This window comes from Metabacillus niabensis (genome assembly GCF_020524345.1).
GTDB classification, from domain to species: domain Bacteria; phylum Bacillota; class Bacilli; order Bacillales; family Bacillaceae; genus Metabacillus; species Metabacillus niabensis_B.
In genome coordinates this window covers 1-208348 of the sequence record NZ_JAIVLH010000009.1, presented here as the reverse complement: position 1 = coordinate 208348, position 208348 = coordinate 1, and the positions used below count along the sequence as shown (strand labels likewise).

The following is a 208348-nucleotide window of genomic DNA, read 5'->3' as shown; positions in this document are numbered from 1 at the left end:
CACAGGGCTTCAACCTTAGGATTTCTCCACCAGTTGCCTGTCAGCTACCGAGCGTCTTGGCACTTACTCGGATTGGACTTTCACCAATTAGCAATTAACGGCTTGCTGGGCACGCCAAAATGAAAAAGCACATTAAACGTGCTTTTTTTATTTTAACCAATAGGTTTGACCGTATCTACAAATTCCCTATTTTTAGTATCTTAACGATTATTTTCCCATTAAAAAATACGTCTTTAGATATGTATAATAACCATAATTTAGACATATAATCTAACAATCCATTAGGAGGGAGGAAAAACCATGAATAGTCGGATTTTCTTATTCCTAGCAACAATTATCAGTGGTTTTGCACTTATTCGAATTCCTTTAGCAGATACATTTCTAGCTAGTATCGAACCTGTTACAACAATAATTGGTGTATTAGCGATTCTAATATTCTCACTTGTGCTTATTTATTATGGTATTAGAAATTTGTTTAGTAAATAGAAGTATGGGAAAGTACTCCTTGAGTACTTTCCCTTTTTACATACGTGCTAACAACTATACAAACCGCAATCAATTGAATGCGTTTTTGTACTTGTATCATGTTCTTACCTTTTAGAAATTCTAAAAAGTGATTAATTAAACTAAAAATAGGAATTTCAACTAGGCAGGATAATTAAAACTTCTAGTTCATTCATATTTTTGATACATACGTTGCTATTGCTCTTTGCACATCATAGATACTATTGTCTTTTTTAAATTGTTTCGAAACTGGATTTGCCGTACTAGATATCCAGATCTTTAACTCTGCATCTAAATCAAAACTCCCAGCCGTCTCTACGCTAAAATGTGTAATACTCTTATAAGGAATAGAGTGATATTCAATCTTTTTACCAGTAACTCCTTGCTTATCGATTAGAATTAAACGAGTATTGGTGAAAACAATTAAATCACGGATTAATTTATAAGCTTTTTCAACTTTTTCATTTTCAACAATTACTAACTCTAATTCTTTTTCCACAGATTTAATATCAACCTCTGAAACATTCCCCATTAACCCATCTAAAATACCCATATAAACCTCCAATATTTAAATGATTAGAAATCTTTCCTTCTTTACATGGTTATTTTATTCCTAAGTATTATGTTTTAAGCCTCATTCAGAATATTCATTGATATTATTGTACTGGTTAGAGAATGACAGAATCAAAATAGTATTATCATTTAAAGAAAAACAGGAACAATAAAAACCACCCTTTATTGGTTTAGTTTCCAACAAAATAAGTGGTTTTGGATTGGTCTAATGAAAAATATAGCAAAAATAAGATCAAAATTTCAATAAAAAAACAAATTGTCCTTTTTCATGAAAGAATACGCATAATATATATCAAAACAAGAACATGTTATCTTGTTATACTAACGTTTTTCTTATTTTTGCATTTTGTTCATTTGGGACATCATTTGATTAATTTTCTTTTGGGATGGTTTCATTCCCATTTGCATCATCATCATTTTTAGCATTTGTTCGTTAATTGGTGGATTTTTCTTCAGGTAATTCATCATATATTTACGCGCAATGAAAAATCCTAGTGCAACTCCAGCAAGTAGAGCTAGAATGCCTACTAGAATAACAACCCATAATTCCATTGGTTTTCCTCCTTCATGTTGTCTATCTTACAGTGTACTAAATCCATAGCAATTATACAACATTTGAACTATAATTTCTCTATTTTTTCAGCCAAAATTTCTTTCTTTTATAGGGTTCAACCACCCATATCTTTCACCTTTAAAATCCATTGCTAAAAAACAAGGATCAAACTTTCTTAATACTTCAAAAAATATTGTTTCTGCCTCAAAACTTCCATCAGAAGAAAGTTCAAGATGCCGATTTTTCACAATGAGGGTAGCGTTTCCAACATTTCCTTTTAAAGCAATTTTATGTATATGATGGAACATTTGATAATCTGTACGTTTTGATAAATGAGTTCCTAGTAATTGATGTATAAATAAAGCTGGTATTGGTTTAGAAATATACTGAATTTGTTTTTCAATTGTACTTCCATGAGCTGAACGAGCTGTTGTCCAGTGAAAGTCTTGAAACAGATGGTAGATTTTAGATTCCCGCCCAAAATAGTGACTTGCAAACTCTTCTTCTATTAAATAAATATAATAGTGTCTCACCATTTCACTCTCCCCAACCATTCTATTTCTCTAATTATATAAGAAGTCAAAAGAAATAATTGTCTTAAACTGGAGAGAGAAGCCACTATTTTTGTCGAACAGCTCTAGTTAGAATCTGGTTTCAATAAGAAACAGGAGGAATAATAGTCCTCCTCCTGTTTTTAGTGAAGATCTTTCCTTCTCTCATTTTTGATTTTTTGAGGTGTTACATCATTCCCGTTTGGATCAACAACTGTAACTCCTTTAAGTGTAGTTTTCATTGAAGAGCGAAAAGCATCTAAATATTCTCTACGTAAAGCCTGTTGTTCAACTTTTTCTTTATCCGTTAAGCCTTCTGTCTTTGATTTCTTAGATAATTTATTTATTCGATCTATTTTAGATTTTGGTAACATCATTTTACTCCTCACATTATTAGAATATACTTCACACATTGTGTAAATAATTATAGAATATAAGCATTTCCACAAAAGTCATCATACTAAATAGAGAAGAAAATAACAACTTTCTATACTTATGTATCATCCAAATTTGGATGAGTTATTTCGTGGTGCTCTTTGTATCTTCTATGGACTGTTGCTTTGCTAACATCAAATCCTAAACCTCTCAGTGTTGCTGCTATTTCCTGAAATGTTAGCTTCTTATCTCTTAGTTTAATAATTTCATCAATTGGTACCTCGATCTTCTCACGTCCTCCTCCTTGCTCTTGATTCTTTAAATTATCCTGAGGATTAAAACCATTCTCTATCGCTCTCTTCATCCCTCTTTTAATCTTGTAATTTGTCATTTTTCTTTGAAATTCTTCCACTGTTGCAAGAATACTCAGTATCATTGAATCTGTTTCGGATAATTCAGGTTCACCTTTTTCATTTAAAGTGAATACTGTAGCATCAAATTTCTTTATTTCATGTAAGAGTACAATTTTAGCGTGACCTCGTCCTAACCTAGTATCATCTTGAACTAATAATACAGAGGCTTTCTTGTCTTTTAACAATTCAAGCGCTTCAATAATTCCATCACGATCAACATCATATCCACTATGTCTTTCTTCTATTACTTTAATAACCTCCATACTATGAGTCTCCGCTAGTGAAAGAAGCTCTTCTTTTTGTCTATCAATTGAAGTATCCTGTGTATCTTTCTCTGTACTAACACGACAATAAATAATTGTTTTCATTTCTGTCACACCTATCAGTTCATTCTTAGTTGTTTTATTCGCTCGCTATCTGTTGAAATTGATGGATTTCTTCCTTTTGTATTGGTACAAAAACGATGTCCCCTGGAGCTATGGTAGTTGAATGAATATGATTTTTTTCCTGAACCCATTTGACAAACTCCTGTTTCGAAATACTATGTTTCTCTTGAAACTGATCTGCAATCGACCAGAGACTATCACCCTCTTTAATTTCTACTTGATGATAATTCTCTAAGCTGTCTGTTTTATTTGTATAAGTAATTCCTGCTGTAATGGCAAATAGAACAACAAAAAAAGCTAGTATGTAAGATAAAGATTCTTTTTTCATAATAACACCCCATAAGAATATTTGTTCGTATTTATATTTAAAGTATAGGACGAACAACTGTTCTAGTCAAGCGTTTTTTCGAACTTATGTTTGTATATATAGGTAAATGATGCTATAATAAACATAAATTAGAGGATCCGAGGTGTCACAGAGGATGACAAAACTATCAAAAAGACAACAAGATATATTAAGCTTCATAAAAGATGAGGTCCAAAAGAAAGGATATCCACCTTCTGTCCGTGAAATTGGTGAAGCAGTAGGTCTGGCATCAAGTTCAACTGTCCATGGACATTTAGCTAGATTAGAATCCAAAGGATTAATTAGAAGGGACCCAACAAAACCTAGAGCAATTGAGATTTTAGAAGAAGAAACACCCCATATTCCAAAGAGTAACGTGATAAATGTTCCGGTTATCGGAAAAGTCACTGCAGGGCTTCCTATAACTGCTATCGAAAATGTAGAAGAGTATTTCCCTTTACCAGATCGCTATATTTCGGAAGATGAACATGTCTTTATGCTAGAAATTATGGGTGAAAGTATGATTGAAGCCGGTATCTTAGATGGCGACTTAGTGATTGTTCGCCAGCAACAGACCGCAAACAATGGTGATATTGTTGTCGCTATGACAGAAGACGACGAAGCGACATGTAAGAGATTTTTCAAAGAAAAAGATTATATTCGTCTGCAACCTGAAAACTCTACTATGGAACCTATCATTTTACGAAATGTAAGTATCTTAGGTAAAGTAATTGGCGTTTATCGCACAGTACACTAGGCTTATCTTAAAAGATAAGCTTTTTCTTGTTTTATATATAAATACAAAAAAGCCTCAACAATAGTCGAGGCTTTTAATATCTATTAATACATTGACATGTATTGTTCTCTTTCCATGGGTGAACTTGAGTACGGAACATAATTGATATCTAAAATACACTATATAGAGATAATTTTATAATAGTAGAAACACGGATCAGACATAAAAGATGCCCATATGTTCCCTAGTTCTGATGCAGTTAAATCAGGATTATGGTTCATTTACTATCTTCTCCTTATTTTTAAGGTATTCCTATGTATAGATAATAGTATCAGTTTATATACAGTGAATTATACTTATGTTTATTACCGTTAATTGAACAAGAAGAGCACATATAAAAAAACTAGCCCCTCCATAAAGGAAGGGCTTTATAAAAATTTACCTTTTTGGTATAGCAACTTAATAATTAATAATAATAAGTAGGACATAAGATTTAGATTTACGTTCTAAAGGAGACAAATCATGGAAAAATTCATACAAAACTTAGATTTATCAGCAGAGGGTATATGGTTTCCATTCACTTTATGTATTATCTCTTTGATTTACATACTTTTTATGCCGAAACGATTAACTTGGAGAGAAATTTACCTTATTTTTGGTACGGTTGGATATGTAGCAGTAATGATAGATATGTTCTTAATGTTAAATTACTTTGATGCTTTTGATTTAGGACGTGATCCAGAGCAAGAAGGCATTGGTGACTTGATAAGTTATGGTATCATCCCATCTTGTTATGCAGTAATATTTCTTAACCATTTAAAAGAAAAAAATAAATGGATATATGTTACTTTGTTTACGCTTTTGTCTTCCTTATCTGAATGGCTGCTTGTTCAAGTTGGATATATGAAATTAAAAGGATGGCAAACTTGGTGGTCAATACCTGTATTTATTATTGTTTTTGGTTTTTGGTTACCTTGGCATTTAAAGCTAATTCGAAAAAAGACATAATAAAGGTTATTAAATTGCTTTGGGCTAGGAATTTAGTTATTAACTCAATGGCTTGAGTTCTATGTAACTTATGTGGCTGGGAAAGTGATATATTGCCATATGACGAAGTTGGATTGATAATTTTTTTAAACACTAAAAAGCCCCTCCAATTAGAAAGGGCATTTTTAATTAATGCAATAATCTGCTTTATCTCCGGTTAATGCTTTCCATGTGTTTTTTCCAACAATACCATCAACAGATAATTCATTATCCTTTTGGAATTCCCTTACTGCTGCTTCACAATCATTCCCAAAAATACCATCAAATCCTTTAGGAACATAACCACGACAGAATACCTTGAATAATGCGTGTGATAGAACCTCTAGCGCCTTCTCTGACTGTTCTTAACGCATTATTGGTGTTTTTGCCAAAGATTCCATCTACTTTTTAGCTCCAAATTGAGTATTTAATTCAGTTTGTAGCCCTTTTATTGCCGCTTTTTTTGTTATCGTACCATATAAACCATCAACTACTAATCCAGTACGATAGTTATTATTTAACCATTTTTGAAAATTATCGATATATCCTTTCTTATCTGTTATTGCAGGATTTTTAACGACCTCGGATTTCACTTGCTCTTTTCGATCAATCGTTTTACTGCTGCCGTTCATTGTTTTCACAACATCATTAATGAATTGATCACAAGTGGTCCCATACTAAATGCATTAATAGGATCGCTTCTCCTTTCTGAATCAAACTTGTAATGTCCCACATTATCCTTACGAGGATTCAAAGCGAATTTTTTACACAAATTGCATGTGATACCAAACAAAACGTTTATAACCTTCTGTGAAGTCTATAGGACCACCGTAACAAAGCTCTACACCAATAGCGCAATCGCAATCATTCGCATCATCACCAAATAAACGATTATCATACGGCTTATTATATTGAACGTGCCAAGCTTTTTCATCAAGAGGAATAATTTTTTTAGATGTACTTTTCATCAATAAAACCATGCGCACTTGCAGAAGGTTGATGCTTGTTAAAGTAATCTTTGTTATTGTGCGCTGTACTTCCAGCATTTCCAGTGTCATGACTTACAATAAATCGAACTTTATTAATCTACTTTCCGCTTCTTGCATTTCCATGTTTTATATATTCTCTAGTAATTGGGTAAGTCATTGTTCTCCCGCTTCCTTTTCGATTTCTTTTTTGATTTTTAATCTGTTTTTACATATGTTTTCTTCCAAACAGCAAAAATATTAATATCTAAAGCAACAGTAGCTGTTACCAGAACACCAAAAGCATCAATACTTTCTTTTGTGAACCAAAAGAAATCCCAATTGTTCCAAAAAACATTAATAGAGCTGTTAAAAATCCACCTAATAAAGTAACAATATCCTTTTTCATATTTAAGCATATCCCTTATTTTCAATAGTGTCTAATCGCCTATGTGCTTGCTTTGCAGATTCCTCAACCCTTGTAATTCGTTCGCTGTGATCATTCAATTGTATTTCTTTAGCTTTTAAGTCAAGGAGAATATTATCTACACCCTACGGATATATCCTAGTTCAACTTTTAATTCTGCCCTTTCTTGTACGTCATCTTTAACTGATTTTGTTCTATTGAGTTGGTAAACTCGATAACTAATTACCAATTCAAATGCTGCAATTAATATCTCTACTTCTATTGTCAATGTCATCAAAACCTTTCATAAAATACAAAAGACCTAGCCATAGAGACTAGGTTTAATGAGTTATTCTGTCGCTGGAGCAACTGATTTTACACTTCTTGAATCAATGATTACACTTCCGATAAGCACTACATGATCACTTGATTCATTGTTTTGAGCTTCTTTTAATTGATTGAATGTTTCTAATGGATCAAAAGAAGCTACCTCGGTTACATGAACTTCCCCACTATGCTCAATTATGTTAACCTTCATAAAAAATCACCTTTCTTATTTTACTAGTTTGTGCTTTACTACTTGTTTTTAGTTTGATTTCTTAATTTATCAATCTCTTTTTTCAATTCTTCATTTTCAGCTTTCACATTGTTGTAATACATTTTGTAATCTCTCTTGAAAGTCTGCTGATTGAGCCGCAAAAACCGCTCTCTCTCTTGAAATTCTTGCTAAATACGAGTTAATGGGGATAGTATGATTGGTGATGGTATTTACAATGGCGACACTTTAGTAGTGGTGGAACAACCAGAAGTAACTTCTTCTGATATTGCAGTAGTGGCAGTTAATGGTGAGGAAGCTACTTTAAAACGAGTGAAATGTGAGGAAGAAATGTGTATTCTTAACCCATCAAATCCATCTATGCAACCTCAATTAGTCCCTGCAAATAAAATTCATATTTTAGGAAAAATAATTCAATCAGGAAGAATTTTTGAATAAGGAGAGTGTTAATATTGGCTACATTTCGTAAGCGTGGAGATAAGTGGGAATATAGAATCTCATACAAAAATCCTTTCTCACTTATATATTCTCATATCAGTAAAAATCTTGACCAAATACGCATTAATCAATATGAGGAATACATGAACAACATTATTGAATTAGATATATAAACCAAAATTATTTTGGTCAAATTTTGGTCAAATCAAAACCTCGCTTCCAGTATCTCAGTTCGAACAAACAATAAAAAAAGCCTCAATACCAGTGGTATCAAGGCTTCATGTTATTAATACATTGACATGTATTGTTCTCTTTCCCATGGGTGAACTTGAGTACGGAACATATCCCATTCGATTTCTTTCGCTTCAATGAAGTGTTCAAATAGGTGCTCACCTAATGCATGTTTCATTGTGCTATCAGCTTTTAATAAGTCTAGTGCCTGAGCTAATGTTGCAGGTAAATCCACGATACCATTTTCAACACGCTCTTCTTTTGACATAACATAAATGTTGCGGTCAATTGGTTTTGGAGCTTCAAGATTGTTTTTAATTCCATCAAGACCAGCTGCTAATAAAACACTCATTGCTAAATAAGGGTTTGCTGCAGGGTCAACACTACGTACTTCAACACGTGTACTTAGGCCGCGAGATGCCGGAATACGAATTAATGGACTTCTATTTTGCGCAGACCAAGCAACATAACAAGGTGCTTCATAACCAGGTACAAGACGTTTATATGAATTAACCGTTGGGTTTGTCACTGCTGTAAAGGCAGGAGCATGCTTGATTATTCCTGCAATAAATTGTCTTGCAGTATCACTTAATTGCAAGTCTCCATTAGGATCTAGGAATGCATTTTCACCTTTACTGAATAAAGATAAATTACAGTGCATACCAGAACCATTAACACCAAATAAAGGTTTTGGCATAAATGTAGCATGCAAACCATGCTTGCGAGCAATTGTCTTAACAACTAGCTTAAATGTTTGAATGTCATCACATGCTTTAATAGCAGAGGCATATTTAAAATCAATTTCATGTTGTCCCGGTGCCACTTCATGGTGAGAAGCTTCAATTTCGAAGCCCATTTCTTCTAATTCTAGAACGATATCACGACGGCAATTTTCACCAAGATCTGTCGGTGCTAAGTCAAAATATCCGCCATTATCATTAAGCTCCAAAGTCGGCTCACCTTTTGCATCTAATTTAAATAAGAAAAACTCTGGTTCTGGCCCTAAGTTGAAATCAGTAAAGCCAAGTTCTTCCATTTCAGAAAGAAGACGGCGTAAATTGTTACGAGGGTCTCCTGCAAAAGGCGTTCCATCCGGATTATAGATATCACAGATAAAACGTGCTACTTTTCCTTTTTCAGCTGTCCAAGGGAAAATTACAAATGTATCTAAATCTGGATATAAATACATATCAGATTCTTCAATACGTACAAACCCTTCAATTGAAGAACCATCAAACATCATTTTATTGTCCAGTGCTTTATCAAGCTGACTTGTTGGGATTTCAACGTTTTTGATCGTTCCAAGAATATCCGTAAATTGCAAACGGATATATTTTACATTATTTTCTTTTACCAAACTCACTATATCTTCTTTTGAATATTTAGCCACCCTTAAAATCTCCTCTCCAATTTCAAAAAGTTTATATTCAATTTTTCATTGCTACTACATTAATTAGTGGAAAAATCTCGACATGTCTCCATGTCTTAATGTAGGTCGATTAAAACGACCTGCTTGCATGAGCTCTGATTTAAGAAGCTTTCGTAATTCTGAATCGCTTATATCAGGTTTTTCAACTGTTTTAGGTTGCTCTTGTTTTTCTTCATTATGTGAGCTATTGCGAGAAAAAATCTCTTTTATTCCCGCTAAGTTGACACCCTGTTCAATCAAATTACGAATCTCCAATAATTTATCTACATCGTTAAAAGAAAATAATCTTCTATTGCTCTCCGTTCTAGCTGGAAAGATCAATTCATTTTCTTCATAATAACGAATTTGTCTTGCAGATAAATCTGTGAGCTGCATAACAATTCCAATAGGAAATAGGGGCATTGAGCGTCGAATATTATCACTCATGTTATTCGCTCCTTTTAGTTAACTAATTTCATTATAACCTATGTAACATTATGTGTCAATCAAATGTCAGCTTACATAACATATAATTCGATATCTATATTGGTAGTTAACTAACAATCGAGATTAATTTTTTATCTATTAAGGAATCTACTGCGGAACAAACCGCAATTTTCACATGAGTGTATGTTAGGCCGCCTTGTACATAAGCAACATATGGTGCTCGAATTGGACCATCTGCAGACAACTCAATGCTGGCTCCTTGAATAAACGTGCCTGCCGCCATGATGACATCATCTTCGTACCCTGGCATATAATTCGGGTATGGGGTTACATGAGAATTAATTGGTGAAGAATATTGGATTGCCTGACAAAAGGCGACCATCATGTCTGGATCATCAAACTGAACAGACTGTATTAAATCAGTTCTCGTACTGTCCCACTTCGGGCTTGTCTTTAAACCTAGTTCCTCTAAAAAGCCTGAAGTAAATACTGCTCCCTTCAAAGCTTGTCCCACAACATGAGGAGCTAAAAAGAATCCCTGGTACATTTCCTGCAGACTATATAGTGAAGCACCAGCTTCAGCTCCGATTCCCGGAGATGTCATTCTATACGAGCATGCTTCGATTAAATCTTGTCTACCAACAAGATAACCACCTGTTTTAGCAAGTCCACCACCTGGGTTTTTAATCAGTGAGCCAGCCATTAAATCAGCGCCAACATGACAGGGTTCTAACTCTTCTACAAATTCACCATAGCAGTTATCTACAAAAATGACAATATCTTCTTTTAATGATTTAACAAACTTTATCATTTCACTTATTTCGGCTATCGTAAAAGATGGTCGTGTGGCATACCCTTTTGATCTTTGAATTCCAATCATTTTAGTTTTATTTGTTACAGCATGTTTTACTGCGTCAAAATCAACTGCTCCATCTTTCTTTAATTCTACAGTTTGATAATCGATTTGAAATTCTTTTAATGAACCAATCCCACTACCTCTTATTCCTACAATCTCCTCAAGTGTATCGTATGGCTTACCTGTGATATAAAGAAGTTCATCACCTGGTCTTAATACTCCAAACAACGCGATGGATATGGCATGAGTACCTGAAATTATTTGTGGTCGAACTAATCCTGCTTCACCACCAAACACGTCAGCATATACTTTCTCTAACGTATCCCTTCCGATATCATCATAGCCATAGCCTGTAGTTGGGATAAAGTGAGAGTCACTCACTCTATGCTGTTGAAAGCTTTTTAAAACCTTGAACTGATTCAATTCACTTATTTGGTCTATCTCTAAATGAATAGGTTGTATCTTTTTTTCCACTTTTCCAACAATTGGTGACAGCTTGTTACCATATTTCAAAAAATCATACATCTTTTAACCCTCTCCGTTATACTTCTCTAGTTGTGAATGAATGGAATGTTCAGGAAGAACAAAACCATCAATTTCATACATTTCACTTTCTTCAATAAATCGTATTTGTTCAATTAATGACTCTGTTTTTAATTGGGAAATCAGTCTCCCTTCATTTGAAGGCACAAGAACAGAGTAATGTTTCATAGAATTCTTAGCAACCGTTTCAACCTTAGCTAATAAAAATTCCAGGTCTTTTTCATTAAAGGCTGAGATTTTTACATAGTCCTCAGAGGGAGAAGGTACAAATGAATTAGGAGTGAGATCCTTCTTATTATATACGGTTAAAATTGGCTTATCCGAGACTTCAAGTTGATCCAATAGTTTATAAACGGTTTTTTCATGGTTTGAATAGTCGTCGTTTGAGCTATCCACTACGTGCAAAATAAGATCTGCTTCTTTAACCTCTTCCAATGTAGAGCGAAAGGCAGCAACAAGAGTTGTTGGTAAGTCTTGAATAAACCCGACAGTATCTGTTATAAGTGCTTGATATGTAGAAGGTAACAATACCTTACGAGTCATCGGATCCAATGTAGCAAACAATAAGTTTTCTTCAAAACTTCCTGCTGTTGTTAAACGGTTAAAAATCGTTGATTTTCCTGCGTTTGTATAACCTACTAACGCTATTTGAAACGCCTGGTTTTTCTTACGACGCTCCCGGTAACGATTTCTGTGACGAACAACAGTTGAAAGTTGTTGTTTGATTTCATTAATCCGATTTCGGATATGTCGACGATCCGTTTCCAATTGTGTTTCACCGGGTCCTCTTGTACCAATTCCTCCCCCTTGACGTGAAAGGGCAATTCCTTGACCTGATAATCTTGGGAGTATATATTGTAACTGTGCCAATTCTACTTGAAGTTTTCCTTCTTTAGACTTTGCACGTTGAGCAAAGATATCTAAAATCAGCTGTGTACGGTCGATAACTCTTGTATTTAATATCTCAGATAAATTTCTAAGCTGACTTGGAGACAGTTCATCATTTAAAATCACTATATCAGGACTAAGTTCTTCCACAAGGTTTAATAATTCATCAACTTTTCCTTTTCCAATATATGTAGCAGGATGCGGTCTCTCTCTTTTTTGAGTTAATTGAATGAGAACTTCACCGTTTGCCGTTTTTGTTAATGAAGCGAGCTCCTCCATCGAATATTGAAAGTGTTCATCTTCCATTGTTTGTAACTGACACCCAGCCAATATAACCTTTTCTTTAAGTGAATCTACTGTATTTTTCAATAAAAAACCATTCCCTTACGCTATTTTAGCAATCTAATCATACCAAATATTCACGTTGTTCACTAATTATTTCTATAGTATATACATAATTCCTTCAAATGTATTCCGGAGGTTTCAAGTAGATTGGAACTAAATCTAACAAAAAAACATTGACCTTTAGCTTATTTCCCATTTAAAATTGTCTGAGCTATAAAAAGAGCAACCTGGAGGAATGGACATTGACTTGGGAAGTTTTAAGTATAATTGGCACCATCGCATTTGCTATAAGTGGCGCTATTGTTGCAATGGAAGAGGAATATGATATTTTAGGTGTTTATATTTTAGGAATTGTCACCGCTTTTGGTGGTGGTGCTATCCGTAATCTATTAATTGGGGTTCCTATTTCAGCCTTATGGGAACAAGGGCTATTATTTCAAATCGCTCTTTTTGCAATGACATTGGTTTTTTTATTTCCACATCGTCTATTACAACACTGGCACAAATGGGGAAACCTAACAGATGCTATCGGTCTTTCTGCATTTGCTATACAAGGTGCTTTATACGCTGTTGAGATGGAGCATCCCATTAGCGCAACCATTGTTGCAGCTGTTTTAACCGGAAGTGGCGGAGGGATAGTTAGAGACTTATTAGCAGGTCGAAAACCTCTAGTTCTAAGGGCTGAAATATATGCATTTTGGGCGATTATAGCCGGTTTTTTAATCGGATTCAAAGTAGTAGATCAATCATACGAATTGTATATCCTTTTTCTTCTCATTGTCGTTCTTCGAGTTCTTTCCTATACATATAAATGGAGACTACCGAACCGGAGATTTCATGTGCCATCAAATAAAAATACCATGGCAGGATGAAAAATTCCCGACTATGAGTTGATCTTGTAACAGTACATTGAAGACAATAATGGCAACTCAATATTTGTAGAGTTGCCATTATATCTCTTAAGCACTTAACAGCCTGTTTGGTGCTTTTTTTGTTTGATTTATCTTACATTTAATATATGTTTGCGTTGTATCAAACATATCTGCCACATATAACGTAGCTCCATAAAATGTTTTATCATTTGACATTTCCTCATCCACAATATATTCATAAATTGCTGACTCAATATCAATTAATAAAGGAAGCACACGATAATTTTTTACAATTATTTGATAAAGTTGTATAATTAAAAACGGATTTTTATTGTATTTTTCAACTAATCCATTAACTCTATATTCATTAAGTGACAATCCATTTTCTACAAGATCCTTTAACTCTTCTAAAAATAATTTGTTATCACTCATTCTGATCACTCCTTCTTATACTTTGTATTCTAACATCGGAGGACTTATTTTGAAAGCGTTACCAAAATTGTATTCAATAGCTTTTTTCGATTAAACACTTAATCTTCTATGCTGATTTCATATCACTTTGCATTGTTATTCTTTAATAGTTATACATATACGCTAACCCTTTACACTTAACCCGTGTAAAGTAATTACAATCACATTTTTAAGACACCAGAATAACTTATTAAAAAAGTCTTTAAAAAGGTGTGAAAGAAATTTGAAATGGAAAAATTATGGATTATGGATGTCTGTTGCATCTGTATTATATATGGTTTTTAAAGACTTAGGCCTTCAAATTGACCTCACTAGTTGGGAAACATATGTCACATCTATATTAGGGATCCTTGTTACACTAGGGATTATTTCAAATCCTGAAAGTGGAAGAGGTTTTTTCAATGCAAAAAAACCTTCACAACTTCCAGACCAATCAGTGAATAGTCAACAATCACTACAGCAAAATACTGTAAAAAATGAGATGAATACTGAAATAGAATCAGAGGAAATGACACCTGATCGTCAGTATATTCCATATGAGAAATAATTAAAAAAGATAGCCTTCACATCGGAGGCTATCTTTTTTAATCCTTCTCTTCTTCAATTTTCTCAACTTTAACAATACCATCAATATGATTTTCAGACTCAACATAAGCTAAAATTTTATCGTGAACTTTTATTGAATCGGTTATGGGATATTTTACACGATCACGGTGAAAATGTATTTTTGACTTTCCATCAACAGATTCCCCGAAGTATTGATTTCCATCAACTTCTGTAATGATGTATGTAAGGGTTTTGTAATTTTCCAAGGGATCGGAAATAGCTGCAGTTTCCTTTGTTTCTCCTCCTTTTGGAAAAGGATACACTAGCACGATCGATAACGTGATTAATATCACAACTAGAATGATTAATAAAGTAACCTTCGTTTTCATCATTACCTCCATTAAAACAATAAAAGTCTCATCAATTAGAACGATATATGATAGATATATTCAGAATTAAAGAAAAACAACAGGAAGCTCAAGCTACTTTTCCTGCTGGTGTAGGATCAATTCTCATCTGAAATGACTAAATCCTGACTTTTTATTGTCAAGAGATCTTCTCTATGGTACCTGTCGGATAATAATAACCTCATGGCTTGGGATCGAATCGACTTTTCTATTATATTTCGAACATAACGACCGTTACTGAACTTTGAGGGGTGCGTTACTGATTTAACACTCATTAAATGTTCTTTCAGTTTCATAGCTGCATCTTGATGAAACTTATATTCTCTTTCTGCCATCATTAAATTCGAGATTTCCATTAAATCATCAACCGAATAATCCGGAAAATCAACAACTAGTGGAAACCTTGACAATAAACCCGGATTCAATGATAAAAAATGTTCCATTTCACGAGGATATCCAGCTAATATTAAGACAAAATCATGCTGCTTATCTTCCATATGTTTTACTAATGTATCTATTGCTTCCTTACCAAAATCCTTCTCTCCACCTCTTGCAAGGGAGTAAGCTTCATCAATGAACAGTATACCGCCTAGGGCCTTTTTTACGAGATCTCTTGTTTTTTGTGCAGTGTGACCGATATATTCACCAACAAGATCAGCCCTTTCTGCTTCAATAAGATGGCCTTTTGAAAGGACATTCATTTGAAAAAATAACTTTCCTACTAGTCTAGCTACAGTTGTTTTACCCGTCCCCGGATTACCTTTAAACATCATATGAAGTGCTTGTTTGCCCGCTTTTAGTCCTTGCTCTTCACGTTTTTTATTAATAAAGATCCACGCATATATTTCTTTTATCATTCTCTTCATCTCATTCATACCAACAAGGGAACTCATTTCTTCTTCTATTTCATTTAGGACCGCATGTTTAACCTCAAGCCTTGGAATTTTTAAATCATAAGAAGAAGGACTAACTTCTATCTTTTCTTTTGACTGATTATTTAAAATAATGTTTATCTGTCCATTTGTCTTGTATGTGACTGCTTGATCCCGTTCCATAGATGTCCACCTCACAATCTGCTCCGAATAAAGAAAAGGCTTTATTACTCCATCAACTAGCCTCTATTAAGCTATTTATTTCGACAAGTTTATTAAGATCCAAAATAAAAGAACTGTTGATTAATTACGAAAATACAAGAATCTTGTTGCTTTTTGCGCTTTCCCAAGAAATATTTATTCCTTTTATTTATATGCTGATATTTTCAAGTTACAACCTAAGCTATAAGATTCTATATAAAATGTATGAAGGGACATGCAAGTAAATGAGGACTTTTTGCGGTAGAAGGATAGATAAATAAGAAAAGGAGTTGATGAATGTATCATCAACTCCTTTTCTTTATTACTGCTCCAGCTCAATTTGAATATTCTTTTGTGGCGAAAAAGTAGATATTGCATGTTTATAAATTAGTTGTTGTTTTCCTTCTGTTTCTAATAATACAGTGAAATTATCAAAGCCTTTAACAAGACCTCTTAATTGAAAGCCATTAAGTAAAAAAACAGTGACAAATGTGCCATCTTTACGTAATTGATTAAGTACTTGATCCTGAATATTAATTGATTGCTTCATGTTTCGTCCTCCTCTTTTCTCTATACCTTTTAATTCGATTAAAGTTGAAGCTTTCCTGCTATGTATAAAAAAATTTCATCCACCATTTGTTCGTTTTTTATCGGTGGTGTCATATCAAACCATTTTACATCCATTTTGTTCCGAAACCATGTTAATTGCCGTTTTGCATATCTCCTGGAATTTTGTTTTAACTGATTCAGTGCTTCATTGTACGATACTTTCCCATCAAAATAATCATATATTTCTTTATATCCAATTGCTTTGATTGATTGTGTATCCCGCAGACCTTGATTATAAAGACCTTTCACTTCATCAATAAGGCCATTTTCAACCATTATATCTACTCGATCATTTATACGCTGATACAGGAGATCACGATCCATTGTTAACCCAATAAGAGCCACATCATATAACAAATTATTTTCTTGTTGTTTTAGATGCTCATGCATTGGAATTTTTGTACAATGAAAAATTTCAAGTGCTCTTATCACTCTTCTTGTATTGTTCGGATGGATCTTCTCGGCTGATTCAGGATCAACTTGAGCTAATAATTGATGAATTGCCTGCTCACCTTTTTTATTTAGTTCCAATTCAAGGTTTTTTCGAAATTCCGGATCAGATGGAGCCTCCGTAAACTGATAGTCATATAGTACAGATTGTATGTAGAGGCCTGTCCCTCCAACTATCATGGGCATCTTGTTTTTATCCGTAATTTCATTAATTAAAAGTCTGGCTGTTTCCTGGAATTCGGCTACTGAATAAGCATCATCAGGTTTCTTAATATCAATGAGATGATGTGGAATTCCTTCCATTTCTTCATTGGTAATTTTAGCTGTACCAATGTCCATTCCTTTATAAATTTGCATTGAATCACCACTAATTATTTCACCGTTTAAACGATGGGCAATTTCAATACTAAGTTTAGTTTTACCAACTGCTGTTGGTCCAATAATGACAACTAGTTTCTTTCTTTCCAAACACAACCACTCTTTCAAAGCAAATAGATTCTACGTTCATCATCTTAACATGGGAATCAATGGAACACCAGTTTATTGTTGCCGTTTTAACACAATTGTAAACATAGGAAGAAAATCGATTAATAGTTTACATAATAATATTATAGTTAAATACCTATGAGTTTTATAAAAAATTTTAGTATCATGCTAACTAAAGAAGGAATTCAATCCTAAATCCCAAAATAAAAAGTCCTCATAATGAGGACTTATCGCTTCCTGCTTTTATATTTAATTTTTTGTACCAGTTCAATATAAGAATCCAACAGGACAAATGGCCAAAAAAGGATTGTGAAAATTGCCTTAATACTATTAACTTTCCTATATTTATAAAATGAGAAGACGATTCCAATCATCATGTAAATAATTAGTTCAATTAACATGACAATTCCTCCTTTTTCGGTATTATATTCATCCATTACCTGTTCAGTTCGTTAAAAATTAGAAAAAAACTTGTTTTATCCAATTAAGAACTAAAGCGGAAACACCTTGAACAGCCTAGGCTAGATAAGATGATTTTGACCAGAAGAGTTCTTGCCTTCAGCTCTAAATTGGCTAGGCGCTGGCGTTGAATGTCGCCCACTTATCCACAGTTCAAAGAATTTTTAAAGTTTCTAAACATTAAATCGAGTAGGTTTCCCCTCACGGCGCCGACCTCTCATGCAACCATACTTACCGTTCGGTATACGGCGCCACGAAAGGTTATGAAAGGACTACTGACAAAAATTTAAGACCTATTCTATTCCAGTATTCAATTGGTAATGGACAATCTAAAATAAGTGTATTAGACATTCTCCAATAACTTTTCTAGAGTTTGCATTATTCTATACATCAATCTTTGGAATACCTTATTTGATAAGGTTCTTCTAATTTCGTACGAACTTACTTCCATTCTTTCCGTCGACATGCTTTATAGACTTTGTGACTTTATACGTAGTTGTTACTAACGTCTGCATATCTAATAAATCGGTTACCTCTTTTCTCCAACTCTTTATCCAATCATTTAGAATGATATTACTTATAAATGGACTTATGGACCGCCTTGTGGTGTACCTTCACGATTTACTGATACGCCATAATCCAATGATGAAGATACCCTCTGATTAATTTGAGCGTGGGTTTGTCTAGATGCTTCCTTCAGATATAAACGTCACCATGGATAACCCTGCTTTCAACTAAAATTGTTCGTATATCCTATTGCCCATAACAGACTTTCACCGAATAGTTGATAAATATGCCTGGACCACAAAAAAGGCAAAACCTATTATTTAAAAGGTTTTACCTAATATAACTAAACATAATAGTTTTACGTATACACTTTCATAAAAATTAATTAAAATCGTAATTTTTTTATAAAGCAATTCTACTAATCATACATTAAACAGATTGATTATACAGCTATATTTTCATTCTTATTAAAAAATTTTTTTTCGATCTCTTTCTTCTTTTAATATTTCGACAGCTTCACGGAAACGTTGTGAGTGTATAATTTCACGTTCTCTTAAAAATCTCAAACTATCATTTAAATCAGGATCGTCTGAAATGTCTATTAACCATTGATATGTAGCTCTTGCTTTTTCTTCCGCTGCTATATCCTCATAGAGATCAGCAATCGGATCTCCTTTCGCTTGGATATAAGTCGCAGTAAAAGGGACACCAGCAGCATTACTGTAAAAAAGTGCACTGTCGTGATTAACATAATGTTCTGTTAATCCAGCTTCTTTTAATTGCTCAGGTGTAGCATCTTTTGTTAATTTATAAATCATTGTCGCTATCATTTCTAAATGGGCAAATTCTTCTGTGCCTATATCATTTAATAATCCCACAACTTTATCAGGAATTGTATAACGTTGATTTAAATAGCGTAATGCAGCTGCTAATTCTCCATCTGCTCCTCCGTATTGTTCCATGAGATATTTAGCAAGAGTAGGGTTACAAGTGCTGACTTTAACTGGGTATTGTAATTTCTTCTCATAATACCACATAAACTCTCCCCTTTCTTAAACTATATTTGCCAAGGCCACGGAGTTGTTCCCCAACTCCAATTCGCATCTGTATAGCTATTACCATATTGTTGTAGAGGGCCATACTTTGCTTCAAAATTCCCTTTTAATTTTTTTGAGTATTGAGCATATTGATTAAATTGCACCATAGCCTGCTGGTCATCAGGATGTGTATCTAAATAAAGAGTTAATTCAACAAGGACGAAGTCAATAGCTTGAATTTCTTCTAAATCTTCGTAATATTTTTGAGGTAATTTTTTCATGCTTGATCCCTCTTTTTTGCTTTATATGGGTTTTCATAATAATCCCAAAATGCTGGCCACAATGTTCCTTTTTTCAAGGCTTCTGTTGGAGAAAATTGTTTCATATTTGGTTGTTGAAATCCTATATATAAATTTGGAGGAGTAGAGTAGTACTTTAATCCAATTGGACTACACGGGTCATACAAGCCATGAAAAGGTTTATACTCTTTTATAGAAGTATATGTTGATTTATTACTGTTCATCGTAGACCTCCTATTTTAAAAAGACCTTATCAATATCATATGCATCATTAAAACTGATCATGTTAATCAATAAAATATACAAAATAAAATCTTATAATAAATTGTATTTAGTAATTCACTCTTCAACGCGAATTGTCTATTTAAAATATTGAATTCCCCTATATAGAAAAAAAGGTCATGAAATTTATCGTTTCATGACCTTTTTACTGTAAATTATTTTGACTTGGTTGTTGGGAAGAATTTTCTTTTAACGTTTCTGAGAAAATATTATTCTGGTTCAAATCTTGATTTTGCTGATTAATTATGTGACCCTTTTCAATCAGTAGAATAAGTTTTTGAATATCCGCTTTAGTTGCAGGCTGTTTTTCTTGTTTTAAGCTATACATTTATACTATTATTGTTTTCTTGAAAATATAAGGAATATGTAAAATCTTAGTTGGAGGATAAAAATACACCTAACATAACTTCATCTGAATTATCAAATTTATGGAGCTCATTTAGTCTTGATAGTATGAACCAATGTACGATGGAATTTTTTTCATCAGTAGTTGAAGAAAAAGAAACAGAAGAATTAATTATCCATTCGAAACCTCTTTTTAAAAGTCATATTAATACTATTAACAATATTTTTGATTAAGAAAAAAATTCCTATTCCCATTGGTTTCACAAAAGCCGATTTAGTCAACAATGTCCCTAAGTTATTCTCGGATATATATTATCTAAGATTTCTAGAACATTTTGCTCGAAAAGGAACTAGTATAAATGGTATGGCCATAAAAGATTTTTTCACTTATCGACTATTACCGAAAGTTCAGACTTATACAATCGTATTACAAATTTAATGGCCACCGTATCCTTGGGATTCAAATATAACAAATAGTACAATTGCACCTTTTTCTAATAAACTAATGTTGGCATTAGAGCTCCTTTCCATTCTATTACAAAAGGGGGTACTGGGCTTGGTATTGCTACAAGTATGAGAAGTGATAATGCATTTGAGTATACGATTCTAAAAGCTGAGGTATTAAAATATATGACAAATGGAATAAAACATGTTATTTAGCAATAACTGGATGGAAAAACCATTTCAATCAATTGATTATAAAAAACTACAAGGAAAAGAATATTATTTAAATTTGACCTCTTTGCGAAAACACTAAAAAAGATAAAACCCCTATATATCAAGGATCTTATCTTTTATAAATCACATCACACGCTTAAACATCTTTTCCATTTCATAAGTAGAATAATGAACAATAATCGGGCGGCCGTGAGGACATGTAAATGGATCAGTAGACTTTCTTAACGTCTCCAACAAAGCAAAAATCTCATCATTTCTCAAATGATGATTTGCCTTAATGGAGGCTTTGCAACTCATCATAATGGCTGCTTCTTCTCTAAGTTTTTTAATATTAATTTTTTTCTCATCAAGAACTTGTTGTATGATCTCTTCAATTGTTTCAGCTTCTTCACCTTTTGGAAACCATTGTGGATGTGAACGGACAATGTAACTATTACGACCAAATGGTTCTAAGAAAATCCCAACACCAGATAAAGTTTCTAAATGTTCTTCAATAATCATCGCTTCATCATTCGAATACTCAAATGTTAATGGAACTAAAAGCTCTTGTACCTCAGACTGAATTTGACCAACTTTTTCACGATAAAATTCATACTTGATTCGTTCTTGTGCTGCATGTTGATCAATGATGAAAAGACCTTGATCATTTTGCGCTAATATATACGTTCCATGCATTTGACCGATGGGGTATAGAGGAGGAACACGATTTTCTTGCTCGAAAACTACTTCATCCTCATTTATTTCCGGCTCTACATTCTGAGTAGGCTCAACCTCTGAAACATGTTCAACATTTTCATGTGCTTCTGTTTCTTTTTCATCATGGTCTTGCTCCATTTCACTATTATCCAATGGATATAACGGTTCTGCCTGGATGGGCTGGCTGTTCGTCGTTTCTTTCACAAAGGAACTTTTCACTGTATCATAAAACCTTGGCTCTGTTCTCGTCACTGCTTCTGCATGATGTTCAAATGTGAATTGTTGTTGATGATCTGTTGGCTTTATTACTTTTGTTTTTGGAGTTTCAACTGACGGAATAAGCTGTTGCTGCTTAAAAACATCCTTTATTCCATTTGTAATTAATTCATTTAACTCCGCTTCCTTACTGAGTCGAACTTCAAGTTTTGAAGGATGCACATTAACATCTACAAGTAACGGGTCCATGTTAATTTCTAAGAAAACGATAGGAAAACGACCAATGGGAAGTAATGTATGATACCCTTGTTGAATCGCTTTTACTAATGGATAATTTTTAATAAAACGACCATTAATTATTGTTGAAATATAATTTCTCGAAGCTCGAGTCATTTCTGGTAATGCTAAAAAGCCATTAATCTCAAAATCTAATGATTCCAACGATAGTTTTTTCATTTTTTTTGCTATTGAAAGGCCATAGATTGAAGATAAGACTTGCCGAACATCACCATTCCCAGTTGTATGAAGAAGCTTCTTGCCATTATGAACTAGTCGAATGGAGACCTCGGGATGTGCAAGGGCAATTCGATTGACGATATCTGTAATGTTTCCTAGCTCTGTGTGTACGGTTTTCATATATTTTAGTCTAGCAGGTGTATTAAAAAATAAATTTCTTACTGAGATATCCGTTCCTTTTCTGCTTGAGGTTGACTCATGTTTTTCAATTTTCCCGCCGGATAAAATAAGGTGAGTACCAGCACCTTCACCTGTACTTGTCTTCATTTCCAATAACGAAACAGAGGCAATACTAGGCAATGCCTCTCCCCTAAAACCTAATGTTCTTATACGGAACAGGTCATTTTCATCTTTAATTTTACTTGTAGCATGACGATGAAAAGCATTAAGACAATCATCTGCCTCAATTCCGTCTCCATTATCAACAATTCGTATTTTACTTAAGCCAGCTTCTTCTATATCAATTTCAACAATTGTACTATTTGCATCTATTGCATTTTCAAGTAATTCTTTCACAACAGATGCAGGTCGCTCTACTACTTCACCGGCAGCGATTTTGTTTGAAAGCATATCGTCAAGACGTATTATTTTCCCCATGTTCTCACCGCCTTTATATTATGATCGTTTCTTTAAAACTATTTAATTTTTTTCTGTAACTGATAAAGCTCATTCATTGCATCAAGAGGTGTCATCTCCAGCAGGTTCATCGATTTTAAAAGGTCAAGAACTGATTTCTCCTTTTTAGACAAAACAGGTTCTTTTACCAGTACAACTTTTTCATCAGGGAATAAAGAAAGCTGTGAATCTGTTAGAGAATCCTCTTTTATAACTGCTTTTTTCATTTTTGGCAATGTTGTTGTTTCTGAGCGATCTTGTTCTAATTCGGTTAATATCTGTTTTGCACGCTGTATGAGTGAAGGTGGAAGATCAGCAAGCTCAGCCACATGAATACCATAGCTTTTATCAGCTGCACCTTCTTCGATTTTGTGAAGGAAAACAACTTTCCCATTTTCTTCAATCGCTTTTACGTGAATATTCTTTAATGAACTTAACTGTGTTTCAAGAATTGTTAGCTCATGATAATGTGTTGAAAATAATGTTTTTGCACCAATATGTTCATGAATATGTTCAATAATTGCTTGGGCAAGTGCCATCCCATCATAGGTCGATGTGCCTCTTCCAATCTCATCAAAAAGGATTAAACTTTGAGATGTTGCATGGGCAATTGCATTTTTCGCTTCCAGCATTTCCACCATAAATGTACTTTGACCGGAAATGAGATCATCTGCTGCCCCTATTCTCGTAAAGATTTGATCAAAAATCGGTAGCACTGCTTCAGAAGCAGGGACATAACATCCAATTTGTGCTAATATCGCTGTTAATGCAACTTGACGCATATACGTGCTCTTACCTGACATGTTTGGTCCTGTTATGAGAAGCATTTGGCGTTCCTGACTGAAATAGCAATCATTTGCTACATATTCTTGAGAGTCCATCACCTTTTCAACAACTGGATGACGACCAGCTTTTATAAATAACTCGTTATTAGTTGAAAATATCGGCTTACAATAATGACGATTTTCACTGACTGTAGCAAAACATTGTAAAACATCTAGTTCACTTAAGCGTTTAGCCAATTCTTGTAATCTAGGAATAAATTGCTTGACATTCTCACGAATTTCTACAAATAGTTGATATTCCAGTTCTACTATTTTTTCTTCAGCCTCTAAAATAAGTGATTCTTTTTCCTTAAGTGCTGGTGTAATAAATCGCTCAGCATTTGACAAAGTTTGTTTTCTTTCATATTGGCCCTCTTCCAAAAGATGAAGATTTGCTCGTGTTACTTCGATATAATAGCCAAATACTTTGTTATAACCAATCTTTAATGACTTAATTCCTGTTTTTTGACGCTCTTGCTGCTCTAATTGAGCAATCCATGTTTTTCCATTACGACTGGCATCACGATATTGATCCAATTGATGATGATATCCATCTTTAATGATATTACCTTCTTTAATAGAAAGAGGTGGATGATCAATAATACTATCCTCAAGAAGTATCGCTAAATCATTACAAGCATCGAGTTTTCTTAAAGCAAAGTGTTCATTTTGTAATCCAGAACAAAGTTCCGTAATGAAAGGAACTTGTTGCAAGGATTTTTTTAACTGTATTAAATCTCTGGCATTTACATTACCAAACGCAACTCGTCCCGCTAATCTTTCAAGATCATATACTTCTTTAAGCAATGCTCTTAAATCTTCTCTCTCAAAGTAGTGGTCGATAAGAGTATCAACAATATTCAGCCGTTCTTCTATCTGCTCTCGACTAACTAGAGGCTTGTCTACCCATTGTTTTAACAATCTGCCACCCATCGCTGTTTTTGTTTCATCTAAGAGCCATAAAAGGGAACCTTTTTTTCCTTTTGAGCGGATAGTTTCAGTTAATTCAAGATTTCGCTTTGAAAACAAATCTATTTTCATTGCATCTTGAAGATAGTACACTTTTACATTTTGTAAATGATCAAGACTGCGCTTTTGAGTCCGTTCAAGGTACGTGATAAGTTTTGCAAATGTTGAAACAAGCCGTTCATCGTTTACATCCCTTACTAATGGTTTAAAATTGTCATGAATTAAGGATTCGGACTGATAGGACAAGGTTGCTTGGCATCGATCAATTAATTGTTTTTTCCATTGTTCCTGTAAGTCATTTGACATGACTATCTCTTTAGCACCAACAGAATATATTTCATTGAGTAGTTCATCAAAGCTCATGCAGAGTGCCACCAGGTTCTCGCCTGTTGTTAGATCACTAAGAGCTAACCCGAATTGAGTTCCAAAAACTGATATCGAAGCAATATAGTTATTCTCTTTTTCCTGAATGCCTTTTCCATCCATCACAGTTCCAGGTGTGATCAGTTGGACAACTTCTCTTCTTACTACACCCTTAGCCTGTTTAGGATCCTCTGTTTGCTCACAAATTGCCACCTTATATCCTTTTGATATAAGCTGTTCTATATAGTTTGGTGCAGAATGGTAAGGAACTCCACACATTGGAATTCTTTCTTCACCACCACCGTCACGACTAGTTAATGTAATCTCTAGTTCTTGTGATGCAGAGATTGCATCTTGAAAGAACATTTCATAAAAATCTCCTAAGCGAAAAAATAAAAAGGCATCTTCATAATCTGCCTTAATCTTTAAATATTGCTGTATCATCGGCGTATAAGTAGCCATGTTGAACCTCCAATACCACAGTTAACGTGCATTTTTTCATACATTCCATTATAACATAAATCGACAAATTGCTGTGATATTGACTAAAAGGGAATTTACGTAAATAATCCTCTTATTATTATGTATTAAACACTAAAAAACTAGGAGGTTGCTTTCCCCCTAGTTATTCTTCTACATCTCCAACTAAAAATTCCGGATTTAAATCTTCAAACTCGTCATCTAATTCTTCTTCCCAATCTTCATCATCTTCGCAGCCTTCGGGATTCACATGAACACATACTTTTGTTTCACCAATAACTTCAGCGAGATGTTCGCGTTCTGCTTGAACGATAATCTTATTTCCATTAGGTGAAATTGTCACTTCCAGGCAATTCGGTTGTTGAAGTGCTTTACAGATAACTTCATGCTCATCGTCAAGAAAATTATCATCTTTATATCTTAATTTTATAATATCAACATATTCTACGCGTTCTGTTACAACTTCTGTTTTTGTATTTTCGTTGTAAGAATACCATACGTTAATATCATAAGTACCTTCTACTTCAACAGTTCTGCCATTCTTTTGAGCATCATAATTATGGTTGATGATCCAGCCACCTAAAATGCTCGCTGGTTTTTGCGATGGTGCAATCGTATGTGTGCATTGTGAAAATTTACGTCCTTTTGCAACAACAGCTTTCGTTATAATTTCTCTGTATTCAGACATTCGAGCATACCCTCCTCAATAAATCTTCATTTAATCCTATGCTAGGCTAATAACAGATGTGCTAAGTAATTAAATGAATTCATGACATGTTACGCCAATACCCGTAACGTATAGTACATTGTATGCTAGGGTGACAGAATATGTGCCTAAAAATAAAAAAAGGTGCATGGATAATAAGAAAATAATGGCCTATTTTTCTGTTGAAGAAAATAGTAAATGACAATTAATAAGACTATTCAGAAGAGTTTATGAGAAATAGATAAAATTTATGACTAATTTTAAAACATTAGAAAAACTGGCTTGTCACCAATTCTTAATGGCGAAAGCCTTAGTTTTTTCTTTTCCTATCATCCATAAAATTTATATAATTCTGATAGTATAAAAAGGATTCGAATAGACCATTCGAATCCTTTGAAATAGCAGTATTTATTCAATTTATGCCGATCAAGAACAACTGCTTCCAGGGGAATTTTTGATTTTGGATCCTGTTTCTCCTTGTAATAAATCTCCACCAGTTGATGTAATAATTTCATTTGTCACTTTATTTGAAATTGTATGTGATACAAGTTGAAGCAAATCATTTACTTCCATTTGAGATTCCTTGAATTCTTGAATAATCGGAATCTCATCTAATTCATTTTGAATGTTATCAATCTTAGCTTCAACTTGCTTTAACGCTTCGTGTTTTCCATAATGTTGGAAGTTTACTGCTTGTTTTTGCAAACTTTTAATACTCGCAATCATTTCACGAACTTTTTGATTATCATTAAGCTGTGCTTCTGCACGTTTAAAGAAATCAACTTCCTTTGATTCTGAAATCATTTGTGCAAGTTCACGTGCTTTAACTACGATATCATCTTTTGTGTATGTTGTTGTCATCTTATTTCACCTCAACCGCTTCTTCTACCATTTCTCCGTCTAATGTCCAAGTTTTTGCTTTTGTAATTTTCACTTTAACAATTTTCCCGATTGCTGACTTAGGTGCTCTAAAGTTCACTAGCTTACTTTTTTCTGTATATCCTGCTAGAACATCAGGATTGTTTTTGCTTTCACCTTCAACTAATACATCGACTATTTGGCCTTCGTATGCCTTTAACTTCTTGGCAGAGATCTCATTAACTACCGCATTTAAACGTTGAAGACGTTCCTTTTTTACTTCCATTGGTACATTATCCTTCATTTTTGCAGCAGGTGTACCTTCACGTGGAGAGTAGATGAATGTATAGGCACTATCAAATTCTACTTCACGATATAAGGAAAGTGTTTCTTCAAATTGTTCTTCTGTTTCATTTGGAAATCCTACAATAATATCAGTTGTTAGAGAAGCATTTGGCATAGCTGCTTTAATTTTTCCAACAAGCTCTAAATAGCTTTCACGTGAATATTTTCGTGCCATGATTTTTAATATTTCCGAGCTGCCTGACTGAACTGGTAAATGAATATGATCTAAAAGATTTCCACCCTTTGCCAGCACTTCAATTAAATGATCATCAAAATCACGAGGGTGGCTCGTTGTGAAACGGATTCTAGGTATATCGATTTTATGGATTTCGTCCATTAAATCACCTAGTCCATATTCAATATCCTCGAAATCTTTACCATAGGCATTTACGTTTTGACCAAGTAGCGTGATTTCCTGATATCCTTGTGCCGCTAAATGGCGCACCTCTTGGATAATTTCCTCAGGACGACGACTACGCTCTTTCCCACGTGTATATGGAACAATACAATACGTACAGAATTTATCACATCCGTACATAATATTTACCCATGCTTTAATATTCCCTTTACGTACTTTAGGAAGATTTTCAATTACATCCCCTTCTTTAGACCAAACTTCCACGACCATTTCTTTTGATAGATATGCTTCATTTAAAATCTGTGGTAAACGGTGGATATTATGAGTTCCAAAGATCATATCTACAAATGGGTGTACTTTTAGAATACGGTTAACAACTGATTCTTCCTGCGACATACAACCACAAACACCTAATAATAAATCAGGTCTTTGTTTTTTTAATGTTTTAAAGTGACCTAACTCACCAAATACTTTGTTTTCTGCATTTTCGCGAATCGCACACGTATTTAACAAAATCACGTTGGCATCTTCTACACCATCGGTTGGCTCATAGCCTAATGCCATGAAAATCCCCGCCATTACCTCTGTATCATGTTCATTCATTTGACAGCCATATGTGCGGATATAAAATTTACGACCTTGTCCCATTCCCTTAAACTCTTCAGGGATTGAGAAGCCATCATACTTTACTTCTTCCTTACCACGTTTCTTCGCATCTTTTAAGGAAGGTGGCATATATACCGCTTGGAAATACTGGCTGTAGTCCTTATCGGATTTTTTGTCCGAAGGAGTTACTTGAGTGCTTTCCTTACGTTGTTGTTCGTTCATCGTGTCAATCTCCTTTCAATTTGCTTATTAACAGCAAAAAATCACGTTAAATTTTAACATTAACTCATTTATTATTAATAGTTCGTACGAATAAATTTAATCATTCGACGTACAACATAAAAGTATATCGATTATCTATAAAGAATACAATAATAAACACATACTGCCTTAAATTTTACACGTTTTCAACAGAAAAGGCTAATATCGTTTTATGGAAATTCACAAAAAAGTAATTATTCCAGATGCGCATAATATAATTATGTAAACTATTTATATTTAAAGATGAAGACCTTTAATAAAAACTAAGGCTTTCATCTTTAATGGCATATAAATGATAATGGAAATTTCTTCTCTTATTTAACGCTATTCAAACAAAAAACTAATCTTTCCTGATTTCCATTCCAATCTGGCATCAAATGTTTTCTCCCCCTTTTTAAATCCTTTGATGACATTTGTTTGTCCTTCATTTAAAAGCTTTTGTACATTAGTTTGAGAAATTTTTTTGCCAAGGATCTTCTTTGAAATGGTAAATTTACAATGATTCGTTTTATAATTTGTACAGCCGTAAAACTCCCCCTTGTCAACTACTTTTCCTTCACATAACATACATTTCCCGGCTTTTTTTCCTATTGTAAAGCGTGAGGAAGTTCGTTGTATTGACTCAATTTTTAAACCTTCAAAACTCCATGTCGCTGAAACCTCAATTGCATCAGATACTATTTTCTTTGACAATTTTTTCGTTTGTTCCATAAAAACAGAAGGTGATGCATGCCCGTCCCCAATCTCAGATAATCTTTGTTCCCACTTTGCCGTCATTTCTGGTGACGCCAAAATATGATCACCAATCGCTTGGATTAAAACTTTTGCTTTATCTGTTGCGAAAACTTGATTTTTCTTTACCTCAATATATTTTCGATCTTTAAGCATAGTAATAATTCCAGCTCTTGTAGCTTCTGTTCCAAGACCTTCTACTTTACTTAACACTTTTTCAAGCTCATCATTATCTAAATATTTCCCCGCAGTTTTCATTAACGTGATTAATTGACCTTCTGTATACCGTTTTGGTGGTTGAGTTTTACCTTCCTTAGTATCAATTTTATCTACAATTCCATCATCATTTTTTTGAAGATTCGGAAGTATTTCGTCTTTTTCCTTATCATCCTGATAAATGGCCTTACGCCAACCTTCTTGAATTTGTTGTTTCCCTTTTGTAATAAATTCAGCTCGTCCATCAACTAAAGTGATAAGAGTCGAATAATCGAAAATGGCCTGATCATAGTGAGCAGCAATTAATCTACGAACGATCATATCATATATTTTTTGTTCATCTGCTGATAGTTTCTTAGGATCTCGGACTTGTTCTGTTGGGATAATAGCATAGTGATCTGTCACCTTTTTTTCATTAACATAACGGGAATTAGTAAGAATTGACGATTTAGGTAACGGGAACAAATGACTATATTCCTCAAACATACTTAACTTTTTCAAAATATCTGGAAATTGCTCTGCTTCTCCTTTAGTTACATATGTTGAATCACTACGTGGATAGGAAACAATTCCCTTTTGATAGAGCGACTGAACAATATCCAACGTTTTCTTTGGAGAATATTTGAACGCCTTGTTAGCGGTTGCCTGTAGAGATGATAAATTAAACAAAAGTGGTGGTTGATATTCTTTTCGTTCTGTCTTTAAATCTTTAATGACAGCAGGCTTTCCTTTACAAAATGCTGCTATCTTACTCGCAAGCTCTTGTTCCATTACACGTGTTTGTTGATCTTTATGCCATTTACCTTTGTATTTTTTCCCATTTATCTTAAAGGTGGCAATGACTTCCCAAAAGGGTTCCGGTTTAAACTCATCTATTTCTTTTTCACGTTTCACTATTAACGCGAGAGTTGGTGTTTGAACACGTCCTGCAGAGAACACATCATTCATTCCATGTTTTTTAAGAAGAAGAGAGTATATTCTCGAAGCATTCATACCTACTAACCAATCTGCACATGCACGAGAATACGCCTCATAAAATAAATTTTTTGTTTTTTCATCATCTAATAATTGGTTAAAACCTTCGTATATAGAAGGAGGTGTTAATGACGAAATCCACAATCTTTTGATTGGTTTTTTCACACCAGCCAAATAGATAATATTTCGAACAATTAACTCTCCCTCACGCCCGGCATCACCTGCATGGATAATTTCTGTGATACCTGGATTAGTAAGAAGTTGCTTAACAATATAAAACTGCTTTGCTTTCGATTTCGTTACCTCGTATCTAAACTTATCAGGTATGATCGGTAACATTGGTATGGACCATTTTTTCCATTCAGGTTTATAAGCTTCTGGTGGACTTAATTCAGTTAAGTGTCCAATCGCCCATGTGCAATAGGCTCCGTTTGGAAATAGTTCATTTGGTTTTATTTCAAAATATCCATCTCGTTTTATTCGTTGAAATTGTGCACAAAGGGTTGCAGCTTGATCAGGTTTTTCGGCAATAATTATTTTCATAACTTTCCTACACCTACTAATTTACAAGTCTTTTTTCTAGTTTACTTTATTTTTTCTTTTATGAAAAATAACAGAAAATTAATTTTACACGAAAATATGTCTTATTAACATAGTAATTTCATGTTTTCACTTGATTAACTAACATAACAAAAGGGCTGATGAAGTACCATCAGCCCTTTTATTATGTTACATAAATTCTGCAACTAATTTATTAAATTCTTCTTCATCTATCTCCAATTCGGCTTTAGAAAGCGGGATATCGCTGTAACCATTGATCATATCTTGATATGATTTTTGCTCTTTATTTTGATAGATCAGTCCTGTTACTAATCCATTATGTTTCATTAGAGTTTGCATAGCCTGTACTTTATTGTGAGGGTCATAATCTTCAATAGTACCAAGCTTAGTAAGATTTTCTTTAAACCAGTCATATGTGTTTACTTTATTGTAAGTTACACATGGACTAAATACATTAATTAATGAGAACCCTTTATGATTAATTCCGGCTTCAATTAATGCTGTTAAATCTTTCAAATCAGTTGAAAAACTCTGTGCAACAAAAGTTGCGCCTGCTGTTAATGCCATTTCCATTACAGAAAGAGCTGATTCAATTGAGCCTTGTGGAGTACTTTTGGTCACAAAACCCGCATCACTACGTGGTGAAGTTTGACCTTTTGTTAGACCATATATTTGATTGTCCATGACGATATATGTGATATCAATATTTCGGCGAATCGCATGAATTGTATGTCCCATTCCAATGGCAAAGCCATCTCCATCTCCTCCAGAAGCAATAACAGTTAAATCTTTATTCGCCATTTTTACTCCTTGAGCAATTGGTAAAGATCGACCATGAATACCATGGAATCCATATGAATTGATATATCCTGAAATACGTCCGGAGCAACCAATACCTGACACCACAGCTAAATTTTCAGGTGTAAGCCCCACATTTGCTGCTGCACGCTGAATAGCTGCTTGAACAGAGAAATCACCACAACCTGGGCACCAGTTTGGTTTAACATTATTACGAAAATCCTTAAATGTTGCTGTCATGTTAGATCAACTCCTTGCATCGCGTATGAATTTCATGAGGTAAGAATGGATTCCCATCATATTTTAATAGCGAAGATATAATACCCGCATGTCCTACATTCATTTTTAGTAAGCTTGCCAATTGACCAGTTGCATTATTCTCAACAACTATCACTTTTTTAGCAGCCTCTACTAATGGCAGCATTTCCTCTGTAGGGAAAGGGTGAATTAAACGAATTTGTGCATGATTTACTTTTATTCCATCTGCTTCAAGTCGTGTCATTGCTTCTTCAATTGTCCCTCTAGTAGAAATGTATCCAACTAGTAAAACATCAGGGTTTTCATGAGAAACTTTTTTATGAACAGGATTATTGAATTGTAAATTATTTAATTTCCTTAACCTCTTATCCATTTGATCTACACGATTTCCTGCAGCCTCTGAAGGTTTGCCTGTTTCGTCATGTTCAACACCTGTAACATGGTGAATACCATGTTTCATACCAGGAATTACACGAGGTGATACTCCATCCTCTGTTACTTCATAACGTTTAAAATATGATTTATTTTCGACCTCCGGTAAGTCATCGGACACTAATTTTCCTCGGCGGATTTCAATTTTATTATATTCTAATGGCTCTACTGTTTGTTTTCCTAAAGAAAGTTGCAAATCGGTTAATAGAATAACAGGAACTTGGTATTCTTCAGCAATGTTAAATGCCTCAATCGTATCGTAGAATGCTTCTTGAACTGTACTTGGAGCCATAACCACTTTAGGTATTTCACCGTGTGTACCATAAATCATGGCCATTAAGTCAGATTGCTCCTGTTTTGTTGGTAATCCGGTACTTGGTCCACCACGTTGTGTATCAATAATAACAAGTGGTTGTTCAGTCATGCCAGATAATCCGATTGCTTCCATCATGAGAGATAATCCCGGTCCGGCTGATGCTGTAAATGTACGTGCTCCAGCATAGTTGGCACCGATCGCCATTGTACAGGCAGCAATTTCATCTTCCGTCTGAATTACTGCTCCACCAAATTTAGGTAATTTTTTAATTAAGTATTCCATTATTTCAGAAGCAGGAGTTATAGGGTAGGCAGCCATAAAGCGGGAACCACCTGCAATAGCACCTAATGCAATAGCGTCATTACCGATCATAAACATACGCTTTTTCCCATCTGCTTTTTCTAAATATAGATCTTCCCGGTTATATTCAAGCTCTTCTTTTAAATATTTTGCACCCGATTCGATAGCTTGCATATTTTTGGCAACAATTTGTTCACCCTTGCGACCATAAATTTCTTGCACTACTTCGCGATATTGGGTTGCATCAATATCTAAAATGGCACTTGTCGCCCCAATAGCTACCATGTTCTTCATTAGCGATGTTCCAAGTTCAGTGGCAATTTCAGAGAATGGGACAGAATAAAGAGTTACACCCTCATTCTCAGGAATTGTAGGATTAAACTTAGTATCTGCAAGGACAATTCCTCCGTCACGAAGCTCATGAAAATTAACATCTATCGTCTCTTGATCAAACGCTACTAATATATCAAGCTCGTCTGAAATAGCACGAACTTGTGTTGTACTCACACGAATCTTGTTATTTGTATGTCCGCCTTTTATACGAGATGAAAAATGGCGGTATCCATATAAATAGTATCCTAGTCGGTTTAATGCAATAGAGAATACTTCCCCTGTACTTTCAATACCCTCACCTTGCTGTCCACCAACTTTCCAGGAAAGTTGACTAATCATGTACTCTACACTCCTCAATTATACGTTCATTTGTTTATCTATTTTTCTTGTAGATTACACCACGTAAAGTATACCAACTTTTATGTAATTGTTGCGATGCAGTCCAAAACTTAGTAAAATGATTGGTTTTACACTAAACGTATCAATTGTAGACCTTACCAGGAAAAAATACAAGACCTTAACTAAAATATTAAAAAGAAAGATAATCAGCTAAATTTTGAAAAAGAAACTTTTTCACTTGTGTATCAGAATAATGTTGTAGTAACTCATTTCCTAAAATCTCATAACAGGAATAATTTTCAAGTCCAACTATCGTTTCATCTATTCCATCAAAGTCGGAACCAAACCCAATTTGATTTTCCCCACCTAATGAACACAAATAATCAATATGTTTAAGTAGATTTGAAATAGTTGGTTCAGGTTGTTCAGACGTGAAAAAAGGAACAAATGTAACACCAATAACACCTTTCTTACGAAAAAGAGCCACGATTTGTTCATCTTTCAAATTCCTTACATGTGAACATATAGTATAAACATTTGAGTGAGTAGCAATGGGGTAGTCTGCGAGATCTAATGCTTCCCAGAAGCTTCTTTCACTTGCATGTGATAAATCTGTCCACATCTTTTGTTTATTTAAATAGCGTATAACTTCTGTCCCAAAGTTTGTAATGCCGGCATTTCGCTTTTCTAACACACCGTCTGCCACTAGATTAGCATAGTTCCACGTTAACCCTACAGATCGAACACCAAGCTCATATAGGAGCTCAAGGTTAACAATTTGATCGCCTATTGCATCACATCCCTCAAGTGTTAAAATAGCACCAATTTCCCCATCCTTTAAGCCTGCTAGATCTCCCTTCGTTTTAATAAGTTTCATCTCGGGATATTTGTGAAGAATTTTTTGATAAAAAATATTGATTTGTTGTTGTGCTACAGTTAACCTTTGGACAAATGGAATATTAGCGGGAACAAAAATGGCAAAACATTGGATATTTTTTTTAGCTGTTTTAAGTTTAGATATATCAACATGTAAACGTTTGTCATAAAAAACATCTAGTTTTGGATTTTCCCAGAGCTTAAAAAGCATGTCACAATGTGCATCAAAAATTCTCAAGACTACTCACTCCTTTATCTCGCTTTTACTAATTTGTATATAAAAAAACAGGGTTTGACTCATTGAGTCAAACCCGTTTCATGTTCTTTCATAGAGTTTATTATCTCGGCTCTACGATTAGTTTTATGGCAGTACGCTCTTCACCATCTATTTGAATATCTGTAAAAGCAGGAATACAAATTAAGTCCACTCCACTTGGAGCTACAAATCCTCTCGCAATTGCTACAGCTTTTACTGCTTGATTAAGGGCTCCTGCTCCAATTGCTTGGATTTCGGCAGCACCTCTCTCCCTCAATACTCCGGCTAATGCACCAGCAACTGAATTAGGATTTGATTTTGCTGAAACCTTTAATATTTCCATTTCTAGTTCCCCCTTTTTTCAATGAATACTTGAGTGTTCATTAGAACAATCTTTGGTATATTTTGTTTAAAAGGGCCTCCCCTAAATTCCCTTTAAACAGTGTTAGTTATATATCCATTGCTACTATATTCACTAGAGTTGGAATATATTCCTGCTTGTTCGCACATTATTTCGAAAAATTCGCACTTATACATAAATTCATGTTCTTACTCAAAGAACATATGATCATCATTAATAAGAATCCGTTCAATTTTACTGGCTTTTCCAGTTTTATCATTCACATTAACTACAACACCACTTAGTTGAGTTCTACCCTCTGCTACATCATGACGAACCGGAAGGCCAGTTAAAAAGCGCTTTAAGATCATTTCTCTGTCTACTCCTAATATTCCATCATATGGACCTGTCATTCCAACATCAGTTATGTATGCAGTTCCTTTATCTAATATCCTTTCATCGGCTGTTTGAACATGTGTATGTGTCCCTACAACTACCGATGCCTGTCCATTTAAATACCAACCCATCGCCTGTTTTTCACTGGTTGCTTCAGCATGAAAATCCACAAAAATGATTGAAGTCCGCTTTTTAGCTTGTTCTATTAATTCATCAGCTTTTTTAAAAGGACAATCTGATGGTGGTAAAAATGCACGTCCTTGTAAATTTATAACTGCTATTTCCTTGCCACCTACTGTAATAAAGGTCATTCCTTTTCCCGGATTATTTTCAGGAAAATTGGCAGGTCGTATCATTTGAGTTGTATCATCAATAAATTCAAAGATGTCACGGTTATCCCATGTATGATTTCCCATTGTGATTACATGTGCACCTTGTTGTATAAATTGCTGATACATCTTTTCTGTAATACCTCTACCATGTGCTGCATTCTCTCCGTTTATAATGACAGCGTGTGGCTGGTATTTTGTTTTTAACTTTGGTAAGTATTCCTTCACCATATCCCGACCTGGTGATCCAAAAACATCCCCGATAAATAATATTTTCATTTATGTACCCTCTTTACTTTAATGTATTACATCTAGTGTTGCACAAATTAGTGCAAAAATAAAGTGGCGCATCTCTGCACCACTTTATTTTGCATATTCAACAGCTCGAGTTTCTCGGATTACCGTAACTTTAATGTGACCAGGATAGTCGAGCTCTTCTTCTATTCGTTTTCGAATGTCTCTTGCCAAACGATGTGCCTGTAAATCATCTATCGTATCTGGCTTAACCATGATTCGTACTTCACGACCAGCCTGAATAGCAAATGATTTTTCAACACCTTCATAGGATTCAGAAATCTCTTCTAGCTTTTCTAAGCGACGAATATAATTTTCAAGTGTTTCACTGCGTGCACCAGGTCTTGCAGCTGATAATGCATCAGCCGCAGCTACAATGACAGCAATAATTGAATTTGGCTCTGTATCGCCATGGTGTGAAGCAATACTATTAATGACAACAGGATGCTCTTTATATTTTGTAGCTAATTCAACACCAATTTCAACGTGGCTTCCTTCAACCTCATGGTCAATCGCCTTCCCTATATCATGCAATAAACCTGCACGTTTTGCTAATAATTCGTCTTCTCCAAGCTCAGCAGCCATTAAACCTGATAAGAAAGCAACTTCCATTGAGTGCTTTAATACATTTTGACCATAACTTGTTCTAAATTTTAAACGACCAAGTATTTTAATCAAATCAGGGTGAAGACCATGTACCCCTACTTCAAATGTCGTTTGCTCACCGATTTCACGAATGTATTCATCCACTTCTCGACGAGATTTTTCAACCATTTCCTCAATTCTTGCAGGGTGAATCCGGCCATCCTGAACGAGCTTGTCTAAAGCGATTCTAGCTGTTTCGCGTCGAATTGGATCAAATCCTGATAAAATGACAGCCTCAGGTGTATCATCGATGATTAGGTCTATACCTGTAAGTGTTTCAAGCGTACGGATATTTCGTCCCTCTCGTCCGATAATACGGCCTTTCATTTCATCATTTGGAAGATTAACAACAGACACGGTTGTTTCGGCTACATGATCTGCTGCACATCGTTGAATAGCAAGTGACAGGATTTCTTTAGCCTTTTTGTCAGCCTCTTCCTTAGCTCGATTCTCACTTTCTTTAATCATGATTGCAATATCATGTGTGAGTTCATTTTCAACCTTATCAAGAATGATGCTTCTTGCTTCATCTCGTGTAAGGCTGGAAATACGTTCAAGCTCTGTTTGCTGTTTACGCACAATCTCGTCCACTTTGCTTTCCATCTCTTCAATATGCTGTTGTCTTTCATTCAGAGAACCTTCTTTTCTCTCTAGCATAACCTCACGTTTATCTAAAGACTCGTCCTTACGGTCAAGATTCTCTTCCTTTTGTAATAAGCGATTTTCTTGTTTTTGAAGCTCATTGCGTCTTTCGCGAATTTCTTGTTCAGCATCTGTGCGCAGCTTATGGATTTCATCCTTCGCTTCAAGAAGTGCTTCTTTCTTAGTAGCATCCGCGTCACGTTTTGCATCTTCAAGAATCTGCTCTGCTGCACTTGTAGCGCCAGCAATCTTCGCTTCGGCAATAGATTTTCGAACAAAATAGCCAACAACTGCACCGACGATTAGGCCAAGCAAAATGGAGATGATTATTGATACTACGTCCATCATTACACCTCCTCTTGCTATGAACTTGTTTTTCTAGATTAAAGTGTCGGCATGTACATTGTTCAATTATAAGTTGTCAACATACAGCTCAAAGCCTTTTTTTCATGTGGAACTCTTTGCGTCTTTACATGAGTTGAAATAAGACAATTTCAAGTACCAACATTTTCTGCTTTCAAAATGCTTCAATCATGATTCTACAAAAATGTAAAATATACATCTCAATTGTAAATCTGTGAATTTTCATTGTCAAGCCCGGTAACATAATGTTTACAGGCAATTTGAGAGCCACCTTATGATAAATAGTCGCTCCAAACGTAAAAACCTGGTTGATTTTTGTAGAAATATGTCACAATATATAATACCCTTAAAATAAATAATGTATAAGATTACTTCTTTATGATTCAGAAAGACTTCGTTTATTATTTATTTTTGCATAATAAAAAAGGGCAAAATTGCCCTTTTACTAATCATTATTCTCCTAATAGATCCATTTCTTCCTGACTTTCATCTGGGGCAATAACTTCTTCATCCAGACCATAATGTTGACGAATCTTTTCTTGAATTTCTAAGCGAAGTGCAGGATTTTCCTTCAGGAATTGTTTTGCATTTTCTCGGCCTTGACCTAAGCGCTCTTCATTATATGAATACCAAGATCCGCTCTTTTGAACGATATCAATTTCTGAACCAAGATCAATAATTTCTCCCTCTTTAGAAATCCCTTCTCCGTACATGATATCAACTTCAGCCACTTTAAATGGAGGTGCAACCTTATTTTTTACGACTTTAATTTTTGTTTTATTCCCAACCATTTCATTTCCTTGCTTAAGTGTCTCAGCACGACGAACTTCTAAGCGAACAGAAGAATAGAATTTTAGTGCTCGACCACCAGGAGTTGTTTCAGGGTTACCAAACATAACGCCTACTTTTTCACGAATTTGGTTAATGAAGATAGCAATTGTTTTTGATTTATTAATTGCACCTGATAGCTTACGTAATGCTTGTGACATTAATCGAGCTTGCAGTCCAACGTGAGAATCTCCCATCTCACCCTCAATTTCAGCTTTTGGTACTAATGCTGCTACTGAGTCAATAACAAGAATATCAACGGCACCACTACGAACAAGTGCCTCAGCTATCTCTAGTGCTTGCTCACCTGTATCAGGCTGTGAAAGCAATAATTCATCAATATTGACACCTAATTTTTGGGCATATACCGGATCTAAGGCATGCTCAGCATCAATAAATGCTGCTTGACCACCTTGTTGTTGAACTTCTGCAATTGCATGTAGAGCAACCGTTGTTTTACCTGAACTCTCTGGTCCATATATTTCTATGATTCTACCTCGAGGATAACCACCAATTCCTAACGCTGCATCAAGAGCTAAAGAACCACTTGGAGCAGTTGATACCTTACGATCTGTTTGCTCTCCTAATTTCATGATAGAACCTTTACCGAATTGTTTCTCTATTTGTTTTAACGCCATATCTAAGGCGGCTTGACGATCGCTCACAAAATTTCCTCCTTAAAATCAATCTATAATAAATATAACGCTTTTTCATTCGTTTGCCAAGTAAAAAGTCGAACATTCATTCGATTTTTTTCTGGGTAATAAAATATAAAAATATTATTTTCCGCTAACAGAAAACATTAAAATAAGCACCAGCTTATCAAACAAAAATTAATTTTAACTATTTTTATATGGTTCTTGTAAAAGCTCATTCGTCTTCCTGTCTCTCAAGCAATTACATTTAAATAAAAAAAGCCTGTTAAGCTTCGCTATATAGGCTTTGCATAACAGACTTCATTATATCATTCTATTTCATTTAATAGTTTGACCAAATAGTGACATCCATACTTTGCCGTTCTTGTACGAATTCCTTTTCTTGAACCGGCTAAGTTTAAAGCATAAACGTTCGTTTGATCCTTGTCAGCGATACCAATGAACACTGTTCCAACTGGTTGTCCTTCATGTGGTTCAGGTCCGGCAGCACCCGTAAAACTAATACCAATATCACTATTAAGTAGTTTACGAACCTGTTCAGCCATTTCTTTTGCACATTGTTCACTTACAGCTCCGTATGCAGCAAGAGTTGCTTCTTGTATATGTAAAATTTGTTTTTTCACTTCATTCGTATAGGAAATAATACTTCCCTTAAAAACTTGAGAGGCACCATCCAATGAAGTGACAAGCTCTGAAAACATACCACCAGTTAAACTCTCTGCTGCAGCAATTGTTTTTTTCTTTTTAACCAGTTGTGCCTTTACCTCATTTATAAGAGTTGTTTCATTATATCCATAGAAAAAGTCACCTACACGAGCATTAATCTTTCTCTCTACTTCATCAAGTAATTTTTGAGCAGTTTTTTCATCTGTATGCTTTGCCGTTAGTCTAAGAGTGACTTCACCATCTGCTGCTAAGGGAGCGACAGTTGGATTTGTTTGTCCATCAATAAGGTCCTGTATATCAGTTTCAAGTTGAGATTCACCAATACCGAAATATCTTAACACACGTGAAACGATTTTATCCTGAATCCCTAGTTGGTGTTGAAAGTATTCTCTTCCATAATTTTTGAACATTGGTCTCATTTCACTTGGTGGACCAGGTAAAAGCATATAGATCGTTTGGTCGGCTTCCAAAGCCATTCCAGGTGCCATACCATAATCATTTTTTAATATCGTTGAACCCTCAATAACAAGTGCCTGCTTTTTATTATTTTCTGACATCGTCCGTTTAGTCCGGGCAAAGTAATCCTCAATACTCTCTAAAGCATCGTGATCAAAGATAAGAGTTTTACCTAATGATTTAGAAATCGTTTCCTTTGTTAAATCATCTTTGGTTGGGCCAAGTCCACCGGTAAATATAATAATATTAGACCGTTCTTTTGCAATCTTTATTGCTGATTCAAGCCGAGCTGGGTTGTCTCCCACAACAGTATGGTAATAAACATTTAAACCAATCTCAGCAAGTTCCTTTGATAAAAATTGAGCATTGGTATTGGCTATTTGACCTAATAACAATTCTGATCCAACAGCAATTATCTCAGTACGTATATCCATTACATATCCCCCCTTTTCTATTAGTATTATTTAGAATTAACAAAGGCTTGTTTATTTTTCATAAAATAATCCCAACCTGAGATGACAGTGAAAAATGTTGCAACCCATAGTGCCATTGTTGCAAATGGGATGTTCATTAATTCAAATGGTAGATTATGCAATAATAATGCAGAGATTGCAATGATCTGAGTCCATGTTTTTATTTTCCCTAACATGTTTGCAGCAACAACTTCACCTTCTCCAGCTAATACTAAACGCAATCCAGTAACAGCAAATTCCCGGCTAATGATCAGAATAACCATCCAAGATGGAGCAAGTCCGAGTTCAACTAAGATAATAAGTGCCGCTGATACTAACAATTTATCTGCCAATGGATCCAAAAATTTCCCCAAATTTGTAACTTGATTAAGCTTTCTTGCATAATATCCATCAATCCAGTCAGTAGTGGAGGCTATGATAAAGATTATAGCTCCAACAAAATGGGTGACTAGAATCGTTTCAGTGCCAAAAGTAAGCTCTCCCCATTTAAACGGAACCAACATGATCACCATAAAAACTGGTATAAGTAAAATTCTTGAAATCGTAATCTTATTCGGTAAATTCATTTATTTTTCCTCCGTAATCTTTTAACAAATGATGATAACTAAAATGGGACGACTCTTAAAAAAGGTATAATCCTTATCCTAACATACCCAGAAAATTAGCTAGGATAAGGACCAATCCCCCCTTCAATTGAGTCTGTCCCTATTCTTTCGTATAAATGATGGTTATATTTTGAGGTGTTTTCTTTGTATCCTCATATTGAACAAGTTCACCGTTGACCTTCAAATCAGTTCCGGGAACATTTCCCACACGAACTGTAATCTCAGATTCAGCGGTAAAATCATTTACTTGAGTTTTACCTTGTGCTAATTCAGCCCCAAAGAATGTTTTACCTTTACCATTTTTTATGCCAACCCATGTACGGTCTTTTGCAATTACCTCAAGCTCGAACTTTTCAGATCCGGTTAATTCATATGTCGTTGTTGAACCTTCTACACCTTTTACTGTCAATTTCTGAGATGGTATTTCCGGCTCATTAGTTTCAGCTTGTTCTTGAACAGCTTCCTCATTTTCCTGTCCAGGTGCCTCTTCTTCATTTTGTTCTTCATTTGTTGTTGAGTTTTCTATTTTTTCAAACTCAACATCGCTTGTTTGATTTTCTGACTGATCATTTGTTGTTTTATCTTCCGCAGCCTCTTGTCTCCATAACCAGAGGAGAATTGCCACAATAATAATAACTGCTACTACTGCCAATTTTGGAAGTATCTCGATAAATTTTGAAGCTGATTTAGGTAACTCTTTATGTGTTTTCACTCTTGATAATTGCTCAGGAACATCTTCTTTGTATGTACTTGGTACTTCATTTTTGTATTCTTCAAAAAGCATTTCCGGATCCAGGTCAACAGCCTCAGCATATTGCTTCATAAATGCTCGGGCATAAAATTTTCCAGGCATCATTGAATAATTGCCCTCTTCAAGACCAATTAAATACCTTTTCTGAATCTTGGTGATCTCCTGAAGATCATCCAAGCTCATATTTTTCTCTTCTCTTGCTTGTTTGAGTCGATTACCTAGTTCACTCAACCGTAACACCCCATAACTAAAAGTCAAATCCTGAGAGTCCTGATGTGTCAAACATCATCGGTGGATTTTCTACATCTTTATATGTAATTTCTTCATCAGGTTCATTCCGGATTTCTATTATGTAATCAAAATCATCAATTGTGTACTCTGTATTTTGGACGAAAATATCAGGATGTTCAACAACTTTTGTTGCAGAAAGCCGCATTATTTCTCTTACCAATTGAAAATGTTTTTCTGACCCTCTTCTTGTTGATACGATTCCATCAATAATAAAGACATTATCTTCACTATATTCATCCGCTATTAACTGACTTCGAATCGTTTGTTTTAACAATGTCGAAGAAACAAATAACCATTTCTTGTTAGCACATACACTTGATGCAACAATGGATTCAGTTTTTCCTACCCTTGGCATACCTCGGATTCCAATTAATTTGTGACCATCCTGTTTATAGAGTTCTGCCATAAAATCAACTAATAACCCAAGTTCATCTCGGACGAAACGAAATGTTTTCTTGTCATCTGCATCTCTTTGGATATATCTTCCATGCCTTACTGCCAATCTGTCACGCAGCTTTGGTACTCGGAGCTTTGTAACTGTTATATTATCCATTGTATTTAAAATTGATTCAAGTCTACGTACTTGATCATTGCTTTCACACTTAAGTAATAGACCGCGCCTGGAATCATCTACCCCATTAATCGTAATAATATTAATTGACAGCATTCCCAATAATGAAGATACATCACCTAATAGTCCGGGCCGATTTTTTTGGATCTCATATTCTAAATACCATTCAAATGGCAAAGAAAGCCCCCCTTATAATAACCACTACCAACTATAATAAATGATTTTACTAAAAGAAGAAAGTATGAAGACAATGAAATCAATGAAAAAGAGAGGATCTCTCCTCTCTTAATGTGAACCGTTATTTTGAACAAGCTTAACCATCATATTTGCAATGGCATGTTGCTCTTGCTCAGATGCTACACTCCATAAATCTGCGAGTACTTTTTCTTGTGGGTTTTTAGCTTCTACTTGCTTAGCTAAATAATCCCCAATCTCGAATGCTAGATTGGATACTACTTGTTCGTTCATACCCTCGTTTTGAGCATGGTTTAAACGATCACCTAAAAAATCTTTCCATTCATTCCAATTTTCTAAGACAGACATAGGAGTTCCTCCTTTTTAATTGATACAAATTTATTGTTCCTAGAGGTGGTTCGTTTTATTCATCATTTTTTAGATCCATCCACCATTAACTGAAATAACCTGACCTGTAATATAAGAAGCCTTTTCAGAGGCTAAAAAAGACACTGTATTCGCAATTTCCACTGGTTGCCCAAGTCTCCCCAGTGGAATTTCTTCTGATAAGTTCTTAATATCTTCCTCGGTAAAATGAGATAACATTTTAGTTGCAACAGCTCCAGGCGCCACTGCATTGACTCTTATTTGACTGGGTGCAAGTTCTTTTGCCAATGCCTTTACATAAGCATTTTGACCACCTTTAACCATTGAATATAAGACTTCACAAGAGGCACCTGTAATTCCCCAAATAGATGATATGACAATGATGTTGCCGGATTTTTTTCTTATCATAGAAGGGATAAGTTGCTGTACTAATTTAAAAGGGCTTGTTATATGTAATTGGACCATATTATCGATATCATCGTCATTCAAATCAGTAACTAATCCGTATAAGCTTATTCCACTGTTTAGCACGAGTACTTCAATTGGCATTTGGATTTGCTCTAACAAAGCTTCAACACCTGTTTTTATTGTCAAATCGGCTTGGACAGGAATAATGTTATTAGAGTAGGTTTTCAATTCTTCTATCGCTTGAATATTTTGGTTGTAATGTACGTAAATCATGTAGCCATCTTCAATGAGCTTTTTTACAATGGATGTTCCTATTCCACCACTTGCTCCAGTCACTAATGCATATTTATCCATAAATACTCCTTAATTATAAAGAAATAATCTTTCATTATACTATCATATCCCATTCAAAAAAGGCCTGACAATGGCAGACCTCAGCGAAATATTATTTATTTAGGGACAACCTGACATACTGAAAAAAGTGCCTCTTCTACAGATTCATTCAGGACATTCGTCAAATCTTCTTTAGAGAGTGATTCCAGTGTTGGTACGACATCAAATAGATTCATCTCATTAAATGCATAGCGGGTAAACTGATTGGCGATATATTCAGGAGAGTTAATCGCTCTTAAAAAAGCACCAATTTTTTTCTTTTTCGTTGCTTCAAAAGTTGAGAAGTCAACACCATGATTTTTTGCTTTAAATAATATATCCTTAATTCTTTCGGCTAAATGGTCAGGATCCACAGTGTCACCGCCAATCATTGCAAATCCAAAGCCACTTTCTTCTGTATAATCATAACTAAACGTGTCATCAATTAGACCTTCTTTGTATAGCTCTTCATGGTTTGTTGAGCTTTTACTAAACAGCATATCAAGAAGAATATTCATGGAAAGCTCATATTTTAACAATTCCGCACCCGTTCTGTTTGGCTTTTTGGCTTTTAAGCCTACTAAGCACTTTGAACTTTGTACGTTCATTTTTAATATTTCTTTTTCTTTAAACACATTTCCTTGTTCAGTAGGAAATTCTCTTTTTATTTCAGATTGTGCTGAAAAATTCTTTTTTTGTTGATTCTCTCGGACTTGCTGTAAAATTTTATCAGGATCAACAGCTCCAACAACAAATAACAGCATGTTACTTGGATGATAAAAAGTATTGTAGCACTCATAAAGAGAATCTTTTGTAATTTTTGCGATCGAATCGATTGTCCCTGCAATATCAATTCGAACAGGATGTTGATGAAAAAGATTTTGAATGAGCCCAAAGTATAAACGCCAATCAGGGTTATCATCGTACATATTAATCTCCTGCCCGATAATTCCCTTTTCTTTTTCTACCGTCTTTTCAGAGAAGTAAGGTTCTTGAACAAAGTCAATCAAAGTTTCCAAGTTTCTTTCCACTTGACTGGTACTCGAAAATAGATATGCTGTCCGAGTAAAAGATGTAAATGCATTTGCTGATGCGCCTTGTTTACTAAATTGTTGAAACACATCCCCATCTTCTTTTTCAAATAACTTGTGCTCTAAAAAGTGTGCAATTCCATCAGGAACTTGAATCATTTCATCTTTGTTTATTGGAACAAAAGTATTATCAATTGAACCGTATTTCGTCGTAAACGTAGCATACGTCTTATTAAAGCCTTTTTTAGGCAGCACGTATACATCTAATCCATTGGTCATTTTTTCATAGTAAAGAGATTCCTGTAACTGCTCAAAATGAATAGGTTTTGTCATGCGGTTCCCCCTATTCCTTTTAAGAAGTAGATTGTATCGAGTTCCACTTTCTTCGCAACTTCTACAACCTCTTCCATCGTTACTTTTTCAATACCTTCTAAATATTCATCAAAAGAGCGGTTTATAGATGCAATGACATTATGATAAACAATTTCAACTAATCCGTACGGTGTATCCACCGTTTCTAATAGTTGGTTTCTAATTACCGCTTTCGTTTGTTCAAATTCTTGATCTGTAAATTCTCCATTTTTCATAGCTGCCATTTGTTCTTTAATAATAGTGACGGCTTTTTCATAATTTTGAAACTCAACTCCTGACATCACCATTAACAACCCTTTATGACTCTCTACTCTTGATGCTGCATAATATGCCAAGCTTGCTTTTTCACGAACATTGATAAAAAGTTTTGAGTGGGAGAAGCCTCCAAAAATGCCATTAAATACTTGAAGTGCATAATAGTCATCGTCTCGGTAGGTACTGTTTGTTCGATACCCGATATTCAGCTTACCTTGTTTTACATCTTGCTCTTCAATGACTTCATTTTCTACTACTTCATTCTTTTCTGTTGGATGGATAATGTTCTGAGGTGTATTCTTTATAGAAAAATAATGTTCAACATATTTTTCTACCTCTTGCCGATCAATATCACCAACAATATATAGATCTATTTTGTTATGCAATAACGTGTTTTTATAATAATCGAAGAGCGATTGAGCTGAGATTTCATCAATGTCTTTTAATTCTCCGTTAACATGCAATGCATAAGGTTCGTTTTTACACATTTCTTGAACAAGTCTAAGATTGGAATATCTCATTTTGTCATCATATACAGACTGAATTCTTTGCTTTAATGTTCTTTTTTCTTGTGTAACATATTCCTCTTGAAACACTCCATCATCCGTAACCGGGTTTAATAAAATGTCAGCAAGTAGCTTTAAAGATTTTTCTAACAGTGGGGTTGAATCAGATAAAAACTTTTCATTTGCCACTTCCATTCGAAAGGAAATAATATGTTGTTCACCTTTCTTTGATAAATCAACATTTAATGTTGCACCATAAAGTTCATCTAAGTGCTGTCTTAAACGGGTACTTGTGGGAAAGTTTTGTGTACCTCTTTGAAGAACATACGGTAATAACGCTCTATATGTAACATCTTTTTCATTTAGTGGTGCTAATAACTTTAAAACAATAGTATTCGTCTTAAATTTGGATGTTGTTACAGTGTGTAGCGAAATCCCATGAATATCTGTAAGTTGTTCATCAATATAAGACATGAAGACCCTCCTTTTACGAATTCATTGTTAGTAATTATATCAATACGAGGATAATAAAGGAAATAATACACATTTACTTATATCTTTACTCTAAATAATCATCCATATACCTCTTGGATGGAAAGTACAAGACAGTTCTAATCTTAGAACTGTCTTTGTTTTATGCAAGTTTTGGAAGTTGATTTGGATCTTTTTCAAAGTCCTTATCTGGCTTTATAAAGAGCATCACAACCATAACAGCAATGACACTTGTTCCGGCAGATATATAATAAACAAGATGTTCACTAACTGACATCAGATAAGAAAATACCGGCGGTCCCGCTGCAACACCAATAAACCGCATTGAGCTGTAAATAGAAGTAATTGTGCCTCGCTGTTCTTTTTCAATTCCTTCCGTTATTAATGCATCTAGGCTCGGTAATGTAATCCCAATTCCAATCCCCGTAAGAACTAAAAAAGAAATTAAGAAGATTAACGAGTGTTGCACTCTTAGAGCAATAAATGAAAAAGTCACTAAACACATCCCGATAATAATAACACTTTTCATTAAATGTCTGTCTTGACCAATTTTCTTACCTGAAAAATACGAACTAATAGATAGGGCTAATAATGGTATGGCTAAAACTAACCCTTTTTTAACTCCATCTATTGCATATTGCTTTTCAAGCAAATCTGAAAGAAAAAATAATATACCAAATAAAACAAACATAATGGTACAGCCCACTGCAAAAATGGCAAATAACCATTTACCATCCTGTTTAAAGATTCCTTTTACACAATGAACAAATTCTTTAAAGCTTTGTTTTTCATCATCTTCCTGTTTTGGTACCTTTACTAAGAAAAATACAAGCAGCACACTGATTAAACTGAAAAATGGAATAAACCAAAAAGGTAAAAACCATACAAATGCAGCTAAAACTGCACCTATTATCGGGCTTAAAACTTTTCCAGCAGTATTTGCTGTTTCAGTTAATCCAAGACCTGCACTTATTTGTTCATCATCTTCAAACATGTCCCCTATTAATGGCATAACAACAGGTGCTGCACCTGCAGAGCCAATACCTTGTAATACACGTCCTAAAAGGATCATGATATATGGATCATCCATCTTCCATGAAGCCCATCCGGAAACTGCTCCACCTACCCCAGCTATGATTAAACAAGGAACCATCACAACTTTTCTACCAAACCGGTCTGATAGATATCCTGCAATTGGGATTAATAAAATAGCCACAATTGAATATACTGTAATGATTAAAGATACCTGAAAAGCACTTATCCCTAATTTTTTGGAGATCTGAGGTAAAACAGGAATTAACATAGAGTTTCCTAACGTCATGACAAGAGGAACAGAAGATAATGCAAGTAAATCCAGCTTCTTTCGTGCTTCCATATCGCCTTCACCTGTCTACTATTTATTTTGTTAACATGTTCATTTTGCGTTAAATGAAGCTAACATATACTGGAATTAAGTTACATCTAACAAGCCGAGGATTTTTAAATACAAAAAAACTCTCTCCTACAAGTGGAGAGAGCTAAATTTATCTTTTTCCTTTTTCATATGGTGTTCCAAGAGCCTTTGGTGAATCAGCACGACCGATAAATCCTGTTAATGCCAGAATGGTTAACACATAAGGAAGAATTAATAAATAAACGGACGGAATATCCTTTAAAAACGGAATGGTACCTCCTATAATACTTAACCCTTGTGCGAGACCAAAGAATAATGCTGCTCCCATTGCACCAAGTGGGTGCCATTTTCCAAAGATAACAGCTGCAAGTGCCATAAATCCTTGACCACTTATTGTTGCATGACTAAAATCTCTAGAAATGATTGTAGCATACACTGCACCGCCAATACCCGCGAATGCACCACTTAATAAAACACCTATATATCTCATTCTTGTAACATTAATCCCCATAGTATCAGCTGCCATTGGATGTTCACCCACAGAGCGTAAACGAAGGCCGAATGGTGTTTTATAGATCACATACCAAACGATAACAGCTAAGATAATAGCCAAGTATGAAGTGATATATCCTCCGGAGAAGAAAATCTTACCTATGACTGGTATATCGCTTAATAATGGAATGTCCATCTTGTTAAAACTAGTTGAAATACGATCTGTTTGACCTTTTTCATAGATGTTTTTTACGAGAAAAAGGGATAAACCTAAAGCTAAAAAGTTAATCGCTACACCACTAACTACTTGATCTGCCTTAAATGTTATCGAAGCTACTGCATGAAGCAGAGAAAAAAGAGCCGCTGCCACCATTGCAGCCAAAATGGCAAACCATGGCGTTGCTTTACCCAATATATCATCAAACTGTAAATTAAACACAATACCAACAAATGCCCCAATAATCATTAATCCTTCAAGACCAATGTTAACAACACCGGACCGCTCACTAAATACACCACCGAGTGCGGTGAAAATAAGTGGAGCTGCTACAAATAAAGCTGTTGGAATAATAATTTCTAATGCTTGCAATATGCTCACTTATTTCCCCTCCTTTTTAAAACGAAGTAATATCCAACGGATAAAATAGCTTGATGCTACAAAGAAGATAATAAGTGCGATAATAATCTCAACAAGCTCATTTGGTACACCAGCTTCTGATGGCATATTGAGAGCACCAACTTTTAAGCCGCCAAATAATGCTGCGGAGAATAAAATACCAATAGCTGCATTTCCTCCGATCAGCGCGACAGCAATTCCATCAAACCCGATTCCAGTAAATCCGCTTTTTACAGACACATACTCAAAGGTTCCTAAACCTTCCATAGCACCAGCTACACCTGCAAAAGCACCAGAAATGACCATTGAAAGGATAATGTTTCGATTAACATTCATACCAGCGTAATGTGCGGCATCATGGTTAAATCCTACAGCTCGCAACTCAAAGCCTTTTGTTGTTTTTTCTAGAAGAAACCACATAATAAATGCAGCAATTAATGCAATAAATATTCCATTGTGCATTCTGGAGTAATCTGTAATATTCTCAAAAAATTCTGAACGTAATGATGCAGAAGGGTAAACTTTATCTGATGTATCACTATTGTCAGTTATAACATTTCTAATTAAATAATTTGTTACGTGCAAAGCAATATAGTTCATCATAATTGTTACAATAACTTCATGAACTTTGAATCGTGCCTTTAAAAGACCCGGTACAAACCCCCAAAGTGCCCCAGCCAAAGCAGCAACGATGATTGCTAGTGGAAGATGAATGAAAGGTGGCAATTCAAAAGCTACACCAACCCAAACAGCTGCAAACCAACCTACTATTACCTGCCCTTCAACACCTATGTTAAATAGGCCTGTTCTGTAAGCAAATGCAACAGCTAACCCTGTTAAAATATATGGTGTTAATTGTCTGACTGTCTCACCTAAGTAGTAAGAATCACCAAACATTCCATACCAAAGAGCATTATAACCGGCTATAGGATTATACCCACTTACCAACATAATAATTGCACCACATAGAATACCTAAAATTACAGCGATAACAGGAATTAACAAATTCATATACCGATTTAAGTTCATAATTAATTACCTTCTTTCTGACGTTTACTACCCGCCATAAGGAGTCCTAATTCTTGCTCAGTTGTTTGTTTGGGGTCAACGATGTCTACAATTTTCCCTTCATAAATAACTGCAATGCGATCACTAACATTTATAATCTCATCTAACTCAAATGAAATTAACAAAACAGCTTTGCCGTTATCGCGTTGTTCAATAAGACGACTATGAATAAATTCAATTGCTCCAACATCAAGGCCACGAGTAGGCTGTGCTGCAATTAACAAATCCGGGTTGCGGTCAACTTCCCGGCCAATAATTGCTTTCTGCTGATTACCGCCAGAAAGTGCTCTAGCGAGTGTAGAGGTACTCGGTGTTCTCACATCAAATTCTTTAATAAGGTTTTTTGCTTTATCATAGATTGTTTTAAAATTCAGTACACCAATTTTGGAAAATGGTTGTTTATAGTATGTTTGTAAAACCATATTCTCACCGATAGGAAAATCAAGAACTAATCCGTGTTTATGGCGATCTTGAGGAATATGACCAACACCTGTTTCTGTAATTTTTCTAGGATGCATATTTGTGATTTCTTTATTATTTAATTTAATAGTACCAGAAGCTACTTTTCTCAATCCTGTAATGGCTTCAATCAGTTCAGATTGACCATTTCCATCAACACCAGCAATTCCTACGATTTCCCCTGAACGCACTGAAAGAGTTAAAGAATTTACCATAGGCACTTGACGATTATCTTTTACTATTAAATCAGTAATCGTTAATACATCTTCTTTAGGTTTGGCTGTTGTTTTATCTGTTTTGAATGAAACTTCCCGGCCTACCATTAATGATGCTAACTCGTTAGGATTTGTGTTCGCTACATCAACTGTTCCAATTCCTTCACCTTTACGTATAACTGTTACACGATCACATACTTCCATAATCTCTTTAAGCTTATGAGTAATTAAAATGATTGATTTACCTTCTTTAATAAGTGTTTTCAAAATTTGAATTAATTCTTTAATTTCTTGAGGGGTAAGAACAGCAGTCGGTTCATCAAAAATTAAAATTTCTGCACCTCGATATAAGGTTTTTAAAATTTCAACACGCTGTTGCATACCTACGGAAATATCTGAAACTTTAGCTGTTGGGTCTACAGCAAGACCATACCGCTCTGATATTTCCTTCACTTGTTTTTCTGCTTCCTTTATACTGACGGAAAAACCTTTTTTGGGTTCATTTCCTAATATAATGTTCTCTGTAACTGTAAAGGTGTTAACAAGCATAAAATGTTGATGAACCATTCCAATCCCTAAATCATTTGCTATATTAGGATTTGTAATGTTCACTTTCTTTCCATTTACTCGAATTTCCCCTTTTTCAGGTTGATATAGACCAAAAAGAACATTCATTAATGTTGATTTTCCAGCTCCATTTTCACCTAAAAGAGCATGAATTTCGCCTTTTTTTACTTGTAATGTAATATTGTCATTTGCTACTATGCCAGGAAATTCCTTACGAATATTCAGCATTTCTATTACATAATTCAAATTTGTTCACTCCTTTTCCTGAACAACATTAAGGTAGGTATAAAAATTTTTCATTTTGATCACTCTCAAGCATTGTTTCGCTAAAAAGAATACTGGTATGAAAATCACCAAATGTAAATCCACTAAATTATTTGTTTACGGTTATTAATTCCCCAAATAGTTAGAAGATTTAAATTTATTGATTTTCAGGAATAAAGGCTGACTTTTACTATGCTTCTTCCCCTCTATCTAACAGCTTGTAAATGAGCCAATGGATTGAGGATTCTGAACATTTGAGTAAGTCAGCCCTTATCTATTAATTATTTTGTTGGTACTTCGATTTCGCCATTAACAATTTTTTCTTCGTATTCTTTAACTTTTGCTTTTACTTCTTCAGATAAGTGTTCATCACTTGGAGAGATACCGATCGCTTCTTCTTCGATACCGTATTCAATCACTTCTCCGCCAGGGAATTCACCAGCTTTTGCTTTTTCGGAAAGGTCTTGAACAGCTACATCTACTCGTTTAACCATTGAAGTTAATGTGATGTTAAATTCTTCACCATCTTTTGTTTTTCCGTTTCCTTCTTCATGTTGATCTTTGTCAACACCAATTACCCATAATTCACGGTCTGGGTCTTGAACTTTTAAGTCAATCGCTTCAGAGAATACACCATTACCAGTTCCACCGGCTGCATGATAGATAATATCAGCACCAGATCCGTACATGCTTGATGCAATTGCCTTTCCTTTATCAGCTGCATCAAAAGCACCTGCATATTGTACATCTACAGTTGCATCAGGGTTTACAGCTTTAACGCCTTCTACGAAGCCTACTTCAAACTTTTTAATTAAGTCCCCTTCAACACCGCCAACAAATCCAACTTTATTTGTTTTTGTTGTTAATCCTGCTACTACACCAACCAGGTATGAACCTTGATGCTCTTTAAATGTAATGCTAGCTACATTTGGTTTTTCTACAACACTATCAACAATTGCAAAGTGAGTATCTTTTTGTTGTTCAGCAATTTCTTCGACTGCTGGCTGCAATAAGTATCCAATTCCGTATATTAAATCAAAATTCTTACGTGCCAGTGTATTTAAGTTTGTTACATAATCCGCATCACTTTGGGATTGGGAATAGTCATAACCGTCAGTTCCCTTTTCAAGACCGTTTTCCTCACCGAATGCTTGTAATCCTTCCCAAGCTGATTGGTTGAATGATTTATCATCAACTCCACCAACATCTGTTACCATTGCTACTGTAAACTGATCATCAGCTGCTTCTTTGCCGCCTTCAGAGCCAGCACCTTCATCATTATTTCCTCCACCACAGCCTGCTAGTAAAGTACCAGCTGCTAAAAATAAGGATAAAGCTAGTCCATGTCTCTTTTTCATTTTAAAACCCCCTAAAAAATATAGTATAAGTATTAAACTAAACAAAAAGTTACAGTCTATACGAGCAAATCACCTCCTTACAATATAGACCATGCACATTCGTTATTTTAAACAACCTTTAGGTTTAAAGCACGAAACAGTGGAGATTTGCTTACAAACTTTATGTACGACTCTAATTCTTTTAAAAAAATTCATTTCTCTATCTATTCTGACCTATAAACGCTTTCTTACAACATGAAAACTAAAGTGATCTGCTCTAAAATAGTTTAATGAGTATAGAACCGGTTGATCTTTGTCATCATAATGCATCTGTTTTAACAAGAGCAGAGATGTTTCAGGATCACATTCTAAAATGGGAGAAATTTTTTCATGATATCCGATAGGTTCAATATGAGTAACAGCATAACTTATATATATATTAGCGTTATCCTCGAGTAATTTAAATAAAGATTCCTGTTCATGGTCAAATGTATCAGGCAATACAGATGTAGGTATTTTGTCCAGGCAGTAAACAACAGGTTCACTATTTGCTGTTCGAACTCTTTCAAGTAAAAAGATTTCTTCATCTCTTTTACACTTGAATTTTTTAATTTCATCTTCTGTTGCCCCTGTAATAGAGGATGAAAGAAAAACTGTACCTGGCTTTAGGGTTGCTTGTTCAATCATCGCTGTCACACTATTTAGCTGTTCGATCCCGGATGTAAATTTTGGTTTAGAATTCACGAAAGTACCAACGCCGTGCCGCCTAATGATAACGTTTTCTTCTTCAAGTGTTCGTAGTGCTTCCCTTAATGTCGCTCTACTGACACCTAAGCTCTTGGAAAGCTCAAATTCAGATGGAAGTTTTTCTTTTTCTCTATATGTACCATTCTCAATATCTTCTTTTATTTTATCAATCACTTGTAAATACAAATGTCGATTGTCAGACTTTATGGTCATTGATATATCCCCCATTTTACCCACTATGTATAAGAGATCAGACATCTGATGTTATACCTTACTCTAATCGAAAATACTATATCATGTTTTCACTTAGAAATAAATAGAAACAATGAAAATTGTCGAAATAATTAATGTTGTCAATAAACATTATATAGTTTGTTCCATAGTTATATTTTCATACTGATACTGATCCTCTGTATTCATCCTTACTTATCGTACTCTTATTGTCGTAAAATGTCGATAAAGAAAATTAAAAAAACTAAACATAGATGGTCTATTTCACCCATTTATGTTTAGTTCTTATTTCAAGATGTTAATTCTTCATGTTTTTCTTTAGAAAGTAAGACGTCGCGTGGTTTAGACCCTTCATACGGTCCAACAACTCCCCGCTCTTCCATTGCATCAATCAATCTTGCAGCCCGAGTATATCCTATGCGAAAACGTCTCTGGAGCATAGATACTGATGCCGTTTGCATATCAACGACAAGTTGTACAGCATCTTCATATAAGTCATCCTCAACTTCCGTTTTAGATTCAGTTACTTCAGTTGGAATCATTTCTTCTTGATACTGAGCCTTTTGTTGAGCAATTACGAAATTCACTGTTTGCTCAACTTCTTCATCTGATAAAAATGCACCTTGGACACGAACCGGCTTTGATGCACCAACAGGAAGGAACAGCATATCACCTCGTCCTAGTAGCTTTTCAGCTCCTCCCATGTCTAATATAGTTCTTGAGTCAGTTTGTGAAGAAACACTGAATGCAATACGTGAAGGTATATTCGCTTTAATAACTCCTGTGATTACATCAACAGACGGTCGTTGGGTAGCGATAATTAGATGAATACCCGCCGCACGAGCCATTTGTGATAGCCTTGTAATGGAATCTTCCACATCTGACGAAGCAACCATCATTAAATCGGCAAGCTCATCAACAATCACTACAATGTAAGGAAGCTCCGGTTGTTTAGCTTCTTCTTCCAGATTATTTCTCCTGATAATTTCATTATAACCTTCAATATTTCTTGTTCCTGTATGTGAAAAAAGCTCATATCTTCTTTCCATTTCGTTTACGACTTTTTTTAGGGCCTGTGACGCCTTTTTAGGATCTGTCACAACAGGAGCTAATAAATGAGGCACTCCGTTATATACATTTAATTCTACCATTTTCGGATCAATCATCATTAATTTAACTTCATGTGGTTTTGCTCTCATTAAAATGCTGGTAATAATTCCATTAATACAAACACTCTTTCCGCTACCTGTAGCACCTGCTACGAGTAAATGAGGCATCTTATTAAGTTCAGCTAAAACCGCATCACCTGATATGTCTCTACCTAAACCTATTAAAAGTTTTGCATCCGGACGGTCATTTGCTTTGGATTCCAGTACCTCTCTCAGAGAAACCATTGCAATTTCCGAATTAGGAACTTCTATACCTACCGCTGACTTCCCTGGGATCGGTGCTTCAATACGAATATCTTTTGCCGCGAGAGCCAATGCCAAATCATCACTTAAGTTAACAATTTTGCTTACTTTAACACCTGCATCAGGATATACTTCATACTTTGTCACAGCAGGACCTAAATGGACCTGTGTTACTTTGGCTTTAACTCCAAAACTTTGGAATGTTTTTTCAAGCTTTCTTGCATTTTCGTAGATGTTTTTCTTATCTGCTTGTTGTGAATTATGCTTTGGTGCCTTTAATAAGTCTAGTGGTGGAAGTTTGTAGTCTTTATTTTCCACTTCAACAAATGCCATTGGTTGAATGACCTCATGTTCTTGACTTGATGCTTCTGTTAATTGTTCCTGTTCACTTTTCGATTTATTAGACACTGGCCCATGTTCTTTCGAAGGACTATTTGTTGAATTCTCCATTGTATGTATAATCATTTCTTGATGATTTTCACTATCAGAAAAACTAGAGATTATTGGCTTAAGTTCTTCCTTATCGTCCACCATTATTTCATCATCTTCAGTTTCTTCAAGTTGTCTTTGTCTTTTTCTCTCTTTTTGCTTTGTTCGCTTCTGTTTGATCACTCCTGGAATACTTTTCATGTCATCCAAAAAACCAAAGATCTGATTTTTCAAAAACAACCCAATCGGTCTGAGAATTTTTGCGACTGTCACCTGTAAAGACCTTCCAGTAATAAGAATCATACCGATGACGATTAAGACTACCGAGATGATTCTCGAACCCGCTTCTGCAAATAAATAATAAGAAGAGGCAAATAAAATGGCACCAAGCATTCCTCCGCCTAAATCAACATTACTTGCTTCACCCTTGACATCCATCCAAAATAGTTCCAGTGTATTTGAAATAACACTCGGAGAAGCAAACGTACCATTATGTGATAGCATTTTAAATAATGTGACATGACTTAATAGCAATAATGACGCTGTAACACAATAAATTCCGACCATCTGCCTTGTAAATAATCTTGGTATTTCCCTTTTCCAAATTAAAAATAAGGAAAATAAGACGATCCCAATTAAAAATAGCATGTACCATTCACCGCAGAAAAAGCGAAATAAGTGCACAAATGTAGAACCAACAAATCCCAATTTTGATATTGAGATGAGAGAGATCGCCAAAATGATTAAACCTGCCAATTCAAACTTTAATGTTCTTTTCCAATCATCCTTTGACTTTCTTTGTCTTCTTTTTCTCTTAGCCATTTCCATCACCTGTTATTTTATAATCTTTTTTATGTAGCCAAAGGCTTTTACTATTTTATAATATGATCTACAATGAAAAGAAGAAAGCAGCCGTATCTGGCTGCCTCTCCTGACTATAGTTTCTTTTATTATACCACATACCTTTTAATTGATCGAAAACGACATTGTAATTTTTTGCCCCGGACATAATTGAGAGTCAAGATAATGTTGTGGATCACTGCTCATTAAGCGAATTATTTCATATTGGGAGTTATCCGTTTGTTGAACGAGAAGTTGAACACCATTTAATTCAATGATTGATTGCTTTTCAAAGTCAGTTCCAACTGATGGGAACATTAGTTCTTCTGGCATCATTGTATAGTATATCATTGTAACACCTGATCTTCATTATTTTTTTCCAGCATACTGTTAAGTTTTTGAATTGCTTGACCTACTCCGCCGACCTCATCAATTAGCCCGTATTCAACAGCATCTCTTCCTACAACATTCGTTCCGATATCTCTTGTTAAATTGCCTTTTGATAACATTAACTCTTTAAATTTTTCTTCACTAATGCCTGAATGACTTGTTACAAAATTAATGACCCGTTCTTGCATTTTGTCTAAATATTCAAACGTTTGAGGAACACCAATTACTAAACCAGTTAATCTCACAGGATGAATTGTCATTGTTGCGGTCTCCGCAATAAAAGAATGATCACAAGAAACAGCTATTGGAACACCTATTGAATGTCCTCCTCCTAAAACTATTGATACTGAAGGTTTTGATAAAGATGCAAGCATTTCTGCAATTGCAAGTCCTGCTTCCACATCTCCTCCAACGGTATTTAGGATGACAAGCAACCCTTCTATATTTGGGTTTTGTTCGATTGCGACAATTTGAGGAATAACATGCTCATATTTTGTTGTTTTATTTTGAGGGGGCAACTGAATATGTCCTTCAATTTGTCCCACAATCGTTAAACAATGAATTTTTGAATCATTTCCCATTTGAGGGACATTGGTTTGACCAAGCTGTTGAATTTTTTCTACAATCGAACTTTCTTTATTTTCCTGTTTCTCAGCATCCTCATTCTTTATGTAATGGTCATGATTTGCCATGTTATCCATCCTTTCTTTTTCATTCTGTTTGTAGTATTTACAACCTTGTTGTTTTCATACAGAAGGAAATAAGGATGACTTCAACACACCACAGGTTTGTTCATATCGTTATAAAGAAAAAAAGCATTGAAAAATCAACGCTTTTTTAACATTTTATTCCACCTTAACGGGCAGTAAAATTCCACTTTATATTTCCATTATAATTGGTAAAATCATTGGACGCCTTTTTGTCTTTTCATATAAAAATTGATTAAGTGCTTCTCTAATGTTTAATTTTAGCTGTGACCATTCTAATGAATGTTCCTGCATGCTTCGATCAACGATAGTCGCAACTACCTTTGTTGCATTAGTAATTAATTCTTCTGATTCTCTTACATATACAAATCCTCTAGTTATAATTTCCGGACCGGATATAATTTGTTTTCTTTGTTTATCCAAAGTTACAACAACAATTAAAATACCATCCTGAGATAATAATCGGCGATCACGAAGTACAATATTACCTACATCCCCAATTCCTAAACCATCGATTAAAACATTTCCTGATGGAACTTTTCCGCCTGTGTATACATGATCACCTTTAAACTCTACGACATCACCTTTCTCAACCAGAAAGATATTTTGAGCATCAATACCAACTTGTTTGGCTAATTTCTCATGTGATTTCTGCATTTTATATTCCCCATGCACAGGGATAAAATATGTTGGCTTCGTTAAGTTCAGCATCATTTTAAGTTCTTCTTGGTGTCCGTGCCCTGACATATGTATTTGTTTTTGCCCAAAGACAACATTTGCACCAGCTCTGCTTAATATATCGATTGTTTTTGAGAAAACAAGTTCTTGTCCTGGAATTGGAGTAGCAGCTATTAACACTGTATCCCCAACTTTTACATTTACTTGTTTATGAGCCTGTTTGGCCATACGTGAAAGAACAGCAAGCGGGTCACCGTGATTGCTTGTCGTTAAAATCGCAATTTCCTTTTCAGAATGTTTGTTAATTTCATTTACTGATATAAACACATCTTCTTCAACAGAAATATAGCCAAGATTAATAGCTAAGTTAAGAATATTTCTCATATTTTTCCCAACAACAGCCAATTTCCTATTATTTTTAATGGCAGCATTAATTACTTGTTGAATACGATATAAATTAGAAGCAAATACAGCAACAATAACCCTGCCATCAGCATTATACATAACATCTGAAATTTCTCCGCCAACAATGGCCTCTGAACCAGAATACCCCGGCTTTTCCGCATTTACACTATCAGATAATAAACAAAGTACACCGTTTTCACCAAGACTTGCAATTTTCCCAATATCCATCTGGCTATTTCCAACCGGTGTTTGATCGAATTTAAAATCGCCTGTATGAACGATCGCACCCATTGTTGTTGAAAAACTAATTCCTACAGAATCTGGTATACTATGATTTGTTCTGAAGAATGAAACAGTAGTACTATCAAAAGATAATACGGTTTCATTATCAATCTCTTTAACTAAAACCGTCTGTCGCATTTTATTTTCTTTAAGTTTTTCACCTGCTAAAGCCAGTGTAAGCTTTGTCCCATAAATAGGAACACTAATTTTATTTAATAAATAAAAGATGCCACCTATACTCTCGTCATGACCATGTGTTAAAAAGATCCCCTTTACTCGATCTTCATTTTCCTTTAAATATGTTATATCCGGAATGACCATATCAATTCCCAACATCCCATCCTCAGGATACATAAGACCGGCATCCACCACAAAAATGTCGGAATTAATTTCAACAACAAACATATTTTTTCCGACTTCTCCCACACCGCCTAAAGCGATTAACTTTATATTCTCTGTCTTTTCCATGAAAATCCTCCCTACTGAAGTACCCGTTCAACGTCACTTAGAAATATTATAACTGAAGAAAGAATTGGAATACAAGGAAATTTTAGTCCTATAATATGTGCATTACTTTCTCTTACTTAGGCAGGGCTAAAAAAAGGAACTAAAAAGGATGCTATTTTAAGCACCCTTTTTAGCTCCCCTTAAAGAAGGTCAATATATTACCCTAAATTTTTTTGGATAACACTCATTAATTCACTTCGTTCTGAACTTGTTAATGGTAATAGAGGAAGACGGACTGATCCGACATCTAACCCTTTAAACTGTAATGCTGTTTTAACTGGGCCAGGGTTTGGTGAAGTAAACAACTGCTTCATAATTGGTAACAACTTACGATGTTGTTCTGCTGCAGCTACAGTTTCACCAGATAGAAAGGAATTGATCATAGCTTGCATTTCATTCCCGATAATATGAGAAGCTACAGAAACAATTCCATCAGCTCCAATTGCAAGAGCCGGTAAAGTTAACACATCATCACCTGAGTAAACAGCAAAATTCTCTTTTGTATTTGTGATAATTTCAGCCATGGCTTCCAAGTTTCCACTTGCCTCTTTTACTGCAACAACATTTGGAAACTCGGCTAAACGAATGATTGTATCTACTGACATGTTGATCACACTTCTACCTGGAATGTTGTATAACATTACCGGTAATGTAGTTGATTCTATTATTGCTTTAAAATGTTGATACAACCCTTCTTGACTTGGCTTATTATAATATGGCACTACAAGCATTATAGCATCAACACCAGCTTCTTCTGCTTGTTTTGTCAATTTTATTGAAGCTGCTGTGTTATTACTACCTGTTCCCGCAATTACAGGGACTCTACCATTTACTTCTTTTACGGTATGTTTAATAAGAGCAATTTTCTCCTCGTTACTTAATGTTGGAGATTCCCCTGTTGTCCCTGTGACTACTAATGAATCTGATCCATGATTAATGAGATAGTCAATTAACATAGTCGTTTTTTGAAAATCAATGTTATTATTTTTATCGAATGGGGTTATCATCGCTGTAGAAACTTTTCCAAAATGACTCATTATTACCTTCACTCCTTTTGCTGCACTTTGTAACTAGATGCTATCTTACTTATTCATATAATGTAAAGTAAGATTTCTATTTTTTTTATGTTAGAAAATCATTTAACTCTATTTTGATAGATCAAAGGCTTCATGTAAAGCATTAACCGCTTTAATCATATCATCTTCTTTGACAAGCACCCAAATTGTTGTATGGCTATCAGCTGATTGAAGGATTTGTATCCCTTTTTCAGACAGAGCTGTTACAATTTTGGATGTTACTCCCGGAACTCCCATAATTCCTGCACCTACTGCAGAGACCTTCGCACACTGTCTTGTAATTGTCGGTTCATATCCAAGTTCCTGTAATACTTCAACAGCTCTGGATGTTACTTGATCTGTTACAGTATAGATAACTGACTTAGGGGTGATATTGAAAAAATCAACACTTATCCCTTCCATTGCCATTGCTTTAAATACTTCTGTCTGTACACTATACTGTCCTTCTTTTGCGGTTACTTTTATTTGTGTTACATTTGAAACATGAGCAATTCCCGTGATTAATCTTTCGTGAACATCACTGCCCTTTTTATCAGTTTGATTCGAAGAAACTAAAGTACCTGGTAATTTAGAGTAAGTGGATCTTACTCGAATTGGCACTTCAGCCTGCATTGCAATCTCTACTGCTCGGGGATGAATTACCTTTGCTCCCTGATAGGCAAGGTTGACAATTTCTGTATACGTTACCTTAGATAAAGATTTTGCATTTTCTACAATTCTTGGATCTGCAGTCATAACACCTTCTACATCTGTAAAAATATCTACAAACTCAGCACCAACGGCTGCACCAATAGCTGCTGCAGAAGTATCACTGCCTCCTCTACCGATCGTTGTCATATCGCCATTTGTTGCAGAAGCACCCTGAAATCCGGCAACAACAACTACATCATGTTGGGACAGAGTTTCTACCAAACGTTCACATTTCATCTCTAAAATTTTTGCATTCGTATGCTCATCATTTGTTACAAAACCAGCTTGAGCACCTGTTAATGATGTTGCTTTAATATGATTTTCATTTAATAAACTAGAAAATACGATAGACGAAATAACTTCTCCACATGAGAGAAGCATGTCTTGTTCTCTATTCGAGATATTATTCAACTCACCATATACCAAGCTTAATAACGTGTCAGTTGCGTATGGGTCACCGCTCCGTCCCATTGCTGAGACAACCGCAATTACTTTATATCCTTCTTTTATCGCATCCTGTATATGACCAAGCGCCATTTTGCGCCCGCGATCATCTTTTACAGATGTTCCACCAAATTTTTGAACAATAATTTTCAATGTTAACACCTCTACTATAGACGTGAGAGAAGAGAGCTGGTGATATACCATGCTCTCTTCTTCAAAGAGTTAAACTAGTTGTAATTTCACTAAACTTTCAGCGATTTGAACTGAATTCCATGCAGCACCCTTTAATAGGTTGTCAGAAACAATCCACATATGGAAACCATTATCACGGTCTAAATCTTTACGGATTCTTCCAACAAATACATCATTTTTACCTACGCAGTTAGCCGGCATTGGATAGATTTGTTGTGATGGGTCATCTTGTAATGTAATTCCATCTGATTCTTTCAATAGTTCTTTTATTTGTTGAGCAGAAACTCCTTCAGAATCTACTTCAATATAAACTGATTCAGAATGTCCTGTTTCAACAGGTAAACGAACACAAGTTGCAGCTACATGAAGCTCAGGAGTGCTCATAATTTTTTTCGTTTCATTAATCATTTTCATTTCTTCAAAAGTATATCCATTATCTTGAAATTTATCAATTTGCGGTATGGCATTAAAAGCAATCTGATAATGTTTCTCATCACCGCTAACAGGAAGAATTTCAGGTGTGAATTCATCTCCATTTAAAATTGCTTTTGCTTGTTCCTTTAGCTCATTGATTGCAGCTGCCCCTGCACCTGAAACTGCTTGGTAGGTAGAAACAATTACTTTGTTTAGACCAAATTGTTGACGAATGGGCTCAAGAGCAACAACCATCTGAATCGTTGAGCAGTTTGGATTTGCGATGATACCATTATGCGCTTTTAACGCTTCTTCATTTACTTCAGGAACAACTAATGGAACATTCTCATCCATGCGGTATGCACTTGTATTGTCTACAACAATTGCCCCACGCTTTACTGCTTCTGGAGCAAGTTGCTTAGACACATTTCCACCCGCTGAGAATAGCGCAATTTGAACACCTTCAAAACTTTCAGGAGTTGCTGTTTCGACAATATATTCTTCATCTCTGAACATTACTTTTTTTCCTGCTGAACGCTCAGAAGAAAGCAAAGTTAATTTAGAAATTGGAAAATTACGTTGTTCTAATGTGTGAAGCATTTGTTGCCCCACAGCCCCTGTTGCTCCGACTACTGCTACATGATAACCTTTTGCTTCCATTAAACACTAGCTCCTTCCAGCTATATTTCTTTTAAAAATACAGCTACAAATCTTTTACGTACTATTCTATCACAATAATTGTCGAATGGATGAAAAAATTTGATTCTTTGATTGAATTATGAAATTATTCTTCTAAATCTCGAAATTTCTCAACAACAACTGGCTGATATTGCTTTCCTTCTAATGCAGCTAATACAGTATCCAGTAATGCTTCCATTCTTGCAACCATTGAATTTGGTTTTTTATCAGGGGCATCTTGGCCAAATGGAATAAAATATATATCTTTTGTTGCCATTAACCTCATAAGGTTTACTCCATTTAAACCAAGCGCATCATTTGTAGAAATGCCTAAAACAACAGGGCGATGGGTTCTTAAGGTTGCTTTTGCAGCCATCAACACTGGCGAATCAGTTAGAGCATTAGCAAATCTACTCATTGAGTTACCTGTTAGTGGAGCGATTACCATACAATCTAACGGAAGTTTAGGTCCTAATGGTTCTGCTGCAACAATAGAGTCGATCACTTTGTTTCCTGTTAACGCCTCTATTTTTTCAACCCATTCCCCCGCTTTTCCAAAACGAGTTGTTGTGTCCTTCATTGTAAATGTGACGACCGGGATAACATCTGCTCCCTCATCTAACAATGATTTGATTTGTGGATACACTTCCTCATAAGTGCAATGAGAACCCGTAATACCAAATCCAATCCGCTTACCTTCTAATTTCATGAAGATAACCCCTTTCCATCTATCTTTAACTCATTTAATAGCTGTGTTAAGACATTCGCTACAATTTGCCCGGCTGTTTTTGGTGCCACTATGCCCGGTAATCCTGGAGCTAATAGTGCTTTAATCCCTCTTTTCTCAGCATATCGAAAATCGGTTCCTCCCGGTTTTGAAGCAAGATCGACGATTAATGTGTGTGCCGGCATATTGGAAATCACCTTAGCCGTTACGATCATAGCTGGGATTGTATTTATACACACATCGATGTCTGTTACCTTATCCTTTAGATGATCAATATGAAAAGGCTCAAGGCCCATTTCAGTAATTCTGGCTAAGTCTGCCGTATCTCTCGCTCCTACTTTAACTTTCGCTCCTAGTGCAGAGAAGGTTCTTGCCACACTCATTCCTACTCTTCCTAACCCTAATACAGCAACAGTTGAGCCATGTATTGTTATATCGGTATGTTGGATGACCATCATGAGCGTTCCTTCAACTGTTGGAATTGAATTGTAGATTGCTACATCATCCCTTTTAAAAAGTTGAACTAATTTTTTATTTGTCGATTGAACGAGATTATCTAAATATGAATTTGAAATACCTGAATAAATGGTACAATGAGAAGGTGTTTGATTAATTAACTCTTCAGTTAAAATAACCTCTTCATTTGAAAAAACAGTTTCTACAATCCCCTCTTGATTCGTACCAGGGATAGGCAAAATTATCGCATCTATTTCTTGAAATGGAACCTCATCCATTTTGACTTTTGTTGCACCAGTAAAGCCATGGTCCAGTTGGTCAAAACCAATGAGAAAAAGCTTTGTATCAAGTTCAGTTAATTTACGGATAACTTCTAGCTGTCTGGCATCACCACCAATTACAGCTACGTTTAATCCTGTTAACATATTGTATGTTCACCTTCTTTTGCTTGTGTTTCTGTTATAGTTCCTTGAGATCCTAGGATAACTTACTTCAACATACTATGTAGAAATCGACATATGGGTGAATAAACAGATGAATAAAAAGAAAGAGGATACATATTAAATGGGAGTAATTGAATCCGCAGTTTTATCGAAAAAAAACGATTGGCCAAATGCCAATCGATGAAGTGTAGTTATGATTCGATTTTATCAATTTGTTCATCAGGTATGTCAAGAATGATCATATCTGTTCCTATCTTTTTAATATGATGCCATGGAACCCGTATCTCTTGGCCCTGTTTTCTTAATCCAAACCATTTTAACGAAGGGATGATTAGTGTTGTAATTTGTCCCGTTTGTTCATTAATCTCCAAATCAGTTTGACCTAGAACACCTAATCGTTCTGCACGTTTCACATCTACAATTTCTTTTCCGGATAGTTCACTAAGTCTCATGTCCATTCCTCCTTTCTACTATCTTATCAATTGACCTCATAAAAAAATGCCTACAATTTATAAGAAAAATAAATCGTAAGCATTTTTAATTATGATTGAAGTTTTTTCGGTAAAGTACCTTCAGGACTAATAAGAGCAACTGAATAAGTGTCAGTGAATACCTGATTAGCAAGTGTATTCACGCTTTCTTCACTTACTTCATTTACTTTTTCAATAATTGAATCTAATGAGCGGTGATAACCCAGTAAAAGCTCATTTTTCCCATTTCGGCTCATTCGGCTGTTCGTGCTTTCCAGACTGAGCATAAGACTACCCTTCATTTGCTCTTTACTATTAGCTAATTCTTTTGCAGTAATACCTTCTGCTTTTAACGTCGCTAATGTTTCCTGAATCGTATCAAACAAGAGATTAAGTTGCTTACTTCCTGTACCGCCATAGATAGTAAGAAGGCCGTTATCTTCGTATGAAGAGTGGTATGAGAAAACAGAGTAAGCAAGACCTTTTTGTTCACGAACATCTTGGAACAAACGGCTACTCATACTTCCACCTAAAATATTATTTAGAACGATTAAACTATAAATATCATCATGACCCACTTCAAGACCGTTAAATCCTATACATAGATGAGCTTGCTCTGTATCTTTTTGTCTAGCCAGTTTTTCATTATGAAAGCTTGGTTTTTCAAATTCACGTTTCAATGAATTTGTTTCATATGAACCAAAAAGTTTTTCAACTTCTTTAATAAAGCTTTCTGTCACGTTTCCAGCTACAGAAACGACCACATTTTCGGGAGTGTAGTGATTGTTCATGTACTCTCTCAATGTATCTCCATTAAAGGACGCTAAGGTCTCTTCTGTTCCTAATATTGGATATGCTAAAGGATGGCTTCCATATGTAGCTTTGCTTAAAATATCATGAACAATGTCATCTGGAGTATCTTCATACATTTTAATCTCTTCATATACAACATTTTTTTCTTTTTTTAGTTCATCTTCATCAAACGTTGAGTTAAAAAACATGTCACCAAGTACATCTAGGGCATAGCTCGCATGATCATCAAGTACTTTAGCATAGTAACAAGTATATTCTTTTGAAGTAAAGGCATTTACTTGACCACCAATACTATCAAAAGATTCAGCTATCTCTCTTGCTGTTCTTGTTTTAGTTCCTTTAAAGAACATATGCTCAAGAAAATGGGATACCCCGTTATTCTCAAGGCTTTCATTTCGAGAACCTGTTCCAATCCATACACCAATTGCAACAGATCGAACAGTAGGAATATTTTCTAACACAATTCTTACTCCATTTTGACACGTATATTTTTTGATCAAAAGTGTTCCTCCTTCTTCGTTGTTTAATTTGTCTTTGGTTCATCTCTAAATAATCGTTCCTCATCAACGAGCATTGACACTGAACCAAAAGAATAACCTTTTTGCTTAATGGATAATATTAATGTTTCTAAACTTTCCGATGTTGAAGATGTTGGATGCATTAAAATGAGTGCTCCATTATGAACTTTACCCATTACTCGTGAAACTAACACATGTGGTTCTGGACGCTGCCAATCAATTGTATCCACACTCCACATAACAGTTTTCATCTTCATCTCATCAGCAATTTTTACAACTTCATTTTTAAAACTGCCACTTGGAGGTGCAAACCAAGTTGGGGTAATATCTGTAACCGATTTTATTACTTCATTCGTCTTGGACAATTGTTCTCTTATTTTATTTACAGAGAGCTGACTCATATCAGGATGTGTATAAGAATGATTTCCAATTTCATGTCCGGCATCAACTATCATCATCGCCATATCAGGGTTTTCTTTCACCCATCTTCCTTCAAGAAAAAAGGTAGCTTTCACATGGTATCTATTTAACGTTTCAAGCATGTCAGGAATATATTCATTTCCCCAAGCTACATTAATAATAAAAGATACCATCGGCTTGTCAGGATGACCTCTATAAATTGGCTCAGCTTTTAAATCCTCAAGGTGTACAGATGGTTTAACTTGCCGATAAACAAGAAGGTTTTCATCAAAAGTGCCCTTCGCCTTCATCTTTTTATATGACTCATCAATGTCAACTTCTAATCCATTATACCCCGGGGTCGATTTCCATACTTTATGTATTTCTGCATTTTGGGCTGGAATACTGTATTCCTTGGCTTTAGATGAAATCTCCTCATACAGCTTATCTTGGTGTTTTGCAACTGTCACATCTGCTTTTTTTATTTGATCAAGATAGGATGTGGTAAAAGGATTTTTAATAAAGCCAATGGCTACTGTTATGACGAAAATAAAACCAACAACTTGAATGATTTTCCTTTGCATTATGTATCCCCCTTTTTACTAAAAAATATGTAAAAAGAGGACAAGGTAGAACAAAAATGGCGCTTGTTCCGTAATTCAGTTACAGAAGTATTAAATTGAAAAAGAAGCCTGGTTACCCATGGCCTCCTATCATGTCATCAACCTTGTTGTTCTGGTTGATTTTCTTTTTGTTCCTTAAGAACTGCTTTTCTCGATAAGTTTACACGACCTTGTTTGTCAATTTCAGTTACTTTTACTAATAGTTCGTCACCAATTGACACCACATCTTCAACTTTGCCGACACGCTCTTCAGCCAACTCTGATATATGAACTAAGCCGTCTTTTCCACTGAAGATTTCAACGAACGCTCCAAATTTTTCAATTCGTTTTACTTTCCCTAAGTACATTTGTCCGACTACAACTTCACGTACTAAATCTTCGATAATTTTCTTTGCTTTCTGGTTCATTTCTTCATTAACAGAAGAAATGAATACTGTTCCATCTTGTTCAATGTCAATTTTAACGCCAGTTTCTTCAATGATTTTGTTTATCTGTTTTCCGCTCGGTCCGATAACATCTCGAATTTTGTCCGGGTTAATTGCCATCGTTAAGATCTTAGGAGCATATTGTGATAACTCACCTTTCGGTGTAGAGATGGTTGCCATCATTGACTTCAGAATTTCCATACGTCCTTTTTTAGCTTGTTGTAAAGCTTCCTCTAGAATTTCTCGAGATAAGCCATCAATTTTAATATCCATTTGCAGGGCTGTAACACCTTTTTCAGTTCCAGCTACTTTAAAGTCCATATCACCTAGAGCATCTTCCATACCTTGGATATCTGTTAATACTGTGTAGTGCTCACCTGATTTCACGAGACCCATCGCAATACCTGCTACAGGAGCTTTAATTGGAACACCAGCATCCATCATTGCAAGCGTGCTGGCACAAATACTTGCTTGAGAAGTAGATCCATTTGATTCAAGTACTTCTGATACTAAACGGATTGTATAAGGGAAATCTTTTTCAGAAGGGATAATTGGCTCTAAAGCACGCTCTCCAAGTGCCCCATGTCCGATCTCACGACGTCCTGGACCTCTCATTGGTCCAGTTTCCCCAACACTGAATTGCGGGAAATTATAATGATGCATAAAGCGTTTTGATTCTTCGATTCCTAATCCATCTAAAATTTGCACATCACCTAAAGCTCCAAGTGTACAAATACTTAATGCCTGTGTTTGTCCACGTGTAAATAAACCTGACCCATGTGTTCTTGAGAGTAAACCAACCTCTGATGAAAGTGGTCTGATTTCATCTACTCCACGTCCATCTGGTCTGACTTTATCCTCTGTAATTAATCGACGTACCTCTGCTTTCACAAGCTTTGACAATATTTGTTTAACCATTTTGATTGTAGCTTCGTCTGCCTCTTCAGCTTCAAACTTCTCGACAACACTATTTTTCACCGCATTGATTGCATCCTCACGCGCATGCTTTTCCTGAACTTGAATGGCTTGGAGAAGTTCCTTTTCAGCAAGATCACGAATACGTTTTTCTAAATCAGCATCAAGATCAAAAAGCTGAACTTCTTTTTTCTCTTTACCGACTGCTGCAGCTACTTCTTCTTGGAAAGCAATAAGACGTTTAATTTCATTGTGACCAAACATAATTGCTTCCAACATTGTTTCTTCAGGAACCTCATCTGCACCGGCTTCAACCATGTTGATTGCATCTTTCGTTCCGGCTACTACTAGATGTATATCACTTTGTTCTGCCTGTTCTACATTAGGATTAATAACAAATTCATTATTAATTCTTCCAACTGTAACTCCTGCGATAGGTCCCTCAAAAGGAATATCAGACACACATAATGCTAAGGATGAGCCAAACATTGCTGCCATTTCTGAAGAGCAATCCTGGTCAACACTCATTACAATACTAATAACTTGCACTTCATTTCTAAATCCGTCAGCAAATAATGGTCTAATTGGGCGGTCGATTAATCGACTTGCCAAAATAGCCTTTTCACTTGGGCGGCCTTCTCGTTTAATAAATCCACCTGGTATTTTACCAACAGCGTATAAACGCTCCTCATAGTTTACTGTGAGTGGAAAAAAATCAAGAGGTTTTGGATCTTTTGACGCAGTAGCAGTACTTAATACAGCTGTATCACCATAACGAATCAGTACAGATCCGTTTGCTTGTTTAGCAAGCTGGCCAATTTCAACTGTTAAGTTTCGACCGGCCCAGTCTATGGAAAACGTTTGTTTATCTTGTCCCATATATGTAAAACTCCTTCTCTTTTTTAATTGCGTTATGTAATAGTATGAACCATTTAATTTCAACATATCAGCATAGTTTTTATATGTAAATAGATTTTCGACAACTTTTAGAAAGCAGCTAATTTATTTACAAAAAAAGGTGTAGAATCATCTATTTTATCGCAGTTTTATATACACTAAAAAAGCGGGAGGAATCCCGCTTTTAAAGTAATTATCGACGTAATCCAAGCTTGTTGATTAACTCACGATAGCGAGTTACGTCTTTATTACGTAGGTAAGTTAATAAGTTACGACGTTTACCTACCATTTTTAATAGACCGCGACGAGAATGGTGGTCTTTTTTGTGAACACGTAAGTGATCGTTAAGATTATTGATGTCCTCAGTAAGGATAGCAATTTGAACCTCTGGAGATCCAGTATCAGACTCATGTGTTTTGTATTGAGCGATAAGTTCATTTTTACGTTCTTGTGTGATAGCCATCCTTTTCACCTCCTTATTTTGCAAAACCCCAATTACCGAGCAAACGTTGGTGACTCGATTTGCCAAGCAATGGTTTTAAACTACATCAATTAGAATACTATTTTTCTAAAGATAATGCAAGGATTAAACCATTTTTTTCTGAAAGAATTCTTGACTCTGATCTTTATCCTTAGAAATTTGTGTAATAAGCTCCTCTACATTATGGAACTTCTTTTCACTTCTTATACGTTTATACCAGAAAACTGATACCATTTCACCATATATATCACGTTTAAAATCAAAAATATGAACTTCAATACTTGGTTTTACCGCTTTTTCATCTTTAAATGTAGGCTTATACCCAATATTACACACACCTTCATAGACTTGATCTTCCACCTTGATTAAAACTGCATATACACCAGTTGGAGGAAGTAAGAAGGTTCCTTCCACCTCTATGTTTGCTGTTGGAAAACCTATTGTTCTTCCACGTTTATCCCCATGGATAACTGTTCCTGTTGCAAAATGAGGTCTACCAAGTAGGGTTTCAGCATATGCTACATCTCCACTCCGAATGACTTCTCGTATAAGTGAAGAACTTACTTTACGGTCATGATCTGTTAACTTTTCAACTGTTGTATGTAAAAATTGGTTTCTTGAATGAAATGGAATAGTCTCCATCGAACCTTTCCCAAGGTGGCCATATGTAAAATCAAAGCCTGCAACAACATGTTTAACATTAAGATCAATAATAAATTCATCAACAAATTGTTGAGGTAGCAAAGCAGCAAATTCTTGTGTGAATTCTACAACATATAATAGATCTACACCTAGTTGCTCGATCAATTTGATTTTTTCGTCTAATGGTGTTAAATATTCAATGTGGTCTTGTTTTCTAAGTACTACTTGGGGATGTGGATGAAATGTCATAACGGCACATTTCATTCCAGTGTTCTCCGCAATTTCCTTTGCCTTTAAAATAACCTTTTGATGACCTTTATGAACCCCATCAAAATACCCCAGGGCCATAACCATCTCAGGTTGTTCTGTACGTTCTATATGATGTGGGTGAGACAGGTTAATTTGTTTCACAGTCAACTTCACCTTTTTCAATTATAATGCTGTCAGTAATTAAAAAGTACCTTACGCCTCATTATATAAGACTTTTATCGGCTTCATAAGGTGACTTTTTGTCGGATGCTTTGAATATATAGCTAAACATTGGTGTTCTTCATTATAGATAGTTATTGGAGAACCAGCTTCTATGTCATGAAATTGTGTTGGTAGCTCTAATACTGCACCATTTTTCACTTTCTCTGCTAGAGTATCATGGATTAGTAGTTTCGGCAAATCATTAAGCGCATTTCCTATTGGAAGTAAATATTTTTGCAGTTCATTTTTTTCAACTGCTTCCTCAATTTCCTCAAATGTAAAACAGTCACTTAAATGAAAATTACCTGATTTTGTTCTAACAAGATGTGACATATGTGCCGGAAATCCCAGTCTTTCCCCTATCATGACGGCCAATGTTCTAACATATGTACCTTTTGAACATGTCACACGAAATCGGAATGTAACCAGTCCATCTTTTTGTATTACATCACCAAGCAAAACAATCTCATGAATTGTAATAAGTCTGGCTGGTCTATCTATTTCAATCCCGGCACGTGCATATTCATAGAGTTTTTTACCATTTACTTTAACAGCCGAATACATTGGAGGGACTTGTTCGATAGTACCAACCATTGATCGTAATACATCTTCAACCATCCATTTCGTTATCGGGGATGCTACACTTTTTCTTTCTACTACTTCTCCAGATGCATCTTCAGTTGTTGTAGAATAACCAATTGTTATTTCAGCTTCATACGTCTTCGTAGCAGCAGTTAAATATTCAACTATTTTTGTCGCTCTTCCAAGACAGATGGGAAGTACACCAGTAACATCAGGATCCAATGTTCCTGTATGGCCAACTTTTTTTGTTTTTGCAAGTCTTCTCATCTTTGCTACACAGTCATGAGATGTCATTCCTGTGGGCTTATTTAATAAAAGCACACCTTCCATTATCATACCTCCGACTTTCAGATATTCAACACAAAAGGGATAGACGAAGGTGTCTATCCCTTTGAAAGGAGTTATTCCTCCTCTTTATTCACTACATTTAACTCATGTAGAAGAGTTTCAATTCGATTTCCATAATCAATCGATTCATCAAATTCAAATTGAATTTCCGGTGTTTTTCTCAGACGAATTCGCTGGCCAATTTCTGAACGGATAAATCCCTTGGCTTTCGCAAGACCTTTTAACGTATTTTGACGTTGTTCTTCATCTCCTAAAACTGATATGAAGACTTTTGCAATTTGTAAATCTCCGGATACATTTACATCTGTCACAGTAACAAAGCCTATACGTGGGTCTTTAATTTTACGCCCAATAATATCCCCTAACTCTTTTTTCATTTGTTCTCCGACACGGTTTGCTCTTAAGCTCATGTCAATCACCTCTTAACTTAAAACCATTCAAACATTGTAACTGTTCTCTCTATTTCAGGAAAAGAATCAATAAATTGTAACACACGCTGCAATTCTTTCTCTGTTTGCACTTTAGAAGTGCTAACAGCTACTATTCCAAATTTTGTATGTTGCCATGTATCCTGATAGTCTATTTCAGAAATAGAGACATTGTACTTTTGTTTGATTCTTGTTAGAACTCGTTGTAAAACGGCTCTTTTATCTTTTAATGACTGTGAGTCATAAATCAAATATTCACAATCAACATATCCAATCATTTACGTTCAATTTCTTCCATAACATATGCTTCAATAACGTCGCCTTCTTTGACATCATTGTAATTTTTAATTGTAATACCACACTCATAGTTTCTTGCTACTTCTTTGACATCATCCTTGAAGCGTTTAAGTGTATCTATTTCTCCTTCAAAAATAACAATACCGTCACGGATTAAGCGCACTCCGCTGTCTCGGGTGATTTTCCCTTCTGTTACATAACAGCCTGCAATTGTCCCGATTTTGGAAACTTTGAAAGTTGTACGTACTTCTACTTGACCAATGATTTTTTCTTCAAATTCAGGATCAAGCATCCCTTTCATTGCAGACTCAATTTCTTCTATTACTTTGTAAATGATACGGTGAAGTCGAATATCCACTTCTTCAACGTCAGCAGTTTTCTTAGCACCTGCATCTGGTCGTACATTAAAGCCAATTACAATGGCATTGGATGCTGCTGCCAAAATAATATCTGATTCAGTGATAGCACCAACACCAGTGTGAATGATTTTAACTCGAACACCTTCAACATCAATCTTTTGTAAAGCGGCCGCTAGAGCCTCAACAGAACCTTGAACATCAGCTTTAACAATTAAATTAATATCTTTAATTTCGCCTTGCTTAATTTGCTCAAATAAGTCGTCAAGACTAAGTTTTGATCCTTCACTTCGTTGTTCATCAAGTTTCTTCTGTGCTCTTGCCTCTCCTACTTGACGTGCTGATTTTTCATCTTCAAATACCATAAACTGATCTCCAGCTAATGGAACATCATTTAAACCAGTAATTTCAACTGGAGTAGAAGGTGCCGCTTCTTTTACACGGCGACCAAGATCATTCACCATCGCACGAACACGACCAAATGTGTTACCAACAACGATAGGGTCACCTACTTTTAGTGTACCATTTTGAACAAGAAGTGTAGCAACTGAACCTCTGCCTTTGTCCAGTTGTGCTTCGATAACTGTTCCAGTAGCACGACGGTTAGGGTTTGCTTTTAATTCTTCAACTTCTGTAACTAATAAAATCATTTCCAGAAGATCATCGATACCATCACCAGTTAATGCAGATACAGGTACAAAGATAGTATCTCCACCCCAAGCTTCTGGTACTAGTCCATGTTCTGTTAATTCCTGCATAACACGATCAGGATTTGCAGTTGGTTTATCAACTTTATTCACTGCGACAATGATTGGTACTTCAGCTGCTTTTGCATGGTTTATTGCTTCAATTGTTTGAGGCATAACACCATCATCAGCTGCTACAACTAAAATCGTAATATCTGTTACTTGAGCCCCACGAGCACGCATAGTAGTGAAAGCTGCGTGACCCGGTGTATCTAAAAAGGTGATTTTTTGATCGTTTGCAACAATTTGGTATGCACCAATATGTTGTGTAATACCACCGGCTTCGCCTTCTGTTACTTTTGTATTTCTTATAGAATCAAGAAGAGTTGTTTTACCATGGTCAACGTGTCCCATGATTGTAACAACTGCTGGACGGATTTCAAGATCCTCCACACGATCTTCTTCTTCATATTTTTCAAATTCTGTTTTTTCAAACACAATTTCTTCTTCAACTTCTACACCGTATTCACCAGCAATTAATTCAATTGAATCTTTATCAAGCTCCTGGTTAATCGTAGCCATGGTGCCTAATAAAAGAAGTTTTTTAATAATCTCTGAAGGCTCTTTTCCAAGTTCACCAGCTAGCTCACCAACAGATAAGCTACCTGAAAACGTAATTTTCTCCGGCAATTCTTTCTTTGGTTTAGGCTGCTGAAAACTTTGATTACCTTTATTTTTTTTATTATTCTTTTTCCCTTTTTGATTAGAAGGCTTGTTCACAGGCTGATTTGCTTTTTTGTTTTGATTATTTTGAGTTTGTTTTTTGTTATTTGAAGGCTTTTGTGCACTATTTGTATTGTTTGTTTTATTTGTATTATCCACTTGTTTCCCCGGTTTCTTTGTTGATTCATTTTTTGTGCTTTCATTGTTCGTTGCTTTATATTTTTGATCAAGCTTAGTAATAACATCATTTTCAATTGTTGACATATGATTATTTACTTCTACGTTCATTCCTTTCAACGTAGTAATAATGTCTTTGCTAGATACATTCGTTTGTTTCGCGTATTCATATACTCTCATTTTTGACATACGTTCACCCCCAAGAATATTAATCGAGCAAGGTTTTTAACTTTGCAGCAAAGCCTGCATCATTTATCGCTACAACGACTCTCGCTTCTTTCCCGATTGCTTGCCCTAACAGGTAGCGATCTTCAACCATTTTAAAGGGGACCTGATAAAACTTACATTTATCTGTTACCTTTTTCATTGTATTAGCGGATGCATCTTGTGAAAGAAGAACTAGCTTAGCTTTTTGTTGTCTAATCTCTTTAACAACAAGTTCCTCTCCCGAAATAACTTTTCGTGCTCGATTTGCTAAGCCCAATAAGGACGTCCATTGTTGCTGCTGTTTCATTTATTTAATGCTTCTCCTTCTCAGCCAATTGGATCAACTCTTCATAAATTGATTCATCTACATTAGCTTTAAGATGATTGGCAAGAATATTTTTCTTTTTCGCAAGCAGGATGCTCTCTTTGTCAAGAGTGATGTAAGCACCTCGTCCGTTCTTTTTACCGGATAAGTCGACAGTGACATCGCCTTCCTTTGACCGGACAATGCGGACCAGCTCTTTCTTACTTCTCATTTCTCCTGTTGCTACACATTTACGCAAAGGAATTTTGCGATTGTTCATGTGATTTCACCTCTTATTCACTAAGCTCAGGTTCTTGAACACTTGTCAAAAGCGGTTCATCATCATCAACATCCAAGATTGATTCGTTTGCTTGAACTGGATAAATCCCTGCTTTTTCTGCATCAGATTCACTCTTAATGTCGATTTTCCATCCAGTCAATTTTGCAGCTAAGCGAGCATTTTGGCCTCGCTTTCCAATTGCTAATGATAGTTGATAGTCAGGTACAATGACTGTAGTTGCTTTTTCTCCTTCATCAACTAGCACCTCAACTACTTTTGATGGACTAAGTGCATTGGCAACGAACTCTACAGGATCCTGAGACCATTTAACAATATCAATTTTTTCACCTTTAAGCTCATTTACAATCGCTTGTACACGTTGGCCTTTTGGGCCGACACAGGAGCCGACAGGATCAACTTCAGGATTTTCAGAATGAACAGAAATTTTTGATCGGTCACCAGCTTCACGGGATACGGATTTGATCTCAACTGTACCATCATATATTTCAGGAACCTCAATTTCGAACAATCTTTTAAGTAAGCCCGGATGTGTTCGTGAAACGAAGATCTGTGGCCCTTTTGTTGTTTTTTCAACTTTTGTAATAAATACTTTAATCCGGTCATGTGGTCGATATGTTTCGTTAGGCATTTGTTCACTCACAGGTAAAAGTGCCTCAATTTTCCCTAAACTTACATAAATAAACTTATTATCAATACGTTGAACAATACCTGTCATGATATCTTCTTCACGATCGATAAACTCACCATAAATAACTCCACGTTCAGCTTCCCTTACACGTTGAGTCACGACCTGTTTAGCAGTTTGAGCTGCTATGCGGCCAAAGTCTTTAGGAGTTACTTCCATTTCAATAACATCATTCACCACATAGTTTGGGTTAATACTTTGTGCTTCACCAAGAGAAATTTCTAAACGAGGATCATAAACCTCATCAACAACATCTTTTCTGGCAAACACTTTCATAGTTCCTGTCTCACGATTTAAATCAACACGGACATTTTGAGCTTGATTGAAATTACGCTTATATGCAGAAATTAGTGCCGCCTCAATTGCCTCAATAATAATCTCTTTGCTAATGCCTTTTTCCTTTTCTAAAATTGTTAAGGCATCTAATAATTCACTACTCATTTTAATGGCTTCCCCCTTAAAAAATAAGCTTCATGTTAAACTACTTTTGTCTCTTCCTTCATAAAATTTTGAGGAGACTTTTGTAAGGTTATAAATAGCCAAGGTCATTCCTTGTCTATTTTCAAAAGGTGACAGCAAGACGAGCTTTAGCCACTTTATTATAAGGGATTTCAACTTGTTTCTTTCTAGTTTTAATCGTTACAGTGACTGTAAGCGTTTGACCATCGAAATCAGTTAAGACACCTTCAAAAACCTTTTCTCCATTGATAGGCTCATATGTTTTGATGTGGACTTGTTTTCCGATTGCTCTTTTAATATCAGACTCTTTTTTTAATGGTCTCTCTGCACCTGGTGAAGAAACCTCTAAAAAGTAGTTATGCTGAATCGGATCTAATTCATCAAGCTTTTCACTTAATCGCTCGCTTACAATTCCACATTCTTCAATATCAATACCTGTTTCAGAATCAATGAATAATCGAAGAAACCAATTAGAACCTTCTTTTACAAATTCAATATCAACTAATTCAAGGTTCATGTCCTCTAATATAGGTGAGACTAATTGTTCAACGATTTCTGTTACTTTTTTGCTCATTCTCTTCCTCCTTGTAAGAAAAGCGCTTTGCCAAGTTTATAATTTTTACTACGAGGCGGGACTTCATGTGCGCTACTTTACATTTGAACAATAGCAGATAACACCTTTAGCTGCTGAAAAACCCTGCCTTGTGAGCAGGGAATGGTATGTAGTATACTATCCGAATGACGAGGGCTATTACAATACGAAAGAGTGGGTGATTACCCCACTCTTTTCCTCTGCTTATCGCTAGCATTTCCATTAAAAGCATAACATAACCATCTTTTTTATGCAAATTATTTAGAAAAGCGAAGCAACGTATGAATAATCTAAAACCCATATTAGAATAGCGATAATTGATTTTGATCTGGTAATTCATCTAAGCAACCATGGTTATTAAGATACTCAATGATGGTTTTTGACACTTTTCCACGTTGCTGTAAATCCTCTTTAGAGAGAAATTCACCGTCTCCTCTAGCTTTTACAATGTTTATCGCAGCGTTTGTTCCAAGTCCGGGAATTGAATTAAATGGTGGGATTAAACTGTTACCATCAATAATAAACTCATCTGCACTTGAACGGTAGAGATCAACCTTTTGAAATGAGAACCCTCTCTCACACATTTCCAACGCTAACTCAAGCACCGTTAGAAGGTTTTTCTCTTTTGGTGAAGCTTCTAATCCTTTAAGATTAATTTCTTCAATTTTTGCACGGATTGGTGTTGGACCTTTTACCATTGTATCGATATCAAAGTCATCAGCACGTACTGTAAAGTAAGCTGCATAATATAAAAGTGGTAAATGAACCTTAAAATAAGCTATACGAACTGCCATTAATACATAAGCAGCAGCATGAGCTTTAGGGAACATATATTTAATCTTTAAGCAAGAGTTAATATACCATGAAGGGACTTCATTTTTTTTCATTTCCTCTTCCATTTCTTCTGTCAGACCTTTACCTTTACGAACAGATTCCATAATTTTAAAAGCAAATGATGGTTCAAGACCTTGATAAATTAAATACACCATAATGTCATCACGACAACCAATTACTTCACTTAGTGTACAAGTCTTGTTATGAATAAGTTCTTGCGCATTTCCAAGCCATACATCCGTTCCATGTGACAGACCTGAAATTTGCACTAATTCAGAAAATGTTGTCGGCTTTGTATCTTCTAACATTTGGCGGACGAATCTAGTTCCGAATTCCGGTATTCCAAGCGTTCCGGTTTTACACATAATTTGTTCCTCAGTTACACCAAGAGATTCCGTCCCACTAAAGATTTTCATAACTTCAGGGTCATCAGTTGGAATGGTCTTAGGGTCAATACCACTTAAATCTTGAAGCATACGAATGACGGTAGGATCATCGTGTCCAAGGATATCAAGTTTTAACAAGTTATCATGGATGGAGTGAAAGTCAAAATGAGTTGTTCTCCATTCTGATCCTGTTGCGTCAGCGGGATACTGAATTGGTGAAAAATCAAATATATCCATATAATCAGGTACTACGATAATTCCACCGGGGTGTTGGCCTGTTGTTCTTTTTACACCGGTACAGCCTTGAACTAGGCGATCTACTTCAGCACCACGAAAGATAAGATTACGATCATTCGCATACCCTTTTACATAACCATAAGCCGTTTTTTCTGCAACAGTCCCTATCGTACCTGCACGGAAGACATTATCCTCCCCAAAGAGAACTTTTGTATAGTTATGAGCAGTTGGTTGATATTCACCTGAGAAGTTCAAATCAATATCGGGAACCTTGTCTCCTTTAAATCCAAGGAAAGTTTCGAACGGTATATCATGTCCATCTTTTGTATATTGAGCTCCGCATTTCGGACATTCTTTGTTTGGTAAATCGAATCCGGAACCAACTGATCCATCATTAAAAAATTCAGAATGCTGACAATCTGGACAAACATAATGAGGCGGCAATGGGTTAACCTCAGTAATTTCTGTCATTGTTGCCACAAAGGACGAACCGACAGAACCACGGGAACCTACTAGGTATCCATCATCAAGAGATTTTTTTACCAACTTATGAGAAATTAAATAAATAACCGCAAAACCGTGTCCGATAATACTTTTTAATTCTTTCTCTAAACGGGCCTCTACCAGTTCTGGTAGATTTTCACCATATATACTTCTTGCCATCGAGTAACTCATTTCACGGATTTCTTCATCAGCACCCTCAATTTTCGGAGTATACAGGTCATCCTTTATTGGTTTTACTTCTTCAATCATATCAGCAATTTTATTTGTATTTTCTATGACAATTTGTTTCGCTTTTTCACTACCTAAAAATGAAAAGCATTCAAGCATTTCATCTGTTGTGCGGAAGTGAACATCCGGCAGCTCATGGCGGTTCAATGGATTGGCTCCACCTTGAGAACTCACCAATATTTTTCGGTAGACTTTATCAACTGGATTTAGATAATGTACATTTCCAGTTGCAACAACAGGTTTTTCAAGTTTTTCTCCAAGTTTAACAATGTTTGTGACAATCTCTTGCAGAGATGCCTCGTCTTTAATGTAGTCAAGTGCAATAAGATGCTTATACACATCCAAAGGGTGTACTTCCAAATAATCGTAATATGACGCTATTTCTTCAACTTCCTCTGGAGATTTTTGCATCATCCCTTCAAAAACCTCACCCTTATCACATGCCGATCCAATAATTAGACCTTCGCGATACTTATTTAATTGAGAGCGAGGTACACGAGGTACACGATAGAAATAATTAAGGTGTGAAATTGATACTATTTTAAATAGATTTTTTAACCCAGTTTCATTTTGAGCTAGGACTGTCGCATGATAAGGACGAGAACGTTGGTACGCATTGCCTTTACCCATATTATCATTAAATTGATTATGGAACTCAATCCCCTTTTCAGCAGCATCTTTTAACATTTTTATTAATAAGTAGCCAGTTGCTTCAGCATCATATATGGCACGGTGATGTTGAGTAAGCTCGATATCAAATCTCTTACAAAGAGTGTTAAGACGATGATTTTTCAGCTCCGGATATAAAAAACGACCAAGCTCTAAAGTATCTATAACAGGGTTTTTAGCTTTTTCTTCACCAAGAAGCTTTTTGTAACCTACATTTAGAAACCCCATATCAAAGCTGGCATTATGAGCAACTAAAATGTCCTGGCCAATCCATTCTTTAAACTTCCGTAAAACGATATCAACATTCGGAGCATCTCTAACCATATCGTCTGTAATACCGGTTAGTTCTATCGTTGTGGCCGAAAGAGGATGATGTGGATTAGCAAACGATTCAAATCGATCAACAATTTCTCCATTACGTACTTTAACTGCAGCAAGCTCAATTATCGTATCATAAACAGCAGAAAGCCCGGTTGTTTCAACATCAAATACGACAAATGTTTCATCTGGCAAGTAGCGGTTATCATCGTTATATGCAATAGGAACACCGTCATCAACTAAATTGATTTCGACACCGTATAAAATTTTTATTCCATTCTTTTTTCCTGCTGAATAAGCTTCCGGGAATGATTGTGCAACAGCATGGTCTGTTAATGCAATTGCAGTATGCCCCCATTTTTTCGCTTGCTCAACATGCTTGCTAATAGATGTGACAGCATCCATCTGACTCATAGGTGAATGCAAATGCAACTCTACTCTTTTTTCACCTTCAGGAGTACGGTCTTGTCTTTCTTGTGGAGAAATCTCATTAATATCATTTGCGATCATCACTAGATCACGGACAAATGTATCATTTTGAATACTTCCACGTACTTTCAGCCACATGCCTTTTTTTACTGCTTGTACCAATACGGCATCTTCTTTATCTCTTGCAAACATTTTAACTAATATTGAGCTTGTGTAGTCGGTGATTTTGAACGTTAATAATGTTCTTCCACTTCGAAGCTCTTTTGTCTCAGCATCAAATACATAACCTTGAATCGCAATTCTCCGCTCTTCGTCCTCAATCGATGCCATTGTTCTTATCTCTTCATCGTCTTTAATTGTATATCCAATCGTCAGTGGGCCTGTTAACTCAGGCTGACTTGACTCTTCCTTTTCAGCGTTTTCCATATCAGTTAAAGCTTGAAGCCCTCTTGCCTTATCCTCTTGAAGCTTTTGCTCCTGAAATTGCTTAATTTCCTCTTCAGTTACGGCCACAGTCGTATCTAATTGAAATCCCGGGAAACCGAACTGTTGAAAGCTATCCTGAATTAATGAAGCATATTTACGCTTTATTGTCATGGCTTCTGTATCGGTTTTCGTTTTCACAATGACTTTTACTCCTTGAAGAGTGGGCTTCTGTTCATTAAGTAGTGCCAACATTGGCGGTGAAATCCCATCCATTTCCTGAATACAAATTGACCAATAATCTTGTACTAACTTTTCATCAAAAGTAGTGTCTCTTGCTTCAAAGCTAAATGAAACATCTGCTATATGTGAAAAAGCTTTTGATAATTTTGTATGAAATAAATGGAATACATTGAAGGGCAATATCTTTTCAAACTGAAAATGGAAATGCCATTTCTTTGATTGTTTATGAACAGTTAAACGAGCAATTGAACCGTTTCTAAAATGGACAACTGCAGCATCCTCTGTAAGATTTATTTGCTGAAGCAAAAGTTGAAATCGATCAACTTGGTTTGCTTGCATATCCATTTTTGTTCCCCCTCTCAAATAAGAGATTGTTCTTTCACAATTGAAGAGGCTGCCTCATTTTAGACAATTCCTAAAAGGAAATAGTCCTGTTAATCGAGTCAGCCTCTTCTTGTCATTTTATTATTTTAACATGGTTTACACTTAGGAGTAAGCTTTTTTAGTTTCCAAGTAGTTCGGTTATTTTATCTGTAAGATCATTTATTGATACTTCAAATGATTCACCCGATTTACGAAGTTTCACTTCAACAATGCCTTCATCAGCTTTTTTCCCCACTGTAATACGCACTGGTATTCCGATAAGATCTGAATCTGCGAATTTTACTCCTGCACGTTCTTGACGATCGTCTAGAAGCACTTCATATCCGTTCCGAGAGAAATTCGCGTATAATTTTTCCCCCAGATCCCTTTGTGTATCATTCTTTACGTTTACTGGGATGATGTGTAATTGGAATGGAGTTACTGAATTTGGCCACAGAATTCCATTTTCATCATTGTTTTGTTCAATAATTGCCGCTAAAGTTCTTGATACTCCAATTCCATAGCATCCCATAATCATGGGTTGAGAACGGCCATTTTCATCTAAAAATGTCGCATTCATAGCATTACTATATCGTGTTCCTAATTTAAATACGTGACCAACTTCAATACCCTTTGCAAATTTAATCGTTCCTTCACCGTCAGGAGAAGCATCTCCTTCCTGGATAAAACGAAGATCAACAAATTGAGACACTTTTGCATCACGTTCAATATTTACACCTGTATAATGGAATGGTTCTTCATTTGCTCCGCATACACCATTAACAATACTAGCAACTGCGTGATCTGCAATTACTTCCAGTTGTTCTGATACATTGATCGGACCAACAAAACCCGGAGTACAATGTAACACTTCTTTTATTTCTTCTGCAGTTGCCAATTCAACTACAGAAGCTCCATATACATTTTTCACCTTAATATCATTTACTTCATGATCACCACGTACAAGCACAAGGACAAATTTTTCGTCAACTTTGAATAAAACAGACTTAATGCATTTTTGGTTTGAAACTTGTAAAAAACCAGAAACCTCTTCAATTGTCTTTTGGTTTGGTGTTTCAATTTTCTTTAGTTCTGCAAATGCTTCACTGCTTTTCTCGTATGTTGTGATAACAGGTGCCATCTCAATGTTCGCAGCATACTGAGATGTATCAGAATAGGCAATTGTATCTTCACCAATATCTGATAAAACCATAAATTCATGTGTGTCCGTTCCACCCATTGCACCTGAATCAGCAATAACTGCTCTAAAATCTAATCCACAACGTGAGAAGATATTCTGATAGGCAGTAAACATTTTTTGATAACCTTCATCCAAACTCTCATTTGTCGCATGGAATGTATATGCATCTTTCATAATAAATTCACGTCCTCGTAATACTCCGAAACGCGGCCGCTTTTCATCACGAAATTTTGTTTGAATTTGATATAAACCTAAAGGAAGTCGTTTATATGATTTTACTTCATCTCTAACAAGGCTTGTTATCATTTCTTCATGAGTAGCCCCAAGTGCAAATTCTCTATTATGACGATCTTTTAATCTCATTAATTCTGGTCCGTAGGAATACCAACGTCCAGATTCTTGCCATAATTCACTTTGTTGTAGAGCAGGCATTAATAATTCCGAAGCCCCTGCATTGTCCATTTCTTCACGTACAATTTGTTCGATTTTTTTCAGAACCTTGTGCGCTAAAGGTAAGTAGCTATACACACCACTCGTGTTTTGTCTAATAAATCCTGCCCGCAGCATAAGCTGATGGCTTTTCACTTCAGCATCAGCCGGAACTTCTCTAAGAGTAGGAATAAACGTCATACTTTGTTTCATTACGAGCACCTCTATTTTAAATTAACTTTTGTTTATAGAAATAAGCGTTGGATATCATTCCACGTCACAACTAACATTAACAGCATTAATAATGAGAAACCAATAAAATGAACGATACCTTCTTTTTGCCGATCGATAGGCTTTCCTCTTAATGCTTCAATAAATAAAAATAATAAACGTCCACCATCTAAGGCAGGAATAGGTAATAAATTAACAATACCTAAATTAATACTCAACAGAGCAGCCCATCTTAAGAGGTTCGTAGTACCTGACTCAGCAACTTGATCTGTCATGTCATAAATACCGACAGGTCCTGATAGCATATCGATTGAAAATTGACCTGTTACAAGCTTCCCAAAACTAATTAATATTTCTTTTGTCCAAGTAAATGTTTCAACAAATCCATATTTGAGGGAGCTTCCAAAAGATTTATCAACAGGATTATATGCACCAATGCGACCAATCACATTCTCGCCTACTTTTGCTGCTTCGGGGATCACTTCATAGCTTAACATTTCACCATTACGTTCAACTTCAAAGGTTAATTCCTTGTCAGGACTTTCCTGAATAATTGAAACGACACTTTCCCAAGTAGAAGTTGCTTCTCCTTCAATTGAATGAATGACATCCCCTTCTTTTAGTCCAGCTTTATTCGCGGAACCATCTGATGTTAACTCACCTAATCTGGCTTCATTAACCGGTGCCCCTTGGATAAATCCAAGAGAAAACAAAATAACGAATGCCAGGAGGAAGTTCATAAAGGGACCAGCAAAAATTGCTGCAATCCTTTGACCAACCGTCTTGGATTGGAACTGCCGGTTAAAAGGAGCAATTTGTGTTTGTTGTCCATCCACAATGAAATAAGAAGTTTCACTTACTTCAAACCTTTTTAAAAATTCGTCTTCCCCATGCTCATAACCCGAAATGAACATGCTATGCTCCAAATCTACATTTTCAACTTCAATGATTCTTGCATTTGGATATTTTTCTTTATTATTTAATATGATTTTTTCAACTTTTTCTTCTTTATTAAAAAGTAAGCCCACATTATGACCCGGCTTTACTTCAATAACCTCGGGATCTTCTCCAGCCATTCGAACAAAACCGCCAATTGGCAGTAGACGAATCGTATAAACTGTCTCATTCTTCTTGAAGGATAATATTTTAGGACCAAAGCCTATTGCGAATTCCCGACAAAGGATGCCCGCTCGATTTGCAAGTATTAAATGGCCGAGCTCATGAAAGAAAACCAGAGCACCGAAAATAAGAACAAACGCTATCACTGTATTCATTTTGTATGACCACCTTTATGAGATTAATGTTTGTACAAAATTTCGAGTTTGTTGATCAACTGCCTGAATTTCCTCCAACCCAGGATGTGCGATGTTCTCATGCTTATCCATTGCTCTTTCGATAAATTCCTCAATTTGAAGAAACTTAATTTTCCCATTTAAAAATGCTGCTACAGCTTCTTCATTTGCTGCATTTAGAACCGTTGGCATTGTTCCACCTATTTTACCTGAATCATAGGCAAATTGTAAGCATTTATACCTGTTAAAGTCTGCTTTTTCAAAGTGTAATTTCCCAACTTCCCATAATTCCAGCCTCTTCGTATTTTTTACTTGTAATCGATTAGGGAAAGTTAAAGCATATTGAATTGGAACTCTCATATCAGGTGTTCCTAATTGTGCAATAATACTGTGATCTTGAAATTCGACTAAGGAATGAATGATACTTTCTTTATGTAATAAGACATCTATTTTTTCATAAGGGATGTCAAAAAGCCAATGAGCTTCTATAACCTCTAAACCCTTATTCATCATTGTTGCAGAATCAATTGTAATCTTCGCACCCATTGACCAGTTAGGATGATTAAGTGCTTGCTCTACTGTTACATCGGTCAGTTCTTCTCTTGTTTTATCACGAAAACTTCCTCCTGAAGCAGTAACAATAAGCCTTTCGATATTTTTTGGGTTTTCACCTTGTAGGCATTGAAAAATGGCTGAATGCTCACTGTCTACTGGTAGAAGATCAACACCATACTTTCTAGCATGTTCTGTTACAATATGACCTGCTGTTACGAGAGTTTCCTTGTTTGCTAAGGCAATTGTAATTTTGTGTTCGATTGCCTTTAATGTAGGAACCAAACCAACACTACCGACAACAGCATTAACCAAACAATCTACTCCATCAAAAATAGCTGCTTCGATAAGTGCGTTCTGCCCATAACCGATCCTTATCTCTTCATTTGGTATTTCTAATTTTAATTTTTCGTATGTTTCTTTATCCTTAACAGCTACAAAACTCGGCTGAAATTGACGAATAATGTTAATTCCTGATGAGATATTGCTTCCAAAAGACATGGAAACCAATTTAAATTGATCTGGGTGTGCTTTGATGACATTCAATGTTTGAATACCTATTGATCCTGTAGCACCCAAAAGACTAATTTTTTTCACGAAGTCACTTCCAATCAAAATGAAATACGTTTGCTTGGACTTATAAACTAAATAGGATACTTAAAAAATGCATTAAAGGTAAAACAAATAATAAACTGTCAAAACGATCAAGAATTCCTCCGTGTCCAGGGAGGATAGTTCCTGAATCCTTTACTTGATAATGTCGCTTAAATGCAGATTCAACAAGATCCCCTATTTGTCCAAAAATTGAGAGGAAAACGGTCATAATTATAACAATTACATAATTATCAAACACGTTTGTAAAATACTGATAGATACAAGCAAAAATAGCCGCAAACACCACGCCACCTAGTGCACCCTCTATTGTTTTATTTGGACTGATTTCAGGCCAAAGTTTATTTTTCCCCAATGATCGTCCAACAAAATATGCACCTGAATCTGTTACCCATATTAAGATTAATGCATAAAATACAAGGTTTAACTCAATATTTCTTGTTTCTATAAAAAAATAAAACCCAATTCCCAAATAAAATACAGCGATTACTACAAATCCTACATCATCAAAAGTGAATTTATTTTTCGTCAGAACTGTATATGTCAAAAGCAACAGAAGTCCGAGCAATGCAAATTCTGCTTTTGAGAAAATTAAATCATTTATTAATGATATATAAGAATTTGGTATTAATAGAACCCATAATATTAATAAACTAATGAACCCGGGAAAACTGGCCAGCGATATTTTTTTCATTCGTAATAATTCATATAATCCGATTGACGCAAGTAAATAAACAAATATCGTAAACGGCAGTTTCCCGTAAATTACAAATGGAAGAAATAAAGCAGCAGCAATAACAGCTGTTAAAATTCGTTGTTTCATTTTTTTACTTCATCACCTTTATACGCCACCAAATCTGCGGCCTCTATGTTGATATGTGTGAATGGCTTGTAATAAACATTGCTCATTAAAATCAGGCCAAAGTACATCAGTAAACCAAAATTCTGTATAAGCAAGCTGCCATAGCATAAAATTACTTAATCTTATTTCCCCGCTTGTTCTAATTAACAAATCAGGGTCAGGTAGTGTTTGTGTCATTAAATAATTCGAAAAAATACTTTCATCAATTTCCTCTTTTTTTAAGTTTCCGGATTCTACCTGTTTAATAATGTCCTGTACTGCAGCAATGATTTCCGTACGGCTGCCATAGTTTAATGCAAAATTCAAAATAAGCCCATTATTATCTTTCGTTTCCTCAATTGCTTTATCCACAGCCTTTAATGTGTGCATTGGAAGTTTATTCTTATTCCCCATTACACGAACCTGAACATTTTCTTCAATTAATTCAGGTAAAAATGTAGTCAGAAATTCTTCCGGTAACTTCATTAGATAATCTACTTCAACCTTCGGCCGTTTCCAGTTTTCAGTTGAAAAAGCATACAATGTTAGAGCATTAACCCCCAGAGCATTAGCCTGCTTTGTAACTCTTCTTACAACCTTCATACCCTCATGATGGCCGGCAATTCTTGGAAGTGCGCGTTTTTTCGCCCATCTCCCATTTCCATCCATTATGATCGCAATATGGTTGGGTATTTCCCCCTTTAATAGTTCCTCTTGATTTATTATTTGTTCGTTGGATAGATCAGGAGATCCTCTCCATTTTTTAAGTATGTTGAGCATGTGATTCCTCCATCACCCAATAATTCCTGTTTCTCATTTTACTTTGATGACGTTAACAGTATTAACAAAAAAACCCCCTGTAAACATTAGAGGGTCTTTTCATACCTATTGTACATATTTTTTGTCGATTAGGAAACTGAAAATTTCCATATGCGAATGGAATTTAAGAATTCAATTCACGAATGAATTAAACTTCCATAATTTCTTTTTCTTTATCTTTAGCAACTTGGTCAATTTTAACGATGTATTCATCTGTTAATTTTTGTACATTTTCAGTATTGCTGCGTAATTCATCTTCTGTGATCTCACCATTTTTTTCGAGCTTTTTCAACTCATCATTTCCATCACGTCTAATATTTCGAATAGCAACTTTTGCTTCTTCACCATATTTTTTAACCAATTTAACAAGATCTTTTCTTCTTTCTTCTGTTAACGCAGGAATTGATAAGCGAATTAAAGAACCATCGTTAGCAGGTGTTAACCCTAAATCTGATTTTAAAATTGCTTTTTCAATATCACCAAGAACAGTTTTGTCATATGGTTGAATGACTAATAGGCGTGCTTCCGGGACACTAATAGAAGCAAGTTGATTAACAGGTGTTGGTGCACCGTAGTAGTCAACAGAAATTTTATCAAGAAGATTTGCACTTGCACGCCCAGCCCTTACAGACGCTAATTCACGACTTAAAGAACCAACAGCTTTTTCCATTTTTTCTTTCGTGTTTGCTAATACTTGTTTAGCCATGATTATTTCCCCCTAACAATTGTTCCGATATTTTCACCAGTTACGGCACGTTTAATATTTCCTTCTTCCATAATAGAGAAAACAATTAACGGTATATCATTGTCCATACATAGAGATGATGCAGTCGAATCCATAACTGCTAAACCTTCTTTAAGAACATCCAAGTATGATAGTGTCTCATATTTTACTGCATCTTTATCAACACGAGGATCTGCACTGTATACACCATCAACATTGTTTTTGGCCATTAGAATGACATCTGCCTCAATTTCCGCAGCACGTAGAGCAGCCGTTGTATCAGTTGAGAAATAAGGGTTTCCTGTTCCAGCTGCAAAAATCACAACTCGTTTTTTCTCGAGGTGACGAATTGCTTTTCTTCTTATGTATGGTTCTGCAACCTGCCTCATTTCAATCGATGTTTGTACCCGTGTCTGAATTCCTTGTGTTTCAAGGCTATCTTGTAAAGCCAAGGAATTCATCACAGTCGCAAGCATTCCCATATAATCAGCAGTTGCACGATCCATTCCCATTTCACTGCCGATCTTTCCACGCCAGATGTTCCCACCGCCTACAACAACTGCAACTTCCACATCTAATTCTGCAATTTCTTTCACTTGTTTTGCAATTGATTGTATAACAGAAGGATTTATTCCAAAACCATTGTCACCTGCAAGGGCTTCACCACTTAATTTAAGTACAATACGTTGATACTTAGGTTTACTCATGATTACCTCCAACTCTCTATCCGCTCTTAATTTACATGTCCTACATTTATCTTATGTTCATCTCGAAAAGAAGGGAACACTGGCTGTGTTCCCTTTTTCCATTATAAGAAAATCTTCTCTAATTTAAACACAAAATTATTTCAATGTGTTTACTATTATTTTTTCACTTGGCTCATTACTTCTTCAGCGAAGTTATCTTGACGTTTCTCGATTCCTTCACCAACTTCATAACGGATGAAAGTTTTTACAGTTGCCCCTTTAGACTCAACAAATTGTTTTACTTTTTGATCAGGATTTTTAACGAAGCTTTGATCTAATAAGCAAATTTCTTCGAAATACTTACCTAGGCGTCCTTCAACCATTTTAGCAACGATGTTTTCCGGTTTACCTTCGTTCAATGCCTGCTCAGTTAAAACTTTGCGCTCATGCTCAGCTTCTTCAGCAGAAACTTGGTCACGTGAAATATATTTTGGGTTAACTGCAGCAGCATGCATCGCAACATCTTTAGCAGCCTCTTCATCAGTTGTACCTTCTAATAATGTTAATACGCCAATACGTCCACCCATGTGAAGGTAAGCACCAAAAGCATCATTATCAGTTTTCGATAATACTGAAAAACGACGAAGAGTGATTTTTTCACCAATTTTTGCAATTGCTGAGTTAATGTAATCTGCTACTGTAGTACCATTACTCATTGTTTCAACTAAAGCAGCTTCAACATCTGCAGGTTTCTTTTCTAATAAGAAATCAGCTAATCCGTTAATCAATTCTTTGAAACCTTCATTTTTTGCAACGAAGTCAGTTTCAGAGTTTACTTCAAGGATAACAGCTTCATTTCCGTTTACTTTCACTAAAGTAGAACCTTCTGCAGCAATACGGTCAGCTTTTTTAGCTGCTTTCGCAATACCCTTTTCACGAAGGTAATCAATTGCTTGATCCATATCTCCGTTTGTTTCAGTTAACGCTTTTTTACAATCCATCATTCCAGCGCCAGTTTTTTCACGTAATTCTTTAACCATTTGAGCAGTTACTGCCATAACGGTATTCCTCCTTAAGGTCATATAGGTTTAGGTTACACTAAATCATTCAATAAAAATAGAATGTTCTCATCATTATGTTAGGTTACACCTTATGTTGTGATACATAACATATTGGATTATTCACTTAGTATGTAGCTTGCTTTAAAAAAAGGTGATAAAAGGTCAAATCCCCTTATCACCTTTTGCACATTAAGCAGGTGTTACTGTTTCTTCACCTTGTTTAGATTCTAAAATTGCATCTGCAATTTTTGCAGTAAGAAGTTTTACAGCACGAATTGCATCATCATTTGCAGGAATTACATAATCAATTTCATCCGGATCACAGTTTGTATCAACGATACCAACAATCGGAATGTTTAATTTACGAGCTTCTGCAACAGCGATGCGCTCTTTACGAGGATCGATAATGAATAATGCATCTGGTAATTGCTTCATGTCTTTAATTCCGCCTAGGAATTTTTCAAGACGCTCAAGCTCTTTGTTAAGTTGTACTACTTCTTTTTTAGGAAGTACTTCGAAAGTACCGTCTTCCTGCATTCTTTGAATATCTTTTAAACGTTTAATACGTTTTTGGATTGTTTCAAAGTTAGTTAATGTACCACCTAACCAACGTTGGTTTACAAAGTACATTCCAGAACGTTCTGCTTCTTCTTTCACAGAATCTTGCGCTTGTTTTTTCGTACCTACGAAAAGAATTGTACCACCTTCAGCTCCAAGTTCTTTAACGAATTTGTAAGCTTCTTCAACCTTTTTAACAGTTTTTTGAAGGTCGATGATGTAAATTCCGTTACGCTCTGTAAAGATGTAACGTTTCATTTTTGGGTTCCAACGGCGAGTTTGGTGACCGAAGTGAACACCAGCTTCTAGCAATTGCTTCATAGAAATTACTGACATGTGTTTGTTCCTCCTAAATGGTTTTGATCTCCTCCGCTTATATCATCTTTAAGCATAACTGTTCTTTTTAAGCATATGATGTAAAAATAACAGCACCAATACTTAAATCTATAAGCGTGTGTAATAACACCAAAAATTAATATACCATATTGAAATATGACAATCAAGAGTAAAGTGAAGAAACTTTACAGGTTCATCATAATTTTGTCATATAATATAGAGAATAGTCTATAATTGGCGGAATTTCAGAAGTAGTGCAACTTCTGTCTTTCCTTTATTTAACCTTTTAGCTATCTGTTCAACAGTATATCCTTGTTTATAAAGATTTATTGTCTCAATCTCAAATGGAGGCTTATTTTTATTGGTTGTTTGTGTAATTTCAACAATGTCTTCCATGTCGTCTATCCCTGACAAATGTCCAGGCAATTCTTTTGAGTTTACATCTATCTCCGTTTTGTTGGGAACATTAGGTTTCTGTTCCGTTTCTGAATGGGAATCATGGTTTAACTCAATCGCTTCTTTTTTCATTAGGTCTGGTACTCTTTCATTTGAAGATCGTAACAAAGTTTTAATAAATTTTTCGTTTTCATCCTTCATATCAATTAAAAAACTTGTCATTGAATTTTCTGTTTCTTCAAGAATTTGACGTTGTGTATCTGAAAGATTCTTCATATTTGAATACTTCATATAAAGGACGATAATAAAATAAAAAGCTACTACATGGAGTAGTAAACTTAATAATAGTAAAATAGTCGTTGGCATAGGCATCCTCTCTTAACCAAAAAAGTCAATTTTTTTCCCTTTATAAGGATGGTCAGGATTCTCCTCTTTTTTTTGCTCTTTTTTCTTTTTCTTATTTTGCTCGTGATGTTGCTGTGACTGATCTTTCTTCAAAGATAATTTATCACTTTCATTATTTTGTGAAACCTGAGTTCTTTTTAAGTCTACTTCCTTTTGAATAGAATGTGCAAGTTGATCTTGAATTTGCTGATTTCTTTGGTTCAAAAGATCTTGTATCTTACCAGCATCATGTGTTCGTGGTAGAGCAAGTTGCATTTCAATATTTTTGAGGCTTATATTAGTCACACCCTTTTGATTAGTAAGATATCTTGTTAGACTAATCTATGGTGATTTGTATTTATCATTTATTCTTAGTGGATTACATTTTCTAATATTTTTCGTAACTTGAATAATGCTTTTGAATGAATTTGAGAAATTCTGGATGTTGATAAATTCATAACTTGTCCAATTTCAGTTAATGTTAATTCCTCTTTGTAAAAGAAGCTGATAACCAGCTGTTCTTTCTCACTTAGTTGTGTGATCACTTCAGATAATTGTGCAATTAACTCGTCGTATACCATCTTTTCTTCCGGCGTTTTTTGATTATCATCTTTGACTGTGAAACCAATACTTTCACCATCTTCTTGATCAAACAATTGATCGTCAATCGAAAGAACATTCGCAAAGAAGCCCTCATTCATTACACCAACAACTTCTGACTCAGTTATGCCCAGCTCTGCTGCAATTTCCTTTGAAGTTATATTCCGAAGATGCTTTTGCTCCAATTTATCAATCACAGCTTCTACACGTTTCGCTTTTTCTCTTGAGCTCCTTGGTAACCAGTCTTCTTTTCTTAATCCATCAATTATTGCTCCACGTACTCTGAATGAAGCATATGTGTCAAATTTCAAATCCCTATTCGGGTCAAATTTTTCTAAGGCATCATATAATCCGAAAAGTCCTAAACTCATTAAGTCATCTTTAGTCACATTTTTTGGGAGTCCTACAGATATTCTTTGAACATGATAAGATACAAGGGGCATATATTTTTTGATGAGTGCATTACCAGCATGTGCATCACGTACATCAATCCATTTTTGCCATATTACATGTTCGTCGGTTTGTGTCAATTGTGTCATTTTTATCCCCCTGATCAACAACATAAATATCATGAAAAGATCTTCATCTATCTAATCTTTGTTATTTAGCCCCGTAACTTAATTGTTCCAGGATTACAACCTATATTTTTTTTGTCCCTTGATTGACAGTCCGAATCATTAATTCAGATGTTTTGGGATCAAATTCAATCGTTCTGCCGCTATTTCCACCCACATCTTCATTAAGAATCGGGATGTTATAAGTCTGGAGAATTCTCCTTACTGCTTCTACGTTTCTAGGTCCTATTCGCATCATGTCATTGGATGATTGAAATTGAAACATTTGAGCACCTCCAGCCACTTTTGCATGGAGAAGTCTCATTTTCGCTCCTGAACCTACTAATTTATTAATTAATAACGGAATTGCACTATCTGCATATTTAGCATGATTAATAGTTGTTTGATTTGCAAGTGATGAGTCAGGTAACATAATATGTGCCAAACCTGCTATTTCATTGATTTTATCAAAAAGGATTAGTCCTACACATGAACCTAAACCTGAAGTCCTAATCCGATTTGGAGATTTCACAATATTAAGGTCAGCAATACCTACTTTAACAATTTCAGCCAGTTCATTTTTCATGATTAATACCAAGTGCATCAAATAACTTTTTGAAAGAATTCGGATCAGGTAATAAAAAGAAATGCCCTTTAACTGAATCTATATCAAGCTGATCTTCTTCTTTAATCGCAGTATCAATAATGATTGCGTAATCACTTACATGCGATAATTCAACTAAACCATGAGTAATCACTGCACCAAACATATCAATTGTTAAAGCCGGGACAGAAGGATATATCATTAAATCTGTTAAATCTGATAACGAAGATAAATAGGATCCAGTTAAAATATTCCCAAGCTCCTGAAAAGCAGATAATCCCAACTCACTATATGGTGTTTTTTTCAATGAGAAATCTTCATCAGCTATTAACTTTTTAATAAACCGCTCTGCTTGTTCAATACTAAGAACAAAAAATAGTGAACCCGGGATATCGCCTTCCATTCTTAAAAACACACTTGCAACAACCACTTCTGGTCCTCCAACCAATTCCATAAGCTCATTAAAAGAAATTACCTTAACATCAGGTACTGTCATATCAATCTTTTTGTCTAGTAGCATAGATAGAGAGGTGGCAGAATGTCCGGCACCTATATTCCCCACCTCTTTTAATATATCTAAATGAGTTGGCGTAATTGATTTTGTATAATCCATGTCTTTCTAAATACCCTGAAGTGCTAGTTCTTGATCTGTTTTTAATACTTCATCAAGATCAATCATCACAATTAAACGCTTTTCTAATTTAGCAACACCTTGAATATATTCAACCTCTACAGAGCCAACAACTTCAGGTGCTGGTTCGATAATATCCTTATGAATATCAATAACATCATTTGCTGCATCCACAATAAAACCAACTTCAATGTCTTCTTTAGAAACAATGATCATTCTTGTGCTTTCAGTATCCTCAAGTTCTTTAAGACCAAATCGTTTTCGGAGATCGATAATTGGTGTAACAACACCACGCAAGTTAATTACTCCCTTTATAAATGGAGCTGTCCTTGGAACTCTTGTAATATGCTCAACTTTCTCAATTGAACGTACTTGTTGTACAGGAATTCCATACTCTTCGTCCTGCAGTTGAAAAACAATGACTTTAAGGTCTCCAACTATATGTTCACTCATTGTAAATACCCCTTTCTAGACATACCCTATCTATTTACTTCTCTTTAAGTCAACCTTCATTGAGATTAGTTAATTATTTAATTAGAGCATTACAATCAACAATTAATGCGACTTGACCATCTCCTAAAATAGTCGCTCCCGAAATAGCAAAAACAGAATTCAAATAATTCCCTAACGATTTCAATACAATTTCCTGCTGTCCAATGAAAGAATCAACGACTAATGCAGCCATTTTTTCTCCTTTACGGACAATAATTAATGAAACAAAATCATCATTTTCAATTGCATAAGGAACTTCAAAGATTTCGGACAAAAAGACTAATGGTACAATTTTACCTCTAAAATCAATAACCTTTTGATTATGCGCTTGTAGAATATCTTCTTTTTTAATTACAGCCGTTTCAATAATAGATGATAATGGAATAGCATATTTTTCATTACGTAATTCAACTAACATAACTGAAATAATCGACAATGTCAGTGGCAGCTGGATAGAAAATAATGATCCTTTACCTTCTTTTGCATCAACAGAAACTGTACCACCTAAAGATTCGATCGTACTCTTTACTACATCTAATCCAACACCCCGACCCGATATATCTGAAATCTTGTCAGCTGTTGAAAAACCAGATGAGAAAATCAGCTCATATACTTGCTTATCCGTTAAAGTAGCAGCTAACTGCTCTGTCACCACACCACGATCCAATGCCTTTTTAAGTACACGGTCACGATTAATACCTGCCCCATCATCCTCAATTTCGATAAAGACATGATTTCCACTATGATACGCACTTAAAACTACATGGCCTTCCTCACTCTTACCGTTTCTTACACGTTCCTCTGGCATTTCGATTCCATGGTCAATCGCATTTCGCAGTAAGTGAACAAGTGGGTCTCCAATTTCATCAATTACTGTTCGGTCCAGTTCAGTTTCAGCTCCAACAATATCCAAATGAATTTTTTTATTTAAATCTTTCGCTAATTGTCTAATCATTCTAGGGAAACGGTTGAATACTGTTTCAACTGGAACCATTCTCATATTTAAAATTATGTTTTGTAAATCACCGGAAATCCTTGACATTCTTTCTACCGTTTCATTAAGCTCTGAATTATTTAGATCCCTGGATATTTGCTCCAATCTCCCACGGTCAATAACAAGTTCTTCAAAAAGATTCATCAAGATATCTAAACGTTCAATATTGACACGGATTGTTTTGGAACTTGTGGCAGCAACCTGTTTTGTTGCTGTTTTCACTTCCTCTTTTACCTGTTCAACTTCTTGTTTTTCAGGTGTTTCATGTTGTTCTCCTGTGCTTAGTTCAGATACAACTGGTGTCAAGACATGATCAAGATCAATTAGTCTTACAATAACATCTTCAATTTCTGACACTTTCATTACTTTGTTTTTAAGATCTTCTGAAGATTCTTTTGTAACAATTGCTACAGTAAATTCATGGTCAAATTTTTCTTCCTCTAAAAGCTCAACTGATGGAACAGATTTAATAACCTCACCAGCTTGTTCTAAAATTTCAAACACCATAAATACTCTTGCAGCCTTTAATAAACAGTCAGTTCTTAATGTAATAGTTAATTCATAAGGAGCAAAGCCTTGCTCCTTTGATTGTTGAATAACGGCATTTTCATAATCATCATAAGATCCGATTGACTGCATTAAATGTTGCGGAGCTATTGCGGTATTCGTATCAGCTGTTTCCGTTTCACCATTTTCAATTTGCTTTAACATTTCGACAACTTTTGAAACATCTTTTTTCCCGTCTCCACCTTCAGCAATTGAGAACACCATTTCTTCTAAGTCATCGACAGATGCAAAGACAACATCTAAAATCTCAGCTGTTACTGTAAGCTTTTCATTTCTAATTGCGTCTAGAACGTTTTCCATCTGATGTGTTAAGTTAGCCAAATCTTCATACCCCATTGTGGCACTCATACCTTTTAATGTATGGGCTGACCTGAATATCTCATTTACAATTGATAGATCCGTAGGATTTTTCTCTAATTCTAGTAATTTTTCATTACATGATTGTAAATGCTCCTTACTTTCTTCAATAAATACTTCCAAATATTGATTCATTTCCATACGGTAACACCCCTAAGTTTCGAGTTGAATATCGGATTAACAGCGAGAACACTGTTGTTTAGCAAAACATAAGATTTTATTAATAAGTTGGTGAAAGAAAATGTAAAATGACGTCAGCAATTTCTTCTACATTTGCAACTCTATCAACTAAATTTGTTGCAACAGCTGATTTAGGCATTCCGTAGACAACAGAGGTCTCTTCTGATTCAGATATAGCCTTTACGACTCCTTTTGACTTCATCTTTCTTAAACCTTCTGAACCGTCAGAGCCCATTCCTGTCATAATGACTGCAATTTTGCGATAATTGTTTAGTTCACTTACAGATTCAAACAATACATCAACGGATGGTCGATGACCATTTCTTATGTCTGATTGGTCTATTTTTATTGTTAATGCTGTGCCTGATTTTACAATTTTCATATGTGATCCACCAGGAGCTATATATGCCGTTCCATTTTTTACCACTTCTCCATTGACAGCTTCTTTTACATCAATCGAAGAGATTGTGTGAAGCCGGTTTGCCAGGGACTGTGTAAAGCCTTGAGGCATATGTTGAACAATAAAAATTGGTGCATTAAGATCTGGTGGTAATTTTGTTAATACATGTTGCAAAGCTCTCGGTCCTCCTGTAGAGGTCCCAATACAAACGACCGATTGACCCAATCTGTCTTTGTCGAAAGAAACAGGACTTTGGCTAGTCTTTGAGTCTATTTTACTATAACTTGTAGGTTTTTGTAATAATTGATTGTCTACTTTCTTTAAATTTGCAGATTTCGCAAGAATAACTTTATTTTTCAGTTCTTCCTTGACCTTATGTAGGTCTAAAGATATAGATCCTGAAGGCTTAGGAATAAAATCAAGAGCACCATATTGCAATGACAAAATCGTATTTTCAGCCCCATCTTTTGTCGTACTTGATAGCATGATCACTGGTCTTGGACATTTTTTCATAATAATTTTCAAGGCTTCTAATCCATTCATGATAGGCATTTCAACATCTAAAGTAACAACATCCGGATTAAGCTGTTCAATTTTAGTTAAGGCATCCGCTCCATTTCTAGCTGTCCCTACCACTTGAATTTGTTCATGTTCAGAAAGAAAATCAGAAATAAGCTTTCTCATAAAAGCTGAGTCATCGACAACTAAGACACTTGTTTTTCCCATTAATGTTACCTGCCTTTCATGAAGAAATGCTTTAATTTCGAAATAAAAGGTGCTTCTTCTTGAATTTTTTCAATCGTATTCTTCTTTTCCAAGTAATTTTTTGAAATCATTTTTAATGCTTTGCTTGCCTGACAACCAGGCTGGAAAAGAATGAAAGGTTTTTGATCGATCACTGCCTTCATAATGGTAGAGTCATCAGGAATGGTTCCAAGTAGAGAGACTTCTCGTTTTAAGAATTGATTGATCGTCTGTTCTAATCTTTTATACGTAGTTTCACCGACTTTCTTATTGAAAGCTCGATTTACGACAATAGTGAATGGAATTGTCCTATTATTTACACAAACATTTTTTATTGCTGCGTACGCATCTGTCATAGAAGTAGGCTCAGGAGTAGTAATCACGATAATTTCATCAACAGATAATAAAAAACGCAGGCTGTCTTCTGAAATACCGGCCCCCATATCGAAAACAATATAATCGTATAATTTAAATAACAATCCAAGTTGCTGAAGAAATCGTTGAAACTTTTCTTCATCCATTGAAAAAATCATACCAAGCCCTGTTCCACCTGAAATATAATCCAGGCCATTTGGACCGGACGAAATAATTTCTGAAAGCAACATATCCTGATTGAAGAAGTCGACAATTGAATATGCAGAACTTTCGCCAATTAAGATATCGATATTTCCCATACCGATATCTAAATCGAATAATAATACTCGTTTCTTTTCTTGTTGTAATGCTAACGAAAAGTTAAGTGAAAAGTTTGACTTTCCCACTCCACCTTTTCCACTCATAACAGCAACAGATTTTGCTTCTGTTTTTAAACTTTTCAAGCGTTCTCTTAGACGCTGTGCTTGATCATATGACATTTTCCTTACCTCAACATTTGTTCGACTATACGGTCTCTTGTAGCCGCTTCGATATCATCCGGAACATTTTGTCCATGAGTTGTATATGCAATACCTTTTTTCGTGTTTATCATGACATCAAAAAGTGATCCTCTTGTTGATGTTTCGTCCAATTTTGTAAAGATAAGCTTATGGATTGGAATAACAGAAAACTGTTCAAATACGGCAAGCATATCAGATGGTTTTGCCGTTGCGGCTAAAACTAAAAATGTTTCCATTTCATCGTCAAAGTCAATAATTTTCTGCAAATCAGAAACATATTTTGGATCCAGAAAATTTCGTCCTGCCGTGTCAATAAAAACATAATCATACATTGCTAATTTCTGTTTAGCTTGTTTAAAGTCTTCAGTCGTATAACAAATTTCAATTGGAACATCCAGAATCTTCGCATACGTTTTTAGTTGATCAATCGCTGCAATTCGGTATGTGTCTGTTGTTATAAAAGCAACTTTCTTCTTTCTTTGAAGAACACATTCAGCAGCTAGTTTTGCAAGGGTTGTTGTTTTCCCTACTCCTGTAGGACCGATAACATTAATGTATTTTTGCTTGTAAGAAATACCCCCGAAATCAAGATCTGCCAGGTGATGAGCAAAAAACTCATGTTGCTTTTTAAGTAATTCTTCATCCGATATGTCACCTTTACGGACATACCAAAAGTCTAAAAGCTCTGCCATCAATTGACTTCTTAGTACGGGTGATATTTCCTGTTCAATCATATTTTCCAGCATTTTTTTTAAAGGCTGAGGATACATATCAATTCTTTCATTTGTAGAAACAGACTTAAGCAACCTTTTCAAATCACTTAGTTCATCTATTAGTTGTAATTGATCGATATTTCTTTGTGAATTTGTTTGTACTTGTTGCGCTATATCTGAACCACTATCATTAATGAAAGGTTTTGATGCTTCTTTTCTGACATTTTTTACAGTCTTCGTTTCAATTGGGCTAATATCCGGATCCAATGCAGCAATCACTTCAATTTTCTTTTTAGTGAAGAACCCCAAAAACCCTCCGGTTTGAATCATTTTCGAGTTTAAAATGACTGCATCATTTCCCATTTCACTTCGGATTTTTTTCATCGCTTCTTGCATAGATGTTGCGACATACTTTTTTACCTTCATTCTACATTCACAACCCCAATACTCTGTACTTCAACATTTGCTTCCAGCTCATTGTAAGACAAAATAGGAACTTGTGGAAAATATCGATCTGTTAATTGTCTTACATACATTCTCACAGCAGGAGAACATAATATGATCGGTGTCTGCTGCTCGAGTGATAACATTTCAACTTCCTTTGCTACTGATTCTATAATTAACTGTGAAACATCAGGACTTAACGATAAGTAATTGCCATGTTCGGTTTGTTGTACTCCATCTGCAATTAATTTTTCTACTCTACCCGATAAAGTTACGACCTTCAGAATATGGTCCTGTTCAGCATATTGTGCAGTTATTTGCTTAGCTAAGGCTTGTCTTACATATTCCGCAAGTAACTCAGTATCCGAAGTCATTTTTCCAAAATCAGCTAATGTTTCAAAAATAATCGGTAAATTTCTTATAGACACTTTTTCACGTAATAACTTAGCGAGTACTTTTTGAATCTCGCCAATACCAAGTGGAGTGGGTGTAACTTCTTCTACTAAAATAGGATAGGTTTCCTTTAAATGATCGATTAATTGTTTAGTTTCTTGTCTGCCTAATAATTCATGCGCATGTTGTTTTATGACTTCTGTTATATGTGTTGATACAACAGATGGCGGATCAACAACTGTGTAACCGTACATTTCAGCTGTATCTTTTACTTCTTCTGATATCCATTTTGCAGGTAATCCAAAAGATGGTTCTATTGTATCAATTCCTTCAATTGAATCATCTTCTATTCCGGGAGCCATCGCTAAATAGTGATCAAGTAAGATTTCACCCTTTGCCAATTCATTTCCCTTGATCTTCAAACGATATTCATTAGGTTGTAACTGAATGTTATCTCTTATTCTTACAACTGGAATGACAATACCCAGTTCAATAGCTAACTGCCTTCTAATCATAACTACCCGATCAAGTAGATCTCCACCCTGATTTGTATCAGCAAGAGGAATTAAGCCGTATCCAAACTCAAATTCAATTGGATCAATATTTAGCAGGTTAACTACACTCTCTGGACTCTTCATTTCATCCATTTCTATTTCTTGTTCAATTTCTTCTTCATCAGGCACGTTTTGTTGTTTAGATTTTGTAATCATATAGCCGCCAATAGCGAGCAATGCTGCAATTGGCAGTGTTAATAGAATACCTATTGGCGTAAAAATACCTAATAGAAAAATGGTCCCTGCTGCAACATAGAGCATTTTTGGATAAGCAAATAGTTGTTTTGTAATATCTGTACCGAGATTTCCTTCGGATGCAGCACGTGTTACTACAATTCCTGTTGCAGTGGATATTAATAATGCCGGAATTTGGCTGACTATCCCATCACCGACTGTCAGCATTGTAAAATGTGAGGCTGCCTCAGCAATCGACATACCAAGCTGCATCATGCCAATAATGATCCCAAATAACATATTGATTAATACCATGATAATACCGGCGATCGCATCACCTTTTACGAATTTACTGGCACCATCCATTGCCCCGTAGAAATCAGCTTCATTCGCGATTTTATCTCGTCTTTCACGAGCCTGTTGCTCAGAAATCATCCCTGCATTTAAATCCGCATCAATGCTCATTTGTTTACCAGGCATCGCATCAAGTGTAAAACGGGCAGCTACTTCTGAAACACGCTCAGAACCTTTTGTAATAACAACAAACTGAATAACAATTAAAATAATAAAAACAACAAACCCGACCAAAACATTTCCTCCGGTAACAAACGTCCCGAAAGTCTCAACCACTTTCCCTGCATCACCTTCTGCTAATATCGCTCTCGTCGTTGACACGTTTAATCCTAAGCGAAAAAGAGTCAACAGAAGAATCAATGAGGGAAAGATTGAAAATTGCAATGGCTCATTCATATTCATTGACGTAAGAATTACTAATAGTGCAAGAGATATATTTATAATAATTAAAAAACTTAACAACCAGCCCGGGAACGGAATGATCAACATTGCCACAATTAAAATAACACTAAGTAATACAGATAAGTCTTTTCCGGACATGTTTTTTCTCTCCTTAAACCCAATCAATCTATTGAATTAGTAGAAATAACCACTATTATGAAATAGATTTCGCTTGATATACATACGCGATAATCTCTGCAACAGCCTGAAAAAACTCATCAGGAATTGCTTGTCCAATATCTACCTGAGCATAAAGGGCTCTTGCAAGGGGGCGATTTTCTACCATCATGACGTCGTTCTCTTTTGCGATTTCTTTTATTTTTTGTGCAACCATGTCTACACCCATAGCGACAACATATGGAGCATCCATTTTTGTTTCATCATATTTTAACGCAATAGCATAGTGAGTTGGATTGGTGATGACAACATCTGCTGTAGGAACATCCTGCATCATCCTTCTCATCGCCATTTCACGCTGCCTTTGCTTTATTTTTGATTTTATGAGCGGGTCACCTTCAGATTTTTTATATTCATCCTTAATGTCTTGCTTAGACATTCTTAGGTTTTTTTCATAGTCATATTTCTGATACATATAATCGAGCAATGATAATAATAGTAGAGCAATCGATGCAGATAGCCCCATCTTAATAGTTAATGACCCGATAAATTGTAGTGACTGTTCAACAGTCATTTGTGACAATCTCAATACATTATCAAGTTCAAGCCATAAAACAGAAAATGTTACAACTCCAACAAAGGAGATTTTTAATAACGATTTAACCAGTTCAACTAACGCACGTATTGAATAGATTCGTTTAAAACCTTGGATTGGATCCAATTTATTTAACTTCATCTGAATAGCTTCAGTTGAAAATAAAAAACCTACTTGTAAATAATTTGCTAAAACCCCGGCAACTAAAGCAACTCCCATAACCGGTGCTAAAATCATAATTGCTTGATAAGCAAGTGTTAAAAATACATCATGAACATTTTGAGTTGTTACATCAATTAATAAATAATCCTGGAATATACCTCTTAGCATAATAAGTATACGATCTCTCATGAAAGCGCCAATGAATAAAAACGATAAAAAAACAGTAAGAAGTGAAAGTGCCGTATTTACATCTGCACTTTTAGCTACCTGACCTTTTTTTCTTGCATCTTGTTTTTTTCGGGGAGTAGCTTTCTCGGTCTTTTCTCCAGAAAAAAACTGCAAATCTAATCTAAGTAGGTTGATTGCCTCCACCTCCGAACAACTCCATTAGACCACGCATTGTATACGTCATCGTCTCAAATAATTGTGACATTAACAAAAATAAGGCGCTCATTGTTAAAATGAGCATGATAAAACTAACAATAATCTTCAAAGGCAAACCAACAACAAAAATATTCAATTGAGGAACAGTTCTTGCGACAATTCCTAAAGCTATATCTACTAAAAAAAGCGATCCTACCACAGGAATTGACATTTGAAAAGCAATGATAAACATTGAATTAAATGAAGTGATAATAAACTCAATAATATTTTCATTACCCATAGGAAGAAAAGGTTGATTTATTGGCACAAATTGATAGCTGTAATATATACCATCTAATAAAAGGTGATGTGCGTTTGTTGTAATAAGTAATAACAATGCAAAAGTGTACAAAAATTGACCTATTAGCGGGCTTTGTGCTCCTGTTTGGGGATCAATAACATTCGCTATAGCAAATCCCATTTGAAAATCGATAAAGCTGCCGGCAATTTGAACTGCTGCAAGGATAAAATATGCTGAAAATCCAATCGCAAGGCCAAGCAATACCTCTTTTAAAATAAGCATGAAATACTGACCATCAACTTCAATAGTCGGCGGGTTTATAGAAAAGAACATGATCCATGCTAAAAAGAAAGAGAAACCAATTTTATGTGTATTAGGAATATTTCGATAAGAGAAAAAAGGCATTGTTACAAAAAAGGCCGTAACCCTCATAAAAATCAGAAGAAATGCAGGATAATTTTCCAGTAAAGTTACCATTTTATCCTACAAACCTATTTAAATTTCCAAAGATATCTTGTGCATAAGATATAAGAGTAGACAACATCCAGGGTCCAAAAAATATTAAGCCTACTAATACGGCGACGATCTTTGGGATAAATGCCAGTGTTTGTTCTTGAATTTGCGTTGTAGCTTGAAAAATACTTACAATAAGTCCAATGACTAATGCTACTAACAAAAGAGGTCCACAAATGATCAGTACAGTATAAACGGCTTTTTCAGCTAATGAAATAACAAACTCGGAACTCATTCATTCACACCCTTCTAAAAACTTTGTAACAATGACTTCACAATTAAATACCATCCATCTACTAATACAAATAGGAGAATCTTAAAAGGAAGAGAAATCATAACTGGTGGTAACATCATCATTCCCATGGACATCAGGATACTTGCAACTACCATATCAATGACTAAAAACGGAATAAAAATCATAAAACCGATTTGAAAGGCAGTTTTTATTTCACTTATTGCAAAGGCAGGAACAAGAGCAGTTAATGGGATGTCTTCTATGGACTTAGGATTGTCTATACCAGCATAATTTAAAAATAAAGCTAAGTCTTTTTGTCTGGTGTGTTTGCTCATAAACTCTTTAAAAGGATTTGCAGCTCTTTCATAAGCTTCTTCCAGACCTATCTCCTCATTAAAAAGAGGCGTTAACGCCTGTTCATTTACTTGAGAAAAGGTAGGTGCCATTATGAAAAATGTTAGAAACATAGCTATACCAATTAACACTTGATTCGGTGGCATTGATTGTGTTGCAAGTGAAGTACGAACAAATGACAAAACAATAATAATTCTTGTAAAACAAGTCATCAATATTAAAATACTGGGTGCAATCGATAATACCGTTAATAATAATAGAAGCTTTACAGAAGTACTGACATCTTCCGGATTACTATTATTAAAAAACTCCATAAACTCATTCATTCTTCTTTAGACCCTTTCTTTTAATATCATCAAACTGTTTTGTTCGTTCTTCCTTTATTTTTTGTAATTGTTCATTTAATTTTGTTGAAAAAACTGGTGTATTAGAGGTTGAAATGGTTTTCTTCCCCTTTGATTGCTGAACAATTGTTGAAGCTAATTTTTGAAAAATATCTTTTGAATCAATGACCGTTTCTTGTTTTTTCTCAAAGTCTTCAATAATGCTCTTACTTTCCTGCTCATCCTCAATTTCCTTTAACAAAGTAATCGACTCGCCAACTCCAACAACTAACACGCGTTTTCCGACTTTTACCATTTGGACTGATTTATTTTGCCCTAGATTTGTTCCACCTAAATTCACAATAGTTTGCCCTTGCTGAAAAACACGATTTCTCTTGGTGACAAACTTCAATAAAACATAGATAAGAAAGATAATAAATCCTAAAGCAAAAATCATCTTCATAAAATCCCATGCTGTAATTGAAAGTGCATCCCCCTGTACTTCGGTTTCTTCATATTGTTGCACTTGATCTTGTTTTCCCGGGTTTTCATTTAATTGATTTAGATTATTTTCTTGCTCTTGCTTATTTATATTTTCATATACACTTTCATTTTGTGAGTCCTCCGCAACTACAATCGCTGTAGGTTGCGGAGCAAAAAAGATAAGAGCTATTACCGTCAATATGAGGGTTTTTCTATGAAGCAAAGTCTCTCCACCTTTAACTTAAAGTTTTTCCAATAGCCTCTAAAACACGATCTGCCTGGAAAGGTTTCACAATAAAGTCTTTAGCACCTGCTTGAATCGCATCAATAACCATTGCTTGTTGCCCCATTGCCGAGCACATAATAACTTTAGCATGACTGTTGATTTTTTTAATTTCTTTTAATGCTGCAATTCCATCCATTTCAGGCATAGTGATATCCATCGTTACTAAATCTGGTTGATGTTCTTTGTATTTTTCTACAGCTTGTGCACCGTCAGCTGCTTCAGCTACTACTTCGTACCCATTTTTCGTTAAGATATCTTTAATCATCATTCTCATAAAAGCTGCATCGTCTACTATCATAATTTTGTGTGCCATTTTCCCCACTCCTACTTTACAATTTTATTTTAGTTTGTTTAATCGTTCTGATTGACTAATAATATCTGTTACACGGACACCAAAGTTCTCATCAATAACAACAACTTCCCCTTTTGCAACAATCTTATTGTTAACTAGTATATCGACATGTTCTCCAGCAAGTTTATCTAATTCAATGATAGACCCTGAAGATAATTCGAGAATTTCTTTTACGGAACGTTTTGTCCTGCCTAATTCCACTGTTACCTTTAATGGGATGTCTAACAGCATATCCAGGTTTTGCATTCCCTGCTGTTGATACGAAACTTGCTCAAAAGATGCAAATTCAGCAGGTTTTACATTAATTGAAGGCTGCGGTCTTTGTTGAATACGCTGCCCGGGAACAGATTCGTACATTGGTTGTCCGGTTTGTTGCTGGTACGTAGGGTTATCAAAACTTGGCTGTTGTTGCTGCATTTGTTGCTCATATACAGGTTGAGCATCATTTTGATATGAATGTGTCATCTCAGGTATTGGTGCATGTGTTACTGCTTGTGGCTCCTGAACCTCTTTTATTGCTTCGGCAGTAGCAGCAGCCTCCTGCTTCGGATTAATTAATTGATCTATAAGATCTTTCGCAAAATGCAAAGGCAATAATTGCATGATATTTGAATCAATTAATGTTCCAATCTTTAACCTGAAAGATACCTGCACAAATAATTCCTCATTAGGTATTGTATTTGCATCTTCCGTTTCATTTGCATCTAGAAGTTCTACACTTGGCGGAGAGATGTCTACCTTTTTATTAAATATGGTTGACATCGATGTAGCGGCAGAACCCATCATTTGGTTCATTGCTTCCTGAACAGCACTGACTTGAATTTCTCCCAACATTTCATCAGGATTTGTTCCGTCTCCACCGATCATTAAATCTGCAATGATAGCTGCATCGCTTTGCTTAATAACCAATAAGTTACTTCCTGAAAATCCTTCTGTATAATTCACTTCTATTGCAACATAAGGATGTTGAAATTGTTCACCTAATTTATTTTTGTGGATGATTGACACGCTTGGTGTTGTAATTTCCACTTTTTGTTGTAAAAGAGTTGATAAAGCTGTTGCTGAGCTTCCAAATGAAATATTTCCTATTTCACCAATTGCATCTTCTTCCATTGCGTCAAAATAATCTTCATTATTTAAACGTACTTCTGTCTCTACAGGATGTTCTTCTTCATCAATACTTGACCCTTTTAATAATGCATCGATTTCATCCTGCGATAACATATCATTACTCACCATCTTCGTCACCTCTCGATAAGTGGTCAATAATTTGAACCGCTAATTTTTTGTTCATTTTTCCAGGTTGTCCTGTAAACTTTGGCTTATCACCTATTTTAACCACCAATGGCTGGTCGATGGTGCAATCTAATTGAATGACATCACCAAGTTGTAATTGAAGAAAGTCTTGTATTGATATATCTGATGTTCCAAGCTCAGCTGCAATTGTTAGATCTGCAAGATTAATTTGCTTTTTTAATGCATCTATCTCATGTTGCTTTGGCTCTTTTCTGTCAGACTGCATCCAATAATGTACAGATAACTTCGGAATGATAGGTTCTAAAACAACGTGCGGAATACAAAGGTTTATCATACCGCTTGTTTCTCCCACTTGAATATTCAAGGAAATTACGACAACCGTTTCATTAGGGGATACCATTTGTAAAAACTGTGGGTTAACTTCAAATTCCAACATACTCGGTTCAATTTCAATTAATGACTCCCATGCCTCTTGATAATTATCTAATGATTTCTCAAAAATATTTGAAATAATTTTCGTTTCAATTTCTGTTAGACTTTCTATTTTGTTAACACTCGCTCCGATTCCACCCATAATTCGATCCATCATAGCGTATGCTATATTAGGATTAACTTCCATAAGTACTCTACCTTCTAATGGAGCTACTTCAAAAATATTTAAAACCGTCATTTTAGGAATGGAACGGATAAATTCCTCATATGGCAATTGGTCAACAGATCCAACTGTAATCTGTACATATGTGCGTAATTGAGCTGAAAAATAAGTAGTTAAAAGTCTAGCAAAGTTTTCATGAATTCTTGTTAAGCTTCGAATCTGATCCTTTGAAAAACGTAAAGCCCGTTTAAAATCATAAACCTTTACTTTTTTACTCGACTCTTCTTTTTTTAATTCATCTGCATCCATCTCACCAGTTGAAATGGCGGATAGCAAGGCGTCAATTTCACTTTGTGATAAAATATCACCTGCCAAAGTTTTCACCTCCTATTTTGTTTTAATGTTCAATTATTGAAGGATATAGGATGTGGTATAAACCTTTTTGACCTTGCCTTCTTGCATTAATGCATTAATTTTTTGGGATATGGACTCTTTGAGCTTATTCATTCCTTCAGTTCCTTCTAATTGTGTAGCCTCCATATTAGCTAACTCAGATATAATAATATCTTGTGTTTGGAATGATCGCTGTGTTAATTCTTCTTTTGCTTTTTTTGAATCAGTCTCAATTTTAAATGAAATGCGCACAATATTACCACTGGATAAATTTGTGGTTATTTCGGGTATATCGACAGTTGCCTCAACAACTTCTTCTATTGAAGGTTCTTTATGCTCATCTTCATTTCCTAAAAATTTAGTAACGACGACTAGTGCTGTAACACCAATTAATGTAATAGACCCTAAAATAACCAGCATAATGGTTAAAAGCTTCTTATTCATCACCAAAAACCTCCGTGTCTTTTCTCAAAGACAAAACATTGATATCCCGATAAAAGGAAGAAATTTTCATAGTCACCTCATGCTGAGGTTCTCTTACAACATATTTATGGCCATTCGTTAAGGTTATGGTTGTATCAGGAAATGACTCAATCACTTCAATGTATAAAGCATTTAATGTAAATGGCTTTCCATTCAACCTTGTTAATTGAATCATATTTAGAGAGACTAACGTAAAAGTTCTAAGTGTTAGCCTCTTCCCCCCCTGTTATCGTTTTAGACCCATTAATTCTTGTAAAATTTCATCTGACGTTGTAATAATTTTTGTATTTGATTGGAATCCACGTTGTGCAACAATCATTTCTGTAAATTCTTCTGATAAATCTACGTTCGACATTTCTAAAGCACCTGCAATAATGGATGCTGCTCCATCTTGTCCAGCAATTGAAAGTTCATTAAGTTGAATACCATTATTATTTTTATCAATAGAACCTGAGTTTGAGGATTGCTTGAATAAGTTACCCCCAACTTTTTCTAGTCCACCTGCATTCGCAAACATAGCTACTCGAATTTGACCTGCAACATTTAGTTCACCGGCATTATTAACAAAAGTCACAGTTCCATCAGGTCCGATACTAAAACTTTTTGCATCTAAAGGGATTTGTATTAATCCTGCTTCTCCACTTAGCTTATTCGTAAATGAAGGGTCTTGTAAGTTTGATGCAATACTTTCAAAATTAATAACAGATTGTCCAATTTTTTCTAGGTCAATCATGTTGTTGCTTAAATTAGATAACATTGTATTTAAATTAGATAGAGTTGCATCCGGTACAACTGCACCCTGTGTAGGTACAGTGTAAGTTCCATTAATTTGAGATATTGTTGTATTAAATTCTTTAATTATTGTTCCAAAAGGTGCAGTCGAATTAAAGGAAGCTACAGCTGTATTTAACGCCCCTATATTTCCTCCAGTAAATGCATTTGCAGTAGTATTAAAAGCTGTTTGGGCTGTACTAAATTGACCTACTAGTGTTGTTAATGCAGAATGTGAGCTAACCATAGCATTGTATAAAGGTCCACCTGTTGCAGGAGCTTCATTTTTTGTATAGCTAATTTGAGCATCATTATATTCTTGGTATGCATTCATAAGATCATTTGCTTGTTTAGTGAAATCTTCTAGAGCTGTAGTCATATTTCCGAATGGCGTACTAAAGTTATTAATGGCATTTAAAGCGTTTTGTGACTTTGTAATTGCTTGTTCGGTAGGTACTGACTTTTGTCCAGTTTCACCAATTATAAACATCCCTTCAGCTGTAACCAAATAACCACGATCATCTAAATATAAATTCCCTGCTCGTGTATAATTCATATCAACTGCAGAATCAATTGCACCTGCAATAATGTTATTTCCAATTTGGTTTCCTTGGTCAATATTTACTCTACTTAAATCATTTATAGATGCCACAGGGATAAAGCCATCTCCTGCTAAAGCAATATCTAGTGTTCTAGAAGTAGTTTGAGTTGAACCAGAGGTATGAATTGTATCAATTGAACTAATTTTTGCACCTAACCCTATTTGTTGTGGGTTTGTACCAGCGTTAGTTTGAGTTGAACCAGCCGCTCCTGCTATTTGTTGGTTAACTAAGTCAGCAAATGTTGTACGAGATTTTTTAAATCCATAAGTGTTTACATTTGCAATGTTGTTACCAATAACATCTAGTTTTGTCTGAAAGTTTTTCATACCACTAATTCCGGAATATAGCGAACGTAACATATATATTCTCTCCCTTTTGCCAATTGATAGATTTAGTTGCTTCTGTCGATCCACAACTCTAGGCTTCCAAATTTGGTCCAGCCATTAATCCATAATAATTGTTCCATTAATATTCGTAAAAATCTGTGTTTTTGCTTCCTCACGGTCCATTGCTGTAATAACCGTATTATTTTGGGTGTTGATGATTAGTGCTGCTTCATTTAATAGAACTAGTGAATCCTTAACCCCCATCTGACTTGCCTTGTATACCTTATTTTCTATAAGTGACCAATCTGCCTCGGATATAGTTATATGCCTTTGACTTAACCTTTCATGGGCATGTTTACTGATTTTTAAATGATGCTTTTCATTTATTTGATTAGTTAAATATTCTTTAAATTTATTAGGCTTTGAAATTTGTTTTTGAATCTGCTGCCCTGATTGAAAATGATTGATGTTATTTATTTGTATAGACATTGTTCATCACCATTATGAATCTGCTTTGGATACTTTTATGATGTTATCAACTGAAACGAAAGAACCATTTTCAAGTTCTAATTCAAAGCCTGTATCACCTTTTTTCACAGATTTTACTACACCTATTCCAGTTTCTTCATTAGAGTTCTTCCACTCGATTTTCTTACCAATCATTTCTGAATACTTTATAATAGAATCTCCTTGCGTCTGAATATTAATAAACTTCTCTAACATACTGGCCATATTTGTTGTTTGCTCTAATGTAGAAAACTGAGCCATTTGTGCAATAAATTCCTTATCCTCCATCGGATTTAGAGGATCTTGGTTTTGTAATTGTGTCATTAATATTTTTAAAAACTCATCTTTTCCAAGATTTGAGCTACCTGTATTCGTAGTTGATGGTTTACTCGATAATAAAAAGCTAGGATCAATCGATGTCATGAGATCGCCTCCTTACACAGTTGTATTTAATGCTTCTCTTAATGAATTAATAAAGGTTTGTTCACTATTATCTTCTTCGTCATGCTGTTGTTGTTGCTGCTCACTATTGCTGTCTCCTCTGTTTTCAGAATGATCTCTCAACGTTTTTGGAGCTTGCTCAGCTTGAACCTCATAACGTTCGATTTCTATTTGAACAGAAGGAAGTACCTGTTTTAACTGATGAATACTATGATCTAATAAATCTTTAGCAGATTGGGAAGAAGTAATAAGGCGAGCCACCATCATCCCATTCTTTTGAATGAGCCTTACGGTAATTAAACCTAAATGCTCTGGATTAAGCCTAAGTATAAGCCTATTAGCTCCATTAGGCATTTGTCCGAATTTACTATTTTTAAAGGCATTCAAAAGTTGGTTTGTAAACTCATGACGAGAAGAAATATCTGTTTTTGTAGATCCTTGTGACTCATTATCACTTGAATTCATCTGATTTAGATGAATAACAAAAGTTTCCTCTCTTATATCGCTTGCAAAGTTCTCAACTTGTAATTGTTTTTTTGAATCAACCGACATAAAATTAACATGCTGTTCGAATTCATTTAATAAATTAGAATTATTTTTTATATCTTTTTGTAAAAATCTATCAACTTCATTAACGAATAATGATTTTATTGCTTGAAAATCAGCTCTCTCTAATAAACTTTTAATTAACTCCTTTTGATTAGTCAAGGAAGAAATAGAGCTGAGTTCGGCGATTATATCATTTTTCACTTTTAAGTCACTTTGGATCGACTCATTTTTATAAACTTTTAAAGCATTGCTTATCTTTAATAATTTATCGATAACTTCAACATTTTCTGATCCTTGGTTTATTAACCTATTAATTAGCAACTGTCCTTCAAGGTATGTTTGATCTTTGGAATTCATTTTAGCAAAACTTTTCAACATACTTTCTAAACTAATTGAGAGGTCATTCTTAAAAGAAGGAAATTCATTCTCTAGGTACTTGTTAATATCAGTTAATACCGAGTTGAAATCAGATTGTATTGAATCACCCGAATCTTCTATTGCTTTAACTAAAGATAAAATATTTACTATTGTTGGCTCGTTTTTAAGTTTTCCGATAAGCTCAATTATTGAAAGCTTTTCAGACAATACTTCCGCTATTTCAATGCTAATTGAATATAATGTTGCTGATATTTCTCCACTTTCATCAAGAAAAGAATTAATATTCACTTCTCCCATAGATTCAGTTGAAATTGTCTCTTTTTGAAGGTGATTCACAATGTCATTCAAATCATTAATAATTCCTTCAATTGATATTTTATCGGATATGGAGTTATTGCGATTTGTATCATCAAGTTGCTTGGCCACACTTTCTCTAAACAATAAGTTTCCAAAACTCAAACTACTAGTTTTAGAGCCTTGACCAGAAGAAGTGGATAATGAATTTACTTTTTGTGAAAATGGTAAGATCTCCAAGGTTCCACCTCCCTTCTACTCTGAGTTTGAAGATAAAAGATTAGTAAACTTTACAGCATCCTCAACAGACATTTTAGACAAAATATCAGCAACTTGTTTGTCATCAAGAGACGACAGGATTAATAAGGCATCATCTTGCGTAAGATTTGGAATAATTTCCGCGGCTTTTTTACTGCTCATATTGTCATAAAGCTTACCAATATCTCTTGATTTGCTCTCTTCTTCAGCTTTTGCTATTTCTTCAATTTGCTTTTCTAAAGAACTTATTTCTTGGGTTAATTTTTGAACTTCCTTTTCTTTTGCTCCAACATCACTTTCCAATGCACTAATCATATTTGCTTGTTCTTCGATCGTTTTCTCAAGTTTTTTGTTTTCTCCCTGTGTTTCTTGTTCTTTTACCGCAATCGCTGTTTCATCAGGATTTTCTTTCTCTTTATTTACTAAGTTTTCAACAACAGGAATATTTGTGATCATTGACTTTGCTTTTCCTATTACGTCAAAGCCTGCAACAGATAAAATAATTAATACTAGTGTTAGTGTAAAAACAACCGGAATAAAGATAACAAAGAAAAACCATTGAAGTTTACTGTATTCCTGCTTTTCGGTTTCCATCTGCATTCACCTAATTTCCACGGTACATATAAGTTTGAATCGAAAGGTCATCCATAAACTTATTTTCAAGCTGTTTTGAGTGATGAGCATATTCGTTAAACTGTTTTTCTTTTAACTTTTCATACTTCTTTAATTCCATGTTTTGATAGAGAAGCTTCGTCTGCTTTTCATTCATTCTATTGCGAGTTAACAAAACCAGATTTTGATAATGGGAAATGGTTTTTTCAATGTTTGTTACAAATTGTTGATAATGTCTAATTTCTTGGACAGACATTCCTGTATTCAGTTTTAAAAGAGTATTCTCCTCCAGTACCTCTTTTTGTTTTAGAGATTCATAGAGTTTGTTTGCCACTGTTTCAAAATCATTAACAGACTGGTTATACTCCGCAAGAGATTGTTCTTTTTCATTTTCTTTAATATCCATTATTTTTTGAAATCGAAAATGAATTGACATTAAAAATCACCTTTTTCAATCAACTGATTAAGCGAACTAATACTTTGTTCAATGGAAACTTTATCATCTACATCTTGTTTCAAATATGAAATGATTTTTGGATAATACTTAATTGCTTCATCTATTTCCCTAGATGAACCTCTTTTGTATGCACCTATATTGATTAAGTCTTCAGAGTTTAAGTATGTGGATAAAAGATCTCGCAGTTTAGATGCTGAGCTTTTATGGTCGGAATCAACAATTTGATTCATAACACGACTTATACTTTTTAACACATTAATCGCCGGGAATTGGCCCTTATTTGCTAGCTGTCGGTCTAACACAATATGTCCATCTAGAATTCCCCGAACAGTATCAGAGATTGGCTCATTCAAATCATCACCATCTACTAAGACTGTATAGAAAGCTGTAATTGTTCCAAGTTCATTCGTACCAGTACGTTCTAACAATTTGGGCAAAATAGCAAATACAGACGGTGTATATCCTTTTGTCGTTGGGGGTTCCCCAACGGCAAGTCCTATTTCACGCTGAGCCATTGCAACACGAGTGACTGAATCCATCATAAACATTACGTTCAATCCTTTATCACGAAAATATTCAGCTATGGCAGTGGCAGTGTAAGCTGCTTTCAATCTCATTAATGCAGGTTGGTCAGATGTAGCAACAACGACGATAGATCTTTTTAATCCTTCCTGACCTAAATCCCGATCAATAAACTCCCGTACTTCCCGACCACGCTCACCTATTAACGCGATTACATTTAAGTCTGCATTTGTATTTCTTGCAATCATACCCATTAATGTACTTTTTCCAACGCCACTACCTGCAAATATACCAACACGTTGACCTTTACCGACAGTTAAGAGACTATCAATAACTCGCACACCGACTTCCATTTTTTCATGGATGGGGGGACGTTTCATTGGATTTGGAGGTGATTGATCTGTTGGAACGCTCGCTAAGCCTTTCGGTAGTGATGATTCATTTAAAGGTAAGCCAAATGAATCTAGTACTTGTCCTATCAGGCCTGTACCTACTTTTACAGTTAAAGGCTGTTCTGTTGCCTCAACAATACTTCCGGGAGAAATATGTGTTACTTGCAAATAAGGCATGAGGAGAACATTTTCATCCTTAAAGCCAACAACCTCAGCAGGAATTTTCGCTTTATTAGATCCGGCATAAATGTAGCACAAGTCACCAATTGAGCTTTCAGGTCCTCTTGATTCAATCATAAGACCAACTACTCTTTTTACTTTTCCGTATCGTTTATAAGAATCTAATGCGTCGATTGAATGTACTAAATCTGCTGCTCTCAGTTCATACCACCTCTTACCCTAGTAAATCCAATAATTTTCTTTTTAATTGTTCTAATTGTGTATCAATGCTGACATCTATTCGTCCAAAAGCAGATTCTATAAAACAATCATGCTCGTTTAATTCTGCATTAGCATAGATATAAAAGTCTGTGTCATTTGTCACCAATGTTCTTAATTCATCTTTTTGACTTAAAACGAATTCGTAATAAAGAGGATGAACGTGAATTTTAATATGTTCATATTCCTTCACTTCGTTTAGACCCTTTTTGACAAGAGGTAGAAAATGATTAGGTGATTCAAATAATTTAGCAGCAATGATTTTTTCAGCAATTTTTATCGAAAGTTCTAATATGGCATTTTCTGCTGATTGGATTTTTTCGTCATAATCACGCTTGGACAATTCAATGATTTGATTCGATTCTTCAATCGTTGACTGGTATTGTCTCAATGCTTCCTGTCTACCAAGTTCTAAACCTTCTGCATATCCTTCTTGTTTAGCTTGTTCAATCAATTGTTCATGTTCCTGATCCCAGTTACTCTTTTCGAACTGTATTTGCTGTTGAATGATTGAAGATTCTTCCATAGCCTTTTGGATCATTTGGTCTGCATCATTTTTTGCAGATTGAATGATAAAAGAAGCCTCTTTTAAAATTTCAGGATTATTTTCATTTAATTTGTCTTGGAGAAGTGTATGAATTGTTTGAACAGCAATTTTTTTTCTTTCTTCATGATGATTTGTATATTGTGACTTTATCAGCCTAGACAATAATATCATCTCCTCCACCACGGGCTATGACAATTTCTCCAGCTTCTTCAAGTCTTCTAATCACTCCAACAATTCTTGACTGAGCTTCTTCAACATCGCGAAGTCTAACAGGTCCCATAAATTCCATTTCTTCTTTAAATGTATCTACCATACGTTTAGACATGTTCTTATAAACAACATCGCGAACTTCCTCACTGGCCACTTTAAGTGAAAGCATTAGGTCTTCATTTTCTACATCTCTGATTACACGTTGGATTGCACGGTTATCGAGCGTAACAATATCTTCAAACACAAACATTCTCTTTTTAATTTCTTCCGCCAAGACAGGGTCCTGTATTTCAAGAGAATCTAAAATCGTTCTTTCCGTAGTCCTGTCAACTCCATTTAACACTTCAACTACTGCTTCAATTCCACCGGTTTGTGTGAAATCTTGAGTAACTGTTGATGACAGCTTTCGTTCAAGAATTTGTTCAACTTCATTAATAATTTCAGGAGCCGTTCGATCCATTACAGCAATCCTTCTTGCAACATCAGCCTGCAGCTCTTGCGGCAATTCAGATAATATTTGACCAGATTGAGCAGGTTCTAAATAGGACAAGATAAGTGCAATTGTTTGTGGATGCTCATTTTGAATAAAATTTAATATTTGAGAAGGATCTGCTTTCCTTGCAAAATCAAACGGTTTTACTTGTAAGGATGAAGTAAGCCTATGAATTATGCTTGTTGCCTTCTCAGAACCGAGGGCTTTTTCCAGCACTTCTTTTGCATAAGCTATACCACCCTGTGAAATAAACTCTTGTGCCATCGCAATATCATGAAATTCTTCTATTATTTCTTCCTTCTTCTCGGCTTCGACTTTGCGAACACCGGAAATCTCTAAAGTAAGTCTTTCAATCTCTTCTTCAGATAAATGTTTATAGACAGATGCAGATACCTCCGGACCTAAAGAGATTAAGAGAATGGCTGCTTTCTGTTTACCTGTTAATGCGTTATTATCTTTTCTTGCCAAGTCTCTAACCTCCTAGTCTTCGGATATCCAAGTACGCAATAGTTTTGCAAAATCTTCAGGATTCTCTTTTGCCATTTTTTCAAGTTGTTTTTTACGGACCGTTGTCTCTGATTCAGCTTCATGGTTAATGTCCGGGACATTAAACGTAGTTTCAACAGGGATATCTTCCTCTTCATATTCTTCTTCACTTTCTTTTTTCTTTCTTATTAGAAGAATGATTAGAATAACAATCGCTAATAACAAGACGCCACCAACGATATACATCCATACAGGAATCGTTTGACCTGCTTCTGTTTCCTCAGTTTGAAGTTTTCCGTCAAATGGTTGGACTGACACAACAATTTTAGAGGCAACTTCCTCATCCGATAGCGGCTCTTCTGAAAAATCCTTATTAATAGATGTTCTTACTACAGTCGAAAGAATTTGTTGAATATCTTCTTCTCGTTCTGGTGTAAATGATAGTGGATCTTCAGGATCTGGTGGTTCAACCATTACTTGAATTCCCAAATCACGAATTTTATAAGGACTTTCAACAATCTGTTTATTTATACGATTCACTTCGTTATTAATTCTTTCCTCAATTCGCTCGTAATCTCCATCACCGGAAGTTTCTGTTGTCGCTTCATATCCTGGAACATCCGTTTCACCTGTCCCATTGACACCGCCTGCTGCTGCAGCTCCATTTCCAGTGTAAGCCTCAGTTATTCGTTCAACACTTACAGCTATACCTTCATCTTCCCCTTCTACAACAGGTGAAACAAGGTTTTCTTCGCGATTTTCTTGGGTGAAATCAATATCAGTTGTTATTGCAACTACTACCTTGTCTTGACCCATCATTGTGCCTAATAGTTTTTGAACATCTCTTTGTATATCTTGTTCGATTTGTGATTTAATTTCCTGTTGTGACGCATAGCTTGTACCAGGTGAAGTGTTTTGGCCACCATTTAAATCATAATAGTTAAAGTTTTGATCCATAATAACGATATTATCAGTCGTAAGATTTGGTATACTTTTTGATACCAAATGAAAAAGGGCATTTACTTTTTCCTGATCCAGTTGAGCCCCAGGTTCCAAATTAAGAACTACTGAGGCAGAGGAACCTTCTTGTTGATCACCAACAAAAACTGATTCAGTTGGAAGGTTAATCATTACACTTGCATCTTTGACTCCTTCTATTCCTTTCATTAAATTAGCCAGCTCAGTTTGTGTTGCCTTAAGTTTTATTACATCAAACTCCTTATCCGTCATCCCAAAGCCGGAATCTTGACCAAAATATGAATAATCAATCATTCCAGAATCAGGAACACCTTCCGCAGCTAACTCAACCATTAAAGTATCGACCATCTCGTTAGGTACCATAATTGATGTACCGTTGTTAGAGATTTCTGATTGTACACCTTTAGCATCAAGTGTTTCTTTTATTTGACCAGTTTCAGCTGGAGAGAGATTTGAATAAAGAGGAACTAAATTTGGTCTGGACATAAAGTAAGTTAGTAACCCAACTACCACAAAAAACAATATTACACTTGAAATAATGATTGATTTTTGGAACTTACTCTTCTGTTGCCATACCCCGGTTAGTTTGTCTTTAATAGTTAATATTTTTTCGTTCATTCCATAAAATCCCCCGGTTACAATGACATTTGCTAGTTAGTAATCAAAGTATTTCAAAAGCGTTTTTATACTAAACTTGCATTCTCATCATCTCTTGATAAGCTTCTATTGCTTTATTTCTTACTTCTACAGTAGTTAGTAGTGTAATACTAGATTTCTGAGAAGCAATCATCACATCATGAAGTTCTACATTTTTCCCGGTTGCTAGTGCTTCAGTCATTTTGTCAGACTCTAGCTGTGCTTTATTAACATGATCAATTGCTTGTTTCAACGATTCCCCAAAGCTTGTCTTACTATCTGCTTGATTTGTATTTATTGAAGTAAACTTAGGTTGTATTTGAACTGGCTGATTTGTTAACTGAAAAGGATTTACACTATTCATCATATTTATCCACCTATTTTCCTATTTCTAGAGCTTTCATTAACATTCCCTTGGATGCATTCATTACCGTAACGTTAGCTTCATACGATCTTGTGCTGCTAATAAGGTCGACCATTTCCTTTAAGGGATCAACGTTAGGCATTGCTACATAACCTTCTTCGTTTGCATCTGGGTGTTCTGGATCATATACAAGTTCAAAGGGAGTTTGGTCCTCGGTAATTTCGGTTACCTTTACTCCCCCTTCCGTTTCTTTTGAACCCATTGCCTTATTTAAAAAAGAAGAAAATTGATTTCCTTGAGGCTGAGTAACAACCATTTTTCTACGATACGGTTGCCATTCACCATTCACAAATTCTCCTCTTGTCGTATCCATATTGGCCATATTTGAAGAAATAACATCCATTCTTACTCGTTGTGCAGTTAAGGCTGAACCGGATGTATTGATTGATTGAAAAATCGACATGGTTAATTGCCACCTTTTATAACAGTTTTCAATGAGTTAATTTTGCCACTTAATCTCTCAATTAGTGCATTATACTGAATTTGGTTCTTTGCCATTTCGGTCATTTCCTTATCTATATCAACATTGTTACCATTATGGTTATAATTGGTATTATGCTTTGTTACGATTCGATAACTGGATGAATCAGAACCACCGAATTCTATATGCTTGCTGTTTGTTTTATTTGCTTGAAGCTTTTGCATTTCATTTGATAATGCCGTATCAAACCGAACTTCTTGAGCTTTATAATTCGGGGTATCAACATTTGCAATATTATTTGAAATGACTTTTTGCTTTGCAGTTGACTGTGAAATGGCTTTTTCTAGGCTTGTAATAGTATTTGAAAATAAATTCATGATATCCCCTCACAAAAGTAAACATAGTTACGTATCATATAGTGTCGAAATATGTTAATTCCTATCTAATTGTATGAAATAATAGTCTTAAAGTCTATTAAGACTTTGTAAAAAAAAGTCGGATTTTCTATCTATTTTAAAAAGAGGACTATTGTACTACGCTTTATTTACTGCATGCGTGTGTACGCAAGTTTAAAAGAGGTTTTGATTAATCCTTTTATAAGGTATCATATAATTCGACAAATCCATACATATTATTTTTTCCAATTTTAATAATTGTAATATGACTGTAATATAAAAAGAGGATGATCAATTGATCATCCTCTTTTTGCAAAATCTTTAATTTGTTTTCATTTTTTCTAATTCGACCAGGAACTTGGCATTTAATACTTTAATATACGTTCCTTTCATACCAAGTGAACGAGATTCAATTACACCAGCACTCTCTAATTTACGAAGTGCATTGACGATAACTGATCTTGTAATACCAACACGATCAGCAATCTTACTCGCAACTAATAATCCTTCATTACCATTTAATTCTTCAAAGATATGTTCAATTGCTTCTAATTCACTATACGAAAGTGAACTGATAGCCATTTGAACAACGGCTTTGCTGCGTGCTTCCTCTTCAATTTCTTCTGCTTTTTCCCTTAAAATTTCCATACCTACCACGGTAGCACCGTATTCTGCCAAGATTAAGTCCTCATCAGCAAATTGCTCTTGAACTCTAGCTAGAATAAGGGTTCCAAGGCGTTCACCTCCACCGATAATCGGGACAATTGTTGTTAATCCATTTTCAAATAATTCACGGTTTTCCACAGGGAAAGCAGTATATTCACTATAAACATCAATATTTGAAGAAGTTTCAGTTATGTTAAAAAGATTGTTTGTATAACCTTCCGGGAATTGGCGATCTTCCAACATTTTTTTCATGCGTTCATTTTCAATTTGTTGATTAATAGCAAAACCTAGTAGTTTACCTCTACGGCTGACAACAAATATATTCGCTTCAATTACTTCGCTTAGTGTCTCTGACATTTCCTTAAAGTTTACTGGTTTTCCTGCCGCTCTTTGAAGCATCGCATTAATCTTACGTGTTTTTTGTAATAAAGACATGTATGGTTCCTCCTGTAACATATGAAATTATATGTACTATAATATGAATTGGCTTAAATCTTTATTTTTTGATATTTTACCTAGTTTATCTTCTACATATTGTGGAGTAATCACAATCTTTTCAAGGTTAATATCTGGGGCTTCGAATGATAGATCCTCTAATAGTCGTTCAAGTATTGTATGTAGTCTTCGAGCACCAATATTATCAGTGTCCTGATTTACATCAAATGCTACTTCAGCTACTTTACGAATAGCTTCGTCAGAAAATTCTAATTCTATACCTTCAGTCTCAATTAAAGCTTTATATTGCTTTAATAATGCATTATCCGGCTCAACTAGTATTTTTACAAAATCTTCTACGCTAAGTTTTGTTAGTTCTACCCGAATCGGAAATCTTCCTTGTAATTCAGGAATAAGATCAGATGGCTTCGCAATATGGAAAGCACCTGCTGCTATAAATAACATATGATCTGTCTTTACAGACCCGTACTTCGTTACAACGGTTGATCCTTCAACAATAGGTAGAATGTCTCTTTGTACACCTTCTCTTGAGACATCAGCAGATCCACCTTTTGACTTGCCGGCAATTTTATCAATTTCATCAATAAAAATAATACCAGTTTGTTCCGCTCTTATGACGGCTTCTTGACTCACTTCATCAAGATCGATTAATTTACTAGCTTCCTCGTTCGTTAATACCTTCCTTGCTTCTCGAACTGTCAACTTTCTTTTTTTCTTTTTCTTTGGCATTAAACTTCCTAATGCATCCTGCATATTCATGCCCATTTGTTCCATACCCGAACCTTGGAGCATATCAAACATTGAAGCTTGTTGTTCCTCAATCTCAACAGTAACATAATGATCCTCAAGTTCACCTAATGCTAGCTGATGAGCAATTCGACGGCGTTTTTCCTGCATAGATGTATCATCAAATGACTGGTCATCCTGTTCATTTGATTGCTGATTAGCTGAACCAAATAACATTTCAAGCGGATTCTTCGCAGTTGATTGTTTCTTCTTACCAGGAACGAGTAGCTCAATTAGCCGCTTGTTCGCATTTTCTTCAGCAAGCCCTTTTACATCAGATATTTTTTCTTCCTTTACTAATCGAACCGCTGTCTCTACTAAATCTCTAACCATCGATTCAACATCTCTACCGACATACCCAACCTCAGTAAATTTTGTTGCTTCAACTTTAATAAATGGAGCATTTACAAGCTTTGCAATTCTTCTTGCAATCTCCGTTTTCCCAACACCTGTAGGTCCTATCATAAGAATGTTTTTTGGCACAATTTCTTCACGCAGCTTTTCATTTAATAAACTTCTTCTATAACGATTTCTCAATGCAACCGCTACCGCTTTTTTTGCATCCTTTTGCCCTATGATATATTGATCTAAACGTTCAACAATTTGTTTTGGTGTTAGCTGGTTATTCATTTAGCGCTGCCTCCCTTAAATTAAAGTTCTTCAACAATAATATTCAGATTGGTATAAACACAGATTTCTCCTGCAATCGTTAGAGCACCCTCCGCAATCTCACGAGCTGTTAACTGATCACCTGAAAATCGCTTTAAAGCCCTGCCTGCAGATAAAGCATAGTTACCACCAGAGCCAATAGCTAAGATACCATCGTCGGGTTCTATCACTTCTCCTGTTCCTGATACTAGTAATAGATCCTTTTCATTCATGACGATCAGCATTGCTTCCAGACGCCTTAATACCTTGTCACTTCGCCATTCTTTTGCAAGTTCTACTGCAGCACGTTGTAAATTTCCATTGTATTCTTCAAGTCTGCTTTCAAAGAGTTCAAATAATGTAAAAGCATCAGCAACCGATCCTGCAAATCCAGCAATTACTTTTCCATTAAATAATTTTCTAACCTTTTTAGCCGTGTGTTTCATTACAACTGCATTACCTAACGTTACTTGTCCGTCACCTGCCATTGCAGCCTTTCCATTGTGGTGAATAGCAAAAATTGTTGTCGCATGAAATTGAGACATTTTTCTACCTCCAATATTAAGCATTAAGCTCGAGGGTGATGGGCCATATACATTTTCTTCAAGTGTTCTTTTGTTACATGTGTATAAACTTGAGTAGAAGATAAATGTGAATGACCTAGCAATTCTTGAACACTTCTCATATCAGCACCTTCATTCAATAAATGTGTAGCAAAAGTATGCCTAAACATATGTGGGTGAATATGCAGAATTGATGAGACATTTTTTATCATCATATTTAGAATATGTCTTATTCCCTGGTCTGTTAGCGCTTCACCACGGTGATTTACGAATAAATACGAATGGTCTTCCTTCTGTTTGCTTATTAATATTTTCCGGCCATCATAAATATAACGTTCTACCGCATCTTGCGCATAGGCACCAAATGGAATGTAACGTTGTTTTCCACCTTTACCTGTAACAAGTATTGTTCCGATAAAAAAGTCAATATCAGAAATCTTAATCCCACAACATTCACTGACACGAATTCCGGTGCCATATAAAATTTCAACTAATGCTTGGTTTCGTTGTCCTAAAGGAGCGTGAATATCCGACACGGAGAATAATTGCTTAATCTCATCTTCATATAGGAACTGAGGGATTTTTTTCTCCTGTTTAGGGATTGAAACAAGTAAAAAAGGATTTTCATTTAGAATACTTTCCCGTATAAGAAACTTATAAAAACTTCTTAATGAGGAAATCTTTCTTGAAATTGTTTTTCTAGAATACTTTCTTGTATGTAACTGAGTTAAATATAACCTTGTATCATTATATGTAATTTCTTCTAGATGTAGGATTGCTTGTTCTTGCATAAAGGAAAAAAAGTCTTCAATGTCTGTGGTATAATTCACAATTGTATATTTTGAATAATTTTTCTCAATTTGTAAATATTCAATGAACAAATTTAAATAATTCTTAACATTTGTCAATCTAGACACCTCACAACAACACAAAAGGGCTACTAAATGTTATCACAACAGTAGGAGCCCTTGCAAATTATTTCTATAGATCTTTCGAAATTTTTTGAATTGTTTCCAGCGCTCTCTTTGCATGCATTTCATTACGTTCTTTTTTACCTTTTATTTGTTTTGGAAGTGGAGCAAATATACCAAAATTCGCATTCATTGGTTGGAAGTTGTCTGCATTTGTTGATGTAATATATTTCGCCATACTTCCAATCGCTGTTTCATTAGGAAATTCAACCAACTCTTTATCTAAAATAAGATGTGCTGCATTTATCCCTGCTACTAATCCAGATGCTGCGGATTCTACATACCCTTCAACACCAGTCATTTGCCCGGCAAAGAACAGATCTTTTCGATTTTTATATTGATAAGTTGGCTCTAACAGTCTGGGGGAGTTGATAAATGTATTACGATGCATAACACCATATCGAACAATTTCAACATTCTCCAATCCCGGGATAAGGGACAGCACCTCTTTTTGAGGACCCCATTTTAAGTGAGTTTGAAAACCAACAATGTTGTAAAGAGTGCCAGCTGCATCATCCTGCCTTAATTGGACAACCGCATATGGTCTCTTCCCTGTTTTAGGATCTTCCAATCCTACAGGTTTTAGGGGACCAAACAACATTGTCTTCCTCCCTCTTTGGGCCATTACTTCAATAGGCATGCAGCCTTCAAAGAAGATTTCCTTTTCGAATTCTTTTAATGGTACAGTTTCTGCAGCTATTAACGCTTCATAAAAACGGTCAAATTCCTCTTCAGTCATAGGACAATTTAGGTAAGCTGCTTCTCCTTTATCATAGCGGGACTTCAAATAAACCTTGTCCATATTGATGCTATCTTTCTCAACAATTGGTGCAGCAGCATCATAAAAATACAAATATTCCTCACCAGTTAATGACATTAATTGCGCTGAAAGATTCTTTGATGTTAACGGTCCTGTAGCAATGATTGTAGGACCATTTGGTATCTCCTGAACTTCTTCATTTACTACTGTTACATTAGGGTGACCCTTTACTAGCTCTGTTACCTTTTGAGAGAATTCATGTCGATCTACTGCAAGTGCACCACCTGCCGGCACAGCACACTCATCAGCTGCTTTTATAATAACAGAGTCTAATAACCGCATTTCTTCTTTTAACACACCGACAGCGTTTGTTAAATTATTGGCTCTTAATGAATTACTACAAACTAACTCTGCGAATTTATCTGTGTGATGTGCAGGTGTTTGTTTTACAGGCCTCATCTCATATAACCGAACTTTAATTCCTCTTTTTGCTAATTGCCATGCAGCTTCACTACCAGCTAAACCTGCACCTATTACATTTACCATTGATTCATCATTCATTTTTGCCTAATCCTCCAATTACTTATATCGCAATAAATATTCATTTTTTTGAAATCATCCGTTATTACTTTATTCCTTAAAAAAAGTGAGCGTTATTCCGCTCACCTATTGTTGCTGTTCCTCTTTATAGTCACATTCCATACATTGTACTTGGATGCCTTTTTTCAGTTTTTTCTCAACGAGCATTTTACTACATTTTGGACAATTTCTTGCAATTGGTTTATCCCATGAGAGAAACTCGCATTCAGGGTATTGATTACACCCATAAAATATTCTGCGTTTTTTTGATTTTCTCTCAACAATCGTACCTTCCTCACAGTTCGGGCATTTTACCCCAATTTCTTTAACGATCGGTTTTGTATTACGACAATCCGGGAAGTTTGAACAGGCCATAAATTTTCCAAATCTGCCCATTTTAAAAACCATTGGGTGACCACATTCCTCACAATCAACCCCTGCAGGCTCATCTTTTATTTCAATCTTCTCCATTTCATTTTCAGCCTTTTCAAGCCTTGGAGAAAAGTCTTTATAGAAATTATCGATGATCTTAATCCATTGAATATGTCCATCTTCAACTTCATCAAGACTGTTTTCCATATTAGCAGTGAATTCAACATTGATAATTTCAGGGAAAAACTCTCTAATCAACTCCAACACAATTTCGCCTAATTCAGTTGGAATAAACCTCTTATTATCTAAAGTTACATACCCTCTTTTTTGAATTGTATCAAGTGTAGGTGCGTATGTTGATGGTCTCCCTATCCCAAGCTCTTCTAACGTTTTAACAAGTCTTGCTTCAGTATATCGAGGCGGTGGCTGAGTAAAATGCTGGGAAGGTTCAATATCTTTAGAATAAATTTCATCCCCTTCCTTTAAGTCCGGAAGTAGTCGATCCTTTTCCTCTTTTTGATCATCCGTTCCCTCTACATACACTTTCATAAATCCAGAAAATTTAATTTTTGATCCATTCGCTCGAAACAATACTCCATTGTTAACTAAATCAACACTCATTGTATCGAGTATCGCTGGAGCCATTTGACTGGAAACAAACCGTTCCCAGATTAATTTGTACAATCTTAATTGATCCCTACTTAAAAATTCTTTTATGCTGGCAGGATCGCGTAAGGTTGAGGTTGGACGGATCGCTTCATGAGCATCTTGTGCATTCGTGTTCTTTTTAGCAGACTTAGTTGCAGTACCTAAAAACTCTTGACCATATTTATCTGTAATATAATGTGATGCTTCAGACTGTGCTGTTTCGGAAATTCTTGTTGAGTCGGTTCTCATATAGGTAATTAAGCCAACTGTTCCTTCTTTTCCTAAATCAATACCCTCATAAAGTTGCTGAGCAATCATCATTGTTTTCTTTGCTCTGAAGTTTAATTTCCGGGCTGCCTCTTGTTGTAAAGTAGATGTTGTAAACGGAACTGCAGGGTTTCGTTTCCGTTCTTTTTTTGTTACTTTTTCAACTGTAAATTTGTTCTCTTTTATAATTTCCAGAACTTCTTTTACTTCTGATTCTGTTTTTAATGCTTTTTTCTCGCCATTTATTCCGTAAAAAGATGCTTCAAATTCTTTTTGCCCTTTTAAAAATTGACCTTCAATAGACCAGTATTCTTCAGGTACAAATGCTTTGATTTCGTTTTCCCTATCAATAATCAGTCTTACTGCTACTGATTGTACACGACCAGCACTTAAACCTTTTTTAACTTTTTTCCATAAAATAGGGCTTATCTTGTACCCAACCAACCGATCAAGAACACGTCTTGCTTGTTGTGCATCTACTAAATCCATATTTATAGATCTGGGATGCTTAAAGGATTCTTTAATAGCGTCCTTGGTAATTTCATTAAACACAACACGACAATCAGAATTAATGTCTACATCAAGACTATGAGCTAAATGCCACGCAATCGCTTCCCCTTCGCGATCCGGGTCAGCCGCTAAATAGACTTTCTTCGCTTTTTTTGCTGCTGTCTTTAATTCTTTTAGTACAGAGCCTTTTCCTCTGATTGTAATATATTTCGGCTCAAAATTATGTTCAACATCTACGCCAATTTGACTCTTTGGCAGATCTCGAACATGTCCCATTGAGGCCTTTACTTTATACTTTTTCCCTAAATAACGCTCAATCGTTTTTGCCTTCGCAGGTGATTCTACAATCACTAAATAATCCGACATGCCTAGTATCCTCCTTAAGAGGTATTCTCTCTTTAGTATTTCTTTTTCTCATTTTTTAAGTTTTTAACTGTTATATAAATAAACGAAGCATATTCAATACGTGAGTAAAAATTTTATTTTTGCTCTCACTGAATGCACAGAGCATTTTAAAATGCTAATCCTATACTGAAATCTCCACTATTATTAAATATTCCTATAAGGTTTGTCAAACATATTAGAAATAAATTACCCTAATCATATACCAATTCTTTAAGAAAAAACATGAATATTTTAACTAAATTAACATTTTTTTCGTACCTTTGTTTCATTTTCTAGCACCTTTATCCCTGGAAATTCTTCTATAATATGTGAAACATCCTGTACAAGCTTTGCACCGTTTTGGATTAATTCATTTGTACCACCACAGTATTCATCAAAAATAGAACCTGGAACAGCGAATACTTCACGATTTTGTTCAAGTGCCTGTTGGGCTGTAATAAGTGACCCGCTTTTTTTCTGAGCTTGTATAATAATCGTGCCCTTGGAAAGACCACTAATCAATCTATTTCTCATTGGAAAATGCCATTTTTGAGGTGAAGTAGATGGAGGATGTTCTGAAAGAATGAGATGTGAGGTCATGATCTGTTCTGCCAGAGGCTGATTTTGTTTAGGGTATAAATGATAAAAACCTCCAGCTATTACAGCAATGGTTTTACCTTTTTGATTAATAGAAAGTGTATGTGCCAATGCATCGATTCCTTTTGCCAGTCCACTTACAATTACCCAATTATTCACAATCAATGGTTTTATTATATATTCCAGTGCAAATCTACCGTATTGACTAGGGTTCCTTGTACCTACAACGCCAATGCTTTGTGCTGAATGAGATAGTTCTATATCACCTTTGTAAAACAGAAATGGTGGCGGATCAGAAATCTCTTTTAATAAAGGTGGGTATGCCCGGTCATATAGAGAGAGAAACATGATATTATCTTTTTTATATTGTTTTTCGAGGGCTAAGAATGACAGAGAATGATATTCTTTTTTTATAGATTGAATTTTTTCTTTTTTTAACTGAAAGTAAGATTCCCATTCATGATCTTTCAAATGAAAAAAGAGCTTGAGCGTAGGGTCTACACTCATAATTTTACGAAGTAACTGCTGACTTACTCCCTTACAATGAGCTAATAAAAACAATTCTTTATTCATATTTCCCTCCAATTTTGCATGACAAATAGGAACAGGTAAAAAACCTGTTCCTACTATTAAATTTATTAATGCGTTTTACATTTTTCAAGTAAACCTTGCTCTTTTAATACTGAAATAAGCGTTTCTCCCATAACAGATGGAGTATCAGCCACTTTAATTCCACAAGCATTCATCGTTTTAATTTTTTCTTCAGCAGTACCTTTACCACCTGAAATGATTGCACCTGCGTGACCCATGCGTTTTCCTGGAGGTGCTGTTTGACCACCAATGAAACCTACAACAGGTTTTGTCATATTCGCTTTTACCCATTCTGCCGCTTCTTCTTCCGCTGTACCACCAATTTCTCCAATCATAATGACAGCGTATGTGTCTTCATCTTCATTGAAGGCTTTAAGGACATCAATAAAGTTTGTACCGTTAACAGGGTCCCCACCGATTCCTACAGCAGTTGATTGACCAATACCAGCTTGTGATAATTGATGAACTGCTTCATACGTTAAAGTACCGGAGCGAGATACAACGCCAACATGTCCTTTTTTATGAATATATCCAGGCATAATACCAATTTTGCACTCTTCAGGAGTAATAACCCCCGGACAGTTTGGACCTACCAGGCGAGTTTTCTTTCCTTCCATGTAGCGCTTCACTTTTACCATATCCATTACAGGAATATGCTCTGTAATACAAATGACCAAATCTAATTCTGCATCTACACCTTCCATAATCGCATCTGCAGCGAATGGAGCAGGCACGTAGATAACAGATGCATTTGCACCAGTCGTTTGTACTGCTTCTTGAACAGTATTAAATACAGGCACACCTTCTACCTCTGTACCACCTTTACCAGGTGTTACTCCTCCAACAATATTTGTTCCATACTCCAGCATTTGCTTTGTATGGAATAACGCTGTTGATCCAGTTATACCTTGTACAATAACTTTTGTATCTTTATTAATAAATACACTCATGTTTGTCCCCTGCCTTTCTTACTTCACTAATGAAACGATTTTTTGTGCGCCGTCAGCCATAGACTCTGCAGAAGTAATATTTAAACCGGATTCATCTAAAATTTTCTTACCTAATTCAACGTTTGTACCTTCAAGACGTACAACAAGAGGAATTTCTAAGCCAACTTGTTTAGTCGCTTCTACTACACCTTCAGCTATTACATCACATTTCATGATTCCACCAAAGATGTTTACGAAAATTCCTTTTACATTTTGATCAGAAAGAATAATTTTGAAAGCTTCAGTTACTTTTTCTGCAGTTGCACCGCCCCCAACATCCAGGAAGTTTGCAGGTTCGCCGCCATAGTACTTAATAATATCCATTGTTGACATAGCAAGACCGGCACCGTTTACCATACAGCCAATATTACCGTCTAAAGAAATATAACTTAAGTCATATTTAGAAGCTTCAATTTCCTTTGGATCTTCTTCTTCAAGATCACGATATTCTACGATATCTTTATGTCGATATAATGCATTTGAATCAAAATTCAATTTTGCATCTAGTGCCATAACCTTTCCATCACCAGTTATAACTAAAGGATTAATCTCTGCGATGGAACAATCTTTTTCAACAAATACTTGATATAGCCCCATCATAAACTTAACAGCTTGGCCAACTAATTCTTTAGGAATATTAATGTTGAATGCAATTCTTCTAGCTTGATAGCCTTGTAGACCTACAGCAGGATCAATAACCTCTTTAAAGATCTTCTCCGGTGTTTGTTCAGCTACTTCCTCAATCTCTGTTCCACCTTCTTCAGAAGCCATTAAAACGACACGAGAAGTAGCTCGGTCCAATACAAGACCTACGTAATATTCTTTTTTAATATCACAACCTTCTTCAATAAGGAGACGTTTTACTTCCTTACCTTCAGGACCTGTTTGATGTGTAACAAGTGTTTTTCCTAAAATTTCTTCTGCATATGTACGTGCTTCGTCAAGGTTTTTTGCAACTTTTACCCCGCCTGCTTTACCGCGTCCACCTGCATGGATTTGCGCTTTTACCACTACTACATCTGTTCCAAGTTCTTTTGCAGCTTCAACTGCTTCATCTACAGAAAAAGCAACTCGTCCATTTGGTACAGAAACTCCGTATTTGCGAAGGAGTTCTTTTCCTTGGTACTCATGGATATTCATTTGCCATCCTCCTAACCAATTTGCATAAAAATTAGACTGCGCTTTCATTTTATATAATAGTTCGAACCTTGTCTACAATTACACACAAAATAGTAAAATTCAAGTTAATTTTTATTTTTTTAGTATAAAAGAAAATATACATTTCACAGACTTTTTACCCAGATAAAACAAAAAACCTATAAGTATGAGAGAATCAGCGAGTCACTATCATACTATAGGTCTATTAGAGATATTACTCATTCTTCGCTTTTATTTCTTTCTCTACGTTATACACAAAAGCAAATATTTCCGCCACAGCCGCATATAATTCTTCTGGAATTTGCTGGTGTATCTCAAGTTTTGATAAAAGCTCTACAAGGGCCTTATCCTCATGTACGTGAATATCTTTATTTTTGGCTTTCTCAAGTATTTGTTCTGCAACAAATCCACTACCTTTTGCAATTACCTTTGGTGCCTGCTCATTTTCTTTGTCATATCTTAATGCAATGGCCTTTTTTACAGAATCTTTATTCATCATATTTTCACATCAACTCCTGTATAAGGACCGAAACCACTCGTTATGCTTACTTGCTCTTTATGATGAGGTTGGTTTGCTGCTGTATCAAATGATTTAACATGGATAGCAGATAATTTATAGTCCATTTCATTTAAGAGTTCTTTTAGTCCTACAGAGTGATTGGAAATTATAGGTTTTATATTTTCAAAATTGTTGGTAATGCTAATTGTGATCACTCTATTTTGTATTTGTACATCAACCATCAATTCTTTAAGAGTCGGTAGTTGTAAATAAAAAAGAATACGGCAAAATGATGGGTCAATTTTCCCGTTTTCTTGTTTTTTACCGTGCCATTGTATGGTTAAATCAGAATTACTTAATGGAAACAAAGGTATCTGTGTGATCATCTGTGTTGTGGGACCTAAATCTTGTTGAAGTAATGTTTGACCGTTCAATCGTTGGATAAGTGAATCAATCTGATCTTTGGCCTTTGCAAGTCCTTCACCTTCTTTACTAACAACCAATAGCCTCTCCCTTAGTGCTTGTATCTCATTTGAAATATCTTTTATTGTCAAGCGATTCTCTCCCCCTATCTCAAATTGCTTTACTGAGAGGAGGTCATCCGATTGTTGCATGAGGTTAATTAATGATTGTTGCAATTGTCTAACTATATTTGATGGCTGATCCAATCCTTGCAATGAATGAAATAAAGTGCCTATTTGGTTTGCTAATGAGACATTGGATTGTGTTTGCATGAGGGACTTTATCACATTTTCTGTTAGTGGATATTCTTGTTTAATTGCAAATTTTGCTGCTTCTATAAAAGCTGATACATCTTTTTTTGGTGTATTTTTCAGTATTTCTATAGTATCTATCAGTTGCTCCTTGGTGAATGGAATGTGATCTTTTGCTAATTCACCAGTTAATAATATATTTTCTTTGGATGTCTTTTGCTGAAACATTGTAAGCAAATCTTTTGCGACTGACTGGTTTGTCGAATGATCTACTTGCTTAATAATTTTTAATTGTAACCCCTGTTGTTCAGATCTTTTCACACGGAACCAGTACCGGTCTAGGGAATTTAGTGAAGCCTCTAGCTGGGCAACTAACTTAGATTGGCCTATTTGAATTAAGGCCTTTTGATCAGGAAAGAGTTTAAGTACTTGCCCTTGAACTACTTGATTATTGGTTAATGTCAACTTATTTGTTGATCTATTCATTTGTGAAATAGAATCATTAAGAAATCCTTTGATTGCTGAAAATTGAATCATTTTACTTTCTCTCCTTAAATCAAGGATTTTGAAGTTCTTTAATTGGTGCGAAGCTCTTTCGATGGTGCTCAGTAACTCCATGTATATTTAAAGCTTCTAAATGTTGTTTTGTTCCATAGCCCATATGTTGATCAAATCCATACTCGGGGTATTGATTTGCAATGTCTCCCATTATTCGATCTCGAGTAACTTTTGCAATGACTGAACTTGCTGCAATTGAAATACTTTGAGAATCACCTTTTATAATTGATGTTTGTGGAATCTGTACATTAAGTTTCATAGCATCTAAAAGTAAATACGTCGGTGTTTTCGAAAGATTTTCAATTGCCTTTGACATAGCTACCTTCGTTGCTTCATAAATATTAATTTCATCAATAATAGATGGAGAAACAATTCCAACCCCTATTGCTTCAGCCTGTTCATGAATCACGTCATAAAAGCGTTCCCTCATCAATGCTGTGAGTTTTTTAGAATCTGTTAATCCAGGAATATAGCAATCCTCTTTTAAGATCACAGCAGCTGCTACAACCGGGCCTGCCAACGGTCCTCGCCCAACCTCATCAATACCTGCAATTAGATGAAATCCATTCTTTTTAGCTTCTCTCTCAAATCGTAGCATGCTATAAAACTGACTTTGTAAATTTTTCTGCTGCTCATATTGTTTGTACCACTTTTCAACTAATTGCTGCACTCCTTTTCTATGATCAGCCTGACACTCGATTAGAAATGGATCAGCTTTATTTGTTATAGAAGAAAGCTTTTGTTTAATTTCATTTGTTGTTAATTGCATTTATGGTTTCTCCTTATTTCAGCATATTATTGTTTTTGGATATGTACCATTTAGATTATATATCTACTATATCGGCATATAAGATAATAAATAAAGACCCGCATCTTATCAGCGAGTCAATTAAGTATTAATCTTTTTTAAAATCTGCAGGTGTTTCAAAAGATAACCTTCCTAATTTATCTGTTCGAATTTCTCTTAAAATGAGCTCAGACGTTTTATCATAGTCAATATAGCCACCTGACATCATACAACCACGCTTTTTACCTATTTCATCGAAAAGTGAAACAATTTCATCAGAAAGATCTTCTAAATGAAACCGTTCAATCAGTCTATTTGGATAATGTTCTTTTAAAAATGTTAAAGCAAATACAGTTATGTCCTGCAAGTTCAAAATAGCATCTTTTATTGCGCCTGTAGTTGCAAGCTTTTGACCTACAAGCTGATCTTCAAATTTAGGCCATAATATTCCGGGTGTATCCAAGAGCTCAAGCTCGTTCCCTACCTTTACCCATTGTTGGGCAGTTGTGACACCAGGTCGATCTCCAGTTTTTGCTATATTTTTCTTTGCAAGTCTGTTAATCAATGTTGATTTACCTACATTAGGAATCCCAATGATTAAAGCACGTATAGCACGAGGTTTAATTCCCTTTGCAGCCATTTTATCAAATTTTTCCTTTAATAGAAGTTTTGATAATGAGGTAATTTGTTTTAATCCTGTACCGGATTGAGCGTCAATTGCAATTGAAGGAATATCCTGTTCTTTGAAATATTCAATCCACTGTTTTGTAATTGCTTCATCCGCCTTATCAGCTTTATTCAATAACACAATCCTTGGTTTGGATGAAACAATATCATCAATCATTGGATTTCTAGATGACATTGGAATTCTTGCATCAACAAGCTCAAAGACTATATCAATCAATTTAAGCTTTTCGGTAACTTGTCTTCTTGCTTTAGCCATATGTCCTGGAAACCATTGTATTGTCATAATTACACCTTCTTTTTTCTTACTTGACGAGACGAATTTGTGAGAATGGCCAATAGACTAAACTCGTTTTCCCCATTACCTCTTCAATTGGTATTGTTCCTATATGTCTACTATCTTTACTTTGCCGTCTATTATCACCCATAACAAACAGATGGCCTTGAGGTACCGTAGATTCCCCTGTAATACCTTCTAAATCAAAAGGCTCTGTTAAAGGACCATCTATGAGTTCAGTTTTATATTCATCAAGATACGGTTCTTCATACTTTTCACCATTTATATACAGCGTATCATTTTTGTATTCAACATGATCGCCTGGTAAACCAATTACTCGTTTAATATAATCCTTATCAACCGTAGCATGGAAAACAACAATATCAAAACGTTCAGGATCACCTATTTTATATGAAAACTTATTCACAATCATCCTATCTTGTGTATGTAGTGTTGGCATCATTGAATATCCATCAACTACAATAGGTGCAAAAAAGAAAGATCTTATGATTGCCGCTAAGATGACAGCGATAACTAAAGCTTTTATCCACTCTAGAACTTCATTTCTCTTTTTTGTCATATCTTCACCTGCTTCTAGCAATCATTATGTCCACTGTTTGTTTCTTGATATACGCGTATTATTATTTGGCTTTAATTTTTATTATTTATATGTAACAGTTTTTTTATTTTAAAATAGGTATGGAATGACAATATTATTGAAAAAGGAGCTTGTTAAGCAACAAGCTCCTTTTCAACTATACGGACAGTATAACTGAACCATATATGTTAGGCTTAGGGTAAACTAAGCTGTCTTATCGAATTTCTTTAATACGCGCAGCTTTACCACGTAGTTGACGTAGGTAGTAAAGTTTAGCACGGCGAACTTTACCGCGACGGATAACTTCTAACTTCGCGATCTTTGGTGTGTGTACAGGGAAAGTACGTTCAACACCTACACCGTAAGAAATCTTACGTACTGTAAATGTTTCGCTAATTCCACCACCACGACGCTTAATCACAACACCTTCAAATACCTGAATACGTTCACGAGTACCCTCGACGATACTTACGTGTACACGTACAGTGTCACCAGGACGGAATGCAGGTAAATCAGTTTTTAGTTGTTCTTTTGTGATTTCTTCAATTAGTTTTTGCATCGTTTTCAACTCCTTCCAACAGATGCTCATTCCAATATTTATTGATTGCAGCGGAACATCGTTTTAAAAGACTTGCATATAATACATCAGCAAGTCACGAGATTTATCATACCATATCACTACATTGGGTGCAATAGCTAGTTTTCATTTTGCCATTTTTTAATGATGGCTTTTTGTTTTTCTGTTAGCGGGTATTTTTCCAATAGGTCCGGACGACGTTCAAAGGTTCTTTTCAGAGATTGCTCCTCACGCCACTCAGCGATTAATTTGTGATTTCCTGATAAAAGTACTTCCGGCACTTTAAGCCCTCTAAAATCAGCCGGCCTTGTGTAATGCGGGTGCTCTAGTAAGCCGGAACTATAAGAATCTAAAATAGGAGAGTCCTCGTTTCCCAGAACACCGGGAAGGAGCCGGACAACACTATCTGTTATGACCATTGATGCGAGCTCTCCTCCCGTTAAAACAAAGTCACCTATAGAAATCTCATCTGTCACAAGATGCTCTCTAATCCTCTCGTCGTAGCCTTCATAATGTCCACAAACAAAAAGGAGGTGATCCTCTCTAGCTAATTGTTCTGCTTTTGCTTGTGTAAACCTTTCACCTTGAGGGCAAACCAATATTATCTTCGGCTCTGAGTTATGCTGTTTGCGTATGTCCTCTACAGCATCAAAAATAGGTTGTGGAGTTAATACCATCCCAGCTCCTCCACCATAAGGATAATCATCAACATTTTGATGTTTATTTGATGAATATTCACGAAAATTAATCACATTAAATGTAACAGCTTCTTTTTCCTGAGCTTTTCTAAGAATAGATTCATTTAATACTCCATGAAACATTTCTGGAAACAAAGTTAGAAAATCAATCTTCATTAATCAAGTAACCCTTCCATTGGTGTGATGATGATCTTCTTTTCATCAATGTTGATATCTTTTACAATTTCATCTATGTAGGGTACAAGCAAGTCTTTTCCTGCTTTTCTTTGAATAACCCAAACATCATTTGCACCTGTTGCAAGAATTTCACGTATTGTTCCGATTTCATCCCCGCTATCTGAATACATCTTACACCCTATAATTTCATGGAAGTAATATTCACCTTCTTCAAGCTCAGATAATTGAGATTCTGATACTTTTATTAAAGAACCTTTAAAGGGCTCAACATCCTGAATAGAGTGCAATCCCTCAAACGTTAATAGGTCGAAGTTTTTATGTACACGGTGAGTGTCAACAATGACTTCTATCGGATCAGTTGATCCTTCCTTGAAAATAAATAAAGTATTTCCTGGCTCATATCTTTCTTCAGCAAAGTCTGTTTTTGAAATAACTCGTACTTCTCCTCTAATACCATGTGTATTGACTATTTTGCCAACATTAAACCATTTTTCAGCCATATCTATCACCTCAGGCGTATTTGATCTACTATACCATCTTTTATAACAATGCTCTTTTCTTTCATTAGTTCATCCCAATTGTCACCTATAGTTAAATCAATTATAGCATCTACTTCTTTTTCTTTTATTTCACTTCCGATTGGCAATGTATGTACCTGCTCTAACTGAAACTCAACCAGCTTGATTTTTTCACGTCGTTTATCTATTTCTTTTAAAAATTGCGTTGAAAGCTGCTTACTTGTTTTCTCCACCTTTTTATATTCAAAATACAGTTGATCACATTCTTGTTCGATTAATTTTTTTCGCGAAGAAAATTCTTTTATTAATGATTGCTTACTAGTTTCCGTTATCATTTGTTTAACTGTCACACGGTGGAGTATCTTCATTATTGTTCCTCCCCTTTTAAAGCTTAATACCTACTAAAGCGTAAGCACTCACCAACTTTTATTAAATGTTGTAAAGTTTTACTCATACTATCACCCATAAAATTCATATAATTTCCGATAGTACAAAAAAAGGGGAGGAACCTCCTCACCCTTTTTTAGTCGTTAATCTCTAGTTGGATTCGTTTAGATGAATTAGATCCCGCTGCATAAACAACAGTTCGAATGGCTTTTGCGATCCTTCCTTGCTTACCAATCACTTTACCGATATCATCCTTATGAACAGAAAGTCGAAATATCATTTGATGTCCTTCTTCATGTTCAGTGATCTCAATCTGATCTGGCTTATCAACAAGCGGCCTCACAATTGCTTCGATTAACTCTTTCATCTCAACAGTCATTACTTGCTGTTTTTAGCGTTATGGAATTTTTCCATAATGCCTTCGTTAGAGAACAAGTTACGAACTGTATCAGATGGTTTTGCACCATTTGACATCCATTTTAGTGCTAATTCTTCATTGATTTTCACTTCTGCTGGTTGAGCAACTGGGTTGTAAGTTCCTACAACTTCAATGAAACGTCCATCACGTGGTGAACGAGAATCTGCTACTACGATACGATAAAAAGGAGATTTTTTTGCTCCCATACGTTTTAAACGAATTTTAACTGCCATTTTATAAAGCACCTCCGAAAATGTTTCAACAAGATAGTATATTATCAAATAAGTTATATGATGTAAAGGTTTTTTTCTTGTCAGTTTTAAAAAACCTCTAAAAACAGTGTGAATTACTACATTTTTGCACAAAAATCATCTTACGTTTAGTAGATTTCAAATCCAGTTCATTACATAAACGGAAATTTAAACCCACCTTTTTTCTTACCTTTTGTCATGCTTGTCATTTGCTTCATCATTTTTTTCATATCTTCAAATTGCTTTAATAAGCGGTTCACTTCTTGAACTGTCGTACCGCTACCTTTTGCAATTCGCTTTTTACGTGAAGCATTCATCATTTCAGGATTGGACTTTTCAGCCTTCGTCATTGATTTAATAATAGCCTCAACATGACTTATTTGCTTTTCATCAACCTGTAGGTTTTTTAGTCCCTTCACCTTGTTTGCACCAGGTAACATACCAATAAGATCCTCTAAAGATCCCATATTGCGAACTTGTCCTAACTGTTCAAGAAAGTCATCAAATGTAAATGATGCTGTACGCATTTTTTGTTCTAGTTCTTTTGCTTTTTCTGCATCAACATTTGTTTGAGCCTTTTCAATGAGTGTTAACACATCACCCATCCCTAAAATTCTAGATGCCATACGTTCAGGATGAAACGCTTCAAGAGCATCCAACTTTTCTCCTAGACCAACAAACTTAATTGGTGTATTCGTTACAGAGCGGATCGATAATGCAGCACCGCCACGTGTATCACCATCAAGTTTTGTTAAAACAACACCGGTTAATCCAAGCTGTTCATTGAAACTTTTAGCTACGTTAACTGCATCTTGTCCAGTCATTGCGTCCACAACAAGGAAAATTTCATCAGGCTTGGCAATTTCTTTTACCTGTTCAAGCTCTTCCATTAGATTTTCATCTATATGAAGTCGACCAGCTGTATCAATGATCACATAGTCATGATGCTCTTGCTTTGCATGCTCTAATGCTTTTGTTGCAATTTCAACTGGACTTACTTGATCTCCCAAAGAAAACACAGACATATCTAATTGTTTTCCCAGTGTTTGCAGCTGCTTAATAGCCGCAGGTCGATAAATATCTGCCGCAACAAGCAATGGATTTCGATTATGTTTCTTTCTTAAGAGATTTGCCAGCTTACCGGTAGTTGTTGTTTTACCTGCACCTTGTAAACCAACCATCATAATAACTGTCGGTGGCCGATTTGATACCGCAATCTTACTTTGCTCTCCACCCATTAATTCGGTTAGCTCATCTTTAACTACTTTAATGACCTGTTGTCCAGGAGTTAAGCTTTTCATAACTTCTTGACCAACAGCACGCTCACTTACGCGCTTAATAAAATCCTTTACGACCTTGAAGTTAACATCTGCTTCTAAAAGGGCAAGGCGCACTTCGCGCATCATTTCCTTTACATCTGCTTCAGTTACTTTTCCTTTGCCGCGAATTTTGGCCATTGTATTCTGCAGTCGGTCGGCTAATCCTTCAAATGCCATAAATGCCGCCTCCTAATCTAATTTCTCAAGTTCTTGAAGCAAGACTTCATACTGATTATGATTTGCCACTTCAGCAGAAAATTCACGCAGTTTTGTCATGATCTTCTGTCGCTCTTGAAACTTTTGAAATAATAGTAGCTTTTCCTCATATTGCTCCAACATTGCTTCAGTTCGCTTAATGTTATCGTAAACAGCTTGTCTACTAACACTGTACTCTTCCGCAATTTCACCAAGGGAGTAATCATCTAGATAGTATAAGGACATATAGCTCTTCTGCTTAGGGGTTAACAACGATTGATAAAAATCAAATAAATACGTTAACCTCGTTGTTTTTTCAAGCATCATGCCTTTTCACCCCTTTGTTAAGTGAATTACCTTTACAACATATAAGTCTACATACGAAGCATTTTCTTGTCAAGTAGTATAAAGACATCTTGTAGAAAAACTTGTCTTTCGCCATGTCCTAATAGCTAAGTCATAATTTATTATACGATCACCCCCAAAATTTTCATCCTTTCTGATCATATAAAAAAGCTAACCAAGATTAAGGTTAGCTTAATAAGATTTTATTCTTTCTCTTGTTCTTCAATAATACCTGAGAACAGACCGTACACATATTGCTCAGTATGAAACTCTTGTAAATCATCCATCTTTTCACCTAAGCCAACAAATTTCACTGGTATATCCAATTCACCTTTAATAGCCAGTACAATACCACCCTTAGCTGTACCGTCTAATTTAGTAAGAACAATGCCTGAAACATCGGTTGCTTGTGAAAATTGTTTTGCTTGTGTCATCGCGTTTTGACCTGTTGTTGCATCCAATACAAGTAATACTTCATGCGGTGCTCCAGGGATCTCACGTTCTATCACACGTTTTACCTTTTCAAGCTCCTTCATCAAGTTTACTTTGTTTTGAAGACGTCCGGCTGTATCACATAATAAAACATCTACTTGTCTAGCTTTAGCTGCTTGGACGGCATCATACATAACAGCAGCAGGGTCTGAGCCTTCCGATTGTTTGATTACATCTACGCCAACTCTTTCTCCCCATACTTCCAGTTGTTCAATCGCTCCTGCCCTAAAGGTGTCTCCAGCTGCTAAAAGAACTGAATTACCCTCACTTTTTAATTTATGGGCTAATTTTCCAATTGTAGTTGTTTTCCCAACACCATTAACACCTACGAATAAAATAACATTTAGTCTGCCTTTTTCAAGGTTTAATTTGTTAACAGGTTCGTCGTCACTGTCACCTTCATAAATATCAATAAGTTTTTCAGAGATGACAGCTTGGACATCCTTTGTATCTTGGATGTTGCGTCGCTTCACTTCCATTTTCAACTCATCAATTAAGTCCATAACAGTAGCGACACCCACATCTGCACTAATTAAAAGCTCTTCAAGTTCCTCGAAAAAATCTTCATCTACTTTTCGATATTTCGCCACTAAATCATTCATTTTACCTGCAAAAGAATCTCGGGTTTTTGTTAAGCCCTCTTTAAATTTTACAGTTACAGCATCTGTTTGTTGAGTGATTTTTTCTTTTAATTTCTTAAAAAAACTCATTCTATTGTTCGTCCTTTCGGCTAAGATTGAACTAATTCCTTTGTCTCTTCTAATCTAACTGATACAAGCTTTGAGACACCTGATTCCTGCATCGTTACTCCATATAATACATCCGCTTCTTCCATGGTTCCTTTACGATGGGTGATGACAATAAATTGAGTTTCATGACTGAACTTCTTTAAATATTGCGCAAACCGATGTACATTTGCTTCATCAAGAGCTGCCTCAACTTCATCAAGTACACAAAACGGAACAGGGCGAACTTTCAGAATCGAGAATAATAGTGCAATAGCTGTTAATGCACGTTCTCCTCCAGACAACAACCCAAGGTTTTGTAATTTTTTTCCAGGTGGTTGAGCAACAATTTCAACACCTGTGTTTAACAAATCATTGGGATCTGTTAGCTTAAGTTCCGCTCTTCCCCCACCAAAGAGTGCTTGGAATACAGCTTCAAAATGTGATCGAATCGCATTAAAGGTTTGTTCAAACCGTTTTTTCATTTCATCATCCATTTCATCAATCACTAGGTAAAGTGTGTCTTTCGCTTCTAGTAAATCATCACGTTGCTCTGTTAGGAATGTAAAACGTTCTGAAACACGTTCATATTCATCAATCGCTCCTAAGTTTACCGTTCCTAACTCATCAATTGCAAGTTTGATCAGTTTAACACGTTTTCTCGCTTCATCCACTTCAATCTCAAGTGCAAATTTTTCTTTTGCTCCTTCAAAGGATAAAAAGTATTCCTCACGTAAATGATTTAAACGATTATCGAGTTCAACGTCCAGGCGGTTTAGCTTTACCTCTTCATCTTTAAGGATTTCTTGCAATTGCTTATCCTGACGTTTTATCTCTTTTAACTCGCTTTCTTCAAACTCAAGCTTATCTTGTAACTGAAGACGTTCTTCTCTTCTGCTTGCAATTAAATCGATTGTTTTATTTTTATCTTGAAGTTTTTTTGTTGCCGCTTCTTCCAGTTTTTCTTCTCCGGAAGAGCTTGACGTCATTTCATTTGATAGAAGAGAATAATCATCAGCAGCTTCATCATGCTTTTGTTGAGCATGGTTTAGATCTTCATGAATTCTTTCTACTTTTTCTTTTTGATTTTCAAACAATTGTTGTTTTCCGGCTAGGACAACTTTTAATTCTGTCAGTTCAGCCTGAAGCTCATCTTTTGAGGTTTGCTGTGTGTTTTTCTTTTCAGACATCTCCTCAATTTTTTGATCAAGATCAACTATTTTTGTTGACACTTCTTGAAGTTTAGCCTCAAGCTCTTTTTTACGACGATCAATCCGATCCTTTTCAGAATCAAACGCTTCTCTTTCTGAGTCATATAATGTTAAATGATCATTAACATTTTTTTCATTTAATTCAATTTCACGGATATCACTTCGTATTCTTTGTTCCTCTAATCTAAGGTTTTCACCTTTTGAGCGTAAATCCTCTAATTGCCTTTCTTGTTTTACAATGGTCTCCTTCGAAGACTTTACATCAATTTCGAGTTGTTCTGTTTTCTCTTCCATTACTGTCAGCTTTTCCACAATTTGTTCAACTTCGCGTTGTCGACTTAAGAGTGAATTGTTTTTTTGTTTAACAGCTCCACCAGTCATCGAACCCCCAGGATTTACAACATCTCCTTGCAGAGTTACAAGCCGATAACGATAATTCATTAATTTTGCAATATCATTTGCACCTTTTAGATCTGAGGTAACAATGACTGTTCCTAGTAAGTTAGCGATTATTGATTTAAATCTAGGTTCATACTCCACTAGACTTGTAGCGATACCGATAAAAGCCGGGTGATTTTGAATCATATTCAAATCATGCTTGTTGATAGCACGCTCTTTAATGACTGACAGTGGGAGAAACGTAGCTCTACCATATGAATTTTGCTTTAAAAATTGTATCGCTTTTCTTGCAGCACCCTCATCTTCAACAACTACATGCTGCATAGAGCCGCTTAAGGCAATCTCAATGGCAGTTTCAAAGTCTTTTTCCGTCTTAATTAATTCTGCTACAGCACCATGAATTCCTCCGAGTTTGTCTTTGGCCTTTAGAATTTCTTTTACTCCTTGAAAAAATCCAGCATAATCTTCCTGCATTGATTCTAATACTTCTTTGCGTGACCTAGTTTGTTGTAATAATTGATAGGCCTGATATAATGCCGATTCTTTTTTTTGATACGTATTTTTAAGGTTTTCTAGTTTGGCTGATGTGTCTCGGAAATTTTTTATTTGATCGGATAATTGTTTCTCAACCCGTGCATAGTTTGTTTCAATCTTTAATTTCTTTTCTAATATTTCAGAGCGCTCTACCACATAACGTTTATTTGATTCTAGCAATCTTTCATTTTTTCTTTCTTGTTGAGTTAATTGTTCATTTAAATATTGAATCTCATTTCTTGCTGTTGCTTGCTCATTAAGGAGTTCAAAGTATTCACTTTTCAATTCTTCAATTAGCTCTTCAATATTTTGATTATATGATAATGCCATCTTTTGCTTTTCTGATAATTCTTTTTTGATCCGTTCCAATTCATTTGAATAAACGTCAAGAAGCATTTCTTGTTCTGATTTTTCATGACGTAATTGGGCTATTTGCGTTGTATAGTCGGCTATTGTTTTTTCTAATTGAGCTTTATTTTGATGGGCATTTTTCTTTCTCTCTTTTAGAACTTCTTTTCTACCTTCAAGCTTTTCTAACTCCTCACTTGCAAGTAAAAGAACCTGTTGAAGGTCATTAATTGAGTCATCTAAAGCACTCATATGATCTTTCATCTGCTCGACTGCTGCTTCTTTTTTTTGCATGGTAGCTGAAAGGGTGCCTTCTAAGTCCTTGTTTTTTTCTACAGATTTAGAGAGACTCTCATATTTTTGATGTAGTTCTTCTATTTCAAACACTGTTAAAGCAACTTCAATCTGTTCTAGTTCTTCCTTTTGTTCTAAATAATCCTTGGCAATAGATGCCTGCATTTTTAAAGGTTCGACTTGTCCTTCCAATTCATGAAGAATATCATTTACACGATTTAAATTTTCTTGAGTTTCCGCAAGTTTATATTCTGCCTTTTTCTTCCGAGTTTTATATTTTAAAACTCCTGCAGCTTCTTCAAAAATTGAACGTCTTTCTTCAGATTTACTGCTTAGGATTTCTTCTACTTTCCCTTGGCTTATGATCGAAAATGCTTCTTTTCCTAATCCTGAGTCCATAAACAAGTCAACGATGTCTTTTAATCGACAGCTTTGTTTATTAATGAAAAATTCACTTTCTCCTGAACGGTAAACACGGCGGGTTACACTTACCTCATGATAATCAATAGGAAGAAAATGGTCTTCATTATCAAGCGTAAGGGTTACTTCAGCTACATTTAAGCTTTTTCTCGAATCGCTTCCGGCAAAAATAATATCCTCCATTTTTGCTCCGCGCAAAGATTTAGCGGACTGCTCTCCAAGTACCCATCTAATACCATCGGTTATATTACTTTTTCCACTACCATTAGGTCCAACTACTGCAGTAACACCTTTGACAAAATCTACGGTGACTCTTTCAGCAAAGGACTTGAATCCAACAATATCCAAACGTTTGAGGAACATTGTGATCCTCCTTACTTATTCTTTTTTCTAATGTTTTCGTCAATTGTGTTTTACATCATCGTAATTATGACAAACTCCTCCATATTTTATCATAATTTGTCGACATAACTTAAAATTTTTTTATCGTTAAAAGTTTTAAATAGATAAACCTTAAAAAGGACAACTCCTTCAATTTCGTATGTTGTTTATCATACGATTCTAAGGTTGTCCTTTTTACTTGATCCTACTTATTTATTTGTTGCAGTTTCGATAGTGCCTCTTGGGCAGCATGCTGTTCCGCTTCTTTTTTTGACTTTCCGCTACCTGTACCATACACCTTGCCATCCAAAGAAACAGTGGAGACAAATTCACGGTTATGTGCAGGACCTTTTTCATGAAGAATTTTATATTCTAATATTCCTTTTGTATCTCTTTGAACAAATTCCTGAAGTTGACTTTTGAAATCCATTACATGCGAAAAGGCTCCTTCATCAACTTTAGGAATAACAAACTTATCCAAAAATTGAACGACAGCATCAAGACCTTGATCTAAATAAAGCGCTCCAATGAATGCCTCAAATACGTCAGCGAGTAAAGCAGGACGAGAACGCCCTCCTGTCATTTCCTCCCCTTTACCAAGTAACACCAAGCTACCAAATGAAAGAGAATTAGCAAAACCAACCAGTGAAGGCTCACACACGATCGCAGCACGTAATTTTGTTAATTCTCCTTCACTCATCATTGGATATTTCTTGTAGAGGTATTGAGAAATCGTTAATTCAAGAACAGCATCACCTAGAAACTCCAGCCTCTCATTATCTTCATATGGTTTTTTTCGATGTTCGTTAACATATGAGGAATGAGTAAATGCTTGGTACAAGAGTTTTTCATTTGCAAACGCATGTCCAATATTCACTTGGAATTTTTTAAACTCTTCCGCTTTTTTTGCAAAAGAGCGTCTCTCTTTATAATTTATATGTCTTGCCATAGCTTGGACCTCCAATTTAAATACGAAAGCAACTCCATGTTTAAACTTGTATAAGACACTTCATAATTGAAGGTAATTGTCATTGTCCCCTTGAATTATGAAGTGGCTTATGACCTGAGCATGTGTTAACAGTAGTATACATCATGCTAAGAATAAAGCATAGAAGCCTGATACCAGCAAAAAATAATTTTTAAAGGCTAAAGAAAGGGGGAAAGTCCCGTAATACCTACGGGACTTCTTTAGCAACATTACTGTTGGCTATTTATGTAGTTAACAGCGTCACCCACTGTACCGATTTTTTCTGCATCTTCGTCAGAAATCTCCATATCGAACTCATCTTCAAGTTCCATAACAAGCTCAACTACATCAAGGGAATCTGCTCCAAGATCATCTTTAAATGAAGACTCTAATTTCACTTCAGCCTCATCTACACCTAAACGGTCAACGATAATCTTTGTTACACGTTCTAAAACATCTGCCATTTTCCTTCACCTCCCCTCAAGTATTATAGATGATTTTATTATGAAAAACTAGGTTTGTTTCTAGTATTTTATTTTAATCAGTTTTCTTCACTAGTTTTCCTTACCACGATCAAGGAAATACACAAAAATCACATCACCATTCCGCCGTTAATATGAAGAGTTTGCCCTGTGATATATTTACTTTTCTCCGAAGCGAGGAATGTTACTGCATTCGCAATATCACTTGGTTCTCCTAAAGCTGCCAATGGAATTTGTTTAAGTAAATCCGTTTTGATATCCTCATTCAACTCATCTGTCATGTCTGTTGTAATAAATCCGGGAGCTACAGCATTAACAGTAATATTTCTTGACGCTAATTCCTTGGCTGTTGTTTTTGTTAATCCAATTACTCCCGCTTTTGCTGCAACATAATTGGCTTGACCAGGATTTCCACTTACACCAACAACAGATGTAATATTAATAATTCGGCCATTTCTTTGCTTCATCATTTGTCTTGTAACTGCTTTTGTACAAAGAAATACACCTTTTAAATTTGTGTCGATAACTTCATCCCATTCCGAATCCTTCATTCTCATGAGGAGATTATCTCTTGTTATTCCTGCGTTATTTACAAGAATATCTAATTGCCCAAATTCTTTAATCACTTCTTTTATCATTTGCTGAACTTCATCACCATTAGACACATCGGCTTTAATAGCGATAGCTTGTCCGCCGCTTGCTTTGATTTCATCAACAACCTCATTAGCTTTCGCTTCGTTTCCAGCATAGTTAACAGCAATACTAGCCCCATTCTTTGCAAGATCCAATGCGATGGCTCTCCCAATTCCACGTGATGCTCCGGTAACTAGAGCAACTTTATTGCTTAGCATTAAGCTTCCCCCTTCATTTTGTCTACAGTTACGTGTAAAGATTCAAGATCAAATATATTATAAACCGATGCTGATCGATCATTTTTTTTCACTAATCCTGTTAACACTTTACCAGGTCCAATTTCGACAAATGTTGTCACACCATTTTGTACCATCGTTCTTATTGATTCTTCCCATCTTACAGGTGAGTATAACTGTTTGACAAGTAAATCCTTAATTTGCTCATGACTTTTTACCGGATTTGCTGTTACATTTGCAATGATTGGCGTAGACGCATCATTAAACGTAATTTCAGATAATATCTGATCAAACTTTTCTGCTGCAGGCTTCATTAGTTCAGAATGAAACGGCCCACTGACAACTAATGGAATTGCTCGTTTTGCACCATTTTCTTTTGCAAGTGCTGATGCTTTTTCAACCCCTGCAGCTGTTCCGGAAATAACGATTTGTCCAGGACAGTTTAAATTCGCTAATTGAACTGAATCGCCATTTTCAGTTACATTGTTTGTGACCTTTTCCAATTCCTCTGCCGCCATTCCCAGGATGGCTGACATTGCCCCCTGTCCTGCAGGTACAGCCTCATCCATATATTCTCCGCGTTTTTTCACAGCATAAACAGCGTCTTCAAAATCCAGTACACCTGCAGCAACTAGAGCCGAGTATTCCCCTAAAGAATGACCAGCAACATAATCAGCATGGATATTAAATTTCTTAACATATTCTAAAATGGCGATACTTGTTGTTAGCAATGCAGGCTGGGCATTATATGTTAATGTTAATGTATCTTGTGGCCCTTCGAAAATAAGTTCCTTTAATTTCTGTCCTAATTTTTTGTCGGCTTTTTCAAAAATTTCTTTTGACTCAGCAATGTCTTGGTAGAAGTCTTTTCCCATGCCAACTACTTGTGAGCCTTGACCAGGAAATAAAAAAGCAATCTTCGTCATCTTGTGTTCCTCCGTTTCCTATCCCTTTATTGAAGAGAGAATTGTACCGGATACATCATTTGATACCATTTCTCTTGATTGACGGATAGCATTATAAATTGCATTAGCATCCGATGATCCGTGGGCTTTTATCACAGGGGCTTTTAAACCAAATAGAGCAGCACCGCCATATTCAGAATAATCCATTTGCTGTTTGATTACTTTCAATTGGGGTTTCAACACACCTGCAGCAAGCTTTGAAGTGAAATTACTTGTTAAAGCAGATTTCAGCATCGAAAATACAGAAAGGGCTGTACCCTCGATTGTCTTTAGGGCGATATTTCCTGTAAATCCATCTGTAACGACAACATCTGCCACAGATTCCATCAAATCTCTTGATTCAATATTTCCGATAAAGTTAATATTCGCTTCTTTTAACAGTTCAAAAGTTTGCTTAGTTAACTCATTCCCTTTCTTATCTTCTGTCCCAACATTCAAAAGACCCACTCGAGGGTTATTAATACCTCTAACTTTTTCAGCATAAACCGATCCCATAATGGCATATTGAAGTAAATGTTCCGGTTTTGCATCAACATTTGCGCCTACATCTAAAAACAAAAAACCTTTACCATCCAGTGTTGGTAATGTTGGAGATAGTGCAGGCCTTTCAATACCCTCAATTCTTCCTACAACTAATAATCCAGCTGTCATGAGAGCACCTGTGTTTCCTGCTGAGATACACCCGTCTGCTCTCCCTTCTTTCACTTCATTTGCCATTAAGACCATTGATGAATTTTTTTTACGACGTACTGCTCGAACAGGCTCATCTGTTCCTTCGATTATTTCATCAGTATGTATAATGTTTATTCTTGTAGCATCTGTTAAATATGTTTTTATTTTATCTTCCTGACCAATTAGCGTGACCTCTAAATCGGGAAATGCAGCTATAGCTTTCATGACACCTTCAACTACCGATTTTGGTGCATGATCTCCACCCATTGCATCGATCGCTAGCTTCATTTTGTAACCTACCTTTGTGTTTGATTAGAGCGATACATTTCGAACTCACCAGAAAAAACCAATTCACTTCCTACAAAACTATTTACTTCTACCATTGTTCGTTTTTGTTCCGAATCATTTTTCACCATTTTTGCTTTGGCGATGACACGCTCATTCTCTTTGACTTGTCTTGTAAAATGAATATTCGCCTTTGCGGTTAATGCCAATTCATCATTTATCATTGCTACAGCCAGTGAGTTTGCTTGTGCAAATAAGTGGTGGCCCCTGGCAATTTGATTCCTGCTAAATACATGCTCTTTTTTAATTTCCAAAATAGAAATTGCAGACTCATCCAGTTGTAAGTCTATAACTTCTCCAATCACTTCTTCTATCGGTAATGCCTTTACTTCATCATCCAATTTCTTTTCAGCGACATGTTTTATTCGTTCCCTTAATTCAGGAATGGATAATTCTAACCTATCCAAGCGTATCGTTTGAATGCTGACTTGAAACTTCTCAGCTAGCTCTTCATCGGTTATGAATGGTGTGTTAGTAATTGTCTCCTGTAATAAAAGCTGTCTCTCTTTTTTACTTTTTCTCATGATATCAATGACACCGTCCGAACTATTAAGACTAGGTACTAATAGTAGTATATAGATAAAGAAAACAGATTGCAACTGTATTGCTATCTGTTTTCTTAGAAAAAGTTATTAAACTATCATTAATCCAGCTTTTCACCCTTGAGTATGCCTGATTGATGTAAGTATACTCTTAATGGTTCATATTTTTCTTCTTCCCAAAAAGCCTTCGACTGGATAAGTTCTGTTGCATCTTGTCTCGCCACTTCCAATGCACGATAATCATGTACCATATCTGCTACTTTAAAGATTGGCATTCCACTTTGTTTTTTCCCAAAGAAGTCACCTGGTCCTCTAAGTTCTAAATCACGTTCCGAGAGAACAAATCCATCATTTGTCTCTGTCATAATTTTCATTCGTTCTTTTCCAGTTTCAGATTTAGGATCTGCAAGCAAAATACAATAAGACTGTTCACTGCCCCGTCCTACCCGACCTCTTAATTGGTGGAGTTGAGAAAGCCCAAACCGTTCTGCATCATAAATAATCATTGTTGTAGCATTCGGAACATTGACACCCACTTCCACGACAGTTGTAGAAACCAATACATTTACTTCATTTTGACTAAAGCTTCTCATTACAGAGTCTTTTTCATCTGAAGAGAGTCTTCCATGCATGAGACCAATCTGAAATCTCCCTTTATAGTAAGAAGTCAACATACTGTGAACATCAAGAGCATTTTGGACATCCAACTTATCAGATTCCTCAATCAATGGGCAAATAACATAAGCCTGACGTCCTTTTGATAACTCTTTTTCAATAAATACGAGAATTCTCTCAAGCATCGAAGGTTTTACCCAGTATGTTTCGATTGCTTTTCTTCCGGCAGGTAACTCGTCAATTACAGAAACATCCATTTCCCCAAAAGCTGTTATAGCTAATGTTCTTGGAATCGGTGTTGCTGTCATAAACAATACATCTGTATGTTCTCCTTTTTCACGGAGCATTCGTCTTTGTTCCACACCGAAGCGATGTTGTTCATCTGTAATAACAAGACCAAGTTTATGAAACTTTATATCATCCTGGATTAAGGCATGTGTTCCAATCAATAGTTGAATCTCATTGTTTTCGACGTTTTCAAGCAATTCTCTTCTCTTTTTCCCTTTAACTGAACTCGTCAGCAATGCAACAGTTACATTATATGGCTCAAAAAGTTGAACTAGTGAATCAGCATGTTGCTCTGCTAAAATTTCAGTTGGAACCATGAGAGCCCCCTGATAACCGGATAACACTGCAGCATAAAAAGCGATAGCAGCTACAACGGTTTTTCCAGAACCAACATCTCCTTGTAACAATCGATTCATACGGTATGGAGATGTCATATCCTGTAAAATCTCATTCACCACTCTCGATTGTGCGTTTGTAAGTGGAAAAGGTAATGAATCAATAAATTGCTGGTGTTTCTCTCTTGAAAATTTATGCATAACCCCTTTTGACTGTTCACGTTGTATTTTTCTTAAAGCTTGCATTTTAAGTTGAAATAATAGAAATTCCTCATACACAAAACGTCTGCGCGCTAACTTTAAATCTTCCTTTTCATGGGGCGTATGAATTGTGTAAAGTGCTTCTCTCCTGGTTAACAACTTATATTTTTGTAACAAATCATCAGGGAGAATTTCTTTAATATCATTTAAATATGCTGATAAGGCAAGTGAAACAAACTTTTTTATCCCTTTTACTGTAAGTTTACCCTTAATTGAGTATACCGGCTCTATGCCTGATTGTTCTTTCTTAGGACCGAACGATAATTGCTGGACGGTAATTGTTTGCCGATGCTTGTCCCATTTTCCAGTTACCGTAACAGTTGAATCAATGGTAAGTTTATTTTTAAAGTAAGGACGGTTAAAACAGACAACTGATAAAAGGTACTTTCCAACAAGTAAACGAAATGTTAGCCGTGAGCGTTTTTTTCCGAAAAAGGTTAGAGAAGCCTCACTATGTACCCTTCCTTCGACCGTTACTCGCTCATCGTGCTTAACATCTTCCAAGTCTCGCAGACTATTATCATCATATCGATATGGAAAATACTCCAGCAGGTCTTGAATTGTATAAATCCCTACATCATTCAATAATTCAGATGTTTCATTTCCTACACCTTTTAAAACGGAAATTGGTTCTAATAATTTATTCATCACCATTAAATTTGCGTCTTCCATAAGCCATAAGATCTTAGCTGTTGACCTGTAGGAGTCGCAGCTAACCCTCCTTAATTCAGTTACTTTAAGCGCAAAAGCAGTACTTGATTATCTTCAACATTGCTCGTCTACCCTTTTACTTTAAATAACGTTCTAATCTCATCTTCGCTATTGTTAACAGAACGGGAACATTCGTTTCCCACATTCTTATTTTAACAGATATAAGGAAAATCAGCATGTCTATAATTTGTGATCAGCATTACAAAAAATTGATATTGATAAACTCTTGTTAATAAACAACAAAAAACCCAGAAATCCGGGTTTTTGTTGTTTTTTATTCAACTGAAAATATATAGGAATATAAAGGCTGGTCCCCTTTATGTACTTCAACTTCTACGTCCTCAAACATTTCTTCAACAAATTGTAACAGCTGTTCTGTATCCTCTTCTGTTGCTTCTTCACCTTGAATTATTGTAACAATTTCATCATCTTCGGAAATCATCTCAGTGAGAAGTTTTTTAGAGGCAGCTAATTGTTCCCGATCTGTAATAACGATTTTACCGTTTGATATACCCATAAAATCGCCTTTAGCAATATCGAGTCCATCTATATTTGTATCACGTACAGCATATGTTATCTGACCACTCTTCACATGCTGCAATGCATCATTCATCAACCCTTCAACTTCCTCTGCCTCAACTGTTGGATTAAACGCTAGTAATGCAGCCATTCCTTGCGGCACTGTTTTAGATGGAATAACGATAACATTTTCTTCAACTACTGATGCTGCTTGTTGAGCTGCCATCACAATATTTGAGTTATTTGGTAAAATAATAATATTTTCGGCGTTTACGTCATGAATCGCCTTAACAATATCCTCAGTGCTTGGATTCATTGTTTGACCGCCTTCAATGACTTCATTTGCCCCAATACTTCTAAATAACTCTGCAATACCTTTACCCATTGAAACAGTTACAATACCATACTTATTTTTTTCGGCTTTCCTTACTATTGGTTCAGTCTGTTGGTGTTCCCCAACAATATCGGTATGTTGCTGTCTCATATTTTCTATTTTCATATTAATGAGATTTCCATATTTTTGCCCGTATGAAAGAACTTCACCAGGATATTCAGCATGTATATGTACTTTTGCCAATTCATCATCAGCAATAACTAATAGTGAATCACCAAATTCACTTAAGTCATTTCTAAACGTTTCTTCATCAAAAAGTGTTTTGTCAGCTTCAAAGCGGACCATAAATTCGGTACAATATCCGAACTCAATATCATCTGTATTTATATGAGCTTGAACACTCTTATGGTGCTCTGCATTCACAAGCTCATCCATAGATGGTGTTGTGACATGTGCGGTCGTAAGCTTTTCACCTTTTAGGACTGCTAAAAAGCCTTCATATACAAAAACTAAACCTTGACCTCCACTATCCACCACCCCTACTTCTTTTAATACAGGTAAAAGCTCAGGAGTGCGCTTCAGGGATGCTTCTGCTTCTTTTAAGGTTAACTCCATAACCTTTATGATAGATGTCTCTGTCTCCGCTACATGTACTGCAGCTTTTGCAGCATCCTTAGCAACAGTTAATATTGTCCCTTCGACAGGTTTCATAACAGCTTTGTAGGCAGTATCAACACCGGCTTGAAGAGCAGCTGCAAACTCAGATGCATTAATGGATGCTTTTTGTTCTATGGATTTAGAAAATCCTCTAAATAATTGTGAAAGAATCACACCGGAGTTCCCTCGGGCACCCATTAAAAGCCCCTTTGAAAGCGCATTCCCAACTTTCCCGATATGATCAGCTTTATTGTTTTTTACTTCTTTTGCGCCTGATGTCATTGATAGATTCATGTTTGTACCAGTATCTCCATCTGGAACTGGAAATACATTGAGCGCATCAACTAATTTTGCATTATTGGCTAGGTGGTTCGCACCTTGCAAAATCATCTCTGCAAACTGCTTACCATCTAAGGTTGTATTAGACACAGGTAGTTTCCTCCTTACTACGGGTTCGCAACACGAACACCTTGTACAAAAATGTTAACAGAATCAACTGCAAGTCCAACCGTCTGATCTAACGTATACTTAACTTTCGTTTGAACGTTATGTGCGACTTCAGAAATTTTTGTACCATAGCTGACGATTATATACATATCTATATTAATCGAATCGTCATCCTGACGAACGATTACGCCTCTGCTAAAGTTTTCTTTTCTTAGGATATCCGTAAGACCGTCTTTTATTTGATTCTTTGATGCCATTCCAACAATACCATAGCAGTCAATAGCTGCACCACCTGCAATGGTAGCAATGACTTCGTTTGAAATATCGATTTGTCCGTACTTTGTTTTTAATTCAATGGACATATTAGTTTCCCCCTTTGGAATTGTTCGCACTGGCTACAGTTATTTTACTATAAGCCCAGAAAATTTAAAAGCGATTATAAGTCCGAAGTATAAATACAAGTACTTCTATTATATACAACAATACTTAAAATACCATGTCAAGGAAAAATTCTTGAAAGACTATTGTAGAAGTATTGCATTCTAATGACAGTTATGATAAATTATTAAAGTATCTCATGGCTATGTACATGACTATTGTAAAATATGTAGTGTTTTTTTGTAGTAAGGAGGGAATAACATGGCACGTAAATGCGTTGTTACTGGTAGAAAAACTCGCTCAGGTAACTCTCGTTCACACGCGATGAACGCTAACAAACGTACTTGGGGCGCAAACCTTCAAAAAGTTCGCATCTTAGTTAACGGAAAACCAAAAAGAGTATATGTATCTGCTCGCGCTTTAAGATCAGGTAAAGTTGAGCGAGTTTAATTTATTAAGCTTACTCAAAAACTTATTCTCTTATCTTTGAGAATATAGATACTATAAAGCGAAACAAGAAAGAAGCACCGATAATTCGGTGCTTTTTTCTTAATCTTTTTTAAACGAACCGAGCATTGCTCGAACAATTCCTCCTAAAAACTTCGGTAGCTTAATCGTATAAAATTTCATTGTTTCCCTCCTCAACCAATCATTAAACAAGGTTAAAGCTTGTTCAAAGGTGCTAGAAGCGTCAAAAAATGTTATGAATCAGTTCCTAAGCATTATATTCAGTTCGCATATAAAAAATGACGCTATCTTGCTCATTGAACAACAAGTTAATCTCGGCTTCTTATCATTAATAATATGCCCTCTTGAAAAGAAAAAGTACCTACATCACCAATGAGTTCATTACTAATACATAATGTGGAGCCGAGCCTGATATGACAGTTTTTTAGTGGATATTTAAATCCATCTAATGTTAAACCATATATATCAGATGTTATGGCAATAAATGAGATATAGTCCCACTCAATTTTCCTCTTTACTTTATATGTACCTGATGTGTAGAGCGTGATTTGATTTTGTTGATCGATTATGTCAATTTTCGATAGAGTTGAAGTGGATTTTATAAGAAGGTGAATGTTCCCAAGTAAATGATCAAGCCTTCCTCCTGTTGCTCCAAAAATATAAATTTGATCCGGTTTTTGAGCAATTGCCCAATCAAGTGCTATTTCAGTATCAGTTTTGTCCTTTTCAGTAGGAAGTGTGTTTAAGTTCGGTATTTTTGTCTTTAAGCTTTCATGTTCTTTATACGATATTGAATCAAAATCTCCAAACGCATAATGTAAAGGTATGTTGAGATCTAATAGATAACGGGACCCTCTATCAATTCCAACCCAGATCATTTCATCTGAATGATATTTTGTTAAGTCTGCTAGGTTTTCTTTAGGTCCACCTGCTACAAGAGATATAGTTGTCATATATGTGCCTTTCACCCAATCTATATATAATATTAAGGATATTTTTCAGTTGGTAAAAAATAAGAAAAAAGCCTGACACTACTTTTGGTGTCAGAACTTTCATTCTCTTACATATTATCATCATAATCATATCTAAAACCATCTAATTGAGCGGTTTCCCCATTGTTTTTAAGCTTTTGTAATACAGTTTTATATTGTTCAAGTTCCTTGTAATCAGTACTGGAAATTGAAACAGCTTTTAATGCTTGTTCAATAATTACTATATCTTCTTTTGAAAAATTCATCGTAAAAGCCCCCAGTAATATTTAATTTAATCATTAAATAGGATGGTTTACTTTGTACGAATTTATTATTACTTAGGAAAGAACAGCTTGTTTTAACGTTTGAATAGCTTGTTGCCGATCAGGATTGTTGTAGATGAATGATCCTGCAACTAGAACATTCGCACCTGCTTCAACACATAATTTTGCTGTTTCTTCGTTTACTCCACCATCAACTTCAATGTCGATAGAAAGATTTTTTTCTTTTACTATGTTTGCTAATTGCTTTATTTTAGGTAAAACTTGAGGGATAAATGTTTGACCGCCAAATCCAGGATTAACTGTCATAAATAAAACCATGTCAACTTCCTCTAAAACATGAACAATTGATTCAATCGGGGTATGCGGATTTAACACAACACCAGATTTCACACCCTCAGATTTTATTAATTGCAGTGTACGATGTAAATGTGTACATGCTTCAACATGTACAGTTATAATATCTGCACCAGCTTTCGCAAATTCTCCAATGTATTGATCCGGTTTTTCGATCATTAAATGAACATCTAGAGGAAGCTTTGTAACGGGACGAATCGCCTCTACAATTAACGGACCTATTGTAATGTTCGGTACAAAGTGTCCATCCATTACATCAACATGGATGTAATCTGCCCCCCCATTTTCTACATCTTTTACTTCCTCTCCTAATTTTGCAAAGTTTGCCGATAAAATAGATGGAGCAATTTTTATCATACTTAATACCTCGGCTTTCTCTCTTTAATTTCTTCAACAAATGTTAAATAGTGATCATAGCGATACTGTGGAATTTCTCCTGCTTCAACAGCATTTTTCACTGAACATTTAGGCTCTCTTACATGAGTACATCCCCTGAATTTACAATCTCCACTTCTTTCTCTCATTTCAGGAAAGCAATAGGTAAGATCTTCTACCTCAATCCCTGTAAAATCTAAAGAGCTAAACCCTGGAGTATCAGCTACAAACCCTGTTCCTACGGGGATTAGTTCTACATGCCGTGTCGTATGCTTCCCTCGGCCAAGGTGGGAAGATATATCATTTGTTTTAAGCTCTAAATCAGGTCTAAGAACATTCAATAGTGATGATTTCCCCACACCTGATTGACCGGCAAATACAGAAATATGGTCATTAAGGAAAGGTAACAAGTCTTTATCTACCGTTGATTCTACTGTTGAGGTTAAAAGAACGGTGTATCCTGCATTTTGATAGTCTTTTGCAAAAGACTCTACTGTTTCTCTTACTTCATCAGAAGGAATCAGATCTACCTTACTTATAACAATAATCGGAATAATATCATTCGCTTCTATTAACACCAAAAAACGATCTAATAATGTTGAACTAAAATCCGGCTCAACAGCAGAAAAAACAAGGATCGCTTGATCAACATTACAAATTGGCGGTCGAACTAATTCATTTTTTCGTTCAAAAACCTCCAAAATATAACCTTCGAGATCATTTTCAGCCTGGTACTCAACCTCATCGCCTACAAGAGGTGTGATTTTATTTTTACGAAACACACCTCTACCACGACATTGAATTAATCTTTCCTTGTCTTGCACATAGTAAAAACCACTAAGAGCCTTTACAATTTTTCCACGTGACATGGAAAACCTCCTTGATGATCTTCATCAAAAATTTTTTTCATTCTCTAAGATAAAATGGGAGCATATTTTTTATCAGTTACTCATCTGCCGGGTATTCAATTTTTTCTGATGAGTGTACTTTTCCATCAACGATTATTTGATAATACGCATCATCTCCCGGGTTGATGGTGAAATTTAATGTTTCCTCTCGGGGACTGGTTATTTTAAATGTCCTATATATTTCAGAAATTGAGTGTTCTGCATCATCAATATTAATTTCAACAGTCAATTCTGCCCCTTCTTGTTCCGGTTCATACGGTATTTCAACTTTTCTTGTCACTGTTTTTGGCGGCATAGCTTTAGGACCAGAAGAATAAACTAACTTTAATGTTGTATCCTTTGGAACAACTTCTGTCCCGGGTTCTGGTAATTGAGAAATTAAATTCCCTTCAGGGACTGTATCAGAGTTCTCTTCTGATACATTAGGTATAAAACCATATTGAGTCACATATTCATCTATTTCAGACCTGTTTTTGCCAACTAAGTTTTCAATCTTAATTTGTGCAGGCCCCTTACTGACAACTAATTCTATTTCGGTTTCAGAAGGTACGACTTCTTCACCTACTTCGGGACTTTGTGAAATAATCCTGCCAGCTGTTTCATTTTCGTCTGTTTCTTCCGTTACCTTTATGTTTTCAAATCCTTTTAACTGAAGAATAGATTTAACTCTTTCAATCGAACGCCCCACATAATCATCTAAAACAACCTTTTCTTTTCCTGTACTTTCATATATGGTAATTAAAGAACCTTCTTTAACGATGTTATTCGCTTCGGGTTCAGTTTTAATAACATGTCCTTCTTCAATTTCTTCATCAGTCAAAAGAATAGGTTCCTCTCCGACATCAAAACCATGTTCAAGTAGGATAGTTACAGCTTCTTCGTATGATTCTCCGGTAAGATCCGGTACTTCTACGTCTTTCGGTAATAAGAATTCCGGTACAATAAAGAAAGCGGCAATAATTGAGATAATGATTACGATAAAAGTGGTAATAATAAATGTTGCGACCTTATTTTTTTTCTTCTTTGGCTTTTTTTCTTTTTTACCTTTTTTATCTTTTTTAGAATCATTACTTTGGATTTGTGGACTTTGATCGGACTGAACAGTTGGTTTTCTTACAATTGTATCGTCAGCCTTAAAATTCTCAATGTTTTCATTTGTAATGATAGGTATAGCTTTTGTTGCCTCTTCATCATCAGGAATAACAAAACGAGGCTCTGAAAGTCTTTTAACATCAAAAGCAGTTTCCAAATCATTTTCCAATTCTTCAACATTATCATACCGATGAAAAGGATCTTTAGCGGTTGATTTAATTATTATATTTTCAATACTTTGAGGGATGTCTGGATTCCATCTCTTTGGAGATGGTGTTTCCGACTGTAGGTGCTTTAAAGCAATGGAAATAGCAGACTCTCCATCAAATGGTAATCTACCAGTGAGTAACTCAAAGAAAACAATCCCGATAGAATAAATATCCGATTTTTTATTTGCTAACCCGCCTCTTGCTTGTTCAGGAGATAAGTAATGAACAGAACCTAAAACAGAGTTTGTCTGTGTGATCGTAGTTGCACTTAATGCCATGGCTATCCCAAAGTCAGTCACTTTCACATTCCCATGATGATCAATCAAAATATTATGTGGTTTAATATCACGATGTATAATTTGATTATCATGTGCGTGTTGAATAGCTGAAGCAATTTGAACCATAATACTTACAGCTTTTCTTGGATGCACAGGTGCAAATTGTTGTATGTACTGCTTTAATGTTTGTCCTTCTACATATTCCATCACGATATAATAAATGCCGTCTTCCTCACCAACATCATAAATGCTTACGATATTTGGATGAGCCAGGCTTGTTGCAGATTGGGCCTCTCTTCTAAATCGCTTGATGAATTCATCATCATTAGAAAAATCAAAGCGCAATACTTTCATTGCCACTTCTCTCTCTAGAATCATATCGCGTGCAAGATAGACATTTGCCATCCCGCCTCCACCGACCACTTCTAGAATTTTATAACGGCCACTAATTCTTTTACCTATTAGCACGAGTCTTCACCTAATTTATGTGCCGTCTTTTTTAGCATGATTAAAGAGATATTATCTTCTCCACCATTATCGTTTGCTAATTGAACCAGTTCATGGGCTGTTTTTGTAAGATCATCTGATTGAGACAATTCTTTTTCTAATATGTCATCTGTAACTTTATTGGATAAGCCATCAGAACATAGTAATAATATATCATTATCTTCCATTTCAATGGTTTTTAAGTCCAGATCAACTTTTTGTTCTGTTCCAAGTGCTCGTAAAAGAACATTTTTTCGAGGATGATGTTCAGCATCTTCTTTAGAAATCTGTCCTGATTTTACCAACTCATTTACAAGAGAGTGATCTTGTGTGATCTGATTAAAGCCACTATTATTTAATAAATAGCAGCGGCTGTCTCCAATATGGCCGATAGTAGCATATGTTTTTGTTACTAATGCTGTAACAATTGTTGTACCCATTCCTTGACATTCAGGATGGGATACTGAGTGCTCATAAACAGCTTTATTTACTTCAGCAACCTTTTGTAGTAACCAATTTTCTGCTTCTCCGGGTCCATTAATAGCAGGTTCTTCTTCCCATAGTGTCTTAAAAGTTGAGATTGTCATTTGACTGGCAACATCCCCTGCCAAATGACCCCCCATACCATCGGCAACTATTGCTAGAATACCGGCGTTGTTTTGAAAAAACCCTACAGAATCTTCATTATGTTGCCTAACTTTTCCCCTATCCGACAAAAAAACATGATCCAATATGGTCACCTCGTCTCCTCTTTACGCTCCTTAGCTCGAAGTTGTCCACACGCTGCGTCAATATCATGTCCCTGTTCTCTTCTAGTTGTGACATTTACACCGTGCTTTTTAAGCGTATCTTCAAATAATGTGATTTGTTCTTTTGGTGTACGTACGTAGTTTCTTTCAGGTACATAGTTTACAGGAATAAGATTAATATGACATTTTAAACCCTTTACTAACTTTGCAAGCTCTTCAGCATGCTCAACCTGGTCATTTTCTCCGCCAAATAACCCGTACTCAAAACTAACACGTCTACCTGTTTTGTTTACATAATATTTTACTGCTTCCATCAAGTCCGGAAGCTTATAAGCTCGATTTATCGGCATAAGTTTTGATCGCAATTCTGTGTTTGGTGCATGCAGTGAAATAGCAAAATTGATTTGCAGTTTTTCATCAGCAAATTTATAGATCTTCGGGATAATACCACTAGTCGATACAGTAATATGCCTTGCTCCGATATTTAAGCTCTTGTCATGGTTAATAATCTTCAAGAAAGACATCATTTCATCATAGTTGTCAAAAGGTTCTCCGATTCCCATAATAACAACATGACTAACACGCTCTTCAAATTCATCAAGTGCTTGTTGTACCTTTACGACTTGTGCTACGATTTCTCCTGCTTCAAGATTTCTTTTAAGCCCGCCTAATGTAGAAGCACAAAATGTACAACCAATTCTACAACCAACTTGAGTGGTTACACAAACAGAATTGCCATATTCATGTCTCATTAATACAGTTTCTATTGAATATCCATCATGAAGTTCAAACAGAAATTTTATCGTACCATCTTTAGATGTTTGTTGAATAATTGTTTTTAATGTTGTTAACGTAAAATGTTCATTTAGAAGTGTACGAAGACTTTTAGATAAATTGGACATATCATCAAAGCTGGTGGCACGTTTTATATAAAGCCAGTCAAAAATTTGATTTGCACGAAAAGCCTTTTCTCCCTGTTCTTTTAACCAATTTTCAAGCTCATGTAGTTCTAATGAATAAATGGAGGGCTTACTTTTTTTCTCCAAGTTGCTCTCTTTCGATCTTGTTGTATTTATCTGTTCCATTTTAACCCTTCTTTCGTAAACATGCTATATAAAATCCATCTGTCCCAAAGTAATGCGGAAGCAATTGTACCTCACCATGATGAACATAAGGATGAAGTTTTTCCGGAAAATTGTTTATAGCTGATTCATCCCGTTCAAAATTTGGGTGTTCATTTAAAAATGCTTCAACAACACCTCGATTTTCTTCTTCATCCACAGTACATGTACTATAAACTAACACACCATTTGATTTTAATAAAGGTGCAACAGATGCTAAAATATTCTTTTGTAGTTCTACCAGCTTAAGAACATCTTGTTGAGACTTTGTATATTTAATATCAGGTTTTCTACGTATCACACCAAAACCAGAACAGGGTGCATCTACTAGTATCCGATCAAAGCTCTCTTTTGTAAATCGATCTCCCGCTACCCTGCTATCCATTGTTTCAGCTTGAATATTTTTCAGGTCTAAACGATCAGCTTGCTGCTTTATCAGCTTTACTTTATGCTCATGAAGGTCTAGAGAATGAACAATGCCCGTACCATTCATTAATTCCGCTATATGAGTAGATTTTCCGCCTGGTGCCGCACAAGAATCTAGAATAGTCTCATTTTCTTTAGGGTTAAGAGCTCGTGCAACTAACATCGAACTTTCATCTTGAATTGTTATTAGTCCTTCAGAAAACGCTTCGGAAAGTGCAAGGTTTCCCTTCATTCCTTTTATAGCATCTACTGCTAAATCACCTTGCTCTACGGTTATATCTTTGCTTTGTAATTCGCTAATTATTTCATGAACTGATTTTTTTATTTGATTTACGCGTGCTGTTTGTGATGGTGCCAGCAAATTTGACTCACACATCTTTTCCGCTTCATCATAACCGAATTGTTTTATCCACTTTTGAACCAGCCATTTTGGGTGACTCGTTTTAATTGATAGTCTTTCAACAGGTTTTTTAATTATGTTAATATCAGGAATACCTTCCCGCTGAACAGACCTTAACACTCCATTCACAAAGGAAGAAATTCCTTTGTGGCCTCTTTTTTTAGCAATTTCTACTGCTTCAAAGAAAATGGCACGCTCCGGAACTCGATCTAAATACACCATTTGATAGATTGAAATTCGCAGCAATACTCTTACCCATGGCTCAATTTTTTTTGCCTTCTTTAAAAAACCCTCTAAATAAAAATCAAGTGTATCTCTTCTTTGTAAAGTACCATACACTATCTCTGTTAAAAGAGAAATGTCTTTTGGATTTACTTGATGCTTTTTTATCATTGAATTTAATAACAAGTTGCTGTAGGCTTGGTTCTTTTCTATTTGTAATAATATTTCTACTGCAACATCACGTACAGTCATTTTTTTTTTGTTATTCATTGCCTAATCTTTCACCCTCATTCATGGTTGTACCTCGCAAGAATTCTTCTCCTGTCATCTTCTTTTTACCAGAAGGTTGAAGCTCGGTTATTTTGATCGCTGTTTTATTCCCTGTTGAGACAACGATCCCATCATCTTCTATCAACAGAATTGTCCCTGGGTTTGCATCTTCATTACTCTTTACCTTTTCTCCCCACCAAATTTTCATTAGTTGATCTTGATAGGTTGTAAACGATACTGGCCAAGGGTTTAATCCTCTAATTTGGTTGTAGATTTCTTCACCTGTCTTAGACCAATCAATCCGTTCTTGTTCCCTCTTTATATTGGATGCAAAAGTAGCTTTTGTATCATCCTGTTTCTGTGGTGTTATATTCCCCTTTAATAAAGGAGGCAGTGTTTCTAATAATAATTTCACACCTGCTGTACTTAACTTGTCATGTAATAAGCCAACAGTATCTCTTTCATCTATTTCAACTTCAATTTGAGTAAGAATATCCCCTGCATCAAGCTTTTCTGCCATATACATGATGGTTATACCTGTTTTAGTCTTCCCTTGAAGGATTGAATAATGAATAGGGGCACCCCCCCTTAATTCGGGTAAAAGTGAAGCATGAACATTGATACATCCATACTTTGGAGCTTCCAGAAGCTCTTTCGGTAAAATTTGTCCAAATGCAGCAGTAATAATTAGATCAGGTTCTAAAGCTAAAACATCCTGAACTTCATGACGAATTTTTTCAGGCTGAAGCACTTTTAAATTGTGCTTCTCTGCTTCAATCTTAACAGGAGGCGGAGTTAAGAGCTTTTTTCTTCCTTTTGGACGATCGGGTTGTGTTACAACACCAACAATGTTAAAGCCTTCTTCAATGAGGCTTTTTAAAATAGGAACTGAAAAATCAGGGGTTCCCATAAAAACGATCTTAGTCATATATGTCATCCTTCCGTGCTTTCTAATTCATCTTCCGTTATGTACCTTTCCACCTTTGATGTAAAAAGAATACCTTCTAAATGGTCTATTTCATGCTGTATCGCCCTGGCTAGAAAACCTTCAGCTTCTATTATTCTCATTTTCCCTTTTTTATTATAGGTTCTTACCTTTATGTAATCAGACCTGCTCACGTCACCATATAACCCTGGAAAGCTTAAACAGCCTTCCGGACCGGTTTGAATACCGCGCTGCTCTATAATAACAGGGTTTATTAATTCAATCGTTCCGTGATGATCATCAATATCAACAATCGCGATTTGCTTGGAAAGCCCTATTTGCGGTGCAGCTAATCCAACACCATCATTCTCAATCATCGTATCATACATATCTGCCAAAAGCTTTGAAAGCTTCCTATCAAAAATTTGAACCTTTTCACAAGGCATCTCTAAAACTTGTGCTGGATACATTACTATAGGTTTTACTGCCAAAAAAATACCTCCAAACAAAATAATTTCAATATTTAAGATAACTACATCATAGTATTAGGACTTAAATCAATCGTAATCATTAAATCATTTGAACTCATTTCCTGCTGAAAATGGTCGATAATTTTCCTTAACGTTTCATGTAAGTTTTTTTCCCGTTTGTATTTTACCATGCATTGATAGCGATATCTATCGTTGATACGAGGGATAGGAGATGCAACAGGTCCGAGAATTTTTGATTCATTTGATACATTTCTTCTTAAAAACTGAACAATCTTGTCAGTCACTGACACCACTTTTGTTATTTCAGGATGGGAAACTGTCACTAGGGCAAGGAAGTAGTATGGTGGGTATGCATGTGATTTTCTTAAAAACATTTCATGCTCATAAAAGGCATCATAATCATATTTACTTGCTAATTGAATACTATAGTTTTCAGGAGTATAGGTTTGAATGATGACTTCTCCAGGTAATTCATGTCTCCCTGCTCTTCCACTGACCTGTGTTAGGAGTTGGAATGTTTTTTCAGTTGCTCGAAAATCGGGCAAATGCAACATAGTATCTGCCGTTAGGACACCAACTAATGTAACATCCGGAAAATCCAGACCTTTTGCAATCATTTGAGTTCCAAGTAAGATATCAGCTTCTTTATTTCCGAATTTTGACAACAACTTTTCATGTGCACCTTTTCGACCAGTCGTATCAACATCCATTCTAATTATTCGAGCCTCTGGCATTACTTTTACTAATTCCTCTTCCACACGTTGAGTACCTGTGCCGAAGAAACGGATATGTTCACTTTGGCATTCGGGACATACATTTGGCATATGTTCCTCATGTCCGCAGTAATGACATTTTAGCTGCTGACCGAAACGGTGATATGTCAATGAAATATCACAATGAGGACATTGTATAACAAAACCGCAGTCACGGCACATGACAAATGATGAGTATCCGCGTTTATTTAAGAATAAGACCGATTGTTCATTTTTTTCTAACCGATCTGTTAGCTTTTCAATTAATGCTGTTGAAAACATCGATCTGTTTCCATTTCTAAGCTCTTCTCTCATATCGATAATTTCAACCGACGGCATTGATCTTTTGTTTACACGTTCTTTTAATGTTAACAGCTTGTAAACATCCTTTTGCGCTCGTGCAAACGTTTCTAATGTAGGTGTCGCACTGCCCAGTACTACAGGGCAGTGATGAAATTCAGCCCTATATATAGCCACATCCCGAGCATGATAACGTGGATTTTCTTCTTGTTTATAACTAGATTCATGCTCTTCATCAATGATAATCATCCCCAAGTTCTCAAATGGAGCAAATATAGCAGATCTTGCTCCAACAACTAATTGCACTTCTTTTCGTTGTATCTTTCTCCATTCATCATATTTTTCCCCTGTTGACAGTCCGCTGTGAAGTACAGCGACCTTAGAACCAAACCTACCCTTAAAGCGATTGACCATCTGTGGCGTAAGTGAAATTTCAGGTACTAAAACGATTGCTTCTTTACCATTATTTAAAACTGCTTCAATCGATTGAAGATATACCTCTGTCTTCCCACTTCCTGTTACACCATACATAAGAAACACATGGTGATCATCATTTTCTACTGCCGAAAGGATGGGTGCTATTGCCTGCTGCTGTTCATTATTTAATGGCAAAGCTTTTGTTTTCTCAAAAAGACGATCTTGATAGGGATCCCGATACACTTCTTTATATTCTTCTACTAATATACCTTTGGAGATCAATGTCTTTAGTGTCGAATCTGATACATTTGTTACAGCTAATAAATCTGCAACAGGAATGATACGAATGTCATTTTCCTTGAAATACGTCATTACTGTTAGTTGTTTCTTCGCATTCGTATTAACTGCTTTGATTTTTTCAGCCAATTGATCAATCGAACAGTTAAGTTTTACCATTCTAATCTTCTTTTCTTTCCCTTTTTGCTTTACCTTATAAATCAGTTCGAGATAACCGTTTTTAATATCCTTTTGAATGACCCGAAGAGGAACTGCCTGTTCAATTTCTTTCATATCAACTTGATTTTTTTTGTTAAAAAAGGGTTGAAGTTGTTCCGATAAATATTCAATAGAATGATCTGATGTAAGAGATACAATTTTTTCATATTTTGCCTTCATTGCTGCAGGAAGCATTGCCTGAAAAGCTGAAATTTTAAAGCATAGAGTTTTTTCAGTTAACCAATGTCCCACCTTTAATAATTCCGGAGTAAGGCAAGGTGTTAAATCTAAGCATTCAGAGATTGCTTTTAGACGGTCAAATTCAGAAGAATTCTTTGTCTCCACAACAAAGCCCTGTACTTTTCTTGGACCAAAAGGAACGATAACTCTCATACCTGGTGTTAAAAAGTCTTGCCATTCTTCAGGAATTTTATAGTCAAAGGACCTGTCAGTTTGCATAGCCGGAACATCTACAATGACACTTGCATATTTCATTCCTTAACACCCTTTACTAAACTTTGAACCTTCTCAAGAAGCTTTCTTGCAACTTCTCTTTTTGTCAAAAGTGGCAGTTCAGTTTTAGTTAGATTCCGATCATAAATTGTTACGATATTTGTATCTGTACCAAACCCTGCTCCTTCAGTCGTTATATTATTTGCTACAATCAGGTCTAGGTTTTTGCTTTGCAATTTCTTTTTCGCGTATTGCTCAAGGTCATTTGTTTCTGCTGCAAATCCTACTAAAATTTGTTGTCTTTTTTGCCTTCCCAGCTCTTTTAAAATATCTGTTGTTTTCTCCATCTCAATCACTAAATGGTCCTGACTCTTTTTCATCTTTTGTTCAAAGGTATGAATAGGACGATAATCGGCGACCGCTGCAGACTTTATCACTACATCAGTATTAGGATAGTAGTTCATCACCTGCTGATACATCTCATCTGCTGATTCAACTCTAATTACATCAACATAATTAGGGAAGTCAACAGATGTTGGACCTGTAATCAATGTAACATTTGCTCCTAATTTCGCCGCTTCTTCAGCAATGGCATAGCCCATTTTTCCTGATGAATGATTTGTAAAATACCGAACAGGGTCTACCTTTTCTCTCGTAGGTCCAGCTGTAATTAGCACTTTTACGTTTTTTAATGGTTCACCATGTTCTTGCTTCTCAAAGTAGTTTGATACAAGAGTTAAAATTTTTTCTGGCTCCTCTAATCGTCCTTTTCCTATATAGCCACAAGCTAAAAACCCTTCACTTGGTTCAATAAATTCATACCCATAGTTATATAATGTTTGGATATTTTTTTGCACAGCAGGGTTGTCATACATATGGACATTCATAGCAGGTGCGATCCATACTTTTGCAGTAGTAGCTAACAAAGTTGTTGTTAACATATTATCTGCAATTCCATTTGCTAATTTTCCAATAACATTGGCTGTAGCAGGCGCTACTAATACAAGATCTGCCCAATCGGCAAGATCAATATGTGCAATGACTTTAGAGTTTTTTTCATCAAAGGTGTCAAAAAAGACATCGTTTCGAGATAATGCTTGAAAGGTTAATGGTGAAACGAATTCCATAGCTGAATGACTCATGATCACTTTCATCTCTGCACCAGCCTGTACAAGTTTACTTGTTAATGCTGCTGCTTTATAAACAGCAATTCCTCCGCTCACACATAATAATATCTTCCTACCTGATATCATTTTTCCCACCAACTTTCATGTATCCTTTTTGTATGATTGAAACGAAAAGAAAAAGGATGACACAATAGGGTCAGCTCCCGCACAATAAAGCAATATATAGCTCTTCACTACAGGTAAAGTCTATATATTGTCTTAGTGGGATCTGACCCTAAGCTCTCCGTCATCCTCTACTACCGCTCATTATTTTTCAGTACGTTTATAATTAAGAAGTCCGGCGTTGATCTCTTCCAGTGCTTTCCCTACATACTTGAAAGAAACAGGTTTCTGAATTTGCTGATCACTTAGCTCCTGCATTTCTCGGGCGCGTTTTGCCGCTACTGTTACAAGTGTATATTTAGAATCTAATTTATTCATAAGTACATCAATAGAAGGGTATAACATTTTATTCAACCTCCAGAATTTTTTTGTATCTCGGTGCAACACGCTCACGGCGGCAATGTTCTGCCAGCACAATCGCTTTTATACGATCACATGCTAGTAAAACATCATCGTTTTCTACAACATAATCATAGGCATCCATCATAATAATTTCTTCTTTTGCCACTCTCATTCGGTTATTAATTAAGTCTTCGGATTCTGTTCCTCTAGTTACGATTCGGTTTTTCAGTTCATTTAAACTAGGTGGACTTAAAAAGATAAACAATCCTTCAGGAAATGCATTTCTTACTTGGAGAGCACCTTGAACTTCTATTTCAAGAAATACATCTTTACCTTCACTTAATGTTTTTTCAACGTAGTCAACAGGTGTACCATAATAATTCCCTACATACTCTGCCCATTCCAACAATTTATTTTGTTCAATCAAGGCTTCAAATTCTTCTCTCGATTTAAAAAAATAATCCACACCGTCAACTTCACCTTCACGTGGTTTTCTGGTTGTCATTGAAATAGAATATTCAAATGCCGTATCTTCTTGTGAAAATAGCTCTTTTCTAACCGTTCCTTTTCCTACACCTGAAGGTCCTGATAGGACGATTAATAATCCTCTTTCTTTTATCAATGCTTCTGTTCCCTACCCTTCATCTGATAGCTCATCTTTATTTGAAAGCCTTTGAGCAACTGTTTCTGGCTGAACAGCGGATAGGATGATATGATCGCTGTCCATTATTACAACTGCTCTTGTACGACGGCCATATGTAGCGTCGATTAACATACCTCTATCTCTTGCGTCTTGAATGATTCTCTTAATTGGAGCTGATTCAGGACTAACAATAGATATAATACGGTTTGCAGAAACAATGTTCCCGAAACCGATATTGATTAATTTAATGCTCATTCAAATGCTCCCCCTAATTAGGACAAAACTATTTTTGCCTTATAAGCCCTTTTATAATCAATGGTTGTTTGTGCTTATTCAATATTTTGAACTTGTTCTTTCAATTTTTCAATAATACTTTTTAATTCAACAACATTTTTTGCAATTTGGCTATCATTAGCTTTAGAACCGATCGTATTTGCCTCCCGATTCAACTCCTGAACAAGAAAGTCCAACTTACGTCCAATAGGTTCACTAAAAGTTAATGAATCTTTGAATTGTTGAATATGACTATGTATTCTTGTAATTTCCTCCATTATGTCAGCTTTATCAGCAAAAAGTGCCACTTCTGTAAGAATTCGATTTTCATCTAATTTCCCTGATATAAATTCTGCAACACGATTACTAATTCGTTCTTGGTAATTGCCGACAACAATTGGAGCAAACTTCTCTAACTGACCGTTAATCTGACTAAGCATAGTCAACCTTTTCTTTAAGTCAGCAGCTAAATTCTCACCTTCAACTTTTCTCATTAATGATAATTCCTTTACAGCAGAGTTTACTAACTCCAGTATTCCATTTTCCAAAGCATTACTAGAAACTGACTCCTTTTGTACATCGATAGCACCATCTAAAGCAAGTATATGCTGTAATGAAAGTTGTTCATCAATTGAAAAACGACTTTTTATTTGTTGAAGAGAGGAAACATATTGATCTATTAAATCCCAATCAACATGAATGGATTTTGTTGTTAGAACTTCCCCTTCAACATTTATGTAGACTTCAATACGACCTCGGCTTATGGAATTTGATATGAGCTTTCTTATTTTATCTTCCATATTCATAAGCTGTTTAGGCATTTTTAACTGAATATCCAAAAACCGATGATTTACAGATTTCATTTCTACTGTAAATAGACAGGATTGAATATGCCTACTGGCACGGCCAAATCCAGTCATACTTCGTATCATTATGTATCACTCTCTTTCTAAGAAAAGCGGAAACGCTTGTTGGATAACTTTGTTATACTTTAAGGTAGTTTTACCTATTATTAAAGGATTAAAGTATGAGAAAAACGAAGGCTTTAACCATTAAGACTTTGGCGAAAAGACAAATTTTTCTTATATACAAAATAGCATGATATATTGTCAACAAGCAAAGGGGATGACTTTTTGGGTCACCCCCTTTAGGATTATAACATAGTCTTTGTGCTTTTTCTTGTTAAAAGTGATCCTGCAAGTAAAAAAGTTGGAATAGCTGATAGTCCTAGAATTAACAACCAATCTCTCGCTAATATAGGCAGAGTGTGGAAAATCGGTTGTAACGGCGGATAATAGATAACCACAAGCATGAGTAAAATTGAAGAAATAACAGCACCAATTAAGTACATATTGCCAAATGGATTTCGTTCAAAAATAGATTTTTCACTTCGACAGTCAAATACGTGAATTAATTGTGCCATAACTAATGTAGAAAAGGCAATAGTTTGCGCATAGGCAAGATCATCTGGGTTACGATAATAGACAATCATAAAGGCTGCCAATGTTACGATACCAATTAGGAATCCACGTGATACAACTTTCCATCCCAGCCCTCTCGCGAAAACTCCTTCTTTAGGGTGTCGCGGTTTTCGATTCATTAAATCCCCTTCAGGTTTATCCAATCCTAGCGCCATAGCAGGAAGTCCGTCAGTGACTAAATTAACCCAAAGAATTTGAATTGGAACCAATGGCAAGGGTAGTGCTAATAACATAGCAAAGAGCATGACCAATATTTCTCCAACATTTGATGCAAGGAGATAGCGGATGAACTTACGTATGTTTTCGTAAATATTTCTACCTTCTTTTATTGCTGATTTTATTGTGGCAAAATTATCATCAACCAATATTAATGAGGAAGCTTCTTTTGCCACATCAGTACCGGTAACTCCCATAGAAATTCCGATATCTGCAGCCTTTATCGCAGGTGCATCATTTACACCATCACCGGTCATCGCTACAATATGACCTCTGCTTTGTAGTGCTTTAACAATTTTCAGCTTATGTTCAGGTGAAACACGAGCAAACACATAAACATCATCAACAATCTCCTCCAGCTCTTCGACAGAAAGGTCTGACAAATCCTTCCCTTCCATCACTTTCCCATTTTGAGGGAGGATATTAAGTTGTTGTGCGATTGCCTTCGCTGTAATGATATGATCTCCAGTAATCATTACCGTTTTAATTCCTGCATCACGACATTCTTTCACAGCTTGTTTTACCTCAGGACGCGGTGGATCAATCATACCTTGTAAGCCAATAAATACGAGGTCTCTTTCCGCTTCAAAGCTTGTATTAATTTTCTCATTGGATTTTATAGGTTTAAACGCCACAGCAATTGTTCGTAACGCTTGGGAGGCTAGTGATTCAATAGCTTGCTTAACTTTAGTATCGTATTTACTATTAAAATTCTCTTGCCGTTCGTTCCATAAGATATATTTTGAAACACCTGCTAAAACATCTGGAGCACCTTTCGTTACGACAAATTGATTACCCGATTTATCTCGTACAATAACACTCATCATTTTTCGCGATGAATCAAAAGGGAATTCATCTATGACTTCAAAATTTTTCAGTAACGTTTCTTTTCTTAACCCTGCTTTCATTGCAGCGACTAATAGAGCTCCTTCTGTCGGATCACCATCCAGTTGATATTGTCCATCATTTTCTTTTAACGTTGCGGTATTACATAATGAGCCAAAGGTTAAAATTTGCTGTAGTGTTCTTGTCTTTGTTGCATCAACCGGTTCACCATCCCTTAAAAATTCTCCATGTGGATGGTATCCTGTCCCGGTAATATTCCACACTTGATCACCTGACCATACATGTGTTACCGTCATTTTATTCTGTGTCATTGTCCCGGTTTTATCTGAACAAATAACAGAAGCACAGCCTAATGTTTCTACTGCAGGAAGTTTGCGTACGATCGAATTTTGTTTGATCATCCGCTGAACACCAAGAGATAATGCTACCGTTACAATAGCTGGAAGCCCTTCTGGAATAGCAGCAACGGCTAATGACACACCAGCTAAAAACATATTATAAAGATCATGTCCTTGCAGAACCCCAATACTTACAACCAGTAATGTCAAAAATAAAGCGACAACAATTAATATCTTCCCTAATTGTTCTAACCGCCTTTGGAGAGGAGTTTCCATTGTTTCAGCATTCTGAAGAAGATCAGCAATTTGTCCCATTGCCGTACTCATTCCTGTTCCAATCACGACCCCAATACCAGAACCTCTTGTTACAAGCGTTCCCATGAAAACCATGTTTGTTAAATCACCGAGGCCAACATTTTCACCTGCTATCGGCTGCGTTGATTTTTGGACAGGTAAGGATTCTCCCGTTAGGGCCGATTCTTCCACCTCTAAACTCTTTGTGTCAATTAATCTCATATCTGCGCCAATTCGATCACCACTCGTAAACTTAACAATGTCACCAGGTACTAATTCCTTTGAAAGAATTTTTTCCCACTTACCATCCCGTAACACAGTTACTTGTGGAGCAGATAGCTCTTTTAAGGCTTCTAAAGAACGTTCAGCACGTCTCTCCTGAAAAAAGCCTAAAACACCATTTACAATCACTATTGCAATGATTGCAATGGCATCAATGTATTCTCCTAAAAGTCCTGAAATTAATGTTGCTGCAAGTAGTACAAGAACCATAAAATCTTTAAATTGATTTAGAAATATAATAATAGCTGAAGGTCGGTCAGCTTCTTTCAATTCATTAAGCCCAAATTTCTGTGTTCTTTTTTGTACCTCCTTATTCGTTAATCCTACATCACGATCTGAATGAATGGTATCCATTACTTCATCTGATCTCATTTCATGCCACTTCATGAATCACCTACACACCCCTTTAAGACGAATTTTTCACTTTCAAGGACTCTTTTTCATTGATTGACCTTGTAGTTGCCAAGCCTATAAGACAACTTATTCAGCCTCGTCCTAAAACATGCTATAATCATGTAGAAAAGTTATGAAGCAGTAGCTATTCAAGCCTGAAAGGTAAAAAATAACGTTCATGACCTTTTATCTCAACATAATGTCTTTATTAGAAGGAGTTATTGCCATGTCATATGATGGTCTATTTACATATACGATTACAGAAGAGTTAAGAAATGTACTCTTAAATGGAAAAATCACAAAAATCCATCAACCCTATAAATATGATTTGATCTTTCAAATCAGATCAGGAGGAAAAAATCACAAGCTATTTCTCTCTGCTCACCCTAGTTACGCTAGGCTCCATTTAACAAATGAAAGTTATGAAAATCCTAGTGAGCCTCCTATGTTTTGTATGCTGCTTAGAAAGCACTTAGAGGGTGGTGTTATTGAGCATATTGAACAACCCGGACTGGAAAGAATCATCATTTTTGATGTAAGAAGTCGAAATGAACTCGGTGATGTGAGCATTAAGCGATTAATGATTGAAATCATGGGAAGACATAGTAACATTATTTTGGTCGATAGAGAAAGAGATATGATAGTAGACAGTATAAAGCATCTATCGCCTGCAGTTAACCGACATAGAACTGTATTACCAGGTCATCCATACGTATTACCGCCGGAACAAGGGAAAACAAACCCATTTGAAGCTAACGAAGAGCTTGTTCTAAAGAAATTAGATTTTAATGCAGGGAAAATAGATCAGCAGATTGTTCAGCAGTTTTCAGGAATTTCTCCTTTATTTGCTAAAGAAGTAACTCATCGTGCCGGTCTTGTTAATCGTAAAACAGTTCCGGAAGCTTTTTTAACACTTATTGATGAGATCAAGGAAAATAGAATCACTCCGGGCATCTATGAACAAAATCAAAAAGAACTATTTTATATGATCAACCTTACACATTTAACAAACATGAAAAACAAGACGTTTTCAACGCTATCTGAACTCTTAGATCGCTATTATTACGGAAAAGCAGAAAGAGATCGTGTAAAACAGCAAGGAAATGACTTAGAACGCTTTATGGTAAATGAAAAGAAAAAAAATGAAAAGAAAATTAAAAAGTTAGCTGCAACATTAGACCAAGCTGAAAAAGCAAATGAATTTCAATTATATGGTGAGTTACTTACAGCCAATATATATGCGATTAAAAAGGGAGATAAAGTAGCTGAAGTCATTAATTATTATGACGAAGAAAACCAATCGATTCAGATTCCGCTTGACCCGCAAAAAACGCCTTCAGAAAATGCTCAAAGATACTTCTCGAAGTATCAAAAAGCAAAAAATTCAGTCGAAGTTGTGCATGAACAAATTCAGTTAGCACTAGCGGAAATTAATTATTTCGAAGGGTTGATTCAACAAATTGAATCAGCTTCCCCAAAAGATATAGAGGAAATTCGAGAAGAATTAATGGAAGGTGGTTATTTAAAACAAAGACAGTCACGTCATACTAAAAAGAAAAAAAACCTTAAGCCAATATTAGAGCATTATCTTTCATCTGATGGGACAGAAATGATCGTAGGGAAAAATAACAAACAAAATGAATACCTGACAAATAAACTTGCTGCACGTGATGATGTATGGCTTCACACAAAGGATATTCCGGGTTCTCATGTTGTGATTCGAAGTAGCAACCCATCAGAACAAACGATAATTGAGGCAGCAAATATTGCAGCATATTTTAGTAAGGCCAAAAGTTCCAGTTCAGTTCCTGTTGATTTTACGGCAATAAGACATGTTAAAAAACCTAGTGGATCAAAGCCTGGTTTTGTTATTTATGATCATCAGCAAACAGTCTATGTCACTCCGAATGAAGATCTTGTCTTTCACTTACGTAAAAGTTGATTTTAAAAAACACCGTCATTCTTAGGCGGTGTTTTTGTATTTATTTAATTTTCTTTTTACACCTTCGTTTGGTAAGATGATATTTAGATGCTTTCAATTATTTCCATTATTTTATTTTACTAATGCCTACACAAAGTAAAAGGAGTGATATTTGATTTGAATAAAAATATTGCGTATGTATATATCCTTTCTGGTGCGGCATTATGGGGTATGATTGGCTTATTTGTAACGTTTCTTTATGAAGCTGGCTTTTCTCCGACGCAAGTTGTTTCGATTCGTGCAATATCTGCCTCTATTTTTCTTTTATTCTTTGTTTTTTGGAAAAAGAGAGAAGCCATTAAAATAAAACTTTCTGACAGCAAATATTTTGTAGGAACAGGTGTAATTAGTATCGTTTTTTTTAATTGGTGCATGTTTGAGGCAATAAAAGAAACTTCAATTTCAGTATCAAGTGTACTCCTGTATACCGCTCCAGCGTTTGTTATGATTTTCTCTAGATTTTTCTTTAAAGAACTATTTACAATCAGAAAAATTTTAGCGCTCATTATTACCTTTATTGGTTGTATTCTTGTTATTGGACTTTTCCAAAACACAAATGAGTCAGTAACTATTTATGGTCTTTTAGTAGGATTAGGATCAGGTTTCTTTTATGCGTTATATAGTATTTTTGGTAAATTTGCCCTTATAAAGTATTCTTCTGTAACTGTGACAACCTATACATTTGTTTTTGCTGCTATTGCCATAACTCCGTTTAGTGGACTTTGGCATGTTGGAACTATCTTTACGAATCTAGAAGTTTGGCTTTCAATTATTGGACTTGGCCTTTTCTCGACACTGTTAGCGTTTTTGCTCTATACCAAAGGGTTAGAGAGTGTTGAATCAGGTCGAGCCTCAATCCTGGCAACAGTAGAACCAGTAGTCGCTACTTTAATTGGATTCCTCGTCTTTCAAGAAAAGTTAAGCGTAGGGCAATATATTGGTATTATTGCTGTTATTATGGCTGTATTCATTGTTCAAGAAAAGAAAACAAATCATACTGACATCAAGCTGCAAACTTTAAAAAATGATATTTAATAAAAAACGAGGAATATGAATCTGTGATATTCATCTCCTCGTTATTTTTGTTGCTTATTTAGCTGTCTTTGATCATATAACCGATCGAGTTCGTTAATATATTCTTCGTCAAATTGACTTGATAGATGTTCACAAATTTCTTTTGCCCGCTTTGGACTAGCTCCATTTGTTGAAACTGAAATGGAAAGTCTCCCCTTTTTCACTGACTTAGGTACTATAAAATTCCCTTTCGTCATATCACTTGCTACATTTACCAACTGGTGATTATTCACATTCTCAGCCACCCACTCGTTTACGGCAGGGTCATTTGTAGCAGCAACAATAATAAATGCTTGCTGTAAATCTGAAAGTTCGACCTTTTTTTGCTTCCATAAAATTTGCTTTTTTTGACTTAAATCTTCTATATCATTAATAATTTCAGGGCTAATAACAGTTATATTTGCTCCTTCATCTAAAAATAATAGAAGACGTCGATAAGCAATTTTCCCTCCACCAATAACTAAAACTTGACGATTGTTTACATCAATGTGAAGAGGCAGCATTCTACTTCTCCCCTTTAAAGGTATATGATCCATCACGGTTGTCAATTGCTTCTAGAACACGCTTTGTAAAAAGATCCAGAAGAATTGGGTGTGGTCCAAGATAGGAACAAACTTCGATATGACGATCGTCCCAATCAAATGCTTTTATTGTTTGATCGATCTCTTTTTTTAATAAACCAGTAAAAATTAAATACGGAATAATAAAGATTGATTGCTCTTTTGACTGATGAATATCCTCGATCATTTTCTTAAAACGTGGTTCTGCGGCTGTTAAAAAACAAGTGTATACTTTTTTTATTTCTGATCTTTCTTGTAAATAAGAAGATATTTTGTTCAAGTCCCGGACAACATCTTTATCACTACTTCCTCTACCTACAAGAACAGCAATGGAAGAGTTCGTTAAGGGGGATTTTTCATTTACCTTGTCCAATAGCATATCAGCAAGGAGCGGATCTACTCCTATCGGTTTACCGTACGTCACATGTACATTCGGAAATGCTGCTGATACATGGGCAATTTCTTCAGGAATATCACTTTTAGCATGTGCAGCTGTTAATAATAATAGCGGAATAACTGCAATAGTTGTTGCACCCTGCTCGACACATGTTTTAAAGCCATTTTCAATCGATGGTTCAGCTAATTCCAGAAAACATACCTCTTGAATTGGTGCATGAATTCTAGGTTTGACCTTTTCAATAAATTCAACTGCCTCCCTACGAGCTTTAGGAACTCGGCTTCCATGACAAACATATAAAACAGCTTGCTTCATAGCATTAGAGCCTCACTTTGTTCATATTCTGAGATCATATTCTCATACCAACTGAGATGTTTTCTTAGCGAAACCACTTCACCTACAATAATCATACTTGGATTCGTAACTTTTTGTTGGATAACTTGATCATAAATATCCTCAAGAGTTCCTGTTACTGTTTTTTGAGAATTTGTTGTTCCCCAATGAATAACTGCAACAGGTGTATGTCTATTTCTTCCATGTTTAATAAGCTGTTCTTGAATATATGGCAAATTACCAACACCCATATAAATAGCAATTGTATCGATTCCCTTTGCTAATGATTCCCATTTAATATCTTCATCATTACCTTGTTTTTTATGCCCCGTAACAAAAGCAACACTTGCACTTAAATCCCGATGAGTAACTGGAATGCCTGCATAAGCAGCTGCTGCAACACCCGAAGTAATTCCCGGTATGATTTCATATGGAATACGGTGTTTTTTTAACGCTTCAGCTTCTTCTCCTCCACGTCCAAAAATAAATGGATCTCCACCTTTAAGTCTTGTCACGATCTTACCCATTTTTGCATAATTGATTAAAAAGTGATTTATCGTTTCTTGCTTCATTGTATGATAGTTTGGTAGCTTCCCACAATATACAAGCTCACAATCTTTTTTTGCATGTTTAAGAATTTCCTTATTTACTAATCGATCATATAAAATTACATCTGATTGTTGAATGCATTTTAGAGCTTTAATCGTTAATAATTCCTCATCACCAGGTCCAGCTCCAACTAAAAATACCTTTGACATGAGAAAGCTCCCCCCATCTTTTTACTGAATAGCAAGATATTTTTTAACGTAAATGAAAGTAATAGCAATTGGCCTCAGCCAATTGCTATTATCATTAGAAAAACTTGGCTTTTCGACGTCCAATGGCGAAAAGCCTTAGTTTTTCTCATACTATCATCCTTAAATTCTTATAATTTCTGATAGTATTAACATATTAATTTTGAATTAAGTCTTTTTCTAATAGAAAATTAACAATTTGCTTTACAGATGCTTCTATATCTTGAGATTCAGTATCAACAGTTATAGCAGGATTTACCGGCTCCTCATATGGTGAATCTATACCTGTGAAATGCTTAATTTCATTATTTCTCGCTTTTTTGTATAAGCCCTTCGGATCACGTACTTCACATTCATCTAGTGAGCATTTAACATAAACTTCAAAAAATTCATTATCAGAAAGAATGTCTTTTACTTGTTGTCTGTCCTCACGGAATGGTGAAATAAATGCAGTTAGCACGATTTGGCCACTGTCTACAAAAAGCTTGGATACTTCACCGATACGGCGTATATTTTCTTTTCGATCATCATCTGTAAAACCTAAGTCTTTGTTTAGTCCATGACGGATATTATCGCCATCAAGAACATATGCCTGAATGTTTGATTCATACAAGTATCTTGCAAGTGCATTAGCTAATGTTGACTTTCCAGATCCCGAAAGACCAGTAAACCATAAAACATAGCTTTGGTATTTATTCTTTTCTCTTCTTTCTTCTTTTGTTACAGACGCATCATGCCACACAATATTATTCGCTGCCATGCTATATGTCCTCCTTTTTTAAGAATTAACCGTCTCTCTCATTCCTCTAATTAAAACTTCTACAACTTCTTTACGACTGAAAGTGCTTGGAGGCAGTTCTCCATTTCGCAGCATTTCGCGAACTTTTGTGCCTGATAGAATAACACGATCTTCTTTACCATGTGGACATGTTTTAGAAGAAGCCATACCTTCACATTTTGTGCAATAGAAGCTATGTTCAAAGAACATCGGTGTAATTCCTAGTTCATCAGCAGTAAAGTTTGAGAAGATCTTTTGTGCATCATATGTTCCATAGTAATCACCAACACCTGCATGGTCTCTGCCAACAATGAAGTGTGTGCAACCGTAGTTTTTACGGACTAGTGCATGGAAAACAGCTTCACGTGGCCCAGCATAGCGCATTGCAGCCGGGAAAACTGCAAGGTGTACACGATCTTCAGGGTAATAATTCTTTAACAATACTTGGTAGCTCTCCATACGGATATGCGCTGGAATGTCATCAGATTTTGTTTCTCCTACTAATGGATTTAAAAATAAACCATCAACTGTTTCCAGTGCAGTTTTTTGAATATATTCGTGTGCACGGTGAACAGGATTACGTGTTTGGAATCCAACAATTGTTTTCCAGTTTAATTCTTCAAATTTTGCTCGAGATTCTTTTGGATCTAAATAGAAATCAGCAAATTTCTTGTCTGGACGATTCACAAGTGTAATTTCTCCACCTACATAGACATTTCCACGTTCAAACATTTTTTTCACACCAGGGTGTGCTAAATCATCTGTACGATAAACATTTACTGCTTCCTTTTGTTTATCAGGTGTAAAAATATCCGAAATGTTAATTGTGCCATATGTAACTTGGTTTGACACAAGGCGAACTTCCTCACCGATTGAAAGTGTTACTGCTTTTTCCTCTGTTACAGGTAACGTAATTGGTATGCTCCAGACAACACCATTTTTCAATTTCATATTCTCAACAACTGATTCATAATCTTCTTGAGTTAAAAATCCTTCAATTGGACTGTATCCACCAATTGCAATAAGTTCAAGATCACTAAGTGAAATGGCATCAATTTCAATTTCGTTTTGAATATGTGATACATCTTTTCCAATAGATAATTTCTGAATTAAAGTTCCTCCATGTGGTTGTAAGCTCATTGTTCAATTCCTCCAAATTCAAATGTAATATTTTGTGCGAAAAATAAATTCATCTCCCTATCATCACAAAACCAATGAGAATAATAGGGATTAAATAATTAAATTCCCCCGCCTTCTTCATGAACGGTACGCTTTTCCTGTTTACTAGCCTTCATAAGACTATTTGCACCTATTGTAGCAAGTAATAAACTTCCTAGCACAAAGATTGTATATAAGTCACTTTCTAAAAACAATTTCACTAAAAAATAAGACATTGTTAGTGAAACAAGTGGGGAAATTAACCAAACCATCAACATATTTTTAACAACTTTTTGTTGAAGAACATTTGTACCTGATTTTGCAATTCCAATTCCCAATATAGAGGAAGTTGTAATTTGAGTTAACGGGACTGGAATTCCGAAAATGGATGCGATCGTAACTAATGTAGCCCCTGTACCTGATATTAGTACACCTTCAATTTTAGAAAAACTCGTGATTTTTTTTCCATTTGTTTCAAGGACGCGGCGTCCTAAAAATAATGCACCAAGAGCAACAAAGATTCCTCCATATAAGGTCCCTTTTGAAACTGTTAGAATACCGGCACTCACTAATGGTCCGACAGCATTTGCCACATTATTCATTCCCGCTGAGAAGGCCTCAAAAAAACCTACCAATATCAGCAAATAAGTAATCAGCTTTCCTTGAAAATTATACTTTTCATTAAGCTTAAATTTATGAAGTATCATGATAAATATATAGGCGATAACAAAAGCGATGATAGGAACAATAAACCAAAACATGACAATGTAAAGTAAATTATTCACAAATAACGCCTGATAGGCGATTCCCACACCTACAACTGCTCCTACTGTAACTTCACTTGTAGATAGCGGAATACCTAATAGATTTGATAAAAACAAGGAGAAGGTTGCTGAAAAAAGGATAATAATAACCAATTTTATCGAAATTAGTGAGGAAGGAATGATTCCCCCGCTAATTGTTTTAACAACTTCTCCACCGCCAATAACAGCCCCTAATATGACACCTATTCCGCATAAAATTAAAGCATTTCTTGGTCGCACAATTGCTCCTGATCCGTATGCAACACCCATTGAGGCCGCTGCGCCGCTGGCACCAATATTCATTGCAAAAAAGAAGCTGATTATGATGGCAATGATCTCTAACATTTATTTATCCTCCTATTGGTGGAGGCCGCATTCTGTTTTCATTTGCCCTGACCATCTTCCTGATCTTAAGTCATTTTCATCATATGCCGGCTTCGTGCAATGAAAACAACCAATACTAGGGTAACCTCTGTCATGTAACGGATTATATGTTAGATCGTTTTTATGAACGTATCTCCATACATCTTTCCATGTCCAATGAATGAGTGGGCAAATCTTTACTGAATGAAAGCGATCATCCTTATTAATATAATTTACATGTTTTCTTGTCTCAGACTGTTCACGTCTCAAACCAGATATCCAAGCTGTCGCACCGTTTAAAGTAGCAGTTAACGGTACAATTTTTCGGATATTACAGCACTGGTTAGGATTTGTTTCCCACAATTTGTCGCCAAATTGCTCAGCTTGTTCTTCCAGTGTTAATTCAGGTTTCTTTAACTCAATATTCAATGATGGATACTTTTCTTTTACTTTATCAATAAGTTCATATGTTTCCTTAAAGTGTACATCTGTATCAAGAAAAACAATTTTGGCATCAGGTTTTACCTTTGAAATTAAATCTATTAAAACGATACCTTCAATACCAAAGCTACATGCATAGACAACCTCTTCACCGTAATGGTCATAAGCCCATTTTATAACATTGAGAGCACCTTTATATGTTTCATCAACTTCAAAATCATTACTTGGTTCAGACCAGTTTTCATATGTTAACATACGATTCACCTCTTTCTTCCATACTATTAAACTCGGGTTTAAATACCCTTTATTCATACGTTAATACTCGGGATTATGTGTAAAACCTATCAACATAGTATGAATTATACACTTAATCTGTGATTTGACAATACATTTGCATGGTGAATTTGAAATTTTTTTATTTTTAGTAAAACTCCATTAAATGCTAGTTAATAAGACTTCAGTCAAATAACCTGTACCATTACAATGAATAAAAATAATCTGTCATATTAATTCAAAATTTTAGCATAATTTAAACAAATGTCAACCCGAGTTTCTTGATCGGATTAATTATTTTTATAACTCAAAAAGCGTTTTGTTACTATCAAACAAAACGCTTTTTTATTTCTTATGTGCTTTTAACCTTCAAGCCATTTTTCAGAAGCTGGATTTTCTCTCCACATCTTCAACTTATTAATATCCTGTTCTGTTACATATCCTTCTTTTGCAGCAACTTCCACAAGTGTATCGTAATCACATAATGAGTGGTTTTTTATATTTGCTTCATTAAGTTTTGATTTTCCAAGGGCAAGATCATATGTAAAGATCGATACAACCCCGAGGACCTCACAGCCGGCAGCACGAAGAGCTTCCACTGCTGTAATAGCACTACCGCCTGTTGAAATTAAATCTTCTACCACTACAACTTTTTGGTGTTCAGAAACCTTACCTTCTATTTGATTTCCTTTTCCATGTCCTTTTGCTTTACTACGTACATAACACATCGGTAAATTTAATTTATCACTTACCCATGCTGCATGTGGGATCCCCGCTGTAGCTGTACCTGCTACCACTTCTACCTCTGGGTAATAATCTTTAATCAAAGCTGAAAGTCCTTCTGCTATGTCTGTACGAATAGAAGGGAATGATAATGTGAGGCGATTATCACAGTAAATTGGTGATTTTAACCCACTGGACCATGTAAATGGATCGTTTGGTTGGAGATATACTGCCTTGATTTCTAGTAAGTGTTTTGCGATTGTTTGTTTCATTCCCCGATTTCCTCCCAAGCTTTTTTCACATTCAAATAGGCTCTATAAGGATCCTCAGCCTTTGTTATACTTCTTCCAACGACAATGGCTGTTGATCCTAGACGACGCGCCTGATCTGGTGTCGCTATTCTAGTTTGATCATCTGATGAATCATCCTTCATTCGAATACCTGGAGTAACTGTCATAAATGAAGTTCCTAAAGTTTGATTAAGAGATTCTACCTCATGTGTTGAACATACAACTCCCTCTAGCCCACTTTCTTTTGCATTTTGAGCATAATGAAGAACAACTTCATTGATATCACCTTTAATAAGAAGCTCTTCATCCACCATTGATTGAGAAGTACTTGTTAATTGGGTTACAGCGATACAAGCAGGACGCTTCTTCCCTTCAGGTGTTCCTGCTTCTAAGCCTTCAATTGCTGCCTGCATCATCTTTTTACCACCAGCTGCATGAACATTGACTAAATCAACATCAAGTTTAGCTAATCCGCGCATCGCCTGCTTGACAGTATTAGGAATATCATGGAGTTTCAAATCAAGAAAGATCTTATGACCCAATTGTTTTATATGTGAAATAATTGATGGGCCTTCTTGATAGAATAGCTCCATCCCTACTTTCACATATAGCTTTTCATCTTCAAACTTCTTTAAAAACGTTTCAACTTCTTGTCGGTCTTGAAAATCAAGAGCTATAATGAGGGGTCTTTCCATTTACCTTCCAACTCCTTCCGATACATTCTGTTACATGTTGAAAACCTAACTCACGTAATCTTGATGGCAATTGTTCGATGATTTCAGGACAAACATAAGGATTAACAAAGTTTGCCGTACCAACTGCAACAGCACTTGCACCTGCATATAAAAATTCAATTACATCGTCTACATGTTGAACGCCGCCCATCCCAATAATCGGAATGTTCACAGCCTGGCTCACTTCATAGATCATCCGAATGGCAACCGGCTTAATAGCAGGGCCAGATAATCCACCTGTTTTATTTGCAATAACAGGCTTGCCTGTTTTTAGATCAAGTCTCATTCCAATAAGTGTGTTGATCATCGTTAAGCCATCTGCACCTGCTTGCTCGATTGCTTTGGCCATTTCAACGATGTTTGATACATTCGGGGACAGTTTTACATATACGGGGACTGCTGATACGTTCTTCACAGCTTTTGTAAGATGTGCTGCAACCTCAGGAATTGTTCCAAATGCAATCCCACCCGTTTTTACATTTGGACATGAAATATTTAATTCAAGAGCATGAACATTTTGTGCATGACTGATTTTTTCAGCTACATAGACGTAGTCCTCAATTTGAGAACCTGCAACATTTGCAATGATCGGAACATCATACTGCTCAAGCCATGCTAATTCTTCAGAAATGACTTTTTCTACACCGGGATTTTGCAGACCAATTGCGTTTAACATTCCAGCTTCTGTTTCTGCTACACGTGGAGTAGGGTTACCAAAACGAGGCTCCTGTGTACTAGCTTTTATCATAATTGAGCCAAGCTGGCTTAAATCATAAAACTTGCTGTATTCTCTCCCAAAGCCAAAGCATCCGGATGCTGGCATAATAGGGTTCTTTAGTGATAATCCAGGTAAGTTAGTATCTAACATGTTATAAAACCACCTCTCCAGCTTTAAACACAGGTCCATCACTACAAACTTTTTTGTAGCTGGTTCCAGTCGGATCATCACCCGTGTGACATACACATGCGAAACAAGCTCCAACGCCACAGCCCATTCTTTCTTCTAGTGAAAGAAATAGTGGTTTATGACCATGAAGTTTTTCTAATGCTCTTAACATTGGAGTTGGCCCGCAAGAAAACATTGTATCGAACTGCATGTCGTGATCTTTGATTGCATCTGTTACAAAGCCTTTATACCCATAAGAACCATCATCAGTTGTGACAATTGTTTTTCCAAGGCTGGAGAACTCTTCCTCTAAGAACACAGCATTTTCAGATTGAAACCCCAGAACATGTTGCACTTTTACACCTTTTGCTACTAATTGTCTTGAAAGCTCAAGCAATGGTGGTACACCAATTCCGCCTCCTACTAATAAAGCTGTCTGTCCGCTCTCAACCTGCTCAATCGGAAATCCATTCCCTAAAGGTCCTAAAACATCCACTACATTTTCAACGACCTTTTGAGAAAGGAGCTGAGTGCCAGCCCCTTCTGCTCTATAGATCATCGTAAATTGTTTTTTCTCTTTATGGATTTCAGAAATACTAATTGGTCTTCTTAAAAGAGGTGTCGATCCTTCTGATACCTTTAAGTGTACAAACTGACCAGGATTGCCCATTTCTGAAACTAATTCACCTTGCAGTGTTAGCTGAAAAATATGTTCCGCTATTTTTTCATGCTTTGTCACGACCATGAGTTCTTTTTTTATCACGTTAAGCTCACCTCTAGTTGCTTCTTGATCTTAGGCATTGTATCTGTTGAGAATGTCATAGATTCTAATACTCGTAAAATGGCTACTGCTGTATCTAATGAAGTTAAGCAAGGAATACCATTTTCTACAGATTCACGGCGAATTTTAAATCCGTCTCTGGCAGGTTGCTTTCCTTTTGTTAATGTATTGATGACAAATTGTGCCTCACCTTTGCGAATTACATCAAGTAAATTCGGTTCATCTGCACCAATCTTATTAACTACTTTCGCTGGGATATTATAGGTTCTTAAATAATCAGCAGTTCCACTTGTCGCAAGGATTTGGTAACCGATTTGATGGAACCTTCTTGCAATCTCCAAACCTTCTTCTTTATCTTTATCTGCAACTGTTAACAATACTGATCCATGATTCTTAATTTGAATTCCAGATGCAACTAGTGCTTTGTAAAGAGCTTTTTCAAGAGTTACATCCTTACCCATAACCTCTCCGGTTGATTTCATTTCAGGTCCTAATGTGATATCAACTCTGCGTAATTTCGCAAATGAGAAGACAGGAGCTTTTACATAAACACCTTCACTTTCTGGGTGTAAGCCTGTATCATATCCAAGTTCTGTTAATTTCGCACCAAGAATGACTTTTGTCGCTAAGTTTGCCATTGGCACTCCTGTAATCTTGCTCAAGAAAGGAACAGTACGACTTGAACGAGGGTTTACTTCCAATACGTAAACCTCACCTTTTGATAAAACGAATTGGATATTTAACAACCCTACAATGTTTAAGCCTTTTGCAAGCTTGATTGTGTAATCAATGATGCTGTTTTTGATTTCCTCTGATAAAGATTGTGGAGGATACACAGCGATCGAATCTCCTGAGTGAACACCAGCGCGTTCAATGTGTTCCATAATACCAGGAATCAGAACTGTTTCTCCATCGGAAATTGCATCAACTTCAATTTCTTTACCTGTTAAATATTTATCGATTAAAACAGGGTGCTGCGGGTTAATTTTCACTGCATTGTTCATGTAGTGTAAAAGTTCAGCTTCCTGGTAAACAATTTCCATAGCACGTCCACCAAGTACATATGACGGTCTTACAAGTACTGGGTATCCGATTCCTTCTGCAATTTTTACAGCCTGTTCAACAGAAGTAGCTGTTTTTCCAAGTGGCTGTGGTACACCAAGTGTTGCTAAAGTGTGCTCAAATTTATCACGATCCTCAGCACGATCTAAATCCTCAAGAGATGTTCCAAGGATTTTTACGCCTCTAGCTTCTAACTCATCAGCAAGATTTATAGCTGTTTGCCCACCGAATTGAACAACTACACCCTTTGGTTTTTCTAAATCGATAATATGCATAACATCTTCGATTGTTAGTGGTTCAAAATAAAGCTTATCTGAAATACTAAAATCTGTTGAAACTGTTTCCGGGTTGTTATTTACGATAATAGCTTCATATCCAGCTTCTTTTATCGCCCAAACAGAGTGTACTGTAGCATAATCAAACTCCACACCTTGACCAATTCGAATCGGACCTGATCCAAGAACAACGACACTTTCACGCTCAGTAACAATTGATTCGTTCTCATCCTCATAAGATCCGTAGAAGTAAGGTGTTGCCGATTCGAATTCCGCGGCACATGTATCAACCATTTTATAAACCGGGATAATATTCGCTTGTTTTCTTAACTCGTAAACTTCGCGATCATTTGTATTCCATAACTTAGCAATCTCAGAATCTGCAAAGCCCATTTCTTTAGCTTTTTGCAATGTTGTTAATTCATAAGGATTTTCTTTAAGTTTCTGTTCAAACGAAATGATTTTTTCAATTTTCATTAAGAAGAATAAGTCAATTTTACTCCACTCATGAATCGTTTCTTTTGTCACGCCTCTTCTTAACGCTTCACCAATGTAAAATAATCTTTCGTCTCCAGCTTTACGAATACGTTTTTCAATCAGCTCATCCGTAAATTGATCTGCATCTTTTAATCGTAAATAATCTACATCAGATTCCAGTGAGCGCACTGCTTTTAATAATGATTCTTCAAGTGTACGTCCAATCGCCATTACCTCACCAGTTGCTTTCATTTGAGTTCCTAAACGACGGTTTGCAGACTCAAACTTATCAAATGGCCAGCGAGGAATCTTAGATACGATATAGTCTAATGCAGGCTCGAAACATGCATATGTTCTACCTGTAACAGGATTTTTCATTTCATCAAGTGTTAACCCAACGGCTATTTTTGCCGCAAGTTTTGCAATTGGGTAACCAGTTGCTTTTGAAGCTAAAGCTGATGATCTACTTACACGCGGATTAACCTCAATGATATAGTATCTAAAACTGTCTGGATCAAGTGCTAGTTGAACATTACATCCACCTTCAATTTTTAAGGCACGGATGATTTTTAATGACACATTACGAAGCATTTGATATTCTCGGTCACTTAATGTTTGACTTGGTGCAAAAACGATTGAGTCACCAGTATGAACACCAACAGGATCAAAGTTTTCCATGTTACATACAACGATGGCATGGTCATTTGCATCACGCATTACTTCATACTCAATTTCTTTAAAGCCCGCAATACTCTTTTCAAGAAGACACTGTGTTACAGGACTGTTTTTTAACCCGCTCGTCACGATTTCAACAAGCTCTTCGTCGTTTTCACAAATTCCTCCACCAGTTCCGCCTAATGTATAAGCCGGTCTTACGATAACTGGGTAACCAATTTGTTTTACGAACGCAAATGCTTCATCTAAATTGTGGATAATTTCACTTTCAGGTACCGGCTCATTTAGCTCATTCATTAATTGTCTAAATAAATCACGATCCTCCGCCTGCTTAATCGCAGATAGTTTTGTTCCTAAGATTTCAACTCCACACTCTTCAAGTACACCAGATTCAGCAAGTTCAACTGCCATGTTAAGACCTGTTTGACCACCTAATGTTGGAACAAGTGCATCTGGGCGTTCTTTACGAATAATATTGCTTAAAAATTCAACCGTAAGGGGCTCAATATATACTTTATCTGCAATTTCAGTATCCGTCATAATTGTTGCCGGGTTTGAGTTGACAAGAACAACTTCATATCCCTCTTCTTTTAGTGCGATACACGCTTGCGTTCCAGCATAGTCAAACTCTGCAGCTTGACCAATTACGATTGGACCTGAACCGATAACAAGAATTTTATTGATGTCTGTACGTTTTGGCATTATAGAACCCCTTCTTTCTTATTAGCTTCAATCATCAAGTTTAAAAATTGATCAAATAATCCGTTCGCATCCTCTGGACCTGGTGAAGCCTCTGGATGGTATTGAACTGTAAATGCAGGTGCTTGTTTATGTTTTAAACCTTCAACTGTTCCATCATTTAATGCTACATGTGTTACTTCTAGTTCTGTATCCTTAATTGAATCTTCCTTAACTGTATATCCATGGTTTTGTGAAGTAATATCTACTTTACCTGTGCTTAATTCTTTTACAGGATGGTTAGATCCACGGTGACCGAATTTCATTTTTTCTGAATCCGCTCCACATGCTAAGGCAAATAATTGATGGCCTAAACATATCCCAAATAACGGAACTTTTCCTAAAATACCTTTTATCATTTCAATTGCTTCTGGCACATCTTTTGGGTCTCCAGGCCCATTTGAAAGCATGATTCCATCAGGATTAAGCTGCAATACTTCGTCAGCTGTTACATTATGTGGAACAACTACGATGTCACAGTTACGTTTATTTAATTCTCTTAAAATTCCGTGCTTCATCCCGAAATCAACTAAGACTACACGATGTCCTCTACCTGGGCTTGGATAGGCAGTTTTTGTTGAAACCACTTGTACTTGATTAGTAGGAAGTTCTGCTCCTTTTAGTCTGCTAATAACTTCTTCCGGATTTGCATCTGCAGAAACGATCGCACCTTTTAATGTACCATGCATACGAATGATTCTTGTTAACTTACGAGTGTCGACTCCGGCAATTCCCGGTATATTCTTCATTTTAAAGTACTCGTCGATTGTATATTCACTTCTCCAGTTTGAAGGAAAATCACAAAATTCTTTTACAACAAACCCATTGATAAATGGTGTAATTGTTTCAAAATCATCTCTGTTAATTCCATAGTTTCCGATTAACGGATATGTTAGTGTCACAATTTGACCACAGTATGAAGGATCTGAAAGAATCTCTTGGTAGCCTGTCATTCCTGTATTAAATACGACTTCTCCGTAATTTTCTTTATCACTTCCAAATGCTTCACCTAAAAATATTGTTCCATCTTCTAAGATTAGTTGTCTTTTCATACTGTGATGCCTCCCTTTTCCCATACAATGTTTCCATCTACGATTGTTAATGTTGGCCAGCCTTTACATTCCCAGCCTGTGAATGGTGTATTCTTTCCTTTTGATAAAAATTCACTTGGGTCAATTGACACTTCTGCTTCTAAATCTACCACAGTAATATCAGCTGTTTCCCCAACTTTAAGTATTCCTCCCGTTAAATCAAACGCTTTTGCAGGTTCAACTGTTAGGAAATCAACAAGTTGTTTTAATGTAAATTTCTTTGTTAAAACAAAGTGTGTGTATAATAACGGAAATGCTGTTTCTAATCCAACAATTCCGAATGGTGCTAACTGCATCCCTTCTGCTTTTTCTTCCGCTGCATGTGGGGCATGATCTGTTGCGATGAAATCAATTGTTCCATCTAATAAGCCTTCAATTAATTCTTCTTGATCTGCTTTTCCTCTTAAAGGCGGGTTCATTTTAAAGTTCGGATCAAGCCCTGGAATATCATCTTCACATAATAATAAGTGATGTGGTGTTACCTCAGCTGTTACGTTAATACCTGCACGCTTTGCATCTCTAACCACTCGCACAGATTCTTTTGTACTAATATGGCACACATGATAGTGACAGCCTGCAGCTTCCGCAAGAAGGATATCCCTCGCGATATGTACAGACTCACATACAGAAGGGATTCCATTGATGCCATGCTTTTTAGAAAATTCTCCTTCGTGTACTGAACCTTTATTTATTAATGTATTTTCCTCACAGTGTGCAACAATTGCTGCACCAATAGAAGCTGCTTTTTTCATAGCTTCCAGCATTTTTCCTGCAGATTGAACTCCTACTCCATCATCAGTAAAAGCAAATGCCCCCGCTTCTTTTAATGCCTCAAAGTTCGTTAATTCTTCACCAAGCTGTCTAGTTGTAATAGAAGCGTATGGCAGTACTTTTACAACAGCTGTTTCTTTAATACGATTTTGCAGCCATTCCATTTGTTCTTTTGTATCAGGAACCGGACGAGTGTTTGGCATAGGTGCAATTGTTGTAAAGCCACCTCTTGCTGCACTTTGTGTACCTGTTGCAATTGTTTCTTTGTGTTCACCACCTGGCTCTCTTAAGTGGACATGCAGGTCGATAAATCCAGCTGAAATTAATTGACCATTTACTGATATGATTTCACAACCATCTGTTGAAAGGTTTTCTCCAATTTCAACAATCTTACCGTTTTCCACCTTCACATCTGACTTTTTCAACTCACCAAGCTCATCTAAAATTAATCCATTTTTAAGAACAAATAACATGTGTCACTACCTCCTGATTTTGCTCAATTTGTTGTAAAGCTCTCTTTAAAACTGCCATTCTGGCAAACACACCATTTTCCATTTGTTTGAAGATTCTGGAACGCTCGCATTCTATTAAATCTCCATCAATTTCAACTCCACGATTGACAGGTGCAGGATGCATGATGATTGCATGCTTTTTCATAAGTTTTTCTCTTTCCTTTGTTAAACCAAATTCATGTAAGTAATCTACTGCTTGATCTTTTTCTTCATGTCTTTCATGTTGAATTCTTAAAAGCATTACAACATCTGATTGTTGGATCGCCGTCTGAACATCCACATATTTACCGAAAGTGTTTGTTGAATCTTGCCATTTACTTGGTCCAGAGAAAAGTACTCTTGCTCCCAACCTTGTTAAAACTTCTGCATTAGATCTTGCAACACGGCTATGTCTTATATCTCCATGAATCGACACCGTCAAACCTTCAAAATGACCAAATTCTTGCTTAATTGTGAGTAGATCTAACAACGATTGTGTAGGATGATGACCACAACCATCTCCAGCATTTATAATAGGGATAGATACCTTATCAATCAAATCCTCAAAAAAGTGATCTTGTTGATGCCTTATCACCACTGCATTAGCACCAATTGATTCAAGTGTCTTCACTGTATCATACAAAGTTTCACCTTTTTGAACACTCGAATGCTCTGCAGTAAAATTCAACACTTGAAGTCCCAATTTCTTTTCAGCTACTTCAAAGCTGAATCTTGTTCGAGTACTTGGCTCAAAAAATAAATTTGAGACAAAAACTGTATCTGACGGCCTCCAACCATTCCCTAATTTATATTGTTCTGCATCGTTTAAGATTGAGTAAATTTCCTCATTCGTAAGCTGGTTCATCGTTAATACGTTTGACATGCCCAACCACTCCTATAATCTTATTTATTTTTTAATTTCTTATAGAAAAAACACCCTGATTTTTTTCAGGGTGTTTGAAGGTAGAGCAAATGAAGGTAAAGTATACCTTTGTTTGCCTTACACCCTTTTAAGCCTCTCTGGACTTCTCTTTAAAAGATCTAAGCCATTCTATTATGCTGTTTCTTTATTGATTGTTTCATCTTTATCAGCTGGCAGGACTAGGTTCAATGCGATTCCAATAAGCGCTGCTAATGCCATACCATGCAAGTCTAAATTTCCTATTTTCAATGTTGCTTCACCAATTCCTATGACTAAGATTACAGACGCAATAATGAGATTTCTTTTGTTTCCCAAATCTAATTTGCTGTCAATCATCATTCGTAATCCTGAAGAAGCGATAATCCCGAATAAAAGGATTGATACACCACCCATAACTGGTGAAGGGATTGAACTGATTAGCGCTGAAATTTTCCCTATAAATCCGAAGATAATCGCTAGTACTGCAGCACCCGCTATAACGAAGATGCTATAAACTCTTGTAATGGCTAATACTCCGATGTTTTCCCCGTATGTTGTGTTCGGAGGACCGCCGATTAGTGCCGCGATCATTGTTGCTACACCATCACCTAATAATGAACGATGTAAGCCTGGTTTTTCAATATAATCTCTACCTACAACCTTACCTAAAACTAGCTGGTGACCGATATGCTCTGATATTGTAACAACAACAACCGGGACCATCAACAGGACAATGTCCAGTGTTATTGATGGTGTATAATCAACAAATGGAAGAACAAAGTTCGGCACTTGGAACCAATTTGCTTCAATAACACTTGTATAATCAATGATGCCAATTGCTAGAGAATAGATATAACCTCCAACAATTCCGATTAACACTGGTATCAGGTTAAAAAACCCTTTTAAAAAAATTGAACATAAGATGGTAATTAATAATGTGACTAATGCGGCTGAGAAATATTTTAAGCTATATTCACCAGCAGGATCATTTGTTGCCATTCCAACTGCTGTACCAGCTAAACCTAATCCGATGACGATAATAACCGGGCCTACAACTACCGGAGGGAGGATTTTCATAATCCATTTATGTCCTGTTCCTTTAATAAGCAAGGCGATTATTCCATAAACTAAACCTGCTAAGAAGCTCCCAACCATCGCTGCCCCTATCCCTGCCGATGCTTTTGCAACAATAATTGGTGTTATAAATGCAAACGATGATCCGAGATATGCAGGTACTTGGCCTTTAGTAATTAATAAAAAGGCGATTGTGCCAAGTCCGCTTGAAATTAGAGCTACTGCCGGGTCTAATTCAACTAGAAACGGTACAAGGATCGTTGCACCAAACATTGCGAATAAATGTTGAAAACTAAGTGCCAGCCAAGTTAATGGCTTCGGTGTATCTTTTACGTCTAAAACGATTTGATCTTCTTTCATGTATTAAACCTCCGATGTTATTCCATTCTTTGTTAGCATGTATGTTTGAAAGAAATGTTTGACATTAAACAAAAAACCTCTTTGCTTTAAGGGCAAAGAGGTACAAAAAGATAAGCAGTCTAATGTTGACTACATCTTTATGTCCCCTTTGCTGCCTCTCTGGACAAATCTTTAAAGGGAATATTTATTCATTTTCATGTATTGTAACCTGATCTTGTTGATCAGCTTCTTTCAATTCGACAACGATTTTTTCAGAGCTTGATGTCGGGATGTTCTTTCCTACATAATCTGCACGTATTGGCAATTCACGATGCCCTCTATCTACTAACACAGCTAGTTGAATATTTGCAGGTCTGCCAATGTCCACCAGTGCATCCATTGCTGCTCTTACTGTTCTGCCTGTATATAATACATCGTCAACTAAGATAACTTTTTGGTTCGTTACATCAACAGGAATATTAGATCCCTTTACCAGCGGTTCTTGATCATCTGTTTTTTTTGACAGATCATCTCTGTAAAGTGTGATATCTAATTCGCCAATGGCAATCTTATTCCCCTCGATCTGCTCGATTCGTTCTGCAAGTCTATTTGCAAGGTAAATGCCTCTTGTTTTAATACCCACTAAGATGCTATCTTCAATCCCCTTATTTCTCTCGATAATTTCGTGAGCAATTCTTGTTAACGCTCTACGGATTGCTTGTTCGTCTAATAAAACTGCTTTTTGAGACATCATTATTCTCCTTTCGTTTTTAACCTCTGAAAACGAAAAACCCTCCCACCGTTTACAGTGAGAGGGTCAACGAAGACATAATCATCCTAAGTCAAAAGACTTTGATGTCTTATCCGTTTTCCTTCTCAGCCTCACGGGACTGTGTTAAAGGTTCTTCTTAAGTTATTTACATTATGACAAACATGTAGAATTGTGTCAACGATTATTTTTAATCTGTTCCAAAACTTTTAAAAACTCTGCTGGTAAGGGTGCTTCAAACTCTAGGTATTCCTTTGTTCTCGGATGCTCAAAACCAAGAATTCCTGCATGAAGTGCCTGTCCATTAATCGGCAGCGTCTTTTTTGGTCCATATTTCGGATCACCTACAAGTGGATATCCGATGTATTTCATATGAACACGAATTTGATGTGTTCTTCCTGTTTCAAGTTGACACTCAACAAATGTATATTGTTCAAATCGGTCTAATACATGAAAATGAGTGACAGCTTCTTTACTGCTAACATTGGTAACAGTCATACTTTGACGGTCAACTTTATCACGGCCAATTGGGGCATTAATTGTTCCATGATCATGCTGGATGTTTCCGTGTACAAGTGCTTTATATCGGCGAGTAACCGTTTTATCTACAAGTTGTTGTACTAAGGATTCATGTGCCATATCATTTTTTGCCACCATAAGTAATCCGGATGTGTCTTTATCAATTCTATGAACAATGCCAGGTCTTAAGACACCATTAATTCCTGAGAGATCTTTGCAATGTGCCATTAAACCATTCACTAGCGTACCACTCGTATGCCCCGGCGCAGGATGAACAACCATTCCTTTCGGCTTATTAACCACTAACACATCCTGGTCCTCATAATAGATATCCAAATCCATTTCTTCAGCAACAACATCTAGTGCTTCTGGTTCTGGAATTTCAACTACAATGTTATCATCCACTTGGCATTTGTAGTTCGTTTTTATTAATCTGTCATTTACTTTTACTAATCCGTCTTTAATCCAAAGCTGTACTTGAGTTCTAGACCATTCATTATTTACTGTTGATAAAAACTTATCAATGCGTTCATTTTTATACTCTTCACTTACTTGTATTTCAACGATGTTCATTAAGCTTGCTCCTTCTTTTTCCCTTCAAAAAACAACATATGGATAAATAATAATCCTACTCCAATACATAAAGCAGAATCGGCTATATTAAAAATTGGGAAGTCATATGAAAAGATATATGTATTTATAAAATCGACAACTTCTTTGCGAAATAAACGGTCAATGAAATTACCAATTGCTCCACCAAGCATAAATCCTAAGGCAACACCCATGACCTTATTTTCCTTCGTATGTTTTTGGATATAATAGATTAATCCCACAATGACAATCGCAGTGATAATGTAGAAAAACCACATTTGTCCTGGAAGTATCCCCCAGGCTGCTCCCCGATTACGATGTGATGTGATATAAAAGAAATTTTCAATAACAGGAATATGATCACCAATTTCCATATTCTTCACAATCAACCATTTTGTTAGTTGGTCAATAATGATAATTAAACCGGCAATTATGTAATAATACACATTCTCCCCAACTTTCTATATTCTATTTGTACAAGGTTTATCCTTATGAATTGTACCATAATAAAAAAGAAAGCTAAAGAAGTTGTAAAACGATCTTCTTTTTTAAAATAAAAAGCCCAAATTACTTACCATTGATAAAGTAATTTGAGCTTCCAATTAAAAATCGCTGCCTGTGATATATGTTCCTTCATGAGTATAGTCGTGTTGGGGAAGGGATTTTCTTTCAAATAGTTCTTGGAAAAAGAAATCATATTTTGTTCTGGCTGTTGGGAGTATCCTTAATTTTTCAAAAGATATTTCTTCACCGGTTTCTTCACAATATCCGTAAAGTCCTTTATCAATTTTCATTAAGGCACGTTCTACATCTTGAAGTTCCTCTTTTATATGATGCATCAATGTATGACTTTTACCTTGATGATCATCACAAGTCATTTCAAACAAACTGTGATCAAATAAACGTGCTCGCAGTTCTTCTTTCATCACTTGTAATTCATAGCGAATACCAGAAAATTTATTCAAGATGGACAACTCCTTATCCTTCTCATGATGTTAATATAGTTTTGCCCGAAAGTAGCTTGACTCACCCTGATAAGAATTTTCCTGTGCATGTAAAGGCTGTTAACTTTGATTTTCGGCCAACTCATTGTTTAGATAAGTATTTCTTACCCTTCTTTCATTTGCTCCAAACACTTTTGTAAAAAAATGGGCGTGACCTTCTTTATGACAAAAAAAAAGCCATATCCTAAAATGGACATGGCTTTTTTACATTAATAATGTTCTTTAACAATTGAAGCACATCTTCGACATAATGTTGGGTGATCTTCTACTTGACCAACTTCAGGAGTTACGATCCAGCAACGTTCACATGTTTCACCTTCAGCTTGTGAAATAACGATTTTAACAGTATCAAACGTTTGTGCATGTTCGGGAGCAACAGCATATTCTCCTGCAATTCCAAATCCGGAAACAATAAATAATTGTTTTAAATCTTCTTCTACAGAATCCAGTAATGCTTTTGCATCTGCATTTGGATATAGAGAAATGCTTGCTGTTAACGATTTTCCAATAACTTTTTCATTACGTGCTACTTCTAATGCTTTTAACACATCATCACGTAAGGACATAAATGAATCCCATTTCTTTTCGAGTTCATCTGCCTGTTCATACTCTTTTACTTCAGGCATATCAACGAGTTGAACACTTACTTCTTTAACAGAGTCAATTTGTTCCCAAACTTCATCAGCTGTATGTGGAAGAATTGGTGTTACTAATTTAACTAGTGAAAGTAATGTTTCATAAAGCACCGTTTGAATAGCACGACGCTCTTGATTTTCTTTAGATTCAATATATAGTACGTCTTTTGCAAAATCCAGGTAGAAAGAGCTTAATTCAATTGTACAGAAATTATGAACTGCATGATAAATTGCTGCAAACTCATATTGATCATAAGCTTCTTTAACTCGTTTCGTTAACTTATTAAGCTTTACAAGCATGTAACGATCAACATCACGCAAATTTTCCAAGCTTACTGAATCTGTAGTTGGATTAAAATCACTTAAGTTTCCTAATAAGAAACGGAATGTGTTACGAATTTTTCTGTATACTTCAGCAACTTGTTTAAGAATTGCATCAGAAACACGTACATCTGCCTGATAATCAACAGAAGCTACCCATAATCGAAGGATATCTCCACCAAGCTGGTTCATAACTTTAGCAGGAACTACTGTATTACCTAATGATTTACTCATTTTGCGCCCTTCTCCATCAAGAGCAAAACCATGACTTAGAACACCTTTGTATGGCGCTTTCCCAGTAACAGCTACAGCAGTTGATAAAGATGAGTTAAACCACCCTCGATATTGATCAGAACCTTCTAAATATAAATCAGCAGGTCTTTGGAGATCTTCTCTTTCAAATAATACAGCTTGGTGTGATGAACCTGAATCAAACCAAACATCCATAATATCATTTTCTTTTGTAAATTTACCGTTCGGGCTGCCTTCATGTGTAAATCCTTCTGGTAAAAGATCCTTTGCTTCACGCTCAAACCAAATATTAGATCCATTGTCTCTGAACAAGTTAGACACATGCTCAATCGTTTCATCTGTAATAATTGGTTCACCATTTTCAGCATAAAATACAGGGATCGGTACACCCCAAGCACGTTGTCGTGAAATACACCAGTCTCCACGATCGCGAACCATATTATAAAGACGCGTCTCACCCCATGCAGGCACCCATTTTGTTTCATTTACAGCTTTCAATAGTTCATCACGAAAATCTTTAATAGAAGCAAACCATTGAGCTGTTGCACGGAAAATAGTTGGCTTTTTCGTTCTCCAATCATGTGGATAAGAGTGTGTAATAAATTGAAGCTTTAATAATGCTCCAACTTCTTGAAGCTTTTCTGTGATTGGTTTATTTGCTTCATCATAGAATAGTCCTTCAAAGCCCGGTGCATCCTTTGTCATATACCCTTTTTCATCCACAGGACATAATACATCTAAATTATATTGTTGACCCACAATAAAGTCATCTTCCCCGTGACCAGGTGCCGTATGAACACAACCAGTTCCGCCTTCACTTGTTACATGCTCTCCAAGCATTACTAATGAATCACGATCGTAAATTGGGTGTTTGGCTACAACACGATCAAGTTGGGAACCTTTTACTGTTTGATCAACTTCATAATCTTCCCAACCAATTGTTGAAGCAACAGGTTCTACTAATTCTGATGCTACTAGATATTTTTCACCATCTACTGTAATAACACTATATTCTAGTTCAGGGTGAACTGAAATCCCTAAATTAGCTGGCATTGTCCATGGTGTTGTCGTCCAAATCACAATTTTTACATCATTTGAAAGAACACCTTTACCATCTTTCACAGGAAATGCTACATAAATTGATGGTGAGCGTTTGTCAGCATATTCAATCTCTGCTTCAGCAAGAGCTGATTCACTTGAAGGAGACCAATATACCGGTTTTAACCCTTTATAGATATAACCTTTTTTCGCCATTTCACCAAACACTTTAATTTGTTGTGCTTCATATTCCGGCTTAAGTGTCACATAAGGATTTTCCCAATCACCACGAACACCAAGTCTCTTAAATTGCTCACGTTGACCATTGATTTGCTCCCATGCATACTCTTCACAAAGCTTGCGGAACTCAGCTACAGACATTTCTTTTCTTTTAACTTTTTTGTTTTTTGTTAAGGCTGTTTCAATCGGTAAACCATGTGTATCCCAACCAGGTACATAAGGAGCACAATATCCACTCATAGATTTAAAGCGTACAATAAAGTCTTTTAAGATTTTGTTTAAAGCATGGCCCATATGAATGTCACCATTGGCATATGGAGGGCCATCATGTAGAACGAAAAGAGGACGATCTTTTGTTCGTTCCTGTACCTTTTCATAAATCTTCATTTCTTCCCATTTTTCTTGGATTAATGGCTCTCTTTTAGGCAAATTCCCTCTCATCGGAAAATCAGTCTTTGGCATCAAAAGGGTATCTTTGTAATCCATTTAGTATTCCTCCAAATTTATTCATCTTTATTTAGCTATTTTCTGTTTTCTATCTCATGAGATTAATTCCAACCTCTTGAAAACACAAAAAACCTTCTCATCCCTACAAGGGACGAGAAGGTTATCTCGCGGTACCACCCTATTAGATTAAATATAATATTTAATCCACTCCATCATTCGTAACGTGAATGTATCGCCATAGCTTACTTATTAGATATGTTCAGCATGGAACTCCAGGGTGATCTTCATCTTTTACCCTTATGTCGAGCTTCCACCATCCCCGATTCGCTTAAATAAGGTTGCTAAAAGACTACTGTCCCTTTCACCGTTTAACTTTTGTGTTATGAGTTTTCAAAAAATATCTACGTTTCCGTATTATATGCGATAAAAAAACAAAAAGTCAAGGTTTAGCTTTTTGTTTCCTCGGCTTCACCAAAAACAGGTTCAACCTCATACTCTAATAAATGATCCCAATCGTCATTTTTAAGAAGGTCAAGTTGAGCTTCAATCAACATTTGGAAACGAGTTCTAAATACTTTTGATTGCTTTTTAAGTTCTTCAATCTCCATCGCGATTTTTCGTGATTTTGATAATGATTCATTAATAATACGGTCAGCATTTTTCTCAGCTTCTTTAATGATAAGCTTTGATTCTTTTTGAGCGTTTCTCTTCACTTCTTCTGCTGCTTCTTGAGCGATCACAATTGATTTATTCAATGTCTCTTCAATATTGGTAAAATGACCTAATTTTTCATTTAATTCTGTTACACGAGATTCAAGTTCTTTCTTTTCGCGGATAATCATCTCATAATCTTTTATGACTTGATCTAAAAACTCATTTACTTCATCTTCATCATATCCACGAAACCCCTTATTAAATTCCTTATTATGGATGTCTAAAGGTGTTAAAGGCATGGATGCCACCTCCAATATGTAGTGAAATAGTTAATCCTTGACAACATTATAAATCATATTTCGACATGTTTGTTGAAAATCCTGCTATTTCTTTTAAATTATTTTATTATATGATAGCACAAACTTTATTTTTGTTTACTAACAACAATCCTAACTCGATCTTTTTTCGTTCTTCCTTCAATGGAGGTCAACTTACTTCTTCCATATCCTCGTATTGATAAAGTATCTCCTTCTTGACATTCAAACGAAGCTGAATCAACGATTTTCCAATTTACCTTTACATGACCATTGGTGATCAAAGGTTGAATTTTTTGACGTGATAAATTACAAATAGCTGCTCCTACCACATCTAGTCTTAACGAAGAAACAGTCGAGACCATTTCTTGTACCTCTTCTTTATTGGGAATGAATTGATAAGAATCAATTTCTTTCAAAGATATCTTTGCACGGCCAATTTCTTTAAAATTAGTTCTAAGATACTCAGAGATCTCAGTTGCACATATAAATTGAACTGTATCATTATGAAAACGGATGTCGCCAAACTTACTGCGTTTTAATCCGAGGCTCATTAAAGATCCTAATACTTGCCTATGTTGCAAGGTAATAAATTTAGAGGCATATTGAACTTCAAACAAAGATAGTTTAAAATCTTCCTCTGATACTTGATAATAATCAGGATAGACTAAAACACGTTTTCTTTCTGTATCCTCAACACCACCTGAAAAGGAAACCTTTGCATCTAAATGTTCTCCTATAACAGAAGAGACGATTTCCTGTTCACGAGGATCTAAAAAATCTGTTAATTTTGGACTGTATTGATTTTGAACGTTTTCCTTCCACTCTACTACTTGATCAATAAATTGCCGTTCTTCCTGTCGAAAATGTTGATAAATTTGATTCATAATTCAACTCCATTATATAAAAAGATTCAGATACTAAAGATGAAAATTTGTTTCCTTTGGTCTAACAGCTGTTAAGGAGTTTTACCATAGTTCTAAAAAGATAAAAAAAGAGGGACTATACTAATAGTCCCTAGCCAATCATTCTAAATATTGAAGAAACCCCATATTGAGCAAAACGTAAGGCTAAGATTGCGACAATTGGTGAAATATCAATCATTCCTAATGGAGGAATAATTTTTCGGAAAGGCTCTAAATACGGTTCGCAGATTTTAGCCAAGAATTGGCCAAAACCTGATTCTCTAGCTCCAGGAAACCACGATAGTAATATGTATACGATAAGCGCATACGAGTAAAACGTGATTAGAGTGTTAATTAAACTTAACAATATACTCATGTTTGCCTACCACCTTTGATGATCATCTTCTGATACTAATTCAGATATTGCTCCCGATACATCCACATTATCAGGGGTGCATAAAAAGATATCGGTGCCAATTCGTTGAATATCCCCACCTATTGCATAAACAGTGCCACTCAGAAAATCCACTATCCGTTTTGCTTGATCTCTTTGTATACTTTGTAGATTAACAACGACAGCACGACGATTTTTTAATTGATCTGCAATTTCCTGCGCTTCTGCATACACCCTAGGCTCACTTAAAACAACTTTAGACGATTTCTGAACACTTTGCAAACTTACAACATTTTGTTTAGGTGATTGTGGCGTTTTATTTTGAAAAGTTTGTGGCTGTGGAGCCTCATATTGCGGTTCTTTCGTTTCAGGTTCCTCATATTCATATTCTTCGTCATCTAAGGCAAAAAAGCTTTTAAACCTATTTTTAATTGACATATTATACACCTCCAGTTTCGTTTCCAACAAGTGACGTACCAATTCTTATATAAGTCGCACCTTCTTCAATCGCTATCTCATAATCATTTGACATTCCCATTGATAACTCGTGACAAGGTGCTGATGGTAACTGTAAAGCCTGTACATCATGTTGAAGTTGTCTTACCTTTTTAAAACAATTTCTTATAACTTCTTTATCTTCTGTGTTTGGCGCCATTGTCATTAGGCCAACAACTTGAATATGTTGATAATGAGTTAACTGCTTAATAAAATCAACAAGTTCCTCTGGTGAACAGCCATGTTTAGACTTTTCTCCGGAAGCATTTACTTGTACAAAACATTTCATTGGTTTGGAAGATCTTTTTTCAATTTCCTTCGCTAATGACAATCTGTCAAGAGAATGAATGAAATCAACTTTATCAATGATGTTTTTCACTTTTCGTGTTTGTAGCGAACCAATAAAATGCCAGATGGGATCGTTTCCTAGTTCTTTTACCTTTTCATTCAGTCCATCATCCCGGTTTTCACCTAGATGACGGACACCAGCTTCAAGAGCTGCCTTCGCACGTTGAACACTTACATATTTTGTTACGGCTATGACATTTATTTGCTCTGGATTTCTGCCAACTCGTTGACAAGTAGTTTGTATGGTATGTTGAATAGCTTTGTAATTATCCTGAATGTTCATTTGTTAGAGGGTAACCTCCTCATTTATTCCAATAAAACTGAGCATTCTACCAGTTTTCCCATCATCTCTTCGATGTGAAAAAAACAATTCTTTCTCACAGCTTGTACAAAGGTCTGAAACTAATACATTTTCTTTGAGAATGCCTGCATTTCTTAAATAATATTCATTAAGAAGCTTTAAATCTAGTTGATATTTTCCATTAGCCAATGGTTTATAAGGTATTGGTTTATAATCTAATACCCTTTTATCAATTGATGATATAACTTGATCATCAACGACATAGCAGCAATCACCTATTGAAGGGCCTATGGCAACATAAATATCGTCTGCATCTACTCCTTCATTTAACCGCCACTTTTTCACCATTTTACCAGCTATATCTTTTACCGTCCCTTTCCAGCCTGCATGTGCTACCCCTATAAGAGAGTGTTTTGGAGCAATAAAGTACAAAGGAACACAATCTGCAAAACAAAGGGATAACATAACTCCTTTTTCAGTAGTATAGACGCCATCACAAGCTGTTAATCCATCTTCGTAACTGAGTCTTCCCTTCCCGCAACTGGATTTGCTCACCTTCATTATCCTGTTTGAATGAACTTGTTCAGCAAAGACCCATTTTTTTATTGGAAATGAGAGTGACTTCGCGAGAACTTCTCGATTTTCTCTAACATCTTCCGGCTGATCTTGTACATGAAGGCCAAGATTTAAAGATGTAAAGTTCCCAGTACTAACACCACCAGATTTTGTAGAAAAGCCAACTGTCAAACCCTTTATTAGCCTATTCCAATTTGTTAAAATTAGATGGGTATCGTCTATTTGCTCAAAAACATTAGCTTTCATAAATGTTCAACCCTTATTTTCGACATTTAATGTATACTATTACTCTTTATTTTACCACATTTTCCCCACTACGTTTAGTATTGAGTGAGAAATTATTCATCTTGTATCTCATTTTGTCGATTCATTCTAACTAAAATAACATCTTCCCCAATTTTAACTATATTTCTCCAAGGAATGATAAATTCTTCTTCTTTCCCAAAGAAACCCAGCATTCTCCCATTCCCATTAATTATAATAGCTTGTATCTTACCTGTTGTAACATTTATATCGAAGTCTCCAATATTCCCCAACTTTTTCCCATCCGAAACGTTGACAACATCTTTTGTTTGGAACTCAGAAATATACATAAGCTTCCCTCCAATGTCTTTCGTCGGTCGTCACAATTCACTAACTCCCCTCATACATATCTATGTTAGTTAGGGTACGAACTATTCAAAACAAGTAAATTATTTCTTGTATTTTATAATATAAATGAGATTTATCACGATAAAAACCACACATCTTATGTTCAGACTGACTTGGACGTCCTCTCCTTCAGCAGATGTTTAGAAACAATTATCTCCCAATTATTTTCTTCGCTTCTCTCTGATCTAAAGTAGAGTTTTACTGCCCTTTAAAGTGGGATAAACGGATAAAGGCTCCTCATAATGAGGAGCCTTAGTTTTGAATATTTTTATTCATTTGTTTGATTGCAGCTTTTTCAAGCCTTGACACTTGTGCTTGAGATATTCCAATTTCTTCGGCAACTTCCATTTGAGTTTTACCTTGGAAGAAGCGTTTTCTTAAAATTAGCTTTTCCCGACTATTTAGACGTCTCATGCCTTCTTTTAAAGCTAATTCCTCAATCCATTGAATATCGCGATTCTTTTCATCACTTAACTGATCCATAACAAAGATTGGATCTCCACCATCATTATAGATCGGTTCAAACAGTGATACCGGGTCCTGGATAGCATCAAGTGCGAACACAATCTCCTCATGAGGCACATCAAGCTCTTTTGATATTTCCTCTGCAGTAGGTTCCCTAGATGTTTCACTCATGAGGCGTTCTCTTACCTGAAGTGCCTTATAAGCAATGTCTCGAAGTGAGCGGGATACCCGGATAGGATTATTGTCTCTTAAGTATCTACGGATTTCTCCGATAATCATTGGTACAGCATATGTTGAAAATTTGACATTCTGGCCTAAGTCAAAATTATCGATGGATTTCATTAATCCTATACAGCCAACTTGAAACAAATCGTCAACAAACTCTCCTCTGTTGTTAAATCGCTGGATTACACTAAGTACCAATCTTAAGTTGCCATTTACCAGCTCTTCTCTTGCTGATAAGTCTCCGTTTTGCATTTGCTTAAATAGTTCTCTCATTTTCTCATTCTTAAGAACTGGAAGTTTTGAGGTATCTACTCCACAAATTTCGACTTTATTTCTTGTCACATTTTTCCCTCCTAACAGGAGTTGCTGTACAGAGTTAAGTATCTCCTCGACAGGAAAAAATATGCACAAGCTTTATAGGTCACTTGAAGCAGATATCCTCATCCTTATTGATATAATAGGCTTTGATAGAATAAAAAAATTTTTTACACCATTTTATTAAATTCTTTTTGCAACCTTTTAATAATTCTTTTTTCAAGTCTTGAAATATAAGATTGGGATATTCCAAGCATATCCGCAACATCCTTTTGGGTTTTTTCTTCACCACCCTGTAACCCAAATCGGAGCTCCATAATTTGTTTTTCTCGATCATTTAATTGCTGAAGAGCTTTTAAAAGCAATTTTCGATCTACGTTTGCTTCCAAATCCTTTGTAATAATATCATCTTCTGTTCCTAATACATCAGACAATAATAATTCATTTCCATCCCAGTCAATGTTCAGCGGTTCATCAAAAGACACCTCGGAACGAAGTTTGTTGTTCCTCCGTAAATACATTAAAATTTCATTTTCGATACAGCGGGATGCATATGTAGCAAGTTTAATTTTCTTTTCTGGATTAAATGTATTAACAGCTTTAATTAATCCAATTGTACCTATACTAATTAAATCCTCAATATTAATTCCTGTATTCTCAAATTTTCTAGCGATATACACTACAAGTCTAAGATTTCTCTCGATTAAAATCGATCTTGCCGCCTTATCACCAGATGGTAGCTTTTGCAATAATACTTCTTCCTCTTCTTTCGAGAGAGGTGGCGGTAATGCTTCACTGCCTCCTATGTAGTAAACCTCATCAGATTTAATACCAAGTTTTATTAATAGCTTATACCATAAGTAAGTAAGATGTAATTTTAATTTCTTCATTTTCCTCCCCCTCAAATCATAATTAATGGGCCACTATTACATAACATTTACTAAATAATTTTCAAAAGAAATATACTCTGCCGTACTAAATGGTTCTTTACAGAGTATGATAGAAGTAACATCACTAAGACACTTGCTGAATCGATGGTCCCTGAAGCATTTTCGGATGAACAATGCATTCATAAGCATCCTCAGAGGATAAGGTTGTACGGTTTAAACCAATAATTGTTTTTTGAACTTTTAAGGTTTCATTTTTGGTTTCGATACAAACTTCATCAGGTTTAAAGCCTAAGAGAAATTGATGCTCACTTCCTACTACGCGGTAAGGGATAATACGAACCCTATGTTCCCAAGCATGACCTTCGTTTTGTTCACTCATTGCTTTCATTACATCATCCTGGATAGCTAGATGAACTAGAAGCTTTGGAAGAAATTCCTGGACTTTTAACGTATCGATAATCATGACAGGACTTCTTGTAATTGGATCAAACAGTTGATTTCCACTATCAATAAGCCCCTTCAATGAAAACTGAATATTTTCCACAGTAATGTGTACCTTTACTAACTGGTCATAATGGATTTTTTTAGTTTCAATTCCTTCTATGCTATTTCTTGCAAACAACCATAATACAGGAAAACCAATTAGAACAAATAACCAGCTAATTGGGTGACCAAAACCAGTCGAATTTGTCATTAAAACCCCTTCTAAATATGTCATTTCCTGCTGTAAAAAATAATGTATTCCAATCATTCCACCACCAACCAAAAAGGTTACAAAATAAAAGGTAAGGAGTCCTTGGAAAAAGAAACGGAATCTTTTAAAACCAAAAGCTGTCAAAACCATTAAAACGGAGATAAACATTTTTCCTAATGGATGATTCGCAAGAAAAGCTAATGGTGTAAACATCATTATTACAATACTTGACCCAATAAGAGCTGCCAAAACCATTCGTAATTTATTTATTTTCCTTTTTAACACGATTGCTGTTAGAACAAGTAGAAATAAATCAAAGGAAAAGTTTAAAAGCCAAATTACGTCTAAATAAATAGACATCTGTTACTCCTTCCCCTCGTGTCATACGAATCCCTCCTATTATCTATCCCGTTTTATAGTAGATCAATAGATGAGCACCTGTTGGAACTAGTATAAATCCAATTCAATAGGAAGTCTGTCATTTACTGCCGAGAAACCGTAAGTATTTTTGGTAGATTATCAGAATTTTTGTCGACAGGTTAGAATCATAGAAAATGGGAAATTTAAGAAAGAATTGTTTACTGTCTTAATCAAAAGAAGGTAAAAACAGAAAAAAAGAGTGCCAAAGGCACTCTCAGCTTGTAGAGAAAGTGGGTGTTTTTCTCTACAAGCTTTTTTATTTTCTTAAAATGTTCTTATAAAGATTAATAAATTTCCTAAGATAACCAAAGAAAAAGCTTCTCACACACCTAG

Annotated in this window: 211 protein-coding genes, 3 pseudogenes and 1 other annotated feature; of the genes and pseudogenes, 12 read left to right on the top strand and 202 right to left on the bottom strand. The window is 35.6% G+C overall.

The window, feature by feature from the left end; translation table 11 throughout:
* The first annotated feature begins 300 nt into the window (after nucleotides 1-300).
* The gene (locus LC095_RS11970) at nucleotides 301-486 is read left to right on the top strand and encodes a hypothetical protein (protein WP_226528376.1); all 186 of its coding nucleotides are present in this window, start codon (nucleotides 301-303) and stop codon (nucleotides 484-486) included.
* 190 nt (nucleotides 487-676) lie between these two features.
* On the opposite strand, the gene LC095_RS11965 is transcribed toward LC095_RS11970, so the two are convergent.
* From LC095_RS11965 to LC095_RS11940, 6 genes are all read right to left on the bottom strand, one after another.
* Complete coding sequence (locus LC095_RS11965; protein ID WP_226528375.1) at nucleotides 677-1057, bottom strand: PH domain-containing protein; 381 nt, start codon at nucleotides 1055-1057, stop codon at nucleotides 677-679.
* Between the two features lie 353 nt (nucleotides 1058-1410).
* Nucleotides 1411-1629, bottom strand: a complete 219-nt coding sequence (locus tag LC095_RS11960) for a YneF family protein (RefSeq protein WP_026559250.1) — start codon at nucleotides 1627-1629, stop codon at nucleotides 1411-1413.
* 87 nt (nucleotides 1630-1716) lie between these two features.
* Nucleotides 1717-2166, bottom strand: coding sequence for a sporulation inhibitor of replication protein SirA (sirA, locus tag LC095_RS11955; protein WP_026559251.1), 450 nt, complete (start codon nucleotides 2164-2166; stop codon nucleotides 1717-1719).
* 158 nt (nucleotides 2167-2324) lie between these two features.
* Nucleotides 2325-2555 (bottom strand): DUF896 domain-containing protein, encoded by a 231-nt coding sequence (locus LC095_RS11950; RefSeq protein ID WP_078434216.1) that lies wholly within the window; start codon nucleotides 2553-2555, stop codon nucleotides 2325-2327.
* A 119-nt stretch (nucleotides 2556-2674) separates the two neighbouring features.
* A complete protein-coding gene (locus LC095_RS11945; protein ID WP_226528374.1) occupies nucleotides 2675-3337 on the bottom strand; it encodes a recombinase family protein in 663 nt (220 codons plus the stop codon).
* Nucleotides 3338-3371: 34 nt separating this feature from the next.
* The gene (locus LC095_RS11940) at nucleotides 3372-3683 is read right to left on the bottom strand and encodes a LysM peptidoglycan-binding domain-containing protein (protein WP_226528373.1); all 312 of its coding nucleotides are present in this window, start codon (nucleotides 3681-3683) and stop codon (nucleotides 3372-3374) included.
* Nucleotides 3684-3837: 154 nt separating this feature from the next.
* On the opposite strand from LC095_RS11940, the gene lexA reads away from it, so the two are divergent.
* Both lexA and LC095_RS11930 read left to right on the top strand, forming a co-directional pair.
* Entirely contained in the window at nucleotides 3838-4458 is a 621-nt protein-coding gene (gene lexA / locus LC095_RS11935) for a transcriptional repressor LexA (RefSeq protein WP_226528372.1), read from the top strand.
* Nucleotides 4459-4959: 501 nt separating this feature from the next.
* Nucleotides 4960-5445: a hypothetical protein gene (locus LC095_RS11930; RefSeq protein WP_226528371.1), complete on the top strand. Its 486-nt coding sequence runs from the start codon at nucleotides 4960-4962 to the stop codon at nucleotides 5443-5445.
* Between the two features lie 164 nt (nucleotides 5446-5609).
* On the opposite strand, the pseudogene LC095_RS11925 reads toward LC095_RS11930, so the two are convergent.
* From LC095_RS11925 to LC095_RS11900, 6 genes and pseudogenes are all read right to left on the bottom strand, one after another.
* Nucleotides 5610-5756 (bottom strand): annotated as a pseudogene (locus LC095_RS11925) (peptidoglycan-binding domain-containing protein); the annotation flags it as partial.
* Between the two features lie 108 nt (nucleotides 5757-5864).
* The gene (locus LC095_RS11920; RefSeq protein ID WP_226528370.1) at nucleotides 5865-6104 is read right to left on the bottom strand and encodes a hypothetical protein; all 240 of its coding nucleotides are present in this window, start codon (nucleotides 6102-6104) and stop codon (nucleotides 5865-5867) included.
* 123 nt (nucleotides 6105-6227) lie between these two features.
* The gene (locus tag LC095_RS11915; RefSeq protein WP_413467483.1) at nucleotides 6228-6521 is read right to left on the bottom strand and encodes a hypothetical protein; all 294 of its coding nucleotides are present in this window, start codon (nucleotides 6519-6521) and stop codon (nucleotides 6228-6230) included.
* A gap of 125 nt (nucleotides 6522-6646) precedes the next feature.
* Nucleotides 6647-6847 (bottom strand): hypothetical protein, encoded by a 201-nt coding sequence (locus LC095_RS11910; RefSeq protein ID WP_226528369.1) that lies wholly within the window; start codon nucleotides 6845-6847, stop codon nucleotides 6647-6649.
* Nucleotides 6840-7123 (bottom strand): annotated as a pseudogene (locus LC095_RS11905) (hypothetical protein). The gene LC095_RS11910 and the pseudogene LC095_RS11905 overlap by 8 nt, the downstream one beginning before the upstream one ends.
* 60 nt (nucleotides 7124-7183) lie before the next feature.
* On the bottom strand, nucleotides 7184-7372 hold the full coding sequence (locus LC095_RS11900; protein ID WP_226528368.1) for a hypothetical protein: 189 nt from the start codon (nucleotides 7370-7372) through the stop codon (nucleotides 7184-7186).
* Nucleotides 7373-7564: 192 nt separating this feature from the next.
* Here LC095_RS11900 and LC095_RS11895 point away from each other — a divergent pair, with 192 nt between their 5' ends.
* Both LC095_RS11895 and LC095_RS11890 read left to right on the top strand, forming a co-directional pair.
* The gene (locus LC095_RS11895) at nucleotides 7565-7828 is read left to right on the top strand and encodes a LexA family protein (protein ID WP_226528386.1); all 264 of its coding nucleotides are present in this window, start codon (nucleotides 7565-7567) and stop codon (nucleotides 7826-7828) included.
* 14 nt (nucleotides 7829-7842) lie between these two features.
* On the top strand, nucleotides 7843-8001 hold the full coding sequence (locus LC095_RS11890) for a hypothetical protein (protein WP_226528367.1): 159 nt from the start codon (nucleotides 7843-7845) through the stop codon (nucleotides 7999-8001).
* A 113-nt stretch (nucleotides 8002-8114) separates the two neighbouring features.
* Here the strand turns inward: LC095_RS11890 and glnA are convergent, their stop codons facing one another.
* The 4 genes from glnA to hflX all read right to left on the bottom strand — a co-directional run bounded on the left by glnA (nucleotide 8115) and on the right by hflX (nucleotide 12570).
* On the bottom strand, nucleotides 8115-9449 hold the full coding sequence (glnA, locus tag LC095_RS11885) for a type I glutamate--ammonia ligase (protein WP_226528366.1): 1335 nt from the start codon (nucleotides 9447-9449) through the stop codon (nucleotides 8115-8117).
* Nucleotides 9450-9512: 63 nt separating this feature from the next.
* Nucleotides 9513-9914 carry a MerR family transcriptional regulator gene (locus tag LC095_RS11880; protein ID WP_226528365.1) on the bottom strand — a complete coding sequence of 134 codons (402 nt, stop codon included), beginning with the start codon at nucleotides 9912-9914 and terminating at the stop codon, nucleotides 9513-9515.
* Between the two features lie 106 nt (nucleotides 9915-10020).
* On the bottom strand, nucleotides 10021-11295 hold the full coding sequence (locus LC095_RS11875) for an aminotransferase class I/II-fold pyridoxal phosphate-dependent enzyme (RefSeq protein WP_226528364.1): 1275 nt from the start codon (nucleotides 11293-11295) through the stop codon (nucleotides 10021-10023).
* 3 nt (nucleotides 11296-11298) lie between these two features.
* A complete protein-coding gene (gene hflX, locus LC095_RS11870; protein ID WP_226528363.1) occupies nucleotides 11299-12570 on the bottom strand; it encodes a GTPase HflX in 1272 nt (423 codons plus the stop codon).
* 218 nt (nucleotides 12571-12788) lie between these two features.
* Between hflX and LC095_RS11865 the strand changes: the two genes are divergently transcribed.
* Entirely contained in the window at nucleotides 12789-13418 is a 630-nt protein-coding gene (locus tag LC095_RS11865) for a trimeric intracellular cation channel family protein (RefSeq protein ID WP_026559260.1), read from the top strand.
* A gap of 87 nt (nucleotides 13419-13505) precedes the next feature.
* On the opposite strand, the gene LC095_RS11860 is transcribed toward LC095_RS11865, so the two are convergent.
* Entirely contained in the window at nucleotides 13506-13850 is a 345-nt protein-coding gene (locus LC095_RS11860) for a hypothetical protein (protein ID WP_226528362.1), read from the bottom strand.
* Nucleotides 13851-14112: 262 nt separating this feature from the next.
* Between LC095_RS11860 and LC095_RS11855 the strand changes: the two genes are divergently transcribed.
* Nucleotides 14113-14436: a hypothetical protein gene (locus LC095_RS11855; protein ID WP_226528361.1), complete on the top strand. Its 324-nt coding sequence runs from the start codon at nucleotides 14113-14115 to the stop codon at nucleotides 14434-14436.
* Nucleotides 14437-14473: 37 nt separating this feature from the next.
* Here LC095_RS11855 and LC095_RS11850 read toward each other — a convergent pair whose 3' ends face one another.
* From LC095_RS11850 to LC095_RS11815, 9 genes and pseudogenes are all read right to left on the bottom strand, one after another.
* The gene (locus tag LC095_RS11850; RefSeq protein ID WP_226528360.1) at nucleotides 14474-14824 is read right to left on the bottom strand and encodes a hypothetical protein; all 351 of its coding nucleotides are present in this window, start codon (nucleotides 14822-14824) and stop codon (nucleotides 14474-14476) included.
* Nucleotides 14825-14940: 116 nt separating this feature from the next.
* Nucleotides 14941-15897, bottom strand: a complete 957-nt coding sequence (gene spoVK / locus LC095_RS11845; RefSeq protein WP_226528359.1) for a stage V sporulation protein K — start codon at nucleotides 15895-15897, stop codon at nucleotides 14941-14943.
* 340 nt (nucleotides 15898-16237) lie between these two features.
* The gene (gene hfq / locus LC095_RS11840; RefSeq protein WP_026559264.1) at nucleotides 16238-16465 is read right to left on the bottom strand and encodes an RNA chaperone Hfq; all 228 of its coding nucleotides are present in this window, start codon (nucleotides 16463-16465) and stop codon (nucleotides 16238-16240) included.
* Between the two features lie 38 nt (nucleotides 16466-16503).
* Nucleotides 16504-17448 carry a tRNA (adenosine(37)-N6)-dimethylallyltransferase MiaA gene (gene miaA, locus LC095_RS11835; protein WP_319005794.1) on the bottom strand — a complete coding sequence of 315 codons (945 nt, stop codon included), beginning with the start codon at nucleotides 17446-17448 and terminating at the stop codon, nucleotides 16504-16506.
* Nucleotides 17449-17687: 239 nt separating this feature from the next.
* Nucleotides 17688-17861: a hypothetical protein gene (locus tag LC095_RS11830; RefSeq protein WP_156931853.1), complete on the bottom strand. Its 174-nt coding sequence runs from the start codon at nucleotides 17859-17861 to the stop codon at nucleotides 17688-17690.
* 547 nt (nucleotides 17862-18408) lie between these two features.
* Nucleotides 18409-18603, bottom strand: a pseudogene (locus tag LC095_RS27255) (reverse transcriptase domain-containing protein); the annotation flags it as partial.
* Nucleotides 18604-18893: 290 nt separating this feature from the next.
* Nucleotides 18894-19463: a spore coat protein CotJC gene (gene cotJC, locus LC095_RS11825; RefSeq protein ID WP_078434270.1), complete on the bottom strand. Its 570-nt coding sequence runs from the start codon at nucleotides 19461-19463 to the stop codon at nucleotides 18894-18896.
* Nucleotides 19464-19483: 20 nt separating this feature from the next.
* Complete coding sequence (locus tag LC095_RS11820) at nucleotides 19484-19744, bottom strand: spore coat protein CotJB (protein WP_226528357.1); 261 nt, start codon at nucleotides 19742-19744, stop codon at nucleotides 19484-19486.
* Nucleotides 19741-19986: a spore coat associated protein CotJA gene (locus LC095_RS11815; protein WP_226528356.1), complete on the bottom strand. Its 246-nt coding sequence runs from the start codon at nucleotides 19984-19986 to the stop codon at nucleotides 19741-19743. Before LC095_RS11815 ends, LC095_RS11820 begins: the two co-directional genes overlap by 4 nt.
* A gap of 436 nt (nucleotides 19987-20422) precedes the next feature.
* On the opposite strand from LC095_RS11815, the gene LC095_RS27250 reads away from it, so the two are divergent.
* Both LC095_RS27250 and LC095_RS27245 read left to right on the top strand, forming a co-directional pair.
* Entirely contained in the window at nucleotides 20423-20623 is a 201-nt protein-coding gene (locus LC095_RS27250; RefSeq protein WP_226528355.1) for a DUF3231 family protein, read from the top strand.
* The gene (locus LC095_RS27245; RefSeq protein ID WP_413467482.1) at nucleotides 20616-20828 is read left to right on the top strand and encodes a hypothetical protein; all 213 of its coding nucleotides are present in this window, start codon (nucleotides 20616-20618) and stop codon (nucleotides 20826-20828) included. The genes LC095_RS27250 and LC095_RS27245 overlap by 8 nt, the downstream gene beginning before the upstream one ends.
* A 362-nt stretch (nucleotides 20829-21190) precedes the next feature.
* On the opposite strand, the gene mutL is transcribed toward LC095_RS27245, so the two are convergent.
* The 127 genes from mutL to LC095_RS11175 form a co-directional block, all read right to left on the bottom strand.
* Nucleotides 21191-23092 carry a DNA mismatch repair endonuclease MutL gene (mutL, locus tag LC095_RS11805; protein WP_226528354.1) on the bottom strand — a complete coding sequence of 634 codons (1902 nt, stop codon included), beginning with the start codon at nucleotides 23090-23092 and terminating at the stop codon, nucleotides 21191-21193.
* A gap of 38 nt (nucleotides 23093-23130) precedes the next feature.
* Nucleotides 23131-25728: a DNA mismatch repair protein MutS gene (mutS, locus tag LC095_RS11800; RefSeq protein ID WP_226528353.1), complete on the bottom strand. Its 2598-nt coding sequence runs from the start codon at nucleotides 25726-25728 to the stop codon at nucleotides 23131-23133.
* Nucleotides 25729-25891: 163 nt separating this feature from the next.
* On the bottom strand, nucleotides 25892-26434 hold the full coding sequence (gene cotE / locus LC095_RS11795) for an outer spore coat protein CotE (protein ID WP_026559268.1): 543 nt from the start codon (nucleotides 26432-26434) through the stop codon (nucleotides 25892-25894).
* Nucleotides 26435-26878: 444 nt separating this feature from the next.
* Nucleotides 26879-27313 (bottom strand): RicAFT regulatory complex protein RicA family protein, encoded by a 435-nt coding sequence (locus tag LC095_RS11790; protein WP_226528352.1) that lies wholly within the window; start codon nucleotides 27311-27313, stop codon nucleotides 26879-26881.
* A gap of 1 nt (nucleotide 27314) precedes the next feature.
* Nucleotides 27315-28841, bottom strand: a complete 1527-nt coding sequence (gene miaB, locus LC095_RS11785) for a tRNA (N6-isopentenyl adenosine(37)-C2)-methylthiotransferase MiaB (RefSeq protein ID WP_226528351.1) — start codon at nucleotides 28839-28841, stop codon at nucleotides 27315-27317.
* Between the two features lie 363 nt (nucleotides 28842-29204).
* A complete protein-coding gene (locus tag LC095_RS11780) occupies nucleotides 29205-31346 on the bottom strand; it encodes a DNA topoisomerase III (protein WP_226528350.1) in 2142 nt (713 codons plus the stop codon).
* A gap of 186 nt (nucleotides 31347-31532) precedes the next feature.
* Entirely contained in the window at nucleotides 31533-32402 is an 870-nt protein-coding gene (locus LC095_RS11775; RefSeq protein WP_226528349.1) for a 2-oxoacid:ferredoxin oxidoreductase subunit beta, read from the bottom strand.
* A 1-nt stretch (nucleotide 32403) separates the two neighbouring features.
* The gene (locus LC095_RS11770) at nucleotides 32404-34140 is read right to left on the bottom strand and encodes a 2-oxoacid:acceptor oxidoreductase subunit alpha (protein WP_226528348.1); all 1737 of its coding nucleotides are present in this window, start codon (nucleotides 34138-34140) and stop codon (nucleotides 32404-32406) included.
* Between the two features lie 190 nt (nucleotides 34141-34330).
* Nucleotides 34331-35254 carry a dipeptidase gene (locus LC095_RS11765; protein WP_226528347.1) on the bottom strand — a complete coding sequence of 308 codons (924 nt, stop codon included), beginning with the start codon at nucleotides 35252-35254 and terminating at the stop codon, nucleotides 34331-34333.
* Between the two features lie 100 nt (nucleotides 35255-35354).
* Nucleotides 35355-35615 carry a stage V sporulation protein SpoVS gene (gene spoVS / locus LC095_RS11760; RefSeq protein ID WP_003181955.1) on the bottom strand — a complete coding sequence of 87 codons (261 nt, stop codon included), beginning with the start codon at nucleotides 35613-35615 and terminating at the stop codon, nucleotides 35355-35357.
* 206 nt (nucleotides 35616-35821) lie between these two features.
* Nucleotides 35822-36616: a TIGR00282 family metallophosphoesterase gene (locus LC095_RS11755; protein WP_226528346.1), complete on the bottom strand. Its 795-nt coding sequence runs from the start codon at nucleotides 36614-36616 to the stop codon at nucleotides 35822-35824.
* Nucleotides 36617-36700: 84 nt separating this feature from the next.
* Nucleotides 36701-38263 carry a ribonuclease Y gene (rny, locus tag LC095_RS11750; protein ID WP_413467481.1) on the bottom strand — a complete coding sequence of 521 codons (1563 nt, stop codon included), beginning with the start codon at nucleotides 38261-38263 and terminating at the stop codon, nucleotides 36701-36703.
* A 470-nt stretch (nucleotides 38264-38733) separates the two neighbouring features.
* Entirely contained in the window at nucleotides 38734-39774 is a 1041-nt protein-coding gene (gene recA, locus LC095_RS11745; protein WP_078434282.1) for a recombinase RecA, read from the bottom strand.
* Between the two features lie 299 nt (nucleotides 39775-40073).
* Nucleotides 40074-41321 (bottom strand): competence/damage-inducible protein A, encoded by a 1248-nt coding sequence (locus LC095_RS11740; RefSeq protein WP_264196013.1) that lies wholly within the window; start codon nucleotides 41319-41321, stop codon nucleotides 40074-40076.
* Nucleotides 41322-41347: 26 nt separating this feature from the next.
* Nucleotides 41348-41926, bottom strand: coding sequence for a CDP-diacylglycerol--glycerol-3-phosphate 3-phosphatidyltransferase (gene pgsA / locus LC095_RS11735; RefSeq protein ID WP_226528344.1), 579 nt, complete (start codon nucleotides 41924-41926; stop codon nucleotides 41348-41350).
* Nucleotides 41927-42065: 139 nt separating this feature from the next.
* Nucleotides 42066-42947: a helix-turn-helix domain-containing protein gene (locus tag LC095_RS11730; protein ID WP_226528343.1), complete on the bottom strand. Its 882-nt coding sequence runs from the start codon at nucleotides 42945-42947 to the stop codon at nucleotides 42066-42068.
* Between the two features lie 16 nt (nucleotides 42948-42963).
* Nucleotides 42964-43755: a DUF3388 domain-containing protein gene (locus LC095_RS11725; protein WP_078434285.1), complete on the bottom strand. Its 792-nt coding sequence runs from the start codon at nucleotides 43753-43755 to the stop codon at nucleotides 42964-42966.
* Nucleotides 43756-43863: 108 nt separating this feature from the next.
* Nucleotides 43864-44121 (bottom strand): DUF3243 domain-containing protein, encoded by a 258-nt coding sequence (locus LC095_RS11720; RefSeq protein WP_026559282.1) that lies wholly within the window; start codon nucleotides 44119-44121, stop codon nucleotides 43864-43866.
* A 69-nt stretch (nucleotides 44122-44190) separates the two neighbouring features.
* Nucleotides 44191-44901 (bottom strand): elongation factor P 5-aminopentanone reductase, encoded by a 711-nt coding sequence (ymfI, locus tag LC095_RS11715; protein WP_226528342.1) that lies wholly within the window; start codon nucleotides 44899-44901, stop codon nucleotides 44191-44193.
* A 95-nt stretch (nucleotides 44902-44996) separates the two neighbouring features.
* Complete coding sequence (gene yfmH, locus LC095_RS11710) at nucleotides 44997-46283, bottom strand: EF-P 5-aminopentanol modification-associated protein YfmH (RefSeq protein WP_226528341.1); 1287 nt, start codon at nucleotides 46281-46283, stop codon at nucleotides 44997-44999.
* Nucleotides 46280-47557 carry an EF-P 5-aminopentanol modification-associated protein YfmF gene (yfmF, locus tag LC095_RS11705; protein WP_226528340.1) on the bottom strand — a complete coding sequence of 426 codons (1278 nt, stop codon included), beginning with the start codon at nucleotides 47555-47557 and terminating at the stop codon, nucleotides 46280-46282. Before yfmF ends, yfmH begins: the two co-directional genes overlap by 4 nt.
* Before the next feature lie 160 nt (nucleotides 47558-47717).
* Nucleotides 47718-48950: an MFS transporter gene (locus tag LC095_RS11700; protein WP_226528339.1), complete on the bottom strand. Its 1233-nt coding sequence runs from the start codon at nucleotides 48948-48950 to the stop codon at nucleotides 47718-47720.
* A gap of 148 nt (nucleotides 48951-49098) precedes the next feature.
* Nucleotides 49099-50052 carry an ABC transporter permease gene (locus tag LC095_RS11695; RefSeq protein ID WP_372496277.1) on the bottom strand — a complete coding sequence of 318 codons (954 nt, stop codon included), beginning with the start codon at nucleotides 50050-50052 and terminating at the stop codon, nucleotides 49099-49101.
* A 6-nt stretch (nucleotides 50053-50058) separates the two neighbouring features.
* Nucleotides 50059-51105 carry an ABC transporter permease gene (locus LC095_RS11690; RefSeq protein WP_226528338.1) on the bottom strand — a complete coding sequence of 349 codons (1047 nt, stop codon included), beginning with the start codon at nucleotides 51103-51105 and terminating at the stop codon, nucleotides 50059-50061.
* Between the two features lie 2 nt (nucleotides 51106-51107).
* On the bottom strand, nucleotides 51108-52631 hold the full coding sequence (locus tag LC095_RS11685) for an ABC transporter ATP-binding protein (protein WP_226528337.1): 1524 nt from the start codon (nucleotides 52629-52631) through the stop codon (nucleotides 51108-51110).
* Nucleotides 52632-52930: 299 nt separating this feature from the next.
* A complete protein-coding gene (locus LC095_RS11680; protein WP_226528336.1) occupies nucleotides 52931-54007 on the bottom strand; it encodes a BMP family lipoprotein in 1077 nt (358 codons plus the stop codon).
* Nucleotides 54008-54220: 213 nt separating this feature from the next.
* Nucleotides 54221-54946 (bottom strand): GntR family transcriptional regulator, encoded by a 726-nt coding sequence (locus LC095_RS11675; RefSeq protein ID WP_078434295.1) that lies wholly within the window; start codon nucleotides 54944-54946, stop codon nucleotides 54221-54223.
* 308 nt (nucleotides 54947-55254) lie between these two features.
* Entirely contained in the window at nucleotides 55255-57627 is a 2373-nt protein-coding gene (locus LC095_RS11670; RefSeq protein WP_226528335.1) for a DNA translocase FtsK, read from the bottom strand.
* Nucleotides 57628-57771: 144 nt separating this feature from the next.
* On the bottom strand, nucleotides 57772-57978 hold the full coding sequence (locus LC095_RS11665; protein WP_226528334.1) for a YlzJ-like family protein: 207 nt from the start codon (nucleotides 57976-57978) through the stop codon (nucleotides 57772-57774).
* 14 nt (nucleotides 57979-57992) lie between these two features.
* Nucleotides 57993-58727 carry a ClpP family protease gene (locus LC095_RS11660; RefSeq protein WP_156931855.1) on the bottom strand — a complete coding sequence of 245 codons (735 nt, stop codon included), beginning with the start codon at nucleotides 58725-58727 and terminating at the stop codon, nucleotides 57993-57995.
* 186 nt (nucleotides 58728-58913) lie between these two features.
* Entirely contained in the window at nucleotides 58914-60581 is a 1668-nt protein-coding gene (locus tag LC095_RS11655) for a ribonuclease J (RefSeq protein WP_413467485.1), read from the bottom strand.
* Between the two features lie 191 nt (nucleotides 60582-60772).
* Entirely contained in the window at nucleotides 60773-61651 is an 879-nt protein-coding gene (gene dapA, locus LC095_RS11650; RefSeq protein WP_226528332.1) for a 4-hydroxy-tetrahydrodipicolinate synthase, read from the bottom strand.
* 108 nt (nucleotides 61652-61759) lie between these two features.
* Nucleotides 61760-62977, bottom strand: a complete 1218-nt coding sequence (gene dapG / locus LC095_RS11645; RefSeq protein ID WP_226528331.1) for an aspartate kinase — start codon at nucleotides 62975-62977, stop codon at nucleotides 61760-61762.
* A 69-nt stretch (nucleotides 62978-63046) separates the two neighbouring features.
* Complete coding sequence (gene asd, locus LC095_RS11640) at nucleotides 63047-64090, bottom strand: aspartate-semialdehyde dehydrogenase (RefSeq protein ID WP_226528330.1); 1044 nt, start codon at nucleotides 64088-64090, stop codon at nucleotides 63047-63049.
* A gap of 124 nt (nucleotides 64091-64214) precedes the next feature.
* Complete coding sequence (locus LC095_RS11635; protein ID WP_226528329.1) at nucleotides 64215-64817, bottom strand: dipicolinate synthase subunit B; 603 nt, start codon at nucleotides 64815-64817, stop codon at nucleotides 64215-64217.
* Entirely contained in the window at nucleotides 64814-65716 is a 903-nt protein-coding gene (gene dpaA, locus LC095_RS11630) for a dipicolinic acid synthetase subunit A (RefSeq protein ID WP_226528328.1), read from the bottom strand. The genes LC095_RS11635 and dpaA overlap by 4 nt, the downstream gene beginning before the upstream one ends.
* Nucleotides 65717-65925: 209 nt before the next feature.
* Complete coding sequence (locus LC095_RS11625; protein WP_026559301.1) at nucleotides 65926-66186, bottom strand: YlmC/YmxH family sporulation protein; 261 nt, start codon at nucleotides 66184-66186, stop codon at nucleotides 65926-65928.
* An 89-nt stretch (nucleotides 66187-66275) separates the two neighbouring features.
* Nucleotides 66276-67517, bottom strand: a complete 1242-nt coding sequence (locus LC095_RS11620) for a M16 family metallopeptidase (protein WP_226528327.1) — start codon at nucleotides 67515-67517, stop codon at nucleotides 66276-66278.
* 23 nt (nucleotides 67518-67540) lie between these two features.
* Nucleotides 67541-68518, bottom strand: coding sequence for a polysaccharide deacetylase family protein (locus tag LC095_RS11615; RefSeq protein WP_226528326.1), 978 nt, complete (start codon nucleotides 68516-68518; stop codon nucleotides 67541-67543).
* A 137-nt stretch (nucleotides 68519-68655) separates the two neighbouring features.
* Complete coding sequence (pnp, locus tag LC095_RS11610) at nucleotides 68656-70776, bottom strand: polyribonucleotide nucleotidyltransferase (protein WP_226528325.1); 2121 nt, start codon at nucleotides 70774-70776, stop codon at nucleotides 68656-68658.
* Nucleotides 70777-70987: 211 nt separating this feature from the next.
* Complete coding sequence (gene rpsO / locus LC095_RS11605) at nucleotides 70988-71257, bottom strand: 30S ribosomal protein S15 (RefSeq protein WP_026559305.1); 270 nt, start codon at nucleotides 71255-71257, stop codon at nucleotides 70988-70990.
* 123 nt (nucleotides 71258-71380) lie between these two features.
* Nucleotides 71381-72328 carry a bifunctional riboflavin kinase/FAD synthetase gene (gene ribF, locus LC095_RS11600; protein WP_226528324.1) on the bottom strand — a complete coding sequence of 316 codons (948 nt, stop codon included), beginning with the start codon at nucleotides 72326-72328 and terminating at the stop codon, nucleotides 71381-71383.
* A gap of 51 nt (nucleotides 72329-72379) precedes the next feature.
* Complete coding sequence (gene truB, locus LC095_RS11595) at nucleotides 72380-73300, bottom strand: tRNA pseudouridine(55) synthase TruB (protein ID WP_226528323.1); 921 nt, start codon at nucleotides 73298-73300, stop codon at nucleotides 72380-72382.
* A 71-nt stretch (nucleotides 73301-73371) separates the two neighbouring features.
* Nucleotides 73372-73728: a 30S ribosome-binding factor RbfA gene (gene rbfA / locus LC095_RS11590; protein WP_226528322.1), complete on the bottom strand. Its 357-nt coding sequence runs from the start codon at nucleotides 73726-73728 to the stop codon at nucleotides 73372-73374.
* Between the two features lie 17 nt (nucleotides 73729-73745).
* The gene (locus LC095_RS11585; protein WP_226528321.1) at nucleotides 73746-74024 is read right to left on the bottom strand and encodes a DUF503 domain-containing protein; all 279 of its coding nucleotides are present in this window, start codon (nucleotides 74022-74024) and stop codon (nucleotides 73746-73748) included.
* Nucleotides 74021-76174, bottom strand: a complete 2154-nt coding sequence (infB, locus tag LC095_RS11580; protein WP_226528320.1) for a translation initiation factor IF-2 — start codon at nucleotides 76172-76174, stop codon at nucleotides 74021-74023. Before infB ends, LC095_RS11585 begins: the two co-directional genes overlap by 4 nt.
* 19 nt (nucleotides 76175-76193) lie before the next feature.
* Nucleotides 76194-76499, bottom strand: a complete 306-nt coding sequence (locus LC095_RS11575) for a YlxQ family RNA-binding protein (RefSeq protein WP_216773193.1) — start codon at nucleotides 76497-76499, stop codon at nucleotides 76194-76196.
* Nucleotides 76500-76503: 4 nt separating this feature from the next.
* Complete coding sequence (gene rnpM / locus LC095_RS11570) at nucleotides 76504-76776, bottom strand: RNase P modulator RnpM (protein WP_226528319.1); 273 nt, start codon at nucleotides 76774-76776, stop codon at nucleotides 76504-76506.
* A gap of 13 nt (nucleotides 76777-76789) precedes the next feature.
* Entirely contained in the window at nucleotides 76790-77923 is a 1134-nt protein-coding gene (gene nusA, locus LC095_RS11565; RefSeq protein WP_226528318.1) for a transcription termination factor NusA, read from the bottom strand.
* 121 nt (nucleotides 77924-78044) lie between these two features.
* Nucleotides 78045-78515 (bottom strand): ribosome maturation factor RimP, encoded by a 471-nt coding sequence (gene rimP, locus LC095_RS11560; RefSeq protein ID WP_226528317.1) that lies wholly within the window; start codon nucleotides 78513-78515, stop codon nucleotides 78045-78047.
* 320 nt (nucleotides 78516-78835) lie between these two features.
* Entirely contained in the window at nucleotides 78836-83149 is a 4314-nt protein-coding gene (locus LC095_RS11555; RefSeq protein ID WP_413467480.1) for a PolC-type DNA polymerase III, read from the bottom strand.
* Between the two features lie 157 nt (nucleotides 83150-83306).
* Nucleotides 83307-85010 (bottom strand): proline--tRNA ligase, encoded by a 1704-nt coding sequence (locus LC095_RS11550; RefSeq protein WP_226528316.1) that lies wholly within the window; start codon nucleotides 85008-85010, stop codon nucleotides 83307-83309.
* A 32-nt stretch (nucleotides 85011-85042) separates the two neighbouring features.
* Nucleotides 85043-86302 (bottom strand): RIP metalloprotease RseP, encoded by a 1260-nt coding sequence (rseP, locus tag LC095_RS11545; protein ID WP_226528315.1) that lies wholly within the window; start codon nucleotides 86300-86302, stop codon nucleotides 85043-85045.
* Nucleotides 86303-86317: 15 nt separating this feature from the next.
* A complete protein-coding gene (dxr, locus tag LC095_RS11540; protein WP_226528314.1) occupies nucleotides 86318-87469 on the bottom strand; it encodes a 1-deoxy-D-xylulose-5-phosphate reductoisomerase in 1152 nt (383 codons plus the stop codon).
* A gap of 40 nt (nucleotides 87470-87509) precedes the next feature.
* Nucleotides 87510-88307 carry a phosphatidate cytidylyltransferase gene (locus LC095_RS11535; RefSeq protein ID WP_226528313.1) on the bottom strand — a complete coding sequence of 266 codons (798 nt, stop codon included), beginning with the start codon at nucleotides 88305-88307 and terminating at the stop codon, nucleotides 87510-87512.
* A gap of 18 nt (nucleotides 88308-88325) precedes the next feature.
* On the bottom strand, nucleotides 88326-89105 hold the full coding sequence (locus LC095_RS11530; protein ID WP_226528312.1) for an isoprenyl transferase: 780 nt from the start codon (nucleotides 89103-89105) through the stop codon (nucleotides 88326-88328).
* Nucleotides 89106-89292: 187 nt separating this feature from the next.
* Nucleotides 89293-89850 (bottom strand): ribosome recycling factor, encoded by a 558-nt coding sequence (gene frr, locus LC095_RS11525; protein ID WP_226528311.1) that lies wholly within the window; start codon nucleotides 89848-89850, stop codon nucleotides 89293-89295.
* Between the two features lie 2 nt (nucleotides 89851-89852).
* Entirely contained in the window at nucleotides 89853-90575 is a 723-nt protein-coding gene (gene pyrH, locus LC095_RS11520) for a UMP kinase (RefSeq protein WP_078434323.1), read from the bottom strand.
* Between the two features lie 155 nt (nucleotides 90576-90730).
* Complete coding sequence (gene tsf, locus LC095_RS11515) at nucleotides 90731-91612, bottom strand: translation elongation factor Ts (protein ID WP_226528310.1); 882 nt, start codon at nucleotides 91610-91612, stop codon at nucleotides 90731-90733.
* A 192-nt stretch (nucleotides 91613-91804) separates the two neighbouring features.
* Nucleotides 91805-92509, bottom strand: coding sequence for a 30S ribosomal protein S2 (rpsB, locus tag LC095_RS11510; RefSeq protein ID WP_026559324.1), 705 nt, complete (start codon nucleotides 92507-92509; stop codon nucleotides 91805-91807).
* Between the two features lie 228 nt (nucleotides 92510-92737).
* Nucleotides 92738-93271 (bottom strand): hypothetical protein, encoded by a 534-nt coding sequence (locus LC095_RS11505; protein ID WP_226528309.1) that lies wholly within the window; start codon nucleotides 93269-93271, stop codon nucleotides 92738-92740.
* Between the two features lie 12 nt (nucleotides 93272-93283).
* Nucleotides 93284-93565 (bottom strand): hypothetical protein, encoded by a 282-nt coding sequence (locus tag LC095_RS11500; RefSeq protein WP_226528308.1) that lies wholly within the window; start codon nucleotides 93563-93565, stop codon nucleotides 93284-93286.
* 95 nt (nucleotides 93566-93660) lie between these two features.
* Nucleotides 93661-94428 (bottom strand): FliA/WhiG family RNA polymerase sigma factor, encoded by a 768-nt coding sequence (locus LC095_RS11495; RefSeq protein ID WP_226528307.1) that lies wholly within the window; start codon nucleotides 94426-94428, stop codon nucleotides 93661-93663.
* Nucleotides 94429-94528: 100 nt separating this feature from the next.
* Nucleotides 94529-95029: a chemotaxis protein CheD gene (locus LC095_RS11490; RefSeq protein WP_226528306.1), complete on the bottom strand. Its 501-nt coding sequence runs from the start codon at nucleotides 95027-95029 to the stop codon at nucleotides 94529-94531.
* Nucleotides 95019-95660 (bottom strand): chemotaxis protein CheC, encoded by a 642-nt coding sequence (locus LC095_RS11485; protein ID WP_226528305.1) that lies wholly within the window; start codon nucleotides 95658-95660, stop codon nucleotides 95019-95021. The genes LC095_RS11490 and LC095_RS11485 overlap by 11 nt, the downstream gene beginning before the upstream one ends.
* Nucleotides 95661-95666: 6 nt before the next feature.
* Complete coding sequence (locus LC095_RS11480) at nucleotides 95667-96131, bottom strand: chemotaxis protein CheW (RefSeq protein WP_226528304.1); 465 nt, start codon at nucleotides 96129-96131, stop codon at nucleotides 95667-95669.
* Nucleotides 96132-96204: 73 nt separating this feature from the next.
* The gene (locus tag LC095_RS11475) at nucleotides 96205-98229 is read right to left on the bottom strand and encodes a chemotaxis protein CheA (protein ID WP_226528303.1); all 2025 of its coding nucleotides are present in this window, start codon (nucleotides 98227-98229) and stop codon (nucleotides 96205-96207) included.
* A gap of 79 nt (nucleotides 98230-98308) precedes the next feature.
* Complete coding sequence (locus tag LC095_RS11470) at nucleotides 98309-99394, bottom strand: protein-glutamate methylesterase/protein-glutamine glutaminase (RefSeq protein WP_226528302.1); 1086 nt, start codon at nucleotides 99392-99394, stop codon at nucleotides 98309-98311.
* A gap of 5 nt (nucleotides 99395-99399) precedes the next feature.
* Nucleotides 99400-100266: a MinD/ParA family protein gene (locus tag LC095_RS11465; RefSeq protein ID WP_226528301.1), complete on the bottom strand. Its 867-nt coding sequence runs from the start codon at nucleotides 100264-100266 to the stop codon at nucleotides 99400-99402.
* A gap of 5 nt (nucleotides 100267-100271) precedes the next feature.
* A complete protein-coding gene (gene flhF / locus LC095_RS11460) occupies nucleotides 100272-101426 on the bottom strand; it encodes a flagellar biosynthesis protein FlhF (RefSeq protein WP_226528300.1) in 1155 nt (384 codons plus the stop codon).
* The gene (gene flhA, locus LC095_RS11455) at nucleotides 101423-103459 is read right to left on the bottom strand and encodes a flagellar biosynthesis protein FlhA (protein WP_226528299.1); all 2037 of its coding nucleotides are present in this window, start codon (nucleotides 103457-103459) and stop codon (nucleotides 101423-101425) included. The genes flhF and flhA overlap by 4 nt, the downstream gene beginning before the upstream one ends.
* A gap of 55 nt (nucleotides 103460-103514) precedes the next feature.
* On the bottom strand, nucleotides 103515-104597 hold the full coding sequence (gene flhB / locus LC095_RS11450) for a flagellar biosynthesis protein FlhB (RefSeq protein WP_226528383.1): 1083 nt from the start codon (nucleotides 104595-104597) through the stop codon (nucleotides 103515-103517).
* Nucleotides 104584-105375, bottom strand: coding sequence for a flagellar biosynthetic protein FliR (gene fliR, locus LC095_RS11445; RefSeq protein ID WP_226528298.1), 792 nt, complete (start codon nucleotides 105373-105375; stop codon nucleotides 104584-104586). The genes flhB and fliR overlap by 14 nt, the downstream gene beginning before the upstream one ends.
* A 1-nt stretch (nucleotide 105376) precedes the next feature.
* The gene (fliQ, locus tag LC095_RS11440) at nucleotides 105377-105646 is read right to left on the bottom strand and encodes a flagellar biosynthesis protein FliQ (protein WP_026559338.1); all 270 of its coding nucleotides are present in this window, start codon (nucleotides 105644-105646) and stop codon (nucleotides 105377-105379) included.
* A 14-nt stretch (nucleotides 105647-105660) separates the two neighbouring features.
* Nucleotides 105661-106326 carry a flagellar type III secretion system pore protein FliP gene (fliP, locus tag LC095_RS11435; RefSeq protein WP_226528297.1) on the bottom strand — a complete coding sequence of 222 codons (666 nt, stop codon included), beginning with the start codon at nucleotides 106324-106326 and terminating at the stop codon, nucleotides 105661-105663.
* Nucleotides 106319-107005 carry a flagellar biosynthetic protein FliO gene (locus LC095_RS11430; RefSeq protein ID WP_226528296.1) on the bottom strand — a complete coding sequence of 229 codons (687 nt, stop codon included), beginning with the start codon at nucleotides 107003-107005 and terminating at the stop codon, nucleotides 106319-106321. The genes fliP and LC095_RS11430 overlap by 8 nt, the downstream gene beginning before the upstream one ends.
* A gap of 37 nt (nucleotides 107006-107042) precedes the next feature.
* Nucleotides 107043-107405: a response regulator gene (locus LC095_RS11425; protein WP_226528295.1), complete on the bottom strand. Its 363-nt coding sequence runs from the start codon at nucleotides 107403-107405 to the stop codon at nucleotides 107043-107045.
* A 24-nt stretch (nucleotides 107406-107429) separates the two neighbouring features.
* Complete coding sequence (gene fliY, locus LC095_RS11420; RefSeq protein ID WP_226528294.1) at nucleotides 107430-108683, bottom strand: flagellar motor switch phosphatase FliY; 1254 nt, start codon at nucleotides 108681-108683, stop codon at nucleotides 107430-107432.
* Entirely contained in the window at nucleotides 108673-109671 is a 999-nt protein-coding gene (gene fliM / locus LC095_RS11415) for a flagellar motor switch protein FliM (protein WP_226528293.1), read from the bottom strand. The genes fliY and fliM overlap by 11 nt, the downstream gene beginning before the upstream one ends.
* 33 nt (nucleotides 109672-109704) lie before the next feature.
* The gene (gene fliL / locus LC095_RS11410) at nucleotides 109705-110133 is read right to left on the bottom strand and encodes a flagellar basal body-associated protein FliL (RefSeq protein WP_226528292.1); all 429 of its coding nucleotides are present in this window, start codon (nucleotides 110131-110133) and stop codon (nucleotides 109705-109707) included.
* A complete protein-coding gene (locus LC095_RS11405) occupies nucleotides 110126-110347 on the bottom strand; it encodes a flagellar FlbD family protein (RefSeq protein ID WP_226528291.1) in 222 nt (73 codons plus the stop codon). The genes fliL and LC095_RS11405 overlap by 8 nt, the downstream gene beginning before the upstream one ends.
* A gap of 51 nt (nucleotides 110348-110398) precedes the next feature.
* The gene (locus LC095_RS11400) at nucleotides 110399-111904 is read right to left on the bottom strand and encodes a flagellar hook-basal body complex protein (protein ID WP_226528290.1); all 1506 of its coding nucleotides are present in this window, start codon (nucleotides 111902-111904) and stop codon (nucleotides 110399-110401) included.
* A gap of 84 nt (nucleotides 111905-111988) precedes the next feature.
* The gene (locus LC095_RS11395) at nucleotides 111989-112360 is read right to left on the bottom strand and encodes a TIGR02530 family flagellar biosynthesis protein (RefSeq protein ID WP_226528289.1); all 372 of its coding nucleotides are present in this window, start codon (nucleotides 112358-112360) and stop codon (nucleotides 111989-111991) included.
* A 12-nt stretch (nucleotides 112361-112372) separates the two neighbouring features.
* Entirely contained in the window at nucleotides 112373-112801 is a 429-nt protein-coding gene (gene flgD, locus LC095_RS11390) for a flagellar hook assembly protein FlgD (protein ID WP_226528288.1), read from the bottom strand.
* A 12-nt stretch (nucleotides 112802-112813) separates the two neighbouring features.
* Nucleotides 112814-114280: a flagellar hook-length control protein FliK gene (locus tag LC095_RS11385; protein WP_226528287.1), complete on the bottom strand. Its 1467-nt coding sequence runs from the start codon at nucleotides 114278-114280 to the stop codon at nucleotides 112814-112816.
* A gap of 15 nt (nucleotides 114281-114295) precedes the next feature.
* The gene (locus LC095_RS11380) at nucleotides 114296-114892 is read right to left on the bottom strand and encodes a MotE family protein (RefSeq protein ID WP_226528286.1); all 597 of its coding nucleotides are present in this window, start codon (nucleotides 114890-114892) and stop codon (nucleotides 114296-114298) included.
* Between the two features lie 10 nt (nucleotides 114893-114902).
* Nucleotides 114903-115346: a flagellar export protein FliJ gene (gene fliJ / locus LC095_RS11375; protein ID WP_226528285.1), complete on the bottom strand. Its 444-nt coding sequence runs from the start codon at nucleotides 115344-115346 to the stop codon at nucleotides 114903-114905.
* Nucleotides 115346-116662: a flagellar protein export ATPase FliI gene (fliI, locus tag LC095_RS11370; RefSeq protein WP_226528382.1), complete on the bottom strand. Its 1317-nt coding sequence runs from the start codon at nucleotides 116660-116662 to the stop codon at nucleotides 115346-115348. The genes fliJ and fliI overlap by 1 nt, the downstream gene beginning before the upstream one ends.
* A 13-nt stretch (nucleotides 116663-116675) precedes the next feature.
* The gene (fliH, locus tag LC095_RS11365; protein WP_226528284.1) at nucleotides 116676-117428 is read right to left on the bottom strand and encodes a flagellar assembly protein FliH; all 753 of its coding nucleotides are present in this window, start codon (nucleotides 117426-117428) and stop codon (nucleotides 116676-116678) included.
* Nucleotides 117421-118437, bottom strand: coding sequence for a flagellar motor switch protein FliG (gene fliG / locus LC095_RS11360; RefSeq protein WP_026559354.1), 1017 nt, complete (start codon nucleotides 118435-118437; stop codon nucleotides 117421-117423). The genes fliH and fliG overlap by 8 nt, the downstream gene beginning before the upstream one ends.
* 12 nt (nucleotides 118438-118449) lie before the next feature.
* The gene (fliF, locus tag LC095_RS11355; RefSeq protein WP_226528283.1) at nucleotides 118450-120051 is read right to left on the bottom strand and encodes a flagellar basal-body MS-ring/collar protein FliF; all 1602 of its coding nucleotides are present in this window, start codon (nucleotides 120049-120051) and stop codon (nucleotides 118450-118452) included.
* 70 nt (nucleotides 120052-120121) lie between these two features.
* Nucleotides 120122-120436: a flagellar hook-basal body complex protein FliE gene (gene fliE / locus LC095_RS11350; protein ID WP_226528282.1), complete on the bottom strand. Its 315-nt coding sequence runs from the start codon at nucleotides 120434-120436 to the stop codon at nucleotides 120122-120124.
* Nucleotides 120437-120446: 10 nt separating this feature from the next.
* Nucleotides 120447-120896 (bottom strand): flagellar basal body rod protein FlgC, encoded by a 450-nt coding sequence (flgC, locus tag LC095_RS11345; RefSeq protein WP_026559357.1) that lies wholly within the window; start codon nucleotides 120894-120896, stop codon nucleotides 120447-120449.
* A gap of 2 nt (nucleotides 120897-120898) precedes the next feature.
* Nucleotides 120899-121291 (bottom strand): flagellar basal body rod protein FlgB, encoded by a 393-nt coding sequence (gene flgB / locus LC095_RS11340; protein ID WP_226528281.1) that lies wholly within the window; start codon nucleotides 121289-121291, stop codon nucleotides 120899-120901.
* Between the two features lie 339 nt (nucleotides 121292-121630).
* Entirely contained in the window at nucleotides 121631-122410 is a 780-nt protein-coding gene (gene codY / locus LC095_RS11335) for a GTP-sensing pleiotropic transcriptional regulator CodY (protein WP_078434356.1), read from the bottom strand.
* A gap of 36 nt (nucleotides 122411-122446) precedes the next feature.
* Entirely contained in the window at nucleotides 122447-123847 is a 1401-nt protein-coding gene (hslU, locus tag LC095_RS11330; RefSeq protein ID WP_226528280.1) for an HslU--HslV peptidase ATPase subunit, read from the bottom strand.
* A 20-nt stretch (nucleotides 123848-123867) separates the two neighbouring features.
* A complete protein-coding gene (gene hslV / locus LC095_RS11325) occupies nucleotides 123868-124410 on the bottom strand; it encodes an ATP-dependent protease subunit HslV (protein WP_026559361.1) in 543 nt (180 codons plus the stop codon).
* 23 nt (nucleotides 124411-124433) lie between these two features.
* The gene (gene xerC / locus LC095_RS11320) at nucleotides 124434-125336 is read right to left on the bottom strand and encodes a tyrosine recombinase XerC (RefSeq protein WP_226528279.1); all 903 of its coding nucleotides are present in this window, start codon (nucleotides 125334-125336) and stop codon (nucleotides 124434-124436) included.
* A gap of 73 nt (nucleotides 125337-125409) precedes the next feature.
* On the bottom strand, nucleotides 125410-126720 hold the full coding sequence (gene trmFO / locus LC095_RS11315) for an FADH(2)-oxidizing methylenetetrahydrofolate--tRNA-(uracil(54)-C(5))-methyltransferase TrmFO (protein WP_226528278.1): 1311 nt from the start codon (nucleotides 126718-126720) through the stop codon (nucleotides 125410-125412).
* Between the two features lie 105 nt (nucleotides 126721-126825).
* Nucleotides 126826-128901: a type I DNA topoisomerase gene (gene topA, locus LC095_RS11310; RefSeq protein ID WP_226528277.1), complete on the bottom strand. Its 2076-nt coding sequence runs from the start codon at nucleotides 128899-128901 to the stop codon at nucleotides 126826-126828.
* A 279-nt stretch (nucleotides 128902-129180) separates the two neighbouring features.
* Nucleotides 129181-130089 carry a DNA-processing protein DprA gene (gene dprA / locus LC095_RS11305; RefSeq protein WP_226528276.1) on the bottom strand — a complete coding sequence of 303 codons (909 nt, stop codon included), beginning with the start codon at nucleotides 130087-130089 and terminating at the stop codon, nucleotides 129181-129183.
* A 65-nt stretch (nucleotides 130090-130154) separates the two neighbouring features.
* Complete coding sequence (gene sucD / locus LC095_RS11300; protein WP_226528275.1) at nucleotides 130155-131057, bottom strand: succinate--CoA ligase subunit alpha; 903 nt, start codon at nucleotides 131055-131057, stop codon at nucleotides 130155-130157.
* 18 nt (nucleotides 131058-131075) lie between these two features.
* Nucleotides 131076-132236 (bottom strand): ADP-forming succinate--CoA ligase subunit beta, encoded by a 1161-nt coding sequence (sucC, locus tag LC095_RS11295; RefSeq protein ID WP_026559366.1) that lies wholly within the window; start codon nucleotides 132234-132236, stop codon nucleotides 131076-131078.
* Nucleotides 132237-132468: 232 nt separating this feature from the next.
* Nucleotides 132469-132753 (bottom strand): EscU/YscU/HrcU family type III secretion system export apparatus switch protein, encoded by a 285-nt coding sequence (locus LC095_RS11290; protein ID WP_319005792.1) that lies wholly within the window; start codon nucleotides 132751-132753, stop codon nucleotides 132469-132471.
* On the bottom strand, nucleotides 132750-134003 hold the full coding sequence (locus LC095_RS11285; protein WP_226528274.1) for a hypothetical protein: 1254 nt from the start codon (nucleotides 134001-134003) through the stop codon (nucleotides 132750-132752). The genes LC095_RS11290 and LC095_RS11285 overlap by 4 nt, the downstream gene beginning before the upstream one ends.
* A gap of 19 nt (nucleotides 134004-134022) precedes the next feature.
* Nucleotides 134023-134793, bottom strand: coding sequence for a ribonuclease HII (locus LC095_RS11280; protein ID WP_226528273.1), 771 nt, complete (start codon nucleotides 134791-134793; stop codon nucleotides 134023-134025).
* Between the two features lie 127 nt (nucleotides 134794-134920).
* The gene (gene ylqF, locus LC095_RS11275) at nucleotides 134921-135781 is read right to left on the bottom strand and encodes a ribosome biogenesis GTPase YlqF (RefSeq protein WP_226528272.1); all 861 of its coding nucleotides are present in this window, start codon (nucleotides 135779-135781) and stop codon (nucleotides 134921-134923) included.
* Between the two features lie 19 nt (nucleotides 135782-135800).
* Nucleotides 135801-136352, bottom strand: coding sequence for a signal peptidase I (gene lepB / locus LC095_RS11270; protein ID WP_226528271.1), 552 nt, complete (start codon nucleotides 136350-136352; stop codon nucleotides 135801-135803).
* Nucleotides 136353-136584: 232 nt separating this feature from the next.
* Entirely contained in the window at nucleotides 136585-136929 is a 345-nt protein-coding gene (gene rplS, locus LC095_RS11265; RefSeq protein WP_072580071.1) for a 50S ribosomal protein L19, read from the bottom strand.
* A 137-nt stretch (nucleotides 136930-137066) separates the two neighbouring features.
* A complete protein-coding gene (gene trmD / locus LC095_RS11260; protein ID WP_226528270.1) occupies nucleotides 137067-137801 on the bottom strand; it encodes a tRNA (guanosine(37)-N1)-methyltransferase TrmD in 735 nt (244 codons plus the stop codon).
* Nucleotides 137801-138322, bottom strand: coding sequence for a ribosome maturation factor RimM (gene rimM / locus LC095_RS11255; RefSeq protein WP_226528269.1), 522 nt, complete (start codon nucleotides 138320-138322; stop codon nucleotides 137801-137803). The genes trmD and rimM overlap by 1 nt, the downstream gene beginning before the upstream one ends.
* Before the next feature lie 5 nt (nucleotides 138323-138327).
* On the bottom strand, nucleotides 138328-138708 hold the full coding sequence (locus LC095_RS11250) for a YlqD family protein (protein ID WP_226528268.1): 381 nt from the start codon (nucleotides 138706-138708) through the stop codon (nucleotides 138328-138330).
* Nucleotides 138709-138863: 155 nt separating this feature from the next.
* Nucleotides 138864-139094: a KH domain-containing protein gene (locus tag LC095_RS11245; RefSeq protein WP_216773142.1), complete on the bottom strand. Its 231-nt coding sequence runs from the start codon at nucleotides 139092-139094 to the stop codon at nucleotides 138864-138866.
* 11 nt (nucleotides 139095-139105) lie between these two features.
* Nucleotides 139106-139378: a 30S ribosomal protein S16 gene (rpsP, locus tag LC095_RS11240; RefSeq protein WP_078434369.1), complete on the bottom strand. Its 273-nt coding sequence runs from the start codon at nucleotides 139376-139378 to the stop codon at nucleotides 139106-139108.
* A gap of 170 nt (nucleotides 139379-139548) precedes the next feature.
* The gene (gene ffh, locus LC095_RS11235; protein WP_226528267.1) at nucleotides 139549-140892 is read right to left on the bottom strand and encodes a signal recognition particle protein; all 1344 of its coding nucleotides are present in this window, start codon (nucleotides 140890-140892) and stop codon (nucleotides 139549-139551) included.
* 12 nt (nucleotides 140893-140904) lie between these two features.
* Nucleotides 140905-141237, bottom strand: a complete 333-nt coding sequence (locus LC095_RS11230) for a putative DNA-binding protein (protein ID WP_078434371.1) — start codon at nucleotides 141235-141237, stop codon at nucleotides 140905-140907.
* Between the two features lie 221 nt (nucleotides 141238-141458).
* Complete coding sequence (ftsY, locus tag LC095_RS11225) at nucleotides 141459-142457, bottom strand: signal recognition particle-docking protein FtsY (RefSeq protein ID WP_226528266.1); 999 nt, start codon at nucleotides 142455-142457, stop codon at nucleotides 141459-141461.
* Between the two features lie 20 nt (nucleotides 142458-142477).
* Nucleotides 142478-146041 (bottom strand): chromosome segregation protein SMC, encoded by a 3564-nt coding sequence (gene smc / locus LC095_RS11220; RefSeq protein ID WP_226528265.1) that lies wholly within the window; start codon nucleotides 146039-146041, stop codon nucleotides 142478-142480.
* Nucleotides 146042-146264: 223 nt separating this feature from the next.
* The gene (rnc, locus tag LC095_RS11215; RefSeq protein WP_226528264.1) at nucleotides 146265-147008 is read right to left on the bottom strand and encodes a ribonuclease III; all 744 of its coding nucleotides are present in this window, start codon (nucleotides 147006-147008) and stop codon (nucleotides 146265-146267) included.
* A 248-nt stretch (nucleotides 147009-147256) separates the two neighbouring features.
* On the bottom strand, nucleotides 147257-147490 hold the full coding sequence (gene acpP / locus LC095_RS11210; RefSeq protein ID WP_026559383.1) for an acyl carrier protein: 234 nt from the start codon (nucleotides 147488-147490) through the stop codon (nucleotides 147257-147259).
* A 128-nt stretch (nucleotides 147491-147618) separates the two neighbouring features.
* Entirely contained in the window at nucleotides 147619-148359 is a 741-nt protein-coding gene (fabG, locus tag LC095_RS11205) for a 3-oxoacyl-[acyl-carrier-protein] reductase (protein ID WP_226528263.1), read from the bottom strand.
* The gene (fabD, locus tag LC095_RS11200; protein ID WP_226528262.1) at nucleotides 148359-149303 is read right to left on the bottom strand and encodes an ACP S-malonyltransferase; all 945 of its coding nucleotides are present in this window, start codon (nucleotides 149301-149303) and stop codon (nucleotides 148359-148361) included. Before fabD ends, fabG begins: the two co-directional genes overlap by 1 nt.
* 18 nt (nucleotides 149304-149321) lie before the next feature.
* The gene (plsX, locus tag LC095_RS11195; protein WP_226528261.1) at nucleotides 149322-150302 is read right to left on the bottom strand and encodes a phosphate acyltransferase PlsX; all 981 of its coding nucleotides are present in this window, start codon (nucleotides 150300-150302) and stop codon (nucleotides 149322-149324) included.
* Between the two features lie 8 nt (nucleotides 150303-150310).
* The gene (gene fapR / locus LC095_RS11190; protein WP_078434378.1) at nucleotides 150311-150883 is read right to left on the bottom strand and encodes a transcription factor FapR; all 573 of its coding nucleotides are present in this window, start codon (nucleotides 150881-150883) and stop codon (nucleotides 150311-150313) included.
* Nucleotides 150884-151002: 119 nt separating this feature from the next.
* Nucleotides 151003-153048, bottom strand: a complete 2046-nt coding sequence (recG, locus tag LC095_RS11185) for an ATP-dependent DNA helicase RecG (RefSeq protein ID WP_226528260.1) — start codon at nucleotides 153046-153048, stop codon at nucleotides 151003-151005.
* Between the two features lie 337 nt (nucleotides 153049-153385).
* On the bottom strand, nucleotides 153386-155050 hold the full coding sequence (locus tag LC095_RS11180) for a DAK2 domain-containing protein (RefSeq protein WP_226528259.1): 1665 nt from the start codon (nucleotides 155048-155050) through the stop codon (nucleotides 153386-153388).
* A gap of 17 nt (nucleotides 155051-155067) precedes the next feature.
* Nucleotides 155068-155430 (bottom strand): Asp23/Gls24 family envelope stress response protein, encoded by a 363-nt coding sequence (locus LC095_RS11175; protein WP_078434380.1) that lies wholly within the window; start codon nucleotides 155428-155430, stop codon nucleotides 155068-155070.
* 277 nt (nucleotides 155431-155707) lie between these two features.
* On the opposite strand from LC095_RS11175, the gene rpmB reads away from it, so the two are divergent.
* Nucleotides 155708-155896: a 50S ribosomal protein L28 gene (gene rpmB / locus LC095_RS11170; RefSeq protein ID WP_026559391.1), complete on the top strand. Its 189-nt coding sequence runs from the start codon at nucleotides 155708-155710 to the stop codon at nucleotides 155894-155896.
* 99 nt (nucleotides 155897-155995) lie between these two features.
* Here rpmB and spoVM read toward each other — a convergent pair whose 3' ends face one another.
* The 18 genes from spoVM to LC095_RS11080 all read right to left on the bottom strand — a co-directional run bounded on the left by spoVM (nucleotide 155996) and on the right by LC095_RS11080 (nucleotide 174283).
* On the bottom strand, nucleotides 155996-156076 hold the full coding sequence (gene spoVM / locus LC095_RS11165) for a stage V sporulation protein SpoVM (protein ID WP_003328987.1): 81 nt from the start codon (nucleotides 156074-156076) through the stop codon (nucleotides 155996-155998).
* 146 nt (nucleotides 156077-156222) lie between these two features.
* A complete protein-coding gene (locus tag LC095_RS11160) occupies nucleotides 156223-156867 on the bottom strand; it encodes a thiamine diphosphokinase (RefSeq protein ID WP_226528258.1) in 645 nt (214 codons plus the stop codon).
* 107 nt (nucleotides 156868-156974) lie between these two features.
* Nucleotides 156975-157151 (bottom strand): hypothetical protein, encoded by a 177-nt coding sequence (locus LC095_RS11155; RefSeq protein ID WP_226528257.1) that lies wholly within the window; start codon nucleotides 157149-157151, stop codon nucleotides 156975-156977.
* 72 nt (nucleotides 157152-157223) lie between these two features.
* Nucleotides 157224-157880, bottom strand: a complete 657-nt coding sequence (gene rpe / locus LC095_RS11150; protein ID WP_226528256.1) for a ribulose-phosphate 3-epimerase — start codon at nucleotides 157878-157880, stop codon at nucleotides 157224-157226.
* Between the two features lie 2 nt (nucleotides 157881-157882).
* Entirely contained in the window at nucleotides 157883-158767 is an 885-nt protein-coding gene (gene rsgA / locus LC095_RS11145; RefSeq protein WP_226528255.1) for a ribosome small subunit-dependent GTPase A, read from the bottom strand.
* Between the two features lie 76 nt (nucleotides 158768-158843).
* The gene (gene pknB / locus LC095_RS11140) at nucleotides 158844-160853 is read right to left on the bottom strand and encodes a Stk1 family PASTA domain-containing Ser/Thr kinase (RefSeq protein ID WP_226528254.1); all 2010 of its coding nucleotides are present in this window, start codon (nucleotides 160851-160853) and stop codon (nucleotides 158844-158846) included.
* Complete coding sequence (locus LC095_RS11135; RefSeq protein ID WP_226528380.1) at nucleotides 160847-161602, bottom strand: Stp1/IreP family PP2C-type Ser/Thr phosphatase; 756 nt, start codon at nucleotides 161600-161602, stop codon at nucleotides 160847-160849. The genes pknB and LC095_RS11135 overlap by 7 nt, the downstream gene beginning before the upstream one ends.
* Before the next feature lie 5 nt (nucleotides 161603-161607).
* Complete coding sequence (gene rlmN, locus LC095_RS11130; protein WP_226528253.1) at nucleotides 161608-162705, bottom strand: 23S rRNA (adenine(2503)-C(2))-methyltransferase RlmN; 1098 nt, start codon at nucleotides 162703-162705, stop codon at nucleotides 161608-161610.
* Nucleotide 162706: 1 nt separating this feature from the next.
* Nucleotides 162707-164059, bottom strand: a complete 1353-nt coding sequence (gene rsmB, locus LC095_RS11125; RefSeq protein ID WP_413467479.1) for a 16S rRNA (cytosine(967)-C(5))-methyltransferase RsmB — start codon at nucleotides 164057-164059, stop codon at nucleotides 162707-162709.
* Nucleotides 164052-164987: a methionyl-tRNA formyltransferase gene (gene fmt / locus LC095_RS11120; RefSeq protein WP_226528251.1), complete on the bottom strand. Its 936-nt coding sequence runs from the start codon at nucleotides 164985-164987 to the stop codon at nucleotides 164052-164054. The genes rsmB and fmt overlap by 8 nt, the downstream gene beginning before the upstream one ends.
* 5 nt (nucleotides 164988-164992) lie before the next feature.
* A complete protein-coding gene (def, locus tag LC095_RS11115; protein WP_226528250.1) occupies nucleotides 164993-165475 on the bottom strand; it encodes a peptide deformylase in 483 nt (160 codons plus the stop codon).
* Nucleotides 165476-165516: 41 nt separating this feature from the next.
* Nucleotides 165517-167934 (bottom strand): primosomal protein N', encoded by a 2418-nt coding sequence (gene priA, locus LC095_RS11110; protein ID WP_226528249.1) that lies wholly within the window; start codon nucleotides 167932-167934, stop codon nucleotides 165517-165519.
* Nucleotides 167931-169145, bottom strand: a complete 1215-nt coding sequence (coaBC, locus tag LC095_RS11105; protein ID WP_226528248.1) for a bifunctional phosphopantothenoylcysteine decarboxylase/phosphopantothenate--cysteine ligase CoaBC — start codon at nucleotides 169143-169145, stop codon at nucleotides 167931-167933. Before coaBC ends, priA begins: the two co-directional genes overlap by 4 nt.
* A 180-nt stretch (nucleotides 169146-169325) precedes the next feature.
* Nucleotides 169326-169526 (bottom strand): DNA-directed RNA polymerase subunit omega, encoded by a 201-nt coding sequence (gene rpoZ / locus LC095_RS11100; RefSeq protein WP_026559403.1) that lies wholly within the window; start codon nucleotides 169524-169526, stop codon nucleotides 169326-169328.
* A gap of 1 nt (nucleotide 169527) precedes the next feature.
* Nucleotides 169528-170142 (bottom strand): guanylate kinase, encoded by a 615-nt coding sequence (gmk, locus tag LC095_RS11095; protein ID WP_226528379.1) that lies wholly within the window; start codon nucleotides 170140-170142, stop codon nucleotides 169528-169530.
* Nucleotides 170143-170157: 15 nt separating this feature from the next.
* Nucleotides 170158-170421, bottom strand: coding sequence for an extracellular matrix/biofilm regulator RemA (remA, locus tag LC095_RS11090; RefSeq protein ID WP_026559405.1), 264 nt, complete (start codon nucleotides 170419-170421; stop codon nucleotides 170158-170160).
* Between the two features lie 74 nt (nucleotides 170422-170495).
* The gene (locus tag LC095_RS11085; protein ID WP_226528247.1) at nucleotides 170496-171371 is read right to left on the bottom strand and encodes a YicC/YloC family endoribonuclease; all 876 of its coding nucleotides are present in this window, start codon (nucleotides 171369-171371) and stop codon (nucleotides 170496-170498) included.
* 221 nt (nucleotides 171372-171592) lie between these two features.
* On the bottom strand, nucleotides 171593-174283 hold the full coding sequence (locus tag LC095_RS11080) for a calcium-translocating P-type ATPase, SERCA-type (RefSeq protein WP_226528246.1): 2691 nt from the start codon (nucleotides 174281-174283) through the stop codon (nucleotides 171593-171595).
* 232 nt (nucleotides 174284-174515) lie between these two features.
* Here LC095_RS11080 and LC095_RS11075 point away from each other — a divergent pair, with 232 nt between their 5' ends.
* Together LC095_RS11075 and LC095_RS11070 are read left to right on the top strand one after the other, a co-directional pair.
* Nucleotides 174516-176231: an NFACT family protein gene (locus LC095_RS11075; RefSeq protein ID WP_226528378.1), complete on the top strand. Its 1716-nt coding sequence runs from the start codon at nucleotides 174516-174518 to the stop codon at nucleotides 176229-176231.
* A gap of 156 nt (nucleotides 176232-176387) precedes the next feature.
* The gene (locus tag LC095_RS11070) at nucleotides 176388-177305 is read left to right on the top strand and encodes a DMT family transporter (protein WP_226528245.1); all 918 of its coding nucleotides are present in this window, start codon (nucleotides 176388-176390) and stop codon (nucleotides 177303-177305) included.
* 41 nt (nucleotides 177306-177346) lie between these two features.
* Here the strand turns inward: LC095_RS11070 and LC095_RS11065 are convergent, their stop codons facing one another.
* The 31 genes from LC095_RS11065 to spoIIGA form a co-directional block, all read right to left on the bottom strand.
* Nucleotides 177347-177847, bottom strand: a complete 501-nt coding sequence (locus LC095_RS11065) for an NAD(P)-dependent oxidoreductase (RefSeq protein ID WP_226528244.1) — start codon at nucleotides 177845-177847, stop codon at nucleotides 177347-177349.
* Nucleotide 177848: 1 nt separating this feature from the next.
* Nucleotides 177849-178616 carry a sirohydrochlorin chelatase gene (locus LC095_RS11060; RefSeq protein WP_226528243.1) on the bottom strand — a complete coding sequence of 256 codons (768 nt, stop codon included), beginning with the start codon at nucleotides 178614-178616 and terminating at the stop codon, nucleotides 177849-177851.
* Nucleotides 178613-179392, bottom strand: a complete 780-nt coding sequence (gene cobA, locus LC095_RS11055) for a uroporphyrinogen-III C-methyltransferase (protein ID WP_226528242.1) — start codon at nucleotides 179390-179392, stop codon at nucleotides 178613-178615. Before cobA ends, LC095_RS11060 begins: the two co-directional genes overlap by 4 nt.
* Nucleotides 179393-179585: 193 nt before the next feature.
* Entirely contained in the window at nucleotides 179586-180188 is a 603-nt protein-coding gene (cysC, locus tag LC095_RS11050; RefSeq protein WP_226528241.1) for an adenylyl-sulfate kinase, read from the bottom strand.
* Between the two features lie 18 nt (nucleotides 180189-180206).
* On the bottom strand, nucleotides 180207-181346 hold the full coding sequence (gene sat, locus LC095_RS11045; RefSeq protein ID WP_226528240.1) for a sulfate adenylyltransferase: 1140 nt from the start codon (nucleotides 181344-181346) through the stop codon (nucleotides 180207-180209).
* A 98-nt stretch (nucleotides 181347-181444) separates the two neighbouring features.
* A complete protein-coding gene (locus tag LC095_RS11040) occupies nucleotides 181445-182512 on the bottom strand; it encodes an inorganic phosphate transporter (protein ID WP_226528239.1) in 1068 nt (355 codons plus the stop codon).
* A gap of 12 nt (nucleotides 182513-182524) precedes the next feature.
* The gene (locus tag LC095_RS11035) at nucleotides 182525-183226 is read right to left on the bottom strand and encodes a phosphoadenylyl-sulfate reductase (protein WP_226528238.1); all 702 of its coding nucleotides are present in this window, start codon (nucleotides 183224-183226) and stop codon (nucleotides 182525-182527) included.
* A gap of 380 nt (nucleotides 183227-183606) precedes the next feature.
* Complete coding sequence (pyrE, locus tag LC095_RS11030) at nucleotides 183607-184239, bottom strand: orotate phosphoribosyltransferase (protein ID WP_226528237.1); 633 nt, start codon at nucleotides 184237-184239, stop codon at nucleotides 183607-183609.
* Nucleotides 184236-184952 (bottom strand): orotidine-5'-phosphate decarboxylase, encoded by a 717-nt coding sequence (gene pyrF / locus LC095_RS11025; protein WP_226528236.1) that lies wholly within the window; start codon nucleotides 184950-184952, stop codon nucleotides 184236-184238. Before pyrF ends, pyrE begins: the two co-directional genes overlap by 4 nt.
* Nucleotides 184924-185859, bottom strand: a complete 936-nt coding sequence (locus LC095_RS11020) for a dihydroorotate dehydrogenase (RefSeq protein ID WP_226528235.1) — start codon at nucleotides 185857-185859, stop codon at nucleotides 184924-184926. The genes pyrF and LC095_RS11020 overlap by 29 nt, the downstream gene beginning before the upstream one ends.
* A gap of 1 nt (nucleotide 185860) precedes the next feature.
* Nucleotides 185861-186637, bottom strand: coding sequence for a dihydroorotate dehydrogenase electron transfer subunit (locus LC095_RS11015; protein ID WP_319005793.1), 777 nt, complete (start codon nucleotides 186635-186637; stop codon nucleotides 185861-185863).
* The gene (gene carB / locus LC095_RS11010; protein WP_226528233.1) at nucleotides 186637-189849 is read right to left on the bottom strand and encodes a carbamoyl-phosphate synthase large subunit; all 3213 of its coding nucleotides are present in this window, start codon (nucleotides 189847-189849) and stop codon (nucleotides 186637-186639) included. Before carB ends, LC095_RS11015 begins: the two co-directional genes overlap by 1 nt.
* Entirely contained in the window at nucleotides 189849-190937 is a 1089-nt protein-coding gene (locus tag LC095_RS11005) for a carbamoyl phosphate synthase small subunit (RefSeq protein ID WP_226528232.1), read from the bottom strand. The genes carB and LC095_RS11005 overlap by 1 nt, the downstream gene beginning before the upstream one ends.
* Entirely contained in the window at nucleotides 190934-192220 is a 1287-nt protein-coding gene (locus LC095_RS11000; protein ID WP_226528231.1) for a dihydroorotase, read from the bottom strand. The genes LC095_RS11005 and LC095_RS11000 overlap by 4 nt, the downstream gene beginning before the upstream one ends.
* Entirely contained in the window at nucleotides 192204-193121 is a 918-nt protein-coding gene (locus LC095_RS10995; protein ID WP_226528230.1) for an aspartate carbamoyltransferase catalytic subunit, read from the bottom strand. The genes LC095_RS11000 and LC095_RS10995 overlap by 17 nt, the downstream gene beginning before the upstream one ends.
* A 171-nt stretch (nucleotides 193122-193292) precedes the next feature.
* On the bottom strand, nucleotides 193293-194573 hold the full coding sequence (locus tag LC095_RS10990; RefSeq protein WP_226528229.1) for a solute carrier family 23 protein: 1281 nt from the start codon (nucleotides 194571-194573) through the stop codon (nucleotides 193293-193295).
* 184 nt (nucleotides 194574-194757) lie between these two features.
* Nucleotides 194758-195303, bottom strand: a complete 546-nt coding sequence (gene pyrR, locus LC095_RS10985) for a bifunctional pyr operon transcriptional regulator/uracil phosphoribosyltransferase PyrR (protein WP_226528228.1) — start codon at nucleotides 195301-195303, stop codon at nucleotides 194758-194760.
* Nucleotides 195304-195498: 195 nt separating this feature from the next.
* On the bottom strand, nucleotides 195499-196413 hold the full coding sequence (locus tag LC095_RS10980) for an RluA family pseudouridine synthase (RefSeq protein ID WP_226528227.1): 915 nt from the start codon (nucleotides 196411-196413) through the stop codon (nucleotides 195499-195501).
* On the bottom strand, nucleotides 196413-196877 hold the full coding sequence (gene lspA / locus LC095_RS10975; RefSeq protein WP_216773097.1) for a signal peptidase II: 465 nt from the start codon (nucleotides 196875-196877) through the stop codon (nucleotides 196413-196415). The genes LC095_RS10980 and lspA overlap by 1 nt, the downstream gene beginning before the upstream one ends.
* Nucleotides 196878-197033: 156 nt before the next feature.
* Nucleotides 197034-197357, bottom strand: coding sequence for a TraR/DksA family transcriptional regulator (locus LC095_RS10970; protein WP_264196015.1), 324 nt, complete (start codon nucleotides 197355-197357; stop codon nucleotides 197034-197036).
* A gap of 287 nt (nucleotides 197358-197644) precedes the next feature.
* Nucleotides 197645-200407: an isoleucine--tRNA ligase gene (gene ileS / locus LC095_RS10965; RefSeq protein ID WP_226528226.1), complete on the bottom strand. Its 2763-nt coding sequence runs from the start codon at nucleotides 200405-200407 to the stop codon at nucleotides 197645-197647.
* Nucleotides 200408-200512: 105 nt separating this feature from the next.
* Nucleotides 200513-200742, bottom strand: a binding site (T-box leader).
* Nucleotides 200743-200814: 72 nt separating this feature from the next.
* Nucleotides 200815-201321 (bottom strand): DivIVA domain-containing protein, encoded by a 507-nt coding sequence (locus LC095_RS10960; protein WP_078434415.1) that lies wholly within the window; start codon nucleotides 201319-201321, stop codon nucleotides 200815-200817.
* Nucleotides 201322-201446: 125 nt separating this feature from the next.
* Complete coding sequence (locus LC095_RS10955; RefSeq protein WP_226528225.1) at nucleotides 201447-202223, bottom strand: RNA-binding protein; 777 nt, start codon at nucleotides 202221-202223, stop codon at nucleotides 201447-201449.
* A gap of 130 nt (nucleotides 202224-202353) precedes the next feature.
* Complete coding sequence (locus LC095_RS10950) at nucleotides 202354-202617, bottom strand: YggT family protein (protein ID WP_078434417.1); 264 nt, start codon at nucleotides 202615-202617, stop codon at nucleotides 202354-202356.
* Between the two features lie 6 nt (nucleotides 202618-202623).
* Nucleotides 202624-203073: a cell division protein SepF gene (locus tag LC095_RS10945; RefSeq protein WP_226528224.1), complete on the bottom strand. Its 450-nt coding sequence runs from the start codon at nucleotides 203071-203073 to the stop codon at nucleotides 202624-202626.
* Nucleotide 203074: 1 nt separating this feature from the next.
* Nucleotides 203075-203761: a YggS family pyridoxal phosphate-dependent enzyme gene (locus tag LC095_RS10940; RefSeq protein WP_226528223.1), complete on the bottom strand. Its 687-nt coding sequence runs from the start codon at nucleotides 203759-203761 to the stop codon at nucleotides 203075-203077.
* A 3-nt stretch (nucleotides 203762-203764) separates the two neighbouring features.
* Nucleotides 203765-204601 carry a peptidoglycan editing factor PgeF gene (gene pgeF, locus LC095_RS10935; RefSeq protein WP_226528222.1) on the bottom strand — a complete coding sequence of 279 codons (837 nt, stop codon included), beginning with the start codon at nucleotides 204599-204601 and terminating at the stop codon, nucleotides 203765-203767.
* A 92-nt stretch (nucleotides 204602-204693) separates the two neighbouring features.
* Nucleotides 204694-204948, bottom strand: a complete 255-nt coding sequence (locus LC095_RS10930) for a YlmC/YmxH family sporulation protein (RefSeq protein ID WP_216773091.1) — start codon at nucleotides 204946-204948, stop codon at nucleotides 204694-204696.
* A gap of 310 nt (nucleotides 204949-205258) precedes the next feature.
* Nucleotides 205259-206080, bottom strand: coding sequence for an RNA polymerase sporulation sigma factor SigG (gene sigG / locus LC095_RS10925; protein WP_413467484.1), 822 nt, complete (start codon nucleotides 206078-206080; stop codon nucleotides 205259-205261).
* A 101-nt stretch (nucleotides 206081-206181) separates the two neighbouring features.
* Entirely contained in the window at nucleotides 206182-206901 is a 720-nt protein-coding gene (gene sigE / locus LC095_RS10920) for an RNA polymerase sporulation sigma factor SigE (RefSeq protein ID WP_226528221.1), read from the bottom strand.
* 124 nt (nucleotides 206902-207025) lie between these two features.
* The gene (spoIIGA, locus tag LC095_RS10915; protein ID WP_226528220.1) at nucleotides 207026-207955 is read right to left on the bottom strand and encodes a sigma-E processing peptidase SpoIIGA; all 930 of its coding nucleotides are present in this window, start codon (nucleotides 207953-207955) and stop codon (nucleotides 207026-207028) included.
* Nucleotides 207956-208348 lie beyond the last annotated feature (393 nt).

Bases quoted from the DNA above. Each gene is read 5' to 3' on its own strand.
- carB (WP_226528233.1), bottom strand. From the start codon at position 189,849: ATGCCAAAACGTACAGACATCAATAAAATTCTTGTTATCGGTTCAGGT.
- pnp (WP_226528325.1), bottom strand. From the start codon at position 70,776: ATGGGACAAGATAAACAAACGTTTTCCATAGACTGGGCCGGTCGAAAC.
- fabD (WP_226528262.1), bottom strand. From the start codon at position 149,303: ATGACGAAGATTGCTTTTTTATTTCCTGGTCAAGGCTCACAAGTAGTT.
- rny (WP_413467481.1), bottom strand. From the start codon at position 38,263: ATGGACGTAGTATCAATAATCATCTCCATTTTGCTTGGCCTAATCGTC.
- ileS (WP_226528226.1), bottom strand. From the start codon at position 200,407: ATGGATTACAAAGATACCCTTTTGATGCCAAAGACTGATTTTCCGATG.
- sucD (WP_226528275.1), bottom strand. From the start codon at position 131,057: ATGAGTGTATTTATTAATAAAGATACAAAAGTTATTGTACAAGGTATA.
- LC095_RS10945 (WP_226528224.1), bottom strand. From the start codon at position 203,073: ATGTCAATTAAAAATAGGTTTAAAAGCTTTTTTGCCTTAGATGACGAA.
- LC095_RS11675 (WP_078434295.1), bottom strand. From the start codon at position 54,946: ATGACCATAAAGTCTGACAATCGACATTTGTATTTACAAGTGATTGAT.
- LC095_RS11880 (WP_226528365.1), bottom strand. From the start codon at position 9,914: ATGAGTGATAATATTCGACGCTCAATGCCCCTATTTCCTATTGGAATT.
- LC095_RS11475 (WP_226528303.1), bottom strand. From the start codon at position 98,229: ATGGAAATGAATCAATATTTGGAAGTATTTATTGAAGAAAGTAAGGAG.
- LC095_RS11400 (WP_226528290.1), bottom strand. From the start codon at position 111,904: ATGTTACGTTCGCTATATTCCGGAATTAGTGGTATGAAAAACTTTCAG.
- sirA (WP_026559251.1), bottom strand. From the start codon at position 2,166: ATGGTGAGACACTATTATATTTATTTAATAGAAGAAGAGTTTGCAAGT.
- cobA (WP_226528242.1), bottom strand. From the start codon at position 179,392: ATGTCAAAGGTATTTTTAGTTGGAGCTGGACCTGGTGATGAGGAATTA.
- rseP (WP_226528315.1), bottom strand. From the start codon at position 86,302: ATGAATACAGTGATAGCGTTTGTTCTTATTTTCGGTGCTCTGGTTTTC.
- rpsB (WP_026559324.1), bottom strand. From the start codon at position 92,509: ATGTCAGTAATTTCTATGAAGCAATTGCTAGAAGCTGGTGTTCACTTC.
- LC095_RS11245 (WP_216773142.1), bottom strand. From the start codon at position 139,094: ATGAAAGAGTTAATCGAAGCAATTGTGAGGCCGCTTGTTGATAAGCCA.
- LC095_RS10950 (WP_078434417.1), bottom strand. From the start codon at position 202,617: ATGAGTATATTGTTAAGTTTAATTAACACTCTAATCACGTTTTACTCG.
- LC095_RS10960 (WP_078434415.1), bottom strand. From the start codon at position 201,321: ATGCCTTTAACACCTTTAGACATCCATAATAAGGAATTTAATAAGGGG.
- topA (WP_226528277.1), bottom strand. From the start codon at position 128,901: ATGTCGGATTATTTAGTGATTGTAGAATCACCTGCGAAGGCAAAAACG.
- rpoZ (WP_026559403.1), bottom strand. From the start codon at position 169,526: ATGTTATACCCTTCTATTGATGTACTTATGAATAAATTAGATTCTAAA.
- LC095_RS10990 (WP_226528229.1), bottom strand. From the start codon at position 194,573: ATGAAAGAAGATCAAATCGTTTTAGACGTAAAAGATACACCGAAGCCA.
- LC095_RS11405 (WP_226528291.1), bottom strand. From the start codon at position 110,347: ATGATTCAATTAACAAGGTTGAATGGAAAGCCATTTACATTAAATGCT.
- LC095_RS11035 (WP_226528238.1), bottom strand. From the start codon at position 183,226: ATGTTAACATATGAAAACTGGTCTGAACCAAGTAATGATTTTGAAGTT.
- LC095_RS11665 (WP_226528334.1), bottom strand. From the start codon at position 57,978: ATGCCAGAAGAACTAATGTTCCCATCAGTTGGAACTGACTTTGAAAAG.
- LC095_RS11915 (WP_413467483.1), bottom strand. From the start codon at position 6,521: ATGACACTGGAAATGCTGGAAGTACAGCGCACAATAACAAAGATTACT.
- LC095_RS11815 (WP_226528356.1), bottom strand. From the start codon at position 19,986: ATGAACAGTAATAAATCAACATATACTTCTATAAAAGAGTATAAACCT.
- hslV (WP_026559361.1), bottom strand. From the start codon at position 124,410: ATGTCTCAATTTCATGCGACAACAATTTTTGCTATTCACCACAATGGA.
- rimM (WP_226528269.1), bottom strand. From the start codon at position 138,322: ATGGCTGAAAAATGGTTTAATGTTGGCAAAATAGTCAATACACATGGT.
- LC095_RS11960 (WP_026559250.1), bottom strand. From the start codon at position 1,629: ATGGAATTATGGGTTGTTATTCTAGTAGGCATTCTAGCTCTACTTGCT.
- LC095_RS11820 (WP_226528357.1), bottom strand. From the start codon at position 19,744: ATGAAAAAATTACCTCAAAAATATTACGAAGATTTAGAAGAAATTCAA.
- cotJC (WP_078434270.1), bottom strand. From the start codon at position 19,463: ATGTGGTATTATGAGAAGAAATTACAATACCCAGTTAAAGTCAGCACT.
- mutL (WP_226528354.1), bottom strand. From the start codon at position 23,092: ATGGGGAAAATAATACGTCTTGACGATATGCTTTCAAACAAAATCGCT.
- LC095_RS11555 (WP_413467480.1), bottom strand. From the start codon at position 83,149: ATGGATATGCAAGCAAACCAAGTTGATCGATTTCAACTTTTGCTTCAG.
- LC095_RS11495 (WP_226528307.1), bottom strand. From the start codon at position 94,428: ATGACACAATTGACACAAACCGACGAACATGTAATATGGCAAAAATGG.
- pyrH (WP_078434323.1), bottom strand. From the start codon at position 90,575: ATGAGTAAACCTAAGTATCAACGTATTGTACTTAAATTAAGTGGTGAA.
- LC095_RS11075 (WP_226528378.1), top strand. From the start codon at position 174,516: ATGTCATATGATGGTCTATTTACATATACGATTACAGAAGAGTTAAGA.
- LC095_RS11945 (WP_226528374.1), bottom strand. From the start codon at position 3,337: ATGAAAACAATTATTTATTGTCGTGTTAGTACAGAGAAAGATACACAG.
- LC095_RS10980 (WP_226528227.1), bottom strand. From the start codon at position 196,413: ATGAACATCGTTGAAATACAAGTAAGTGAAGAGTATAAAAATGAACGC.
- LC095_RS11465 (WP_226528301.1), bottom strand. From the start codon at position 100,266: ATGTCATATGATCAAGCACAGCGTCTAAGAGAACGCTTGAAAAGTTTA.
- LC095_RS11770 (WP_226528348.1), bottom strand. From the start codon at position 34,140: ATGATTAGTCAACTTTCCTGGAAAGTTGGTGGACAGCAAGGTGAGGGT.
- LC095_RS11470 (WP_226528302.1), bottom strand. From the start codon at position 99,394: ATGGGAAAAACAAGTGTCTTAGTTGTCGATGACTCAGCTTTTATGAGA.
- LC095_RS11160 (WP_226528258.1), bottom strand. From the start codon at position 156,867: ATGACAACTATATCTCTTGTAGCAGGTGGACCTAAAGAAAACCTAGCA.
- LC095_RS11740 (WP_264196013.1), bottom strand. From the start codon at position 41,321: ATGGATATACGTACTGAGATAATTGCTGTTGGATCAGAATTGTTATTA.
- LC095_RS11380 (WP_226528286.1), bottom strand. From the start codon at position 114,892: ATGGAAACCGAAAAGCAGGAATACAGTAAACTTCAATGGTTTTTCTTT.
- LC095_RS10955 (WP_226528225.1), bottom strand. From the start codon at position 202,223: ATGAATCAAATTTATCAACATTTTCGACAGGAAGAACGGCAATTTATT.
- LC095_RS11625 (WP_026559301.1), bottom strand. From the start codon at position 66,186: ATGAGACTTAGTGAACTATCCGGAAAAGAAATTGTAGATGTGAAACGT.
- nusA (WP_226528318.1), bottom strand. From the start codon at position 77,923: ATGAGTAGTGAATTATTAGATGCCTTAACAATTTTAGAAAAGGAAAAA.
- LC095_RS11940 (WP_226528373.1), bottom strand. From the start codon at position 3,683: ATGAAAAAAGAATCTTTATCTTACATACTAGCTTTTTTTGTTGTTCTA.
- flhA (WP_226528299.1), bottom strand. From the start codon at position 103,459: ATGTCCGGAAAAGACTTATCTGTATTACTTAGTGTTATTTTAATTGTG.
- rpsO (WP_026559305.1), bottom strand. From the start codon at position 71,257: ATGGCTATCACACAAGAACGTAAAAATGAACTTATCGCTCAATACAAA.
- LC095_RS11830 (WP_156931853.1), bottom strand. From the start codon at position 17,861: ATGTTAATTGAACTAATTATTTACATGATGATTGGAATCGTCTTCTCA.
- fliR (WP_226528298.1), bottom strand. From the start codon at position 105,375: ATGGTAACTTTACTGGAAAATTATCCTGCATTTCTTCTGATTTTTATG.
- fliP (WP_226528297.1), bottom strand. From the start codon at position 106,326: ATGAATGAGTTTATGGAGTTTTTTAATAATAGTAATCCGGAAGATGTC.
- pyrF (WP_226528236.1), bottom strand. From the start codon at position 184,952: ATGGAAAGACCCCTCATTATAGCTCTTGATTTTCAAGACCGACAAGAA.
- LC095_RS11065 (WP_226528244.1), bottom strand. From the start codon at position 177,847: ATGCTGCCTCTTCACATTGATGTAAACAATCGTCAAGTTTTAGTTATT.
- LC095_RS11780 (WP_226528350.1), bottom strand. From the start codon at position 31,346: ATGAAAATAATTATTGCCGAAAAACCTGATCAAGCTGCAACCCTTTGT.
- LC095_RS11700 (WP_226528339.1), bottom strand. From the start codon at position 48,950: ATGGAAGCACGAAAGAAGCTGGATTTACTTGCATTATCTTCTGTTCCT.
- LC095_RS11490 (WP_226528306.1), bottom strand. From the start codon at position 95,029: ATGAAAAATGAACTGGCTGAAATTGTTAAAGTAGGTATTGCTGACCTT.
- trmFO (WP_226528278.1), bottom strand. From the start codon at position 126,720: ATGAATGATGAATCAATGGTAAATGTAATAGGTGCAGGTTTAGCTGGT.
- sucC (WP_026559366.1), bottom strand. From the start codon at position 132,236: ATGAATATCCATGAGTACCAAGGAAAAGAACTCCTTCGCAAATACGGA.
- LC095_RS11965 (WP_226528375.1), bottom strand. From the start codon at position 1,057: ATGGGTATTTTAGATGGGTTAATGGGGAATGTTTCAGAGGTTGATATT.
- LC095_RS10930 (WP_216773091.1), bottom strand. From the start codon at position 204,948: ATGTATATTTCTGAGTTCCAAACAAAAGATGTTGTCAACGTTTCGGAT.
- spoVM (WP_003328987.1), bottom strand. From the start codon at position 156,076: ATGAAATTTTATACGATTAAGCTACCGAAGTTTTTAGGAGGAATTGTT.
- LC095_RS11755 (WP_226528346.1), bottom strand. From the start codon at position 36,616: ATGAAAATATTATTTATCGGGGATGTTTTTGGATCACCAGGTCGGGAT.
- rnc (WP_226528264.1), bottom strand. From the start codon at position 147,008: ATGGCAAGACATATAAATTATAAAGAGAGACGCTCTTTTGCAAAAAAA.
- cotE (WP_026559268.1), bottom strand. From the start codon at position 26,434: ATGTCTGAATACAGAGAAATTATAACGAAAGCTGTTGTTGCAAAAGGA.
- LC095_RS11085 (WP_226528247.1), bottom strand. From the start codon at position 171,371: ATGATACGAAGTATGACTGGATTTGGCCGTGCCAGTAGGCATATTCAA.
- fliJ (WP_226528285.1), bottom strand. From the start codon at position 115,346: ATGTCAATTCATTTTCGATTTCAAAAAATAATGGATATTAAAGAAAAT.
- LC095_RS11660 (WP_156931855.1), bottom strand. From the start codon at position 58,727: ATGGCAAATCATGACCATTACATAAAGAATGAGGATGCTGAGAAACAG.
- LC095_RS11575 (WP_216773193.1), bottom strand. From the start codon at position 76,499: ATGAAACAGCAGCAACAATGGACGTCCTTATTGGGCTTAGCAAATCGA.
- spoIIGA (WP_226528220.1), bottom strand. From the start codon at position 207,955: ATGTCTATTTATTTAGACGTAATTTGGCTTTTAAACTTTTCCTTTGAT.
- lexA (WP_226528372.1), top strand. From the start codon at position 3,838: ATGACAAAACTATCAAAAAGACAACAAGATATATTAAGCTTCATAAAA.
- flgC (WP_026559357.1), bottom strand. From the start codon at position 120,896: ATGTCGATTTTTCAATCAATCAATACATCCGGTTCAGCCTTAACTGCA.
- hfq (WP_026559264.1), bottom strand. From the start codon at position 16,465: ATGAAGCAATCAATTAATATTCAGGATCAAGTACTTAATCAATTACGT.
- rnpM (WP_226528319.1), bottom strand. From the start codon at position 76,776: ATGAACAATCGCAAAATTCCTTTGCGTAAATGTGTAGCAACAGGAGAA.
- LC095_RS11505 (WP_226528309.1), bottom strand. From the start codon at position 93,271: ATGCCAACGACTATTTTACTATTATTAAGTTTACTACTCCATGTAGTA.
- LC095_RS11635 (WP_226528329.1), bottom strand. From the start codon at position 64,817: ATGAAATTAGAAGGTAAGCGGATTGGATTTGGTATTACGGGTTCTCAT.
- LC095_RS11850 (WP_226528360.1), bottom strand. From the start codon at position 14,824: ATGAAAACGAAGGTTACTTTATTAATCATTCTAGTTGTGATATTAATC.
- flgD (WP_226528288.1), bottom strand. From the start codon at position 112,801: ATGACATCGATTGATCCTAGCTTTTTATTATCGAGTAAACCATCAACT.
- coaBC (WP_226528248.1), bottom strand. From the start codon at position 169,145: ATGATATCAGGTAGGAAGATATTATTATGTGTGAGCGGAGGAATTGCT.
- LC095_RS11860 (WP_226528362.1), bottom strand. From the start codon at position 13,850: ATGAGTGATAACAAATTATTTTTAGAAGAGTTAAAGGATCTTGTAGAA.
- yfmF (WP_226528340.1), bottom strand. From the start codon at position 47,557: ATGTCTTATATTGATGAACAACTTACAGATATTCATGGGATTTCGCTA.
- LC095_RS11285 (WP_226528274.1), bottom strand. From the start codon at position 134,003: ATGATTCAATTTTCAGCAATCAAAGGATTTCTTAATGATTCTATTTCA.
- LC095_RS11585 (WP_226528321.1), bottom strand. From the start codon at position 74,024: ATGATTGGATATGTTGATTGTGAATATTTGATTTATGACTCACAGTCA.
- spoVK (WP_226528359.1), bottom strand. From the start codon at position 15,897: ATGGAACGGGATCAAGCAGTCACATACAAGACAAATGGACAGATAAAC.
- sat (WP_226528240.1), bottom strand. From the start codon at position 181,346: ATGAGCTTACAACCACATGGAGGAACTTTAATTCAGAAATTATCTATT.
- fapR (WP_078434378.1), bottom strand. From the start codon at position 150,883: ATGAGAAAAAGTAAAAAAGAGAGACAGCTTTTATTACAGGAGACAATT.
- yfmH (WP_226528341.1), bottom strand. From the start codon at position 46,283: ATGACAAAACCTATTCATTTTGAGCAGTTACAGGAATCTCTTTACTAT.
- fliY (WP_226528294.1), bottom strand. From the start codon at position 108,683: ATGGTGAGTAATGATATGTTATCGCAGGATGAAATCGATGCATTATTA.
- LC095_RS11875 (WP_226528364.1), bottom strand. From the start codon at position 11,295: ATGTATGATTTTTTGAAATATGGTAACAAGCTGTCACCAATTGTTGGA.
- LC095_RS11000 (WP_226528231.1), bottom strand. From the start codon at position 192,220: ATGTTATTTGTTCTTAAAAATGGATTAATTTTAGATGAGCTTGGTGAG.
- acpP (WP_026559383.1), bottom strand. From the start codon at position 147,490: ATGGCAGATGTTTTAGAACGTGTAACAAAGATTATCGTTGACCGTTTA.
- fliE (WP_226528282.1), bottom strand. From the start codon at position 120,436: ATGATGAATAGTGTAAATCCTTTTCAGTTAACAAATCAGCCAGTTCAA.
- LC095_RS10995 (WP_226528230.1), bottom strand. From the start codon at position 193,121: ATGTCAAACGTATTAACGATGAACCAGCTTACGAATGAGGAAATTTAC.
- LC095_RS11535 (WP_226528313.1), bottom strand. From the start codon at position 88,307: ATGAAACAACGAATTTTAACAGCTGTTATTGCTGCTGCTTTATTTCTT.
- rpsP (WP_078434369.1), bottom strand. From the start codon at position 139,378: ATGGCAGTTAAAATTCGTTTAAAACGTATGGGAGCAAAAAAATCTCCT.
- recG (WP_226528260.1), bottom strand. From the start codon at position 153,048: ATGAATAAATTATTAGAACCAATTTCCGTTTTAAAAGGTGTAGGAAAT.
- LC095_RS11500 (WP_226528308.1), bottom strand. From the start codon at position 93,565: ATGCAACTTGCTCTACCACGAACACATGATGCTGGTAAGATACAAGAT.
- tsf (WP_226528310.1), bottom strand. From the start codon at position 91,612: ATGGCAGTAACTGCTCAAATGGTTAAAGAATTACGTGAAAAAACTGGC.
- LC095_RS11230 (WP_078434371.1), bottom strand. From the start codon at position 141,237: ATGATGCTTGAAAAAACAACGAGGTTAACGTATTTATTTGATTTTTAT.
- pgsA (WP_226528344.1), bottom strand. From the start codon at position 41,926: ATGAATTTACCGAATAAGATTACGATTTCAAGAATTTTACTTATACCA.
- cysC (WP_226528241.1), bottom strand. From the start codon at position 180,188: ATGGCAGCGAATAATATTGTGTGGCATGATGCGTCTGTAACAAAAGAA.
- rlmN (WP_226528253.1), bottom strand. From the start codon at position 162,705: ATGGAACAGATAAATACAACAAGATCGAAAGAGAGCAACTTGGAGAAA.
- pyrE (WP_226528237.1), bottom strand. From the start codon at position 184,239: ATGAAACAAACAATCGCAAAACACTTACTAGAAATCAAGGCAGTATAT.
- LC095_RS11080 (WP_226528246.1), bottom strand. From the start codon at position 174,283: ATGAAGTGGCATGAAATGAGATCAGATGAAGTAATGGATACCATTCAT.
- asd (WP_226528330.1), bottom strand. From the start codon at position 64,090: ATGGAAGCAAAAGGTTATCATGTAGCAGTAGTCGGAGCAACAGGGGCT.
- rpmB (WP_026559391.1), top strand. From the start codon at position 155,708: ATGGCACGTAAATGCGTTGTTACTGGTAGAAAAACTCGCTCAGGTAAC.
- remA (WP_026559405.1), bottom strand. From the start codon at position 170,421: ATGAGCATTAAATTAATCAATATCGGTTTCGGGAACATTGTTTCTGCA.
- smc (WP_226528265.1), bottom strand. From the start codon at position 146,041: ATGTTCCTCAAACGTTTGGATATTGTTGGATTCAAGTCCTTTGCTGAA.
- LC095_RS11005 (WP_226528232.1), bottom strand. From the start codon at position 190,937: ATGAAAAGACAACTAATCTTAGAAGATGGAACAATATTTTTAGGTGAA.
- LC095_RS10940 (WP_226528223.1), bottom strand. From the start codon at position 203,761: ATGAACATTCAGGATAATTACAAAGCTATTCAACATACCATACAAACT.
- rpe (WP_226528256.1), bottom strand. From the start codon at position 157,880: ATGATAAAAATTGCTCCATCTATTTTATCGGCAAACTTTGCAAAATTA.
- rplS (WP_072580071.1), bottom strand. From the start codon at position 136,929: ATGCAAAAACTAATTGAAGAAATCACAAAAGAACAACTAAAAACTGAT.
- LC095_RS11615 (WP_226528326.1), bottom strand. From the start codon at position 68,518: ATGCAAAGGAAAATCATTCAAGTTGTTGGTTTTATTTTCGTCATAACA.
- trmD (WP_226528270.1), bottom strand. From the start codon at position 137,801: ATGAAGATTGATTTTCTAACTTTGTTTCCAGAAATGTTTCATGGAGTA.
- LC095_RS11775 (WP_226528349.1), bottom strand. From the start codon at position 32,402: ATGACAGCAACATTTAAGGATTTTCGTAATAATGTTAAACCAAACTGG.
- flgB (WP_226528281.1), bottom strand. From the start codon at position 121,291: ATGAATTTATTTTCAAATACTATTACAAGCCTAGAAAAAGCCATTTCA.
- sigE (WP_226528221.1), bottom strand. From the start codon at position 206,901: ATGAAGAAATTAAAATTACATCTTACTTACTTATGGTATAAGCTATTA.
- hslU (WP_226528280.1), bottom strand. From the start codon at position 123,847: ATGAATAACCAGCTAACACCAAAACAAATTGTTGAACGTTTAGATCAA.
- LC095_RS11950 (WP_078434216.1), bottom strand. From the start codon at position 2,555: ATGTTACCAAAATCTAAAATAGATCGAATAAATAAATTATCTAAGAAA.
- LC095_RS11790 (WP_226528352.1), bottom strand. From the start codon at position 27,313: ATGACAACAACATACACAAAAGATGATATCGTAGTTAAAGCACGTGAA.
- rsgA (WP_226528255.1), bottom strand. From the start codon at position 158,767: ATGTCACGTGGAAAAATTGTAAAGGCTCTTAGTGGTTTTTACTATGTG.
- LC095_RS11485 (WP_226528305.1), bottom strand. From the start codon at position 95,660: ATGGATTATACAAAATCAATTACGCCAACTCATTTAGATATATTAAAA.
- LC095_RS11680 (WP_226528336.1), bottom strand. From the start codon at position 54,007: ATGAAAAAGAGACATGGACTAGCTTTATCCTTATTTTTAGCAGCTGGT.
- LC095_RS10970 (WP_264196015.1), bottom strand. From the start codon at position 197,357: ATGAAAGAAGAACTGCGAGCACGTTTATTTGATCACAGTTTGTTTGAA.
- LC095_RS11280 (WP_226528273.1), bottom strand. From the start codon at position 134,793: ATGCAATTAACAACAAATGAAATTAAACAAAAGCTTTCTTCTATAACA.
- dpaA (WP_226528328.1), bottom strand. From the start codon at position 65,716: ATGTTAACAGGATTAAACGTAGCTGTAATTGGTGGTGATGCCAGACAG.
- lepB (WP_226528271.1), bottom strand. From the start codon at position 136,352: ATGACAAAAAAGAGAAATGAAGTTCTAGAGTGGATAAAAGCTTTAGTT.
- LC095_RS11060 (WP_226528243.1), bottom strand. From the start codon at position 178,616: ATGAAGCAAGCTGTTTTATATGTTTGTCATGGAAGCCGAGTTCCTAAA.
- ymfI (WP_226528342.1), bottom strand. From the start codon at position 44,901: ATGGATAAATATGCATTAGTGACTGGAGCAAGTGGTGGAATAGGAACA.
- codY (WP_078434356.1), bottom strand. From the start codon at position 122,410: ATGTCTTTATTACAAAAAACACGTAAGATTAATGCGATGCTTCAAAGA.
- fliF (WP_226528283.1), bottom strand. From the start codon at position 120,051: ATGAACGAAAAAATATTAACTATTAAAGACAAACTAACCGGGGTATGG.
- priA (WP_226528249.1), bottom strand. From the start codon at position 167,934: ATGAAATATGCAAGTGTCATTGTAGATGTTCCGGCTATGCAAACTGAC.
- fliQ (WP_026559338.1), bottom strand. From the start codon at position 105,646: ATGAGTTCCGAGTTTGTTATTTCATTAGCTGAAAAAGCCGTTTATACT.
- rsmB (WP_413467479.1), bottom strand. From the start codon at position 164,059: ATGAATAACAAAAAAAAAATGACTGTACGTGATGTTGCAGTAGAAATA.
- fliL (WP_226528292.1), bottom strand. From the start codon at position 110,133: ATGAATAAGAAGCTTTTAACCATTATGCTGGTTATTTTAGGGTCTATT.
- LC095_RS11175 (WP_078434380.1), bottom strand. From the start codon at position 155,430: ATGTCCATTGAATTAAAAACAAAGTACGGACAAATCGATATTTCAAAC.
- pyrR (WP_226528228.1), bottom strand. From the start codon at position 195,303: ATGTCTCAAAAAGCAGTTTTATTAGACGAACAAGCAATCCGTAGAGCG.
- dprA (WP_226528276.1), bottom strand. From the start codon at position 130,089: ATGAATAAAGAATTGTTTTTATTAGCTCATTGTAAGGGAGTAAGTCAG.
- LC095_RS11155 (WP_226528257.1), bottom strand. From the start codon at position 157,151: ATGAATTTTTCAAAAGAAGATATAGTAATTATTGAACAAGCATTAAAA.
- truB (WP_226528323.1), bottom strand. From the start codon at position 73,300: ATGGAAGGTGTGCTTTTATTAAATAAGCCCACAGGAATGACATCTCAT.
- LC095_RS11480 (WP_226528304.1), bottom strand. From the start codon at position 96,131: ATGAGTGAACATATAGTTGGAGACCTTAAAGTCATTGTTTTTCAACTG.
- LC095_RS11395 (WP_226528289.1), bottom strand. From the start codon at position 112,360: ATGTCTATACAAATAAATAACATCAATCATTTTCAATCAGGGCAGCAG.
- LC095_RS11550 (WP_226528316.1), bottom strand. From the start codon at position 85,010: ATGAAACAAAGTATGACGTTTATTCCTACTCTTAGAGAAGTTCCGGCT.
- fabG (WP_226528263.1), bottom strand. From the start codon at position 148,359: ATGCTAAGCAATAAAGTTGCTCTAGTTACCGGAGCATCACGTGGAATT.
- frr (WP_226528311.1), bottom strand. From the start codon at position 89,850: ATGGCTAAACAAGTATTAGCAAACACGAAAGAAAAAATGGAAAAAGCT.
- LC095_RS11250 (WP_226528268.1), bottom strand. From the start codon at position 138,708: ATGAAGATACTCCACCGTGTGACAGTTAAACAAATGATAACGGAAACT.
- LC095_RS11930 (WP_226528371.1), top strand. From the start codon at position 4,960: ATGGAAAAATTCATACAAAACTTAGATTTATCAGCAGAGGGTATATGG.
- flhF (WP_226528300.1), bottom strand. From the start codon at position 101,426: ATGAAGGTAAAAAAGTATGTCGCAACATCTATGCAAGAAGCGATGAAA.
- LC095_RS11425 (WP_226528295.1), bottom strand. From the start codon at position 107,405: ATGGCACACAAAATTATGATAGTAGACGATGCAGCTTTTATGAGAATG.
- pgeF (WP_226528222.1), bottom strand. From the start codon at position 204,601: ATGAAAGCTAATGTTTTTGAGCAAATAGACGATACCCATCTAATTTTA.
- spoVS (WP_003181955.1), bottom strand. From the start codon at position 35,615: ATGGAAATATTAAAGGTTTCAGCAAAATCAAATCCTAATTCAGTTGCT.
- ylqF (WP_226528272.1), bottom strand. From the start codon at position 135,781: ATGACAATACAATGGTTTCCAGGACATATGGCTAAAGCAAGAAGACAA.
- dapA (WP_226528332.1), bottom strand. From the start codon at position 61,651: ATGAGTCATTTTGGAAAAGTTTCTACAGCGATGATAACCCCATTCGAT.
- ffh (WP_226528267.1), bottom strand. From the start codon at position 140,892: ATGGCATTTGAAGGATTAGCCGACCGACTGCAGAATACAATGGCCAAA.
- LC095_RS11900 (WP_226528368.1), bottom strand. From the start codon at position 7,372: ATGAAGGTTAACATAATTGAGCATAGTGGGGAAGTTCATGTAACCGAG.
- LC095_RS11670 (WP_226528335.1), bottom strand. From the start codon at position 57,627: ATGGCTAAGAGAAAAAGAAGACAAAGAAAGTCAAAGGATGATTGGAAA.
- LC095_RS11290 (WP_319005792.1), bottom strand. From the start codon at position 132,753: ATGATGAATAAAGATTCTGTAAAAAAGGCCATTGCATTAAGATATGAC.
- LC095_RS11970 (WP_226528376.1), top strand. From the start codon at position 301: ATGAATAGTCGGATTTTCTTATTCCTAGCAACAATTATCAGTGGTTTT.
- LC095_RS11720 (WP_026559282.1), bottom strand. From the start codon at position 44,121: ATGTCTGTCTTAGAAAATTGGAATGAATGGAAAGATTTTTTAGGTGAT.
- plsX (WP_226528261.1), bottom strand. From the start codon at position 150,302: ATGAAGCTAGCGATCGATGCAATGGGTGGAGATCATGCACCAAAATCG.
- infB (WP_226528320.1), bottom strand. From the start codon at position 76,174: ATGTCAAAAATGAGAGTATATGAATACGCGAAACAAACGAATGTATCT.
- mutS (WP_226528353.1), bottom strand. From the start codon at position 25,728: ATGGCTACTTATACGCCGATGATACAGCAATATTTAAAGATTAAGGCA.
- LC095_RS11910 (WP_226528369.1), bottom strand. From the start codon at position 6,847: ATGCTTAAATATGAAAAAGGATATTGTTACTTTATTAGGTGGATTTTT.
- LC095_RS11020 (WP_226528235.1), bottom strand. From the start codon at position 185,859: ATGTTAGATACTAACTTACCTGGATTATCACTAAAGAACCCTATTATG.
- rimP (WP_226528317.1), bottom strand. From the start codon at position 78,515: ATGAGCAAAAAAGTAACAGAAATCGTTGAACAATTAGTCTCACCTATA.
- LC095_RS11530 (WP_226528312.1), bottom strand. From the start codon at position 89,105: ATGCTCAACATACTTAAAAAATGGAGAGGATCTCCTGATCTATCCAAC.
- rbfA (WP_226528322.1), bottom strand. From the start codon at position 73,728: ATGAGCTTAAGAGCAAACCGTGTCGGAGAACAAATGAAAAAAGAGTTA.
- ftsY (WP_226528266.1), bottom strand. From the start codon at position 142,457: ATGAGTTTTTTTAAGAAATTAAAAGAAAAAATCACTCAACAAACAGAT.
- fmt (WP_226528251.1), bottom strand. From the start codon at position 164,987: ATGACTAAGATCGTTTTTATGGGAACCCCTGATTTTTCAGTTCCTATT.
- miaB (WP_226528351.1), bottom strand. From the start codon at position 28,841: ATGAACGAACAACAACGTAAGGAAAGCACTCAAGTAACTCCTTCGGAC.
- LC095_RS11690 (WP_226528338.1), bottom strand. From the start codon at position 51,105: ATGAACTTAAATCGGTATATGAATTTGTTAATTCCTGTTATCGCTGTA.
- LC095_RS11040 (WP_226528239.1), bottom strand. From the start codon at position 182,512: ATGTTAGAGATCATTGCCATCATAATCAGCTTCTTTTTTGCAATGAAT.